The following is a 230,686-nucleotide window of genomic DNA, read 5'->3' as shown; positions in this document are numbered from 1 at the left end:
AGGGCCGCATCCTGGAGCAAATGCTCATTACGATCACGCAAAAAATAGAAATAGAGACCGGCGAGCTGAAAGGCGCCACTTTCAGAGGCGGTTCCACCATTATTCTCAACCTGCAGAACCAGATGAATGTGGATTGTATTATTTACAAACGCATTTCCTCCGCAGGCCGCTTCGAACGGCAGATGGACTTCCAGACTGGCAGCCAGGGAAACTTCAGCTTCAACGACGATTCCATGTATGAGGATGATTGCGGGTTTGTCAATCTCAGTTTTTCACATCTCCATTCCAATGGTTTCTAAAAACAAAGATCATGAAAGTGAATATAAAAATGTTCCAGGTGGGAGAGTTGGGTGATTGTTTTTTGCTGAAATTCATAGACGGGGAGAAGAAGTCGCATGTGCTGATAGATTGCGGTTCTTTCCGCAACAGCAATAAATCCAAAGAAAGGCTGCAAAAGATCGTGAAACACATATTGGATAACGAACTTTCCGGCGGCCTGCTGGACCTGGTGGTGGCCACGCACCAGCACAACGATCATGTGTCCGGTTTTTTACACGCCGCCGATCTTTTTAAAGATAAAGTGAAACAGGTGTGGCTGCCCTGGCTGGACGACCCACGTGATCCGCCTGCGAACAAACTACGCCTCAAACAGCAGAACCTGCTGGACAAAATGGGCGTTATCTACCAGCACCTGCAACAGAAAAACCTCCAGGAAGGATTCCCCATTACCAAAGATATACTCGACTTTTACGGCGCCACGGACGACGGCCCCGCAGTGCCGCTGGAAGCCATGAAAATACTGCGTAAGATGGGCAAAAAGCCCGTCAAATACCTGGAGCCGGGAACAGTAGAAAACATACCCCGCTTCACCCAGAAGCAGCTAAAAGCATATGTGCTGGGCCCGCCCCGTAATCCCGCTTTCCTGTACGACATCACCGCGAATAAAGATGAAACCTACGATCATAAACTGGAACTCGCATTTTCAGGCGCGGAAAAGCTGGCGCATGCGCTGGAAAACAAAAATGGTATTACCGGCCGTGAAGAACAGCAGTTCCCTTTTAACCTGCATTACAAACGTTCGAAAGAAAAAATAGACAGTGCGTTCATCGGTCTTTATGATGACCCCCGGAACGACTATCGCACCATCGACAGCGACTGGCTGAACCAGGTGGAGAGGCTTGCTTTGTACATGGATAGTTATACGAACAACTCAAGCCTCGTGCTGGCGTTTGAACTGGTGGAATCGCAGAAAGTATTGCTTTTTGTAGGGGATGCGCAGACCGGCAACTGGAATTCCTGGAAAACCCTTGAATGGAAAGGGGCTCACAGGGATTTTAACATCCGGAACATGTTGCAGAATACCGTCCTGTATAAAGTAGGGCATCACGCATCGCACAATGCGAGCCTGAAAGAGGCCATAGAGGATATGACGCATGAAGACCTGGTGGCGCTCATACCGGTAGACCGTACAGATGGTAATATCACCAAGACAAACGGCTGGAAAATGCCCGCCAAGAACCTTTATAAAAAACTCAAGACCGCAGCCAAACACAGGGTGCTGGTGATGGATGTGGGCTTTGACGATGATTGCAGACCGGACAACGGAACCACCGGCTGGAGCGAGCTGAGCGCGGCGGAACCGGAGTACAATGAGGATGACCTGTATATCTCTATCACAGTTGAAGATTAAACCTCCAATAAAATATAATCATATGGCTATTGAATTTTTAAACCCCGAAACCAGCGTAGTATTCACCGCTCCGCAGGATCTCCCGACGGCCGGCAAATTTGCCAGCGACCTGAAAAAAGTAGCGAGGGATATCCCCACATCAGACAAACTTACCGGAATTGAATTACGGTTGCTGCCGCCTTTTGTAAAAGACAACAATACCGAGCCGTTCCTCGTATTCCCCGGGTTTGCAAAACTGTATTGCCTCACTATCGTGGTGAGCGACATCAACAACCAGCTGATCGGCGGGATAGACCTGCAGGGCTTCCCGAGGATAGGGGACAACGAACACCTGCCTATCAACAAAACGATCTTTTACTGGCAGCAGAATGACACGGACAAGGTGGCGCCCAAACAGATCCACACGATGTGTTCCGTGATCAAAAGCAAAAAAGCCCTACGCGAAACGGCTAAGGTCATGGCCGATCTGAAAAACGATTCGGAATACAAGACGCTGATGGGGACCGTTACCAGCCTGGCGTCCAATGCAAGCCCGGTGGGCGTGGCGCTGGATATTGTTACACAGGTGGCCGGGATTGTAGGCAAATATCTCGGCAATGTGGAAGACAAACCGGTGGGCACGATCATCAACAGCTTTACGGATATCCGCGGCGATTTTGATCATGAAGGCGTACGGAAACATGCTTTTGGCGCGAGTAAGGTGGATTTTGAAATGGAAGTGATCGTAAGGGCACAGCGTCATGCGGAAAGAGGCACACGGTCGCTGCATGATGAAAATAACGGGCATGATGAGGAAGTGGAAGTGGAACTGATACCGCTCTGGTAACTATTCGTCCATGCCGCCGAGGTCCGATTTGTCGGCTGTTTTGCTGCTGTTGGCCACCATGTCGTTCATCAGGGTTACTTCATCTTTGGTAAAATAACGCCATTTGCCGGGCGGGATGTCCTTCAGCGTCATACCCATGATACGGATGCGTTTGAGGGTGGTCACCTTATAGCCCAATGCCTCGCACATCCGGCGGATCTGCCGGTTGAGGCCTTGTGTGAGGATGATCCTGAAGCGGTTCGGGGCTTCCTGCTGCACGAAACACTTTTTGGTATATACACCCAGGATGCGGACGCCGCTACGCATGGTTTTGATGAACTCCATGGTCACAGGTTTGTCTACGGTGACGATATATTCTTTTTCGTGCTGGTTGCCGGCGCGCAGTATTTTATTGACAATATCGCCGTCGTTTGTAAGGAAAATGAGGCCTTCGGAGAGCTTATCCAGCCGCCCGATGGGGAAGATGCGGGATTTGTAGCCCACGTAGTCGATGATATTGGTTTTGTCTTTCAGGTCCGTGGTACAGGTGATGCCTTTGGGTTTGTACAACGCGATATACACGGGCGCTTTCTTTTTCTTCAGGGGTTCCCCGTCTATTTCCACCACATCGCCTTCTTCCACGCGGTTGCCTTTGGAAGCGATATTGTCATTGATGGTTACTCTGCCCTGGTCAATGTATTTGTCTGCCTCCCTGCGGCTGCAAAAGCCGGTTTCTGCGATGTATTTGTTGATGCTGATGTCCATATCGGACTGCAAATTTAAGGGAAGTTTGGAGGTTTAACGAGGGGGTGGTTGTATTTTATTATTTCTCAATGCGTTGCGCCTGTTTGACTACGATATCGTCCCCGGAGTCAAACTTCCCGTCTTTCCCGGGAGAAACGAGGGTAAATGATGTGACATTGTGCCCGGTATTGTAGCGGTATGGATTTCCCCATCCGTCCTGGTTCCACTTCCGGCGCAGCGGGTTTATGCCGATGATCTCGTCCAGGCTGCCGGGGTATTTTTTATGATGCTGGTAATAACTGTTCAGCGAAGCGCTGATCTCGCTGCAATCGTTGCGGGTGGTGCTGGCTTTGCTGTAGTTCCGCGTCAGCAGCATCAGTAACACGCCGCCCGCGATCACAGCCAGCAGGGTGATAAAAACAATCTTCAAAGAAGGCGCAACGGACCGGATGATATTTTCCGGGATGTTGATCTCCGGCACATCACGATTGAGGGAGAACATACCCGCCCCCGCCAGCATGATGAGAAGAAATACCAGGCTGGGCCAGAACCCGAAAAAGATCATCAGTACATTCAGCACCAGGCCGATGACAAAAAGAACTTTCCCGGCAAGGTTTATCAGTGGGCGGATGTTATTGTTTTCTGGCATAGGGTGGAACTTGTACCTGAAGATACTAAAGAAACACCTAAATAAAATGATCCGGAGCGGTCGTGATTTGCGACCACCTGAAAAAAATGCTTGCCTTTTCCCCCGTACTTACCGATAAAGTGTCTTATAGTTAATTGTTAACCCGGCCCTCTTTGCCAACCCTTCGGCATGGAGCTGAAAAATTCGTAATAATGGCGAAAGCTAAAAAGCAACTTCAGATACCTGAAGAACTGGTAATGGACAAGATCTATATGATCCGGGGAAAGAAAATAATGCTGGACAAGGACCTCGCTGAATTGTATGGTGTAAAGCCTTTCAGGCTGAGAGAGCAGGTGAAACGCAATATGGACCGCTTCCCTGAGCATTTTATGTTCCAATTATCAGAGCAGGAGGCGCTTTCAATGGTATCGCAAAATGCGATACCATCCAAACAGCATCTGGGCGGGCATTCTGCGGTCGCCTTTACCGAACATGGCGTGCTGATGCTGGCTAACGTGCTGCGCAGCGAACGGGCGATGCAGGTAAGCATCCGTATAATTGAAATCTTCGTTAAGATGCGCGAGATGCTTTCCATACACAAAGATGTATTGCTGCAGCTGGAAAAGCTGGAAGGAAAAGTAAACTCCCAGGGGCTGGATATCCAGGTGATATTCGATTACCTGAAACAACTGATCAGCCCTCCGCAGGAACCCCGTACTGAGATCGGGTTCAGAAAACACGGTCAATAAAAAAGCCCGGGAGTTGTTCCCGGGCTTTTTATGCTATTTAAAATATTTCAGTTTAATCAGGCACTGCAGGTCACGCAACCTTCTTCCATTGTACAAACCGCGCCTACAGGAACGCCCAGTTCGTCCTCGGTATTTTCTGCCGGTGCGATTACGGGGATCATGTTCTGTCCGCCTTGTTTTTCAACGGTGAACTGAACGGCTTGTGTCGCTGCTTGTGTACGCAGGTAATACATGCCGGTCTTCAGGCCTTTTTTCCAGGCGTAGAAGTGCATGGAAGTAAGCTTGGAGGCTGAAGGCGTGTCCACGAACAGGTTCAGGCTCTGGCTCTGGCAGATGAATGCGCCGCGGTCCGCAGCCATGTCAATGATCGTACGTTGTTTGATCTCCCAAACGGTTTTGTACAGTTCCTTGATGTTGCCGGGGATCTCGTCTATCTGCTGTACGGAGCCGTTGGCAGCGATGATCTTGTTCTTCATGTCATGGTCCCACAGGCCCAGTTCCACGAGGTCTTTCAGCAGGTGTTTGTTCACAACCACAAACTCTCCGCTCAGTACGCGGCGGGTGTAGATGTTGGAAGTGTATGGTTCAAAACACTCGTTGTTGCCAAGGATCTGTGAAGTGGAGGCGGTAGGCATGGGGGCCAGCAGCAGGGAGTTGCGGATGCCGTGGGTCTTGATCTCGGCTTTCAGGCCGGTCCAGTCCCAACGCGCTGACGGCGTAACGTTCCACATATCGTACTGCAGGATGCCTTTGCTGGCCGGTGAGCCTTCGTAGCTTTCGTATGCGCCGTCTTTCTTCGCCAGGTCTTTAGAGGCCGTGAGAGAAGCGAAATAGATGGTTTCGAAGATCTCTTTGTTCAGCTTCTGCGCCTGCTCGCTTTCGAAAGGATAACGCAGCAGGAAAAACGCGTCCGCGAGGCCCTGTACGCCCAGGCCGATGGGGCGGTGGCGCAGGTTGGAGCGGCGTGCTTCTTCTACCGGGTAATAGTTCGTGTCGATGATCACGTTCAGGTTCAGCGTAGCCTGGTAGGTTACGTCGTAGAGCTTCTGGTGGTCGAACTTACCGTCTATTACAAAGCGGGGCAGCGCCAGGGAGGCCAGGTTACATACCGCTACTTCGTTCTCGGAGGTATATTCAATGATCTCTGTGCAGAGGTTGGAACTTTTGATGGTGCCGAGGTTCTGCTGGTTGGATTTGCGGTTAGCCGAATCTTTGTACAGCAAGTAAGGCGTGCCGGTCTCTATCTGCGCGTCCAGGATGGCAAACCAGAGGTCCTGTGCTTTTACGGTTTTGCGCATGCGGCCTTCCGCTTCGTATTTTTCATACAGATTTTCGAATTCCGTACCCCAGCAATCAGCCAGTCCGGGTGCTTCGTGGGGGCAGAACAGGCTCCAGTCGCCATTGCTTTCCACGCGTTTCATGAACAGGTCGGGCATCCAGAGGGCGTAGAAAAGGTCGCGGGCGCGCATCTCTTCCTTACCATGGTTCTTACGCAGGTCCAGGAACTCGAATACGTCGGCATGCCAGGGCTCCAGATAGATGGCGAAAGCGCCTTTGCGTTTGCCGCCGCCCTGGTCCACGTAACGCGCGGTGTCGTTGAACACGCGGAGCATGGGGATAATGCCGTTGGATGTACCGTTGGTGCCGCTGATGTATGAACCGGTAGCGCGGATATTATGAATGCTGAGACCGATGCCGCCGGCGCTCTGGGAGATCTTGGCGGTCTGTTTCAGGGTGTCATAGATACCGTCGATGCTGTCGCCCTGCATGGTCAGCAAAAAACAGCTGCTCATCTGGGGTTTGGGCGTACCGGCGTTGAAGAGGGTGGGCGTGGCGTGTGTGAACCAGCGCTCGCTCATCAGGTTGTATGTTTTGATCGCGGAGTCGATATCGTCTTTGTGGATGCCTACGGACACGCGCATGAACATATGCTGCGGGCGTTCGGCGATCTTGCCGTCGATCTTCAGCAGGTAAGAGCGCTCCAGCGTTTTGAAACCGAAGTAGTCAAAAGCAAAGTCGCGGTCGTAAATGATGGTGGAATCGAGTATATCAGCATTTTTGCGGATCACTTCCCATACTTCATCGCTCAGCAGGCCGGCGGGTTTGCCGGTCTTCGGATCGATGTAATCGTATAGTTTTTTCATCGTTTTGGAAAACGACTTGATCGTATTTTTATGCAGGTTGCTCACCGCGATGCGGGAAGCCAGCTGCGCATAATCAGGATGTTTGGTCGTCAGGGACGCGGCCGTTTCCGCAGCCAGATTGTCCAGCTCGGTAGTGGTAACGCCGTCGTACAGGCCCTGGATCACTTTCTTCGCTACGTCTATCGAATCTACATATTCCGGCGCCAATCCGTAACACAGCTTCTCTACCCTTGCCGTAATCTTATCAAATTTGACAGATTCTTTTCTTCCGTCTCTTTTTATAACGAACATAGTGTAATGAATTTAACTGGGTGAATAAATATAATGGGTTGAAGTATTGTCTGTTGGTTCTAAAAATCTTCGTCCAGGCTGAATGTCTGTGTCTCTTTGTTTCCCATCACACCGGATTTCTGGTAATCGCCCACACGTTTTTCGAAGAAGTTGGTTTTTCCCTGGAGGGAGATCATTTCCATGAAGTCGAAGGGGTTGGCGCTGTTGAACATTTTGCTGCAACCCAGCGCCTGCAGCCAGCGGTCCGCTACAAACTCGATGTATTGTTTCATCAGGTCCGCATTCATGCCGATGAGCGCGGCGGGCAATGCGTCCGTGATAAATTCTTTTTCGATGGTTACGGCGTCGCCGATGATCTCGTGCACTTCTTTTTCGCTCATTTTGGCGTTCAGCATGCTATACAGCAGGCAGGCGAATTCGCAATGCAGGCCTTCGTCGCGGCTGATCAGTTCGTTGGAGAAGGTGAGGCCGGGCATGAGACCGCGTTTTTTCAGCCAGAAGATGGAGCAGAAGCTACCGCTGAAGAAGATGCCTTCCACGGCGGCAAATGCCACGAGGCGCTGCGCGAAGGTGCCGTTCTCGATCCAGCGGAGGGCCCATTCGGCTTTCTTTTTCACGGCGGGCACGGTGTCTATCGCATGGAAAAGACGGTCTTTTTCCACCGGGTCTTTCACATATGTATCGATCAGGAGGGCATACGTTTCGGAGTGGATATTTTCCATCATGATCTGGAAGCCGTAAAAACAGCGGGCTTCGGGGATCTGTACTTCACTCATGAAGTTCACGGCCAGGTTCTCGTTCACAATACCGTCGGAGGCGGCAAAAAATGCCAGTACGTGGGAAATGAAGTGGCGCTCGCCATCGTTCAGTTTGGCCCAGTCAGACAGGTCGCCGCTGAGGTCGATTTCCTCGGCGGTCCAGAAGCTGGCTTCATGGCGTTTGTATTGTTCCCAGATGGCAGGATAGTTGATCGGCAGCAGCACGAACCTGTCCTTGTTGTCTTTCAATAAGATTTCATTCTCGTTACTCATAGCAATTTTTTATACGGTTAACTATCCTGTAGTTAAGTTAGTCAGGTCGCGGTATTCAGGGAGACGGGAGAGCGTTATCCTTTGAGGAAGTACATCCGGGGGTCAAGCTCGCCATAACCTTATTTCGCGAAGGTTTTGACAATTACGTTGTTCTGGCAGGTCTCCTGGCTTTCCCTTGCCGGGTGAGCCTTCCCGCCCCTTCCGGGACAGTGGCAGTTAAAAACATCCGGCATATAGGGGATCACAGTAGCGCGTCTGCTCGTGAATTCCACACGATTCCCTATTAATTCTACTCGTTTTAGAAACGTTCGAAGCCAGTACAACGAAGTCAAGAACTGTTGCAAATATATTGATCAAACGACCCTCTCATACATATAAGTTCCTCACAGGTGTGGATAAAGATTGTGAACATTTCGGGAAGACAGAAGGGGCGTACAATACACGCTATTCACACCTAAAAGCAGGTATTTGGTATGATAGAAAAGCAGAATGTGTTGAAAATCTGGCACGTATTAGCTCACTCAAAATGTGTGGCGAAAATTACACTGAAACACAGGATTTTGGAAGCCCGTTTTTAATATGAAAAAACGCCGGAAACTTTTGTTTTCCGGCGTTCAACGATATCCACAATGTTATGTGTGTATTGCTTTTTTGTTAATACGCATTAACTTAAATGCGCGGAACTTTGTTAATAAACTTCTTCCTGATCACGTCCTGCACCGGTATCCCGTCGATCTTACTTTCCAGCCAGCTCACAATGTCCAGGTACAGATAACTCCTGCGTTCGTAAGGGTTCTTCGCAATCACTTCCAGCTTCTCTTTCAGGTCTTTGAACGCCGTGCGCAGCGCCTTGGGATTGGCATACATATTTTTGCGCAGGAACTTCAATATCTCTTCCATCACCAGGCTCAAGTCTTTGTTCTTCGCAATAAAATGATATACGGATTTGATCAGGTATTCCACCAGGCTGTAGTTCTCCAGCTCATAATGCGCGATGAGGTGAAGGATACGCGCGAAACATTGAATATCCGCCCGGAGGTTACCTATGCGTAAGTGGATAATTTTATTCAGGTATACGATCGCGTTGTTATTATCCCCGCTGCCAAAATACAGGCAGGCGATCTTGTAATAAAACACGAGCACCCTGTGCTGGTCCACGGTGAGTTGGTGCTCCGATATCTTGCATTCCACCTCGCCCACCAGCTTCAGCCCTTCGGAAAAGGTGCCGTCGAGGAAGTGGCGGTTGATCTTGCCGGTGTAGAGATACACGAACGCGGAGGTACGCGTGTTCTCATTCAGGCTTTCTTCTTTTTCAATGATAAAGTGCTCCATTTCCGCCAGTACCTCTGTGAACTTCTCATGGTTCATGGTGTGGAAATGCGCGGTGAGCAGGTTGTGCATCGCTTTGATGTAAAGGTCCACATCGGTATCGCGCAGGGTAGGGTACTCGGTGAACAGGTCTACCCACTTCTGGGTATACCGGTAATACATCACAAAATCCTGTAAAATATAATAGTACCAGCAATAAGCCTGGTAGAGGTATATCTTTTCATAAAAACTCATGCTGCCCTGCTGCACTACCGGCAGGTTCGCTTCAAAGAAGCTCTTCAGCATCATGGAGTCCTTCTCATCCCGCGCATGCCCCAGCTTCAGGTACATGCCGTACATGCGGAGGGCCAGTGTGCTGAGTTTGCTCACATTGTTCAGCTGTTCGTTGATGATCCGGCTTTCGTCGCTCAGTTCCTCCGCCCGGTTGTCCAGGCTGCGGGTGATGTGCCGGCTTTCGATCAGTTTCTCAAATTCCACGATCTCGAAATACAGCATCACTTCTTCCTGCTCCCGGGCGCTGGTTTTGGCCTTGGCCAGGATCTTCAGGCTCTGGTGGTACAGCCCCTTGTTGTACAGCACACGGGCATAGTCCAGCTGCTCCCGCAGCTCGATGAGGGGGTCTTTGGTTTTGTATAACAGCCGTAAAGTGGTGAGAAGATGTTTGTACAGGTGGGCCTTTACATTGCTCAACTGCTGTTTTTTGATGTCCGGGATGCGTTTCAGCACCTGCTCCTCGTCGTACTCCTTCATTTTGTCCAGGGTGTTGAACAATTGGATAAAAAGTACGTCTTCTTTTGTGTTGTCCCGGTTAAATGCCAGCTGAAAGTTCCTTTTTTCGGCTTTTGTGAGCGTTTTTATTAATATGAATAAAGCATCGTTCTGCGTGTTGGACATCGTTGTTACGGAATTGTAAATTATTGATCCTTAATAGGTTAATGGTTATATATCGCCTTTGCGAATCGTAATAATGACAAATTTAACGATCTGTGGTATAAATGTGTCAATTAGATTTGAAGGTGTAAATAGGAAGGAAAGCAAATTTAAGGAGAATTATGGGGAAAACATTATTTGATAAAATCTGGGACAGCCACATCGTAGCCAGTAAGCCGGGTTTCCCGGATGCGGTGTACATCAACACCCATTTTATCCACGAAGTGACCAGCCCGCAGGCTTTTGACGGGCTGAGGAAAAGGAACATCCCGGTGTTCAGGCCGGGGAAGACCCGTGCCACGGCGGACCACAACGTACCTACCATAGACCAGCACCTCCCCATCAAAGAGGCCCTGAGCCGCAAACAGGTGGAAATGCTGACCAAAAACACCGCTGAATTCGGCGTGGAGCTGTATGGCCTGGGCCACCCTTACCAGGGCATTGTGCACGTGATAGGGCCTGAACTGGGCATTACCCTGCCGGGTATGACCATCGTGTGCGGGGACAGTCATACTTCCACACACGGGGCCTTTGGAGCCGTTGCCTTCGGCATTGGCACCTCGGAGGTGGAGCAGGTACTGGCTACCCAGTGCATCCTGCAATACAAGCCCAAAAGGATGAAGATCGAAGTGAAAGGGCAGCTGAAGAAGGGAGTGGTGTCCAAGGACATTATTTTATATATCATCTCGCAGATCTCCGCTTCCGGCGCCACCGGGTATTTTGTGGAGTATGCGGGCGAGGCCATCCGCAACCTGAGCATGGAAGCGCGCATGACCATCTGCAACATGAGCATCGAAATGGGGGCCAGGGGCGGGCTGATAGCGCCGGACCAGGTGACCTTCGATTATATCAAAGGCCGCGAGTTTGCCCCGAAGGGCGCGGACTGGGACAATGCCCTGGCTTACTGGCAAACGCTGCATTCCGATGCGGACGCGGAGTTTGACAAAGTACTGGTGTTCGACGCGGCGGATATTGAACCGCAGATCACCTACGGCACCAATCCCGGGATGGGCATGGGTGTGACGCAGCATATCCCGGCGCTGGCGGACATACACGAGAAGGAGCAGCCTTCTTTCTCCAAATCCCTCCGGTACATGGACCTTCAGCCGGGCAGCCGCCTGCTGGGCAAAAAGGTGGATTATGTATTCATCGGCAGCTGTACAAATTCCCGCATCGAAGACCTGAGAATGGTGGCGGAGTTTGTAAAAGGGAAAAAGAAAGCGGATGACGTGACCGTCTGGATCGTGCCGGGCTCCAAACAGGTGGAGGCGCAGGCCATTGCCGAAGGGATCGACAAAGTATTTGAAGCGGCCGGTTTCCAGCTGCGCCAGCCGGGCTGTTCCGCCTGCCTGGGTATGAACGAGGACAAGATCCCCGCGGGCAAATACTGCATCGCCACCAGTAACCGTAACTTTGAAGGCAGGCAGGGGCCGAACGCCCGTACCTTCCTGGCCAGCCCGCTCACCGCGGCGGCGGCAGCCATCACCGGCAATGTGACCGACGTTAGAGAACTGATATAACTATTGACAATGGACAAAAAATTTGCTAACCTGTCGTCTACCGTAGTACCGTTACCGATAGAAAATATAGACACAGACCAGATCATTCCCGCGCGTTTCCTGAAAGCGACCACCCGCGAAGGGTTCGGCGAGAACCTGTTCCGTGACTGGCGGTTTGACGAACAGGATGCTCCCAAGAAAGATTTTGTGCTGAACAATCCCATCTACAAAGGCCGCATACTGGTGGCCGGCAAAAACTTCGGCTGCGGCTCCTCCCGCGAGCATGCCGCCTGGTCACTGGCCGATTACGGGTTTAAGGTAGTAGTGAGCAGTTTTTTTGCGGATATCTTTAAGAACAATGCGCTGAACAACTTCATCCTGCCCGTGCAGGTGAGCGATGAGTTCCTGCAAAAGATCTTCCTCGCCGTGGAAAAAGACCCCGCCGCACAGGTGGAAGTGAACCTGGAAGAACAGTTCATCCGCATCAGCGCTACCGGCGAACAGGAAAATTTTGACATCAATCCGTATAAAAAGACCTGCCTGCTGAACGGGTACGACGACATCGACTACCTGCTCAGCCTCAGCAAAGAAATCAACACATACGAAACTACTAGACCTTTTAATTTCTAATACAATCTAATGGGAGTTACGAAGAAAATACTGGTTATACCCGGAGACGGGATCGGGCAGGAAGTGACAGCGTGGGGGAAAAAAGTACTGGAGACGATCGCTGCCAACTACAAACACACGTTTACTTTCGACGAAGGCATTATGGGCCATGTAGCCATAGAAGCCACGGGAGATCCGCTGCCGGACAGCACGCTGGAAAAAGCGCGCCAGAGCGACGCGATCCTGTTCGGCGCTATCGGTCATGCGAAATACGACAACGATCCCACGCTGAAAGTACGCCCCGAGCAGGGCCTGCTCAAGATCCGCAAGGAACTGGGCCTGTATGCGAACCTGCGTCCCATCAAACTGTTCGACGACCTGCTGCAGGCCTCCAGCATCAAACCGGAGATACTCCAGGGCGCCGATATCCTCTTTTTCCGCGAGCTCACCGGCGATGTATATTTCGGAGAAAAAAACAGGAGTGAAGACCGCAATTCGGCTTCGGACCTGATGATCTATCATAAATACGAAGTGGAGCGCATTGCCCGCAAAGCTTACGAAGCCGCACGCACCCGCAGGAAAAAACTCTGCTCCGTAGATAAAGCGAACGTACTGGAAGCATCCCGCCTGTGGAGGGAAGTGGTACAGGCCATAGCCAAAGACTACCCGGACGTGGAAACCGAACATATGTTCGTAGACAACGCGGCCATGCAATTGATCAAGGACCCGAAACGTTTTGATGTGGTAGTAACGGGCAACCTGTTTGGAGACATCCTTACGGATGAAGCCAGCCAGATCGCCGGTTCCATGGGGATGCTGGCCTCCGCGTCCGTAGGCGATTCCATAGGTTTCTACGAACCTATCCACGGTTCCGCGCACGACATTGCCGGCAAAGGCATTGCGAACCCGCTGGCCTCCGTCCTGAGCGCGGCCCTGCTGCTGGATATTTCCTTCGGGCTGAAAGACGAATCACAACGGGTGATCCGCGCGGTGGATGCCACTTTGCGCCAGGGTTACCGTACCATGGATATAGCGAACAAACATACTCCCAATGAATTTGTGCTGGGCACCGATGCCATGGGCGCACAAGTATTGAAGAACCTTAACTAACCTACAAATTACTGACATGGATAATAATCGTGTTTACGTTTTTGATACTACCCTCCGCGACGGGGAACAAGTGCCCGGTTGCCAGCTCACTACCGTCGAAAAGATCATTGTGGCGAAGGAACTGGAAGCGCTTGGCGTGGACGTGATCGAAGCGGGCTTTCCTATCTCCAGCCCCGGGGACTTCCAGAGCGTGGTGGAGATATCCAAAGCAGTGTCCGAGCCGGTGATCTGCGCGCTCACGCGTGCAAACACGGCAGATATTGACGCCGCCGCCGCCGCCCTGAAATATGCCAAACGCAAGCGTATCCACACCGGCATCGGTTCGTCGGACATGCATATCAAATACAAATTTAATTCCACCCGGGAAAACATCCTGGAACGCGCCGTGGAAGCGGTAAAATACGCCCGTAAGTTCGTGGACGATATCGAGTTCTACGCGGAAGACGCCGGCCGCGCGGACAATGAGTACCTCGCCCGGATGATAGAAGCGGTGATAGCCGCGGGCGCCACCGTGGTGAACATCCCGGATACCAACGGTTACTGCCTGCCCGAACAATACGGCGCCAAGATCAAGTACCTGATGGATCATGTATCCAACATCGATAAAGCGATCATTTCCGTGCATTGTCACAACGACCTGGGCCTCGCTACCGCGAACACCATCGCCGGTGTTATGAACGGCGCCCGCCAGGTGGAATGTACCATCAACGGCATTGGCGAAAGGGCCGGCAATACTTCCCTGGAAGAAGTGGCCATGATCCTGAAAACGCATCACGCGCTGGGTTACACCACCGGCATCAACAGCAAAAAGATCTACGAGATCAGCAATCTCGTATCCAATATGATGCGTATGCCCGTGCAGCCGAACAAGGCGATCGTGGGCCGCAACGCTTTCGCGCACAGCTCCGGCATTCACCAGGACGGTGTGCTGAAACACCGCGAGAACTACGAGATCCTTAATCCCGAAGATATCGGCCTGCAATCCAATTCCATCATCCTCACCGCCCGCAGCGGCCGTCACGCCCTGAAACATCACCTGGAGCGCCTCGGTTACAAGATCGACAAGATCAATATCGATGAAGTATACGCCCGTTTCCTCGAAATGGCCGATACCAAAAAAGAGATCACGGATCACGACCTGCTGGTGCTGATGGGTGACGGAAATGCGGATCATTACGACGATAAAGGCATTAAAGTAACGCTGCTGCAGGTAGTATGCGGCGATCCCCTCCGCCCGATGGCTACTGTAAAGCTGCGCATCAACGGCGAGGAAAAAGAAGCCAGCGCGGCGGGCAACGGCCCGGTGAACGCCACCATCAACGCCATTCACGCCATCATCCAGGATGATATCACGCTGGACGAATTCAGCATCCAGGCGATGCGCGGCGGCAGCGAAGACGTGAGCAAGGTGAACATGCGCGTACATCACGCCGGCAAATCCTACTACGGTTTCGGTTACTCCACGGACATCGTGAATGCGAGTGTGCATGCGTACGTGGATGCACTGAACAAGATCTATTAAGCGAAGAGTTTTTTGTCTGTATAAAGGGCTGTTCCGGGGAACCGGGATGGCCTTTTTTTATATTAATGTGTAAATATTGAATTTCAATTGATTGAAGCTTTAATTCTTTTGTTTCTTGTTATTGACTGATAAATAATGGCATATGTTGATTTACAAAGCATTAACAAAATAAATTTGGTTAATACCCTAAATAAATACGATGTTTGCATGACACAACAATTTTATTGTGTTATGATACCACCATTAATAATCGTGCCAGGGACAATTTGGCCGCTCCTTCCGCCAGGAATTCACGAGGCGACGATACAAGAAGTTTTTGCAAGTTTTGCGACTAACCCACACCGACTTATTTTATTTAACGGCCTTAAAAAAGGATTAGACCATTTATTCTCTTTAGGATGCCCTAAAGCCTATTTAGATGGAAGTTATGTTACTGGAAAACCGAAACCGAACGATTATGAAGTTGTTTGGGACGTCAGCTATGTAGATCCTGGAAGAATAGATCCGGTTTTTATAGATTTCACAATGGGTACAACTTTTCAAAAGGCGAAGTATTCAGGTGAATATTTTCCTTCTATATCTACAGAGAGGTCGTCGGGAAAAACATTTATTGAGTTTTTCCAAATTGATAAAATGAGTGGTAAAGAGAAAGGTATTCTCCGGATTGTTAACTATTTAAAAGGAGGAGGTACAATATGATTACTAATGATAGACAATACAAAATTGTAAAGTCGCAAATTGACCAGTTCCAGGCTTCCTTGGAAGACCTTACTTCAGGTTATGAAGGTATTTCAAATGTTCATCCTGATTTCCTCAAAATACAAGAAGAGGCTATTCGGTATAAGCTTAATGAATTGTTGAGCGACATTAGGGAATATGAAGATTTAAAGACAGGAAGCATTGTATTTACAGAGGTTAAGAATTTATCTGAACTTCCCATAGTGCTAATAAAAGCAAGAATTGCAAATGGCCTTACGCAGGTGGAACTTGCCAATAGGATAGGAATGAAAGAACAGCAGATTCAAAAGTTAGAATCCGAAAAATATGAATCAGCTAGTTTAAAAACTCTTATTAAGATTGCGGAAAATTTAAAGATTGACCTTAGTGCGGATGTTCAAATTAGAGAGATTGAATCCCCTGATTTTTTAGATATTAAGAAATATCCATTTAAACAAATGTATCAGAGGAAATGGTTTAAGGGATTTACCGGATCGTTAAATGACGCGGCAAAACAATCAGGGAAATTGTTATCAGATTTTTTTTCAGCTGCTGGGTTAAACGAAATGCAGCATGGTTTTACAAAAAGGACGATTACAAGCAATGTGATCTTAAATGATTATGCTTTGAACGCTTGGTATGCACGAGTAATTACAAAGGCGAGTGAGCAAGAGCTAAATGTGTTTTTTAATAAAAATTTTATCACTGATCATTGGTTACATGAGTTAGCTGGGCTGAGTGTCGAAATAGACGGGCCATTAAAAGCTTTCAGGCGCTTAAATGATATTGGAGTTAGGACTGTAGTGGAAGGGCAAATCGACGGAACACGGCTAGATGGTGCTGCCTTCTTGATTGATGAAATTTATCCCGTAATAGCACTCACACTGAGGTATGATAGATTAGATAATTTCTGGTTTGTCCTCTTCCATGAAATTGCTCACATTTTATTGCATTTAGGTGCCGAAGTATCTAAGATATTTGATGATTTGGAAAATGGTAAGGGTGATATTGAGGCGGAGGCTGATGCCTTTGCATTGAATGCACTCATTCCTGACGAGATTTGGCGGAAATCATTGGTTCGGTTTTCACCTTCAAGTGAAACGATAAATAATCAAGCAAAAGGATTAAAAATTCACCCCTCATTGGTAGCGGGTCGGATAAGAAAGGAGACTGGTAAATATCACCAGTTTGGAGATTTAGTTGGTCAGGGGCAAGTAAGGAAATTATTCTTCACTGAATTAAGCGATTAAAATTTAATTAATGAGAAACGATTTTTATTTGCCAATTTTAAAGTCAAAGGATGGCGAATTTACGGCGTTGTCTAGGCTTACTGTTAGCCATAAAAAATGGATTGTTCCATTGTTTGAAGTTACGCCTTTAGAATGGGACCATGCAGAACGAAAGAAGCCAAAAACATTAGATGAGCACGCCGAATCTTTCTGCAAAAAAATTGTTAAAAGATGGGGGAATGGGGATTGTTTTGTCGATACAGTTTTATTAAATTTTCGGAACGTAGATAATACGCCCATTATTGGATTAATTTTTGAGATGTTGTCAAGGGAGAATATTGTCCCCAAGCCAGTTATTCATTTATCTTCCACGTCTAGATTAATTTCAACAGTAGATAGAATATGTAGGAAGTATTCAATACAAGAAATTGCAGTAAGAATAACTCCCGGAGATGCTCTTTCTCCCGATTTAGAAACAGAGATTGATAAAATGTTAACTCAATTAAGGTTTTCACCAAGGCAATGTCACTTAATCTTTGATTTAAAGGAGTCTAATTTTTCTGATGTAAATGGGTTCTCTGAAAGTATTGTATCGCTACTCGAAGCCTTCCCTTATCTAAATAAGTGGAAGTCTTTTTCACTTGTAGGTACTTCGTTTCCTCCTTCTAGAAGCATTAAAGAGGGGGTAAGTGAATGGGATCGAAATGAATGGAAATTTTATCTTGAAGTTTTAAAGAGGTTGGCGGGAGTTTCTTATAGCAGGGAGATTAACTATGGGGATTATAGTATTGTATCACCTGAGTACTTCGAGTTTAATCCTAAAACTATGTCTTCAAGTGCTAATATTAAATATACGCATGACGAAAAATGGATTGTGGTAAAGGGCAAGGCTTTAAAGGATTCTAGTACATATCAGCAGTATCGAAAGTTGGCCAATGATTTATATGGTTCTAAATATTATATGGGAGAAGGATATTCAGAAGGAGATCTTCACATTGCAAAGTGTGTCAGAGAAGAGATTACCCCAGGTAGTCCGAATGTTTGGATTTGGGTTGGGAGTAACCACCACTTTACAAAAGTGGTAAATGATCTTTTCTCCATTCTTGCCTTATCTTGAGGTATTTCAGGACCATCGGACTTAATTCTCTTGATGAAACATGATTCGAGATAATTTGATACAGCTCATGTCTTGTAGTTTTTGACTTAATCTTCAAGCCAAGTACATTCTGGGCTAAATCAAGTGCTTCTTCTTTCCAAAGAAGCTGTGCAATACAAAAAGCGTTTTGGTTTTTATTGAGTTTTGGATTTCTTACTTTTTTAAATATATAGGAATCGGCGCTTTTATTCTTTATCAGGAAAACTCCCCACCAATCTGGTATTATTTGCAGGCAATTCTTAAAATGGTTCTCTGCAACGATGATATATGCACAGTCAAATATTTGAGTATATGAAGCGACTTGAGAAGGTAGTCTATTTAGAGTGTCGTTTTCAGTTTTTATTTCATACCCAATCATTTTACCATTTAGAACAGCAATATCGGCTCGAGATTCTCCATTTTTTAATCCCAATTCATTTATAACAAACGTACGAGTGTCATTGTGTGCTTTTTTTAACACTTGGTTATGGAATGCATGTCTAACTACATTTTCTCTCATAATGATGGGTATTTATCACAGGTTATTAGCCAAGCACAAATTTAGTACCTATTTTCACTTTATATAGCAATGAGAATTATTTATCAAGGATATTATAGATGCTCTTAGGTAAGATATTTATAATAAGGTATGCAAATTTAATCAGCTTACCCAAAAAATAGCTGTATTGGATGATTCTTATCTTTTAAGGTGTCAGATACTCGTTGTCTGAATCATCACAGTGGTAACGTAGTAGTATAACACTATGATCATTATAGGGTTTACGGACTTGAGCCGGACTTGATCGGGAGTAGAGGTTGATGGGAGTTGAAGACGGGATTTCAGCAAAAAAGGAAGAGCAAACACAAAAATGAAGCAGCTGAACAGAGAAGATCGTTACAAAAAGAGGCAGTGATGAGGAGAAAATCATTGCAAGGCAGGGGCAAACCATACTTTTATAAACTAACAGACATAGGAAACCCGGGAACGTCCTGTTCCGGAAGGGATCACACAATAATTGAAGGGATTAGGGAAGCGGGATGCGTATTCATTCACGCCTGGAAACAAGTGGCAGGCGCCCCTGTTCCGGCTTATAAGGCATATCGCTGAATGAAACGAACGTGCGGGAGGAGCTGTGTTTTGATCCTTTGTTTTTTGCTTTAGCGGCGGGCTCCGGCGCAGGCAGCACGGCAACAATATCCGCCGCCATATATCGCCTGTCCGACAGGTAGGTTATCCTGCCATTGCAAAGGATACCGGCCCTTGCCTGCAAAGTAACGAGCAGCATGCCCTGCGCGGGAGCGGTGAAGCCCAGTTCCAGGCCCTTGAAAGGCTGTGAAAGGTCTATCGTTTCTCCGGCTACATCGGTTTCTTCTACTTTACCCGTGCTGAAATTGATGCGGGTGATGATCACCGATAGCTCCAGGTGTGTTGCTTTGCCATACGCTGGCAGTGTCTGCGGGGGAATGCGCAACACATTGTCCGCCGTGAACACGGGCGCCTGGCGGAATATCTTTTCCAGGCCGGTGTAAGTATTGAAGCGGAATCCTTCCAGCTGTGGCGGTTCCCCGCCGCGGGAGCGCATCACGATACGCTGGAGCCGGTTCACCACCGCGGCGGTTTGCGGCATATGCAGGTGCGGCATAATGGCCCGGCGGATAAGTGCGGCTTTCCCGCTGGCAATGCCAAAAGCCCGGGAAGCCCTCCGGGTGGCGGTAGTACGCCGTACTTTTTCCGGGGCGCTGCGGAAGAAATACTCCCCGCCCCGCCGGTAGCCGATGAGGTTGCACACCCGGCCCGTAAATTTGATGATACTGATCTGTTTTCCCATAATGAACGTTTTCCTTAAAGTTACAGAATGGGGAAATGAGGCCCGGGAGGGGTAAGTGAAGGTTATCTAAAGGGTGTTCGACCGGGTTTCGAAGTTATCTAAAGGCGCTGTATGCGCCCCTGTTGCGCTGTGAAATAAAACCGGGAAAAATTTAACGGTTATCGAAAAATTAACCGGCGGAAACAAGCCCCGATTTGCCCTTTTTCTTCCCTTTTTGTAACTTGCCTGCCATATGAAAGCGACTTACAACGCCACCATTGATGGAAAAATTTGCATCGAAATAGACGGGTTTTATGATGAGATCGCCCGCGCCTTCCAGTTTCCCGATTATTTCGGCCGGAACCTGGACGCACTCTACGATTCCCTCCGCGAACTGCACGGGGCGGAAGAAAATTACCTGCTCACCATCACCGATTTCGAATATTTCCTGGCGGAAGAAAACGAAGAAACCCGCAATAAAGTGATCGATATCCTCCAGGACGTATCCCGCGAATGGGATGATGTGCCCGTAACGGAGATCACCCAGCCGAAATCCACCCTCACCATCATCGTTCAATAAGATATTCAGCATTTCAGCGATGTGATACGCGGCCGAACAGCCGTAGTTTGACCTGGCAGGCGTAGTATGGTATAATTCATGTGTTACGGGGTACATGAGATACCGTGTATTAGCAACCGACTATGATGGTACCATTGCCCATAATGGCGCCGTACCCGACGAAGTGATCGAATCACTGAAAACCCTGAAGGCCAGCGGCCGCCTGCTGCTATTGGTCACCGGGCGCGAGCTGGACGAGCTCAAAGCGCTGTTTCCCCAGCATATTCACTTTGACCTTATTGTAGCGGAGAACGGTGCCTTGCTCTACGACCCGTCTACCCTGAAAGAAACCAGGCTGGGCGAGCCGCCCCCGCCCGAATTTATCAAAGCACTGGCTGAGCGTGGCGTACACCCGCTGTCCGCCGGGCGGGTAATTTTGGCTACATGGGAGCCCCACCAGGCCGCGGTGCTGGAAGTGATCAAGGAGTTCGGCATTGAAAGGCAGATCATTTTTAACAAAGGAGCGGTAATGATACTACCGCCCGGTATCAATAAAGCCAAAGGGCTGGAAGCGGCCCTGGACGCGCTGGGTTACGCTCTTCATAACGTAGTGGCGGTGGGAGATGCGGAGAATGATACCGCCCTGCTGCAATCGGCCGAATGTGCCGTAAGCGTGGCCAACGCCCTGCCCGCCCTGCAACAGATCAGCGACTGGGTAACGCCGGCGGATCATGGGGCCGGTGTGATCCAGCTGGCAGACCGCATCCGGGAAGATGACCTGCTTTCTCTCGACCCGATGCTGCAGCGGCATTATCTCCACCTGGGAGACCGGTTTGACAACACGCCCTTTGAACTGAGCCCTTACGGCAGCAGCATCCTGCTGGCAGGCACCAGCGGAGGTGGAAAAACCACGCTTACCGCCTCTTTTATGGAAACATTGCTGCAACATGGCTACCAGTTCTGCATGGTAGACCCGGAAGGCGATTACCTGGAAATGCAGGGTATTGTTGCCATCGGCGATGCGCATCAGCCACCTTCTATCGAAGCCCTCATGCAATTGCTGGAGCAGCCCCGGCAAAGCGTTGTAGCCTGTACGCTGGCCCTGTCTATGGAAGAGAAACCCAAATTCCTGCAACAATTATTGTCCGCCCTCCACGAGCTGCAACAGCGCAAAAGCCGGCCGCACTGGCTGCTGCTGGACGAAGCGCATCACCTCGCGCCCGAAGCGGCGGACCCGAATACATTTGCCACGCTAAAGGCCCTTTGCAATTTTATGGCCATCACCACCAAACCGGAACTGCTGCACAAACCGCTGCTGGAACGGGCAAACACGATTATCGCGGTGGGAGAGGATCCCAATGCCACGCTGCTCAGTTTTGCGGGTATTACAGGGAAAACTCTGCCGCCGGCCGCTGAAACCGTTCTGCAGAAAGGAGAAGCCCTGGTATGGCACCGGCCCTCGGGAGAAGCGCCGTTCCTGGTGAGAACCATGATGCCGAAGCAGGTATTACAACGGCATAAAAGAAAATACTCCACCGGTGACATGGGACCGGACAGCTTTATTTTTACAGGCCCGGAAAACAAATTAAAACTCAAGGCCAGCAACCTGCAAACCTTTACCGAATTATCCATGGGCGTGGATGACGATACCTGGATGTACCACCTGGGAAAAAAGGACTATTCGGATTGGATCAGGAACCATGTGAATGATGATTCATTGGCCGAACAGGTGGAAAAGGTAGAAACCGTGGAACCGGACCCAGTCCGTTCCCGCGCGGAAATTACCCGGCTCATACAATTACATTATACAGGGCCTGGATAACAGAATGAGGGAAAGGGATATCTGACGCTATTGCAGCCGCCGGCTTTTCTGTTTATATTTACTAGTGTCAATGATACCCCTATCACAAATTCCACTGAGCATGACCACGTTTTTTTCTCTTATCATACTGGCATCGGTAAGCATTTCCCTGGCGCAGGAGCACCCGCCCGTAGCCGTGGTGGAAAAAATGCACCCGGACCTGGATGCGGTGATAGACGTACATGCGCAGGTAACCGTCATCGCCGATGGATTCGGTTGGGTGGAAGGGCCGGTGTGGGTGGAAAAACAAAAAATGCTGCTGTTCTCGGATGTGATGCAAAACCGCATCTACCAATGGACGGCGGAAAAGGGCGCCTCCGCATACCTGGAGCCCTCCGGTTATACACAGTCAGTAAAGAGGGGAGAAGAATTAGGCTCAAACGGGCTGGCCCTCAATGCACGCGGGCAGCTGGTGCTTTGCCAGCACGGCGACAGGCGTGTGGCGGTGATGACCCCACCGGTAGCCAACCCTAAGCCATTATACACTACGCTGGTGGATAAATACAACGGCAAAAAGTTCAATAGTCCCAACGACCTGGCCATCCGGAGCAACGGGGACATTTATTTCACAGACCCACCTTACGGGCTGGAAAAAGGCCCGCAGGACCCGGCAAGGGAACTGTCTTATCATGGCGTGTACCGGGTTTCGGCAAACGGAGCGGTTACCCTGCTCACAGACACGCTTACCCGGCCGAACGGCATTGCCTTTTTCCCCGGAGAACAAAAACTGCTGGTTGCGAACTCGGACCCGGAAAAACCACATTGGTACATCTACGACCTGGATGCAAAAGGGGATCTCACGAACGGGCGGATCTTCTTTGACGGCATGGCCATTTTCCAAAAAGAAAACCGCAGCCCGGACGGTATCAAGATCAATCACAAAGGAATCGTGTTTGCGCCCGGCCCCGGAGGGGTCTGGATCTTTAATAAAGAAGGGACGGCGCTGGGCAGGATCAAAACCAGCCTTATTACTTCCAATTGCGCCTTTACCGGCGACTACCGGACGTTGTTCATCACCGCGGACGACCGTGTGCTGAAAGTATCTTTAAAATAAAAACCGCATGTCTGTATACGAACAAATCACCACGCACAGGATCATTGCCATTCTCAGGGGCGCGCCTCCATCGGATGTAGTGCGGATTGCCACCGTCTTGTATGAAAGCGGCATCCGGCTGCTGGAGATCACCATGAATTCGGAAAACCCGCTGAAAGCGATAGAACAGGTGGCGGACAAACTCGGGGATAACATGATCATTGGCGCGGGCACCGTGCTGGACGCCGTAGCGGCGGCCGATGCGGTTAGTGCCGGGGCAAGGTTTATCCTTTCGCCTATCGTAAAAGAACCGGTGATCGCCGCCACGAAAAAACTTGGCGCCCTCAGTATTCCCGGGGCTTATACCGCTACCGAGATCTATACCGCTTTCGAGGCGGGCGGCGATATCATCAAAGTGTTTCCCGCTACTTCGCCTTCCTATATCAAAGACATTGCAGGGCCGCTGCCGCATATCCCGTTATTACCCACCGGGGGCATCAACCTGGATAATATCGGCGCCTGGCTTAAAACGGGCGCCGTTGGTTTTGGCATCGGCAGCGCGCTGGTCAATATCAAACAGAAAATAACCGACGCGGATATAGAAATTCTAAGAGAGCGTGCCCGTCAGTTTGTACAGGCCGTTCAGGCATAAAAACAGCTATCATGAAGATCAGAAGTTATGAGCTTTTCCAGGTACCGCCACGCTGGCTTTTTTTGAAGATCGAAACGGATGAAGGGATCACGGGTTGGGGAGAACCGGTGATCGAAGGCAAGGCCGCCACCGTAAAAACGGCGGTGGAAGAGCTGATGGAATACCTGGTGGGAAAAGACCCGATGCACATCGAAGACCACTGGAATATGATGTACCGGTCAGGCTTTTACCGCGGCGGGCCTATCCTTATGAGTGCCATTGCGGGCATCGACCAGGCGTTGTGGGACATCAAAGGAAAATATTACAACGCGCCGGTGTACCAGTTGCTCGGCGGCAAGGCCCGCGATACGATGAAGGTATATTCCTGGATCGGGGGAGACAGGCCGGCGGACGTGGGTGCGGCCGCGCGCCAGATGGCGGACCAGGGTTTCCTGGCGGTGAAAATGAATGCGACGGAAGAGCTGCAGTACATCGACAGTTATGATAAAATAGACGCCGCCGTGGCCCGCATCGCTGCTGTACGCGAAGCTACCGGCCCGGCATTCGGCATCGGCATCGATTTTCACGGGCGCGTGCATAAACCGATGGCGAAGATACTGGCCAAAGAACTGGAGCCTTTCCGGCCCATGTTCATTGAAGAACCTGTGCTCCCGGAAAATAACGAAGCGCTCCGGGAGATCGCCAACCACGTAGCGATACCCATTGCAACCGGGGAACGGATGTTTTCCAAATGGCAGTTCAAATCCCTGCTCACCGATGGTGTGGCCGATATCATCCAGCCGGATGTGTCGCACGCGGGCGGTATTACGGAGTGTAAAAAGATATTGTCCATGGCGGAAGCCTTTGATGTGGCGGCCGCTCCGCATTGCCCGCTGGGGCCTATTGCGCTGGCTGCTTGTCTACAGGTCGATGCTACCTGCCATAACGCATTCATACAGGAGCAAAGCCTGGGTATTCATTACAACCAGGGCAGCGACCTGCTGGATTATCTGGTTGATAAAACCGTGTTTGAATACAAAGCCGGCTATGTGAGCATTCCCGATAAACCGGGCCTTGGCATTGAAATCAATGAGGCGCATGTGCGTAAAATGGCCGCCGAAGGCCACAACTGGAAGAACCCGGTATGGCGCCATACCGATGGAAGTATTGCAGAATGGTAAAACAGACTAACATGCACGCACAGCTCCCGGCAGCAAAACCCACCCGCATCCGTTACCAGGTATTGTTGCTTTTATTTGTCAACGTGGTCATCAATTACATGGACCGCAGCAACCTCGCTGTGGCCGCTACGGATATCAGCAAAGAGTTTCAATTTTCTTCCGTGCAGATGGGGCTGATCTTTTCCGCCTTCAGCTGGACCTACCTGCTTTTCCAGGTACCCAGCGGCATCCTAGTGAAACGGTTTGCGCCGCGCATGTTATACGCCGTCAGCCTGGTAAGCTGGTCGCTGGCTACGGTATTGCAGGGATTTGCAAAAGGTTTCGTGTCCCTGTTCGGGCTACGGATGGCCACCGGCGCACTGGAAGCGCCAGCGTTCCCGATCAACAACCGGGTGGTGAGCAGCTGGTTCCCCACCCAGGAAAGAGCTTCCGCCATCGCGGTATATACTTCGGGGCAGTTCCTGGGCCTTGCGTTTTTAATGCCCGTATTGTCGAAGATCCAGTTCCAAACAGGGTGGAAGGGGTTGTTTGTGATCACCGGACTGGTGGGCGTTGTATGGGGATTTGTGTGGTACTTTTTTTACCGGGACCCGCTTCAGCATAAAAAGGTCAATAAAGCGGAACTGGCGCATATCGAAGAAGGCGGCGGGTTGCTGGACAACCAGCCAGCCGATGGCGTTAAAAATAAATTCCAGTGGGCTGATCTCCGGGAAGTATTATCGCACCGGAAACTATGGGGCATTTACCTGGGGCAGTTTGCGGTGAACGGCGCGTTGTGGTTTTTCCTGACCTGGTTCCCCAAGTACCTCGTGGATTACCGGGGCCTGGATTTTATCAAATCCGGTTACCTCGCTTCCATACCTTACCTGGCCGCTTTTACAGGCGTGCTGTGTTCCGGTTTTCTTTCGGACCACCTGGTACGCAGGGGAGTGCCCGCGGCCAAAGCGCGTAAACGGCCGATCATCGCCGGGCTGCTGCTTTCCGCGAGCATCGTGGGCGCGAATTATGTGCATACGCCCGGGTTGATCATCCTGTTTATGTCCCTGTCTTTTTTTGGGGTGGGATTCGCTTCCATCACCTGGATATTTGTATCCACACTCGCGCCCAAACCCCTGATAGATGTGACCGGGGGCGTTTTTAATTTTATCGGTCAGCTGGCCGGCATCGTGGTGCCGATCGCTATCGGGTTCCTGGCCAGTGGCGGAAATTTTGCACCGGCGCTTATTTTTATCGCTGTGCTGGGTGGTTTAGGCGCCTGCTCTTATCTTTTCCTCGTGGGAAATGTGGAACGGGTACAATCCGCTGAGACAGCACGGGCTCATTAATTTTACAGGCATGGATACTTTTTTAAGCTGCGACTGGGGAACCAGTAATTTCAGGTTGCGCCTGGTGCGTAAGGATGACCTGTTGGTATTGGCAACCGTGCAAAATGACCAGGGTATTGCGCAGACAGCAAAGGCCTGGCAGCAGCAGGGCGGCACCAGCCGGAAGATGTATTATACAGATTTTCTGAACCGGCAGATCAGTGAGATGGAACATCAGCTGGGAAAAACATTGAGTGGTATACCGGTTGTAATGTCCGGTATGGTTTCTTCCTCTATCGGGCTGGTAGAACTGCCTTACACAAAACTTCCCTTCAACACGGACGGCACTGGCCTTACGCCGGAATTCATAGAGAACGGTCACAACCCGCTACTGGTGATCTCCGGCGCCTGCACGGCGGACGATGTAATGCGGGGGGAAGAAACCAAGATCGTGGGAGCCGCGGCGTCCATGCCGGTTACAGAGCAGGAAAAATTATTGTTATTACCCGGCACCCATTCCAAACATGTGTGGGTACAAGGCGGGCAGGTAACGGGCTTTCATACTTTTATGACCGGCGAATTTTTTGCCCTGCTTTCGGGCGGTGGCATCCTTGCGGGATCTGTAGCCGAAGGCGGAGCATTCAGCGATCCCGCGAACCGGGAAAGTTTTATCAGCGCGGTACGGCATAGCCGGGAAATTCCGGTCTTACAGCATTGCTTCAGGGTGCGCACCAACCAGCTGCTGAAAGGAATGCCGGCGGAACAGAATTATTATTATCTCAGCGGCCTGCTGATAGGGGAAGAGCTGAAAGCAATCAAAGCCGGTGTTCCTGTATACCTGATGGGCGGCGCGCTGCATACGCAACTGTATGCGCTGGCTTGTGAAGCCCTGGATATCCGGACAGTATTGATGCCGGATGCAGATGCGGCATTGATAAAAGGGCAACAGATCATCTTGTCCGGTTACGGGCGCCTTTCATAAAATACTGCCGCATAAAAAAGGGCTGACCGCATGGCCAGCCCTTTTTATTTGAGGGGTAATCCCTATTTCCTTTGTTGCAGTTCTTTTATTTTCTGCGCCAGTTTCTTTTTGTCTTTCATAAAAGGCGCGAGGTCAAACACCTCTACCTTCCTGTATTCCACCGGGTGGCTCTCGCTTTGCAGGGCGATGTATCCTTCGGACAGCAGCTTGCCGTTCTGCATCAGCGCGGGATTGTGGCCGCTTACGTTGCCGCCGCCGATCTGCGGTTTTTCATACACCAGCACCGTATCTTTTTCAACGATGTGTTTCACAATGGAATCACCCAGTACAAGCACTTCCGCATGTACCCACACGTCGCCGTTGTAGGTTTTGCTCGTGGAGTTCACACAATGCGCGGTGATGAGTTTGTTGTTCATCACTACGTTCGTACCCGGTGTGCATAGGTTCGCCGTGGTGCGGTTGCCATTGCCAAGACCGCCCAGCAGCTGCATTTCTATGGAGATCGGGAAATCCTGGTTCACGCCCATGGTATTGGCTGCCTGTGAATGGATCATGGCGCCGCTGTTGCGGGTTGCCCAGCCCGGGCCGCCTTTCACCTGGTCCCCGGTAAAACGGTATTCCATCACCAGCAGGTAAGCGGAGAACTTCCGTTTGTGGAAGATGTGGCCGTATTGTTCTTTGAATTCATCGTAGTTCTCGTAAGACACTGCGAGGTTGCCGTTCTGCACCCTGAAGGTGTTGCCGTTGTTGTCGTTCAGCTGGTGACCGTTGATCTTGATGTCCCAGTCTTTCAGGTCTTTCCCGTTGAACAGGCTGAACCAGCCGTTCTTAGCTTTCTGCGCTGAGCTTACGCCACAAACAAGGGCCAGTGCCAACGTCATCAGTAATTTGATATTTCGCATAGACGTGTGAGTAATTAGGCCGTTAAGCTATAAAATTTATTTAAGCTCCTCAAACCCAATATCCATGAGCGGGTATTTTTGGGGTTCTTTGAGATAAAAGTGCCACCATTCCGTTTCGATGGCCATAAATCCGTGCGCTTCCATGAGCGTGCGCAGCAGCAGGCGGTTTTCTTTTATCTCCTCGTCCAGGTCCTGGTACTCGAAATGGGCTTTTTCGGTAAAGTCGTCGTAAGGGGTGGGCATGGGCAATTCCTGGCCGGTTTTCAGGTAAATGAGGGTGAGATCCACGGCCACGCCGCGGTTGTGGCCCGAGCCTTTTTTAGGATCGGCGGCATAACGGTCGTCCGGCACTATTTCCCACATCTTTTCCGTTACCCGGTAGGGGCGGTACCCGTCAAAGATCTTAATACCCAGGCCCAGCGGTTCCAGGTATTCCTTCAGGTTCAGCAAAGCCTCATAGGCGGGGCGGCGCAGGTATACGGCGGGGAAGGGGTACAGTACGGTTTTGGTGAAATTGTCTTTGGTGGCATAACGCACATCCATGGCAAAATCGGTTACATGCACGAGCGCCTGCGATGGATCGGCCTGAACGATCTCTTTGTATAAAGTGATGCTGTTCACCACGGGCAGGCCGTATTTATTCAGGGGTATTTGCTGGCTGAAACCGGGGAAAGAGAAGAGTAATAAGCTCAGGATAAATATATTTTTCACAGAGATCGATTTAGATGGCCTTAAAAATAGTGAAGAAAGTATATAATCAGGGTAAAAAAGAATTGCAATAAGGCATAATATTGAGGTATTTTAGAACCCTTAAAATAAGTAAAAGATGAGTTTTTTCCGACTAGATGGAAAAGTGGCAGTGGTAACCGGCGCCGGCAGCGGTATCGGCCAGGCTATTGCACGGTGTTTTGCCGCCAGCGGCGCCACTGTGCATGTACTGGAGCTGAATGAAGAAGCAGGCCAGGGTACTGTGAACGAGATTACCGCTGCGGGCGGCAAAGCCCAGGTACATGCCGTGAACGTGGCGGACCAGGCTGCCGTCTCCACCGTTATGAAAAATGTAGCCGCCGCCGCCGGCAGGCTGGACATCCTGGTGAACTGCGCCGGCATTGCCCATGTAGGCAAGCTGGAATCCACCTCCGAGCAGGACTTTGACAGGGTGTATTCCGTAAACGTAAAAGGAACGTACAACTGTATGTACGCCGTGATAGAACAGATGAAAACGCAGGGCGGCGGGGTGATCCTCAACGTTGCTTCCATTGCTTCCAGCGTGGGCATTCCTGACCGTTTCGCTTATTCCATGAGTAAAGGCGCCGTACTCACCATGACGCTTTCCGTGGCGAAAGATTATCTCGCGGACGGGATCCGGGTGAACTGCGTATCGCCCGCGCGCGTGCATACGCCGTTTGTAGACGGGTTTATCGCGAAAAACTATCCCGGTAAAGAAGCGGAGATGTTTGAAAAGCTTTCCAAAACGCAGCCCATCGGCCGCATGGCAAAGCCTGACGAAGTGGGATACCTGGCCCTGTACCTCTGCTCGGACGAAGCAGGTTTCCTCACCGGCTGCGACTACCCGATAGACGGCGGCTTTATTAAACTCAATAACTGATGCAACGCCTCTTATCATTTGCATTGCTGCTTACGCTCGCCGCTTGCGGCGGCCCTTCCGGGGAAAAAAAGGATGAATATAAAAGCGATGAAAATCCCGTGGTACCGGCTACGCCCGGCGGCACTTTCACCGTCACCATCCTGGACCGCGACAAGGATACCTCTGCTATTCAATTCAATTTCACGGTGGATACGCTGAAGTACGAAAGAACTTTTAACGATGTGCCGCTGATCAAAGGTTACCCGGATTCATCCGTCTATAAAGTGTTCTGGGACGAGCCGAACAGCGTGTGGATCGGGTTTATCAAACCGAACAGGGACACGAGGTATTACCATGGCTCGCAGGATAAAGCGTCGCTGAAGATCAACTGGGTGCCTTCTCCGCCGAAACGTATCTACCAGTATATGGAAAAGGTGGCGGGCCTGGGAGACGCCATCCGCCAGCAGGAAATGGTGCAGGAGTATGACAAAGAAATAAAATCCGGCCAGATCATCGCGCACTTCATCGTAAAACTGAAAGAAGCGAAGGAGCCGGGTACCAAAGGCGTGTATCTCGAATATGGCGGCATCCGCCGCGAGCTGGAACTGCCGGTGCCGGAAGGCGCTAAACCTTATATCCAGGTGGTATCCGAAGATCATTGCGTGGTGGGGCTGCAGATGCCTGATGGTGAAAAGGAAGATTATTACGAAGTAAAAGTGGTGAACGGCCGCATTGGTTATAAACAAGTACAAACAGCTTTAAACATAAAGTGATGATTCGCCTGGCCGTCCCGAAGTCAACTTAAAAAATAAATAATTACTAGATAAACTATTAACGAATGAAACTTATCAGGTTCGGATTGTTGGGAGAAGAAAAACCCGGTGTGGTAACAGAAGCCGGGATGTTTGATGTGTCTGCTTTCGGGGAAGATTTCGGGGAGCGTTTTTTTGAAACAGACGGCCTCAGCCGCCTGGCGGCATGGTGGTCGGCAAACGGTGACAAATGCCCCAAATTGCCCGAAGGCACAAGGCTGGGCTCCTGCGTGCAACGTCCTTCCAAGATCATCTGCATCGGCCTGAACTATGCGGATCACGCGCGTGAAACAAACGCGGCTATCCCTACAGAACCGATCGTGTTCTTTAAATCAACCTCCTCCCTCGTAGGGCCGAACGATAACCTGGTGATCCCGCGCGGCAGCGAAAAGACCGACTGGGAAGTGGAACTGGCCGTTGTAATTGGTAAAAAAGCCAGTTATGTGAACCAGGACGAAGCCATGGATTACGTAGCCGGTTACGCCCTGCACAACGATTACAGCGAACGTGCCTTCCAGCTGGAAAGGAACGGCCAGTGGGTAAAAGGCAAAAGCGCCGATACCTTTGCGCCGCTTGGCCCCTGGATGGTGACCAAAGACGAGATCAAAGACGTACACAACCTGCGCCTCTGGCTGACCGTAAACGGCAAAAAGATGCAGGACGGCAATACTTCCAATTTTATATTCAACATTCCGTTCGTGGTATCGTACCTGAGCCAGTTCATGAGCCTGCTCCCGGGCGACGTGATCTCCACCGGCACACCCGCCGGCGTGGGCCTGGGCTTCAACCCGCAGATATACCTGAAAGCCGGTGACGTGATAGAACTGGGAATTGATGGATTGGGTACTTCCAGGCAGGAAGCAGTGGCCTGGACAAAATAAACGTTATGACTAGACACGTTCTCGCACTGGATCTGAAAGATGATCCCAAACTGATAGAAGAATACCTGGAAATTCATAAGGCCGTATGGCCGGAAATACTGGAAAGCATCCGCGACGCGGGCATTACCGCCTGCGATATGTTCAGGGCCGGCACCCGCATGGTGATGATCCTGGAAGTGGATGATACTTTTTCCTTTGAGCGCAAAAACGCCATGGACGAAGCCAGCCCGATCGTACAAAAATGGGAAGCGTTCATGTGGACCTTCCAACTGGCCATCCCCGCTGCCAAACCCGGTGAGAAGTGGGTGATCATGGACCAGATATTTGCATTATAGCTTTTAAGACTATTCAAACGTTATGATTATAGACGCTCATCAGCATTTCTGGCAATACGATCCCGTGCGCGACGCATGGATCACCGAAGAAATGCAAGTGATCAGGAAGGATTTTTTACCCGCGGACCTGGAGCCTGTGCTGAAAGCCAATGACGTGGCGGGCTGTGTGGCCGTTCAGGCGGATCAGAGCGAAGCCGAAACGGATTTTCTGTTACGGCTGGCTGAAGAAAACAGTTTTATCAAAGGCGTGGTGGGCTGGGTGGATCTCAGGGCCGGTAATATCAAAGACCGGCTGGAGCATTATTCACAGTTCCCGTTACTGAAAGGTTTCCGGCATATCGTACAGGGAGAGCCGGATAAAAATTTCCTGCTGCGCGAAGATTTCGGCAAAGGCATCAAAGCATTGACTGAATACGATTTCACTTACGACATTCTTGTATATCCGCATCAGCTGCCCGCTGTATCGGAGTTTGTGAAAAAGTTCAGCGATCATCCGCTGGTAATAGACCACCTGGCCAAGCCCGATTTCGAAACGGGCGAGCTGAAAGGATGGGAGCAACACATCCGCAACATTGCACGGCACAAAAATGTGTATTGCAAACTCAGCGGTATGGTGACCGAAGCGGATATGCAGAATTGGAAAGAAGAAGACTTCATACCGTTCCTCGAAGTGGCGCTGGAAGCCTTTGGCCCGGACAGGCTGATGTTCGGCTCGGACTGGCCGGTGTGCCTGCTGGCCGCGGAATACGAACAGGTGATCGGCATCGTGAAAAATTTTGTGAGCAGGCTTACCGCCGCGGAACAACAGCAGATCATGGGAGGCAACGCCGTGGAATTTTATAAACTTAATTAAACGTACATCAACATGAATCTCGGGTTACAGGATAAAGTAGTGATCGTTACCGGCGGCGCCAAAGGCATCGGCGAAGCCATTGCAAAACTCATTGCCGCCGAAGGCGGTATTGCCGTGATCGCGGGCCGGAAGGCGGAAGACAATGAAAAGACCGTGACGGCCATCCGCCAGCAGGGCGGCAAGGCATTCGGCATACAGGCCGAGCTGGGCAAACCGGAAGACTGCAAAAAGGTGATCGATACTACCGTGAAGGAGTTTGGTAAAATAGACGGCCTGATCAACAATGCGGGGGCGAACGATGGAGTAGGCCTGGAAAGCGGCAGCCCTGAAAAGTTCATGGCTTCTTTGCAGAACAATCTCAGCCATTATTACAATCTCGCGCATTATGCGCTGCCTTACCTGAAAGCGACCAAAGGCAATATCGTGAACATCGGTTCCAAAGTAGCGACCACAGGTCAGGGGAACACATCCGGCTACGCTGCCTCCAAAGGTGCCATCAATGCGCTGACACGCGAATGGGCGGTGGAGCTGCTGCCGCATTCCGTAAGGGTGAATACGGTGATACCCGCCGAAGTATGGACGCCGCTGTATGAAACCTGGATCAGTTCACTGCCGAACCCGCAGGAGAAACTGAAATCCATCGTATCGAAAATACCACTGGAGCACAGGATGACCACATCAGAAGAAATAGCAGCCATGACCGTATTCCTGCTGAGCAGCCTGTCATCGCACACCACCGGCCAGATCGTGTATGTGGACGGCGGGTATACGCATCTTGACAGATCTATCAGCGAATAAGAGAATAATATCAACCAGCTACGAATTCCACATTATATCAATCACCTAAAACGCAATAACATGGCAGGCGGCGCAGCTTCCACAACCAGTTATACTACCGCCGGGTCTAAGAACGGCCAGAAGTACCTGTTTCCCTTTATCCTGGTAACCAGCCTCTTTTTTATGTGGGGCCTGGCCTACGGCCTGCTGGACGTGCTGAACAAACATTTCCAGAATGCATTGTCCATCGATAAAGCCCGTTCCACCCTGCTTCAGGCTGCTTATTTCGGGGCCTATTTTTTAATGGCATTACCGGCGGGCCTGCTGATGAAACGCTTCGGGTATAAGTCCGGCATCATCTTCGGGCTGTTGTTATATGCACTGGGCGCGGCGTTGTTTTATCCTTCCGCGCATTATGCCAATTTCAACTTCTTCCTGCTCGCTTTATTCGTGCTGGCTTCCGGTCTTACTTTCCTGGAAACTGCCGCTAATCCTTACGTTACCGTACTGGGCGATAAATCGACGTCAGAGCAAAGGCTCAATCTCAGCCAGTGTTTCAACGGTCTGGGTTCTTTCCTGGGACCTTACATCGGCGGGAAACTGTTCTTTCAGAACAATTCGGAAGCCGCGGGAAGTAATACGGACCTGGGTTCTGTACAGCTCGTATACATCGTAATGGCGGCAGTAGTGCTGTTCATTGCTTTCCTGTTTTACCGCGCCACGCTGCCGGAGATTAAGACAGAGGAAGGTGATACAGGTGCTGCCACGGCCGGGAAAGGGCTTTTCAGGCACCCGAACTTCGTATGGGGCGTGGTGGCACAGTTCTTCTATGTAGCGGCGCAGGTGGGTATCGGCGCGTTGTTCATCAACTACGTAACCGAACATATGACCGGTGCTACGGACGAATCCGCTGCTTATCTGTTGATGGTGGCCCTGGCTATGTTCACCATCGGACGTTTCGCCGGCACGGCCATCATGCGGAAAGTAGCGCCGAATATGCTGCTTACGGCGTATGCGCTGATCAATATTGCGCTCTGCGCAGTGGTGATCTTCGGGCATGGCTTGCCGTCGGTGGTGGCGCTCATCGCTATCTTCTTCTTCATGTCCATCATGTTCCCGACCATTTTTGCATTGGGCGTGAAGGACCTGGGACCGCATACCAAAACCGGCTCGTCCTTTATCATCATGTCCATCGTGGGCGGGGCAGCGGTGCCTTATGTGATGGGCTCGGTAGCGCAGGCGCAATCCACGGCCTTTTCGTTTATCGTACCGCTGATCTGTTTTGTCGTGGTGCTCTTCTACGGCGTAAAAGGTTACCGGACGAAATAAGGGATTTGGTTACCGCTTAATACTGTTAGCATTAAATCTTCATAAAACGCTGCAAGGCCACCCGGTTTTGCAGCGTTTTTTATGTAACTTTAGTAGCACAACTCCGGACCATGAAGCCATATTATCTCCTGCCCGTGCTCTTTTTGCTATGCACCGCCTGTAAAAAGGACAAACAGGAGCAAGGCAATATCCAGGTAACCTTCAAAAACGTCGTAAACGGCGTCCCCCTCGTCCTCAACACCGCTCCTTACACCAATGCCAACGGGGAAACATTCACCGTCACCACTTTCAAATACTACATCAGCAACATTTCCCTCATAAAAATGGACAACAGCGAGCTGCGTGTACCAGACAGCTACTTCCTGGTGGACGAAAACACAGCGGCTTCCAAAACCATCACATTTAACGCGCCTGTGGGCGAATACAGGGCCGTTGCCTTCAAAATAGGGGTGGACAGCATACGCAACGTAAGCGGCGCGCAAACGGGCGCCCTGGACCCGGTGAACGGCATGTTCTGGAGCTGGAACAGCGGGTATATCATGGCAAAAATGGAAGGCACCAGCCCTGCTTCCACCGCGCCCGGCCAAACACTGACTTTTCACATCGGCGGCTTCAAAGGCAACTTCAACGCCGTGCAGGACGTAAACCTTGTGAGCCCGATCAGCCTGACGGTAGGCCTTGAGCGCAGACCGCAGCTCACGATCACCGCGGACCTCTATACCTGGTTCACCGGTGTGAACCTCGTGAAGTTCAGCGAAAACTCCGCCATTCACGTGCCCGGCGAGCTGGCCTGGAAGATTTCCACGAATTACCGCTACATGTTCAGAATTACAGATGTAACCGACCTTTGACAAAATATCTCATATATGCAGGCTGCCTGTTCCTCCTCATCTGGAGCTGCCGGCGAAACGGGGACGTGAGGCCCGGTACGCAGCCGTATACCCTGGAGCTTCCCTCCAATTTCCCGGCACCGGTGTACGATATGAGCTGGAACCCGCTCACCGTGCAGGGCGTTGCCCTGGGCAGGCGCCTGTTCTACGACCCGCGCCTTTCCCGCGACAGTACTATTTCCTGCGGTTTCTGCCACCAGCAGTTCGCCGCCTTTGCCCACTTCGATCACCCGCTGAGCCATGGGATAGACAACCGTACCGGGCTCCGCTCCGTGCCCGGCCTGTTCAACCTCATCTGGCAGAAGGATTTTATGTGGGATGGCGGCGTAAATCACCTGGAAGTACAGCCGCTCACGCCCATTACAGACCCGAACGAAATGGGCGAGGACCTTGCCAGGCTCATCAGCCGCCTGAATGCGGACCAGAAATACCGTGGCCTTTTCCGGGACGCTTTTGGCGAAGGGGAAATCAACTCGCAGAAACTTTTCAAAGCGCTGGCCCAGTTCATGGCCACCATGAATTCATTTAACTCGAAATACGACAGCGTGATGCGCCATGCGCCCGGCGTGCAGTTCACCGCCGAAGAAGCGGGCGGCTACGCCACCTTCCAGGCAAAATGCGCGTCCTGTCACAAAGAACCGCTGTTTACAGACGGCTCCTTCCGCAACAACGGCCTTCCTTACAACCCCTACCTCCACGACGCCGGCCGCATGCGTATCACGAACAGCACCGGCGATTACCTGAAGTTTAAGGTGCCCTCCCTGCGAAACGTGATCAAAAGCCCGCCCTACATGCACGACGGTCGGTTTTATGACCTGTTTGACGTATTTTTGCATTATTCGGAGAATATAGAACAGACTCCCACCATAGACCCGTTAGTGAAGAACCGCATCCCGCTGAGCAACCAGGAACAAAGGGAACTCTACCTCTTCCTGAACACGCTTACAGATCCCGGGTTTATCAACAGTAAGTCCTTAAGTGAGGTATTGATAACTGATTGATAAATAAGGAAATAGGATTCCTTTAACAGTTTACGAACATATCTTTAACCTTTTCTGGCAGGAATTTTGCCAATTCCGGGTGTCATGTTAAAAAATGTATTAAATAAAATAGTGAAGTGTGCAGCGGCAGCGCTGTTGATCCTTTCCATCGGCGCCGTTCCCGCAATGGCCCAGAAGAAAGTAGTGAAAACGCCGCCTACCACCGGAATTGCGAGCTATTATGCCCAGAAATTCCATGGCAGGAAGACCGCCAGCGGGGAGATATTTGACAATACCGCCATGACGGCAGCCCATAATACCCTTCCCCTCGGCACCATGATCAAGGTGACCAATATGCGGAACAACCGCTGGGTGATCGTAAAAGTAACGGACCGCCTGCACGCGGCCAACCGCCGGATCGTAGACCTTACGCAGGCCGCGGCCAAACAGCTCGGATTTATCCACTGGGGGCTTACGAAAGTAAAAGTGGAAGTGGTGACGAAAGAATTTGTGAACAGTCTTCCTTTCTGGGAAGTGGCACTGAATTAAGAACTTTGCACATAATGCAAATGGCCGGGATCTGATAGTCCCGGCCATTTTATTTTATTGCGGTTGCATTTTAAGGATGGTATTTCCAGCAGCCCTGCACATGATCGTCCACCATGCCGGTAGCCTGCATATAGGCATAACAGATGGTGGAGCCCACGAATTTAAAACCTCTTTTCAGGAGGTCTTTGCTCATAACATCTGATATCTCCGTTTTGGCCGGCACTTCCCGCATGCTTTTAAAGCGGTTGTGAACGGGTTTGTGTTGTACAAACTGCCAGATGTACCGGTCAAAGCTGCCGAATTCTTTCTGCACGGCGAGGAAAGCTTTGGCGTTGGAAATACAGGCCCGTACCTTCAGCTGGTTGCGGATGATGCCGGGGTCCTGCAATAATTTCTCTACTTTTTTCTCCGTGTATTTTGCGATCTTTTCCGCATCCCAGTTGTCGAAGGCCTTGCGGTAGTTTTCCCTTTTGGTGAGCACGGTGTACCAGCTCAGGCCGGCCTGCGCGCCTTCCAGGCAGAGCATTTCAAAAAGCCTGGTATCGTCGTGGCAGGGAGTGCCCCATTCATGGTCATGGTAATCCATGTACAACTGGTCTTTGGTGCTCCAGCCGCATCTTTGTTTTTCCATTACAGTTCCCACTTTTTGATCAGGTCTTTCACCTGTTTTTTGTATGCTTTCAGCACCTGGATGGTCTGCTGGATGAAACTGTTATCTTCCAGGCGGCCCACCACGGCTTCCATTTCTTCATTGTTTTCGTAGGTCATCTGGCGGAAGGGATTGAGATAGTCCTTTTCGCGGGAATGATAAATGCCTTCCGTGATCATACCGAAGGTATACACGGACTGGTCCAGGAATTTTTTGAACTGCGCGGCCGTCAGTTCTTTGGGGCTGAGCTGGTGCAGGTGCAGGAGGCAGGCCAGGGCGTGCTGGAGTTTGTCTTCGTCGTATCTTTCGCCCAGCTGGCGGTAAGCGTCGTGCAGTTGCTGCCAGCTGCCGATCTTTCCTTTGCGGATGCGTTGTTTCAGTTCTTCGAGGTCTTCCGTTTTCATCAGCTGCCCGCCTACATTGCTCCAGGGGCCTCTTTTGCATTGTTTCAGATAGGACTGCAAGGCGGGGAATGACTGGATATCCAGGTTCGCCGCCTGCTGCAGAAGATTTTTCACCGCGTACAGCACGATCAGTTCGCGGAAGAGGGGATAGGCTTTGTGCACTTTCAGCAGCATCACTTTGCGGCTGGAGTTTTCTACCTGTTCCCCGAGTATTTCCATGCGGGCTACTTTGGCGTTTTCTTCCAGCAGCAGTTTTTTGCCTGTTTGCTGAATGGCCTTTTTACCTGCTTTGTCTTTTTCTTTCTGCTGCATCTGCGCTTTGCCCACGGCCAGCTCCATCAGTTCCAGCGCTTCCAGCAGCTCTTCTGCTGAGTCCGGCGCGAGGTAATCGTATTCGATGTGCTGGGTTTTGTCCGTCCGTTTGTCGCGGTCCACATATTTCCAGGAGTTGCGGGCCAGTGCGTACATGTTGTGCATGAACCAGTAGCCGGGCATGATCCGCAGGCTGTTGTCATGTTCGTCGTTCACCACGAGGCTGAACGGGAACGGGATGCGCAGCTCGCTCATATAATTGCCTTTTGCGATGAGCGTGAAGCTGGCGAATTTGGAATTATGTTTCAGCGTAACGCTCAGGCCGGGCCAGAAACCGCGCCCGGCGATGATCTCACCGTCCGCCCCGCGGGAGTTATGATTGCTGCCGATGGTGGCGCCGGCGGCCATATTGCTTTGCCCCATGATGAGGGCGGCGCAAAGGAATGAGTTGTTATGATGCTGTTCGTGCGCGGGAAATATCAGTGAGTTCAGTACTTCGCAGCAGGAAATAGTCGCGTTGTTGCCCAGGTAGGAGTTGATCAGGCGTGCGCCGTACTTCAGCTGTGAATGCGAGGCCATGATAAAACGCACGGCCTTTACGCCGTAAAACACGCGGCATCCCAGGCCTACCACACCGTTCACCAGCTCGCAGCCTTCCCCGATCTGTGAGGGGGCGCCGGCTTCGCTGTTGATGGTGAGGTTCTTGAGTTTATTCGCGCCTTTCAGATACGCGTCCGTTCCGATGGTAACGTCTTTGATGATATTGCAGTGTTTGATCACGGTGCGGTCGCCCACCATGCCGTAATACCCGCGTCTTTTATCAAACTGTTTTTCGGTGAAGTTCTTGAACTGGTCCATCAGCGCCTGGTCATGGCGGTTGCGCGTCCAGAGCCAGGCGTCGCCGGGCAGCATACCGTCAAACGGCATCACGCTGCGGCCGCCGTTTTCGTTGCAAAGCTCCAGCCAGATGCGCACGCTTTCGGGCTCACCTTCTTTTACGATGCCGTTCCCGAATTTGGCATGATCTGTCACCGCCATTTCATTCACATTGGCGATCATCACTTCGTTGCCGATGATGTAATGGGAAAGGAAGTTCACGTTGTGGATCACCACGTTGTCCCCGAAGTCGCAGGACGCGATGGTGCTGTTATACAAACCAACCGGCAGGCGCAGGTTGTGGAATTCGAGGAAATAAGGCTCCAGCTTGCCGATGCGCACCATGCCGAAGAAGTGGCAGTGCTGCACGAGGTTGGGATCGAAGTCGTTGTCCACGAAAATATTATTCCAGTCGTCCGAAGTATTGTCGTTGCGTACGAGCGTTTCGATCTCACCGGCTTTCAGCTTGCGGTGCACGGTTTCTTTGCCGCGCTGCTGGTCGCGGAGGTAGTATTCGTTTCGCCCTTCGGGCAGGTAACGGTCATCAACGAACTGATAACCCAGCTGGCTGAGCGGTTTTTTTTCTATATGGTTCATACGGATACTATTCTACGGTTACGGACTTGGCGAGGTTGCGCGGTTTATCCACGTCATATCCTTTGGATACGCCGATGTGGTAAGCCAGCAATTGCAACGGTATCACGGAAATGATGGGCGCTACCAGTTCATCCGCTTCGGGCACTACGATCACATCGTCCGCCATGCCGGGTATCACCTGGTCGCCTTCCGTGGTGATGGCTATCACCTTGCCCTTACGCGCCTTGATCTCCTGGATGTTCGACACGATCTTTTCATAGTAACTGTCTTTGGTGGCAACAAATACCACCGGCAGGTTTTCGTCCACCAGTGCGATGGGGCCGTGTTTCATTTCAGCGGCGGGATAACCTTCCGCGTGGATGTAGGAGATCTCTTTGAGTTTGAGCGCTCCTTCCAGTGCGATCGGGAAGTTGTAGCCGCGGCCGAGGTAGAGGAAGTCGCGGGCGTCTTTATATTTTTCGGCAATGGCTTTCACCTGTTCGTTCAGCTTGAGGGCGGTAGCCACTTTTTCAGAAACATCATCCAGCTCGTCCAGCAGGTGCTGGAAACGCTGCGGGGTGATGGTGCCTTTGGCTTCGGCTATTTTGAGGCCTATCAGGCTCAGTACAGCCAGCTGGGCGGTAAATGCCTTGGTGCTGGCTACGCCTATTTCGGGGCCGGCGTGGGTGTATACGCCGCCGTTGGACAGGCGGGCGATGGAGGAGCCCACCACGTTACAAACGCCCAGGATGATCGCGCCTTTTTCTTTGGCGCTTTCCATGGCTACAAGGGTATCCGCTGTTTCCCCGGACTGCGATACGGCAATGATCACATCGCCTTTGCCCACTACGGGGTTCCGGTACCTGAACTCAGAAGCATATTCCACTTCCACCGGTATCCGGCACAGTTCTTCGATCATGTATTCGGCCACCAGCCCGGCATGCCAGCTGGTACCGCAGGCCACGATAATGATGCGGCGCGCTTCCTTCAGCATGTCCATATGTTCGCGGAGGCCGCCCAGCGTAAGTTTGCCCGCTTTAGCGTCCAGCCTTCCCCTTAAACTGTCGAAAATGGTCTGTGGCTGTTCGAATACTTCCTTGAGCATAAAGTGGTCGTAACCGCCTTTTTCGATGGCCGCCAGTTCTATGTCCAGTTTCTGGATGTAAGGGGTTTGTATTTCGTTGGAGATATTTTTCAGGATCAGTTCATCCGCGCGGAGGATGGCGATCTCGTAATCGTTTACATATACTACTTCTTTTGTGTACTCCACGATGGGCGAAGCGTCAGACGCGAGGAAGTGCTCGCCTTTGCCCACGCCTATTACCAGCGGGCTGCCTTTGCGGGCTGCAATCAGGGTGTCCGGTTTGTCTTCGTCCACGATCACGATCACATATGCGCCCACTACTCTTTTCAGCGCGATGCGCACGGCTTCTTCGGTGGAGCAGTCATTGCTTTTTTTGATCTCCTGGATGAAGTGAATGAGCACTTCGGTATCCGTATCGCTTGTGAACTGGTGGCCTTTGCTCAGCAGTTCCTTTTTCAGCTGCGCATAGTTTTCGATAATGCCGTTGTGCACCATGGCCAGCTTGCCGTCCCCGCTCAGGTGGGGGTGCGCGTTCCTGTCGCTCGGCTCGCCATGCGTGGCCCAGCGTGTGTGACCGATAGCGATATGGCTTTTGAGGTCCTTGCCCAGCACATAATCTTCCAGTTCGGATACTTTACCTTTTTTCTTATAAACTTTGAGATTCCCGCCATTCAGCAATGCAACGCCCGCACTGTCATAACCACGGTATTCAAGGCGTTTCAGCCCTTTTAATACGACGGGGTATGCTTCACGCTGGCCAATATAGGCTACTATTCCACACATGGATACAATAAGGTTTTGAAGGTTATAAATTCACAATAGGCGCTCAAAGTAAGACTTCTGTGCCAAATAAAAAAAGAGGCCGCGCCGGCAGCCTCTTTCAGTTAATCTATATTAAACGCCTGATTAGGACTTTCCCAGCCGTAGCGGTTCCGGTATTTGACGTGCCGGATCACTTTGGTGAACTGTTCAGGCAATGGTTTATCCGCCTGGTAAGGCAGTTCTGTGAGCTGTGTGAGCGCATCGCCGGGGCTGCATTCTTTTTCGTTGTCCGGCTGCATGCCGCTGATGGCCAGCTGCCAGCGGGTATCGTCTTTACCGCGGTATTTGTAGAAGTACACGGTGCCTTTGCGGAAACGGTGCATCGTCTGCTGTTTGCCCAGCAGCACCAGTGTATCAATTTTGTCATCGTAAGTTTCCGCGTTGTACAGGATGCTGCGCGCTATAGATTCCTGCCTGGAATATTTCTTAGGAAACCTGTTTGCCGCGCCTATCTCTTCCAGGGCCTCCCACAGCTTGACGCGGTACTTTTCCCTGCCGGCGATGTCTTCCAGCAGGCTGTCCGGTACGGGGAGCTTGTTGCGCAAATACAGTTGCGCACGCAGGATCTGCTGGCCGCTGCTTTTCATGGTTTCGTAGCGGGAAAAGAAACGCTCCGCATTCTTGTTGGTGTCTTTGTAGGGCAACAGCAGTATGGCGAAATTGTGGAGCGGGTAATTTTCCATATTGGCTACTGAAATGGAATAGGTCTCTTCCCTGTCTTCGTCTTTGTCATCCATGCGTTGCTCGGCCGATAATTGTTTTTGCAGGTTCACCCTTGCGTCAAAAGCGATCTGGTTGATCTGTTCTTTGTATACGTCCGGGTGGAGGTAACCGCTGTCCGTAAGCTCCGCCATGAGTGTATACACCTGGTTCTTGTAATCGGTGAGCGCGGTGAATTGCAGCAGGTCGGGGAAAAGGGCGGCGCTGAGCCTGAGCGAATCGTACAGGGGTGTGAACAAACCGGATGGCTGGTTCACATCGCCGAATACGGGGATCTCTTTCAGCACGAGTTCCCTGAATACATCATGCGCTTCACGCGTCTGCTGGTGCAGCAAAGCGGTAAGGATGCCGTATTGCAGGGCGGAAGTATCGTTGGCCGCCTGGTAAGCCTGCCGCAGGAAAGGAAGGATGTCCGGGTGTTTGATGGAGCCCAGCTGTTCTATCATGTCGGTTTTTACTTCGAAGTAATTTTTCTCCGTGGCGCTCCAGCCTTTGATCATCCTGATCAGCGCGGGGGCGTCCTCGTTCCGGTAGTTCACGTTCACGATGGATTGGCGGGCCTGTTTACGGAAGCTGCTGTCTTTGCTGTAGAAGTCTTCCAGCAGCAGCGGCGTTTTGTTCCGGTAAATGGAAGTGCCTGCCATGGTGTCTTCCGGCGTGAAGGTGTCATAGAAAGTGGTGATGAAAGAAGAGGGGCCGGCGATATTGTCCGTGATGGCGGAAAGGGTGTATACGGCGCCTTTACGGAGGTAGACCTTGTAAAGGAAATTTTTGGTGCTGTTGGTATCGCGCATCTGGTACAGGCAGGTTTCCCAGCCCGGCAGCTTTTCGTATTTTTTTGAATGGATCACCAGGTCCCCGTTGTTGGACAATTGTTTGGCTTTGTCGTTCCAGTATTCGGCGCTGTCTTTTACGCTGAAATAACGGTGGATCTTCTGGAAAGTGACATGTATGGTTTCGCCGGTACTGTCGGACTGGAACTTCTGTTCTTTAACGCTGTAGAGGTAATCGGTGTATTCTTCATTACTCCCGTTATTTTCCAGCAGGTCTTCTGATATATCCCTGTCTTCGCCTTTCACGGCGGTTTGCACGGAGAAATAAAGCGCGGTGTCCTTATGTGTACGGAAGTTGTTGTATTGCGGATTGCGGAGGCTGAAGGTGTTGAAAAAGTCCTGTGCGGTTTTTTTATCATGCTGGTAGCGGGCGGACAAGACGTAATAATTCGGTCCCTGCAGCAGGAAACGCGTTTGTGTAAAACTATTGTCTGTATTCTGGTTCACGATCTCCAGGCAGGGGTGGCCCATCCAGGTAAAGAGTCTGCGGCTCTTCTGCTGTTTGATGAACTGTGACTGCTGGAAACTTTCTTCCGCAAAGCTCAGTTCCACGGTATCTTCTTCCAGCAGGCTGTAATCGGGAATGGTTTTGCGGATGATCAGGAAACTGTTGCCGGTTTTTTTATCCAGCGCTTCGTATTCCTGTCTTTTGCTCATGGAGCGCAGCGCCACGTTGTTCGAATGTACGGGGGCATGGGGCAGTTTAACGGAAAAGCTGCCTTCGGCGGGATCGTACATGGCCCATTCCGGTGCGGGCACCGGTTTCAGGTGAACGGAGGCAAAAAAGCGGTCCGCTTCTTCGCCCGCCGCATATTCGCCATTGCCGCTGATCTTGAAGATGAATATTTCAAAGGGCGTTACAAAGATATTGTAGCGTTGCAGGTCGCCACGGCGGGTGCGGTTGCGGATATCAAAACCGGAATAACCGCTGTTTTTGATCTCCTTCCGCGAAATGATCTTGCCCGGGATGTTCTCATACAGGAGGCTGTCCACTTTCTTCAGCACGTCCTCCTCGGACTGCCCGAGACTGAGGGCGTTTGTTTTGATACGGCTTACGAGATAATACGCGCCGTTGGCAAGGTCCGCATACTGCAACTGTTGCAGCATGGTGAGATTGCTGAAGTTGTAGAGTTTGCCGGGCAGCTCTGCCTTTATCCATCCGTCCGGGGAAGTGTATGGCTGAAACACGACGGGTGCTTTCATTTTCTCCAGCTGGTCCTTCTGCTCGCTGTCCCGGTTGGCAATGCTCACGGGCCTTACGGTATAACCCGCTTTGCGGAGCATGTAGATCAGCCCTCTTTCGCCCGGGAGATGGGCGGCGCCCACACCGGCGAACAGGCTTTGTTTCCGGATGATGGAGTCGATCACTTTGAACATGTTCTCATTGCGCTTGTACAGGAACTTTTCCAGGAAAGCGGGGGAGTTGTTCTGTTTGCTGGACAGTGAATCCAGCAGGTCCAGGTCGCCGCGGCGGTACGCATCGTTCAGCAGGTTGCGCGTTTCCGCCGGGTTGGTATCGTAGGAGGAAGAATTATTCCTTTTGTTTCTGGACTCTTTCGCTGCGTCGCGGTAGGCTTCCAGCATCAGTCTTTCGGACTCCTCGAAACTTTCCACGCCGGTGGCTTTTTTGCCGAGTTTGCTGCCTACCTGGTAGATGTACATGTCCAGGAAAGTATCCTCCTCAAAATCTTCCTGCGAGCTGAAGGAGCGGTACAGCAGGTGATTGATCATTTCGGGGCGGTAGGTGAGGCCGTTGCGCACCAGGTCCCCGTAAGAGCTGATGGTAAAGGCGTCGCGGGGCATGAGTGAGCGGCGGCTGAGCGTGTTCATGTAGCTGCTGCTGATCATGAGCATCTTGCTTTTGGAAAAATCTTCCTGTAGCTGCTGAGGGTCTGTTTCGAGAGATACAACGTCCGCATTGCGGATGCAGTGGTAAAAAGAATCGCTGAGATTAAAGGCGAGCTTGTTGCTCACATGCATGGTTCCGAAAAGGTATGAGGGTTTCGCCAGGTTTTTGCCCGTGATCTCCCAGAGGAGGCCCTGGTATTTTTGGTTGTTTTGCGCAAACCCGACGCTGCACGTGGCCAGGAGCAGGCACACCAGTACACTTCTTTGCAAGTATTTCATGATTAGGACCCGGGGGATGATGATGCTTTCAAATATACTGAAAATAGCGTTGCAGTGCCTATGGGGCACTGCAACGCGTTATTGGGGGTGTATGTTCATCCCGCAGGAAGTTTGTCCTATTTTTTTAACAGCACGCCGTCAAATAGTCTGAGTATACGTTTGTATTCGTCCGTCCAGCTGGCGGGCTCGGTAAAGCCGTGGTCTTCCACGGGGTATACGGCCAGTTCCCAGTCGTTTTTCCCCAGCTCTATCAGGCGCTGCGAGAGCCGCACGATGTCCTGGAAATGTACATTGGTGTCCACCATCCCGTGGCACATCAGCAGGTGGCCTTTGAGGCCTTCCGCGAAATATATGGGGGAGGAGCGGTGGAATGAAATGCTGTCCGTATAAGGTTCGTTCAGGATGTTCGAGGTGTACCCGTGGTTGTAATGCGCCCAGTCTGTAACAGAGCGGAGCGCCGCGCCCGCCGCGAAATCGTCAGGGGTGGTGAACAGGGCCATGAGGGTGATGAAGCCGCCGTAGCTGCCGCCGTAAATGCCGATACGTTTAGCGTCCACGCCATGCTGCTGTGCGAGGAAACGCGCGCCGTCCACCTGGTCCGTCAGGTCTTTGCCGCCCATGTGACGGTAAATGCCGGTACGCCAGTCCCGGCCGTAACCGGCGCTGCCCCGGTAGTCGATGTCCAGCACGGTGTAGCCCAGGTCTGTGAGCAGGTTGTGGAACATGTATTCACGGTAGTACTGGCTCCACCATTTGTGGGCGTTTTGCAGGTATCCGGCGCCATGTACGAACACTACGGCTGCGCCGTTGCGTTTGGCCGCGTCCGGCGTATACAGGCGTGCGTATACAGTTTGGTTGTCGCGGGCTTTGAAGGTGACTACGTTCGCCTCGCGCCAGGGGTACGATTTGAACTCGTCCGTCATAGCCAGGTTCGTGATCTGCATGGGTTTTGCACCGGCTTTGTTTTCCTGGAGGTACATTTCCCAGGGTTTGTTCGAGGTGGAATAACGGTAGGCGATCCATTTTTCATCCGGTGACAGGCTTACGGTATGCGCGCCGGTCATGGAAGTAATACGCTCCGCTTTGCCGCCGGTTACCGGTAAACGGTAGAATTGTTTTTCGCCGGGGTGTACTTCGTTCGTAGTGATGTAAAAGTATTGTTTGTCTTTGGACAGTTCGGTATCCTGCACTTCGTACCGGCCCTGGGTGAGGGCTTTTTTCTGACCGGAAACCACGTTGCAGGTGTACAGGTGGGAGTAACCGGTGGCTTCGCTCTGGAACCAGCAGGTGTTCTCGTTGATCCAGCCGAGGCTGTACCCGCTGATGCCGGGCCCGCCTACCCATGCCTCGTCGCGCTGGCGGTCCAGGAGTTTCAGGGTGCCGGTGGCTGCGTCCAGCAGCATGATCCAGCGGTCTTTGTTGTCCTGCGAGCGGATATTCACGATGCCATAGGTGCCTTTGTCCGACCAGTTAGGGCCGCTGATGATTACGCCACGGGGCGCTCTTTTCGCGGTGTCTTTACCGGGATAATCTTTCAGGTAATCGGGCTTATCGTTGATGCCGGGTATCTGCGAGGTTTTGATGGGCAGCACGGTGTCTTTCAGGCGGTCGAACACAAAGGATTCGAAAGAAGGCTGCGGGGTGCCTACTTTGGCATTGGTGCGCAGCTCGCCGGTGAAGCCGCTTTCCGTTACGAAATTGGGTATCATGGCGCCTTTTCCCGGACCGCCTTCACGGAATACACGGTATACGATGAAGCGGCCGTCAGGGCTTACGTTGACGTCGCTGAGGGAGCGGTCGTCCAGGTAGAGACTGCGCAGCTGCTCGTTTTTAGGCAGGCTTTTGTTGAAGGAAGTGGCGGCGTCCGATTTCGCTTTTTTCTCTTTCAGTACCTGGAACAGTTCCTGCTGCTGCGCTTTCAGGTATTTGTCCTGCGCGTTCAGCGTTTCTGAACGTTCGGCGGGTTTGGCGCCGTTGACGAAGTCGGTGAGCTGTTCTATCAGCCCGGTCTGTATTTCCCAGCTGAAGATGTTGCGGTTTCGGCGGAAAAGGATGCGGCTGTCGTTAAACCCGAATTCGGCGCCGGTTTCCAGCTCCGATGTGCGGGTGATGCGCGTTTCTTTGCCGCTGGTTATATCCCGGAGGAATATGTCGCCCTGCCAGTTGTAGACCATCTGGGTGCGTGCATTGTTGTAGCTGGCGTTGGTCATTGCCTGGATGTGCTGGCGTTCCGCGGGCAGCGTTTTCCGGGGAGACTGCTGTGTGAGGCTGATGCTGTAAAGTGAATCCGCGGCGGCTTTTTCCGGGTTCCAGGAAAAGTAAACGGTTTTACCGTCCGCGCCCCAAAACAGGTTGTCCGGGGAAGTGCCGATCCATTTTGGGTCGCGCATGATCTTTTCAATGGTCAGCGACTGGGCATAGGAGGCGGCGGAAAGCAGGAGCGCCAGGGCAGGTAGTAATATTCGTTTCATCAGTACAAATGTCTTTTAAAGAGCGTATGGTTGATAGTGAATAATTTTTTTTAATTTGATGCCACAAGATAATAACAAACCCTGCACGAATGATGCGTAAAATGATAGCCGGTATGATGCTGGTGGGTGTAATGGCCGCGTGTGGCCAGTCTAAAAAGCCGGAGCGGGCAACCACGCCGGTGGCTGAAGACAGTACTTTCCTGACGGGCACCTTTTTCCTGGTGCGGCACGCGGAAAAAAATCCCGGGCGGGACTCCACGCTTACCACAGAGGGGAGGCAACGGGCGGGGAAACTCTACCGGATATTAAAGGATTCGGCCATCAGCCGCATTTATACCACCCCTTTTAAACGTACCGTCGAAACCGGCGATTCGTTGAGGATACTGGGAAAAGTGGATACCGCCTTTTACCAGCCGGACTCCACGGGTGAATCGCTTTTATACGAGATCAGCCGCCGTGGAGACTGGGGCAAACGTATTCTCGTGGTGGGCCACAGCAACACATTGATCCCGCTTATCAAAAGCCTTAATGCAAAACCCAAAATGGATTCCATCTCCGAAAAGGATTATGGCAACCTCTTTATTATTCACAAAGGGGTGCAGAAGGCGGAGCTGGTGGAAAAGAGGTATTAAAGCAGGATTCCCTTCAGGAAAATATACGCTACGCTGAAATAGATCAGCAGTCCCGTAACGTCCACCAGCGTGGCCACAAAGGGCGCGGAAGAGCTGGCGGGGTCAGCGCCCGCGCGCTTCAGGATCAGCGGCAGCATGGAGCCGGAAAGCGTTCCCCAGAGCACCACGCCAATGAGGGATACCCCCAGCGTAAGCCCTATCAGCACGGTATGGTTGCCGTACGTATGAAAGAATGAATTCCAGACGAGTATCCGTATAAAACCGATCACCCCCAGCACACTACCCAGCATGATGCCGGACAATATCTCCCTCCGCATCACCCTCCACCAGTCGCTGATGGTAAGTTCCCCAAGGGCCATGGCCTGTATGATGAGCGTGGATGCCTGTGAACCGCTGTTGCCCCCGCTGGAAATAATAAGCGGGATGAACAGGGCCAGCACCACGGCTTTGGCAATTTCATCTTCAAAATAGGTCATGACGGAGGCGGTGAGCATTTCGCCGATAAAGAGGATCACGAGCCAGCCTACCCTTTTTTTGAGCAGGCGCATCAGCGGCATGTCCAGGTAAGGTTCGTCCAGCGCCTCGGTACCACCGATCTTCTGGATGTCTTCCGTATGTTCTTCATTCGCGATCCAGAGGATGTCATCTATCGTCACGATGCCCAGCATTACGCCATGAACATCTATTACGGGCAGGGCCACACGGTTTTCCAGCCTGAATACCTGGATGGCTTCTTCCTGGTCGTCGTTCACATGCAGGGCTACAAAACGGTCGTCCATGAGGGTTTGCACCATGGTCTCCTGCGATACGAGCAGGAACTCGCGGATCCGGAAGTCGTCCAGCAGCTTGCCGTCATCGTCGATGATATAGATCACGTCGATGGTTTCGGAATCGCGGCCGTACATGCGGATGTGGTTCAGCACCTGGGCCACGGACCAGTGGGATTTGGCCGCGATGTAATCGGGCGTCATGATACGGCCCACGCTGTTCTCCTTGTAACCAAGAAGGGCGAGCGTCACTTTTCTTTCCTCGGGGTCCAGTAGTTTGATCAGTTCCTGTACGGCCTGGCTGGGCAGTTCTTCGAGGAAAGCGGTACGGTCATCCGGCGGCAGCTCATTCATCAGCTCGGCCGTTTTATGGGCGGGCAGTGCGCGGATGATGTCTTCCTGGGTGGGGAATTCCAGGATCCTGAAAGCCGCGGCGGCGCGGCTGAAGGTTAGATGATTGATGATCTCCACCGCATCGTCCGGTAATTCGTATATGAGTTCGGCAATGTCCGTAATGAGCTGGTCGTCCAGGAATGTTTTCAGTTCCCGGTGATCCTGCTCTTTGAGCAATTGTTCAAACCTTTCCAGTAATGCGGTGTTTTCCATAAATCTCTTCTCCTGGGCGAAAATAGGCAATTACAATATCTCCTGTACGTGCTTGCGGATATTGGCGCTGATCATTTCAGTGGGCAGGTCGTTCGCGTCCTTGCCAAAGGGGTCTTCAATTTCTTCAGCGATCAGCTCGAGGCTGGCCAGCACGTAAAATATAAACACCACCATAGGAATGACGAGGTAACCGAGGCCGAATACATAACCCATCGGCAGCGTCATCACGTAAAAGAAAATGAATTTTTTCAGGAACACGCTGTAGGAAAAGGGGATAGGCGTGTTTTTGATCCTTTCACAGGCCCCGCAGATATCCGCGAATGCTTCCAGCTGTGTATTGAGCGTGATCAGCTGTTCGCCGGAGATCACCTGCTGCCGGTAAAGCTCATTGGCTTTTTTTAGGATCAGGGTGGCAATGTAATTCGGGATATGGATACCGGTCCCCATTTTTTCCAGGTCTTCCGCGCTCATGCCTTCCAGCTTGGAAGGATGGTGCTCCCCCCGCAGGTGGTCCTTCAGCGCATAGGCATAGTTGGGGATCATGGTGCGGAAAAATGCCGCGGCCGGGTGGCCGGCGGGCAGCATGGCCTGTATCTTCATAGCCAGGTTACGGCTGTTGTTCACCAGGGCGCCCCATTGCCTGCGGCCTTCCCACCAGCGGTCGTAGGCCGTATTGGTGCGGAACACCAGCAGCAGCGAGATCACGAAGCCCAGCAGGCCGTGCATACTGGTGATGTTTTTGATGTGGTCCTTCTCGGACAGCTTGAACACTTCCAGTTCCAGCCAGGCAATAGCAGCGGAGTATATGGCAATGGCGCAGAACATGGGGAACAGCTTTTTTACCGTGTCTGCCTTATGGATGCGGAAGATAAAGGTGAACCATTCGCGAGGGTTATAGTTGATCATACCTGCAAAAATAATATCATTCACCGTTATTTTGATAACTGAAGGTATTAGTGTTACTTTACGCCTTCGTTATTTATTACGTGAGATTATGATCAAGCCGTACTTGTACATTCAGAAGACCAAAGAAAAAGGTCGTGGTGTTTTCACCAAAGAACCCATCCCTGCTGGCACTACTATCGAAGTTTCCCCCGTGCTCGTGCTGTCCAATTTAGACACCGGGGTCGTGGACAAAACAAAGCTCCATAACTACATCTTCCTCTGGGGTGTAAGGGAAACCCGCTCCTGTATTGCACTTGGCTTCTGCTCCATCTACAACCACGCGTACGAGCCCAATTGCGAATACGAAATGGATTTTGACGCCGAAACCATGGCCATCAAAACCCGCCGTGATATCAAAAAGGGCGAAGAGCTCTCCATCAACTACAATGGGGACGTGGAAGACAAATCAGACGTTTGGTTCGATGTTAAGAAAAAATAAACCCTGAAAAATCCGGGCAGTATGTGCCGGATTTCTTAATATTGTAAATTATATAAGCACTTATATAATTACATGAGCTTCTATCCAAAACTGGGTTACCTGATATTCGGCAGCCGCCTCCGGCGGCTGAGCGAATACTTCCTCGCCGAGGTGAACAAAGTGTACGCACAGGCGGGCATCGCCTTTGATGCCAGCTGGTTCCCCCTGTTCTATTTATTGTCGGACAAAAACCAGCTTACGCTGATGGACATAGCCACCGAGCTGGAAGTGTCCCATTCCGCGGTGAGCCAGCTGATCACCAATCTGAAAAAGAAGGGGCTGGTAAAAACCAGCCGCTGCGAGGAAGATGGCCGCCGCCAATGGGTGGTGCTCACCAAAAAAGGGACCGAGCTACTCGGGGAAGTGCTGCCTGTATGGAAAGGCATCGAAGCGGCCATGGAAGAGCTGGTTACGGAAAATAAACAAAGCAGTAAAATACTGGAAGCGATAGGCGCGCTGGAACGGGCGGTGGAAAGCGATCCGCTGGCCGGGCGCATCATGCGCGCCATGCCCATCCACACCAAAACAATCCATTCATGAGCCAGGTATTTAAGTACGGCGAAGACCGCCTGACGGTAGCCACCGCCCTGGACATTGCCGCGGGGCGCATCCGGGGGATCATCTCCCCCTCCGTGATGCAACGCATCAACACCAGCCACGCGCATGTACAGGCCATTGTGCAGGAGCACAGAACGGTATACGGGATCAACACCGGCTTCGGGCCGCTGTGTGATACCAAAATATCCGAAGAAGACACACGGGCGCTGCAGTACAACATCCTTCAAAGCCACAGCGTAGGCATAGGCGCACCCATCCCCGAAGACGTGGCAAGACTGATGCTCATCACCAAAGTACAAGCGCTTGCGCAGGGGTATTCCGGCGTGAACCCGGCCACGGTGGAGCGCATCATCTGGCATATCGACGAGCGTATTACGCCGCTGGTGCCTGAGAAAGGAAGCGTAGGCGCTTCCGGTGACCTGGCTCCTTTGTCCCATCTTTTCCTGCCGCTGATCGGCCTGGGGGAAGTGTATTACAAAGGCCGCGTAATGCCCATGGGCGAAGTGCTTCAGCAGGAAAACAAAGTACCGGTGATACTCGGCCCCAAGGAAGGGCTGGCGCTGATCAACGGCACACAGTTTATCCTTTCCTTTGCGGTAACTGCCGTGGCCAGGCTGTACAATGCACTGGAAGCGGCGGACATCATCGGCGCGCTGTCGCTGGAAGGGCTGATGGGCACGGCCAAACCGTTTGACCCCAGGCTGCACGCCATCAGGCCTTACGCGGGCAACCAGCTGGTGGCCCAGCGGCTGGACACCTTGCTGAAAGGCTCCGAGATCATGGCTTCGCATGCGGACTGCGGCCGCGTACAGGATCCTTATTCTTTACGCTGCATTCCACAGGTGCATGGCGCCTCCCGCACCGCCTGGAAACACCTGGCGGAACTTACTTCCATCGAGCTGAATGCGGTGACCGACAATCCCATTATCTTTTCCGAAGAAGACACCATCAGCGGCGGCAACTTCCACGGCCAGCCCCTGGCGCTTCCGCTGGATTACGCTACAGTGGCGGCTGCCGAGCTGGGGAATATTTCGGACCGGCGCTGTTATATGATGATCGAAGGGCGCTTCGGCTTACCCAAACTGCTGATCGAAGATGCCGGCCTCAATTCCGGTTTTATGATACCGCAATACACCACGGCCGCGCTGGTAACGGAGAACAAAACGCTTTGTTTCCCCGCAAGCGCTGACAGTGTGCCTACTTCGCTGGGGCAGGAAGACCATGTGTCCATGGGCTCCATCAGCGGGCGCAAGCTGCTCCAGGTGATCGGCAATCTTGAATACATCCTTGCTATTGAATTATTGTACGCCACACAGGCGATTGACTTCAGGAGGCCGCTGCAATCCGCGCCGGTGCTCGAAGCCTGCCATCAGTTTGTGCGCGGCAGGGTCAGCTTTGCAAAGAAGGACCGCATCTTTGCGAACGACATCAACGCCCTGCATAAGATCATCGCGGATCAATCATTTGTACGCGCGGCGAATGAAGCCGCCGCGGCTCACCAGATCAATTTAAACGGTTCGTATGAAGAACAATTCAGACTTTCTTAATACCTACGCGGCACACCCGCATTATAAAGCCCCGCGTGGCACAACGCTGCACGCACGTAGCTGGCAGACGGAAGCGCCTTTGCGTATGCTACTCAATAACCTTGACCACGAAGTAGCCGAAAACCCGGACGAGCTGGTGGTATACGGCGGCATCGGCCAGGCGGCGCGCAACCGCGAAGCATTGCAGCAGATCATACAAAGCCTGCTTACGTTGGATGAAGAACATTCGCTGCTGGTACAATCCGGTAAACCGGTGGGCATCGTGCGCACGCATCCGCAGGCGCCGCGCGTGCTGCTGGCGAACAGCAACCTGGTGCCCAAATGGGCCACCTGGGAACACTTCAACGAGCTTCGCGCAAAAGGGCTGATGATGTATGGCCAGATGACCGCAGGCAGCTGGATCTATATCGGCACCCAGGGCATTCTGCAAGGCACTTACGAAACCTTTGTGGAATGCGGCCGCCAGCACTTCGGCGGTGACCTGAAAGGTAAACTGCTCGTTACAGCGGGTATAGGCGGCATGGGCGGCGCACAGCCGCTGGCGGCTACCATGGCCGGCGCTACGTTCCTCGGCGCGGATGTGGACCCTTCACGTTTACAGAAACGCATCGATACAAAGTACCTGGATCGCATGACGCATTCTTACGAAGAAGCCATTCAATGGATCAAAGAAGCGCAGGCCCATGGCGAAGCGCTTTCGGTAGGCCTGGTGAGCGATGCGGGCGATATGCTGGAGAAACTGCTCCGCGACAATATCATCCCCGATATTCTTACCGATCAAACCTCCGCGCATGACCCGATCAACGGTTATGTGCCCGACAATTTCAGTCTTGAAGCCGCGGCGGCACTCCGTAAAAACGATCCTGCCGGTTACAAGGAACTATCCCTCAAAAGCATGGCCCGCCACGTAGGATATATGCTGGAGCTGCAAAAGCGCGGCTCTGTCACTTTCGACTATGGCAACAATCTCCGCGAATTCGCGCGGGAAGGCGGTGAAAAAAATGCATTTGACTTCCCCGGCTTTACGCCTGCATATATCCGCCCGCTGTTCTGCGAAGGCAAAGGTCCTTTCAGATGGGTGGCCCTTTCCGGCGATCCTGAAGATATTTATACAACAGACCGTGCGCTGATGGAAGCATTCCCGGACAACCAGCCGCTGCACAACTGGCTGCTGAAAGCGCAGGAGCGTGTGGCCTTCCAGGGATTGCCCGCGCGTATCTGCTGGCTGGGTATGGGCGAAAGGGAAAAAGCGGGCCTGATCTTCAACGAGCTGGTGCGCAGTGGCAAAGTAAAAGCCCCCATCGTGATCGGCCGCGATCACCTGGACTGCGGCTCCGTAGCCTCGCCCAACCGCGAAACGGAAGCGATGAAAGACGGATCGGACGCGGTTTCCGACTGGACCCTGCTGAACCTCATGAGCAATACGGCGGGCGGCGCCACCTGGGTGTCTTTCCATCACGGCGGCGGCGTAGGCATGGGATATTCCCAACACGCGGGCATGGTGGTGCTGGCGGACGGTACGGACCGCGCGGAGGCCTGCCTGAAACGGGTGCTGTACAACGATCCCGCGATGGGCATCTTCCGTCATGCGGATGCCGGTTATGAAAAAGCGATGGAAGTGCGGGACCAGTTCGGGCTGGGATTGTAAATTCAAAACGAAACAACGCTGCATATGAAACTCATTGGCCCATTTATCCAGGCGTTACCGCTCACAGGCCTGCCGCTCAAAGGCGCTTTGCAGGACGAAATGCTGGAAGTGATCCCGGAAGCGGGTGTACTGATAGAGGAGGGTAAGATGTTGGCCTGCGGGAATTTTAACGATCTCCGTAAACAGCATCCCATGGCAGATGTTGAGTATATGGATGAACCGCTGGTATTGCTGCCGGGTTTTACGGATTGCCATACGCATATCTGTTTTGCCGGCACCAGGAGCCGCGACTACGCCATGCGCATCGCCGGAAAGTCTTACCTGGACATTGCCCGCGCGGGCGGCGGTATCTGGGATTCCGTTACCAAAACCCGCGAAGCGCTCATCACCGAACTGACGGAGAACACCGTGGCGCGGGCGGACAGGCATCTGAAAGACGGGATCACTACTATTGAAGTAAAAAGCGGTTATGGCCTGACCCTCGAATCGGAGCTGACCATGCTGCGCGCCATCCGGCAGGCGGATCTGTATACAAAAGCATCGCTGGTGCCTACCTGCCTGGCCGCGCATATCCGTCCCCGTGATTTTGACGGCGACGAAAAGGCTTACCTGCAATGGATATTAAACGAATTATTGCCCGCCATACAGGAAGAACATTTATGCGAAAGGGTGGATATATTCATCGAAGAGACTGCTTTTTCTGTTGCCGCTTCCAGGCCGTTCCTTAAAGCGGCCGCGGCAAAAGGATTTCGTATAACAGTGCACGCGGATCAGTTCAGCAGCGGCGGATCGGGTGTGGCGGTGGAAGCGGGCGCATTGTCCGCGGACCATCTTGAAGCATCAAAAGAAGAAGATATCCGCAGGCTGGCTGCTTCGGACACGGTAGCGGTGGTATTGCCCGGCGCTTCCCTGGGCCTGGGCATGCATTATGCACCCGCGCGCAAACTGCTGGACGCGGGCGCCTGTATGGCTATTGCCAGCGACTGGAACCCGGGCTCCGCGCCGATGGGTGACCTGCTGATGCAGGCCGCCGTCATGAGCGCGGCGGAAAAACTATCCACCGCCGAAGTGTTCGCCGGGCTTACGTTCCGTGCGGACAAAGCACTCGGCATCACCCGCGGCGGTACCGATCTCCAGGCTTATCCCTGCCGCGATTACCGGGACATTCTCTATTACCAGGGACGTATGAAACCGTCTTTTGTGTGGAAGGACGGTGAGCTGGTGTAACATTATGACAAAACAAGATCTATGACACTCGTATGTTATCAGCCTCCCGCCGTGGGTAACTGGCAGGGGAGAACGGACGGGGAGGAGCCCGGGGTGCTCCGCTGGCACCAGGTGATCAGGCCCGTCAATCTCGAACGGGAGCCATTGCCCGCATTGGCCCAGGGGCAGAAAGGCATTGCATTTCTCGGCTTTGCTTCCGATGAAGGCGTACGCAGGAACAAAGGAAGGACGGGCGCTGTGGAAGGTCCGGCAGCATTGCGGAAAGCCTGTTCCGGCTTCCCGGTTCATTTCAGCGGGCATATACTCGCGGATGCGGGTACTATCGCCTGCGACGGCCGCCAGCTTGAAATGGCGCAGGATGCGCTGGCCGCCACGGTGAGCCATATACTGGGATCGGGTTACCTGCCCGTGCTTTTCGGGGGTGGTCATGAAATAACATACGGTCATGAAAAAGGCATCCGTCGTTTTTTTGGCGATAAGGCGCAGACCGGTATCATCAATTTTGACGCGCATTTTGATATACGGGAGCCTGATGAGAACGGCCCCAGTTCCGGCACAGGTTTCTGGCAGATAGCACAGGAGCGGCAGGCGGAGAAAATACCTTTCCATTACCTGGCGCTGGGCATTCAGCAGAACAGTAATACGCCGAAGTTGTTTGAAACCGCGGAGGCGTTTGGCGCGGATCATCTCCCCGCATCCCTGTTCCAACAGAAATACCATGAGCGGCTGATCAGCGCGATCCAGGCGTTTATCCAGCGTACGGACCATATTTACCTTACTACCTGCCTCGATGTGTTTGCCGCGCCATACGCGCCCGGTGTGAGCGCCACGGCCTATAACGGCCTCGTGCCCGATGCCCTTTTCCTGGACTGCTTCAGGACGGTGTTGCGCAGCGGTAAACTGGCCGGGACGGACATCGCGGAGCTGAACCCCTCACTGGACCAGGACCAGCGTACAGCCAGGCTGGCGGCCTCGCTGGTGTTCGAAACGGTGATGAACTATTTTACAAGATAGTTTTCTACATTCGCAGGATGAAGATCGGCCTGATGTCTGACACGCACGGTTACCTGCACCCGAAAGTGTTCCATTATTTTGAGAATGTAGACCAGATATGGCATGCCGGGGATCTCGGCAGCATCGAACTGGCAGACCAGCTGGAGGCGTTTAAGCCTTTCAGGGCCGTGTACGGCAATATCGACGGGCATGAACTGAGGGCCAGGTATCCCGAGCACGCCCTGTTCATCTGCGAAGGCGTGAAGGTGTGGATGACACACATCGGGGGATATCCTCCCAAATATACCCCGGAAATAAAACCCTACATCCGGCAGAAGCGCCCGAAACTCTTTATAGCAGGGCATTCCCATATTCTCAAAGTTATCCCCGATCCGGCACTACAATTGTTACATATTAATCCCGGCGCCTGCGGAAAGCAGGGCTGGCACAAAGTGAAGACGCTCGTGCGTTTCGACCTGCTGAATGGTGAGATCAAAAACCTTGAAGTGATCGAATTGCCCGACTGATTGTTATATTTACGACACCTACAGACTGTTTATGAAAGTACCCGTAATAGCATCCATACTGATGTTGTCGCTCTGCGCAGGCGCTGTAAAAGCCCAGGAAGGCCCCGTTCTCAAATGGCTTTTCACGGAAAACGACAGCAATTACGTGGAGGACCATACGAATGACCTCACCGTCAGGCTGCTGGGCTCCCGTAAATACACGTATTGGGACATGCGGGACAAAAACATCGACGAAGAAGTGCAGTACAGGCCCAATGCCAATAACAACGTAGGTTTCGGGGCCAATTACAAATGGCTCGGCGTGAACTTCGCTTTTAATCTTCCCTTCATCAACGACGACGATGATAAATACGGCAAGACAAAATTCCTCGATCTCCAGGCGCATCTTTACCTGCGCAAGCTGGTCGTGGACTTTTACGGCCAGTATTACGAAGGGTTTTACCAGGCGGAAACCGCCAGGAGGATCAGCAATGGCATCGCCCAGAAAGCGGTATCCTTCCGCCCGGACATCATCAACCGCGACCTTGGCCTGAACGTGCAGTACGTCTTCAACGACAGGAAATTTTCCTATCGCGCCGCCTTTATGCAGAACGAATACCAGAAAAAAAGCGCGGGTTCTTTCCTGGCGGGCGGTGAGATATTTGTATGGGAAATGCGCGGAGATTCAGCACTGGTGCCTGCTGAAGCACGAACAGACGGCTTCTTTGGCGGCTCTACTTTCAACCGTACTTCACAGCTCAGCCTCGCCGTCAATGCCGGGTATGCCTACACACTGGTGATCGCCAAATACTTTTTTGTAACCGCCTCTGTCATCGGCAGCATCGGCGCAAACCGTACAGTCAACCGGTTCAACGACGGAACGCCCCATGAAAGCGGGTATGGGCTTCAGCTGAACAATACCATCCGGTTTGCCGCGGGTTATAATTCCAGTTATTATTATTTCGGGCTGCATTATACGGACATGGGCACACGCGGCTCTGCGCCCGGTACAAAACACATCCAGACCTTCGGGACGGGCAATATCCGTTTTAGCCTGGTAAAACGGTTTAAGCTGAAGAAAACCATTCTCCCGGCGATCTTTGACTAGTTCATCCAAGCGATTCCAGTTCTCTTTCAAGGTTCTCCCTTGCTTTTAATTCATACTTTTCGCGGAAGGCGGCCGTGCGGTAAATGCCCGGCTGTGCCAGGAAATGCTGTAGTACTTTTTTCCGGCCTTTACGGTACATAAAACCGGGATAGATGCTGTATTCCCGGCGTATCTGCTTCGTATAGGCATCATACCGCTCGGGTAGTGCGCCCAGGATATGAAGGTCGAAGTCCAGCAGGAAATCCAGGTCCGGGTCCGCCATGGGGTTCTGGTGGCCGGCGGTGGCCAGTATAAAACGATAGACTTTCTGGGTCTTGTCTTCCGGGTAGTCGATCTTAGTGAGATAGGCGGCTGCTTCCTCGGCGCTTTTCAGCTCGTTGTCTTTACGGGTTACGCGGTAAATGATGTCATGGAAATAGATGGCGTAGATCATGCTGTCATTGTCCATGATCAGGGGTGCGTATTGCTGTTGGAAACAGATCAGGTCGCTGAGGTGCTCCACGTTGTGGTAATGCCTTCCGTTGGCGTTGTATTGCCGGATGATCCTTTCAATGGCGGCGCCGGGGGCGGTGGAATGTGCCGTGGTGCGATGGGAGAGGAGCGTCCAGTATTTTTTGATCTCTTCTGTGTGCATGGTCGGTATACAATGGGATGATGGGTAATACAGTTGATTTTGCAAATAGTGGGCCAGAGGGGAATGTATGGTGGGAATTGTTATCTTTCGGTATTATTTTAACAGAATCATGAAGAAAATTATCCCTTATATACCTTTGGCCGTAATTGCCGGCACGCTCCTGTATACTGGTTACATGGCGCTAACAACAACCATAAACCTCCAGGCAAAACACTATGCGGCTATTATCCTGACCCTGGCCAATATCATTTGTTATGCCGCGAAGTTCAAACCCCGGGCAGGCAAAGTGATCACGCTGGGGATCATCCTGCTGGGCTGTTTTAATGTGCTGGGGTTTACGCCTGCGATCTACTCCCTTTTTATTGGCATAGGCCGCCTGGAAATCAGCTTTCAGCCGTATTCTTTTCTGCTCCTTGCGATATTTGTCATTTGTAATCTTCCCTCGCTCAGTAAGTACCGTCAGTAACGTTTTAGTATAAACGAAAAAAGGCCATTCCTTGCGGAACGGCCTTTTTAAATATCGGGAATTAATTACTTAATTCTTTTTTGCAGCTGCAAACTGTGCGCGGATCACGTTGAGCGCGCCACCTGCTTTGAACCACTCGATCTGTTGTTCGTTGTAAGTGTGGTTCACGGTGATAGCGTCCTGCGTGCCGTTCTTGTGGTTCAGCACCACGGTGAGCGGCTTGCCGGGAACGAATTCGGTCAGGCCGAGGATGTCGATGTTGTCATCTTCCTGGATCTTTTCGTAATCGTCCTTGTCGTTGAAAGTGAGCGCCAGCATACCCTGTTTTTTCAGGTTGGTTTCGTGGATACGTGCGAAAGATTTCACCAGTATCGCGCGGACGCCAAGGTGGCGGGGCTCCATGGCAGCGTGTTCGCGGCTGGAACCTTCACCGTAGTTTTCATCGCCTACTACTACAGAACCGATGCCTGCGGCTTTGTAAGCGCGTTGTGTGGCGGGAACCGCGCCGTATTCGCCGGTCAGTTCGTTTTTAACGGTATCTGTTTTGTCGTTGAACGCGTTTACCGCGCCAATGAGCATGTTGTTGGAGATATTGTCCAGGTGGCCGCGGTATTTCAGCCAGGGGCCTGCCATGGAGATGTGGTCAGTGGTACATTTCCCTTTTGCTTTGATGAGCAGCTTCAGACCTTTCAGGTCCACGCCTTCCCATGCGGAGAAGGGTGCCAGCAGCTGGAGACGGTCCGAAGTAGGGGATACGATCACCTGTACTCCGCTGCCGTCTTCGGCGGGAGCCTGGTAACCGGCATCTTTCACGTCGAAGCCTTTAGGAGGAAGTTCAAAACCGGTCGGTTCGTCCAGCTTCACATCTTCGCCGTTCACGTTCTTCAGGGTGTCTGTGAGCGGGTTGAAGGACAGGCTGCCGGCGATAGCCAGTGCGGTCACGATCTCGGGGGAAGCAACAAACGCGTGGGTAGAGGCGAGGCCGTCGTTACGTTTGGCGAAGTTGCGGTTAAAAGACGTGATGATGGAGTTCTTACGGGTGGGATCGTCGATATGACGGGCCCATTGACCGATACAGGGGCCGCAAGCGTTAGCCAGTACCACACCGCCGATCTGGTCGAAAGTATCCAGCAGGCCGTCTCTTTCGATGGTATAACGCACCAGTTCGGAGCCCGGAGTGATGGTGAACTCGGATTGAACTTTCAGTTGTTTATCGATCGCCTGTTTGGCCAGGGAGGCTGAACGGCTGATATCTTCGTAAGAGGAGTTTGTGCAGGAACCGATCAGGGCTACCTCCAGCTTTTCGGGCCAGTTGTTCTCTTTTACGGCCTGTGCAAATTTGGAGATGGGCCATGCCAGATCCGGGGTGAAAGGACCGTTCACATAAGGTTCCAGCTCGTCCAGGTTGATTTCGATCACCTGGTCGTAGAATTTGGAAGGGTCGGTATACACGGCCTCGTCAGGACGGAGGTGTTCGCGAACGCCATCAGCCAGGGCGGCTACTTCAGCACGGCTGGTGATCTTCAGGTAGTCGCTCATTTTGGTATCGTAAGCAAATACGGAGCAGGTAGCGCCGATCTCAGCACCCATGTTACAGATAGTGCCTTTGCCGGTAGCGCTCAGGCTGTCCGCGCCTTCGCCGAAGTATTCCACGATGCAGCCTGTACCGCCTTTTACGGTGAGTACGCCGGCTACGCGGAGGATCACGTCTTTTGCGGAAGCCCATCCGCTGAGTTTGCCGGTCAGTTTTACACCGATCAGCTTAGGCATTTTCAGTTCCCATGCCAGGCCTGCCATCACGTCTACCGCGTCAGCACCGCCTACACCGATGGCGAGCATGCCGAGGCCGCCCGCATTGGGGGTGTGGGAGTCCGTACCGATCATCAGGCCGCCGGGGAACGCATAGTTCTCCAGTACTACCTGGTGAATGATACCGGCGCCCGGTTTCCAGAAACCGATGCCGTATTTATCAGAAATTGAAGCGAGAAAGTCGTAAACTTCTTTATTGGTGTCGATAGCGGTAGCCAGATCCTCTACAGCACCCGTTTTCGCCTGGATCAGGTGATCGCAGTGAACGGTGGAGGGCACTGCCACTGAGGCACGGCCGCAGGTCATGAATTGCAAAAGGGCCATCTGTGCGGTAGCGTCCTGCATGGCAACGCGGTCCGGGGCAAATTCTACGTAGGATTTGCCTCTTTCAAAAGAGGAAGTAGCAGGAGCGTACAGGTGAGCATATAAGATTTTTTCAGCCAGTGTAAGCGGGCGACCTAACAACTTACGGGTAGCTTCCACTTTACCCGGTAGTGCCGCATACAATTTTTTAATCATGTCGATATCAAACACCATGGAAATAAATAATTTAAGAACTATTACGTTAAAAATTGCACGGCGAAGTTAATCATTTTCGTAAAGTTTTTAAAGTTAAGAGTGAGGCACAAAGCCTGGAATTGTTTTGTTATTTACCGAGATTTGGAATAAATTTGATATATGAATCCGGGTATTTGATGCCTGGAACACAAATATTCTTGAGCAATATGAACAAGATCAAAGACTTTGTAGAATGGAAGGCCTTTGGTGTTTGTGCGGCCCTTGGCAATAAACTGGGGATCGCCACCTCCAGGATCCGTATATTCTTCATTTATGCCACTTTTCTCACGATGGGTTCCCCATTGATCGTGTATATGATCCTGGCATTCTGGATGAACATCAAAAATTACATCATGAACGCACGCCGTAACCCGCTGCGTTATCTCTGATATACAGATATTTAAAAAAAAGCCCCGGAAACTTCCGGGGCTTTTTTTATGTCTTTATTCGAGATGAAAAAGGGTCATCCCCTGGTAGTGATTTTGCAGTTCATGCACCATCAGGCTGCCGGCAATGTTCCGGGTCTCGTCCCGGTAATGGAGGATGGTATGCGGCGTGTCCCCGTCCTGGAGCAGCACGGTGAACGGGCCGCGTATCCAGGCCTGGCCGCTGCCGTTGATGGGCGGCTCTTCCGTTCTTTTGAATTTCAGCCTTACCAGCTGCTCTTCCGTAAGCGGGATGGGGAAAAGGTCTTCGGGGCTGTACCAGTTTTCCTGTTCTTCGTGGGTTAATACACATGCCTGGCCAGCGGGTATGTCCAGCTCCAGGACTTTGCCTTCGGATAACTGTTCTTCAAACTTCGCCAGCACTATATCACCTGCCTTTAATTGATGCAAATTAATCATGGTGCTATATTTTTTTGTGTGGTATGAATTTACTGGAAATCTTCAACACTAAAAAGCAAAAAAGGCAGAACCATTGCTGATCCTGCCTTGTTACGAAGAAATATTTTATCAGTGTTTCACCACCACTTCACGGATGCGTACCAGCTCTTCCAGCAAGGGTTCCAGCAGGTCCAGGCGGAGCATGTTCGCGCCGTCTGATTTTGCATTGGCCGGATCGGGATGGGTTTCTATAAAAAGGCCGTCCGCCCCGGTGGCAATAGCCGCCTTGGCAATGGTGCCGATCATTTTAGGATTGCCGCCGGTGATACCGCCGGGCTGGTTCGGCTGCTGCAGGGAGTGGGTGCAGTCCATTACCACGGGAACGCCATGACCTTTCATGACGGGGATGTTGCGGTAATCCACCACCAGGTCCTGGTAACCGAAAGTAGTGCCCCTTTCCGTGAGCAGGATGTGTTTGTTGCCCGCCTGTTCGATCTTTTCCACGGCAAACTTCATGGATTCGCCGCTGAGGAACTGGCCTTTTTTAACATTGACGAATTTGCCGGTATCCGCCGCGGCGAGCAGGATGTCCGTTTGGCGGCAGAGGAAGGCGGGGATCTGGAGCACATCCACATAAGCGGCGGCCATAGCGGCTTCGGCGGCGGAGTGAATATCTGAAGTCACGGGGAGGTTGAAGGTTTGCCCTACTTTCTGCAGCAGGTCCAGGCCTTCCACATCGCCGATGCCGGTGAAGGAGTTGATGCTGGTGCGGTTTGCCTTGCGGTAGGATGCTTTGAACACATACGGGATATTGAGCCTTTTGCAGATAGCAGACACTTTTTCCGCGATGCCCATCACCAGGTCTTCTTCTTCAATAACGCAGGGGCCTGCGATGAGGAAGAAGTTTTCCGGATTGTGTTGTTCTTTGAACAGTGCTTTTAACGTTTTTATCATTATTCAGTCTTTTTATTGTCGATTGGAACAACCCCTTTCGGGTTTCATGGGCGCAAAATTAACTTATTTCCGGTTAAGGCTGATGGGCAGGTTACGAATCAGAACACCTGCGGGTCCAAATTGTTATTGTATTGTCATTGTTTGCAACAGCAATTCAGGTAATATTGCGACTTGAAATTAAATTTGGGCACAAATCGATATAACCTCCCATATGAAGAAAGATAAGATCCTGGTAATTGGCGCATGCGGACAAATAGGCGTGGAACTGACGCTCGCCCTGCGGAAAATGTATGGCGATAACAACGTAATCGCATCGGACCTCCGTGAAGAGCATGAGCTGCTGAAAGGCACCGGCCCCTACGTGTCCCTGGATGTGATGAATAAAGAGATGCTGCATGTGCTGGTGATCCGTCACAACATTACCCAGGTCTACCTGCTGGCGGCCATCCTGAGCGCCACCGGCGAAAAGAATCCGCTGCTGGCCTGGCATATCAATATGGCCAGCCTGCTGAATGTGCTGGACATCGCGAAAGAAGAAGGCCTTGACAAGATCTACTGGCCCAGCTCCATCGCCGTATTCGGGCCAAACAGCCCAAGACAGGAAACGCCCCAGCATACCATTATCGAGCCCACCACCATTTATGGTATCAGCAAGTTTGCCGGCGAACGTTGGTGTGAATATTACAATCACCGTTACGGCATAGATGTACGCAGCCTGCGTTACCCTGGCCTTATCAGCTATAAATCGGCGCCGGGCGGCGGCACCACAGATTATGCGGTGGAGATCTACCACGATGCGCTGGAAGAAGGTTCTTACAAATGTTTCCTGAAAGAAGACACCTACCTGCCCATGATGTACATGCCAGATGCCATCCGCGCCACTATCGAGCTGATGGAGGCGGACAGCGCAAGCATCAAGGTACGGTCCGCCTATAACCTTTCCGGCATGAGCTTTTCCCCGAAAGAGATATCCGCGGCCATTAAGGAGCATATTCCCACCTTCACGATCAGTTATGAGCCGGATTACCGCCAGCAGATCGCGGACGGCTGGCCGCAAAGCATTGATGATGAACTGGCTGCGCAGGACTGGGGCTGGAAACCCGAGTTTGACCTCCCCAAAATGACGGCGGACATGCTGAAGAACCTGAAAACGCAGAAAGGAATGTAATTTTTCAACATCTTCTATAACAAAAGCCTTCCTGGTAGCAGGGAGGCTTTTTGGCTTTATATTTGATGTAATGTAATGGTATTCATCTTGTTATCCTTTCGTAAGCATCAATTGTCACGTTATCTGCTCCGCATGACAATTGCTTTTTCCCAGCTTAGCGAACGCTTTATCCCTGCTTCATGAACGCTTTTACTGTGCTTTACGAACGCTTTTACCCTGCTTCACGAACGCTTTTACTATGCTTCATGAACGCTTTTACCCTGCTTTATTACTACTATATCCCTACTATATCCCTACTATATGAATACTGTATCAGTACAGTATGACTACTGTTACAATACTGTTTCAATACGGTTAGGGTACTGTCGTTGTATGGAAAAAAACGGGAGGTAGGTTAGAGGCCGGTTAGAAACATACACTTTTTCAGGTTTTGGAGTGGGAAAGGCCGGTTGGGACCTTTATATTGTTGTCCTGAAGACGCGGGGATATATAAATATAATTGCATATATTTACATAGTATATCCCTATGAAACCGATGAGAATAACCACTATCCTGTACCTCCTTGCATGGTTCGCCGTTCCCGCACATGCCCAGTTCACCACCATTGCGGAAAGCCAGGCTTTCCAGGAACCAGCGGACGGCTCAGCCCGAATCCTCCAGCTGAAGAACGGCAATACCCTGTTCCTGCATTATACCGCGCGAAACGGCCTTGCTATACAGCTGTTCGACTCGGCACACCGCAGGATAGACACCCTGCCCACCCCGACCAATTGGGCTGCCTGGAAAGGCGGCAACCTGGACGCCGCTTTTGAAACCGGCGGCAACGCCACCCTCTTCATCAGCGACCGGGAACAAAAACATCCCCGCATGAAAAGGCTTACCATCAACGGGCATACCGGGCAATTGCAGGAAGACTCCGTGATCGCGGACCTGGATAAGATCAACCTCCGCAAAAAAAGAGTAATCTCCGCCTCGGATTTCCTGGTGATCAAAGACCCCTGGTCCGAGAGTTACGCCATATGGATGTACTTCAATACCGAAGAGGAAACAGACGGCGGTTACCAGATCGTACATTTTGGCGCGGGCCACCGGGAGATCAGCCGCGCGCGGTTCAAAAACTTTGATAACGAGGTGCCCTTCCAGTACTGGGATATGGCGGTGATCGGCGAAGAACAGCTTTGTATCCTGGGCATGGAGGAATACAAAACACCGGAGAAAGACAGCACGGTGCTGAAACTCGCCACCCTCGAAAAAGGCAGGATATTTTTCGCATTCCACGATCTCAAATTCCCGAAAGGCCTGAATACGGTAGGCGCCTTTATCAAATACAACCCGCATACAGACCAGCTTTTGCTGATGCAGGCCGTGAAAGAGGAAGAGAAAAAAGCAGCCCGGACCACCACCTTCCTGGCCACCGTAAAGCTGCACAGCATGAATATCTCTTATTCCAAAGAGATCTATCTTGATAAAGTGAACCGCAAAAGCCTGGAAGTATTCGGGCCGAAAGAAGAATACGCGGGCGTGCCGCAAAACATCTTTATCAAACAGGACGGCTCATACGCCATCGTGTTCGAAGAGCTGGACAACCATGTGCGGATGATGAACAACATCCCCACCGTGATCAGTACGGTACTGGCGAATGTGGCAGTGGTGGACTTCAACGCGGAAGGCAAAGAAGTGAACAGCTGGATGATCCCCAAACGGCAGATCAACCAGGGCGTGATCATGAAACCATTTTACCTGAAGAACCGCGAGAATGTACAGGAGAAACACAATTGGGACGACCAGTACAAGTTTTTCACTTACATCCCCGGCTACATCCTGGTGAACGACCTGGACGAAAAACACAAACAGCTCGAACGCGGCAAACAGGCCGCCATCAGGGATATCAGCAACTGTCACGGGTATTTTTATTCACTGGAAGGAGAGGAGACGATCCCGATGCGCGACCTGGTGTTTTCGCCGGAAGACAGGCAGGTGGCCATGTTTTCTATTGCGGATTATGATGCGGAAAAACGCAGGCTGGTAACGCTGAAACGCACGCCTGAAAGCAGGAGGGACGTGAAGCTGGTATGGCTGAACGTAACGCCGCCTGAAAAGCAGGACGGCCGCGAGGCGATGGCGAAAGGGAACTGAGGCGATGGAACTTAAAATCGGTTAACTACAATGGCAACCTGATAAGAAATGATGTAAAAAAGTAAAGCCGGGCAATGATGCGCCGGCTTTTTTATTTTAGTTGACAGATGGTCCTTATTCCACGAATCCTACCGCCACGGTGGCATTGCTGAACTCGTCCACCAGAATGAACGTGCCATTGGCCGGGTTTATTGCGTATGCATCGGCAAACACGGGCTGGGCGGTCTTCAGGGTAATGCGCCCGATGTCGTTCAGGCCCATGTCTGTTTTTTCTTCGGTGCGGTTCGTCGTTACCTCGGTTACGCCCAGTATCTGTTGCACTTTCGCCTTGATGCGGTTGGCGCCGTGCTGGAGCAGGTAGGTTTTGCCGGGTGACAGCTTCTGCTGGTCCATCCAGCAGATCTGCGCGATGATCTCCTTGCGGCCTTCGGGCACCCTGTCCGGGGTGGCCAGCAGGTTGCCGCGGCTGATATCGATCTCATCTTCCAGCGTGATCACCACGCTGTCTCCCGCATGTGCGGCAGAGAGCTGTTGTTCGAACTTTTCGATGCTTTTTATTTTGCTGCGTTGCCCGTTGTGCAGGGACACGATCTCTTCGCCTACATGCAGGCTGCCGCTGGCCACTTTGCCGGCGAAGCCGCGGAAGTCGTGGTATTGCTCGTTTTTAGGGCGTATCACGTACTGTACGGGGAAGCGGGCCGGGTGCTGGCGGTCTTCGTCATCGAAGGCGATCTTTTCCAGGTAATCCAGCAGAGGCAGGCCTTTGTACCAGCTGATCTTTTCGGTGCTGGTCACCACGTTTTCGCCATACAGGGAAGACATGGGCACGATGCTTACTTCTTTTCCTTCGTAGAAGGAGCCTTTCAGCAGCTGCTGGAAATCTTCCGTGATCTGGTTGTAACGGGTTTCGTCATAATCCACCAGGTCCATTTTGTTGATGCACACCACCAGGTGGGGGATGCGCAGCATACAGGCGATGAAGAAGTGGCGGTAGGTCTGCTCCACGATGCCTTTGCGCGCATCGATGAGGATGAGCGATACCTGGGCGGTGGAAGCGCCGGTCACCATGTTACGGGTGTATTCAAAGTGGCCGGGCGTATCGGCGATAATGTATTTGCGGTTGGGTGTGGAGAAGTAGATATGCGCCACGTCGATGGTGATGCCTTGTTCGCGTTCGGCGATGAGGCCGTCCGTGAGCAGGGAAAGATCGGTGAAGTCCAGCCCCTTGCGTTTGCTGGCTGCCGTGAGGGCTTCCATTTTATCCTGGGTGATGGATTTGGTGTCGAACAGGAGGCGCCCGATGAGGGTGCTTTTTCCATCATCTACACTACCGGAGGTGGTTATACGTAAAACGTCCATGTTACAATTCGTTGTTCGTGATTAAAAGTATCCGGCCTGTTTGCGTTTTTCCATCGCGGCTTCGGAGCGTTTGTCATCTATCCTCGCGCCTCTTTCAGAGATCTTGGCGGCGAGTATTTCCGTGATGATGTCTTCCAGCTTGTCTGCTTCGGACAGTACCGCGGCGGTACAGGTCATATCGCCCACCGTGCGGAAGCGTACTTTTGTGCGGAAAGGCACTTCTTCTTCGGTGGTGTTGAGATATTCGGAATAAGGCCAGTACATCCCGTCGCGCTCGATGATCTCGCGTTCGTGGGAGAAATAGATAGAAGGAATGGCTAGATTTTCCTCGCGGATATAATTCCATACGTCCAGTTCCGTCCAGTTGGAGATGGGGAACACTCGTACGTTTTCGCCGATATTGATCTTTCCGTTCAGGTGGTCGAACAATTCGGGGCGTTGTATTTTGGCGTTCCACTGGCCAAACTCGTCGCGCACGGAAAATATCCTTTCTTTGGCGCGGGCTTTTTCTTCATCGCGTCTTGCGCCGCCGATGCAGGCGTCGAACTTCAGTTCTTCAATGGCATCGAGGAGGGTAACGGTCTGGAGGGCGTTGCGGGAAGCATATTTGCCGGTTTCTTCTTTCACTTTACCCTGGTTGATGCTGTCCTGTACATTACGTACGATCAGCTCCAGGCCGAGGGTTTCCACGAGCCAGTCGCGGAACTGGATGGTTTCGGGGAAGTTATGACCAGTGTCTACATGCAATAAAGGAAAAGGGATCTTTCCCGGGTGGAAGGCTTTCTGGGCCAGGCGTACGAGGGTGATAGAGTCCTTGCCGCCCGAGAACAGGATGGCGGGCTTTTCAAATTGCGCTGCGGTTTCACGGAGGATGTAGATTGCCTCATCTTCCAGTGCCCGCGGGAATTGCCATTGAATACTACTCATTATCTTGCTATTATACTTAATCTAACTACTGTGAAGGCCGCATTCTTTTTTCGAGGTTTCCCACCACCAGCGGCCGGCTCTTGGGTGTTCCCCGGGTTCTATGGCACGGGTGCAGGGTGCGCAGCCGATGCTGATAAAACCTTTGTCGTGCAGTTTGTTATACGGCACATTATTGTCCTTCAGGTATGCGGTCATCTCTTCGAAAGTCCAGTGGATGAGCGGGTTGTATTTCCACAACTGCCTGCCTTCATCCCACTCCAGCGCGGGCATATCATGACGGTTTTCGCTTTGTTCGGCGCGCAGGCCGGTGATCCAGACCTTTGTGCCTTGCAGGGCGCGGTTGAGGGGCACTACTTTACGGATGTGGCAGCATTCCTTACGGTTGTCCACCGATTCGTAAAAGCTGTTCGGGCCTTTTTCCTTTAACAGGGCTTCCACAGCGGCTGTTTCAGGGAAATAAACCTCAAAATGCTGTTTGTAGCGGGCGAGGGTGAGGTCCATGAGGTCATAGGTTTCCTGGAAGAGGCGGCCGGTATCCAGCGTAAATACGCGGACGGGCAGCCGGTTTCGCCAGATGATGTCTGCCAGCACCTGGTCTTCCTGACCAAATGAAGTGGAAAAAGCGACTGCGCCGGGAAATGTATCTGTTAATATGCGTATTCCTGCAGCAATATCCTTTTGTTGGGCCACCAGCCCTGCTAAATCTTTCATAAAACTTCCTCTCGTTGCCTGACAACAAAAATACATAAAACCTATAAAAAAGATAGACTAAAATGAGGAGTGTGGGAAAAAAATTAAAAAGAGCCCCGGATTCCGGGGCTCTTGCAACTTTCCTGGGGAACGTTTTTTTATCATCAAACTCTCTGAAAAGCAGATTAAAAAGTATACGCGTTAACAAGGGTAGGGGCAGGGCCGCTATTTCCATTGCAACAGGTATACCTGGTAAGATATTTTCCAGGTGTATCAGTACCTAGTACATTGTAAGCCACAAAGTTATCGGAGCTGGAAACGCTTTACAATACCTAGTTATGAGTATTTTTTATGGGAGCGCCATTAACAATTGGACCGCAGTGGAGGGGGCTGTTCCGGGGGCATTAACATAAAAAAAGGGAAAGACCCACGGCCTTTCCCTGCTTATAAACCCATATAACGATGTTAATCCCTGGTCAGAATATCTTTGAGGGACTTGTTTTCCAGTAATTTAAGGGTGGCGTCCCTTACTTTGCTCATGACCTCGTGGAGGCCGCAAATGGCTTCGTCCTTGCAATTCTCGCAGCGCTCGTAATAATTGAGGCTCACGCAGGGCAGCAGGGCGATAGGGCCGTCGAGCAGGCGGATAATACGCGCCAGGGGTATTTCCTTGGGCGTACGCATGAGGTAATACCCTCCGCCTTTGCCTTTTTTACTTCCTAAGATACCGGCATTTTTCAACTCCAACAGAATGTTTTCCAGGAACTTGATGGAAATACTCTTCTCAGCCGCGATCTCGGAGATCAGAATGGGGCCTTTGTCAACATTTTCCGCCAGGTAGATTAATGCGTGGAACGCATATTGTGTTTTTTTAGACAACATATTCGTTGATGCTCCTTATTGTTTTTTTTGCACTCCCAAAACACAAATATAACAAAAAGCTGCCGTTTTTGCAGCCCACTGCCGAACGCTGTACGGACCCCGGAGGGGAAATGTTCAACGCAAAGGCGGGGAGCCGGCGCTCCGGACCAGCCACTGCCGGCATTTTGAGGCCGTTACAGGCTCAGCACGTCTTTCATCGTAAAGATGCCTTTTTTCCCTTTCAGCCATTCGGCCGCCGTTACAGCCCCGGCTGCAAAGCCTTCGCGGGAGTGGGCGGTGTGGATGATGGTAATATCGTCTATCGGGGAGTGGTAGTTGATAATGTGGGTGCCGGGCGCGGGATCCACTCTCCGGGACTCGATGTACAGTTCCTCGGGGTTCGTGGTATGTTGGTTCACCCAGGCCTTTTTACCGGGCAGCGCGTCCACGATCTGCTCCGCAAGGGTGATGGCGGTGCCGCTGGGGGCGTCTTTTTTCTGGGTGTGGTGGATCTCCTCCATATGCACATTGTACTGGGGCTGGGTGCCCATCAGCTCGGCCAGGCGACGGTTCAGTTCAAAAAAGATGTTTACGCCGATGCTGAAATTGCTCGCGTAAAGGAATGCCTGGTGTTTTTCAAGGCATTGGGCCTTCACTTCGGGCAGTTTGTCCAGCCAGCCGGTGGTGCCGCAAATCACGGGCACGTTTGCATCGAAGCATTTCAGGATATTGTGGTAAGCCGTTTCGGGGGTGGTGAACTCAATGGCCACATCCGCCTGGGAAAGGTTCTCTTTTTCCAGCAGCTGCGGGCTGTTGATGTCTATGCGGTGTACGATTTCGTGCCCGCGGCCCTGGGCGATGGCTTCAATGGCTTGGCCCATTTTACCGTATCCGATCAATGCTATTTTCATATCTGTGTAAATAAGGTGATTTATCTGATTGCCAGGCCCTGCGGTTTGTTTTTACGCGGGCTGAGGGAAATGTTGACCCCGATGCCGAGGGTGCGGTTGTTGATCAGCCGGGGGCCTATGCGCATGCTGAGGTCATTGCTGATGTCGAACTGCCGGAGGTGCGCAAATACGGTGGCATCCACGATATTGAGCGCATAAGCGGCTACGAACACCAATACGGAATAATCGACGTACTGGCGGTATGCATCACGAAGATAACGAAGGTCGCCATCTGTATAAAGCGGGTACTTGTCTTTGTATTCCGGGTTGTTCTGGTTCGCCACGCGGATGCGGTAAGCATCCCTGAACTCCTTGTATTTGTCCATATTCCAGATGAATACGCCGGTGCTCACGCCCAATGCAGCGTATACGAGCGGTACTTTCCAGTAATCGCGGTTGTAGATCTGGCCGAGGCCGGGTAATACAGCGGAATAAAAAGCGGCCTTGCGGGGGCTGTGAAGAGGTTTGTAATTGGCCAGCAGGGTGTCTACGGCGGACTGCGCGGTATCTTTTTCCGCCACGGCGTTACGGCGCAGCAGGGAATCCCTCACTGGTTTATTCACCGTGGTGTCCTTCTGCGCATAACTGTTAATGGCGGGTAAAATGAACAGGCACAAAAGGAAGCATACCAGGTACCCTGATCTATTTTTCACCGTATAATGATAATTTTTCCAGGATTGCGTCCAACTCCTCGTCTGAATAGAACTCGATATTGATGCTGCCTTTACCGGCCTTGCTCCTGTCCAGGTGTACTTTGGTGGAGAAGTGAGTGGCCAGGTTGTCCTGGATCTTCTGGTAAGCGGGCGGCAGGTTGCTTTTAACGGGTTTTTTCGCGTTCCCTTTGTCTATATGATTCACTTTCCGCACCAGTTCTTCTGTCTGGCGTACGGAAAGGCCGTTCTTCATGATCTCCCCGAAAATGTAGAGTTGTTTTTCCACGTTTTCCACGCCGATGAGGGTGCGGGCGTGGCCCATACTGAGTTTGTTGTTGCGCACGGCCACCTGGATGTCCGGCGGCAGTTTCAGCAGGCGGATGTAGTTGGTAACGGTGCTGCGTTCTTTGCCCATGCGCTCGGCTACCTGTTCCTGGGTGAGGTCTATCTCTTCCATCAGGCGTTTGTAGCTAAGGCCGATCTCAATGGCGTTGAGATTTTCGCGCTGTAGGTTTTCCAGCAGGGCTAGTTCCAGGAGCTCATGATCGTTTGCCTGGCGAACGTAGGCCGGAATGTCTTTCAGGCCCGCCATTTTACTGGCGCGGAAGCGGCGTTCGCCCGCGATGAGCTGGTATTTTTTGCCGATGCGGGAAACCGTGACCGGCTGGATGATATCGTGCAGTTTGATGGACTGGCTCAGTTCCTGTAAAGCCTGCTCGTCAAAATCCCGGCGCGGTTGCTTGGGATTGATCTCAATCTGGTCCAGCGGGATCCGCTCTATGCCGGTAGCCTGGGCTACAACGGTATCGCCCAAAGCGCTGGTGGTTTGCTTCAGGTCTGTGTCTATGTTCTGTAACAGCGAGCGGATGCCTTTCCCCAACGCCTCTTTCTTACTCGGATTGGTCATCGTTTATTGCAAGGATTTTATCTTCGGTTTTGATCTTGGTAAAGTTATGCTTTTGCAGTATTTCCTTTGCCAGGTTCAGGTAGTTGATCGCGCCGGTGCTCATGGCATCGTACATGATCACGGATTTACCGAAGCTCGGCGCTTCGCCCAGCTTGGTATTGCGGTGAATGATGGTGTTGAATACGCTTTCCTCGAAGTGTTGTTTCACCTCGTCCACGACCTGGTTACTGAGGCGCAGGCGCCCGTCGTACATGGTCATCAGGATACCTTCTATTTCCAGTTCTATATTCAGGCGGCTTTGTACGATCTTGATGGTATTGAGCAATTTGCCCAGGCCTTCCAACGCGAAGAATTCGCATTGCACGGGGATGATCACGGAGTGGGAGGCCACCAGGGCGTTCACGGTGATCAGGCCGAGGGAGGGGGAGCAGTCTACGATAATAAAGTCGTATTCGTCTTTGATAGGATCGATCACCTGCTTCATCACCCTTTCCCTGTTCGGGTGGTTGATGAGCTCCAGTTCCGCGCCTACCAGGTCTATATGGGAGGGAAGCACCTTCAGGTTCGGGGTATCCGATTCCAGCACCACGTCGCGGGCCTGTACATCGTTTACCATACAGTCGTACAGGCTCTGCTGGATGTTGCGCAGGTCAAAGCCCAGCCCCGTGGTGCTGTTTGCCTGAGGGTCTGCGTCTACGAGCAGTGTTTTGTACTCCAATACGGCCAGGCTGCTGGCGAGGTTGATAGCGCTGGTGGTTTTTCCGACGCCCCCTTTCTGATTGGCGATTGCGATAATTCTAGCCATTGTTCTGTCTTAAATTCTAAGGTTGAATAGGATAATAGGAATCAATTAAACGTCAATAGTTTCTCCGATCGCCGGCAGCAGCAGGGTAAGCCCCGCCGCTTCAAACTGACGGACCGCATCCGCTTTATCTATCTTGATGTAACCAAAGGTGTCGTAATGTACCCCGATGATCTTACTGCATTCTATAAATTCGGCCGCTATCACGGCATCTTCCACGCCCATCGTAAAGTTGTCCCCGATGGGCAGGATGGCATAGTCCAGCTTCGCCCAGCGCGGTATCAGCTCCATGTCGAATGTAAGCGCGGTATCGCCGCTATAATGGAAATTGCCTTCTTCTGTGATAAAAATGAACCCCATCGGGTTGCCGCCGTAACTGCCGTCGGGCAGGCCGCTGCTGTGATGGGCCACGGTACATTTCACCGTCCCGAAATCAAACGCCCATTTGCCCCCTGTGTTCATCGGGTGCACCTTCTCATGCCCCTGTTTGCCCACCCACTCGGTCAGCTCAAACGCCCCCACTACGGTAGCGCCGGTACGTTTTGCCAGGTCCATCAGGTCCGCCACATGATCGCTGTGCCCGTGCGACACAAAAATGTAATCCGCTTCAATACGATTTACATCTATTGAACGGGCCAGCTCGTTGTGCGTGATAAAGGGGTCAAATACGATCTTTTTGCCCTTGATTTCCACCGCAAAGCTGGAATGGCCGTAATAGGTGAACTTCATATTGTAATAATAAATTATAATAACCTAATCGGACAAAAATACAACCAATCTCCTAAATACGGGCCACGCCCCGGATTTATTTATTCACACAGCGCCAGTGGGGAAAAGTAGCCTTTTTTGCCCCGTTTTGCAATTTTTCAGTCAGAAGATCGTCTACCTACCATATAAGTCGCCCCGAACCGGCGGTTTGTGGTAAATTTGCGGTTCGATTTTTTAAACCAATGATTGTAAGCTATTTATGAGAGCTGGACCGAATCTTTTCTCCTCCATCATCCTGATCCTCGTGATGGCCGCTATGGACACCTACGTCTTTATGGCCCTCCGCACCCTCGTTGTCAATCTTTCCCCAAAATGGAAAGTGCTGATATTCAGTATATACTGGCTGGCTTCCGCCATGGTGATATTTTCCATCGTCTTTTACTCCCGCATTCCCTGGGAAAAGTTCATGGAAGCCCGTTCTTATTACCTCACCTTCGCCTTCGGCCTGTTCTTCGCCAAAGCGCTCATCGTCGTGTTCCTCCTGGCCGATGACGGCCGCCGCGCCGTTATGTGGGTGTACGAACGTTTCAGCTCCGCCCCCGCAGCCGCCGCGGCCGATGGCAACAGGGAAGTGACCGGCATCACCCGCTCCCAGTTCCTCATGAAATCAGGCTTCCTCCTCGGCGGCACCATGCTGGGCACCCTGCTGTACGGCCTCAGCAACAAATACAACTACCACGTCCGCAAGATCCGCCTCACTTTCAACAACTTACCGGCCGCTTTCAAAGGCCTGAAGATCGTGCAGATCTCGGACGTCCACTCCGGCAGCTTTACGGACAAAGCCGCCGTTATAAAAGGGATTGAGCTCATCAAAGCCCAGAAGCCCGATCTTATCCTCTTCACCGGTGACCTGGTGAACGACAAGGCGGACGAAATGAACGACTACCTCCACGTCTTTAACCAGTTACAGGCGCCCATGGGCGTCTATTCCACCCTGGGCAACCATGACTACGGCGACTATTACCCCTGGCCGGACTACGACGCGGACCGCAAAAGCCAGCTGAAAGTGGCCAACCTGGAACGCCTCAAAGCCATGCACGGCGAAATGGGCTGGAAACTGCTGATGAACGAACATACCGTATTGGAAAAAAACGGGGATAAAATTGCCCTGCTGGGGGTGGAGAACTGGAGCGCGAATCCCCGCTTTCCCCGCAAAGGCGACCTTGCCGCGGCCTACGCCGGCAGCGAAAACATTCCCTTTAAAATACTCCTCTCACACGACCCCACCCACTGGGACGCCCAGGTGCGCCCGGACTACCGGGACATAGACCTGATGCTGGCCGGCCATACCCATGGCATGCAGTTCGGGCTGGAGATACCGTTTTTTAAGTGGAGCCCCGCCCAGTACATCTATAAACAATGGGCGGGCATGTACCAGGACGGCAAACAACGGCTGTATGTGAACCGCGGTTTCGGCTTCCTCGGCTACCCCGGCAGGGTAGGCATCATGCCCGAGATCACGGTGATTGAACTGGTATAAAGTTTGGTTATATTGCAGGTGATGAAAAGCCCCTTTCTCATTATCCTGACTATTGTGATCACCTCCCTGCGGGTGATGGGGCAAAGTGCTGCCGACCTGCAGGACCTGGCGGACCTGGAAAGGCAACTGGATTCGCTGCTGAACAGGCAGCCGAAGAATGAATGGGTGTTCGGTCTTGGTTTTGGGAACAATCCCGCGTACGGCGGCAAAACCACGGATGCTTTCAGGCCGGTGAACATGAAATCTTTTTTATCGCCGAACGTTTCCTACAATCATAAAAGCGGGTTGTATGCCTCCACTTACGCGTATTACCTGCTCGGCGCGGAGCAGCGCCCCTGGTTTGAACTGGACCTCAACGCCGGTTACGACTACACGAAACACCGCAACTTTATAGCAGGTGGCTCTTACACAAAATATTTCTACCGCGATTCAACGGATGTGCCGCCCACACCGATCACGAACGAACTGTTCGCGTACTTTTTCTGGCGCAAATGGTGGCTGGAACCCGGTATCAGCTTAGATTTCGGATGGGGCAAATATAATGAGACGGACGGGCGGAACAGTCTTTCCGTCAAAGGCAACGACTTCAATATCATCCTGGACGTACGCCATCCCTTCATATTCCTGGACGTGCTTAAAAAGAAAGACGCCGTGTTACTGATGCCAGTGGCTTCCCTCACTTCCGGCACCGCCAAATATTTCAGCAACCTCAAAAGTTTCAGATACGTCAGCCGCTCGAACATCGCGAAAAAACAGGGCAAGGGCAGAAGGCGCAGGCCGGATATGGACGTGCCCGTTGAAACCGCGCTCAGCGACGGCAGCGCATTCCAGCCGCGCGCGGTGGACCTGGGCGTGAGAGCATCCTACATCATCGGCAAAGTGGCTATCTCCCCGTCGTACACCGTGTTTAAACTCTTCCAGGGAGAAGATACCTCTATCACCGGTTACTTCACCGCCAGCATCAGCGTTACCCTCTAGATATCTTTAAGCCAATTTTAATTGTTTCCTCAAACTATCCTGGCATCGCCTGCGTTATTCCCCGTGAAAAGTATTTAGCATGACTTTTGTATTATCCGTAGGGGTCAGGGATTTCTCCCGCGTCTTATGGATGGAAATGAGCTCATTATCAAGACAAACCAGCACAAATAGGACTTAACCTTAAACAAATCAATGTATGAAAAAACTGTTTTTCGCCTTAGCAGTCATCACTTGTGTAACCGTATCCACCACTGCCAACGCTCAAAAGTTATTACGCTTCGGTATCAAGGGAGGCGCCAACCTCGGCAAATTAGACGGGACAGGTTATGACGACGCATTTAAACTCGGCTACCATCTCGGCGCTTTTGCCCAGATCAACCTGATGAAAGGTTTTGGTATCCAGCCCGAACTGATCTTTTCTTCCACCAAAACAGAAGTAACTTCCGATTTCGATGACGTATACGACATCGACCAGCTGAAAGAAGACAAACCGAAACTCAATTACCTCAGCATTCCCGTACTCGCGAACATAGACCTGGGCTCTCCCCGTTTTAAATTACAGGTAGGCCCCCAGTTTGGTATTATGACCAGTAAAAAGACCAGTGTGTTCGAAGAAGGGAAATCCGCTTTTAAATCCGGGGAATTTTCCGCGGTGGGCGGTCTCTGGCTGCAATTACCCATTGTAAATATCAGTGCCCGTTATGTGATCGGTATTTCCGACGTGAACGACGTTACTTTTGAAAACACGACTTCTCCCGAAAAATGGAGGAATCAGTCGATTCAACTGGGTGTAGGTATTACATTATAAAAAGTGTACCTACAACTGAGCGAGACCGCACCCGCAAGGGGCGGTCTTTTTTATTATCTTTCAGCATGGCACCCAATTTGACTATATAGGTATACTCTTTAATTGGGGGCATTTTGAGGGGAGAGACTGACAATATGTCCCGGTACTTAAAACTGACAGATGAATACATTTTTCTTAGGCAATACAGAAGAGGAAATGGAGTTTATGCCCATTATTCCTCTGAATGAAGATGGCGAAGGGCAGGAGGACGACAAGATCCCGGAGGAACTGGCGCTGTTGCCGCTGAGGAACACCGTGTTGTTTCCGGGTGTGGTACTGCCCATCACCGTTGGCAGGGACAAGAGCATCAAGGCTGTAAATGATGCGTACAAGACTGACAAAATGATTGGCGTTGTAGCGCAAAAAGACAGTAATATCGAAGAACCCGGCATTACCGATCTTTCCGATGTGGGCACTGTGGCCAAGATCGTAAAACTGATCAAAATGCCGGACGGCGGCACTACCATCATCATCCAGGGCCGCAAACGTTTCAAGATAACCAGCATACTCACCGAAGATCCTTATTTCAAGGCCAGCTACGAGCTGATGCCGGACGAAATGGAGGAAAACGATTCCGAGTTTGACGCCTATGTGTCTTCCATCAAAGACCTGGCGGCGCAGATCATACAGCTTTCGCCGAATATTCCTTCCGAAGCGAGCATTATCCTCAAAAACATTGAGAACGCTCCTTTCCTGATACACTTTGTGAGCAGCAACCTCAACAGCGAGGTAAAAGACAAACAGCGGCTGCTGGAGATCAACAACCTGCGCGTACGCGCGGAGCTGCTGATGAAACTGCTGCAGGTGGAACTGCAGCTGGCTGAGCTGAAGAACAAGATCAACAACAAAACCAAACAGGACCTGGACAAGCAGCAGCGGGAATATTTCCTGCAGCAGCAGATGAAAAGCATCAAGGAAGAACTGGGTGGGGACAGCAACGACCGCGAGGTGAAAGAAATGCAGCGCAAGGCCGAGCTGAAGAAGTGGCCGGAATCCGCCAAAGAGCTTTTTACCAAAGGCATAGAAAAGCTGGAGCGTATGCACCCCAGCACCCCGGACTATTCCGTGGTGTACAACCACCTGGACCTTATGCTGGACCTGCCCTGGCACGAGTTCACCAAAGACAGCTACGACCTGAAAAAGGCTAAAAAGGTGCTGGATAACGACCATTATGGGATGGACAGGATCAAGGAACGTATCCTTGAATACCTGGCCGTGCTGAAGCTGAAAGGTGATATGAAATCGCCCATCCTGTGTTTTGTAGGCCCTCCCGGTATCGGTAAAACTTCGCTGGGGCGCTCCATTGCAAACGCCATCGGCAGAAAGTACGCAAGGCTCAGCCTCGGCGGCCTGCACGACGAAAGCGAGATCCGCGGTCACCGTAAAACATACATCGGCGCTATGGCCGGCCGTATCCTGCAAACCATCCGCAAGGTGAAATCCGGCAACCCCGTGATGATCCTCGATGAGATCGATAAGATCGGCAACGACTTCCGCGGAGATCCCGCCAGCGCCCTGCTGGAAGTGCTGGACCCGGAGCAGAACAGTACCTTCTACGACAACTACCTGGAGCTGGAATACGATCTCAGCAAAGTGCTGTTCATCGCCACGGCCAATAATATCAACGCCATCCCTCTCGCGCTGCGCGACAGGCTGGAGATCATAGACCTGAGCGGTTATTCCATCGAGGAAAAAGTGGAGATCGCCAAAAGGCACCTGCTGCCCAAACAGAAAGAAGCGCACGGCCTCAAGGATTACAAGTTCACTTTTGCCAACAAAGTGATCGAAAAAGTGATCGCCGATTACACCCGCGAAAGCGGCGTGCGTGAGCTGGACAGGCAGTTTGCCGCCATCATGCGTTCCCTGGCCAAGGACGTGGCCATGGGCACGAAACTGAAAGACACCGTTTCCGAAGAAAGGGTGATCAAAGCGCTGGGCAAACAGAAATACAGCAATGAAATATACAAAACGGGCAACCCGAGCGGCGTAGCCGTGGGCCTCGCCTGGACGTACGTGGGCGGGGACATCCTGTTCATCGAGTCCAGCCTCAGCGAAGGCAAGGGCGACCTGAAGCTCACGGGCAACCTGGGGAATGTGATGAAAGAATCAGCCGTGACCGCGCTCAGCTATTTACAGGCAAACGCGGCCACCTACAAGATCGACCCCAGGATGTTCCGCGACAAAACCATCCACGTGCACGTGCCGGAAGGCGCTGTGCCGAAGGACGGCCCCAGCGCCGGCGTGACCATGCTCACGGCGCTCACCTCGGCCTATACCGGCCGCCGCGTGAAGCCGTACCTGGCCATGACCGGCGAGATCACCCTCCGCGGGCAGGTATTGCCGGTGGGCGGCATCAAGGAAAAGATACTGGCGGCCAAACGCGCCGGTATCAAAGAAGTGATCCTATGCTGGCAGAATGAAAAAGACATCCAGGACATCAATCCCGACTATATAAAGGGGCTGAAGTTCCATTATGTAAGAGAAATGAACCAAGTGCTCGAAACTGCGTTATTAAAGAGATAGGAAGCACGGTCAGTCATTCCTGGCAGGCCATGCAACCAAGTTCACTTTTTTATAATAAGTGAGCGCATGTTGATTGTTTAAGGGTTTGAATAAAGCCGCCTTTGATGGGCGGCTTTGTTCTTTTTGGTACTATTTTACCATTTCTTCTCCTATAACGATCCTATAACGATCGTATATCTATCCTATAAGGTTCGTAGTACTACGGCTTTTCGTTAAAATAGCATGCATTTATTGTAACTTACCGTCCGCAAAAGTTACCATTGAAACACCGCTATTTCCTCATATTACTGTTATTATCGTCCTATGCCAGGGCCCAGGTACTGGGAGGGAGGCAGACATTCGCTTTCCTGGACCTTCCGCCGAGCCCGCAGATCACCGCGCTGGGCGGTATGACGGTGAGCCAGCAGGGGAAAGATCTGAGCCTTGGGCTGATGAACCCCGCACTGCTGCGGCCTTCCATGCATACGCAGCTCCAGGTGGGATATTCCGGCTATGTTGGCGGCGTGAAATATTCCAACTTTGCTTTTGCCTACCATGTTCCCTCCATCGCCACCACATTTGCCACCAGCATCCAGTACACCGGTTACGGCGAAATGACGCATACGGATGCGGCCGGGAATATCCTGGGCAGTTTCAGGCCGGTGGACTTCTACTGGCAGGTAAGCGCCTCCCGCCAATACCTTGAAAAATGGCAGTACGGCATCAGTATCAAATACATCCGCTCGCGTTACCTCGATTTCAGGGCTACCGGCATCGGCACCGATGTGGGCATTGCTTTCAGGGATACCGCCAGCGGCTGGCAGGCGGGCCTGCTGGCGAAGAATATGGGCACACAGTTCACCCGGTATACCGCCGGCGAGCGCGAGGGTCTTCCCTTTGACCTGCAGGCAGGCGTGAGCAAACGGCTGAAACATGTGCCGCTGCAGTTATCCGCCACCCTTCACCACATTTACCAATTCGATATACGTTACGCGGACCCCGCATCGGAGGAAAACATCGTCATCGAAAACGGCGATACCATCCGGAGGAACGGCGGCACGATGGACAACGTGTTCCGGCATTTTGTGCTGGCCGCACAATTCGAGATCGGCAGGTACGTGGAAGTGACCGCGGGGTACAACCACCTGCGGCGGCGGGAACTGGCCCTGGACAATGCGGGCGGGCTGAGCGGGTTTTCATTCGGCCTGGGCGTGATCGTTCAGAAAATACAACTCCGGTACGCACGCAGCTGGTACCAGCGGGCCATCGCATTTAATCACGTCGGCCTCAGTATTCCGCTCAATCAATGGACAGGATTCGGTAAATTCGGTGACCGCATCGGCTGGAAGCCGGACGAAGCCTATACTTTATAAAAGAGAAAAAAACAATATGCAGCCTATTATTTCTATCAGGGATCTCAGGAAAAATTACGGAGACAAACAAGTGCTGAAAGGCATCACCCTTGACATATTTCCCGGCCAGATCATCGGTTATATCGGTCCGAACGGTGCGGGCAAGTCCACTACGGTAAAGGTGCTCATCGGCCTGCTCAGTGATTTTGAAGGAGACGTGAGCATCCTGGGGAAAGACCTCCGGCAGGATACGCTGTCCATCAAAAGCCTCATTGGTTACGTGCCTGAAAACGCGGAGATCTATGAAGTGCTCACGCCCATGGAATACCTGTCGTTCGTAGGCAAACTCTATGAACTGGAAGACGACATCATCGAAGAAAGGGCCACGCGGATGCTCCAGGCCTTCGGCCTGCTGGAAAACAAAGACCAGCGGATGGATACCTTTTCCAAAGGGATGCGCCAGAAGGTGCTCATCACGTCCGGCCTGCTGCACAACCCGCAGATCGTAGTGCTGGACGAGCCGCTTTCAGGCCTCGATGCAAACGCCGTGATCATCGTCAAAGAGATCATGACCCTGCTGAAAAAAGAGAACAAAACCATCTTTTACTGCTCTCATATGATGGACGTGGTGGAAAAAGTATCGGACAGGATCGTGCTGATAGACGAAGGCAGCATCGTGGCGGACGGTACCTTCAGCGCCCTGAAGGAATCCGGCGACGAAACGCTGGAGCAGATCTTCGCGCGCCTCACCGGTAAACAGCAGCACAGCACCAGCGCGGATGCATTTATCAACGCCCTTGGCCAATAAACAGACACCACGATGAACAAATTTTTCTTAGCCCTTATATCCCTCTTTAACCCGCTCTGGAAAAAGATGGGCGTGAACGTGAACCAGCTGCGCGCCATCCTGGACGTGAAGCTGAAGATGGACGACCGCCGCCCCAATGCCTATACCAGCATGCGCCAGCAGCAGCAGAACAAACCCCGGAAAAACGGTTCCTGGGCCATTGTGCTGGTATCGCTGCTGATGGGTTTCTTTTACCTGTTCATTTTTATGATGGGGCAAAACCTGATACTCCAGTTCTTCCTGTGGTTCAGCATTTTTATGGTGATGATGAGCATTACGCTCATATCGGATTTTACCAGCGTGCTGATAGACGTGAAAGACAACTACGTGATATTGCCCAGGCCCGTGAATGACAAGACGGTGGTGGTGAGCAGGCTGCTGCATATCATGATCCATATTTCAAAGATTGTGGGGCCGCTGGCGTTGCCGGCCTTTGTGTATATCTGTATCCGGTATGGCATTGGCCCGGGCTGCTGGTTTGGCGTACTGGTTGTACTGCTCAGCATGTTCTGCATCTTTCTGATCAACACGGTGTACCTGGTTGCGCTGAAGCTCACCACGCCGCAGCGTTTCAAAGAAATACTGAACTATCTCCAGATCATTTTTTCCATTATCGTATTTGCCACTTATTATCTCGCGCCGAAGCTGGTACAGAAGTCGCAGCTGGCGGAGCTGAACCTGGCGGATTACCCCTGGGTGTACTTTATGCCCACGTACTGGTTTGCGGGGGCTTATCTCAGCGTGGCCAGCCTCGACTTCAGCGGGCTGAATATCCTGTATATCCTTTTGGCCATTTTGGTGCCGTTTTTCAGCCTCTGGCTGGTGGTGAGGGTATTTGCCCCCAGTTTTAACCGGAAGCTGGCCATGCTCAGCGGAAGCGAGCCGGATACGGTGAAAACAAAGAAGGTGCGGACCGTTTCCGGTAAAAAACCTTTTTACAAAACATTGGCCCGCCTGTCCAGCAAAAACAGGCTTGAGCAGCTTTCTTTTGAACTGGTGTGGATGATCACGGGGCGCAGCCGCGAGTTTAAGCTGAAGGTGTATCCTTCGCTGGCTTATGTGGTCGTGTATTTTGTGTATTTCCTTTTCAGCGGCAAGCAGGGCACGCCGGGCGAGGCCTGGGCCAAACTCCCGGAAACGAATATGTTTATCCTGCTTATTTATATCAGCAGTTTTGTGTTTGTCACTGCCATCAGCAATATCACTTATTCGGACAAGTTCAAAGCGGCCTGGGTATATTACGCGGCGCCGGTAAAGGTGCCCGGCGAGCTGCTGATGGGTGCTTTCAAAGCTACACTGGTGAAATTTTTCCTGCCGTTTTACATCCTGATCGCGCTGTTTTCCATAAGTGTGTGGGGGTTCAGGATCGTGCCGGACCTGCTGCTGGGGCTTGTGAATGTGGTGCTGATCAACCTCGTGTTTGCGGCCATTTACCTGCGGAAGCTGCCGTTTTCAGCGCAGCTGAACATTAAACAGGGTGCGGGCACTTTCCTGAAAGGCCTGCTGATATTGGCTATTCCCGGCGGTATCGGGTTTGCGCACTACGGCCTGCGGTTCATCGGCACGGACGTCAGCTGGGCTTATACGGTAATGGTGGTTTTTTTCGGGTTGATCTCCCTTTCGGCTTTGTACCTGCTGTATATGCGGTATAAGGAAACGAGCTGGGAGAAACTGGAAGTGTCCTGATAAAGCCCGTTGTTGCGAGGAGCAGCAGAGCTAAAGTGGGAGGGCGACGAAGCAATCTCCTTCATTGAATTGAGATGCTCCAATATTGGGAGATTGCTTCGTCGCGCCCCGCACAAAATCCCGCACTGCTTCTCGCAATGACGCTTTTTCCTGTTCCACGTAGGCTTTTCTTGAAAAATTTATTAGTCCTGCAGCTGCCGTTTATACAGCTGGATGGTATTTTCCAGCCCGAAGTAAATAGCGTCGCATACCAGGGCGTGGCCGATGGATACTTCTTTTAACTGGGGGATGTGAAGTTTGAAGAACCGGAGGTTGTCCAGGTTCAGGTCGTGCCCTGCGTTCAGTTCCAGTCCTATTGCGGAGGCTTCTCTGGCCGTGTTTTTATAGTCGTTGAACAGGCGGAAGTTCTGCGGCTGGGTACGCGCATTCGTGTATTCTTCGGCGTAAGGGCCGGTGTACAGCTCAATGCGGTCCGCTCCGGCCGATTTTGCGCCTTCCACTTTGCTGATATCGGGGTTCAGGAAGATGGATACGCGGATGCCGGCCTTTTTCAGGGTAGAGATCACGTCTTTCAGAAAGGCCTGGTAATGCACGGTATCCCATCCGTTGTTCGACGTAAGTACGCCGGGGGGATCGGGTACCAGCGTGGCCTGGTGGGGTTTTGTCTCCAGCACCAGGTCCATAAAATCCTTTGAAGGGTATCCTTCGATATTAAATTCCGTGGTGACGATGGGTTTCAGGTCCCGTACGTCCTGGTAACGGATATGCCTTTCGTCCGGCCGGGGGTGTACCGTAATGCCATCCGCCCCGAAACGCTCGCAGTCCTTTGCCACCTGTATAATATCCGGCAGGTTGCCGCCGCGTGCGTTCCGCAGCGTGGCAAACTTGTTAATGTTAACACTCAGCTTGGTCATGCCGCAAAATTACAATTATTGCAGCAGGAACACCACAACGGAGCCGATAAAAATAGAGGTTGAAAAGCTCATGAGTGTGCCGATGAGCACGTATTCCGTTTCGCGGCGGTTCTCGCTTTCTTTCAGGTCATTGAAGCGCAGGATGGATTTGGCGGCGATCAGGAAACCGATGCCTTCGTAATGGTTGGTGATAATAAACGTGAGCACCAGTGCCCGTTCGAATATCCCGATCCATTTCCCGGCTTCGCTGAGCGAACCTTTGCCGCCGTTGCTCAGGCGTGTGTCCGCTATCTGGTCGCGCCAGCGTTTGGTGGCGAATCCCAGCAGGAACGCGGCCGGCCATATAACGGTGGCGTAACCCAGTACAATGGCCCAGAATTCCGTGTTCTGCCAGAGATTTCTCAGGAAGGGCGGTACGCCGCTCCAGCTGTGGGTCACCTGCAGCCAGAGCACGAATAATACGAGCAGGTGCAGGCCCTGGTCTATGATAAAATTCTTCGCATTGTCTTTACGGTGCAGCTTCCAGAGATCTATGAAATAGTGGGTAACGGCAACGGCTACCGGCGCCAGCCATTGGGACCATGCGGCGGTGAACAGGTAAATGAGCGCACCGTGGATGAGGCAATGCAGGTAAAGATAACCGGAACCTGCTTTGAGGCGGCGCTTTTGTTGCACAATGCGGGTGGTTTGCAGTGCGAAGTCCCCGATGAGGTGGGCGCACAGCCATTTGATGAGTAATAACATAAAGATATGGTTTAGAACATGGCCGGAACCTGTTGTTCGAAGCGCCGGAGTATCAGGCTGATGGTCTGCCACCCGGCGCCCTGCAGCCGTTGCTGAACGGCTGGCTGGCGTATATTCAGTTTTTCAGCGGCCTGTACCTGTGTAAGGCCGTTCAGTTGTTCCAGCACTGCTTCCGCCTGGGCGGGGCTCCACCGTTCGATGATGAAGGAAAGCGTGTGGCTGTGGATCTCCCATTCCTGGTTAACGTCTGCGTCCGGGGTTGCCACGGATATAAGCCCGTTCTTTTTCTTCAGTTCGTCCAGGTACAGGCCGGAGTTCCTGAAAGCGGGACCATCTGAAGTAACTATTTTTTTCGCATTAAAAGAAATGGTGCCGGTGCCGATGGCGAGGCGGGCTTTAAAATCTTCCTTCCACAGCATGGCCATCAATATCAGGCTGCTGCGCAGGGCGGTTTCCGGGTTTTTAGTGATCACGGCCTGGAAACTATCTCCGCGGTATTGTTCGGCCCTGAAATTTTTATCTTTCTTTTTCGCTGCCGCAAATGCGTTATCCAGTGCCTTTTGAAGGTGTTCACGCGCTGTGGGGGCGAGCTGGGAGGATTGGATAACATCGCCGGTTATAACGGCTGCATTCGTTTTCATGATGTAAGTACCACAAATATAAGGCTATAGCCTTATAATACCTAATTATAAGTCTGTGGCCTTATAATGATACAATATAAGGTTATAGGCTTATAGTGCAAAAAAAGCAGCGTCCGTGGAGGACGCTGCTTTTGCTGTATGTTTTACCGTCAGGACTAGTAACGGTAGTATTCCGGTTTGAAAGGACCTTCCACGGCAATACCGAGGTAGGAAGACTGGGCATCGGTGAGGGTATCCAGTTCCACGCCGATCTTTTTCAGGTGCAAGCGGGCAACTTTTTCGTCCAGATGCTTGGGCAGCACATATACCTTGTTCTCGTAGGCGGCGGTGTTCGTCCACAGTTCGAGCTGGGCAAGGGTCTGGTTGGTGAAAGAGTTACTCATTACAAATGAAGGGTGACCGGTAGCGCAGCCGAGGTTCACGAGGCGGCCTTCAGCCAGGAGGATGATATCTTTACCGTCGATGGTGTATTTGTCCACCTGGGGTTTGATCTCCACTTTGGAATGACCGTAGTTGGTGTTCAGCCAGGCTACGTCGATCTCGATATCAAAGTGACCGATGTTGCACACGATCGCTTTGTCTTTCATGGCTTTGAAGTGTTCGCCGGTGATGATGTCGCGGCAGCCGGTGGTAGTTACGATGATGTCGGCTTCTTTCACCGCATCGGCCATCTTTTTCACTTCGTAACCTTCCATTGCAGCCTGGAGGGCGCAGATGGGGTCAATTTCGGTAACGATCACGCGGGCGCCGGCGCCTGCCAGGGATTCGGCGGAACCTTTACCTACGTCGCCAAAACCTGCTACAACCGCTACTTTACCGGCGATCATTACGTCGGTCGCGCGGCGGATAGCATCCACACAGGATTCGCGGCAGCCGTATTTGTTATCAAATTTGGATTTGGTAACGGAGTCGTTGATATTGATAGCGGGCATCGGTAAGGTGCCGTTTTTCATTCTTTCGTACAGGCGGTGAACACCGGTGGTGGTTTCTTCGCTCAGGCCTTTGATGTGCTGGATCAGCTCGGGATATACGTCGAACACCATGTTGGTGAGGTCGCCGCCGTCGTCCAGGATCATGTTCAGCGGGCGGTCGTGGCTGCCGAAGAACAGGGTCTGTTCGATACACCAGTTAAAATCTTCTTCGTTCAGGCCTTTCCAGGCGTAAACAGGGATACCCGCTGCAGCGATAGCGGCGGCGGCGTGATCTTGTGTGGAGAAGATATTGCAGGAGCTCCATTGTACTTCAGCACCGAGGGCTACCAGGGTTTCGATCAGTACAGCGGTCTGGATGGTCATGTGCAGACAACCGGCAATACGAGCGCCTTTCAGGGGCTGGGATTTACCGTATTCTTCGCGCAGTGCCATGAGGCCGGGCATTTCGGCTTCCGCCAGTTCAATTTCCTTGCGACCCCATTCAGCCAAAGACATGTCTTTTACTTTGTACTTGAGGTTCAAATCAATTTTGGATTTAGCAATTGTTGACATTCCGAATAAATTTTTGCAAATCTACCTTTATTTTAACTTTCTACATAATGCTAATTAGGGAACGTATTTCCTCATTCTGAACACTTCCCGGAACCATCCCCATATTTATATATAGAGAAATAAATACAATTATTTTTTGCTTTAATATTATAAATAATATACATTTGCTAATTGGTGAGGTATATTGCCAGTTTATTACATATTATTTTTCTGAGTCATTGGTAATGTAATAGCGCCCCTGGCGGGCTTTGAGAGGAGAAAAGGCATTCCACGCCCGTGCATTTTAACACAAAGCCAGGCTTTCCTCACCGGGAAAATCCGGAATATAACGTCAGTATCCCGATATCTAGTGTGTATGTAAAGAAATTTTAATGTTACTATGTTAGTCCTATCCTATCCTAAGAAAGACAGCGCCCTGTTTGCCGGCATGAGAAAGTTCCGCTTCACTGCCATGGGTATATTGCTGGTTCTCACGCTTTTGAGCGGTATGGCCAGCGCCCAGGCGCCCTCGGTGACTATCAATCCAACTGGTGGCGAAACGGGGGGAGACCTCAGGATCACCATTACCGATACCAGTGTGATGGTGCGCCGCAATGGCGTGGACCAGTTCAGCCTGGATCCTGCCCAACCTCAGTACGACCGGGGAGGGCTTCGCACTTCTATCGTGTTTGAGCGGAAAATGGGCATCCTGGAACCCAAGACCCCCCCTACTTATCTGAGGGCCTGCAATATATCCAATGTGGTGGGAGACGGCAGCGCCGGTAATCCCTGGAGGGTCGTGACGCAAACCACTTTCAAAAGCGCGGCTAACGCAGACTATAATCTTTCCACTGAATATGTTTATACCGCAGGGAAATCGTATTACCTCATCAACTATTATTTAAGCTCCGCGGAGGGAGTGCCGAATGCTTCCGGAGGCGGCCCGTATTGGGTGCATTTTTATCTTTCCGAAGCCGCCTGGATGAATGGAGAAACCTGCGGGACGGGCTTTAAAGACCTGGAGGTGGACGTTCAGTTCAATGAGTACATTGAGTCCGGTAGTGTTACCGGTTACACGCCGCGGATGGTAGGGATTACAAAAAGCGGTGCCGACTGCCCCTCTGGGCTTAGCGGGACACATGTTTTCAAAACAACGGAGCAGGGTTTCATTTCCTATTACGCAGGGCCGGTGCCAGACAGGGACCTGAGGGCGGGTAACGGGTACCCGCTTTCCAATACGATCAAAACAGTGCCTGACAACAGCGGCATCGCTGTACATACGGCTTTGAATATGTTCAACTCGGACATACCGGGCGAAATTTCACATGACACGAAACAGATTGCCGTAGGCTACGATGCCGCGGAAATGGGAGCCCTGTATATGATGGATCCTAATTTGGAAATAACCTGGTCCAATATGATGATGGAAACAGCCGAATTGAACCTCAACCCAGCCCCCACTGTGGATGTGGCGGAGGGTGACGCGGCACACCCCATCACCGGCCTTTTCCTGAACGTGGCCAACGCCTCCTTTAACCTGCCACAGGTGCTGGAAATACAGGTTACACCATCAGGTGCCAATCCTGCCGTGCTCAATACGGATTACCGTGTATTGCAGGACAAGATCATCATTCTCCCCGGCACTTATATCAACGAACAACTGCAACTGCCGATTGAAATTATCGGCAACACCACGCAGTCTTCCATCAATAGATCATTTACTGTTTCGCTGGTTGCGCCCACCTGTGCGCCGCATCTTCAGCTGGGGACGGCTACTTCCTCGGTGTACACGATCGTGGATGACGATGAGAACAAAATATTTATAGAACCGGAGGAAACTTCGCTTCAGGAAGGAGAAAAAACAAAAGTGAAAGTGAAACTGACGGGTGGCCTGCTATTAACACCGCTAGTGATCGACCTGGCCAAGCTGGGCGCATCTACTGCGGAAACCAGCGATTATTCCGGTATGCCTGCGCAGGTGACTATTCCGGCTGGCCAGCGGGAAGTAGAATTTGAGCTGACAGCTGTGGGTGACCTTGTGCTGGAAACGGACGAGTTACTGAAAATAGAAGCGACCACCTCTATCGGCGGCGATCCTAAAGTTCATACCACTGATATCACCATTACCGATACCACGCATCTGAACCCTGATAACCGGGTTATTACTTTCACTGTTCCGCAGGGAGCAGAAGGGACCACAGTGACTATGACGGCCAGCCTGCCCGCGGGTGTTACCACGGAAGCGCCGCTCGTGATCGCGATAAACCAGATAAACCCGGCCAATACCGCGGACGGCGGCGACCTCGACACGGCGTTCCCGCTGTCGCTCACAATCCCGGCGAACGGCCAGGACGCCACCTACGATATTCAACTTCAGGATGACGGCATGCTGGAAGACCAGGAATTCTGGTTTTTCGATGCCAGCGCTTCGGATGGTTATGGTGCATATACCATTATCCCGTCTTATCTCGACATTCTTGACAACCCCGCCGGCCGCGAGTTTACCATTACATTCACCGCTTCCAGCGTTAATGAAGGAGCCGGCACCCAAAACATAAACGGTAGGATTTCTCTGCCGGCGGGCCTTAGTTTCAGTTCCAGCTTCACGCTGACTCTCGTAATGGACCCAAGTTCGACTTCGGATCTGAACGATTTTAATACTCCTTTGCCACTGACGGTTACATTCATGCCAAACGCTAATTTCGTTCCGTTTACTATTCAGCTGAAAGGAGATAATGCTATTTTGGAAAGCGACGAAACCCTTGTATTGACGGGCAATGTGAGCGGGTTCACCTTTGTGAACGGAAGCATCATTATCAGGGATTTATCCTCCAGGACGCCCAGCAATAAACAAATAATACTGGATCCGCAGACACTTGTCAACATTACAGAAGGGCAAACCACACAGATGCGGGTAAAGCTCAAAGCGGGTCTCAGCAGCCAGGAGCCCGTAGTTGTAACGCTGTCCACCGCTGCGGGTACGACCGTCTCCGCGGGTGATTACATTCTGCCGGCAACTGTTACCATACCCGTTGGGCAGAACGATGTGACCTTCGATGTGGAGGCAGTGGCAGATGCCATTACAGAATCCACTGAAGCGCTGACGGTAGTTGCTTCTTCCAATATTCTTGGAACCGCGTTTACTACTACGCCACCCCGGGTGATTAATATTACTGACGCGGCCAGCACGAAAATAATATTTTCAGTCGGCGACCCGGTAATGCTGGAAGGCCAGCCGGTGAGAACGGTTACCGCAACGCTGGAATCAGGCAATGCCACGGCGGATATTAATATTACGCTGCAGACAGGCAGCGGTTCTACCGCGGGAGATGATGATTATGCCGTAACGCCATCTACCGTTACCATCCTGAACGGTACGCCTTCCATAACATTTGATATCGCCGCTACGGACGACGGTTTGCTGGAAAGAGTGGAAACCCTCAACCTGACCGGCACGGCAACAGGTTTCACCGTACAGGGCCTGGCATTTACTATTAATGATGTGACAAGCGCCAATGTAGCCAATAAACAGATCAGGGTGGAGCCGGATGCGGCAAACGTGAACGAAGGAAACAACGTGAGAGTGTGGGTAAGGCTGCCGGATGGCATCAAAACTTCAGAAGAGATCACCATTACGCTGGCACAGGGAATCGGCAGCGACCCGGGCATCCAGTCCGGCGATTATAATTATGCATTGCCGGTGAAGATCCCGGCTGGTGCCGGTGAGATCGACTTTCTGCTGAATGCTGTGACCGACAATATTATTGAGCCGGTGGAAGAGCTGGAGATATCCGCCAGTGCGACAGTGTTTGACGAGGCCGTGACTGACAACGGGTCTGTGAGTATCATTGACCAGTCCAAAACACCTGCGAACACTGCTTTGGTAGTAACAGGTGCCACAACTGTAACTGAAGGCAACAGTATTGATTATAAGATTGCGTTACCACCAGGTGTTACCACCATGGTGCCTATCGATATAACGCTTACACCGGCGCCCGGTACTACTACATCCGGTGCTGATTTTAACGGCGGTTACCCGCTGACGGCCACGATCAATCCGGGTACCACGTTTGTGGATGTCAGTTTTGACGCGAAGTCCGACGCATTGGTTGAAGGGCCGGAACACCTGAATATGCAGCTGCTTGCAACGGATTATACATTTTCACAACAGGTGTCGCTGGATGTAGTGGATACTAATCCGGCAGGATTTTTAATACAGCTTTCGGCGAACCCGCTTTCCGTGGCTGAGGGAACGGTGACGGAAGTAACGGCTACCTTGCAAGGTTTTACTTCAACGTCGGACATTGATGTAGTGCTGAGCAGCGGAGGAACTTCCACGGCGGGTGCGGGAGATCATAGTGCGCTGGGTACTATCCATATTGAGGCAGGACATACTTCCGCAAAAGTAAACATCCAGGCTACAGCCGACGATATCCTTGAACCGAATGAAGTGCTGGAAGTACGTGGCAGCGCAAGTGGTGGTTATACCGTTCAGGGTACAGACATCACTATTACAGATGTTACCGGGACGAATGCCAATAAAACAGTGACTTTAACACCTGCTACCGCAACAGGAGCGGAAGGTGGGGTTATAAAAATAAAAGCAAAACTGCGTGATGGTATTACGACCAGCCAGGCTATTACTGTAACGCTCGGCAGGGGAGCGGGTTCCTCTGCTTCTCTTGCAATAGCTGATGTAACTTTCCCTGCTACGGTGACGATCCCGGTTAATACAGGCGAAATTGAATTTGATGTAGAAGGAGAAACAGATAACCTGATTGAAACGGACGAACTGCTGAAACTGTCATCCAGTGCTACCGCATTCGGTCAGACTTCGACGGATGCAGCAGATATTACAATTACAGATGCGACTGATAGGACCATCACTGTAACCGGCCCTGCTACAATAGCAGAAGGTACTACGGAGACTTATCACTTTGCGCTGCCGACTGGCGTAACGTCTACGTCAGCTATCACTATTACACTTACCCGTGATGGCAGTTCCACCGCTGTCATGGCGGACCTGGAAAATATTGCTCCCATCGTAATCCCTGCTGGTGTTGGATTTGTTGACGTGGTGATTGAAGCAACAGATGATAATTTGATTGAGGGCCTGGAGAACATTACGCTGACACCTTCCGCAGCTGGAGGGTACACTTTCACGCAGGACGTAAGTTTTGCTATCACTGACATGGACCTGGCTGGTGCAAGCATTACCTTGTCCGCATCACCTGCCAGTGTAGCCGAAGGCACCAGTTCCGTGATCACCGCTACTTTGAACGGTGGCATTACTTCAGTTAATAACCTGACAATTACCTTAAGCAAAAACGCTGCCTCTACCGCTGACGATGCTGAGCATGGTACTTTGGGTACCATTACGATCACTGCAGGTGCGACCACCGGTACATTTACCCTCACAGCCGGCACCGATCAGCTGCTGGAAACAAATGAAACGGTGATAGTTGAAGGCACCAATGCACAAGGCATTGCGGTAACCGGCGCAACTGTCACGATCACGGATAACTCCGGGCCGGCAGATATCATCTTAACACCAGTTACTGCGACTGTAGCAGAAGGTGGAGTAATAAAAATAAAAGCAAAACTGCCTACCGGGATCACAACCAGCCAGGCCATCGTAGTAACACTCAGCAAAGGAGCCGGTTCATCCGCCAGCCTGGATGCGAGTGATGTGACTTTCCCTGCTACGGTAACCATTCCAATAGGAGGAAATGAATTTGAATTTGACGTAACCGGAGAAACTGATAACCTGATTGAAACGGACGAACTGCTGAAGCTGTCATCCAGTGCTACCGCATTCGGTCAGACTTCTACGGATGCAGCAGATATTACTATTACTGATGCGACAGATAAAACCATCACGGTAACCGGTCCTGCTACAATAGCAGAAGGTACTACGGAGACTTATCACTTCGCGCTGCCGGCGGGCGTAACGTCTACGTCAGCTATCACTATTACACTTACCCGCGATGGCAGTTCCACCGCCGCACTGGCGGATCTGGAAAATATTGCTCCCATCGTAATCCCTGCTGGTGTTGGCTTTGTGGATGTGGTGATTGAGGCCGCGGATGATAATTTGATTGAAGGCCTGGAGAACATCACCCTGACACCTTCCGCAGCTGGAGGGTACACGTTCACGCAGGACGTAAGTTTTGCTATCACTGACATGGACCTGGCTGGTGCAAGCATTACCCTGTCCGCATCGCCTGCCAGTGTAGCCGAAGGCACCAGTTCAGTGATCACCGCTACTTTGAACGGTGGCATTACTTCAGTTAATAACCTGACGATTACCTTAAGCAAAAACTCCGGCTCTACCGCTGACGATGCTGAACATGGCACTTTGGGTACCATTACGATCAATGCAGGTGCGACCACCGGCACATTTACCCTGACTACCGATACGGACCAATTATTAGAGAACGCCGAAACAGTGATAGTTGAAGGTACCAATGCGCAAGGCATTGCCGTAACCGGCGCAACTGTCACGATCACGGATAACTCCGGCCCGGCAGATATCACCTTAACACCGGTTACTGCGACCGTAGCGGAAGGTGGAGTAATAAAAATAAAAGCAAAACTACCTACCGGGATCACGACCAGCCAGGCCATCGTGGTAACACTCAGCAAAGGCGCCGGTTCATCCGCCAGCCTGGATGCCGGCGACGTAAACTTCCCCGCAACGGTAACCATCCCGGCTGGATTGGGTGAGATTGAATTTGATGTAGAAGGTGAAACAGACAACCTGATTGAAGCGGACGAACTGCTGAAACTGTCATCCAGTGCTACTGCATTTGGTCAGACTTCGACGGATGCAGCAGATATTACTATTACAGACGCCACAGATAAAACCATCACGGTAACCGGTCCTGCAACAATAGCAGAAGGTACTACCGGTACTTATCACTTCGCGCTGCCGACTGGTGTAACGTCTACGTCAGCCATCACCATCACACTCACCCGCGATGGCAGCTCCACCGCCGCACTGGCAGATCTGCAAAGCCTGCCTTCCGTGGTGATCCCCGCAAATACGGCATATGTGGACGTCGATTTTAAACCGGTGACTGGCGACCTGATAGAGTCAACGGAAAACCTGGTACTGACACCTTCAGCTGCCGGAGGTTACACCTTCACGCAGTCTGTGATTTTCAATATTACCGACCAGGACCTGGCCGGCGCAAGTATCGCCCTGTCCGCCGCACCGGCCAGCGTTGCTGAAGGCACCAGCTCCGTGATCACTGCTACCTTAAATGGCGGCGTACTCTCTGCCAGCAATATTTTGGTGACCTTAAGCAAAAATAGCAGCTCTACCGCTGCAGATGCTGAGCATGGTACTTTGGGCACTATCACTATCAATGCAGGTTCTACCACTGGAACCTTCACCCTCACAACCGGCACCGATCAGCTGCTGGAAACAAATGAAACGGTGGTGATTGAAGGCACCAATGCAGAAGGTATCGCAGTGGCTGGTACAACGGTGACTATCACCGACGCTACCGGTACGAACGCGAACAAAACCATTACCTTAACGCCATCCACCGCCACGGTAACAGAAGGCGGCCTGGTGAAAATAAAAGCAACCCTGCCCGCAGGCATCATTTCCATCCAACCAATCGTGGTAACACTCAGCAAAGGCGCCGGTTCGTCCGCCAGCCTGGATGCCAGTGACGTAAACTTCCCCGCAACGGTAACCATCCCGGCTGGATTGGGTGAGATTGAATTTGATGTGACCGGTACAGCGGATAACGTGATCGAGGGTGCTGAGCTGCTGAAACTGGCTTCCAGCGCCACAGTGTTCGGTTACACCTCTACGCACACAGCAGACATCACTATTACTGATGCGACTGACAAAACCATCACTGTAGCCGGCCCGGCCACGATAGCAGAAGGTGCTACCGGTACTTACCACTTCGCACTGCCGACGGGCGTTACATCCACATCTGCTATCACCATCACGCTCAACCGCGACGGCAGCTCCACCGCTGTGATGGCGGACCTGGAAAATATTTCTCCCATCGTAATCCCTGCTGGTGTTGGCTTTGTGGACGTGGTGATTGAAGCAGCTGATGATAATTTGATTGAAGGCCTGGAGAATATCACCCTGACACCTTCCGCAGCGGGAGGGTACACTTTCACGCAGGACGTAAGTTTTGCCATCACTGACATGGACCTGACGGGAGCAAGCATTACGCTGTCCGCCACACCGGCCACCGTTGCCGAAGGTACCAGTTCCGTGATCACTGCGACATTAAATGGCGGGATTACTTCCGTTAATAATCTGACCATCGCTTTAAGCAGAAATGCCAGCTCCACAGCCGGAAGTACTGAACATGGCGCACTGGGTACCATTACCATCAATGCAGGTTCTACCACTGGAGCATTTACCCTCACAACCGGCACCGATCAGCTGCTGGAAGCAAATGAAACGGTGGTGATTGAAGGCACCAATGCACAAGGTATCGCCGTGACTGGCACAACCGTGACCATCACCGATGCCACCGGTACGAACGTGAACAAAACCATTACCTTAACGCCAGCCACCGCTACCGTAGCAGAAGGCGGCCTGGTGAAAATAAAAGCAATCCTGCCCGCAGGCATCACGTCCATCCAGCCGATCATCGTAACGCTCAGCAAAGGCGCCGGTTCGTCCGCCAGCCTGGATGCCGGCGATGTAAACTTCCCGGCAACGGTAACCATTCCGGCTGGATTGGGTGAGATTGAATTTGATGTGACCGGTACGGCGGATAACGTGATTGAGGGTGCTGAACTGCTGAAACTGGCTTCCAGTGCCACAGTATTTGGATACACTTCCGCTTCCGAAGCCGATGTAACCATCACTGATGTATCTAACAAAACCATCACCGTAACCGGCCCGGCCACGATAGCAGAAGGCGCCACAGGTACCTACCGGTTCGCGCTGCCGACGGGCATTACTTCTACATCCGCGATCACTGTCTCGCTCACCCGCGATGGCAGTTCAACCGCTGCGCTGGCAGATCTGCAAAGCCTGCCTGCCGTGGTGATTCCCGCCGGTGCCGCATATGTAGATGTAAACTTTATTCCCGCGACAGACAATCTCATCGAAACAACAGAAAAACTGATACTGACACCGTCTGCCACCGGAGGGTTCACATTCAGTCAGCCAGTTAGCTTTGATATTACCGACCAGGATCTGGCCAGCGCAAACATTGAGCTTTCCGCGGCACCGGTCAATGTAGCTGAAGGCAGCAGCACAGTGATCACCGCCACCTTAAAAGGAGGGGTGCTCTCTACCGGCAATATCGTGGTGACCTTAAGTAAAAATGCCGCCTCCACCGCCGGAAATACCGAACACGGCGTATTAGGCACCATCACGATCAATGCAGGCGCCACTACCGGTACATTTACCCTGGCCGCCAATACAGATGTATTACTGGAGGCCGATGAAACAGTAGTGTTCGATGGTTCCAGCGCCCTGGGCATCCCCGTGACCGGCACGACTGTAACGATTACGGATAACTCCGGCCCGGTGGATATCACCCTCACCCCGGCCACCGCCACAGTAGCTGAAGGCGGCATGGTGAAACTGAAAGTGAGTCTCCCTGCGGGTGTTACTTCCACACAAGCCATCACCATCAACCTGAGCAAAGCCACCGGTTCATCCGCGGGCCTCACAACGGCTGATGTCAATTTCCCGGCAACCGTAACCATCCAGGCGGGAGACAGCGACACAGAATTCGATGTGAATGTTTCTTCAGACAATATCATCGAGTCATCAGAACTGCTGAAGCTCTCCGCTACCGTTACAATTGCCGGTCATACTTCATCAGATAACGCGGATGTGACCATCACGGACGTGTCTGTGAAGACCATCACCGTAAACGGCCCGGGGGTTGCAACAGAAGGCAACCAGGTAGTTTACACTTTCAGCCTGCCCACCGGCGTAACCACCGAGAACGCGATCGTGATACAATTAACACAAGGCACAGCCACACCGGCTGTGAACGCAGCCGATATCGCGGGCGGCATCCCGGTAACGGTAACCATCCCCGCCGGAAGCTCCAACGGTACGCTCACGCTTGATATCAATACGGACGCTATCATTGAACCGGTGGAAAAACTGGAACTGATACCATCCTCCACAGGCTTCACATTCATCGGCACCGTATTGCTGGATGTACAGGACGCCAATTTCGGCGGCGCTATTTCCTTCACCAGCAGCAACGCCACCATCCGCGAAGGAAGCGGTACGGCGACCATCACCGTGAGCCTACCGGGCGCACTGACGGCAGCCAGCGACATCCAGGTGAATATCATTAAAGACGCATTGTCATCCGCCATCAATTCCGACCACAGCATACTGCCCGCATCCGTAACCATTCCGGGCGGCCAGCACAGCACCACCTTCGATATCACCGCACCAACGGACAATATCCTGGAACTGCTGGAAACACTACAGCTGAGCGGAACGGCTCCGGGCTTCAGCGTAACAGGTATTACCATCTCCATTGAAGATGCTACCAGCCTGGATCCGCTGAACACCGTGATATCTCTCGTGCCCGATGGCAGCAGCATAGCGGAAGACGCTACTGGCGACTTTAAAGTGAAACTGCCGGATGGTATCGTATCCGGCACGCCTATTACAGTAACAATGTCTAAAACCGCCGCTACCTCTACCGCAGCGGATACCGATCATACCCAGATACCGGTGAGCATCACCATCCCGGCTATGACGAACAGCAGTGCGGAATTCGATATCTCCGCGGTGAAAGACGGTATCATTGAACCGGTGGAAACGATCAGGGTGGACGGTGGCGCACCGGCAGGATTTACGTTCTCCGGGGCCGATATCCAGATCACGGATGTAACTGGTCTGAACCCCGCGAACAGGCAGATCACCATTAGCATAGATTCCACCACCCTGCACGAAGGCAACACCAGCAAAATGGTATTGTCACTGCCCGTGGGTATCACCACGGCACTGCCCATCGCCATCAACCTGGCGGCTGACGGCGCCTTCAACGCAGTGAACGCGGACTTTACCATAACGCCCGCGGCCCTTATTGCCAAAGACCAGAATAAAGTAACGATCGACCTGACGGCAATACAGGACCATCTCACCGAAGCAGATGAGATCCTTCGCCTTACAGGCATCGCTGCCGGTTTCACCGTAACGCCTTCTGCACAGGTGAACATCCCCGGGGATCCCGCACCGGCCTTGAATGTGACTGTAATAAAAACTACGGACGGAGCAGAGCCTTCAGCCAATGGAAGCTTCAGCATACAGCTCACCGGCGCGGCTCCCGCACCGTATGATGTGACGGTGTTATACTCCGTAAGCGGCACCGCCACTTCAGCAACGGATTACAGCGCACTCTCAGGCACAGCCGTGATCAAAGCGGGCACCTCCGCCATCGCGGTACCGGTAACTGTAGTGGACGACCACATAGTGGAAGGCACTGAAACTGTACAGGTAACACTTACCGCCGGCAGCTTCGTTTACTTCGGCAACACGGTCAGCACCACGCTGGACGCCGTGAAATCCGCTTCACTGAACATCACCGACAACGAAACCTCCGCGGACCGCAGCATTCTCGTCGAGAAGATCGCAGACGCCACCGAGCCTTCAACTGCCGGCAGTGTAAGGGTTCGTTTCGCCAATACACAACTCACGGCCTCAGTGCCGGTAACAGTTACCTACACCGTAAGCGGCACCGCTGCAGCAGGAACCGATTACCACACACTGTCCGGCACGGTGACCATCCCCGCGGGATCGAAAGAGGCAGTGATCAACATCACTCCGAAAGACGATATCCTCCTGGAAGGCACCGAGACAGTGAACATACAGCTGACCGCCGCCAGCGCATCGCTTCCCGCCATCACATGGCCGGTTGCATCGCAGAATACAGCCAGTGTGAACCTGTACGACAATGATGTGATCACCGTGGAAATATTCACCTCCACTACCGCAACGGAAGGCGCGGGCCTTTCTGTAACGCTGAAAGCTTCACAGGCCCCGTCTGCGGACATGCCGGTAACGGTAAGCCTCCAGCACGACGGCATCAGGAGCGTGACCACCACCGTGCCGAGAACAGGCGCGAACCTGACCGTGACCATTCCCGCCGGTGAAACTGAAGTGAGCTTTATACTGAACCTTATAGATAACGAAACCAATGATGACAACGGCTTTGTGAACCTCGCCATCCAGCCGCACAGCGGTGCGGGACAGACCTATGGCAAAGGCTCCAGCAGCAATACTGCAACGGCCGTAACAGATAACGATGCACTGGAGATCAGCTTCAGCAAAGACACGGCAAGGGTACAGGAAAGCAACACTGGTGTCGAGATCATGCCGTTCAAGGTCATCCTGAGCCGCCAGAGCACACGGACCATCGTACTGGAATACGAATTCGCCGATGCATTTGAAGGCGCGGGCGCGGACAAAGACCCGCAGCGTGCGAGGGCGGGAGAGGACTTCCAGGACCATGTTAAACAGATCATAATACCGGCACTTTCCGATGAAGCGGAAATAGAAGTACCAGTGATCGGCGACATCGTGCATGAATCGGACGAATATTTCGCGCTGAAACTAAAAACCGCTACGGTAGCTACAGGCCAGCAACCGCCCGTACTGGGCACGAAACGCACCGCCATCGGCGCCATCCTGAACGATGACCAGGTACCGGACCTTGAGATCAGGGTGCACAAGGGCCTGTCGCCAAACGGAGATGGTAAAAACGATGTGCTGATCATAGAAAACATTGAAAAATATAGCAGGAATGAAATCGTGATCGTGAACCGCTGGGGCGGAACCATATACTCCACCAGCAATTACCATAACCAGTCGAACAACTTCAACGGCCAGGCGAACAAAGGCAGCGGCACGGGCAAGTTGCTGCCGGACGGCTCGTACTTCTACGTGCTGCACGTTTGGGACAACAATGGTAACATGACGCGCCATACCGGATATATCGTATTAAAATCTGCCCAATAATTAAAAGTATTACTATGAAACCGAGCATGATAAATTTTAATATGCGGGGTGATGAACCGCGAGGTTCCATCCGGCCAATAAAAAGATATTTTGTACGGATAAAAAAGAGCCTCAGAAAGCTGTTCGTAGTCGGGTTAATCAGCTGTATGGTCCAGCAGGCCGAAGCACAGCAGCACCCCATGTATGCGCAATACCTGTACAACGGGATGGTGATCAACCCGGGATACCCTTCCATGGACGAGTTCAGCAGCATGACCGTGGTGGCCAGGAACCAATGGGTGGGCATGGAAGGCGCGCCCAAGACGGCCACGTTTTCCTTTTATTCGCCCATCAAGGCAACCAATACCAGTATTGGTTTTCTGGCGATGAAAGATGAGATCACGATCTATTCGCAGACAGGCTATCATTTTAATATTTCGCAGAAGGTAAAGCTGGATGACAAGCTGTACCTGGCCATGGGCCTGAAGGGCGGCATGGAGCAGTTTAAAGAGAACAACGATCACCTGGGCACCGACGATCCTGTTTTTACGGGAAACCAGAGCTACTGGAAAACCGATATCGGTTTTGGTTTTGTGCTATATAACGAAAAGTTTTTTGTTGGCTTTTCCGCACCTTCGTTCCATAATTTTGACATTGGCGGGTCTGTAAATAAAGTGGAGTTTAAGCGGCATATGTACCTGCACGGCGCATATCTGGCGGATATCAGCAAGATACTGAAATTCAGGCCTGGGATGGTTTTGCGCCAGGTAGCGGGAGCGGGCGTACAGATGGATGTGAACACGACATTTATATTAAAAGATATATTGTGGGCAGGCGCTACCTGGAGAACTGAAAAATCGGCAAGCGCGATGGTACAGGTACAGGCGACGAAGAATTTCTCCTTCGGTTATTCTTATGATTTTGCATCGGCCACACATCTGAAAGGTATGCAGAGCGGTAGCCACGAGTTGATGCTGAACTATCGTTTCTCTCTTTTGAAGGGCAAAACAATTACACCCAGATTCCTTTAGTGTAATATATTACATATTATAAAAACAATTATCCGGGTTCCTGAATCCGGATTTTGTTTTTATACGTACATACTCCCGTACGAGGATATACGCACGGAATTTATTCCCCTAAAATAGCAGATTTGTGAGCATGAGAATTTTAGTTAATTGTTAGTTATCCTAACGTGAAATATTTGTTTGTTCATTTTTTTCGTATAGATTTGGTTAAACGATTTTGATACGCCGATGGGCCATCAATGAAGTTCTTTCAAAATTGATCATAGTTTTTTCACCATAAAAATATTGCAAGGTGACAAGCCTGCTGAAGAATTTGTCTTAAGCTAAATTGGAGAAAAAATCGAGCCTGATGGTCGTGTCGGGCTCTCTTTTTTTTACCTGCTTGCATCTTGTCTGAACTTGTTTTAAAGAGTCTATTTATTAGGGAATAAGGGATTTTTGTCTTAAGCTAAATTGGAGAAAAACGAGCCTGATTGTCTTATCGGGCTCTTTCTTTTTAAGAATCAATATCTTCCGATCACTTTCTTTCTGCCTGGATATCTCCGGGCTTTTCTGTTAACCGAATCACCTTCTGGAAATTAGTATTCCTAACAGAATAATATTTTTTTTGTAGCTTTGAAACCGAAGTTGGGGGCTCCGTGCGAATTTTAAATGAGAATTTATCTTCCTGATATATACATCTTTTATCCACTTTGCATTACTAGTTAATTTGGAGGATGGGCCTGATTTTCGAGTCGGGCTCTTTTTTTGTCCGTAACCCTGCGCCAGCTTTTCCCCTAAAATTTGTAGATTTAAGCAAAGTAAGTGTTAAGAACTATGTTCAACCAGGAAATATGGCTCACATTGCTGTTTATGCTGCATATCTGGATAGTGGTGCGGTTTGTGGTGCAGCATACATTCAAACAAAACAGTAACCGCCGCCCGAGACCATATCACCTCAAATGGCTGATGCTGGTATTTTTCCTCCCTTTTATCGGGTATGGCCTGTACCTCTGGCTTACCCGCAACTATTCTTCCCCTTCCCGCTGATTTTCTTTGTACCACCTGGCCGAAAGATCCCGGTGATGCCGGACTGCTTTAATGGACAGCCGTATGCCTATAAACAGGCAAAACAGCGATGCCGCTACCAGGAACAGGCTGTTGCCGATAAAAAGGAAAAAGTCGAAAGCGCCGTGGAAGGCAGTGGCCCAGAATAACCCGGTGAACAACAATGTGCCACGATGCTGTGGGATAAACTTGGCCAGCCCGGCGTAATACCCCATCAATACCGCAAATGCGGCATGTGCCGGCACGGAGATGAACATCCTCACCCAGCCAGTGCCTATGCCGAACTGCATCACGTAACTGATGTTCTCCGCCGTCGCAAAGCCCATCCCGATCATTACGGAATATACGATTCCATCGAATGGCTCGTCGAAGGCGGGTTTTCTGAAGGCATAATAACGCAGCACGAGGAATTTCCCGAGTTCTTCGCTCAGCCCCACCACGCCGAATGCAAAAATGGCTTTGTTCAAAAGGCCCGGGACGCCCGCGTTCCAGCCGTAAGAAGCGGCCAGCATTTGTATCGCCAACGGAAGTATCACGCAGAGCACCCCCAGGAGGAAACACCTGATGAGAAGGCGCACCGGCTCCCGATCCCTCGCGTCCAGCATGTAGATCAGCAAGGAAATGGCAATGCCCGGGGCTACGGCGATGGCCAATGCATGGAGGAACATTGCCTGGAGTAACATTATAATCCTTTTTTGAGTTTACGCGCGTCCAGGAAGGCTTCCAGCTCCGCGCGGCTGAAGCTGCTCAGGTTCTTTTCTTTGGTAAGACCGCCTTTTTGCGCGGCGAGTGTACCGTAATGGATGTCTTTATATCCTTCAATGGCGTGCGCGTCAGGATCTACGGAAATGAGCGCGCCTTTTTCGAGGGCGTAGGGGATCCATTCCCAGTCGATGTCCAGCCGGCGCGGGTGCGCGTTCAGTTCAATCACCACATCGTTTGCCACGCAGGCGTCCACTACGGCTTTATGATCTACGGGGTAGCCGTTGCGGCTGAGGAGCAACCTGCCGGTCATGTGGCCAAGGATGGTGGTGTATGGATTGGAAATCGCTTTTAAAAGACGGGCCATGGCTTTTTCCTCGGGCATTTTCAGGTTGGTATGCACGGAAGCGATCACCAGGTCGAAAGTCTTCAGCACTTCGTCGGGATAGTCCAGGCTGCCGTCGTTAAGGATGTCCGCCTCGATGCTTTTGAAGATGCGGAAAGGGGCGAGCTGTTTGTTCAGCTGGTCTATCTGTTCATGCTGGGCAACGATGCGTTCCACATGAAGGCCATTGGCATAAAAGGCCGAGCGGGAGTGGTCGCTGATCACGAGGTATTCAAATCCCTGGTCCCTGGCGGCTTTGGCCATATCTTCCAGGCTGGCGGTGCCATCGCTCCACTGGCTGTGTGAGTGGATAATACCTTTGATATCGGTGGACCGGATGAGTACCGGCAGCGCGCCGTTGGCCGCGGATTGAATGATAGTGGCCGTTTCGCGGAGAGCGGGCGGTATAAAGGCGATGCCGGCGTTTTCGAATATGGCTTCCTCTGTGGTTTCCGCTCCGCCGGACGTTTTGCCGGTGTGGCTGAAAAACGCATCCAGGAAGGTTTCCGTGCCGGTGGTGGTGAACAGTTTGGTGGCGAAATGAGCCGCTTCCACGCCGTAGACCTTTATTTTGATATGTTCTTTGTAATGAAGAAGGATGGCATCGTCTGTATTATCCAGGCGGTTGAACCCTTCGAGGGTTTTAAACTTCTCCGCCACTTCATCGATGGCCATACCGATCACGAATTCGAGCTCGTCTATGATCGGCTGCTGGCGCCTGAAAGTGCCGGTTATGGCTACCTGTGCGGGGCTGAACACGCCGGAGAGGAGGGAAGTCAGTTCAGTGGCAAAACTTTCCACTTCCGCATAGAGGAACCTTTCCCGGTTGGACAGGAAAAATTCGATGCTCTGGCGGATGCTTTCCTGGGTCTTCTGCCCGAAACCTTTCAGCAGGGTGAGGCGGTTTTCGTTGCAGGCGTAGAGGAGTTCGCCAAGGGTCTCGATCTCGAGTTCCTTCCAGATGGTAGCGATCTTTTTCGGGCCGATGCCTTTGATGCGCATCATATCGAGGATGCCGGGGGGCGTTTTGCGGAGGTATTCTTCCAGGAGGCCAAACTGCCCGGTTTCCAGCATTTCTATGACGGATTTGCCGGTGGATTCCCCGATGCCTTTGATGCGGAAGATGGCATCGCGCGGGGTGTCCTGCAGGGGGACGGTGAGTTTTTCTATCTGGAATGCGGCATTGGCGAACGACTTGGCTTTGAAGGGATTATCGCCGTGGATATCCATCAGTTTAGCCAGCAGGGAGAGGTTATCGGAGATGATGTAATTGTCCATAGAGGCCCTAAGTTAGGCAAAAAAAAAGAACCTCGATTTGCATCGAGGTTCTTTATGCTACAGTTTGTAATTCCAATTCTACATTGCAGGAGCTGCGGGAGCAGAAGGAGCTGCTTTTTTCTTAGCAGGCGCTTTCTTCTTGGGAGCAGCTTTCTTAGCAGCGGCTTTTTTAGGAGCAGCTTTCTTAGCAGCGGCTTTCTTTTTAGGAGCAGCTTTCTTAGCAGCAGCTTTCTTTTTAGGAGCAGCTTTCTTAGCAGCAGCTTTCTTTTTAGGAGCAGCTTTCTTAGCAGCGGCTTTCTTTTTAGGAGCAGCTTTCTTAGCAGCAGCTTTCTTTTTAGGAGCAGCTTTCTTAGCAGCAGCTTTTTTAGGAGCGGCTTTCTTAGCAGCAGCTTTCTTTTTAGGAGCAGCTTTTTTTGCAGCAGCTTTCTTAATTGTTGCCATTGTTTTTTGAATTTTGGGTTAGTAATTAAAATTGGGTATTAAAAAAACTTTATGGCAAACACTGATTAGGCTTCCGCCTGAGCAGTGGTGTCAAATGATTTAACGGAAACGAAAGTTCTGTTCTCACGACCTTTTCTGAATTCCACAACACCATCTGTAAGAGCGTAGATGGTAAAATCTTTACCGATACCTACGTTAGAACCTGCGTGATATACTGTGCCTCTCTGGCGGATAATGATATTACCAGCCACTGCCACCTGACCGCCGAAGATTTTTACACCAAGCCTTTTGCTTTGTGAGTCGCGGCCGTTCTTAACACTACCTTCACCTTTTTTATGTGCCATTGTATTGTTACTTTATAACTTTAGTCAATATGAATTTAAGCAATTTCGTTGATCTTGATCTTAGTGAAATGGGTACGGTGACCTACTTTCTTCCTGAAACCTTTTCTGCGTTTCATTTTGAAAGCTATCACCTTATCACCTTGCACATGGCTCAGGATCTCGGCTTTAATCACTGATTTTACATCAGTACCCACGGTAATCTTACCGTCGTTGTCGGTCAGCAAAACTTCTGCAAATTCTACTTTATCTCCAACATTACCAGACAATTGCTGTACGAAGATCTCCTGATCTTTCGTAACCTTGAATTGCTGACCTGCGATTTTTACAACTGCGAACATAGTATTCCAAAAATAATTTCCTGCAAAGGTATTACTTTGTTTTTTAATCAACAAAGAATTTAATACTTTTTTACAGGAAGGCGTACCCTGTCTACAGGGCACTGTATTGAAAAATAGCTTTTTACATATCAAAGATACGGAGTTTTTACAATTTTAGTTTTTTTTAACAATTGTTTAGCAAGCCCTCAATACCGGTATTTTACCCCATGCGCCTGCTTTTTGCCCTGTAAAGCCCGCCAGTGGCCCGCTCTAAAAACGCCATAAGTTGTGCACAATTTTTATACATTTGTTTTTTACGTTGATCATTAAAATATCGGGGCATGAAGTTTAAATCACTGCTGGCCAAACCATTTGCTTCCATCATTGCCGGTAAGGTTAAGAAGGAAATGCTGAGGGCGGTGGAAGATCAGGAGTCGATCCTTCAGGATCTGCTTAAGACAGGCAAAAAGACAGAGTTCGGGAAAGACCACAAATTCGACGGTATCACCACCTATGAAAACTACAAACAGGCCGTGCCCATCCGCGATTATGAGCAATTCAAGCCATATATCGAGAAAATAAAGGAAGGAAAACATAACATCCTCTGGAAAGGCCAGCCTATCTACTTTGCCAAAACCTCCGGCACTACCAGCGGAGTAAAATATATTCCCATCACCAAAGAATCGGTGGACCATCACTTCAACACCTCCCGCAACGCGGTGTTCTGCAACGTGACGGAGCTGGGCGATGCCTCCGCTTTTGACGGCAAGCTCATTTTCCTCTCCGGCTCCCCCGAACTGGAAAGGGTAGGAGGCATACCCACCGGGCGCCTCAGCGGTATCGCCAATCACCAGATACCCCGTTACCTCCGTACCAACCAGCTGCCCAGCTACGAAACCAACTGCATTGAAGACTGGGAAACCAAGCTGGGAAAGATCGTGGACGAAACCATCCAGCAGGATATGCGCCTCATCAGCGGCATACCGCCATGGATGCAGATGTACTTCGACCAGCTGATCGCCCGTAGCGGCAAGCCGGTAGGGGAGCTGTTCCCCAATTTTAATCTCCTGGTGCATGGCGGTGTGAACTTTGAGCCCTACAAAGCCAAACTGTTCGATTCCATCGGCCGCAAAGTGCCTGCCATCGAGACTTTTCCTGCTTCGGAAGGGTTTTTCGCCTACCAGGACTCCCAGCAGCACGAAGGGCTTTTGCTGAACACCAATGCGGGCATTTTCTTTGAATTTGTGCCCGCTACCGAAATATTCTCCGAAAACCCCACCCGCATTACGTTGAAAGACGTGGAAGTGGGGGTGAACTATGCCCTGGTGGTGAGCACCAATGCGGGTTTGTGGGCATATAACATAGGAGATACCGTGAAATTTGTGAGCACCAATCCCTACCGTATTGTAGTGACCGGGCGCACGAAACACTTTATTTCCGCCTTCGGCGAGCACGTGATCGGCGAGGAAGTGGAGCAGAGCCTGATGGGCGTAGCATCGGGGAACAACATCCGTATCACAGAGTTTACAGTCGCCCCGCGCATCCAGGTGAACGGGGAACTGCCGTACCACGAATGGTTTGTGGAGTTTGAAGACGTGCCGGGCAACCTGGACGGTTTTGCCCTGGAGGTGGATCAGGTGCTCAGGAAAAAGAATATTTATTATGATGACCTGTTAACCGGTAATATATTACAGCCTCTGAAGATAAGGCCCATACGAAAAAACGGCTTTATCGACTATATGAAGTCCATCGGTAAACTGGGCGGGCAAAACAAAGTGCCGCGCCTGAGCAACGACCGCAAGATCGCGGAAGAAATGGAAAAATACCTGCAAGCGCGCTGACTAGCCCCGCAAAGGTCTTTGCTTCCTGCTTACAGCAGCGGAGCAGGTTTCCGCACGCATAATAGAAAAAACCTTTAAATTTAAGCGCAGGAGACATTCCTGTTTGATCATGAGTAAAAAACGTATAGGAATTTTCGGATCCACAGGGTCCATTGGCCGTCAGGCGCTGGAAGTGATTGCCGCGCATCCTGACAGATTTGAGGTGGAAGTGCTTACCGCGCAACAGAACGCGTCCCTGCTCATCGAGCAGGCCCTGCTGTTCAAACCCAATGCCGTGGTGATCGGGGATGAATCGAAGTATACAGAAGTAAAGGACGTACTGTTCGATAAAGGTATCAAGGTGTTTGCCGGCGCCGCCGCCATGGTGGAAGTGGCCGCATGGGACACGATAGACCTGGTGCTGGCCGCCATCGTCGGTTTTGCCGGCCTGGCCCCCACGTTGAGCGCGCTGGAGCAGGGTACGCCCGTGGCCCTGGCGAACAAAGAAACCCTTGTGGTGGCAGGTGATATCGTAATGGCTACCGCGCGCAGGAAAGGCGTGCCCATTATCCCGGTGGATTCTGAGCATTCCGCCATTTTCCAATGCCTGCTGGGCGAGCCTATGGCCAAGGTGGATAAAGTGATCCTCACCGCTTCCGGCGGGCCTTTCCTCGGGAAAAAGACCAATTTCCTGATCAATGTAAAAAAAGACCACGCCCTGCAGCATCCAAACTGGAGCATGGGCGCCAAGATCAGCATAGATTCCGCCACACTGATGAACAAAGGGCTGGAAATGATCGAGGCGAAATGGCTCTTCGGGCTTGATGCGGAGCAGATCGACGTAGTGATCCACCCGCAGTCCATCATCCATTCCATGGTACAGTTTGCCGACGGCTCACTGAAAGCGCAGATGGGCCTGCCGGACATGAAACTGCCCATCCAGTACGCCCTGGGTTACCCGGACCGTTTGTCCAACGATTTCCCGCGTTTTTCTTTTAAGAATTACCCCTCCCTAACTTTTGAGCAGCCGGATACCAAAACATTCCGTAACCTTGCCATCGCAACAGAAGTGTTGAAGAAGGGCGGGAACGCCGCCTGCGTCATGAATGCAGCGAACGAAGAAGTGGTGCTGGCCTTCCTGAAAAACAGGATCGGGTTCCTGCAAATGACGGAAGTGATAGAGGAAACCCTGGTGAAGATACCTTTCGTGGAAAAGCCGACTTTACAGCATTATTACCAGGCAGATAACGCTGCCCGCGAACATGCCGCAGAATTGATCCACAGTCTCACCTGATTCATTACCTTCGCAAATCAGTATATCATCCAAGCAATACATGGAAACATCGGAAATATTAATTAAAGCAGGCCAGTTGATTTTGTCGCTGTCGATCCTGGTGGTCCTGCATGAAATGGGGCACTTTATCCCGGCCAAACTGTTTAAGACCAAAGTGGAGAAATTCTATCTTTTCTTCGATCCCTGGTTCTCCCTTTTTAAATTCAAAAAAGGCGATACTGAGTACGGTGTTGGCTGGCTGCCGCTTGGCGGTTATGTGAAGATCTCCGGGATGATAGATGAGAGCATGGACAAGGAGCAGATGAACAAACCGCCACAGCCCTGGGAGTTCCGCTCCAAACCGGCCTGGCAACGCCTGATCATCATGATCGGCGGGGTAACGGTGAACCTCATCCTGGGCTTTTTCATTTACACGATGATCTTATGGCATTGGGGGGAAGATTATCTGCCCATACAGAATGCCAAATACGGCATCTACGCGGATTCACTGGCCCGCAGCATCGGCCTGCGCGATGGTGACCATATCATTGCGGTAGACAGTATCAAAAAAGAAAAATTTGAAGAGATCACCGGCGACGTGATCCTGAACGAAGCCAAAACGATCCAGGTACAGCGCGACGGGCAGGAGATGAGCATCGTGATCCCGAAAGGTTTTGTCAATAAAACGATCAACAAAAAAGCACCTATTGCTATCCCCAGGATGCTTTCCGTGCTGGACACCCTCTCCCGTGAAGGAGTAGGCTATAAGACCGGCCTCAGGGATGGTGACCGTGTGCTGAGCGTGAACGATACCGCCGTTACCTATTTTATGGATATGGCGAAAATGATCCGCCGGGATACCGGGAAAGTGGTAACGATCAAGGTACTCCGCGGCAATGATACACTGACATTTAAACCCGTAGTGCCAAAGGAAGGCATTGGCGCATCTTATATTGCAGATAAACAACTGGAATTCACGCACGTGAGTTATTCCTTTGGAGCGGCAATTCCCGCGGGTTTCAACAAAGCTATTTCCACCCTTGTAAAATACGTACAGCAGCTGAGGCTGATATTTGTATCTCCCGAAGTGAAAGCCAGCGAATCGCTGGGCGGTTTTATGAGCATCGGCAACCTGTTCCCGTCCGTATGGGACTGGCAGAGTTTCTGGACGCTGACGGCGCTGCTGAGCATTATACTGGCGTTTATGAACATCCTGCCCATCCCGGCGCTGGATGGCGGCCACGTACTGTTCCTGATCTATGAAATGATCACCGGCCGAAAGCCCAGCGAGAAGTTTATGGAATACGCACAGATCGTGGGAATGGTAATTTTGTTCGGTTTGCTGCTGTATGCAAACGGCCTGGACGTGTGGAGGTGGATAACATCCAAATTCTAACGGAAATTCCGTATCTTTGCGGAGCTAAATAACCGGGGCTGACCGGTTTTGACAGCATAGGTCTTTGAAAGTGTAAGCATGTCGTGCGTTGGATAATTAGCACGTAAATCTGAATACCCAAACTTCAAATGGCGAATCTAACTACGCCATGGCTGCCTAATTAAATTAGCGCACCCATTATGGCCGCTTGAGTTGTGACCCACTACGACTCTTGCCGCTGAATCAAAACCATAGCGGGATAGGTACACATGGTTTCTGTGAGTGTGTAATGAAAATCTAAACGGATAAGAACGAGGTTGGTTTGTTCCGCCCCTGCCAAGTTCCGACAAACCAATGCGGAAATAAACATGTAGAAAGCTTTTGGAGGATATGTTTGGACGCGGGTTCGACTCCCGCCAGCTCCACGAAAAAGGCTATAAATCCCTGGATTTATAGCCTTTTTTTATTGTATCCTTTATCATCATCGTATTATCTCGCAAGCAGCGCTTCCCCTTCAAAAACTACCCCCGGCCAGCCATGGGTCATAAATTGCCTGATATTCTGGTGATCCGCTGCATCAGGGGTATTTAGTACCGATTGATAATGTTCCGCAAATAAGTAAAGGGTATCTTCCGCGTCCAGGTTATGTAGCCGGGCGAAAGCAAATACTTTGGCGCTCCCCTGGTTTTGAGTGGCTTCATTGTACGCCCCGCCGTTTTTGAAAGCTGTTGGTTGATGCTGATAGTACGTTTCAATAAATTCAATCACTTCTTTGAAGGTGAGCGAATTGCTTTTTAATTGTTCAAGTACAATAATGAGTTGTTCTTTCATTCCAAATGACATTTAACGGGGCAAAAATAGAATTTAAAAACAGTACTCTCTAACTCCTTTTCAGCAAGGTCTTTACCCGCATGTTTAATCTTTGAATAGCTGGTGAGCAATCACGAAGCAACATGACTATTTCCTTGTTATCTCTTGCCTCAGCAAGTGAAAGAAAAGATAGGATCAAATATCCTGGATCAGCGCCCTGCGGCAGGGTTCTGGATTCGGGATATAAAAAACGGCCCGGCGTATGCGGACCCTTCTTTATAGATCAGCAGGCAGTTCCCGGGAACTGCCTGTTTTGTTATTGCTGCGTGCCTTTGGCCAGTGTTTTGATGTCGCTGATTTCCAGCACCTGTTTGCTGTAACCGGCCCGGGCGGCATTGATCATCGCTTTGCCCAGTTCGTGCATGGTAATGACGTTTTTGGCTGAAAAGAACCGGATAATACTCGCGATCACGGTGTAGATCATTTTGCCGTTTTTTTGCTCCGGGAATGTGAGCATCACGCCGGGTCGGAAATTGTAAGCGGCTTTAAAGCCGAGCTTCAAGAGGTCGTTCTCCGTCCGGCCTTTTACACGCGCCCACATGATCTTGCTTTTTTCTGAACTGTCTGTATGCGCGCCGGAAATGTAAATGAAGGTCATGCCGGGGTTCACCGCCAGCAGGCTTTTTGCAAAAGCCATGGTGGTGTCGTAGGTGATGTGGGTGTATTTTTCTTCTTTCATGCCCACGGAACTGATGCCTGCACAAAAGAAACAGGCGTCATATCCTTTTACCTGTTCCGCATATTTGTCCAGCTGGAAGAAGTCGGGCACGATCAGTTCTTTCAGCTTTGCATGCTGCCCGTCATAATGACGGCGGCCGATCACCAGTACTTCCGCCACGTCAGGATTTTGCAGGCATTCAAACGAAACGCCTTCGCCTACCATACCGGTAACGCCCGTTAAAATTACTTTTAGTCCCATACCTGTAAGTTATTGTATTTTTTTATGCCATAAAGATACGGGCAGGCTGGGTTTTGTGCTTTGTTTGAAAGTTCAGAGTTGTTTGCTGAAAAGCTCAGCGTTCTGCATCGGGTTTAATAGAAAATGAGGCCCTTCCCTGTGAATGTTCACGCCGTCTTGCCCGAAGCCCGGGATGGGGGAGGAGCCCTTGATTTGTATCCTTTAACGGACGGGCGTTCCCGGTTTATGAAAAGGGCATTTTATTTAACAGCAGGCAGGGTGGTGAATGAGTTGGTGGGGATAACTAATTACCGGTCATTTGTCCATGAGCTTCGCGGTATTTTCTCTCCTGCTCATTTCCAGGATATGTGTACGGTGTTTGGTCCCCCAGGCGCTGAGCAATACGATCACTTCACGCAGCGAATCACTGTATGGCGTAAGCTCATAGGTTACCTGCACGGGGTTTGTATGGCTTTCGATCCGCTTTACAAACCCGTTCAGTTCCATGTCTTTCAGTTCTTTCGACAATACTTTGGGCGTAATGCCTTCAATGGAACGCTCTATTTCGTTGAATCTCCTGGGGCCGTCTATCAGCGTGATCACCACAAGCAATTTCCATTTTCCATTAATCGCATATAACGCATCTTTTACTGAGCCGATCCTGGCCAGGCAGTCTTCCTGGCGGTGTATTCCATCTTTCATTTTTGAACAGATTTTATGGTCACTATCCTTTTGGATACCGCTATCCTATTGGATAGGAGCATCTTTTGCAAAGCTATTAAAAATAATTTTGCCCTACCAAAATGAACAGAAATGAAAATTTTACATCTTATCTCAAGCCCGAGGAACGAAGGTTCCTTCAGCATTAAACTAGGCAATGCCATTGTAGCGCAGCTGCAATCCAAATATCCGGGAAGTACGGTAAAAACGCGCGACCTCACCGCCACTCCTTTTCCGCACCTGGAGGAAGTACATATCACTTCATTTTATACGCCCGCCGAAGCCCGCAGCGCGGAACTGACGGAGGCCATCAAACATTCCGACGAAGCTATCAGCCAGCTGCAGGAAGCGGATATCATTGTCATCGGCGCGCCGATGTACAACTTCAATATTCACTCGTCCCTGAAAGCATGGATAGATCACGTTATCCGCAGGGGAACTACTTTTAGTATCTCTGAAAAGGGTGTGGAAGGCCTGGTGAAAGGGAAGAAGGTATACCTGGCCATCTCCAGCGGCGGCGTATTCAGCGAAGGCCACATGAAAGGAGCGGACTTTATAGAACCCTACCTGAAACATATCCTGGGCTTCATCGGCCTCACGGATATTACCACCTATCGTGTGGAAGGGCTGTCTATCCCCGGCATACAGGACACTGCGCTGGAAAAGGCGCTGGGCCTTATAACCGCCGCATAAATTTTGTGTTTGATTTTTCAGGTCTTTCTCTGCCAGGAGGAAGGCCTTTTTGTTTTTGTAACAGCCTTATTGCCGGTCATTCACCACTTCCTCGTACACTTCTTCAAACGGCCGCCCGCGGTGCTTTGGCCACAGCGCTGAAAATTTTATCTCGATTTTTTTCAGCAACTGTATGCACAGCTGTTTATCATCTTCGTTGAGATCGTTCAACATCATCTCCGCCATTTTTTTCACCCTCGGGAAACTCGTGACGATCGATTTTTCACCTTTCGTAGTCAGCTCCAGGCGTTTGGAACGTTTGTCCTCCTGGTCGTCGTATTCTTTGATCAGCCCCCTTTTGATCATCCTGCCCAACATGTCCGTACCGCTGCTCAGTTCGAACAGGTTCGCGTAGATCACTTCCGTTTTTCTGGGGTTTTTTTCCTGTTTGATGGTAAGCAATATCCCGAATTCCTCGATCTGGTTCAGGTCTGTGCCTTTCAGGGCCATGTTGGCGTAGGAGAAGTTCAGTTTTTGTATCCGGCCGATGATCCTGAGCAGCGTGCCGTCCGTTAACGGGGGCACTACGCCGCCCACCAACGGTTTTTGAGGCGCTTCGTCCTGTAGGGGCTGCCGTTGGGCGAGATAATGCCGGCAAAAATCTTCCAGCTCCCCGTCAGGATGGTTCTCTTCAAACGCTCCCCAGGCTTTAACCAGTGCAACAGTTTTATTCATAATCGGTTAGTTCGATTTCGGAGCAAATGTAAAAAATATGCTTCGGTTATTTGGTTAATACTACGATATCGACTTATATTTGAGGTAAATATATCCGATAACGAAGTAAATCCTATCGCCATGACGACCATGACTATTTACAACATCGCCCTTATCACGCACATTACCGGCCTGGCCCTGATGGCGGGCGCCACCATTCAGGACTTTTCCGTTTCCAACCAGTTCTGGAAACATTTTATCACCGATCCCTCCCGTGGGTTGGCGATCCGCGAGGCACGGGGCCGGTCGCCGCTGTTTTTTGCCCTTGGCGGCATCTTCCTGATCCTGTCCGGCCTGACCATGATGGTCCTCACCAAAGGTGTGTTTGGCGAACAGCTATGGTTCCGGATCAAGTTCGGCCTGGTGCTCGTGATCATCATCAACGGCATTATCGTGGGGCGGCTGCAGAAGAACAAACTGGGCAAAATGCTGGACGAAGGGGCGGCTGAAGGCGGCCTGCTGAAGGTTAAAAACACGATCAACCGTTTTCACCTGGCGCAGTTGTTCCTGTTCCTGGTAATATTTTCTCTCAGCGTATTTAAGTTTAACTGATCCGATAATCATCTTTAATATGGAAAGGACAAAAAGGAATTACCTGGTTATCACCGGGCTTATCAGTGCTTTTATGTTGTTCAGCGCATACTTTACGCTTACGAACAAAGTGGCCATGGGCCTGCTCGGTTTCCCGGATTATTTCAGGATAGAGCTGACCATCGCCAAAATTATCGGCGCCATCGTGATTCTGATCCCGCAAGTGCCCGCACGGTATAAGGAATACGTGTTCGTGGGTTTTTCCATCTGTCTCGTATCCGCTTCCATTGCACATTTTTTCAGCAGGGACGCGATTTACAAGGTGATCTTGCCGCTGACGGAGCTGGTATTGTTGTTGCTGGCCATGCGTTACTTCAGCAAACACCAGGCAAAGGCGGCAAATTGACCGCCGGAAAAATACTTGTCAAATTTCCGGTTGTCCACCATTTGCAACAGGCCTATTTTTGGAGAAAAGAAACAAAGATGCTTACGAACGAGGTCATGTACAAGGCGCTGGTGGATAAAGATGTTTCCTACGAAGGTTCTTTTATTGCGGCGGTGAAAACCACCGGCATTTTCTGCCGGCCCACCTGCACCGCCAGGAAGCCAAAGCCGGAGAATGTAGAGTTTTTCAAAACCACGCAGGAAGCCATCCTCAAAGGATACCGGCCCTGCAAGGTGTGCAGCCCCCTGGGGAAATTCGGGGAAACGCCGGAAGAGATCAGGAGCATCCTCAGCGAGCTGGAAGCTGACCCTTCGCTGAAGTTCAAAGACTGGGACCTGTTGCAGCGGGGCGTGGAACCCAGCATGATCAGGCGCTGGTTCCTGAAAAACCATGGCATTACTTTCCAGGCATACCAGCGTATGTTCCGCATCAATTCGGCTTTTCAGAAGATACAGCAGGGGGAGGCCGTTACGTCCGCCGCCTTCGACGCGGGGTATGAATCGCTGAGCGGATTCACGGATTCTTTTAAGTCGGTGTTCGGCGTTTCGCCGTCTAACAGCAAAGACAAACAGGTGATCAATATCAAACGTCTCGAAACGCCGCTGGGCACCATGTTTGCCGGTGCGGTGGAAAAGGGGATATGCCTGCTGGAGTTCTCTAACCGCAAGCGGCTGGAAACCGAGCTGAAAGACCTGTCCAAAAGGCTAAACGCAAACGTGATCCAGGGAGCGAATAAACATTTTGACCAGTTGGAACGGGAGCTGGAGGAATATTTTGATGGCAAAAGAAAAACCTTCACCGTCCCGCTTTTTATGCCGGGCACGGATTTTCAGCAAACGGTGTGGGAAAAACTGCAAACCATTCCATACGGCGATACCCGCTCCTACAAACAACAGGCCGCTGCGATCGACAAACCAGAAGCGGTGCGCGCAGTGGGCAATGCGAACGGCATGAACCGGATATCCATCATTGTCCCCTGCCACCGCGTGATCGGTGAAGACGGAAGCCTGACAGGCTATGGCGGCGGTTTGCTGCGGAAGCAGTGGCTGCTGGATTTTGAACGGAAAAACCAGTAAAAGCCGGCCGGATCTTCTTATATTCATTTCATGAAATTCCAATTCGCAGTACCCATTCTGTATGCGGCCAATGTGGCGGAAAGCCTTCGTTACTTCACGGAAGTGCTGGGGTTTGAAGGGCATTGGGGCTGGGAGAATCCGCCTACTTTCGGCGGTGTGTACAGGGAGCATGTGGCTATCTATTTCTGTGAAGGCGGGCAGGGACAGCCCGGCACCTGGCTGGCCGTCAACCTGGAGAATGTGGATGAATATTATGAAGAGATCAAAACAAAGGGCGCGAAGATACTGTCTGCCCCGGAGGATAAGGAATGGCACATGCGTGAAATGCTGGTGGAAGCGCCGGATGGGCATATGATCCGTTTCGGGCATCGTATCTGACCGGTTGCTACCGGGAAATTAGCTTTCCGCCTCCGGCCAGTGGAATACCAGCAGAAAACCATCCGGGTCCCGGAGGTATAGCGCTTTGAAGCCGTAACCTGTTTTTATGGGTTTATCCAATTCCAGCCCTTTCTCTTTCAACTGCATATATAAAGCCTCAATATCCGGGCTGCCGAAATAAAGCACCATATCATTATTCCTTGGAGCAGCCCCACGCTCCACCGGTTGCTGATCTTCCTCATAGATCGACTCCAGCATCAGCTGCATACCATTCAGCTCCAGTAATACCCAGTGATAATTCTCCGGCCTTTGCGGTTCCACGGACGTTTGCGTGAGTTCAAACCCCAGTGTATCCCGGTAAAAACGCAGCGACGTGGCCATGTCGAATACAGGAATGAGCGGGGCCATTCCCCGGATGTCAAGCGGATTTCCGGCCATGTGTTTTTATTTGTCCTTTAAATAAGTTTCTATCAGGGCGAATTTCTCTTTATCCCGCTCACCGGTTTCGCCAGTGTTCTGCATATACACGGCCCAGCCCAGCGGAGTGCCATGATATATGAGGTCGGGGATATTCGTGTCCGCGCCGGCTTCCACCAATACCTTCACCGCTTCCAGCGAACCGGAAGATACTGCCTGGTGCAGCGCGGTGGCATGACTGTGAAACCCATAGCCCTTGCCGGGCAGCGCATCAATGTCCACACCGTGCTTCAGCAGCAGGCTGAGCATATCCGCATATCCGTAAAAGGCAGCCGCCACAAAAGCCACCTGTCGTTCAGCGGGATTGGAATGCTCCAGCAGCGCGGGCAGCCAGTCTGTACGCCGCAGGCACACGGCCGCGGCCAGCGTAAGATCACCGCCACGGTCAATCAGTTTTTGCGCGGCGTCGATATTGTTATGCGCCAGCGCGCCGATGCCGCTTCCGGGCTTCGCGCCGTTATCTATCAAAAGATCGATGAGGTCGAGCTGAACGCCGTGCTCCCGTGGCACCCGGCCGGTGGCCACCAGCCCCAGCGCATAGTCCATCTGTTCCTGCAGCAGTTCCGGTGCATGCTGCCTGATCGTTTTAATAATAACTTCCGCGATACCGGTGATGTTTTCCGGCAGATGATCGTGCTCCACGGGATTGTCCGCAATGAACCAGAGAAGATAAGGCTGTTTGAAATAACCGTCATCCGGCGTGTGATGGCGATACGATGCCAGGTGCGGATGCCAGGCGAGTAAATGTTGCAGTTCCCCGAGATCGCCGGAACTGACAGCATCTACAGCTTTCTGAAAAATTGCGTCTGTAATGGCTGACTGTGGCATATAGAAGGTTTGAAGGCGGCACTGTTAATTTACTGAATTTGATGCGTAGCGGAAAACAATACGATAGGATTAACAATCATCCGCGATTGTTAATGAAACAAAATTTTTAATTGATAATCAATTGAATAAATAGGTTGGTATACATTTCAATACCTAATTATCAACATATGGCTACCCCCGCTGAAGATGTGTTCGGGTAATTTTGGAATGATCCGCACAGAAAAGATCATCCACGGAAAATATTGAGAAACGAACCTTATGGCATTCAGGCAACTTCTGCACACAGCACTTTTTTCAGTTTTGTTATGCTTACCTATCCACCTTTTCGCGGGCGACCCGGTGAAGTTCATCCGTGAAAAAGACGGTGTGACGGTGTACCCGGAGGTATATTTATCCGGCAATGCCAGAGCGGTAAAGCTGCAGGTGATCACGGACAGGATCATCCGCGTAACGGCTTCCCCGGAGAAGGTCATCCCTCTCCGTAAAAGCCTCATTACCGTTTACGGCGCACCCTCCGCGAATTTTACCCTCACGGAAGGCCCGGAGAAGATCACCGTGCAAACGTCCGCCATCACCGCCGTGATGACGCTGGCCACCGGCGCCGTTGCCTTCACAGATAAAAATGGCAAAACCCTCCTTGCCGAAAGGCCGCACAACGGCCGGCAATTGCAACCCGCTGTATTCGAAGGGCAGCCGGCCTATGGCATCACCCAGACGTTCGAAACTGTTGAAGGCGATGCATACTATGGCCTCGGCCAGCACCAGGATGATGTGTTCAATTACCAGGGCCGCCAGGTATTCCTTTTTCAGAACAACACTGAAGTAGCCGTTCCTTTCCTGGTAAGCAGGAAAAATTACGGCATCCTTTGGGATAATTATTCACTGACCAAAGTGGGGGACACCCGCGAGTATCTGCCCCTGTCCCGCCTCCGGCTTTTTTCCGCGAAAGGAGAGCCGGGCTGGCTCACCGCTTCTTACAGCAATCAACGCCAGCAGCCCGGGAAAGTAGCCTTCACCCGCGCGGAGTCCGGCATAGACTATGCATACCTGGACGATACCAAAAAACACCTGCCCGCCGGATTTGCGATGAAGACCGGTGTGCTTACCTGGGAAGGTTCCATCGCATCGGATTTTGAAGGAATGCACAGCCTGCGTTTCACGTATGGCGGTTACCTCAAAGTATGGGTGGACGGCAAACTGCTGGCGGATAAATGGCGGCAGGCCTGGAACCCCGGCACCGCGCTGCTGGAGATCAATTTACAGAAAGACAAAAAATACCCGGTAAAGATCATGTGGACGCCGGATGGGGATGCCTCTTACATCAGCGCACGCTGGATCAACCCGGTGCCGCTGGAAGACCGCAATACATTTACCATTCAGTCCGAAGCCGGCCAGCTGCTGGACTATTATTTTATCCACGGCAATAATATGGATGAAGTGGTGAGCGGCTACCGGCAGCTGACCGGCAAAACGCCCATCGTTCCCAAATGGGCCATGGGCTTCTGGCAAAGCCGCGAACGTTATAAAACGCAGGACGAACTATTGCAGGCCGTAGCCGAATACAGGAAAAGAAAATTGCCGCTGGATAATATCGTGCTGGATTGGAGTTATTGGAAAGAGGACGCATGGGGCAGCCAGGAGTTTGACCCACAGCGGTTCCCTTCGCCGGATAGCATGATACAGGCGCTGCACAGGCAGTATCATACACAATTCATGATCTCCGTATGGCCTAAATTCTACGAAGGCATCCCAGCTTATAAAGACTTTGACAAACAGGGATGGCTGTACCGCAGGAATATCGCGGACCGGCAGCGGGACTGGATAGGGAAGGGATATGTATCCACGTTTTATGACGCTTTTAATGAAAAAGCGAGAGCAGGTTTCTGGGAGTTGCTGCATAAAAAATTATACAACAAAGGAGTGGACGCCTGGTGGATGGATGCGAGCGAACCGGATGTATTGAGTAACGTGTCCCCCGAAAAACGGAAAGAACAGATGTCTCCCACAGCGGATGGCACGGCGGCGGAATACCTGAACGCCTACCCGCTGGAGAATGCCAAAGGCATTTACAATGGCCAGCGCAGCGTGGACCCGGACAAACGGGTGTTCCTGCTCACGCGCTCGGGGTTTGCGGGATCGCAGCATTATGCGGCGGCCATCTGGAGCGGAGACATTGCCTCGAGGTGGGAAGATATGCGGACGCAGATCTCCGCCGGCCTCAACTTTTCCCTGTCCGGTATTCCCTTCTGGACAATGGATATCGGCGGGTTTGCGGTGGAGCCGAGGTATGAAAAACCATCCGCCAAAGACCTTGAAGAATGGCGCGAACTGCAGACGCGCTGGTTCCAGTTTGGCGCCATGGTGCCGCTGTTCCGCTCGCACGGGCAATTTCCTTTCAGGGAGATCTACAATATTTCGCCGAAAGACCACCCCGCGTACAATAGTATGGAGTATTACACCCACCTGCGTTACCGGCTGATGCCATATATCTACACGCTGGCCGGGATGGCGTATCACCAGGATTACACCATTATGCGCGCGCTGGTCATGGACTTCCCGGAAGATGAAAATGTGAAAGAGACCGGCGATCAGTTTATGTTCGGGCCTTCGCTGCTGGTGAACCCGGTATACACGTACAAAGCGCGTGAGCGTGAGCTGTATCTCCCGGCAGGCCAGGGATGGTACGATCTGTACTCCGGCGAATTCCGCGAAGGGGGTAGACATATTAATGCCAAAGCGGATTACGAAACGATGCCGGTGTTTGTAAAAGAAGGCTCTATCCTGCCTTCCGGGCCTTCGCTGCAATACACCGCTCAGAAAAAAGCGGACACGGTTACCTTATATATTTATACCGGAAAGGACGCTTCCTTCACCCTCTATGAAGATGAGGATACAAACTACAATTACGAAAAAGGAGCATTCAGCAATATTACTTTTTACTATAAAGAAGTTGACAGGAGTTTATCGATCGGGGAGCGGCAGGGCGGTTTTCCCGGCATGTTGGATAAACGTGTTTTCCGCATCGTTTGGGTCAGCCGGGAAGCACCGAGGGCCTGGCTTCCGGATGGCAAAGCGGATGAGACAGTAGAGTACAGCGGGGCGGCCATAAAGGTTTCCGCGGCACGCTATTAGTCATCCGGCGGCTTTTTTTACAAGGTCGGCAACAATCACCCGCAGCTCTGGCAACCTATGTAAAATGCCCGCTGGTTACAGTGCGGGCATTTTCTTATATTTCATAAACAGGATGGACAAACTATGAGAACAATCGTATTCCTATTACTGGCTTTTCCCACAATGGCGCAACAACAGATCCAGCTGAACCAGTCCGGGTTTTATCCGAAGGCGCCTAAGATCGCGGTGATTACAGGCAGTGTTTCCGCGAAGGAATTTCACCTCCTCGCCCGCAATGGGAAAGACACAGTGTTCAGCGGCCCGCTGGGCCCGGAGCAACATTCCGCCAACTCTTCCACGCTTACGCGCATCGCGGACTTTTCCGCGTTTACGGAGAAAGGGGAGTATGTATTGCAGGTGCCGGGTGTGGGCACGTCTTATCCTTTTTCTATCTCCGCTGAAGTACTGAAACCTGTAGCGGTTGCGAGTCTGAAAGGTTTTTATTTCCAACGTTCGGACATGCCGCTGGAAGAAAAATATGCGGGCAAATGGCACCGGCCCGCCGGTCATCCTGACAACATCGTATACGTCCATGCTTCCGCCGTGAGCGGCAGGCGGCCCGCCGGCACCGTGATCGCTTCGCCCGGCGGCTGGTATGACGCGGGCGATTACAACAAGTATATCGTGAACTCGGGCATTTCCATGAGCTCATTGTTTTCCGCGTACGAAGATTTCCCCGGGTATTACGCCGCGCTTCGGACCAATATCCCTGAAAGCGGGAACGCCATCCCGGACATTCTTGACGAAGCAGTGTACAACCTCCGCTGGATGCTTACCATGCAGGACCCGAACGATGGCGGCGTGTATCATAAATGCACCAATGCTTCCTTCGACGGGATGGTGATGCCCGGCGTCACCAAATTGCCGCGTTACGTGGTACGGAAAGGCACGGCCGCTGCACTGGATTTTGCGGCCGTCACCGCGCAAGCCGCCCGCATTCTCCAACCGTTCAATCAACCGCTTGCGGACAGCTGCCTGAAAGCCGCCCGCATGGCCTGGCAGTGGGCGGAGAAAAATCCCGCGCTGATGTACGATCAGAATGTAATGAACAAACAATTTCAGCCCGCCATCACCACAGGCGCTTATGGGGACAACGACGTAAAAGACGAATGGAGCTGGGCGGCGGCGGAAATGTTCGTGACCACAAAGGATAAAAAGTACTACGACATCTTTCACCAGCATCTGCAGGACAGTGTATATCTCCCCACCTGGCGAAATGTGGCCATGCAGGGCTACTACACCATTCTACGTGCATCCGGCCAGTTGCCGGAAGTAGTGCGGCAAGACCTGCCTGTGATCAAAGAGCGGGTGCTGCGCATAGCCGGTGAATATATCCGCAGGCAGCCGCAGAATGCTTTCCAGACGGTGATGGGCCAGTCGCGGCGGGACTTCAGCTGGGGTGGAAGCTCGGTGGCGGCCAACCAGGGGATATTATTGCTGTACGCATACCAACTCACAAAAGATAAAATATACCTGCACGCGGCGTTGAGCAACCTGGATTACCTGCTGGGCCGGAACGCCACCGGTTATTCCTTCCTGACGGGCGCGGGCAGCAAAGCCACCATGCATCCGCATCACCGCCCTTCTATCGCGGATGGTATCGAAGAACCTGTGCCGGGCCTGCTTTCCGGCGGGCCAAACCCGGGTATGCAGGACAGCTGCCGCTATGAAAAAACGGAGCCTGAAACGGCCTATTCGGACACCGCCTGTTCTTACGCCTCGAATGAAATAGCGATCAATTGGAATGCGCCGCTGGTGTACCTCGCCAATGCGCTGGAAGCCCTGAAAAAAGAGGCGGGGTATGTTGAGGATTGATTATTTTTTCTTTGTTGCCGTTGCCGTCTCGTCTCCTCTCGTAAGACGAAGGAATGCCACCTGGCCGTAGCTGTCCATTTCAAACTGGAGCAGGATCTCTTTTTCGGGTACAATGAACTGGTGCTGGCCGGTGCGGACCATTTCATGTTTTTTTCCGCTTGTGGGTATGCCATAGAGCTTGCCATTTTCCAATACGATCTGCGTTTCAGGATCGTTCGGTATGATGTAGGTACCAGTGTACATCCGCAGCATTTTCAGCGAATCCGGTTCCTGTTCGCGGGGAATGGAATCGTGGTAAGCCGGAAGAATGCGGGCCGCCTGGCCGGACGTTTTACCGATCACTAATGCGCCGATCAGGCAGGAGAGGGCAATACATTGCCAGGCCCCGGAGGGCAGCAGGGATGTTGGTTTCATGTAATCAGAATTAAGCGTGAATAATTAAGGTTGTTCGTTGTATTTGAGATACAGGAAATAGGCGAGATAACTCAGCGCGATACTGAATGCCATGATGGCGAGGGAATGGATATCCAGCGGAAGCGTGTAATATACCGCTGTGAGCCCGATGCCGGCGCCGGCAAGCATCAGGCACCATTTGAGGGCCTGCGAGCGGAGGTCGCGGTTAACGGGCTGGAGGAACTGTTCCGCTACTTTATCGGTCACGCCCTTGTCCACGAGTTTTGACCGGAGGCGGTGGTCCAGCACGGATTTGATGATGTGCAGGATAAAAGAACATACCAGGTAAAGGACCAGTATCATGGCGGGTATGCTGATCAGCTGGCTGCTGATGTACCGGTTGTCCGGCAGGCGGAAATGCTCCTGTGCGAAGAGTGCCGCGGGTGTTATGATGCTGATGGTCAGTGCGAATATCTTCTTCATGTTGAATCAGGTTTATAATCGTTTATCTGTTCATTTGTTTTAATAATATTCAAGCCGGTTCATTTTCTGCCGGTGGGTGTTGAGCATGTCCGCCAGGAGCAGCACCAGCAGCATCACCGCCGCAGGCCCGAGGCAGTACAGGAGATAGGGGAGGGAACGGTTAAATATTTCCCCGAGATCTTTCCTGAAATAATACCCTCCGCCCGTAAGTGCGGCCAGTACAACGGCAATGATGACCAACACGGGTTTTAATGCCGGTTGTGGTTTTCTTTGGACCTGTAATTGAGGCAACACCAGCATTTTTACATCAAAATCAAAACCGGCGGCGGGCATTTCCGTCATGCCTGAAAACATTAAGCGGTATGATTCCACGGCTTCCCTGCACGTTTCGCAGCCAGCCATATGCCCCGTGGCTTCGGGATCATTATACGTTTCGTCTAGGGCAATTGCCTGAATTGTTTCATCGTTTAAATGTGCACCTTTCATAACATTGCTTTAATCAGTAAGAATAGTTTCGGGATGGTCATTCTCCTGCCTGTGTTTCTTTGTTTGATATATGCTATCCTGATGTTTTGTTTTCCCGGCAGGCGGGATTTACAATCCGGTGTGTTCTTTCCTGTCATGCTTTTTGAACCGCTATCTGTCGTTTTCCGCCCGCTGCATTGTCTTTTTGTACCCTGGAAGTACCTTTTTGTACTTCCAACACCCGGCTTTGTACTTCGGAGGTACCTTTTTGTACTTCCAACACCCGGCTTTGTACTTCGGAGGTACCTTTTTGTACTTCCAACACCCGGCTTTGTACTTCGGAAGGAGCTTTTTGTAGTAAAAAGTATCGACCTTGTACTTCCAACACTCGGCTTTGTACTTCCGAAGTACCTTTTTGTAGTAAAAAGTATCGACTTTGTACTTCCGAAGGAGCTTTTTCTCACTCGGAAGTACCTTTTTATTTCTTTCGGATTAAAATTGCTCTTCGGAAGGAGCTTTTTCTCGCTCGGAAGGAGCTTTTTATTTCTTTTGGATTAAAATTGCTCTTCGGAAGGAGCTTTTTCTCGTTCGGAAGGAGCTTTTTATTTCTTTTGGATTAAAATTGCCCTTCGGAAGGAGCTTTTTCTCGTTCGGAAGGAGCTTTTTATTTCTTTTCGATTAAAATTGCTCTTCAGAAGGAGCTTTTTCTCGTTCGGAAGTACCTTTTTCTCGTTCGGAAGTACCTTTTGATCTCCAAAGAATTAAAATTGCCCTTCCAGGAGTACCTTTTTTCCCACCTGGGCATTATCTACCTCTTTTTACTGCGCCTCTTTCTCTCCGTAATACCCGGTCAGTTGCTCCTTTAATGCCTTCCTCGCCCTGAAAAGATAACTTTTCACCGTTCCCGTAGGCATACCGGTGATCTCACCAATTTCCTCGTAACTCAGTTCTTCCTGGTGATATAAGGTGATCATCGTCCTGTACACTGGTTGCAGCTTTTCCATGCCCGCCTGTAAGATGCCTGCCAGCTCCTTGCGGAATAACAGCGCATCCGCTGTGCCGGCCCCGGGACTATCCATTAATTCCCCTGGGAACAACAGCTTCTTTTTCCGCAGATGATCCATGCAGGTATTGTAACCGATCTGCGCGATCCAGGTGGACAGCTTCGATTCATGTTTGAACACCCGGAGGTTCTTATAAGCCTTGAGATAAATCTCCTGCGCCAGGTCCTTCCGGTCCTCCACATTGCTCACCATCCGGCAAACTATCTGCGCTACCAGCTTCTCCGTATTACTGATAATAATCCCGAAAGCCTGAGCGTCACCACTCAAAGCCCTGTGAACCAGTTGCTTGTCAGCCAGTTTATCGGGATCGGAATTCATTGAACTATTTGACGGGTACGAGTGGATAATGTTGCAGTTTCATGAAAATAATTTTTTAAACGGGGATTTGTCGCATCCCGCCCCGTTATTTGACGCGGCAGGCCATCACTTATTCCCTTTTTTGTGCGGAAATTTGGTGAAAAACCACAAAACATGGAAATCCGTGAAATGCTCCTCGAAAAAGACATCCCGGTTTTTTACGTTCAGGCCGTTTCCTTCCCCAACGGCATCATGGGCGCATACACCAGCCTGCATTCTTCTCTCGGCGATGCGCACGAACGGCCCTCATACGGCGTCACCGAAATGGTGGATGACCATTTGACCTACAAAGCCTGCGCGGGCCTCTTCACGCAGGACGAAAAGGATGAGATCGACCTGCCGGTGTACAACATCCCCGCCGGAAGATACCTTTCCATGAAAATAAAACCCTTCGGCCCGCAAATGCAGAAGTTCCCGGAGTTTTTCAAAGAGCTGATGGACCATCCCATGGCAAAGCCCGGCACCCTTGGCATTGAACATTATAAGACGCTGGATACGGTGATTCTCATGGTGCAGGTCCGCTAAGGTCCTTGTATAGGGCTTTCCTTCCATATATGGAATTTCAATAAACTCTTCCTGCTTCCCGGCAAATGTATTTTCTTTGATACCTGGTAAATGGAACGCACTTTGCAGTAGCGCACCGCCAACGATATCAATATGCATTTATTACAGGTTTCCGATATATACAGGAAGGATCAGCTGGGATTTGAACTGAAACCCATTTCCTTTACCCAGGATAAGTTCCGGAAAGTGGCCATCGCAGGGGCTTCAGGCTCGGGGAAAAGTACACTGCTGCGCATCATTGCCGGATGGATACAACCGGATGGAGGAGAGGTGCTGTTTGAAGGGAAAAAAGTAAAAGGCCCGAATGAACAGCTCATCCCCGGTCATCCGCAGATCGCATACCTCTCGCAGCATTACGAGCTGCGCAACAATTACCGCGTGGAAGAGCTGCTGTCTTACGCCAATAAACTTACGCAGGAGCAGGCGGACCGCTTGTTTGAAATATGCCGGATCCATCACCTGGTGAAACGCAAAACAGACCAGCTTTCCGGTGGTGAAAAACAACGCATCTCCCTGGCCCGGCTGCTGCTCACCATGCCCAGCCTGCTGCTGCTGGACGAACCTTTTTCCAACCTCGACCTTATTCATACCCGCATCCTCAAAGATGTGATACAGGACCTCGGCCAGGAGCTTAATATCACCTGCCTGCTTGTGTCCCACGACCCGGACGACATTCTGCCCTGGGCGGATGAAGTGCTCATCATGAAAGACGGCGCCATCATCCAGCAGGGGCCGCCCGCGCAGGTGTACCACCAGCCGGCGAATGAATACGTGGCCGCGCTGCTGGGCGCCTACCATCTTTTTACGCCCGAAAAAGCAAAGGTCTTTTCGCTGATGCCCGGCATCGCCGCCAATGGCAAAAGCCTGTTTGTACGACCGGAACAGTTCCGGCTCGTGCGTGAAGGCGGGGACGCGCTCAAAGGCCGTGTAAAAGCGGTGTACTTTGGCGGGAGTTACAACGATGTGGAAGTGGAAGTGCCGGGCAATATCATCCGCGTAAGGACCACCACCGGCCAGTACAAAAGCGGGGACGCGGTATTTGTTTCCCTGCCTTCGAAAGGCATCTGGTACATGCCGGTTGGGGAATAAGCGCGCTTTTGTTTATTTTGATCCATAAACTTTTTACCCTTGAACCTCACCTCCAAGCTGCCCAGCTCAGGCACCACTATCTTCAGCGTGATGAGCGCACTGGCGGCCGAACATAGATCCGTAAACCTCGGCCAGGGATTTCCTGACTATCCCATGAACCAGGAGCTGATCGCGAAAGTGAATGAAGCGATGTACAATGGTTTTAACCAGTACGCGCCCATGCAGGGCTACCTGCCGCTCCGCGAAGTGCTGGCGCAGAAAATAAAATTTCTCTACGGTACGGACATCAACCCGGACAGCCAGATCACCATCACGCCCGGCGGCACTTATGGTATTTATACTTCCCTCACCACCGTGCTGCAACCCGGCGATGAAGTGATCATATTCGAACCGGCGTACGACAGTTATGTGCCGAATGTACTGGTGAACGGCGCCGTGCCGGTATTGATAGACCTGCAATTTCCGGAGTATAAGATCAACTGGGAAGAAGTGCGCGCAAAGATCACCCCGCGCACGCGCATGATCATGATCAATACGCCGCACAACCCAACGGGCTCTGTATTAAGCGAAAATGATATAACAGAACTGAGAAAAACAGTGGAGGGAACGAACATCTTTATCCTCAGCGATGAAGTGTACGAACACCTGATCTACGACAACATTCCCCATCAAAGCATCCTGCGTTACCCGGACCTGGTGGAAAGAAGTTTTGTGTCTTTTTCATTCGGAAAACTCTACCACTGCACCGGCTGGAAACTGGGCTATTGTATCAGTTCGCCAGAATTGATGAAAGAGTTCAGGAAAGTGCACCAGTACAACTGTTTTAGTTGCCATAGCCCTTCACAGGTGGCGTTGTCGGAGTTCCTGCAGAACAAAGACTCTTATCTCCGGCTGAGCGGGTTCATGCAGGCCAAACGTGATCTTTTTCACAGCCTGATGGCCGGCACCCGTTTCACGGCCATGCCCAGCTACGGCAGTTATTTCCAGTGTTATCAATATCACCGCATCAGCGAAGAAAGCGATCACGCGTTTGCGGTGCGGCTCACGAAGGAATTTGGCGTAACGCCGGTGCCCGTGTCCGCCTTTTATCAGAACGGAAAGGACCACAAAGTGATCCGGTTCTGTTTTGCGAAAAAAGATGAAACGCTTGAAAAGGCTGCGGAACTATTGATGAAAGTCTAGGCTTTATTCAATTCCTTTCACCTTCATTTTTAAAGTGTACACGGCCACCCCGGCTGTGATGAACAGCTCATCCCGGTTCTTCCCGCCAAAACACGCATTGGCCGTCCATTTTTCAGGTACGGGTATCTGCGCGATCTGTTTGCCTTCGGGGTTAAATACGGTGATGCCGTTGCCGCAGATGTACAGGTTGCCGAGATTATCCAGCGTAATGCCGTCGCCGCCTTTGTTCGTGAAGAGGATGCGGTTGGAGAGAGAACCGTCTGCCTGTATTTCGTAACGGTACGTTTTGTTGTCCCCAATGTCCGCCACAAACAGGTATTTCCCGTCCGCGGAACCTACAATGCCATTGGGTTTTACGATATCGTCCGCTACCATCACCGGTTCTTTTTTGCCGGGCGCGAGGTAATACACCCGCATGGCTTCGATGTCCGGTTTTTTTCTTTCCCAGTAATTGCGCTGATAATATGGATCGGTGAAATAAATGTTGCCGTTCGGGTGTATCCAGAGGTCATTCGGGCCATTGAGTTTTTTACCCTGGTAATCGCTCATCAGCACGGTGTGTTTGCCTTTTGGGGTGAAAGCCCATAGCTCGTTCTGATCATCCGCGCAGGCAATGATGCGTCCTTTTTTATCTACGTACAGGCCGTTTGAGCGGCCACTTTTGGAAGCGAACTCCGTCAGTTTGCCGGCTGTGTTGTATATCCAGATCTTATCGTTCGGCTGATCGGTGAAGTAGATATTTCCTTTTTTGTCGCGCGCGGGGCCTTCGGTAAAACTGAATTGTTTGGACACCAGGGTTACCTGGGCATTGTCCGCTACGAGGGACTGCAGCGAATCGGATTGCGCCTGCACGGACAGCGTAAGCAGCAATAAGGCGGCTGTTTTCATCATGTGGAATCTTGTTTCCGTCAAGATAATAAAAAAAGCATCAAAGTATAGCTACACCGCCTGCAGCTGCCTCAGCAGGCTGTTTTTATCCGTCATGCCCGCATGCCGCCAGATGATCTGTCCTTTTTTAAAAATGATGAACGTGGGCACGGCGCTTACGTTGAATTCCATGGCCGTCGCCTGGTTTTTATCGATATTCACTTTCACGACGCGGGCTTTACCTTCCATAGCTTGAGCCACTTCTTTGATCACGGGCGTCATGGCGTGGCAGGGCTGGCACCAGTCCGCGTAAAAGTCTACCAGCACCGGCTGGTCCGATTGGATAAGGTCGTTAAATGCTCCCATGATGCTTATGTTTTTGTAAAGCGGCCAGAATAGATTCCTTATCGTGGTCGCCGTTGTATCTTATTTCATTGATAAAAAATGTGGGCGTCCCGTTCACCCCGCTGCGCACGCCGCTTTCAAAGTCCGCTTCCACTTTTTCCTCCAGCGCGGGATCGTTGATGTCCAGCTCGAACTGGTCCATATCCAGCCCAATGACCGTGCCGAATTCCCATAATGCTTCCGCGCTGAGCCTGTCCTGGTTTTCGAATATCATATGATGCATGGGCCAGAATTTCCTTTGCCTGCCGGCTGCTTCCGAGGCGATGGCTGCGGACAGGGCCATGGGATGGGCGGTGCCCAGGGGGAAGTGGCGGTAGGCAAAACGCAGCTCGTGCCCCAGCTCCCGCACGATCTCTTCTACCATCGGGTAGGCGAGGCCGCAATGCGGGCATTGGAAATCGCCGTATTCCACGAGGGAGACGGGGGCATTGGCATTGCCCCTTACATGGTCCTGTTTGCCGATGGGCGGTTTGAGTTTGGACATCTGTTATCTTTTGGAGTTGATCTTCCCGAGCGCGTCCAGGATGCCGTCTGCCCCGGGGTTCACAGATGGCGGCGATAAATGATGCCAGCGGATAATACCTGAATCATCCAGCACATACAAAGCGCGCTCGCACTGGCCTTCTTTTTGGTCGTAAGCTCCGTAAGCTTTTGCCACGGCGCCTTTCGGCTCAAAGTCCGCCAGCAGCGGAAAATGCAGGTTACGGCTTTGCGTATAGGCCTGGTGGCACCATTTGCTGTCCACGGAAATACCCAACAGCACCGCGTTCTGTTTACGGAACAATTGCAGCATTTCATTGTACAGCGACATCTGGTCGCCGCATACGGGGCTCCAGTCTGCCGGGTAAAATGCCAGGATGAGGTTCCTGCCGGAAAAGTCCTGTATGGAGTATTGCTGGTCCGGGGTGGAGTATAGCCGGAAATCCGGCGCGGCGCTTCCGATCGGTAACATGCCACAAGATTTTAATGCTGGAAATGAGGTTTTTCGCTGTACTGTAAATGTACAATGAAAAACCATGCGCACCGTTTCAGCTATAAGGCATTAACAATCAAGGCGCCACGCTTACCACCCGATGCCGTAATCTTCTCCGTGGTTGCTGCTGCCGCCCCATATGCTGCCATGCAGCCGGTCCAGGAATATCGCGTTGATGGGGCCGCTGCTGCGGGGTGTGAAGGTGAGTGAATACCCCATTTTTTTAAGGGCGTTGCGCGTGCTGTCCGATGTATTGCTGTTCAGCAGGATGCTGCCGGGTTTGGGCATTCGTTCTTTCAGCGTGGTGCCGCCAAGGCTAAGCCATAGCTGGTTACTGTTGATATTCGCCGCTTCCGTGGCCTGCTGCACCGTCATGCCGAATTCCACCATGTTCAGAAAAAACTGTAACAGGTTCTGGTCCTGCGTGTCTCCGCCCTGTACGGCAAAGGATAGATAAGGTTTGCCGTCTTTTAATGCCATGGAAGGCGTGAGCGTCACACGCGGGCGTTTGCCGGGGGCTATTACGTTGAAGGGGCTGAGCGCCGAATCCAGTACAAAACTTTGCGCGCGCTGGCTCATGCCCACGCCGGTACGGCCGGCGATGCAAGCGGGCAACCATCCGCCGCTGGGGGTGATGGATACCACCCAGCCTTCTTTATCCGCGGCTTCCACGCTGGTGGTACCGCGCCAGAGACGGTCCATATACGCGCTGTCCGCCTTCATATAAGCCACGGCGTCGTGTTTGGGCACAAAAAGATCGTTTTTCCTTTCCAGGGTGGTGTCGGCAAATTGTTTTCTTTCTTCCAGCAGTTTCAGCAGCGGGTTCTTTTTTCCTTCAAAAGGATAAGGATCGCCGGGGCCGGCATTGGCATCGTTCTGCGTGCGGTTGATCTGCCCGGCGCGTTGTTTTGCATACTCCTTGCTCAGCAATCCTTTGATAGGCGGATGTGAGAAGTAAGGATCACCGTAATAAAAGTCACGGTCGGCAAAAGTAAGGTTCAGCACCTGGTACAGGATGTGGATATATTCGGGGGAGTTGAAGCCCATCTTTTTCAGGTCGAAATTTTCCAGGATGTTCAGGCCTTGCAGCAACATGGGGCCCTGCGTCCATTCCTGGAGTTTGTATACTTCTATGCCTTTGTAATTCACATGCAGCGGTTCTTCTTCGATGGGTTTCCATTTGGCAAGATCTTCCATCGTGATCAGGCCGCCCTGTTCCTGGCAGCCGCGTACAAATTCTTTGGCAATATCTCCTTTGTAAAAACGGTTATAGGCGGCCATGATCGCCTCTTTACGGCTCTTTTTGTTTTTCAGCGCTTCCTGTTCCGCTTCCACCATTTTGGTAAGGGTGGCCAGCAGGTCTTTCTGCACAAATATCTCACCTGCTTCGGGCGCTTCTCTTTTTTCCCCGGGATGTGTGAGAAAAACGTTTTTGCTGTAAGGCCACTCTTTGATATACCCTTTGCCCCGCTCTATGCTGTTCGCGGTCTGCGCTTCTATGGGATAACCGGCGGCCATTTCCATGGCGGGGGCCAGCACTTCTTTGAGGCTCATGGTGCCGTATTGGCTGAGCATGTAGCAGATGCCGCCGGGTGTGCCGGGCGTTACCGCTGCCAGCGGGCCGTATTCGGGCGGGAAGCTGTATCCTTTTTCTTTATAAAATGCCGGTGTGGCGCCCGTGGGCGCTACGCCCAGTGCATTGATGGCGATTACCTTGCCGGTTTTCGGGTTGTAAATAAGCGCTTGTGTTTCCCCGCCCCAACTGAGCACGTCCCACATGGTGCAGGTGGCCGCCAGCATAGCGCAGGCCGCGTCCACGGCGTTGCCGCCTTTCTGGAATATCATGGCGCCTGCGGTGGCGGCCAACGGTTTGCCGGTGACGGCCATCCAGTGCTTACCGTGCAGTGGCGGTTTCTGTGTCTGTTGTGCAAAACCGGCAGCGGCCAGCAGCAGGAATAGGGGGAGGAAGATTCGTTGCATACCCTCTAAATTAATAAAAAAAGGAAGGGTGGAACAGTATTCTGTTCCACCCTTCCTTACATATTGTTGCAGAGCGTATTATCCTACTTTATTGCTTTCTTTCACCTTTACCGGCACGCCCCTGATCTCCCACACTATACCCATCCAGCCCAGCATGCGGATGATGTAATAGGTGATGTCTATTTCCCACCAATAGAAACCCTGGCGGGCCGCGCTTTGATAATAGTGGTGATTGTTGTGCCAGCCTTCTCCGAGGGTAACCAGCGCCAGCAGCAGGCTGTTCTTGGATTCGTCTCCCGTTTTGTAACGGGGGCGGCCCCACTTGTGCATGAGCGAGTTGATGGTAAAGGTGCCATGAAACAGCAGGATGGTGCTGAGGAAAAACCCGATGAACAGCGTGGAAAGCCCGGCGGACCAGTCGAACCAGCCGGCGCCGTTCACTTTGTTCCCGATAAAATATACAAGTACGGCCAGCACCAGCGGCGGCACGAAATGATATTTATTCAGCCAGTACAGCTCTTTATGTTTAATGTCCTTGATGAGGTCGTAACGGGTTTCTTTATGTTCCTTGTCCATGATCCAGCCGATGTGCGCGTGCCAGAAACCGTATATTTTAGCCGAATGCGGGTCTTCTTCCGTATCACTGTGTTTGTGATGTACGCGGTGATTGGCGGCCCACCACAAAACCCCTTTCTGGAAACTGCTCTGCGCGCCACATGCTAATATAAACTGGAAGAACCGCGAGGTCTTGAACGATCGGTGCGAGAAATAACGGTGATATCCGCCGGTCACAAAAAACATTCTTACAAAGTACAGCACCGCGCAAACAATCCAGTCAAACAGCCTCACGTGCGTAAAAAATGCGAGGAAAGGAACCAGGTGGATCCCGATAAAATCAAGCTCGTGCAGCCAGTTGATTCCTTTGTTCGGTTTAAGGGTAGTATTCATTGTCCAAAAGTAATAGACGTTTTTAAAAAGACCAATGATTTATATCAATGTTAATATAGACAAGCAATATAACATTTTAACATTGCTTTAACGTATCGTTTTGCCGCAAACTCCGTACCGCTGCTTATCATAGTGCTGTTATGACAGGGTTAATTTTACGCAGGGCATTTACACTTACTTCTGTTTTTTCGCAGGCCGCAAAACCACCTGCTTTTTATCCGCTTTTTTCTATCTCTCTGTAGCAATAACTATGCGACCTTTTTTGACCTCCTGACGAACATCAAACACATCATGATAAATGCCTTTCATGTAAAAGTCTACAAAATTCATAGGATAAGTTGGTTATTTCATTCCCACGAATTACTTTTGTTGCGTAAACACGTTGTACACCTTATGCATAGAAGGGAGTACAATACTATGCGTAACAGAAAGAGCCAACCAATCTCTCCCTCTTTCTCTTTTCATTAAGCTTAAAAATTAACGGCCTCCGGGCTGAACGGCAACCTGTTGCTGCTAAAAAACCGAACCATGAAAACATTTACATGCCTGTTGGCATTGCTGTTTGCAATGCAGTACGCAGATGCACAGGAGAAACGTGTGCGCGGTACTGTGAGGGCGGGGGACAATCTCCTGCTGCCCGGCGCCACCATCCGCCTCAAAGGCACGCCAAACGGAACCGTTACCGATGCGGAAGGCCGCTTCGCCATTTCTGTTCATGACAGGAACGCCGTACTCGTAGTAAGTTATACAGGATATCAAACACTGGAAGTGCCTGCCAGCGACACTTTGCTGAACATCCGCCTGTCCGGCGCCGCCACGCTCAACGAAGTGCTGGTGGTGGCCTACGGCACGGCAAACAAGATCTCTTATACCGGCTCCGCTTCAGTAGTGAATGCGAAAGATATTGAGCGGCAGCAGGTATCCAGCATCAGCAGGGCTTTGCAGGGCGCGGTGCCGGGCATACAGTCCGTAGCGTCCGCGGGCCAGCCGGGCAGCAACGCCACCATCCGCATCCGCGGCATCGGTTCCATCAACGCTTCCAGCGATCCGCTCTATGTGGTGGACGGTGTACCGTTCTCCGGGAATATCAATACGCTCAACCCGGCGGACATCCAGTCCATCAGCGTATTAAAAGACGCGGCTGCCAGCGCGCTCTACGGCTCGCGCGGCGCAAACGGCGTCATTATCATCACCACCAAACAGGGCAGGCTGAATGCCAAACCCACGGTGACACTCAGCGCAAATACCGGCTTTTCATCCAGGGCAGTGGCAGACTACGAAAAAGTGGACGCGAAGGAATACTTCGAGCTGCAATGGGAAGCGCTGCGCAACAAACAGCTCAGTACCAACCCCGCCAACCCCGCAGCCGCTGCGCAATACGCAACGGACAACCTCGTGAGCACCCTCAAGATCAACCCTTTCGGACCCAATTACCCCACCCCGGTGGGCATAGACGGTAAACTGGCCGCGGGCGCCACGCCGCTCTGGACGGACGATTGGGGCAAGTCTACCGAACGCACCGGCAAACGCCAGCAGGTGGACCTGAATGTGAGCGGCGGCAGCGAGCAAAGCAAGTACTTTGTATCGGCGGGTTACCTGAACGATGAAGGTTTTATCATCGGCTCCGGTTACCAGCGTTTCAACGGCCGGGTGAACTACAACACCAAAGTGAACCGCTGGTTCGAGACCGGCGTGAATGTAGCCATCAGTTCCGCCAAACAGGATGCACCCCCGCAGGATGACAGCAACCAGGGCAACTATGCGAACTTCGGCAGGCTGGTGCCGAACATCTACCCGATCTACGAACGTAACACGGACGGCAGCATCAAACTGGACCAGAACGGTCAGCCGATCTACGACTTTGGCAACTACCGCCCCAGCGCGGCGGCGCCAGGCAATAACCTGCTTGGCTCTTCCAGCCTGAACAAATACCAGAGCAAGCTGGACAACGTGACCTTCCGGGGGAATATCCAGATCAACATCCTCGAGGAACTGAAGCTGAAGAGCAGCATCAGCGCAGATTACAGCAACTCGCTCACACACAGTTACAGCAACCCGCTGCTGGGCGGCAGCGTGAGCACACGCGGCTCCGTAAGCAAAGGGGAGAACAGGCAGCTGGCATATACCGTGAACAACTTCCTGGATTACACTTTCCGCATACAACGCCGCCACCAGCTGAATGTGCTGGCAGGGCAGGAGGTGTACATCTTTAACACATCCGGCCTCTCCGGCAGCAAAAGCAACTTTGGTTTCCTGGGCAAAGAAGAACCCAATGCGGCATCGCTGCTCACGGGCTTCAGCGGCAGCTCGGACAATTACAAGCTGGCCAGTTATCTCGCCAAAGTGGATTATAATTTTGAAGACCGCATCTTTTTATCCGGCAGTTTCAGAAGGGACGGCTCTTCTCGCTTCCACCCGTATTCCCGCTGGGGCAACTTCTGGTCCGTGGGCGCATCCTGGAACATCACGCAGGAATCATTCTTCCATTCACCCACCTGGCTGAATGTGCTGAAACTCCGCGCCAGCTACGGCGCGCAGGGCAACGATAATCTTGGCGGGTATTACCAGTACCAGGATCTTTATTCCATTTACAACAGTCTCGGCGAAGCCGGCCTGATCACTTCGCGCCTGCCCACGCCCGGCCTGAAGTGGGAAACAAACCTCAACCTGAATGCCGGTTTTGACGCTTCATTCCTGCACGACCGGATCATTCTCACCGCGGAATATTTCGAGCGCAGCTCCAAAGACCTGCTGTTCCAGCGCCCGCTGGCGCCCTCGCTGGGCTTTGGTTCTATAGACGACAATATCGGGTCGCTGAAGAATAAAGGTTTTGACATCCAGTTGCAAACCACACCAGTGCTTACCAAAGATTTTAAATGGGATGTGGGGGTGAACCTCAGCCATTTTAAAAACGAGATCACCGAGCTGCCGCAGAAAGAGATCATCCCGGCGAACACCTCCGTGATAGGGCCCACCAAAAAACTCACCGTGGGCGGTTCCGTATATGACTTTTTCCTCCGCGAATGGGCGGGTGTGGACCGTACGACAGGCCTGCCGCTCTGGTATAAAAATGAATATGAGACCTTGCCCGGCGGTGAAAAACGCATCAAAGGAAAAACCACCACGAGCGATTTTAACCAGGCGGACCAATACATCGTGGGCAGTTCATTGCCGGACGTTACCGGTGGCATCAACACGGTACTGAGTTACAAGGGTGTTGAGCTGAGCGCGTTGCTGGCATTCAGCATCGGCGGGAAAATACTGGATTATGACCTGGTGATGCTGTCGCACAACGGCAACAACATCGGCCGCACCTGGAGCAAAACCATCCTGGACCACTGGACGCCGGAGAACCCGGATACGGACGTGCCCAAACTCACCACGGACCCGCTGAACTGGAACACCGCCTCCACCCGTTTCCTGTATGACGCCAGTTATGCGCGTCTCCGCAATGTAGGCGTCAGTTATGCGCTGCCCGCCTCGCTGGTATCCCGCTTCAATCTCCAGCAGGTGCGGGTGTACGCACGCGGCGAAAACCTGGTGACCTTTTATAAAAACGACGGGCTGGACCCTGAGCAGGCGCTGGACGGTGTTACGTTCTACCGTTACCCCGCACAGAAAACCTTCTCTTTCGGCTTCGACATTTCATTCTAAACCGGACCAATCATGAAACCAATCATAGGATTATCCGCAGGGATATTGCTGCTGCTGGCCTCCTGCAAAAAATCATTCTTCGAAACTTCGCCCTCCGGCAGTCTTACCGGCAAGGAGGCGTATTCCAGTACCAAAAACATTGACGCGCTGGTAAACGGCACCATCCGTTACCAGATGGAAAGCTCCACCTCGCAGGACAACCCGGGTTATTCCGCCATCATCCTGAGCCAGGAAGCCATGGGCGGCGATGCGGTACTGCGCGACGGCGTGTACGGATTCCTCACCACCTACGGCTTCCGTGACCCGTTCGATTACACCACCCGCCGCGCCTTGTTCTTCTGGACGTTCCAGTACAAGGTGATAGACAATGCGAACAACATCATTGCAAACGTGGATGCCGCACAGGGCACTGATGCCGAGAAACGTTACCTCAAAGGCCAGGCGCTGGCGCTGCGGGCATGGTCCTACCTGAACCTGGTGCGCCAGTACCAGTTCACCTACGCCAAAGACCGCAACGCGAAAGGCGTGCCCCTGTACACAACGCCCACCGATCCCGCCTCGCAGCCCAAACCCCGTGCTACGGTGGCCGCCATATACGACCAGGTGATAGCCGACTTGCGGGAAGCGGACGGCCTGCTGCAAGGGTTTAACCGTACGGTGAAAAACCGCCCCGATCAGAAAGTGGTGAGAGGCCTGCTGGCGCGTGCTTTCCTTACACAGGAAAATTGGGATTCCGCGGCTGTGCGGGCAAAACAGGCGAGACAGGGTTACCCCATCATGCAGCCGGAGGAATACAGCAAAGGGTTTAACGACGTGAGTAATGTGGAGTGGATCTGGGGCCATCCCCAGGCGGCGGACCAGAACCTGGGCGGCGCTTCGTACTTCGGGTACATTGACGTAACGCCGGCCACCGGCTACCGCAGCGTGATGGCGGATCCGCATTTCAGGCAGCTGTTTGCCGACGCGGATGTACGCAAGTCCCTCTTCAGGCCCGTGGCTGATACTACGAACCCGCTGCTGGGCTGGCTGATGTACACGAAGTTTGTCAACAAACCGGATCAGAGCGGGCACATCGTGCTGATGCGCTCCTCCGAAATGGCGCTGATAGAAGCGGAGGCCCGCGCCCGGCTGACCGAACTGCCCGCTGCTTTTGCCGCATTAAATGAATTGCGCGTAAAACGCAGCCTGCCCGCATTGCCGGAGGGCAGCCTTACGAAAGACCAGCTGGTGGAAGAAATTCTCCTGGAAAGAAGGAGGGAGCTCTGGGGCGAAGGTTTCGCATTGCCGGACCTGCTGCGTCTCCAGCGCCCCGTTGTGCGCACGCCTTCCACGGAAGTGCTGGACATCCCGAGGCAGGACGGCAGCATCCGCAAAGTGCCGCTGAAAGGCCATCACCAGCTGAAATTCCCCGATGGCAGCAACTTTACGCCAAACAGCGCGTACCTGCTGTTTTCCATCCCGCTGAACGAAGTGAACACCAACCCTAATTTATAAATCCATATTCATGAAACAGGCATTATCACTCATACTCCTGGGCCTCGGCTTATCCGCGTCAGCGCAGGACTTTTCCATCACCGGCACAGTAAAAGGCGTGGAAAACGGGAAGGTTTATCTCCAGCGTTTCTCCAACAAAATGTTCTTCACGATCGATTCGGCGGAGATTAAGGACGGGAAGTTCAGGTTCTCCCAAAAGCCCGCTCTTCCCGAGCTGTACGGTATCACGCTAAAGCCGGAAAGCAGCCCGTATTTTATTTTCCTGGAAGATAAACCGGTGACCGTAGCGCTGGATTCCGCCGCGTATTACAGCAAAACAACCGTAACAGGCTCTCCCTCGCAGGACCTGTTCACCCAATACCGCCAGACGCGCGACGTGAACGTCAGCGAATTCATTATGCAGAACCCCGCATCGCTGGTATCCGCCTATGTGCTGTACCGCGATTTCTCCTACCGCCTCAGCGCGGATGAGATAGATGCGAACGTGAAACTGCTGGACCCTTCGCTTAGTGAAACCCAGTATGTGAAGGTGTTACGCGGCCTTACGCCTGTGCTCCGCAGCGCGGACGTGGGGAAAAAAGCGCCGGACTTCACCCTGCCGGGTGTGAACGGGGAAACGGTGAAGTTGTCCGATCACTTCGGGAAATATGTGCTGCTGGATTTCTGGGCTTCCTGGTGCGGGCCGTGCCGGAGGGAAAACCCGAATCTTGTGAAAGTATATCACCAGTATAAGGGGAAAGGATTCGACATTGTGGCGGTATCATTGGACAAACAGAAGGACAATTGGCTGAAAGGAATTGCTGATGACAAGCTGGAATGGACGCATGCTTCCGATCTGGCGTTCTGGAACAGCGCGCCCGCCGCCTTGTATGGCATCCGTGCGATCCCCGGCAATGTGCTCATTGGCCCGGACGGGACGATCATTGCGAGGAACCTGCGTGGTGAAGAGCTGCGCGAAAAACTGGCAACGCTCTTTCAATAGGCTTTTGCATTCACTTATACGCTAAAACGGCTCCTGTTACGTGATAACAAGGAGCCGTTTGTAATATATATGGGAGTTGAGATGTAAATGCATTTAGGCAAGAGACTCCTGGGCTTTAGCACTCATCTTTTTCGCCTTGTGGTTCATTTTGTGATAAGCGTTCCTTGCTGCGTCTTTTACATCATTCAATGCCTGATCGGCACGGTGGCGGTTTTTCATATACCAGAAAACGCCGGCGGCGGCAGTGCCTAATACGGATGCTGCGATGATTATCTTTCTCATGACTATATGATTTAGTTCGAAGAATATAAAACAATGCGCGTGCCAAAAAATGCAAACAAAACTCAAAAAACCGCGCTGGGTATATAATTCCACAGTCTTCTTTCCGGCCTTCCCGCTAAAACCCTGCCTGTTGCGGAATGCCAACAGCAGTAAGCCTTTGGCGCATTCATTGTGCGTCTGACCGTGATAGTGCTATCCTTTCACCTCTTACAAATTACGGTTATGGCAAAGGAGAATAATGGTAAAGACAAAAAGAAAACCCTGAAACAACAGCAGCTGGAATCTTACACCGAAGAAAATACCGGTGAGTTCCTTACGACGAACCAGGGCCTCAAAGTAAATGATGATCAGAATACGCTTAAGGCCGGGGAGCGCGGGCCTTCGCTGCTGGAGGATTTTATTATGCGCGAAAAGATCACCCACTTCGATCACGAGCGTATACCCGAGCGTATCGTACATGCAAGAGGTTCCGCAGCGCATGGGGTATTTAAGGTATATGACAACAAACTGAGTAAATATACCAGGGCAAATTTTCTTACTAATCCTTCGCTGGAAACGCCTGTGTTTGTCCGTTTCTCAACAGTGGCGGGCTCGCGCGGCTCCTCTGACCTTGCACGGGATGCGCGGGGTTTTGCCGTGAAATTTTATACAGAAGAAGGAAATTTCGACCTGGTGGGCAACAACATTCCCGTATTTTTTATCCAGGACGCGATCAAATTCCCCGACCTGATACATGCCGTGAAGCCCGAGCCGCACAACGAAATGCCGCAGGCGGCCAGTGCGCATGATACTTTCTGGGACTTTATTTCTCTTATGCCGGAATCCGCGCACATGATCATGTGGGTGATGAGCGATCGCGCCATTCCCCGCAGTTACCGCATGATAGAAGGTTTTGGCGTGCACACCTTCCGCCTGGTGAATGCAAAAGGCGTGTCCACATTCGTGAAATTCCACTGGAAGCCATTGCTGGGCGTTCATGCCGTGGCATGGGACGAAGCGCAGAAAATATCCGGCAAAGATCCGGACTTCCACCGCCGCGATCTCTGGGAAGCCATCGAAAACGGGCACTTCCCGGAATATGAACTGGGCGTACAGCTGGTGGCGGAAGAAGATGAACACAAATTTGAATTCGACCTGCTGGACCCGACAAAACTTATCCCGGAAGAACTGGTGCCCGTACAGAAGATCGGGAAGCTGATGCTGAACCGCAACCCGGATAATTTCTTCGCGGAAACGGAGCAGGCGGCCTTTCACCCGGGGCATATCGTGCCGGGTATAGATTTTACCAGTGACCCGCTGTTGCAGGGCCGGCTGTTTTCCTACACAGACACCCAGCTGATCCGCCTCGGCGGCCCTAACTTCCACGAAATACCCATCAACCGCCCGGTAGCGCCCATGCACAACAATCAGCGGGATGGTCATATGCGGCAGGAGGTCAACCGCGGCAGGACAAGTTACCAGCCCAACTCGCTGGGCGGCGGCTGCCCCTTCCAGGCAAAAATGGTGGAAGGCGGTTTTAGTTCCCACGCAGAGAAGATCGACGCGCAAAAAGTACGCGGGCGGAGCAAAAGTTTCTTCGATCATTTCAGCCAGGCCACGTTGTTTTACAACAGCCAGTCGGACGCGGAGAAAACCCACCTCGAAGATGCGCTCACCTTTGAGCTGGGTAAAGTGGAAACCGTGGAAATAAGGAAAAGGATGCTGGGAATTCTTACACAGATCGATACCGGCCTGGCCACCAAAGTGGCGGACGGCCTGGGATTGCAGGTGCCCGCACGTCCGGAGCACCCCATCAACCACAGCATTCCGGCGGATGGCCATCCCAACGATTATCAGCCGGTGAAAACCAAAAGTTCCGTCGCTACATCGGCCGCCCTGAGCATGGCCAATTCACCGAAGGATACCATCAAAAGCCGTAAGGTAGCGATCCTCACCGCGGACGGCGTGAACGCCGCACACGTGGAAACGATGCAGAAAGCGCTGGAAGCAGCGGGCGCCGCGGCTGACATCATCGCGCCGAAACTTGGTATAGTGGAAGGTAAAAGCGGGAAGGAGATCCCTGTGAAGAGCAGTTTTCTCACTGCAGCGTCCGTGCTGTATGATGCGGTGTACCTGCCCGGCGGCACAACGGCGCTTGCGGGCAACGGCGATGCGCTTCATTTTCTGAATGAGGCATACCGGCATTGCAAGCCTATCGCCGCCGATGCCGATGCAAGTGATGTATTGCGCTCCACCTGGTTTGCTGAAGGCGAAACGCCGGGTGTATTCACGGGGAATGATATTAAAGCACTGGCGGCCACATTCATCGAAGGAATGAAACAACACCGTTTCTGGGAACGGGAAAAGATGGGCAAAGTGCCGGCGTAGTCATTTCATGTCAGATCAGGGATAATACAATTCTTTCCCGAAGGGGGTGAAGGTAAGCGTGAGCAGTTTAAAATGCTGACGGGCAAAGGGGATGCCGATGATGGTGATAGCCAGCAAAAATCCGAAAAGGAGGTGGCCCAGTGCGATCCAGATACCGCCGAAGAGGATCCAGATGATGTTCATCACCGCAGCCAGGCAGCCGGATGAGCCGGGCCTCTCGCGTACCTGTGTGCCGAACGGCATCAGCGTGAGTATCCCGATCTTGAACAGTTGCAGCCCGAAGGGAATGCCGATGATAGTGAGACAGCAGGCCAGCCCGCCTGTCATGTAACCGATAAATGTAAAGAAGCCGCCGAAGATCAGCCAGATGATATTACCCAAAAGATTCATAGGGATAAATGTAACAAAAAAAGCGTCCGCATTATGCTCCCTTCTGATGACCGGCCAACACCGCCGCTACTTCCGTATGCCCTCTTCTTTCCGCCCATGCCAGCGGTCTTGCCCATGGGTGTTCCAGCGGCAGCTCAGGGTTTGCCCCTTTCCGCAAAAGGAGTTCCACCATTTCCTTACGGCCGTACTTCGCGGCATAGCCCAGCGGGGTGGAAAGGTTTTCTTCATCCACGGCATGGATGTCCGCACCATGTTCGATAAAACTTTCGGCGTTTTCGGTATCGTTGTGCTCGGCGAACTTATGTAATGGCGTAACGCCCAGCCAGGTGCGGTGATTGGGGTTCATGCCCTGGCTGAACAGGAAGTCTCTCAGCTCTTTTGTCTGCACCGCTTCCAAAGGCCCGCGGCTGCGTACGCCTACCGCTATACGTTTGGCAAGATCGGGCTGGTAGCGGAGGATGAGCTTTACAAACAGCGCGTGCCCCTGGCCGGCCGCGTTTTCCAGCGCGTTCACGTCATTGGCCAGCGAGGGTTTGGCGGCGAACATGGCGGCGGCAGTTTGCAGGTCGTTGTAATACGCCAGCAGGTGCACTTTGCGGTATGCGCCGTAGGAGCAGAGCAAGTCTATGACCGGCTGGTTTTTATTGTTGATGGCCCGGGAGAGCGCGTCGGCTGAGCTTTCCACTTCCACGTTCGGATGGGCGCCGTATTGCAGGAGGAGTTTCACCATCTCAATATCCCCGTTCACCACGGCGGTATAGATAGCATGCCCATTCGGGGCGATTCCCGGCTCCGGGAGGTTAGGATCAGCTCCACGTTCCAGCAATAGCTTTACAATCGCCTTATGGCCCCCGGAAACGGCATTGTTGATGGCAGAGCCGGAGCCCTGGTAGTAGGTCACGTAATCGGAAAGGCGGTTTGCGAGAGAAGGGTCTTCGTCCAGCAGCTGGCGTACGCGCTGGATGTTTCCCGTGAGGCTGGCCATGTAAATGTCCACCTCCGCGCCTTTTTGGACCAGCAGGTCGTAGATGTCTTTGGGTGTGGCAGCCGTATCCTCCGGTACATCGCGCCAGCCCCGGTAACCGTAATCCCCGTTGCAAAGCTGGATAGGCCGGGCGCCGTCGAAACGCCGCGCGTGAATGTCCGCGCCACGGTTCAGCAGTTCTTCTATCATGTCCGGCTGGCGGCTCATCACGGCCCAATGGATAGGCTGGTTCGTATGTTCGTCCGGCGCGTGCAGCAATTGCGGTTCCGCATCCAGCATTTTTTTCACTTTGGCTAGGTCCCTCTCCCTGATGGCTTTTGCGATCCTGCTGCCTTCCGGGTTGATGTGCTGGCCCATGGCTTTTTCGAGCATGGACTGTATCTCCGTGAACCCGCGGTCCTTTGCCATCTGCCACAAGGTATCCGGCGTGCCGGAGCTTACAGGGTTCGCACCCTGCTCCAGCAGGTACTTCACCGCTTCCGCCCGGTTTTCCTTCACCGCAAAATACATGGGCGTGCGGTAGTCATAATCGCAGCGTATCAGGCCGGGATCACGGGCCAGCAGGGATTGAAGAGCGGTCACGTCACCGCCTGCCGCCGCCTGGAACATGTCCCATACATCGGTGCCGTTGCCGGAAGACCATACGAGCGGTTCATTTTTGCTGAGTGCTTCAGGGCGCGTCATAACGATTGGTTTAGGGTGTGGGAAGAGAGACGATAAATTACCAAAATTCGATGGTATTACAAGGAGTATTACTTTTGAGATAACATGAGCGGACATCACAAATACATGGAGCGCTGTCTTGAACTGGCAGCAATGGCCAAAGCGGCGGGAGAAAGCCCGGTGGGCAGCGTTATCGTCAAAGACGGGCTGATCATCGGCGAAGCTATCGAGCAAAGTAAAACGCTGAAAGATATCACGCGCCACGCGGAAGTGATGGCCATATTGGATGCCATCGGCAAAGGCTACCAGCTGGCCGGTGCTACGCTGTATTCCAATGTAGAACCTTGTATGCTCTGTTCTTATGTGATCCGGCATCACCGGATCGCTACGGTGGTGTTTAGCAAGGCCTGCGGCGAACTGGGCGGCACAAATCCGAAGTTTAACCTGCTCACGACCAACGAGCTGGCCTCCTGGGGCGATGCGCCGGAGGTGATCGTGCTGTGAGGGAACGTTTTGTTTTGCGAAGCGCATGTCCTTTGCAGCGAATGGACGAAGTGCCGCATGGTTTACGACGCAGTATTGTAAGATCAAGTAAAAAAGCCGCCCGGTAAAGGCGGCTCTCTCTTTATCTTGAAACTATATCTCCGGCTCCTGCTGGCTCAGGCAATGGAAGCTGCCTAATCCCCAGATAATGTCCGTGCTGTCTATTCCCACCACTTCACGGTCTTTAAAACACTGTTGTATAATACCCAGCGCTTCATCGTCTTTCCCGCACTGGAAAGTAGGTACGATCACGTATTTGTTGCTGATATAAAAGTTCGCGTAGGATGCGGGCAGGCGCTGATCTTCGAACACTACGGGGTCCGGCATGGGCAGCGTCACGATGTTCAGCTGTTTGCCGTTCAGCAGTCGCATCTGTTGCAGTTGCTTCAGGTTCTGCCGCAGCAGTTCGTAGTTCTCATCCTGTTTGTCCGTTTCTATCACCGTCAGCACCGTGTCTTCATTCACAAAACGGATGGTATCGTCTATATGCCCGTCCGTATCGTCGCCCACAATGCCTTCTTCCACCCACAATACCTGTTCAGCGCCGTAATACTGGTAAAGATATTCTTCCACCTGGCCACGGTCCAGGTGCGGGTTGCGGTTTTCGTTCAGCAGGCAGCAGGTAGAGGTGAGGATGGTGCCTTTGCCGTTGAACTCCACCGATCCGCCTTCCATGATGATGCCGGGATTGAACAGCGGCAGCTTGTAATGGTTGGCAATGAGGGTGGGGATGATATCGTCCTGGTCAAAGGGAGGGTATTTGCCGCCCCAGGCGTTGTAATTCCAGTCTACCACCGCTTTTTTCTGTTCCGCATTGGGATTGATAAGGAATGCGGGGCCATGATCGCGGCACCAGGCGTCGTTTGTAGGGTGGAAAAAAAATTCCACGTTCTGCATGTTCACGCCCGCTTTTACGAGATGCCCGGCGGCGAAGGTTTTCATGGCTTCGTCCGCCACGTTGATGCGCACTTTCTCACTGTCTGCAAGGTATTTTACAAACAGGCTGTAATGCGGAAAGATGGTATGTATCTTTCCCGGCCAGCTCGCTTCTTTGTGCGGCCAGCTGAGCCAGGTAGCTGTATGAGGATGGAATTCCGCCGGAAAATAATACCCTAGTTGTTTGGGAGTTGGCTGCGTCATGCTTCGTCGTCGATGTATCTTTTGGTAATAGGTTGGTAAGAATCAATTCTCCTGTCGCGCAGGAAAGGCCAGTGTGTACGGTAGCGGTCCGTTTTGGATAGGTCCAGCTCGTGTACGATCACTTCTTCTGTTTCGTGGGAGCTTTGGTGAAGGATGGTGCCAAAGGGGTTGGAGATAAAGGAGCCGCCCCAGAACTTCATGGCGCCGTCCTGCTCAAGACCCACGCGGTTCACACTCACCACATGCACGCCGTTTGCCACGGCATGACTGCGCTGCATGGTCTGCCAGGCGTTGTACTGCTCGGTATTGGTCGCATCGTCCTGGCTGGTGGCCCAGCCGATGGCGGTGGGGTAAAACAGGATCTGCGCGCCCATCAGGGAAGTGATGCGTGCCGCTTCGGGATACCACTGGTCCCAGCAGATGAGCACGCCGATGGTGGCGAACTTTGTTTTAAACACTTTATAACCCAGGTCTCCCGGGGTGAAATAAAATTTCTCGTAGTAGGCCGGGTCGTCCGGGATATGCATTTTGCGGTACTTGCCGAGGTAAGCGCCATCCGCATCCAGCACGGCGGTGGTGTTGTGATAGAGCCCTTCTGTTCTTTTCTCGAACAAAGAAGCGATGATCACCACGCCCAGTTCTTTGGCCACAGCACCCAGCGATTCCGTGGAAGGGCCGGGGATGGGCTCCGCCAGTTTAAAGTTGTCATAATCTTCCACATCACAGAAGTACAGCGACGTGAACAGCTCCTGGAGGCAGATCACCTGCGCGCCCTTTGCTGCGGCCTCTCTTACTTGAGTGATGGCTTTGGAAAGGTTCTGCGCCTTGTCCGCAGAACAGCTCATCTGTACGTATCCGACTTTTACTTTTGCCATGGTTGCAAAGGTATAAAAAAGGTAGGGTTTCATACCATATTCGCCCTGTTTCATCCCATTTCGGTGAAAAGGGGGCAACTGTTCACTAATATTGCATGAAAGAAATATTAAATGGAAAAAATCAGGAAATCGGAGTTCTGGCTGGCTACGGGCATTTACCTGCTGGTCATTTTTATCATGATCTTTCCCTCTCTCTATACCGACGGGGCCGGGTATGCCGGCTGGCTGGAATATCGTTTTTCCGAGAATAATATGGCTTACGACGGCTTCCTCCATTACCTGATGCCCAGTATGCTGACCGCCACGGTGAGTTACATCACCTTTGTGGCGCTGAACAACTGGCTGATCCCTTATTATTTTGAGAAGAAAGACGGTCTTGGCTGGGGCATTATCCTGGGCGTGGGCGTACTGTTCTTTTTCTGGGGCTTGCTGGTGGTGGCCTTTACCTGGCGTTTCGGGTATATGCTGGGGTACCGTCGGCTGGAGAATTTTTACAATCTCTGCCGCTGGCGGGCTTTTATCGTCGTGTTCACCAGCGTGCTGGGCTACGTGGTGTATCACCTGGCGAAAATGCTGTATTTCAATTATATACATACGTGGTTTGGCGAAAAAAAGATATGGAAAAAAGTACCGGTTGACGTCATGTTGCTGTTCGTGCTCTGGATGATCTTCGCTTTTATCATGGTGATGGACAACCGGCCCGCGCGTTTCCAGTTTGTATTATGGGCAGGCTCTGCGTATATCATTGCTTATATCGGTTACTGCCATTACGTTTTCCAGCCTTATTTCAAAAAAGAGAAAAAATTCAGAAGCCTGGTGCCGGTATTGCTGCTGATATTGCTGACCACTTCGTTGTTCGCCTGTGTATTGGTGGATTCGAACACGCGTATAGGAGAGATGTGGTCCATCTATACGCTGATCATCTTCTGCAACTTTATGTTCGTCATACCCCTGGCATATGGGGTAACCTATTCCCGCTTATCGAGAAAGAATGAGGTGTTGACCCTGGAAAAAGCATTGGGTCGTTCTTCCGCCAATCTGGACTTTCTGCGTTCCCAGATCAACCCTCATTTCTTATTTAACGCGCTCAATACCTTGTATGGCACCGCTTTGCAGGAGAACGCGCTGCGCACCAGCGAAGGCGTACAAAAGCTGGGGGACATGATGCGGTTCATGCTGCATGAAAACAACCAGGAAAAGATTGAGCTGGACAAGGAAGTAGGTTACCTGCAAAACTATATCGCGCTGCAAAGGCTGCGTACGCAGGCTTCGCCGGATATCAAAATAGAAGTGAACATCAATGAGCAACACTGCGAGCACGACATTGCGCCCATGCTGCTGATACCTTTCGTGGAAAACGCTTTCAAACACGGCATCAGCCTGCGCAACCGTTCCTGGATCGTGGTGTCGCTTTCCTGCGATGAAGGCCACATCTATTTCGACGCGTACAACAGCGTGCATGTGAAGCCGGACAACGACCCGGAAAAACACAGCCTGGGCATTGGCCTGAACAATGTGCGCAACCGGCTGCAACTGCTCTACCCCGGAAGGCATGAGCTGAGCATCCGGCAAACGGCCAGCGAGTTTTTTGTACATCTCACCATTACCACTAAATAAAGAACTGAAGCAAAACTACGCCGCTTCCTGCCGGGACTATATACCATGCGGTAATAAAAGTATACCGGATGGGAATTTATCGAAGTGGCTGATATTAAATTAACTGAAAGCCTGGTCGAACCATTGTCGAAGGATCGTCGAAGGAGAGTCGAACGATCGTCGAAGGAGAAGAATAGTGAAAATAGTATCAAAGCATCCAACATATACCTTTAAACGAATACAATGATCCACCCGAAACTGCCGGATACACCCGCCGAACAGAAGCCCTATGAGCCTGACGGCTTCACCCGCTTCCTCTGGTGGCTGGCCACCGCTGATGCGGACATTCTGAAACAATGCCAGGCCGACCGTGAGCGCTACCGCATCATCGGTATCGCCGTGCTGGTCACCGGCCTCTTCGCCACCCTGGCCTGGGGTTATTTTTTCTCCACCGTGGTGAAGGACGATCTGGCAATCATAGGGCTCGCGCTTTTCTTCGGCTTCGCGATATTGTCCATAGACAGGAGCCTGATCGCCGCCATGCACCGCAACGGGGGCAAACCGCAATTCCTGCCCGTGGCTTTCCGCCTGCTGCTGGCGGTCACCATCGGCCTGTTTATCTCCCAGCCCGTTGTGCTCATGCTTTTCAAAAAAGACATTAATGCGCAGATGGTGCTGGACAATCAACAAAAAATGGACGTTTTCCGCAAGGAACAAACCGAATACAACGCCCTGCAAACGAAAGAGATCCGCCAGAAGATCTCTGGCTATGAAAAACAGCTGGTGCAGAAAGAAGAGCAGGTAAAAGATTATAAAGACGGCTACATCCGCGAAACGGACGGCACCGGCGGCTCCGGGAAGATCGGGGAATCCGCCATCGCCCGCGTCAAAAAAAGCGAATACCTGAAAGCAGAGGAAGAAATGCGTAAGCTCAAAAAAGAACTGGAGCCCCTGCGGCTGGAAGGGTCGGAGAGGCTGGCGCTGATCAAAACCGAAGACAGCCTGAAAGAAGCCGCTTACCAGGCCACGCTTACAGACGGTTTCCTGACGCAGGTGGAGGCGCTGAACACGCTCACGGAAGAACATCCGCCGCTCAAACAGCGGTACCGCCTCATCGTATTTATCATCACCCTCATAGAAGTAATGCCCCTGCTCACCAAACTGCTGATGCCCAAAGGCGAATACGACGCCCGCCTGGCCGCGCTTACGGAAGGCAGCGTACAGGCTTCGCAGCTGGCGAAAGAAAAACAACGGGAATTGCAGGAGCACTATCATGAAGGAGCAGTAACGGCGGACAAGGAAGTGATGGACCACCTGTTTCAGCTCACTGAAACCCAGCGCCGCCGCGAAGCGGAAAAGCTGGTAAAGGACTGGGAACAAACAGATGGCCGGAGCTTCCAGCGGTTGTGGATCGCCGCGCGCCGCCTGCTGCTCCTTCATAAAATGTAATTTGATGTATCTTGTATACCATGACCATGACCGCCATTGCGATAGATGACGAGCCCGTAGCCCTGAGCGTGATACAGGCGCACGCGGCGAAGGTGCCCTTTATGGAGCTGAAAGGCGTGTTCACCAACGCCTTTGAAGCCATGGATTTCCTGCGCAGGGAAAAAGTGGACCTCCTGTTCCTGGACATCAAGATGCCGGATATCTCCGGGCTGGACTTTCTCAGCAGCCTGCACGAGCCGCCCATGACGATCTTTACCACCGCTTATTCCGAACATGCCGTGCAGAGCTTTGAGCTGGACGCGATCGACTACCTGCTGAAACCTTTTTCCTTGGCCCGCTTCCTGAAAGCCTGCAACAAGGCGCACAGCCTCATGCAACTGAAGCAGGAGCGCTTGCAGAACCCCGTGCAGGCGGATTATATCTTTATCAAAAGCGGTTACGAACAACTGAAAATACAGTTGCACGATGTGCTTTACATCGAAAGCGCGGGCAATTACGTGAACTTTGTGCTGCCGGATAAAAAACTGCTCTCGCGCCTCTCCATGCAGGAAGCGATGGCGCTGGTGCCTGCCTCGCGGTTTACGAGGGTGCACCGGTCTTATATCGTGGCAAATGAAAAAGTGGACAGGATAGACCGGAGCTGTGTATACATCCGGCAGGCGGTGATCCCGATCGGCGCCGCTTACGGGGAGGCCGTGAGCCGGATCGCGGGGGAGGAGTAAATTGTGGTTATGCCCGACAAATCTCATTGCCCGGTGATACCGGGGAAACCAGGCGCCCAAAATCAGCCTTTGATGCTGTAATACCGCAGTGGCTTGATAACCAATGTACCGGAAATGAAACAGGCGCTGCAAAAGCAGCACCCGTGTCCTGTCAGTGTACTCGGTTTTAACACTATCTTTTATAAACTACAAGGTATAATCCTCTTAGGGAAAGTGCAAATATATATTAAAATATTTCGCAAATTAAAATAATATTAATATAGTCCCGGGTGGCTTAAATTCCTATATTTGAGCAAATACCTCCAGATGAAAAAATTATCTATGTTAATACTGGGCGGACTGTTATGCAGCACCGTGGTGCTGGCCCAGCAGGAAATAACCCCGGCACAGCCAGGCGTTACCTATGGAAAGACGATTAATGCCGAAGACGCTATCGGCATGACGGACCTAAGCCAGAAACTCCAGGCGGACACCGCCTATACCGGTAAAATTGAAGGTAAAGTGGTGGAAGTGTGCAAGAAAAAAGGCTGTTTCATGAAAATTGAAAGGCCAACAGGAGAAGCGGTAATGGTGAAATTCAAGGATTACGGGTTTTTTATGCCGCAGAACATTGTGGGCAAAACCGTGGTACTGGAAGGCGTGGCGAAAGTGAACGAGACTTCCGTGGAAAGGCTGAAACACTTTGCCGAAGATGCCGGTAAAAGCAAAGAGGAGATCGCAAAGATCACCGAGCCGAAAAAAGATATCGTGATCGTGGCGGATGGTGTGATTGTAAAGAAATAAGATCGCGCAGATATTGAGAGCCTCCCGGTGAAAGCCGGGAGGCTTTTTTATTGGTCCAGCCGTTAGTTAAAACTGTGCACTTTAGTGCAAGGGTTTTAGTAATGGGAAAAACTTACCACAGAACTGGCCTTGTTTGGGGTGTCGTTGTGAAAAGGTCGTCATTGCGAGGAGCAGCAGGGGATTTGTGCAGGAGCCGCGACGAAGCAATCTCCATATCTTGGAGTACATCCATTCGATGGAGGAGATTGCTTCGTCGCCCCACCCACTTTAGCGCTGCTGCTCCTCGCAATGACGGGCTTTGCACCAGCTTGGGGCATTAATTGGGGGTATTAATTTTGAGGAATAGCACCGAAGCAGGACTTTAGTCCGGATTCCAAACCTCTGTACTGAAAGTGCAGAGAATTTAGTGTAAGAATGTTCATTTCTGCCTATTTTGCACAGCTTTAGAACCCAAGCCTCCTTTATCTATGAAAAAGTTAATCGTCATGTTGTTACCTGTGTGCTCTTTTTTAGCAGGCCATGCCCAGAACAACTATCCGGCCACCGGCAATGTAGGGTGGGGCACTTCATCTCCGCAATACAGGCTGGATATCAGAGATACTTCATCCGCTGTGTATAGCCCGGGTATAGCGGGTACGCCGATACCGGCCGGCACTGCCGTTCATATCTCAAATATCCGGACAGTAAATTCGAAAGGAGCTTTTCTGCACCTGGTATCTGTCGGTAGCGTAGGAGCCAGCCAGGCTGCCTATATAGGAGCAATTTCAAATCCCGGGGTTGTTTATACGCCTGAATTTGTAATCGGGCATAGAATGAATGCGGATACTTATACGGAAAGGCTCCGGATTACGGCTGCCGGCAATGTCGGCATAGGAGTAACTTCTCCGGCCTACAAACTGGCGGTAGACGGCACTATCGGTGCACGCAGAGTAAAAGTAACGCAGGAAACCTGGGCAGACTTTGTGTTTCATGCCGGCTATCAATTGCCGTCATTGTATGAATGGGAAACATATATCCGGGAGAACGGTCACCTGCCTGAAATTCCCAATGAGGAAGAGGTAAGGGAAAACGGCCTGGACCTTGGGGAGATGAACAAAAAACTCCTGCAAAAAGTGGAAGAGCTAACACTTCACCTCATTAACCAGCAAAAACTAAACGATCTGCAAACCAAACGGATAGAGCAGCTGGAAAAAAAGATCGACAGTCTCCGGTAACGGATGTTACAACATCATAAAACTCCTGATCTCCCAGATCAGCACTGCGTTATTGACTTTGTCCAGCGGGTGTTTGGTATCCGGCAGCACGGCCATGGAGGCCTGCGGCAGACTTCTGAACACGGCCAGCGTCTCTTCGATGCCCACCATTGTGTCACGGTCGCCCACCATAAGGCGCACGGGGATGTTTATTTGAGGGAGGTTTTCTTTGGTGAGCAGGGGATTGTTGCCGAGGGTGGTCATCAGTCCTGCGGTGGCGGGAAGGAGGTTTGCCCAGTTATCGTCCCCATGCAGCTCCGCCAGTTGCGCAACAAAAGAAGGGGCTTTCTCCCGCAGAAACGTCGCATCCAGCTGCCGGGATTCCTTTGCGGCGGTTTCGGGCGTCCAGTTGAATTTCGTGGCCAGCGTCTGCACCCGAAGCACCGCTTCCGGGGCCTGCAATGCCGCATTGAGCGCCACGTAACCGCCCATGCTGTACCCGAATATGGCCACCGGGCTTAGTTGGTGATCGCGGATATAATCCAGCAACTGCGTGGTAAATATTTCAATGCTCAGGGAAGAAGGCAACGCCGTATTCCCGTGACCGTGAAAATCAAAACGATGTACGGTGTATTGTTCTTGGAGAACGGGAACGATCGGGTCGAAGTGCCGGGATGAGCCAAGGGCGCCGTGTAACAGCAATAAAGCTGGTTTCATTTACAATGGGGTTTTATAAAAAAGACTAACTATGTTGGCTAATTTACTTATATTTATGTAAATCCGGATCGCACTTTTTCCGACTAATTATCTCTTTTATCCCATATAAACTTATTTCCGTTTACAAACGCATTGTCCTCGAAAACCCTACCGGCGCAGAAAAGGAAAGTGAGTAAAAATGGATAATATCCGCAGCGTACGCGCTGCGGTTTTTTTTTCGGGATATACGGATTCCCTGAGCGTGTCGTCAGCACACTGTACCTGTTGTCCCCCTGTTGTTATGAAGAAATAATGCGCTAGGCGCTGGCTTTGATCTGCTCCCCGAATTGCAGGAGATAACCGTTGTTGTCATAAATACCAAACTCGCGCATCCCGTAATCAAAGTTCTGAACGGGGAAACATACTTCGGCCTTGTCCTTTACCTTTTCCCATAATTCATCCACGCCTTCCATGTGAATGTAAATGGCGCCGGTGAAGAGGGGTTGGTCAAAAGGATCGTCGCTGCCAAAAGGAAATTGCGCCTGCGGATGTACGAGCTGCATCGTCACCTTGTCTTTTTTGATAGACGCGAACTTCCATTGTTCATCCATCGTTTTACAGGTGAAATCCAGTACGTTCACATAAAAATCGATTGTTTCCTGCAATAAAGGAGTAGTTAAAGTCGGGATTGCTGCGAACAGTTCCATACGTGTAAATTGTTTGTTTTGGGTTAATAGGTGAATAACAGTTGTAATATGACTTTGTGTGCGACAGTGTAAAATGACTCTCTTTATAAATGTAAACAAATATTCTGCACCCGCATTGCTGTTCCATTTTATTTTTATGCACATCCCTTTGTCCTATATTTGTCCCGGAGGCAAATCAAAGTTCGGGCTATGCAACAATCATCATTATTAACACTGTTAAAACATCATTTCGGGTATACACATTTCCGTCATAACCAGCAGGCTATCATAGAAAACGTATTGGCAGGGAAAGACACCATGGTGCTGATGCCCACGGGCGGCGGCAAATCCATCTGTTACCAGCTGCCGGCACTGGCGTTCGACGGCGTGACCGTAGTGGTATCGCCGCTGATAGCCCTGATGAAAGACCAGGTGGATGCCCTGAAGCAGAACGGCATCCCGGCCGCTTTCCTTAATTCCTCCCTTTCCGGATCAGAACAGCAGAATGTGATCCATATGCTGCGCAACGGCCAACTGAAGCTGCTCTACCTCGCCCCGGAGCGCCTCGTGGGCGAAGGCAACTTTATGGGCCTGCTTTCTGAACTGAACGTATCCCTCTTCGCTATAGATGAAGCGCACTGTATCAGCCACTGGGGCCACGATTTCAGGCAGGAATACCTGGCACTGGGCCAGTTGAAGGACCGCTTCCCGCACACACCGGTAATAGCCCTTACCGCCACGGCGGACGGGGTTACGAAGCAGGACATCCTCGAAAAACTCAACCTGCGCCAGTACACCGTCTTCGAAAACTCATTCAACCGCCCGAACATATTCTACGGCATCCGCTCCAAACGAAATCACTACGACCAGCTGCTCACTTACCTCGGCGAACACAAGGAAGACAGTGGGATCATCTACTGTCTGTCCCGTGCCGCCACGGAATCGCTGGCTTCGGACCTCCAGGCGGAAGGATTCTCCGCGGCCGCCTATCACGCAGGCCTGGAAAGGCAGGTGCGTGAAGAACGCCAGGAACGTTTCCTGCGGGATGAAGTGCGCATCATGGTGGCCACTATCGCCTTCGGCATGGGGATCAACAAAAGCAATGTAAGGTTCGTGGTACACGTGGACCTGCCCAAAAACATAGAAGGATATTACCAGGAAACGGGCCGTGCCGGCCGCGACGGGCTGGCCAGCGAAGCGATCCTGTACTTCAGCGCCGGCGATGTGTTTAAGATGAAACGGTTCGCCCTCGTGGAAGGGAATGAAGCACAGAGCGCCATCATGCTCAAAAAACTGGAACAGATGGCCGGCCTCGCCGAAACGCGCCAATGCCGCCGCCAATACCTGCTGCAATACTTCGGGGAAGACGCACCCGCGCATTGCGGCAACTGCGACAACTGCCTGGGCCAGTACGAACGGGCGGACGGCACTATTGCCGCACAAAAACTGCTGAGCGCCGTATACCGCCTCCAGGGCCGCTTTGGCCTCAATTACGTAGTGGACTTCCTGCGGGGCAGCAGCACCGTGCGGGAGTCGCACCAGGAGATCAAAACATACGGCATCGGCAAAGACGTCTCCAAAGAACAATGGAAACAATACGCCCGCGAACTGATACAGCTTGGGTATCTTCAGCAGGCCGCCGGGGAGTACCCCCTGCTGCAGCTGACGGACACCAGCTGGCAGGTGCTGCGCGGGGAAGATAAAGTAGAATTTACCGTAGCCGCCGCGGGCAAAGAACAGCCCGGTGGCCCCGCGCCTACCAGGCAAAATGCGGAGATCGCCCATCCCGCGCTGTTCAACGAACTGAAGCAGCTGCGCCGCCAGCTGGCGGACAAAGAGAACGTGCCGCCCTACATCGTGTTCTCCGACGCTACGCTGGCAGAGCTGGTAGCCTACCTCCCCATCACAAAATCAGATATCTCCCGCATCTCCGGCTTTGGCGACGTAAAGCTGGCCAAATACGGGGACGCATTCCTGGACGCGGTGCAGACCTACTGCCTGCGCAACAGCCTGAGCACACAGATACATCTCAAATCGGCCAAACAGCAACGCACAAAAAAAACAAGGCCGGATGCAGGCGGCAGCCAGCGGCAAAGCCTCCAGCTTTTCCTGGAAGGCAACGCCATCGAAGAGATCGCCGCCCGCCGCAGCCTGGCGGTGAGCACGGTGGAAAGCCACCTGGGCGAGTTCATCCGCAAAGGCGAGCTGGACATCCGCGATGTGATACCGGACGAAAGCAGGCTGGCCCGGATACTGAAGGCGGTGGAAGACACCGGCGGGTATTCGTTGGGCTCCGTAAAAGAAAAGCTGGGAGAGGAGATAGGGTACGGGGAAATCAAAGCGGTGCAGAATTATTACCATTGGTTGCAGGAGCAGGCGTAACCTCAGCCGCCGGTAACGCCCTTCATTCCGGGAGCCGCAGGTCCCTGCCGCTTCCGGCAGGTTTATCCCCGTCACCTTCTTTATTTTGTAAACTTTTTTCAGTACTTTGTTTATGCTTCCACGTTTTTATATGATAGGCGTGTATGCTTTGCAGTTATGAACTCATTACAAAAATCAAATCCTTAACACAATGTCATCATCCACGAACCGCAGACTTTTTTTACGCCAGCTGGGCCTGGTCACCGCCGGCGCAGCATTCGGACCCGCTTTTCTCGCAGCCTGCAACAGCGGCGGCACCTCCGGTACAGGAGACTCCTCTGACACAGATACAACCGGCACCGCGGGCGGTGGCGCAAAGGAATTATTCTTTAAGATCTCCCTCGCGGAATGGTCCTTCCACAACGCCCTTTTTTCCGGTAAAATGACCAACCTGGACTTCGCGGAGAAAGCCAAAAAAGACTACGGCATCACCGGCGTGGAATATGTGAACCAGTTCTTCAAAGACAAAGCAAAAGATAAAGCATACCTCGCCGATCTGAAAAAACGCGCGGATGACAACGGTGTTACCAGTGTACTGATCATGTGCGACGGCGAAGGCGAGCTGGGCGACCTGGACCCTAAAAAACGCACCACAGCGGTAGAGAATCATTATAAATGGGTAGAAGCGGCGCAGTTCCTGGGCTGCCACTCCATCCGTGTGAATGCCGCCGGCGCCGGCAAGGAAGAAGACGTGAAAAAAGCCGCCATAGACGGCCTGGGCCGCCTGACGGACTTCGCGAAAGACTTTAACATCGGCGTGATCGTGGAAAACCACGGCGGCTATTCCTCCAACGGCATCTGGCTGAGCGACGTGATGAAAGGCGTGAACAAACCCGGCTGCGGCACCCTGCCCGACTTCGGGAACTTCTGCGTGCGCCGCCAGAAAGACGGCGACTACAGCACCCCCTGCGCGGACGAATACGATCGTTACAAAGGCGTTACCGAACTGATGCCCTTCGCCAAAGGCGTAAGTGCCAAATCGCATGATTTTGATGCACAAGGCAACGAAACCGAGACCGATTACCGGAAAATGTTGGAAATTGTGAAGGCGGCCGGCTACAAAGGCTTTATCGGCATAGAATATGAGGGCAGTAAGGATAGTGAAGAAGCAGGCATACGCAAAACCCTGGATCTGCTGAAAAAAGTAGGCCAGGAGCTGAGCTGATCAAACTCAAAATAATCGTCATATGGAAACGACACCCAATGGAATGACCACGCTCAGCGGCGTGATGGAAGTATTGAAAGAACGCGGCATCGATCATGAGCTGCGGCTCCTGGAAGACGGCCGGCTGGAAGACCAGGACTCAGGCCGTATATTCAGCTGCGAAGGCATGAAGATCATCCGTACCTACCGCTTCGAAGGAGACAGTAACCCATCCGATTCCGCGGTGCTCTACCTTCTTGAAAACGCGGACGGTTTCATTGGTTACATCATCAATGCTTACGGTGCGTATGACGATTACGAAGGGGACCTTTTTAACAACATGATCAGGAGCCTGCCGGTGGAAGAGCGAGAGTTCTGAGCCGGAGAAGGTTTATATAATTAAGGACCTTGCAGGAGTATGCCCTGCAAGGTCTTTTTGTTATGATAGAAGGTTTTTATATTTGATTCAAACGGCCAGCTTTAATGAATGATGATATTGATTTTTCGCTAATCCTACATAAACATGGTTGGGCAACTCTTTTGGTTAACATAAAGGGAGAAGTTCATCAGATCGGTGCTTCCTCTTCACTTAGTGACCCATTGTATGATATCGCAAGTCTGTTACTTTCATTGTTGAATAATGAAAATGAGATCAGGATCATGTGGTGGGAAGAGCCGGGTTGGAATTCACTCTGGGTAAAAAGAGATGACACACAGCATCATATTCTTTCGATAGAAATAGGATCTAGCCTGGACCAGCATGGCAAGGAGAAATATGAAAAGATTGCGGGCTTTCAGATCAAGCTTAAACAGTTTTTGGTGATCATGTTCTACCAATTGAAAAAGATTTATCACCTGTTGCCTGAAAAAAGTTTTGCAACGGAGCGGGAGGGAGAATTTCCGTATGAGCTCTATGATAAATTAATTGAGAAGATTTCGATGACGTTTCCAAGGATATTGTAAACGGTACTGCTTGAAATAAAATATGCCGGTTGTCTGCTTCGCACAACCGGCATTTCTTTGCCGCGAATATCCACGACTTATCTAGGATATGGAAATTCCAAAGGTCAGAACTTGATCACCACTTTGTCCCGGGTGACGCGGTAGGTAAAACCGATACTATCTCCGAGGGTTGCCAGCAGGTCCTCTACGGATGCGGGATTAAATACCCCGGTAACGTATTTGCTGCGGCCGTTGCCCCTCATTTCCATCTCCACGCCAAACCAGTCTTCCATCTTCTTTAACGCCGCGGGAAGCGGTGTATTGTTGAAAACCAGCTTTCCCTGCAGGCAATCTTCCTGTTCCGCCAGTTCGAAGGTCTCTTTTTCCATGAGGTCTATGCCTTTATTGGCCAGTACGCTCTGGCCGGCAACCAGGTCTTCGGTGGCGTTATCCGTAGGCGAGTGGTAGCTTTTGCCCACATTGGCCTGCCCGCTGAGCACCAGGCAATAGGCCCCGCTCTGGCTTTCCAGGGAGCGGAGGCGGAAGGTGGCGCCGGGTGTGCGGGTTTTGAGCTTATCCGTTAAAATGACCATTTCCTGACCGGCGGGCGGCACGGAAAAAAACGCTTCCCCATCCAGTACCAGGGCACGGTTCTGCGGATAACCTTCGGGCATATAAAGTTTGGAACGGGAGTTCAGGATCACGAGCGTGCTGTCCGGCAGTTTTACCATTTTCCGCTCGCCGTAGGAGCTCTGGAAAGTAACATACCGTTTGCCCGGCTCGAGCATGGCAGAGCTGCGCTGGTGGCGGCCCGCAAGGTAATACAAGGTGCCGGATGCAATGAGCATAACGACGATCAGCGTAAGGGCAACAGGTTGCCAGTTACGCCGTTTTTTCATATACAGTGGAAGCCTTGGCCGCCGGAATTGCGTATGTGCTGCGCTCATGGTTGGGAATACGATTTTGGTGTAACACTGTCCCGGGATAAATATAATAAAAAAATCTCCAGACCGCAGCGGTGTTTCTGCTTGTATGTCAGAAAACTATCATGAGTGGCTGCTCTTTTTTGTTAAAACAATACCAGCCCCTTAACTTTGCCCGCCATGGAAAAGCAGCAACCACCATTATCATTCGAGGATACGGCTATCGCATTCGAACATATGTCGAACAGGGCGTTGAAACGCGCCAATTTTTTATTCAGCAATATCGGCAAGCCCTGGCTGGTAAAGTTCGGCGCGTTTGCCACACCCCTTGCGTTCAAACTGCGTTTGCCCGTAAAAGGCATTATCAAGGCTACGATCTTCAACCAGTTCTGCGGAGGCGAAACCCTGGAAGAAGCAGTGAAGGCGGCTGAAGAGCTGGGTAAGTTCGGTGTGGGCGTAGCCCTGGATTACAGCGTGGAAGCGGTGGAAGGAGAGGACAACTACGACAATGCCCTGCCGGAATTCCTGCGGGCCATCCAATATGCCACCGGCAAACCGCACATTCCCTTTATCCCCATCAAAGTGACCGGCTTCGCCCGCTTTGAGCTGCTGGAAAAGATGCATAATGGCGAAACGCTCACACAGGAAGAAAAAGAAGAATTTGAAAGGGTGCGCAAACGCATCCATACCATTTGCGCCGCCGCCGCCAAGGGCAAGGTGGGCGTACTGGTAGACGCGGAAGAATCCTGGGTGCAGCAACCGGTGGACGATCTTGCGGATGAAATGATGAGCCTGTTCAACAGGGGAGAGGTGATCGTATACAATACCTTCCAGATGTACCGCCACGACCGGCTGGACTTCCTGCACCTGAGCTTTGAAAAAGCCAAAGCTGCGGGTTACCTGCTGGGCGCCAAACTAGTGCGCGGGGCATATATGGAAAAAGAAAGGAAACGCGCGGAAGAAAACGCCTATCCTTCACCGATCCAGCCGAATAAAGATGCAGCGGATGAGGACTATGACGCGGCGGTGAGCTTCTGCCTCGATCACCTGGACCACCTGGCCGTATTTATCGGTACGCACAACGAGGACAGCTGTATGCTGGCCGCCCGCCTGCTGGACGAAAAAAACATCCCGCACAACCATCCCAGGGTTAGTTTTTCCCAGCTCTACGGTATGAGCGACAATATCACCTTCAACCTGGCGCATGCCGGTTACCGGGTATCCAAATATCTGCCTTATGGCCCCGTGAAGGACGTAGTGCCTTACCTGATCCGCCGGGCGCAGGAAAACACCTCCATTGCAGGCTCTATGGGCCGGGAACTGAGCCTTATAAGGAAAGAAATGAAACGCAGGGGAATTTAACCGGGGAAATGTAACTTTTTGCCGCCAGGCCCGTTATACGGAATCAACAGGCAAATTATCAACACATTATAACCGGGAACCAATTACTGCTATGCAAAGTAAAAAAAGCCGCTCCTCGCCAGGAACGGCTTTTTCTATTTCGTTTCACCAGATCTGTCAGCTCCTGAGCCGGGAGATACTTTGAAGGTCAATGAGTTAATCCTTTTTCAGCGTCCGGTCCCCGGCTGCATGTAAATGTCCAATAGTGTAATCTTCCTCCTATAGGCTTCTGCCGTTGTCTAATCCCGGAGGTACGTTGATGATCAATGATTTGATCTTATATACGAAGGGCCGCCGTATCGGTACGGTGGCCCTTTCGTTTTTCCGGGGTCCGGGTTTACCCGGCATCCCAGGGTATCAGTGCTCCTCTGATTATTGGTTGGATTCGGGCAGCGGGATGGGGAACTTATCCCATACCTTATCGCCCGGCCGGTCGTTCGGCAGCTGGTTCAGGCGGTTGTAACGCCGCATGTCTATCCAGCGGTGGCCTTCGGCGAACAGGGACCAGCGGCGCTGGTTCAGCATTTCCGTGATAAGGGCCGGCTGGTTGGATGCCCCCGCATACGCAGGCAGGCCGTGTGCGATCCTGACCCTGTTCAGCGCCACGATGGCATCCGGCAGCTGGTTCAGCTGGATCTTCGCTTCGGCGTAGATCAGGATCAGTTCTTCGTTCCGGATGATGTACACAGGAGCGGTGTTGCTCCGGTGTATCCATACGTCGCGGTTGGAGCTGAGCCCGTCCAGGGAAGCAGTGGCTGTTCTCAGCGTGGCTTTCCCGATGCGGTCGTCTCCGGGGGCGATCTGCAGGGCATACGAAGGATGCGCCAGGCGGTTTTCACCGGAGTTGTTCTGCGGCAGGAATACAGGGTTCAGCTGGTCGCCGGAATTGGCCGAGAAGATATGTACATACCCGGCGTTAATATCTCCATTCAGGTCAAAGGAAGACCCGTTCAGGGCTGTGAGGGCTTCGGCCCACTGCTGGCGGTATACGGCTACACGGGCGGCCAGTGAACGGTTGAACCGTTGCAGCTTGAGGGGTGTCACGTCCGTTACGATGGTTACCGGGAAAACAATTTCGCTGCCCGTCAGGTCTGTCAGCCCCTCATTCAGCATGTTCGCAATATCCGTCAGGCTTTCAGGGTAACCTTTGATGGGCCCGAGTTTGTTCGGGTCTTTTACGTCCGTGCGGATGCCGTTCGTATACTGCATGTTCAGGGTGATCAGCAGCTGGTAGGCCATGATGGTCTTTGCATAACCGAGGTATCCTTTTTTCTCGTTCGCCGAAAGCCTGGATGATGCATTCACCGCGTCTATCAGCGTGTTCGCCTGCCGCACTACCCGGTAGCGGGAAGCCCAGGGGTTGGTGGTGTAAAAGGTGTTGTTATCCAGCGGCGATGTACCCATCAGCTCGGTGGTATATCTCGGCTCTGAACCGGAGAAGCGGTATATTTCCCTTCCCTGTAAACCGATGGCGTCGAAATATGTATTCAGCGTAGGCCGCATGCCGGATTCCATGGCCACCGCCAGGTTATCGATCTGCTCCTTCGTGCCGTTTGCAATGATCGCGCTGGCCACCGGCGTGTTCAGGTTGGGTATCTCGCCCTTCTGGCAAGCCCCCAGGCCCAGCAGCATTGCGCTAAACAGTAATATGCTATGTTGTTTCATGATGATTCTTTTTAAGTTGAACTGATCAGAAGGTTACGCCCAGGTGAAACATGGCCCGTTTAACCGCGGGGTACGGCGTTACTTCCACGCCGGAGCTGATACCGTTGCTGCCGCGCGAAGTGGCGGTGGAAATGGTGTTGCTTCCGAAGTTGGATGTTTCCGGATCGTAACTGTCATAATCTGTCCAGGTGAACCAGTTGTTCGCTGAAATACCTACGTTCACGGCGGAGATGATATTGTTTTTCGGGATGGGGATGTTGTAATACAGCCCGATCTCGCGGATGCGCACATAAGACGCGTCCTGCACCCTCACGCTCGCGTCGGTGGCCGCTGCTGCCGCCATCCTGTCCACGCCGTCTTTTATGCCGTTGCCGTTTTGGTCATCGTCGTAGTCATACGTGGTCTGGAAAATGTCCGAGAGATATTGTGTCAGGTTGATGTTGTCCCCTCCTTTTTTCCAATGCAGCATCACGCGGAGGCTGAAATTGGTGAGGAAGGTAAGGTCGTTGTAAAAGCTCAGCTGGAAGTCCGGCTCTGAATTGCCGAGCACGCCCACGCCTTTGCCGCCGCCGAGTGTACCGATGATCTGTGTGGCGGATTTGCCTTCTTCAATAAAGAAGTTGCCCAGCGTGTTGCCGAATGCGCCCATCGGGAAGGCGGGGATGGTGAGTTTGGTAATTTGCGACTTGTTTTTCCAGAAGTTCAGCTGTGCGTTCCAGCGGAAACGTTTGGTATTCACCGGTATCGCGCCGATACCTATTTCCACGCCCTGGTTCCGCAGGTCACCGCCGTTCACCCACTGCTGTGTAAAGCCGCTGGAGGAAGCTACGTTCCTGCGCAGCAGCAGATCGTAGATCTTTTTGTTGTAGTAGGTTCCTTCAAAGGTCAGGCGACCGTTGAAGAAACTCACGTCCAGCCCTGCTTCCAGTTCTGTCTGGCGTTCCTGCTCAATGTCCGGGTTGCCGAACTGGTTGTCCACCAGAGAGCCCGGTTGCCCGCCGATATTACTGGAGGTAAGCGCGAGGAACTTGGCGCCGTAAGGGGCTACGTTGCCCGCCTGGCCATATGCCGCGCGGAGTTTGAAGCTGTTCACGGTTTCGATGCTCCAGAATGGCATCTTGGCGAGGTTCCAGGATGCGGAGGCTTTGGGTAACACAAAGTATTTTTTATAATCGCCATTGTTTGTGCTCCGGTCAAAACGTACGCCGGCGCTCAGGGTGATCGCATCCATGATCAATACTTCTTCCTGTATAAAAATACCGTTGTCGCGGTACTTCTGGCGGAACTGCTGGAGCTGGGAGCTGGCGGCCTGGTCCACGTTGCTCTGGTCGGGTATCAGGTTCGTGGCGATGGCGAGGATGTGGTCCAGCGAATTGGTTTCCAGTGTGGCGCCTAATGAAGTGGTGAAGTTGAGATCGTTGTTCGCCGCGAAACTATTCACCAGCACGCCGGCCAGGTTTGTATTGAGGTTGTTCGTATTCCCCTGGATGGATGCGCCTTCCAGCCCGCCTTTCATGAATTGCAGGGTACGGGGGAAGATAGCCTCCGTTTTCAGGTTAAAGAAATCCACACCGCCGCGTACGATCAGTTTGGTATTGGTGCGGTCGTTCGTATGCAGGGTGGCTCTCACTTCGCCGCCGGTGATAAAGCGGTTCGTGGTTTCGTTGTTCCGCATCTTGTCCCTTGTTTCAAGCGGGTTCGCCGCCGAGGGATTGACGGGATATACGCCGTTCGCATCGGGGTGCAGTTCCAGGTATTGCGGAACGGTAGCGAGGGACACGCCGTAGGTCACGCTGTTGTTATCATTGTTCGTCAGGCCGCGGTCCGCTGAAGTGTTCATGTAAGACGCGCGTAAAGCCAGGCTGATGCGGTCGCTCAGCTGGTGGTCGATGTTCATGCGCACGGCATTGTTCAGGTAGCCGGAGTTTTTGATGATGCCTTCCTCGCTTCTCCTGTTGGCGGAGAAATACATGCCGGTGCGTTCCGTGCCGCCGTTCACGCTCGCGTTTGTATTGGAGATCAGGCCTTTTTCGCCATACATTTCTTTTTCATAATCGTACAGTTTGCCTGCGTTACGCGCCGCGATGAACATATCTCTCGCTGCCGCGCCGCCTTTGTCAAAAGCGGTCTGCTCGGTGAACTGGCGTACGCCCAGCAGTTTGCGGGCCTCGCCCCAGCCAAGGTCCTGCCGCAGGCGCACGATGGTGCGGCCGATGCCGGTGCCTTTTTTGGTGGTGATGAGTATTACGCCCGCCGCTGCTTTGGAGCCGTAAATGGCGGCCGCGGATGCGCCTTTGAGTATTTCGATGTTCTCGATATCGTCCGGGTTGATGTCCGCCACGCGGCTGGAAGGATTGTCCTGGTTCTGCGGGTTGCCTGCCGTGGCTGCGCCGGTGATCAGGTTGAGACCGGCGGGTACGCTGATGTTTGAGATGAATATGCCATCCACCACATACAGCGGTTGTGAATTACTGAAGATGGAGGTGACCCCGCGCATCTTTACGGAAATGCCGCCGCCGGGCGCGCCGGTATTCGCGGTGATCAGTGCGCCGGGGATCTTGCCGCTCAAAGCAGCGTCAAATGTCTGTGCCGGCGCAACGCCGTAAAGTTGTTTGGCTGAAATAGTGGCCACCGCATTGGCGAGGTTGCTTCTTTTTACAGAAGTGGCCAGGCCCGTGATCACTACCTCATCAAGGTTGGCGTAGTCTTCCTGGATGGTTACGTTCAGCGTGGGCCCGTTGATCACGTTGTTCTGCGACTTGTAACCGGTGTAAGAAAAGATCAGGGTGTTCCCGTTCACGGCTTCGATGGAATACCGTCCCTGGCCGTCGGTAACGGTGCCCCGGTTAGTGGCCTGTACCCTGACGGTAACCCCGGGCACGGGATTGCCGGAGGCGTCGGACACGGTGCCGGTCACCCTTTGTTGCTGGGCGAATGTTGCTACCGTCATCAATAGCAGCAATACCAGCAATGTGAATTGTTTGGACAGATGCATGTTCTGGCGATTTAGAGGTTTAAGAATGATAACAGGTTGATAAAAAAGTCTTTCAGGAGCATGGTTTCGGGTTGGGCAAATGGAAGCCAGCCCATGCTGTCAATGTGGTACATTTAGTTGCATGATAATAGAATTTAGAGGTTGATAAAAAATCTTATCAACTGCAAGGCCAGATGGGAAAGTTCTGATGTGTTGTGTCAGCTCTCAGGCTCCGGGTTTCTGTGTGCTTCACGAGTTCGTTCTGCTGCATGGTCTGACCCTGCAACGGATAATTTTGGGTTGATGATAAACGAATAGTGCCTTTATCTTTTAAGCGTTTAGATTTATAGTTAGTGTTACGATCTTGTTGATATGGTCAATGTATATTTTTGCAGATTAATGAAATTTATGTTAAAGTAGATTTGTTTGTTTACCCCCTTTTGTTTATATTATTTCTGACTGTAATCTGATAGCTGTGATAGGCTATTTCCCAATTTACATTTAACTTGCGGGGTCATGCAACAATACCTGGATCTATTACAACATATTATCGCTCAGGGAAATAACAAAACGGACCGGACCGGCACCGGCACCCGGAGCGTATTCGGCTACCAGATGCGCTTCAACCTGAAAGACGGTTTTCCCATGGTGACCACCAAAAAGCTTCACCTCAAATCGATCATATACGAACTTCTCTGGTTCCTCAAAGGAGACACCAATGTGCGCTACCTGCAGGACCATGGCGTGAAGATCTGGGACGAATGGGCGGACAAAGACGGCAACCTCGGCCCCGTATACGGCAAACAATGGCGTAGCTGGGAAGGGGCCAACGGTAAAACCATCGACCAGGTGACCGATCTCATCAGCCAGATCAAAAAGAACCCCGACAGCCGCCGCCTCATCATCAGCGCATGGAACGTGGCCGAACTGCCGGATATGGCGCTCAGCCCCTGTCACTGCCTCTTCCAGTTCTACGTGGCGGATGGCAAACTCAGCTGCCAGCTGTACCAGCGCAGTGCGGACGTATTCCTGGGCGTGCCCTTCAATATCGCCTCCTACGCGTTGCTCACCCTCATGATAGCGCAGGTATGCGGCCTGGAGCCCGGCGATTTCGTACACAGCTTCGGCGACGTGCACCTTTATAATAATCACTTCGAGCAGGCACAGCTGCAGCTCACCCGCAAGCCTTACCCGTTGCCGGTCATGAAGCTGAACCCGGATGTGAAAGATATCTTCTCTTTTGAATTTGAGGATTTTACCCTCGAGAATTATGAGTTCCATCCTCACATCAAAGCCCCTGTAGCAGTATGATCTCCATTATCGTTGCCGCTTCCGAAAACAATGTGATCGGTATAGAGAACCGCCTGCCCTGGAACCTGCCCGCGGATCTCCAGTTCTTCAAAAACACGACCTGGGGCAACCCGGTGGTTATGGGCCGGAAGACCTTCGAATCCATGGGAGGCAAGCCACTCAAAGGCCGTCAGAACATCGTCATCACCCGGCAGAAGGACTACGCGCCCGAAGGGGCCACCGTAGTTTCGTCCATCGATGCCGCGATCACCATCGCGGAAGACTTTGATGTGGATGAGATCTTTATCACCGGCGGGACGGAGATATTCCTGCAGGCGTTTTCGCTGGTAGACAAGATCTATATCACCCGCGTACATACTACTTTGAAGGGTGATGCTTTTTTCCCTGTCATCGATCCGGAAGATTGGGAACTGACCCATGCAGAAGATCACCCCGTGGACGAAAAACATGCCTACGCCTTCACCTTCCAGACCTGGGAGCGCCGGAAATAAGTTTATCAAATAAAAAGTAAAACTGGGCTGTGTTCTCCTTTGTCGCGGGCACAGCTACTTTTTATTTGATAAACTTATTTCCGGCTTTTTCTTTTTTAATCCTGGTTATTTGTGACTGGGCTCTTGTGCTTTTGTTTGATACGTTTATTGGTCCCAGGCGTTGGTTAAAACTATATACTTTAGTGCAAGGGCTTTAGCAATGCGGGAAAATCTACCACAGAACCGGCCTTGTTTGTGGCGTCGTTGTGAAAACGTCGTCATTGCGAGGAGCAGCGGGGGATTTGTGCAGGAGCCGCGACGAAGCAATCTCCAGATATCGGCGTACATCCATTCGATGCAGGAGATTGCTTCGTCGCCCCACCCACTTTAGCGCTGCTGCTCCTCGCAATGACGACCTTTGTGCCAGCCTGGGGCACTAATGTGGAGGATCAGCACCGGAAGCAGGACTTTAGTCCGGATTATTTGGGACTGGATTCTTGTACCGTTTGTTGAAAGAGTGCGGCTATCGCTTTTGCATCTCCGGGCCTTGGAGCGTCTTTGCTCAGAATTTCTCCCTTTTCATTGATCAGGATATATCTTGGAATGGTGAATGATTCTTTGCCGTAGATCGTTTGTTGTATGTCATTCTTTAATGCGGCTCCTGCTCTGAAATGAAAACCTTTCAGCCCGAACCTGAAGACGTCCTTTGCCCATTTATGGCTGAGACGTGGCTCGTCTATTGAGATGTATACGACTGTTATATTATTTTTTGCCGCCAGTGAATCCAGCGTTTCCCTGTAGCCGAATTGTTCAATACAGGGCATGCACCATGTTGCCCAGAGGTCAATGAATATTTTCCTGTCTTTAAAAAATGCTGTGTGCAGTTCCTTCAGGTTGCGGACGCTGTTAGATCTTGCAGAGGTGTCGATGTGAATCAGGTTTGACAGTTCTATCAGTACTTTGTCATCCGGGTTGTATTGTGCTTCCAGTTTGCTGAAAATCCCGTTGTAGCGGCTGTTTGGGTATTTTGTCCGGAAATAGTTCCGTGCGGCTGTTTTATCAAATTCGTCGAAGGAAGAAATGTAACTACTGATAATGCTGCCGGCCAACAAGTTTTTCTGTAATGTATCCGGTAGCCTGCCGTAATTGTTGTAGGGGCCGAAAACAGTAATGGTATCCCCGGCTGTGGAAGGTGCAAAGCCGCTGTTGAGATATTTCATCGCATAATATTCGCCTTCAATGGTGGCCTCTGTATTTTGTGCCACCGGCGAGGCAATGGCAAACAGTGCCCGGATGTTGTTGCGGATCAGAATGCTGTCTGGCTTGCTCAGACGCCCGTATTTCCTGCCTCTGAGTATCGTCAGGTATTTGTCAACCGCATCCGCGAATATATAAGCGTTGGTATTTTGTCGCAGGAGCGCGGCAAATCCGGGCTTGAGGGCGCCGTTATGAACCAGGGAATCGATAGTGGCCGCCCTTGCACTTGCGATTGACAGTACTGCCGGGTTGATCAGATCATAATGCCTGCCCAGGGAATCAAAGAGTGGGGTGGTAGAGAGGTATTGGAACGGGCGATAATAAAACGTATTGATCAATTGCTGCCCGGCTGCATTAGTCCCCGAAAACGTCACCCAGTCCGTGATATCTTTGTTCGGGTAGACATTCACCCGCAAGCGGTCTCCCGGGAACAGCAGTACATAAAAAGACCGGGCATTGCATTTGAACCGGACAAACCCCGGCTTCTTCAAAGCTACGCTGCAATCCCCCATTCCGGAACCGCCGCCTTGTATGCGGAGTTCCTGCGTCTTCAGGTTTCCGTTGTATGCGCCCTCCAGCGGCTCAAAGACCTCAAAGCGGTACTGTTCCGCTGTATCCGGAAGACGTAGGGAAACCACCGCTTCCTGGCCATGGGTGTGTAAAACAAAGCATAGATTACATAACAACAATAAAGCATAATTACGCAGCATCTTCATATTGGGTTTGATGCGTAATATATAACTAAATAATTAGTTTAAGGCAGGTAGTCTTAAAGGGAAGTGTTATTTTATGATCACCGTACCCACCGTATCCGTCAGTTCCTTTGCCATTTGTTTGAGATGTTTATCCATCTCAAGACATCTTTTTACGATGTCAAAATCAGTGGCGTCTTTCAGCTCCTGCTGGTTCTCTTCGATCAGCTTGCGGATCTTGCGGAGGATCAGGTAGTGGGTGGCGCTGATGGTGTCTTTTACGAAGGCATCGTCTCCGTATACGGTCTTGATCTCGAACCGGTCGCGCCAGTTGGCGCTTAGTTCGGCTTCTTTGTCCTCGAGGATGAGGGCTACGTGTTTGGATATCTCTTCGTCCTGGTGATAGAGGAACCATTTTTTATCCAGGGGAGCGCCCGCGTCGTATTGGGATTTGTATTCGCGCAGGATCTTTTTTACGACTTCGCTGTCCGCCAGGGATTCGAAGTCGTAGGGGAGGTGGAAGATATAATCCGCCACCGTGGTCTTCTGTTCTTCGTTAAACATCATATCGCCGAAACGAAGCAATACTTTCACCAGCTCGCGTTCCTGTTTTTCGTCTTTGTTGAACAGGTTGTCGGGTACAGCCTCCGGCTGCCCGGTTTCGTCGAAGTGCTCGGGGTACATTTCGGCGAGGGAAGGGCCACCATCGTCGCCTGAAGGCTGATCCCTTTTGAAGCGGCTTTGCTCCTGCGTGGCCTGTTTGGTGAGGCGGTCGCGGATGTATTTGTTCACCAGCGTCACCATGCCTTCCTCGTCTATTTTGAGGAGCTGGCTGCACTGGCGGATGTAATCCTGTTGTTTGGTAAAATCCTCCACCTTGTCGATGCGCGCGATGGTCTCGGCGATCTCGTTTACCAGCTGGCTTTTTTTCGTGGTGTCGTTGCCGGCTTCCTTCAGTGATACCTGGAGTTTGAAGAGGATGAAGTCCTGTTTGTTTTCGGCGATGAACTGCCGGAACCCTTCCACGCCGATCTTCTGCACATAACTGTCCGGGTCTTCTTTATCGGGGATGAGCGCGAGTTTTACATTAAGGCCTTCTTCGATCGCCATGTCCAGCCCGCGGAGCGCCGCTTTTACGCCCGCATTGTCCCCATCGTAAAGGATGGTCAGGTTGCGGGTGTATTTTTTGATGAGGCGCAGCTGGTCCGTGGTGAGCGAGGTGCCGCTGGAGGCCACCACGTTTTCTATACCGGCCTGGTGGAGAGACACTACGTCCGTATACCCTTCCACCAGCAGGCATTCATCCAGTTTGTCGATGGCATGACGGGCGAAATAGGTGCCGTAGAGCACCTTGCTCTTTACGTAAATGTCGTTCTCCGGGGAGTTGATGTATTTGGGGGCGCGGTCGCTTTTGACCAGGATGCGCGCGCCGAAGCCCAGCACTTTCCCGCTCTGGTTGTGGATCGGGAAGATGACGCGGCCGCGGTAGTTGTCCGCCGGCTGGTCGTTGCGGATGGTGACGAGCCCCGTTTTCTGCAACAGCTCCATGTTGTAGCCCTTATGCTGCGCTTCGCGCACAAAGGCGTCGCGCAGGTTCAGGCAGTAGCCGAGCTGGAACTTTTTGATGGTCTCTTCCGTGAATCCTCTTTCTTCAAAATAAGAAAGCCCCACGTTCTGCCCTTCATCGGTTTCGTGGATGGTTCTAACGAAATAGTCCCGCGCAAAGTTGTTGATGATAAAAAGGCTGTCCGCCAGCTGCTGTTTGGCTTTTAATTCGGGGCTTACTTCTTTTTCCTCGATCTCCACGTTGTATTTGGCGGCCAGCCAGCGGAGGGCTTCCACATAGGAGTATTTTTCGTGCTCCATGAGGAAGTTGATGCTGTTGCCGCTTTTGCCACAGCCAAAACACTTATAGATCTCCTTGCTGCCGGAAACGGTGAAGGAGGGGGATTTTTCGTTGTGAAAAGGGCAGAGGCCCATGTAGTTGGCGCCGCGTTTCTTCAGTTTAACGAAGGAGCCGACAATTTCCACAATGTCTATCCGGTTGAGTATCTGTTGTATCGTGTTCTGGGAGATCAAATCGTTATCGGGTTTGTAGCACTTCCTGGCAAATTTATTAACCAATGGGCAAATATATTTACCATCTGCAAACTTAGCGAAAAATCGGTAAGGGGGGAATTCGCTATATTTGGAGATTCTCAAAAACGCAACACCAAAACAACAAAATCATTGAACCGGGAGGCCGGAAATTTCACCGGGAGGCAATGACCCGCCCGTGAGATCAACGCCGGACCAGGTTGTTAAAATCAAATTATCCGATATGAAGGAAGTATTTATCGTATCCGTAGCCAGAACGCCCATCGGCAGTTTTAATGGTTCTTTGGCGGCAGTGCCCGCCACCACGCTGGGCGCTACGGTGATCAGGGCGGCATTGGAAAGGTCCGGGGTGGCTATGGAGCAGGTACAGGAAGTGTATATGGGAAACGTGATCAGTGCAAACCTCGGCCAGGCGCCCGCCACACAGGCCAGCCTCTATGCGGGCCTGCCCAATACGGTGCCCGCCACCACGGTGAACAAAGTATGCGCCTCCGGGATGAAAGCCATTATGCTGGGCGCGCAGAGCATCCTGCTGGGGGACAATGACGTGGTGATCGCCGGCGGCATGGAAAGCATGAGCAATATCCCGTATTACCTGGATAAAGCCCGCAACGGTTACCGCCTGGGCCATGGCGCCGTAACAGACGGCATCCTGCGCGACGGCCTCTGGGACCCTTACAAGGATTTCCACATGGGCAGCGCGGCCGAGCTTTGCGCCACCGAATACAAAATTACCCGCGAAGACCAGGATGAATTTGCCAAACAAAGTTACCAGCGCGTGGCCGCGGCCTACGAAAAAGGATATTTCGAAGACGAGATCGTGCCGGTGGGTGTGGGCGGCAGAACGCCCGTGGTCATCAATACGGACGAGGAATACAAAAAGGTGATCTTTGAAAAAATGCCGCTCCTGAAACCGGCTTTTGAGAAAGACGGCACCATTACGGCGGCCAATGCCTCCAAGATCAACGACGGCGCGGCGGCAGTAGTGCTGGTAAGCGGCGAAAAGCTGAAAGAGCTGGGCCTGAAGCCCATCGCGCGTATTGTGAGCTTTGCGGACGCTTCGCAGGCGCCGGAATGGTTCACCACCACCCCGGTCATAGCAGTGAGCAGGGCCCTGGAGAAAGCGGGCCTCACCATGGAGGATATGGACTATACAGAGATCAACGAGGCCTTCAGCTGCGTGGCGCTGGCCAATGAGCGGGACCTGGGCGTAAAACCCGGCACCCTCAACGTCTGGGGCGGCGCGGTGGCGCTGGGGCACCCCATCGGTTGCAGCGGCGCGCGCATCGTAATTACCCTTTCTTCCATTTTACAGCGCCTGGGCGGCCGTTATGGCGTAGCCGGGATCTGCAATGGTGGCGGCGGAGCGAGTGCCATGGTGATAGAGAAAATGTAAATGCTTTGCTTTTTGGCAAACAAACGATAAATTTGCCCTGCCTTTTGAAAAAGGCATGAATATATTTCAAATAACATTTATAGAACCAAATGCGTCAGATAGCCTTCAGACAAGCCTTAAGAGAAGCCATGCAGGAAGAAATGCGCCGTGATGAGCGGGTATTCCTGATGGGAGAGGAAGTAGCAGAATACAACGGAGCGTATAAAGTTAGCCAGGGTATGCTGGAAGAATTCGGTCCCCGTCGTGTAATTGATACCCCTATCGCCGAGCTGGGCTTTACGGCCATCGGTGTGGGCGCCGCCCAGAACGGGTTACGCCCCGTGCTGGAGTTCATGACCTGGAACTTTGCCGTACTGGCGCTGGATCAGATACTGAATACCGCTTCCAAAATGCTGGCCATGAGCGGCGGCCAGGTGGGTTGCCCCATCGTGTTCCGCGGCCCTAACGGTTCCGCAGGCCAGCTGGGTGCCCAGCACTCCACTGCCTTTGAAAGCTATTATGCCAATATCCCCGGCCTGAAAGTGATCTCCGTATCCAACCCCTACGACGCAAAAGGCCTGCTGAAAGCAGCCATCCGCGACGAAGACCCGGTGGTGTTCATGGAATCAGAACAGATGTACGGCGAACTGGGCGATGTGCCGGAAGAGGAATACATCATCCCCATCGGTAAAGCTGATATCAAACGCGCTGGTAAAGACGTTACCATCGTATCCTTTAATAAAATGATGAAAGTAGCCCTGGGCGCAGCTGAAGAGCTGGCCAAGGAAGGCATCGAGGCCGAAGTGATCGACCTCCGTACCATCCGCCCGCTGGACTGGTTTACCATCCTGGAGTCCGTTAAGAAAACAAACCGCCTGGTGATCGTGGAAGAACAATGGCCTTTCGCCAGCATCTCTTCCGAGATCTCTTACCGCATCCAGAAAGAAGGTTTCGATTACCTGGACGCTCCCATCCGCCGCATCACCGCAGTAGACGCACCCATGCACTACGCGCCGAACCTGGTGAAACTGTACCTCCCCGATATCGAAAGGACAGTGAAACTGGTGAAAGAAGTGATGTATATGAAGAAATAGTCTTCTTTCCAGATATTCTGAAGAGCCCGTTCCAACGGAACGGGCTTTTTTATGCCCTTTCCGCCGGGTTATCCTTCCCCTCTTGTTTGCCCATTCTTCGGTTAAACACCCTCAAACCCCTACCACGACCAAACACCACCGAAGAATGATTGAAGGATCACAGCAGGATTTCAGTAACGTCCTCTTACCTGTCGCAGCTATCCAAAAGATTCCTTTGATCCTATCGCTTGTCGCAAATAGCCCTCCAAAGGTCATTTTTAGCAACATCTTCTGTCACAACCTTATCCTCGGGAGGCATTTCTGCCAATATTCCCTGTAAGCGTATATGTAGTGTTCTCGTAAAGCAGCCATAGTACTGCCTTACGATAGGGATAAAGCATATATGTCCCATATATAAGGCATATATATCCCATAGATAAGGCATATCTTAAAGATATGCCTTATCTATGCTTTATCATTGGCTTATGAACAGGATATCAATGCCATATCCTGGAAGGATCATAATACTATGGCTGCTTTGGGACATAAAATAAACAGCCCCGGAGGGCTTCCCCGGGGCTGTTTATAAAGGTTGTGTAAGTATTAATAAATTGAAAATCAACCGAAAAGATCGGAGCTGAGGTATCGGTCCCCACGGTCGCAGATGATGCAGACGATAATGCCGCTGTTCAGCTCGCGGGCTACACGCACGGCCGCGGCAACTGCGCCGCCGCTGCTCATGCCGCAGAAGATGGCTTCTTCCCGGGCCAGGCGGTTCGTCATAATCCGGGCTTCCTCTTCGGAAATATCCATAATGCGGTCCACCCGCTGGCGTTCGAATATTTTGGGCAGGTATGCTTCCGGCCATTTGCGGATGCCGGGTATTTTGGAACCGTCTGTGGGCTGGCAGCCCACGATCTGTACACCCGGGTTCACCTCTTTCAGGAAGCGGCTCACGCCCATGATGGTGCCGGTAGTGCCCATGGCGGACACAAAATGTGTAATACCATGCTGGGAATCCCGCCAGATCTCGGGGCCGGTAGTGCGGTAATGCATACCGTAATTATCGGGGTTGGCAAACTGGTTCAGCATATGGTAACCCCCTTTCTGCACCTGCGCATGCGCATAATCGATCGCGCCTTCCATGCTTTGTTCTTTCGGGGTGAGCGTCACTTTGGCGCCAAAGGCCTCCATGGTGAGCACCCTTTCCCGGGTGGCGTCTTCGGGCATCACGATCTCCATTTCCACGTTAAAAAGATTGGCTATCATGGCCAGCGCAATACCGGTATTGCCGCTGGTGGCTTCTATGAGTTTGATGCCGGGCCTGATCTCCCCACGGTCCAGCGCGCCTTTGATCATGCCGTATGCGGCCCTGTCTTTTACGCTGCCGCCGGGGTTGTTGCCTTCCAGCTTGGCATAGATGGTTACGTCAGGGTTTTCGGGAATGCGTTGCAGGGCCACCATAGGGGTGTTGCCCACTAAATCCAGAACTGATCTCATTTTATATCACTTTTATACTGCCGTCTGCTTTATAATAGATCCGGGAATAAGGTTCTACGGTTTTGATGAGCCACACATTGCCGCCAATAACGCTGTGGTGCCCTATTACAGTGTCGCCGCCAAGGATGGTGGCGCCCGCGTAGATCACCACATGCTCTTCGATGGTGGGGTGGCGTTTGTCCCGCGCCATCGATTTGTCGATGCTGAGCGCGCCCAGGGTTACGCCCTGGTATATTTTTACATGGGGGCCTATCACGGTGGTCTCGCCGATCACCACGCCGGTGCCGTGGTCTATGCAGAACCAGGGCGCTATCTCGGCGGAGGGATGGATGTCTATCCCCGTGCGCGCATGCGCAAATTCGGTGATCACCCTGGGCAGCAGCGGCACCTTCAGCAGGTGCAGGCCATGCGCCACACGATAAGCCGCAATGGCGTAAAAACCGGGATAGGCGCGGATCACTTCGTAAAGGCAGGTGGCGGCAGGGTCTCCCTGGAGGATCGCTTCGGCGTCTTTGGTAAGGTCCGCATAAATGCCGGGCACCTGTTCCATAAAATTGCGCGCGATCGCTTCGGGGCTGTCTTTGAGCTGCGGGCCCATGTTCGCCAGCAGCAACTGCAACTGCGTTTCCAGTTTCACGGCATATTGTTCCAGCGCCGCTTCATCCAGCACTTTGCCGTTATGCTCAGGGAAAAGCCAGTTCACCAGGTCGCTGCAAAAAGCCCATACCTCTTCTGAGGATGGGTATGCCGATTCTCCTGCGGCCGCGTGCCGCGCCTTTAATTGCTCCAGTAATTTTTTCATCATAACGGATAGTTACCTGCTACGGGCTAAAATTACACAAAAACCGACAAGATCAGTAGACTTTTATATATGCAAACCGGCCATCCATCAAGTTTTATTTTTGTTACTGCTGCACCATGAGAGTATTTTGTGGTAGGTTCCGTCTTTTCCTTTATTTTTGGCACTGTTTAAAATAGTAGACAACCTATGGCCAATATCCTGATTATAGATGACGAGAAAAGTATCCGGAAAACGCTTTCGGAGATCCTGACCTACGAAGGGTATAAGATCGAAGAAGCGGCGGACGGGGCGGAAGGTTATAAAATGTTCCAGGCCAAGGCCTACGATGCCGTGCTGTGCGATATCAAAATGCCGAAGATGGACGGCCTGGAGTTCCTGGAAAAAGCAAAAGAGATCAATCCGGACGTGCCCATCATTATGGTGAGCGGTCACGGGAATATAGACACGGCGGTGGATGCGGTGAAAAAAGGCGCGTTCGATTACATCTCCAAACCGCCCGATCTGAACCGCCTGCTGATCACTCTCCGCAATGCGCTGGACAAAACCACCCTGGTGGCGGAAACGAAGACGCTGCGCAAAAAGGTGAACAAAACCCCCGAAATGATCGGGGAGTCCAACCCGATAATAAAGATCAAAGACACTATTCATAAAGTGGCGCCTACGGACGCGCGCGTGCTGGTGACCGGTGAAAACGGCGCCGGTAAAGAGCTGGTGGCCCGCTGGATACATGCCTACAGCAACCGGGCAAACGGCCCGATGGTGGAGGTGAACTGCGCGGCCATCCCCAGCGAGCTGATCGAAAGCGAACTGTTCGGCCATGAAAAAGGTTCCTTTACTTCCGCGATCAAACAGCGCATCGGCAAGTTTGAACAGGCCAGCGGCGGCACACTGTTCCTGGACGAGATCGGGGATATGAGCCTGAGCGCACAGGCCAAAGTGCTGCGCGCATTGCAGGAAGGAAAGATCACCCGCGTGGGCGGCGACAAGGAATTAAGCGTGGACGTACGCGTGGTGGCGGCTACGAACAAAGACCTGCTGAAAGAAGTGGAGGAGAAAAATTTCCGCCTCGACCTTTACCACCGCCTCAGCGTGATCCTCATCCATGTGCCTTCGCTGAACGACAGGAGGGAGGATGTGCCCCTGCTGGTGGATTATTTCCTGGACACGGTTTGCCAGGAATACGGCATGGCCCGCAAAACGGCGGACAAAGACGCCATGAAGGCCCTGCAGAACCATCACTGGACGGGCAATATCCGCGAGCTGCGCAACGTAGTGGAAAGACTGGTGATCCTCAGCGGCAAAACCATCACCGCAGATGATGTGGAAAACTATGTGGTACCCAATCACGAGAAAAAAAAAGCCACTACCTGAACGATGAGCTGCTGATACTGACGCGGCTGCACGATTTCAGGGACGAAGTGGAAAAGATATTCATCGAATTCATGCTGAACAAGAACGGCCGTAATGTATCCCGTACGGCCCAGGAACTGGACATTCAGCGAAGTCATCTCTATAACAAAATGGAACGGTACGGCATCCGAAAATCCGCCGAAGATGAGTAAAAAGCATATATACATGATCAGCGGCATGGGCGCGGACGAACGCGTTTTCCGCCGGCTCACTTTCCCGGAAGGCTACGACGTGCACTACCTCCCCTGGATCAATCCGCTGGGGAATGACGAACCTATCGGGGAATATGCCGCCAGGCTCGCCCGCCGCATCCTTCACCCGAACCCGGTATTGCTGGGCCTGTCCTTTGGCGGTATGATGAGCATCGAAATTGCGAAACAGCTGCCGGTGGAAAAAGTGATCATCGTATCCAGCGTAAAACATAAACAGGAGCTGCCGCCGTATTACAACGGCATGGCGCGGATGCTGCTGCGCAACCTGCCGGACAGGCTGCTGTTCGGCAACCGGCAACATATCGTAAGGCTGTTCATGCAATCGGGCAGTGAGGAAGAAGTACAGCTGCTGAAGGACTACATGCAGAAAAAAGATTTCCGTTATATGCGCTGGGCGCTGGCCACAGTGCTGAGCTGGGAAAACGAATGGGTGCCGCCTTCCATGGTGCATATCCACGGCAGTTCAGACCGGCCTTTCCCGCGCCGCTACGTAAAACCGACGCACACCATCGTAAAAGGAGGGCATTTTATGGTCATGAACCGCGCCCCTGAGATCAGCCGTATTATTGAAAGAGAACTGGCTTAAGACTTTTCGGTACTTTTCCTCCTGGCATATTGCAGTACTTCGTCCATGCTCATCAGCACGGTCAGGTTTTCCGGCAGCGGTACGGTAATGCGCGCTACCTGCGGCCCGGAGATAGACACGGGGATGCCGGGGAAGAGCCGGCCGAGGTCTTTGATAAAATTATCCAGGGCCCGTTGCGGGAAATTGGTGATGACGTGGGTGTAGATGTGCTCCACCTGTTTGCGCTCGGTGTAAAAGCGGAGGTCTTCCAGCGGCACGTTCGCGCCGAAGTTCACCACGGTACAACCATGTTTTTTGAGCATATAGTGGATAAAAAGAATCGGTATCTCGTGGAATTCCCCTTCCGGGAGAAAGATCATAAAACGTTCGTGGTCCTGCATGGGGATGTCCAGCCCGTCTATGGCTACCATCAGCTTTTTGCGGATGATATTGGAGGCGAAATGCTCCTGCGCAGGTATTACACAGTCCACCAGCCACAGCAGCCCGATGCGCTCCAGGTAGGGGTAGATCACTTTCAGCATACACTGCTCGAAACCCATGCGCAGCAGGATGTTGTGAAAGATCTTTTCGAACTTCACCTGGTCAAAGTCTATCATGGCCTCCACCAGCTGGTTGATATACACCTGGTAAAGATGGGGGCCTTTGTGGCCGGTTTCCTCCAATGACAGCTGTTTGATCTCTTCCTCGCTCATATTGGCGATCTTGGAGATCTTATAGCCGTGACGGTACAGATAGGCGATACGCATAATGTGCTTCAGGTCCCCATTGTCATACACGCGGTGGTTCGTATCTTTCCGCTTGGGCCGAAGTACATTGTAACGTTGCTCCCATATTCTGATGGTATGCGCCTTGATACCGGTAAGGCTTTCAATGTCTTTTATAGTGAAACTGTTCAATGTTCTGGATATAGGATTAAACAAAAATAGAAATAAACTGGTTTTCCGCTTATTCTATTTCGTAAACTTAAGTGGGATTTTTTTAAGAAAACTTTTGCGGGCTAAAACTGGCATACAATTAACAGAATATTATATTTGTTCTTTACTAACTAAACAACACAGCATGAACCTGGCATTTTGGAGAAAGAAGGACGGGCAGCCGAAGAAGAAAAAGTCCGCGGTCCGCGAGTGGATTGATGCGGCCGTTTTCGCTATCATAGCGGCTACACTGATCCGAACGTTCATTTTCGAGGCCTATACCATCCCTACCCCTTCTATGGAAAAAACCTTGCTGGTGAACGACTTCCTGTTTGTGAGCAAAGTTAGTTACGGCCCCCGCGTACCCATGACACCCCTGGCGGTGCCATTTACCCATCATACCCTTCCCCTCACCAAATACACCAAAGCGTATTCAGAGGCTGTGCAGTGGAAATACCGCCGCCTGCCGGGCTTTGGGGACGTGCGCCGCAACGATGTGGTGGTGTTCAACTTCCCGGAAGGGGATACCGTGGCCCTGGAGCGCTCGGACGAGAGTTATTACGACCTCGTGCGCCGCATGGGCAGGGAAGGCGTATGGAGCCAGTACCGTGTCATATCACGCCCGGTGGACAAAAGGGAGAATTACATCAAACGCTGCGTGGGCATAGCGGGGGATACCCTGGAAGTGCGCGAAGGCATCGTGGTGGTGAACGGCGTGCCTGAAAACCCGCCGCCGGCCGGCCAGCGCCAGTACGCAGTGACCACGAACAACGGTGACCCGCTGAATACCATGAGGCTGGAGGAAATGGGCATTACCAACCCGTATGAAGTGCTGGAAGTAGGCAAACTGTTCTACAACCTCACGCCTTCCGAAGAAAAAGCCATAAAAGCCATGCCGGTCGTGAACGGCAACGTGCAGCCTCTGATCAGCCCGGTAGTGGATGGCGTATGGCCGCAGGACACCGCGCATTTTAAATGGACGGTGGACAATCTCGGCCCCCTCTACATCCCGAAAAAAGGCGCCACCATACAGCTGGACAGCGCCAATATCGAACTCTACCGCCGTGTCATCTCGGTGTACGAGAAAAATACGCTCGAAACCAAAGACGGTCGGTTCATCATCAACGGCCAGCCTACCAACAGTTATACCTTCAAAATGAACTATTACTGGATGATGGGCGACAACCGTCATAAGTCACTGGACAGCCGCTACTGGGGCTTTGTGCCGGAAGACCACGTGGTGGGCAAAGCCTGGCTGATCTGGATGAGCTACGGGACCAACGGCATCCGCTGGAGCCGCCTGTTCAGCACGATCAAATAGACAAACTGCTAAATTCAGCATAACGGGGAGCCGTTCACTTTGCGAAAACCGAAAAGAAGTAACTTCGGGGGCCGCAAAAGGAACGGCTCCTGTCATTTGCCGCCCCCATTTAAACCCGACGATATGGAAAAAAAGATACAACAGGTTGAATACGAGGAATATAAAGCTGCGTCCGAATTGCCCGCGGATGACCTTTCCCTGCTGGAAATGGCCCGTAAAACGGTGGAAGACGCCTATGCCCCATACTCCCGTTTCAGGGTAGGGGCGGCCCTGCAACTGGCCAACGGCCAGCGGGTGACCGGCACCAACCAGGAAAACGCCTCGTACCCCGTTGGTATCTGCGCGGAAAGAACGGCCCTTTCCACGGCCTCTTCCCTGTACCCCGGCGTCGCGGTCCAGGCGCTGGCCGTAAGCTATCGTAATGAGCTGGGAAGCAGCGTAAAACCCATTTCCCCCTGCGGCATCTGCCGGCAGACCATCTGCGAATACCAGCAGCGTTTCGGCACCCCCATCCGGATCATTATGGCAGGGCTTACCGGCCCGGTGATCATCATCCGGGATGCGGGCAGCCTGATGCCGTTATCATTTTCTTCGAGTGATATGTTATAAATTAAACAAATTGTGTATATTTGAGTCAGGCGCCATTGCGCTTTGACTATGTTCCTATACCGTATCCTACTGTACCTATGCATCCTGCTGCCGCTATGCCTTGCGCTGCCGGCCACAGCGGATAGCCCCGGCGCCGACAAACGCGCCCGGCAACTGTATGAGCAGGGTCTCCGCTTGAAGCTCAACGGCCGCCTTGAAGAGGCGGAAGAACGATTCACCGCCGCCATCAAAGCCAATAAAAGTTATGCCGCTCCCTATATAGAGCTGGCCAATCTGTACCGTCTTCAGCAGCAGCCGGAGACCGCCAAGCAGCAATTACTCCTGTTGCTGGAGCAGCACGCCGGGCACGGGGAAGCCCTGGCCGCCCTCGCGGAGATATATTTTGAACAGAAAGGATATGAAGATGCGCTCACCTACGCTTTCAGGGCAAAGGAGCAGGGCGCGCCGCATATGAACAGTATCATCGGGCTGAGTTATTCTTTTTTAGACCATCCCGCCGAAGCGGTCAGGGCGCTGGAACTTGCGCTGCTGGAGGAGCCGGACCAGCCGGTGCTGCTATGCCGCATCGCCAGGCTGCACGCGCAGGAAGAAGATTATGCAAAAGCACTTACATACTACGAAAAAGCACTGAAAGCAGACAGTACCTCTGCCGGTGTATATTACGAATCAGGAATGATGCATTTTAACATGAAAAACTACAAAAACGCTGCCGGGGCATTTGAGCAGGCCGCCAGGTTGGGGCACCCCGGAAATGCAGAACTTTATGTGAACCTGGGATTGGCGCAACTCAAACAGTCGGCCTTCGACGACGCCATCCGTAACCTGCAAGCCGCGCTTAGCTTAAGGCCCAATGACATTCAAATTATGCAGAGCCTTGCCAATGCCTATTACAAAAAACAGGATTACCCGCAGGCTGTTGCGCAATGGAACCACATCCTAGTGCTTCAGCCCATGAACGCCTTCGCGATGTTCATGCTCGGAAAATCGTATATCTGTTCGGGTGAGGTGGCCAAAGGCCAGGGCATCTGCGACCAGGCGCTGCAGCTGCACTAAAAATTGCGGCATTAAAAGACAGAAAGATATTTATCGGACGCTGTAATGCAGAAACTACCGTTAACAAGTAAGCTCGTCATTGCGAGAAGCAGCGGAGCTAAGTGGGAAGGGCGACGAAGCAATCTCCTTCATTGAAGTGAGGTACTCCAATATGTGGAGATTGCTTCGTCGCGGCTCCTGCACAAACTCCTCCGCTGCTTCTCGCAATGACGAGCTTTTTTACATTCTTTCAGGAACCTGGATGCCCAGCAGCTTCATGGCCTGTTTGATGGTATTGGCCATGAGCATCGCAATCTGCAGGCGCAGCTTACGTTTGTCCTCCGTCTCTGCATCTCTCACGGAGTAAATGTATTTGCCGTTTTCTTTTTTGGCATAAAAGGAGTTGAATGTCTGCGCCAGCAGGAACGCGTAGTTCGCGATCACGGAAGGGCTCCATTCTTTCTGCGCGTCTTCCAGCACGCCGTCGAACTGCTCGTTGATCATGATCAGTTCTTTTTCCATCGGCAGCAGCTCCGCGTTGTGGCGGTAATCCGCCAGGGAGGCGAGGTCCGCGGTGGAGAACTCGCGCAGGATGGATTTGATACGCGCGTGGCTGTACTGTATAAAGGGGCCGGTAAAGCCATGCAGGTCTATGGATTCTTCAGGATTAAAGATCATTCTTTTTTTAGGGTCCACTTTCAGCAGGAAAAACTTCATAGCGCCCAGCCCGATAGTTTCATGCAGCTCGCGCAGCTCCTCTTCGGAAAAACCTTTCACTTTACCCAGTTCTTCCGTATGCGAGGCAGCGGTCGAAATCATTTCTTCGATCATATCGTCCGCATCCACCACGGTGCCTTCGCGGCTTTTCATACGGCCGTGCGGTAGCTCCACCATGCCGTAGGAGAGGTGTGCAATGCCCGCCGCTGAAGGGTCACCGAGCTTTTCGAGGATCAGCTTCAGTACCTTGAAATGGTAGTTCTGCTCATCCGCCACCACGTACAGGCTCTCATCCATATGGAAGTCCGCGTATTTGAGGCGCGCGGTGCCAAGGTCCTGCGTGATGTATACGGAGGTGCCGTCTCCGCGCAGCACGAGTTTTTCGTCCAGGCCGTCCGCCGTGAGGTCTATCCACACGGAGTTGTCCGCCTTGCGGAAAAACACGCCTTTCTGCAAACCCTGTTCCACTACGTCTTTACCGAGCAGGTAGGTATTGCTTTCGAAATACATTTTATCGAAGTCGATGCCGAGGCGTTTGTAGGTCTTTTCAAAACCTTCGTACACCCAGCTGTTCATGGTCTGCCACAGCGCCCGTACTTCGGGGTTGCCGGCTTCCCATTGCTGCAGCATGATCTTGGCCTGCTGCATGATCTCCGTTTTATTCCGGCTCAGCTCTTTGATCTCGTCTTTTATTTTTCCCGCTTTCTCCGCATCGGCCTGTATGTCAGGTTTGTGCAGGAGGGTGTGGAGTTTGATGATCTTTTCTTTTTCCTCTCCTTCAAAATCCTTGAAGTTCCCTTCCAGTACGTCTGAAATGATGGTTTCCGCCTGTTCGCGCAGGATGGTCTCGAACTTCACGTAATAATCGCCTACGAGATGATCGCCTTTGATACCGCTGCTTTGCGGGGTATCGCCGTGGGCAAACATCTGCCAGGCCAGCATGGATTTGCAGATGTGGATGCCCCGGTCGTTCACCAGGTTTGCCTTGATCACTTCAAAACCATTGGCTTTGAGGATCTCGGAAACGGAAAAACCCAGGAAGTTGTTCCTGAGATGGCCGAGGTGAAGGGGTTTATTGGTGTTGGGGGAGGAGTACTCCACCATTACTTTTTTGCCGTTGGCGGGTTTCTGCCCGGGGTGCGGGTTCTGATGGGCGTCCCGGATGTAACCGAGCCAGTAGTCCTGGTGGATGCTGAGGTTCAGGAAACCTTTCACCACGTTGAAGCCGGCTACCAGTCCGGGGTTATTGGCCACGAGGTAACTGCCCAGCGCCTGCCCGGTCTCTTCCGGTTTCTGGCGGCTGAATTTGGTGAACGGGAACACGACGATGGTGTATTCCCCTTCAAATTCCGGTTTAGTGGTATTCACCGCTACATCCGCAACGGTAAAGGGCTGTTGGTATAATGCCTGTACAGCCGCGGCGGCGGCTTGTTTTATGGAAGAAACTACGCTCATTCAGTTGAAACTTGTGACGGCAAAGGTAACAGAATGTTGGGTTATTGCCCAACATCCCCTGTTTTCATATCATCCCCATCCGCCGTTGCGGATACGATGGGGCCGCAAATTGTCTTTTTTCCCGTTGGGAATAGCTGGGCTATAACCCCAGCCGGGCAATTAAGCGGATGGTTTTTAACACAATGTTCATTCCCCGGCCCCGGGTTAATTCCGTAACTTTGTATCATTCTATCCTATTATCCCGCCGATTATTCACCGAACGCAACGTTATGCATACCGCAGCTAACCCGACTTCTTTTCTGAAAATGGCCATTTTTGACATGGACAATACCCTGCTCCACCGCAGCTTCATCCACACCGCCGCCGCTCAACTTGGATTTACGGAACAATTACAACACATCATCAGCGAATGCCATCCGGACGTGGTGCGCACGCAGATGATCGCGCAACTGCTGAAAGGCAGGACGCAGGAAGAGCTGGTGGCCGTCGTACAGTCGATACCGGTGGTGGAAGACGCGGCCGCCGTGGTGGCCTCGCTGATTGAAAGAGGGTATGTATGCGGCATTATCAGCGACAGTTACACCTGCATCACCAATCATGTGAAAGAAAAGCTGGGCATGCATTTCTCCTGTGCGAACGTGCTCAGTTTCGAGGAGGGGAAAGCCACGGGCGTGGTAAGCATCCCGGCAAACTTCCTGCGGGTGGACGATAGCGGCTGCATGCACGACTACTGCAAATGTAATATGATGCATCATATGCGCTCGCATTACGCCATCAGCCTTGAAAATACGCTGGCGATAGGGGACGGGGTGAATGATATCTGTATGATCCGGCAGGCCGGTACCGGCATCGCCTTCAACGCCACCCATGCAAAAGTGAATGAAGTGGCCGATCATATCGTGGACGAGCGGAGCTTTATGCCCGTGCTGGGGCTGGCATAAAAAAGGCAGTGCACCCGTAGATGCACTGCCATGGGTTTTACAGGGTAGAGTCTGTTTAGAATTTCTTTTTCCCGATGATATAATACACACCGATCTGCGCTACGCTGTTGTTGCCCGAATCGCGGTTGTTGTCCCAGATATTGGTGAGGCCGAAGTTGTACCGCGCGCCTACACCCAGGCCCATGTCAAACGTATACCCCAGGCCGAACCCGAGGCCGAGATCGACCCCTTTTGTTTCATCTTTGATGTCCAGCGCATCACCGTTAGTGAATTTGGCTTTGGCCGCTACGCGGAAACCGATCTGCGGCCCGGCTTCCAGGTGGAATTCGGGGATAATATGATATTGCAGCATCACGGGGAGGTTAATGTAGTTCACCGCAAAATTCATCCTGTCCAGCACGGGCGGGTTCCATTTGTAACCCTGGCCGGAATACACCAGTTCAGGCTGGACGCTCCATTCTTCGGTAATGCCGATGCGGGCGAATGCGCCGAGATGGATAGAGGCGCGGGTCTTGCTATTGTCCGTACTGGTCACTTTGGCGATATTCAGGCCGCCTTTGGCGCCGAAGCTCACTTCCTGCGCACCGGCCGCGAATGCGGTACATACAAAAAACAGCAAAAGAGTTAGATTTTTCATAATATGTTAAAGTTGTACGAACCCCTTTAACAAATAGTATGCCGGGAAAAAAGCCCCCAGGTTGTGGGGCTTTTGTCATGTTGTCATATGATTGTCAGTACACTAGAAGATCGTGAATTCCACGCGGCGGTTCTGCTGCCTGCCCGCGGCGGTCTTATTGGTCGCGATCGGTTGCAGTTCGCCATATCCGGTAGCTTCTATCCGGCTTGGGTTCACGCCTTTCGCGGTAAGGTAGGATTTCACGGATTCAGCCCTGTTTTTGGACAGGCGCATGTTATTGGCTTCGGTGCCTACATTGTCCGTATGGCCGGCGAGTTTCAGGCTCAGGTTTTTCCGGATCATGAGGTCTGCCACTCTATCCAGCGATGCGAAGGACTTCGGCAGGATGTCGGACTTGCCGGTGGCAAATTCGAGGTTGGCGATGGCATCGCGTACCAGGCGGCGGTCGTCTTCGGTAATGATGACTTTAACCGGTGCGGGCGGTACGGTGTCTTTGGGCAGCGGGCAGCCGGCGCCGTCCACTTTATCCGTGGCCGGGGTGTTCGGGCATTTGTCGAAGAGATCGGAAACGCCGTCGCCGTCACTGTCTGCCTGGAGTTTAGCCACACTGGCGGCCAGTTTGGCGTTGTTTTCCTTTTCGGCGTCCAGTTCCAGCTTCAGCTGGTCTTTCTGCGCCACGAGGTCGTCGTACATCACCGCGGGGGCATTATGCCAGGCCAGCTGCGGTTTGGTACGGTCGCCGAGGGCGAATTCCAGGCCCGCATAGCCGTAAGCGTATTTGTCCTTGGAGCTGCCGTAATTGAACCCGTCCAGGTTATCCCCATCCAGGTAATGCATGGTGTACCCGAGGTCCAGGTTGAGGAAGTCTGACAGTTTGAATTTCACACCGGCGCCAACGGGGACAAAAAACTCGTTGATGCTGCCGGAGGATTTGTAGTCGCGGGTACCGCTGGCGGTGGTGATGGTGGGTTTGTAACCCGCCAGGCCGCCACCCACGGACACGTAGAGCTGTGCGGCGCTCTGGCGGTGAAGCCAGTTGATGGTAGCCAGGTTAAATACGGCGTTCAGGCTGCCGGACCAGTTGAGGGAGGTCTCGAAGCTCTCTACGGCCCTGTTGGGATTCTGGCCGTTGCCCAGCTTTTCGCTGTTGTCTCCCTTTAATTTACCGCCTACAAAGTCACCCCGGAGGGCAAGGAAGTGGAGGAGTTGCCATTTAACGTAGGCGCCGTACCCGTAGTTCAGCTGCCATTTGGTGAAGTCGTTGCTGCCGCCGGTAGCTACAGCCGGTATCAGTACCCCGCCATTCACACCTATCGAAAAGGTCCTGAACTGCTGGCTGCCTCCAAAAAGGCCGCCTTTGGGCGTTTGCGTGGAAGTTGCTGGTTCCGGGGTTTGGGCAACAAGCGTGAGGGGCGATGCGGCCATAAGGAGGAAGGCCCATCTTAGCGTGAAATTTTTCATATGATTACGGTTAGTTGTACTACTGAGAAACAAATTCCAAGCCACTGTGTTCTATATATCCGGACTTCTTTTTAAAAGACATACACGGTTGTTAACCGGGACTGACATATTTTCATATCCATCTGCCTTGGCATAATCATTGACTAGCTAGATGAGGTCCGGGAGCCCTTCCCGGGCAACACTGTTTCACAAAGGAGAACATTAATAATTATGGGAAAAATCATAGGTATTGACTTAGGAACTACCAACTCTTGCGTTGCCGTAATGGAAGGTAACGAACCGGTAGTGATCGCAAACGATGAAGGCCGCCGCACAACGCCTTCCGTAGTTGCGTTTTTAAAGAACGGCGAAAGGAAAGTAGGTGACCCGGCCAAACGCCAGGCCATCACGAACCCTGTAAACACCATTATGTCGGTGAAGCGTTTCATGGGCCGCCATTTTGACGAGGTATCCAACGAACTGAGCCACGTAAGTTATAAAGTAGCAAAAGGCGACAACAATACAACGCGTATCGATATAGACGGCAGGCTGTACACACCGCAGGAAATCTCTGCGATGATCCTGCAGAAAATGAAAAAAACAGCGGAAGACTACCTGGGCCAGGAAGTATCCGAAGCGGTGATCACCGTGCCGGCATACTTCAACGACGCTCAGCGCCAGGCTACCAAAGAAGCCGGTGAAATTGCCGGTCTTACCGTTCGCCGTATCATCAACGAGCCTACCGCCGCGGCGCTGGCTTATGGCATGGACAAAAAACACCACGACAGCATGATCGCCGTATTCGATCTCGGCGGTGGTACGTTCGACGTATCCATCCTTGAACTGGGCGATGGCGTGTTTGAAGTAAAATCCACCAATGGTGATACCCACCTCGGCGGTGATGACTTCGACAAAGTGATCATGGACTGGCTGGCGGATGAATTCAAAAAAGACGAAGCCGTAGACCTGCATAAGGACCCGATGGCCTGGCAGCGTTTAAAAGAAGCTGCTGAAAAGGCGAAGATCGAGCTGTCTTCCTCCCAGGAAACAGAGATCAACCTGCCTTATATCACCGCGGTGGACGGTGTGCCCAAACACCTGGTGAAAAAACTGACCCGCGCCAAATTTGAACAACTCAGCGACAGCCTGGTGGAAAGAACACTGGAGCCTTGCCGCAGGGCGATCGCGGATGCCGGCGTGGATATCAATAAGATCGACGAAGTGATCCTGGTGGGTGGTTCTACCCGTATCCCCCGCATCCAGGAAGTAGTGGAAAAATTCTTTGGCAAAAAGCCGAATAAAGGGGTGAATCCTGACGAAGTGGTAGCCGTAGGCGCTGCTATCCAGGGCGGTGTACTGACAGGTGAAGTGAAAGACGTGCTGCTGCTAGACGTTACCCCGCTGTCCCTCGGTATCGAAACCATGGGCGGTGTGTTCACCAAACTGATCGAATCCAACACCACCATCCCCACCAAAAAGAGCGAAGTATTCTCTACCGCCGCGGACAACCAGCCGAGCGTGGAAATACACGTACTGCAAGGTGAAAGGCCGATGGCTTCACAGAACAGGACGCTGGGCCGCTTCATCCTGAACGACATTCCGCCCGCACAACGCGGTGTGCCCAAGATCGAAGTGGTGTTCGACATCGATGCCAACGGTATCCTCCACGTAACCGCGAAGGACCAGGGCACCGGTAAATCCCAGAACATCCGCATTGAAGCCGGCAGCGGCCTCAACAAGGAGGAGATCGAAAAAATGAAAGCGGAGGCGAAAGCCAACGAAGCGGAAGATAAAGCGGCACGCGAAAAGGTTGAAAAGATCAACCAGGCGGAAGGCCTTGTATTCCAGACAGAAAAACAACTGAAAGAATACGGTGATAAAATCCCCGCCGATAAAAAAGCGCCGATCGAAGCCGCCCTGGAAAAACTGCGTGAAGCGCAGAAAACACAGGACGTTGCGCAGATCGATGCCGCGGTGAACGAATTGAACACTGCATGGACGGCAGCATCAGAAGAACTGTACAAAGCTTCCCAGGCACAGGGCCAGCCCGGTGCGGACGGCGGACCTCAACCCGGCCAGCAGCAGCAAGGCGCCGGCCAGCAGGGTAATGCAGGCGATGCGGTAACCGATGCGGAGTTCGAGGAAGTTAAATAAGTATTAATATTACTGCGAACAATAGGTAAAAGCCCGGGCTGTAAAAGGCCCGGGCTTTTTTGTATCTTGTTGTGAGTTTCCCTTACCATGCGACATATTCACAGGACAGCCGCTATTCTTATTTTACTCCTCAATACATTGGCTCTCAGGGCCGAAACGATCGTCGTTACCTCCAAACTGGACCGTGGCCCCGGTACCCTCTGGGAAGCCATAGACAGGGCAAATGCCAACGGAACAGCGGACAGGGATCGTATCCACTTCAACCTGCCCGGCACCACGCTGGCGGACAGGACGATCATCCTCGACAAACTGGAGCTTCCGGCGCTCAGTTCCAATATCGAAATAGACGGCACCACGCAGCCTGGCACAGCCTTTGGCATCAGCGGGGCGAAGGTGAGGTTATTAAAGACGAGCCTGGTAGGCGCGGGTTTTTTCCACATGCTGAAGGTGTTCCGCGCCAGTGATGTGGCCATTTACGGCCTTCATATGGACTTTCGTATACCCGAAACCGGGGCTTACTGTATTTCTCTTTTTGACAGCGAAAACGTGACCATTGGCGCACCCGGGAAAGGGAATGTGCTGAATGCCGCCGGGGGAGGGATCGGCACTGATGTGGTTACGCCGGGCAACACTGCCGGCATTCATATCGCGTATAATATCATTGGCCTGGAGCCGGACGGTACCACGCTGCCGGACCTGGGGGGAGGATTGCCGAAGATGCAGCTATGGAGCGCGGCGGATGTAGAGATAGACCATAACCAGATCAACGCGGAAGTGATCATGCAGGAGTTTGCCGTGCGCGTGATGAAAGGGAACCGTGTTTACAACATACATGATAACATCTGGTCCGGGGACGCGGCTGCCACGGTTGCCAGGGGCAAAACCCGCCTGTTTATCAGCTGCCAGGCCATACCAGGGGTTACAGAAACGCAGATATTGGTGCTGAACAATCATTTCCTGTCCGGCTACATGGAGCTGCAATGCGGGTATGGGGAAATAAAAGTGCAGGGGAACAAAGTGAATACAGACATTACCGGTACCGTATATACAGCCGATATATTCGAATCCGCCGTCACGGTGTGGAATACCGGTGGCAAAACGTTGATAGGCGGAGATCTTCCCGCTGAAAAGAACTACATCGCCGGCGGCATCCACGGGGTATACGTGAAGGACTACCATAATGCCACTATTAAAAAGAACAGTATCTTCTGCACCTCTCAGAGGGGTATTGAGGCCCTGGAAACCGTTTTTATGGAAACCTTCAGCGGCAATACGATAACCGGCCGCAGCGAACCTAATGCTTTGATAGAAGTATACGAAGCAGATCATTGCAATCCCCGCTCGGAATGTACCGGAAAGGTACTGATAGGAACCACAACCGCGAACGCGGCAGGGCAGTGGTCTTTTACCGGCGCACTCACGCCTGACGTGGTGGTGACCGGTACGAACCAGCAGGGAGCTACCTCGATGTTTACCAGGGCCGCCTATAATATCCAGCAATTGGAAATTATCCCTTCCCTGTGCGGTGCGCCGGGAAGCATAACAGGGGTAGTTGTAAGCGGCGCTGTAACCATGCAATGGGAAGATGCTTCCGGGAATGTGGTGGGTAATACCCCGGACCTTTTATTGGCACCACCGGGCACTTATTATCTGTATGTTTCCACCAGCAACGACCCGCATTCGGATTGCGCCCCGCAATATCTCAGGATCGACATCCGCAATACCAAACCCAATATTATTCAGACAAGTGTGACCACTGTTAATCCCTGCGGGAGCAGCGGCGGTTCCATCCTGAACATGATCGTCACCGAAGGGTATCAGAATACCATGCAGTGGCTGAATGAAAGAGATGAGATCGTTGGTACGGACTTGAACCTGGTGAACGTTCCGGCAGGCACTTACCGCCTCTTCGTATACAGCACGCCCACCTGCTTTGCTGTCAGCGACCCGGTGGTGCTCGCCGATCGGCCGGCGCCGGTCATCAACGTGAGCAATATGACAGTGACACCCGCTACCTGTATGAACGACAACGGCACTATCAGCAACATCCAGCTCAGTGGCACAGGTACTTTAGCCATACGCTGGCTGGATGCCAATGATAATGTGATCGGTAATACCGAGGATCTTCAGAACCTGGCAGCAGGCGCTTACCGGCTGGAACTGGACGATCAGGGCGCTTGCTCCGCCGTTATTTCCGCGCCGGTGGTCATCAATTCAGAGGGTGCCATTACGCTGGATATTACACAGATGAAGATACAGCCGGCGGGCTGCAACAGCCAGCCGGGTTCCATAACGGGCATACTCGCCAATGGTGCTTCGGACTATACCTGGCGCAACCGTGCCGGCACTGTAGTTGGCAACGGCGCCGACCTTGCAGGCGTGCCCGCCGGAGAATATATGCTGACGCTAGGCAACAGCTATAACTGTTCCGCACAAACGGTGTGGATCACACTACCCAGCATGCAGGCTTCCGGCTGGAACGTTAAAGGGGAAATACATTTGCCCATCTGTAACGAATCGAACGGAGAAGTGAGGATCACGGATATTTCCGGCGCACAGGTAACGGATATCAGGTGGACGAACGCCGCTACCAACACTACATTGGGGAACGGCCGGACACTGGCGAATATCGGTCCCGGCGATTATAAACTTTATCTTACGGACCAGGACGGCTGCGAACTGGAAGTATACACCGCGAGTATCCCACAACGCATCCTGCCGGTATTGGATGGTGTGCCGCAGATCACGGACGAAACCTGCGGGATGGCAAACGGCTCCATCATCATGCCCGCCGTGAACGGCTCGGGGCCGTTCCAGGTTCAGTGGACGGATGTTTCCGGTGCTTTGATGGGCACAGAGCGGGAAGTGAAAAGCCTGAAAGCGGGTAGTTATTTTGTTGAAGCGATGGACCAGTACGGGTGTACCGTGAAGTCAAATGCCTGCTTCGTGGAAAACGTATCCGCATTACTGGAGCCGCCTGCTGATCAGTCCATTACTATCGGCAAGGGGTTGCCGCTCCGTATAACCGTAGCCGTTTCTTATCCCGCTATATACACCTTATACGCGGATGCTTCCGGCGCATTCCCGTTGCAGCAGAATATCACCGGCGTATTTGTGTTGCCGGGCTTACAACAGGATGCAAGTTATTACGTAACTGCCTCCGCGGACATCTGCAAGAGCCCGCCCGCGAAGGTAACCGTGAAGGCAGTAGACCAGATAACGGTGGGTGTGCCTACAGCGTTCACGCCCAATGGCGATGGTATGAATGATGTATTCCGCCCGCAATATTCGATGATATCCTCGCTGGAATCTTTCTCCGTATACAGCCGCTGGGGCAATGAAGTATTCACCACCAAAACGATCGGCGCGGGCTGGAATGGCAGGATGAACGGGACCGATCTGCCGGCGGGAAGTTATTTTTATATAATCCGTGGTAAGGATGTACTGGGCAATCCGTTCCAGGTGCAGGGAAGTATATTGCTGATGCGATAGAGATCATTTCAAAAAAGAAGGCCGCAACGATTGTTGCGGCCTTCTTTTTTGAGGATAAAGTATCTATTTCACGGACAACTTCGCGTAATCAAAAACGATATTGCAGAACGCTTTCACACCTACATAGAGTTCGCTGTCATCGATATAAAAATCAGGGGTATGATGGCCGGGCGCTTTCTGCGGATCGTTGCCTTTGGGCATACCGCCGAGGTAGAAGAAAAACGCCGGCGCTTTGGTACCGTAGAAAGAAAAATCTTCCGCACCGGTCACCCAGTTCATCGTGCCCGTACGCCCCTCGCCCGCGGCCTTTTGCAGCGAAGGGATCATTTTTTTCACCAACGCGGAATCATTGAAGGTGACGAGGGTCTTATTATCGATGGTCACGGTAGCCACTGCCCCGGCGGACTCCGCGATCTTGACCGCCGTTTTACGGATGCGCTCGTGCACGTCTTTCTGCATCCTGCTGTCCAGCGTGCGGATGGTGCCTTCCAGCAGGGCTTCTTCAGGAATGATATTGCTGCGCACGCCACTGTGGAATTTGCCGACGGTGATCACTACCGGTGCTTCCACGATATTGGACTGGCGGCTTACGATGGTTTGTAATCCTTCAATGATCTGCGTGCCCGTCACGATGGGGTCCACACTGTTCCAGGGCGTGGAACCGTGCGCCTGCTTGCCTTTGATGGCAATGGTGAACCAGTCGGAAGAAGCCATGGTGGCACCGGCCTTGTAACGGATGCTGCCTGCTTCAACAGAAGAACTGATATGCAGGCCAAACACTGCGTCCACTTTCGGGTTGTCCATCACGCCTTCTTTTACCATCAGCGGTGCACCGCCTTCTTCGTCGCCCGGAGGGCCTTCTTCGGCGGGCTGGAAAATGAACTTAACGGTACCGGGTATATCTTTTTTCATGGAAGCCAGTACTTCGGCGGTGGCCATGAGGATGGCCACATGACTGTCGTGCCCGCAGGCATGCATCACAGGCACGGTTTGCCCGAGATAATCCGCCGTGGCGATAGATTTGAAAGGGATGTCCACTCTTTCCTTTACGGGAAGGGCGTCCATGTCCGCGCGCAGTGCTACCACCGGCCCGGGTTTGCCGCCTTTCAGCAATCCCACCACGCCGGTTTTCGCTACGCCGGTCTGTACTTCTATGCCCAGTTTTTTAAGATGGTCAGCGATGTATGCCGCGGTTTTTACTTCACGGTTGGAGAGCTCGGGGTGCTCGTGCAGGTGCCTCCTCCATTCAATAAGTTTGGCTGATATGGCGGTGGCTCTTGCCGCGATCTGTGCCTGCTGGTCCTGTGCCTGGAGGGATAAGGACAGGCAGGCCAGCCATAGGGTAAGTAGTCTTTTCATTATGGTAATGATTGGTATTACCATAAAGTAAACAAGTAAACCGGGATTATCCTACTTTTTTAGTAGGAAATTATTTGGCCGGCCCGATCTGCCGCATAACATACGGACATCCGCAGAAAAAAGATGCCCGCAATTGCGGGCATCTTTCATTTTTCAGTCCAGGTTAAATGATCAGAGCTTTTGCACCTTGCGGGTTACGGACCTGCCCTGGTGATCCAGTTTCAGGATGTAAGCGCCGGCGGGTATTTCGTTGCAGCTGAATGGTACGGTTTGTTTGCCCGCGGGAAGCTGGGCGTCTGTAATAACGGCTACTGTTTTTCCCTGCACATCCACCAGCGCCAGCCTGGTTTTACCGGGCGAAGGCAGGCTGAATGTGATCGTGGTTTGTGAGCCGAAGGGGTTCGGGGCGTTGCTGAGTGAAAGCTCGTTTGTTTCAGGAGCAGCCTCGGTTTTTGCTACCGCGAGAGCCGCCAGAGAACTACCCGTGTTGATCTTCACTTCGGTGTAGCTGTTCCATGCATTCACCGTATTGCCATGCCCCACGATGCGCACGTATTTGGCGGACACCGGGGTGATGTTGAACGTTTCCAGCGCGGTGGATGTGCCGCTGCTCTGTACGTTGCTGGCGGCTGTATTCCACGAGGAGGCGTCCTGGCTGGTAAGGATGTCGAACCGGGAAGAACGGGCATTACCGTTGTAGAATGCGATCTGCACGCCGGTCACGGACTGTGAGCTGGCCAGGCAGAACTGTATCCACTGCGGGTCGCCGGAGGCGGACCAGCGGGTGTTCAGGTTATTGTCCAGCACGTTGGCTGGCACGTTTCCGTCATCTGTACTGGCCGTTACGGGAGGGCAGGACGGAGCCGCGTTTACGGTGATATTCACCGGGGAAGAGGTGGTGGTGCCGTTGCTGTTGTCCGTTGCTTTGGCGGTGAGGCTGTAGCTGCCGGCTGCCACGCTCGTCCAGGAATAGCTGTAGGGAGAAGAGGTAGCTTCACCCAGCCTGGTAGCGCCCTGGAAAAATTCCACTTTGGAAACAGAACCGTCGCTGTCCGCTGCATTAGCCGTGATGGAAACGGTAGCGGGCGCGGTGAAAGTTGCGCCGGAAGAAGGGGAGGTGATACTCGCGGTAGGCGGTGTGTTGCTTGCTCCCTGTACGATCTGTACCTCGGTGTAACTATTCCAGGCATTTACATTATTTCCGTGGCCGAGTATACGTACATATTTGGCGGATGTGCCGGTGAAACTGAATGTTTCCAGCGCGAGGGAAGTGCCGCTGCTTTGCAGGCCGGTGGCTACGTTCGTCCAGCTGGTGCCGTTTGCGGATACCTGTATGTCAAACAGCGAGCGGCGGACGTTGCCATTGTAAAACGCGATCTTTACACCGCTCACCGTGGTAGTATTTGCCTGGCAGAACTGTATCCACTGGCCGTCTCCGGAGGCGGACCAGCGGGTGTTCAGGTTATTGTCCAGTACATTGGCGGGCACGTTTCCATCATCGCTGCTGGCTGATACGGGTACGCAGGTGGGAGTGCCGCCGGGGAAATCATCGGCGGGCACGCGCATTCTTTCACGGATCCATGCGCCCGCGGGTTTGAGACGGGCGGTGGTCCATGGGCCGGCGGAGCAGGTGCCGGAAGTCCAGACCGCGCCGGTGCGGTTATCGTCTGAATAGTTCCAGTTGCACCAGCTGATCTTTTTGGTGCGCATCAGGTCTATATATTGCTGCGTCATGTTAAAATCATTCGGCCCGTCGCCGGAAGCTTCCTGCGACCCGAATTCAGTAACGAACACGGGAAGGCGGTCCGATGCCCAATCCAGCTCATCCAGGTATTCCGCGCCGTGGGATTTGGCGTAGAAGTGAAAGGTGTACATGATGTTGGAAAAACTGAGCGGGTTGCTCACAATGTCCTGCGCGGAGCGCCCGTCTGAAATGCCCATGGAGGCCCAGGCGTGCGTGCCTATCAGTACCACCGCATTGTTGTCTATGGCGCGTATCACGGGGATGATCTGGTCCGCATACGTCTTGATGCGCGCCCAGGTTACGCCGTTCGGTTCGTTGCACACATCATAGATGATGTTGTTGTGATTTTTGTACTGGTTGGCAATGGCCGTAAAAAACGTTTTTGCTTTCGCCAGGTTCGCATTGGGATCGCCGGGCGTCAGCTGATGCCAGTCCACCAGCGCATACATGCCGCGTTCGGTGGCTTCGTCTATCAGGCGCATCACCTGTGCGGTAAAGCCCGCCGGGTCTGTGTCGTAACCGCCTTCCTGCACGTACAGGGAAATACGCAGCACATCCGCGCCCCAGTCGTTCGCAAGCGCGTCCAGCGAGGCTTCTGTAAGACAGCTGCCCCAGCCGTACCATTGTATGCCGTGGGTGCTCATGCCACGAAGCTGAATTGGGTTGCCAAACGAGTTGCAGAGCTTCAGGCCGATCACCTGGAGTTGCCCGTTGCGCGCTACCGGCGTTTGTGCCTGTACGTTTATGGCACAGATAAAAATACATACCGACAGCAGCATGCTTTTTAAGGATACATGTAGTTTCATATGGGTTTTATTAAGGGTTACTATATGGCAATACAAATCCTGCCGCGTACCTGCGGTGCTCTGGCGATTTAAAAGTGAGATGTGCGGTAAGGACGGAGTGAAGCTTCTACTGCTTCATAACGTGATAAACTCTGCTACAGGGCTTCATTTCATGCAATATGTCAGGTTGATATCCGCGCTGCGGTGCAATCGTTTGCATAAATATAGAGAATTTCATACAAACCATAAAGAAGTTGCGGAAAAAAAATTAAATTCGATGGAGTAAAAACACATTCCACTTATGAAACAACACCCGTAAAACCCTGTAAACAAGGCAGTATGCCATTATGAACGCCATTTTAACCTTGTCATATTCCCCCTGCAGCGAGCATTGTTTTTTTGATCATCTTTAAACCCAATTCCCATGTTGAAAATTTACCTTCAACGGGCGATATGCCTGTTGCTGCTATCCTGGCTGATGCCCGCCGGCCTCAAAGCCCAGGTGACCGCTATTGCGGACGGCCCCGGCAATACCTACGAACTGTTGGACGACAGAGGTTATAATGTTGAATCGCCGGACTGCGGTCATGCGGTGAAACATATCAATGAAGTGTTTGACAATACCCTGAACAAATATGTATTTGCTTTCACCCTTCACCGCGACCTGGACGATGACCGTTGCGGCGCCACAGACCGCCAGCGCATCGAGCTGCGCGGAAAAGGTGGCGAACAGCAGGGCACACAGGGCTCTACTTCTTATTACCGCTGGAAATTTAAGCTGGATGCGAACTTCCAGGAGTCGCCGAACTTCACGCATATCATGCAGCTGAAAGCCTATGGCAACGGTCATGGCAGCGGTGCGCCTATTCTGCACCTTACACCACGCACCACCAATAAAATGGAAATAGGCCATCCCGGCGCGGGCGGCGTAATGGCCTCCGCAAGCCTCAGCCTGTTCAAAGGCGTGTGGGTGGAAGCGACCGTAAAGATCAAACACGACAATAACGGTACGCTGGATTTTGTGATCAAAAGACTGAGCGATGGCGTTACCCTGCTGTCTTACACCAATAACAACATAGACATGTGGGAAGACGGCGCGGGCTACGGCGCTCCCAAATTCGGCTTCTACCGCAGCCTCACCAGCCCCTCTTACCTGCGCGACGAAACCATTTACCTGGCGGACATCTGTGTCACAAAAGGCACTACCAATCTTTGTCCCAGCGGCGTTGGCAGCAATACACCGCCTACTGTGAGCATTACTTCGCCTTCTTCCGGCGCAACGTTTACCGCGCCCGCTACCGTTTCCATCACGGCGAACGCTGCTGACAGCGACGGTTCTGTTTCCAAAGTGGAATTTTTCCAGGGCGCTACCAAACTCGGTGAAGACCTTTCCTCACCATTCACCTATACCTGGAACACTGTGGCAGTGGGCAATTACAGCCTCACCGCCAAAGCAACGGATAACAACAACGGCACCACCACCTCTTCCGCGGTGAACATCACGGTGAATGCGGTGCCTTCCTGCGTGCCGGTAGCTGCCAGTACAGATGACGGGAACGTGGCCGCCAATGTGCTGGACAATGATCTGAACACGCGCTGGTCCGCCTCCGGAGACCCGCAGTGGATACAGTTCTGCATGAGCAGTATCGCCACCGTAAGCGGGGTGAAGATCGCTTTCTATAGTGGTAACGTGCGCCGTTCATTATTCGACATACAGGTGTCCTCCAACGGCACCAGCTGGACGAACGTAGCCACCGGCCTGCAAAGCAGCGGCACTTCCCTCGCACTGGAGACATTCAGCTTTACGCCCGTTTCCGCCAAATATGTGCGCATACTCGGTCATGGGAACAATGTAAACGCCTGGAACAGCTACACCGAAGTACAGATCGTGGAACAGGGTACGCCTGCCTGCGATCCGGTGACGGCCAGTGAAGACGATGGCAATGTGCCCGCCAATGCGCTGGACGATGATCTGAACACCCGCTGGTCCGCGAGTGGAGACGGCCAGTGGATACAGTTCTGCCTGGGCACGGCGCAAACGGTGAGCAGTGTGCAGATCGCTTTTTATAATGGTAATACGCGTACGTCTACTTTCGATATCCTGGTAGGGCAGAACGGCACATCCTGGACTACCGCGGCGAGCGGCGTTACCAGCAATGGCACTTCCACTGCGCTGGAAACCTTTAATATCACGCCCGTTTCCGCGAAGTATGTACGTATCGTGGGCCATGGCAATTCAGTGAATGCATGGAACAGTTACACCGAAGTGAAGATCAATACGGGAGGGTCGTTTGCGAAGATGGCACTCAACAAACCGGAAGAGACGGGAGACGCGGGAGTAGTACTCAGCAATTACCCGAACCCCTTCTCCGCCGAAACGAAAATAGACTTTGAACTGAAGACAGCGGGCCAGGCGAAACTGGCGGTATACGACCTCAACGGCCGCGTGACGGCGGTATTGGTGAACGGTCATCTTACGGCGGGCAAACACTCCGTGATGTTCCGTTGCAACGAAATCCCGGGCGGGATGTACATCCTGCAGTTACAGCACGGCGGCCGCACGATTACGCGCAAGCTGCAAAAACGATAAAAACATAACGTGGAATGTATATGGCGGACCGGTTCCTTTTTTACAGGTAAAAGGAACCGGCCCGCTTTTTTTGTAATTTCCCGGTTATGACGCTGCGTTTTTTTGTCCGGTTCTCCACTTCGTGGGGCCAACAGCTTTCCCTCGCCCTTCACACCGGCAGCGTACTGCCTATGACCTGGTACGATCAGGATCATTGGACAATAGAGCTGGAATGGGACCTTCCGGAATTACGCTATCATTACATATTCACACATGGCTGGGACCTCCCGGAACAGGCTGAAAGGCGCCTTGTTTTGCTTCCCGGCGAGCAGGAGCTGACCATCCGCGATGAATGGCGGCAGCCGGGGCGTGTGGCGGACAGCCTGATGAAAGCGCCTTTCAGGGATGTGTATTTTTATCATTCTCCTGAGAATGTGGAGCGTAGTGCTTCACATTATTTCCAGGTGAGCGCGCCATTGCTGGAGAGCGGCAGGGAAGTGTGGCTGACCGGGAGCGTTGAAGCGCTGGGGAACTGGGATACTACCGCCGCTGTGAAGATGCGGGCGCGCGAAGACGGGCGGTTTGCGGCGGATGTGAACATCCTTCCGGGCGAGGCTGTGGAATATAAGTACCTGCTGGACGGCAGGGAATACGAAGCAGGGGAGAACCGTTCATTTCACTCCTCAGGCCCCAGTTTAATAGATGACAACTATGCCCGGTTCAACTATCAGCCCTGGAAAGGCGCGGGTGTGGCGGTGCCGGTATTTTCATTGAGATCGGAAAACGGGCTGGGCTGCGGGGAGTTTGCAGACCTGCGCCTGTTGGCGGATTGGGCGGCTTCTACCGGTCAGCGCCTGGTGCAGCTGCTGCCAGTGAACGATACCATTGCGGATCACAGCTGGAAAGATTCATATCCTTATGCCGCTATCTCCGCCTTTGCGCTGCATCCCATGTACATTCACCTGCCGGGGCTGGGTAAAGCGGACGGTTATGCGGCCATGCAATCCACGCTCAATGCCCTGCCCGATATGGATTATGAAACCACGATCCGGTTCAAGACACAGGCATTAAAAACATTTTATCAAAGTTTTAAAGCAGATGAAACATATGGCGGCTGGGTGAATGCTAACCGCTACTGGCTGGAACCTTACGCTGTTTTTTGCAACGCGCGCGATAACAACAATGAGCGGGGTTTTTATTATTTCGTGCAGTACCACCTGCACCTGCAACTCAGCGAAGCGGTCGCTTATGCGCACAGCAAAGGCATTGCCATCAAAGGCGATCTGCCGGTTGGCATGTACCTGCACAGCGCGGATGTGTCTTTTATGCCCGAATTGTTCGATACCACCGTGCAGGCGGGCGCGCCGCCGGATGAGTTTGCCGAAAAGGGCCAGAACTGGGGCTTCCCGGCTTATAACTGGCCCATTATGGAAGCGACCGGTTACAGCTGGTGGAAGCAACGCCTGCAACATATGGCGCAGTATTTCTCCGCTTTCAGGATAGATCATGTGCTGGGTTTTTTCCGGCTGTGGCAGATCCCGCGGCGTGAAAAAGAAGGCATACTGGGCTATTTCCATCCCGCAAAACCGCTTACAGAACAGGAGATCTTTGACTGGGGCATTCCTTTCACCCATGCCCGGTATTGTGAGCCATACATTACGGACGCTGTGTTGTACAGCATCTTCAGCGGCGATGCCGTAAAGGTAAGGTCCATTTACCTGGAGCCTGCCGGCGACGGCCATTACCGGCTGCGGGATGTTTACCGTCACCAGGCGGACATTACGGAAGAAGACCCCGATATTCGTCAGGGACTTTACGATCTTATCGCCAATGTCATTTTTGTGGAGCCATCGCCGGGTGAATTCCATCCCCGTTTTGATCTGCACCGGACTGCCTCTTTCCTGGCGCTGGACATTGCCGTGCAGGAATCCCTGAAGCAGCTTTCCACGCACTTCTTTTATCACCGCCACGATGAGCTCTGGGAAAAAGAAGCACTGCGCAAACTGCCCGTGCTGCAATCCGCCACAGATATGCTGGTATGTGGTGAAGACCTTGGAATGGTACCGCATTGTGTGCCGGGTGTATTGCAAAGACTGGGCATCCTCAGCCTGGAAGTATTGCCTATGCCCAAACAGGCTGGCCAAACGCCGGCACAGGCGCCCTATCTTTCCGTCGTTACTCCCTCCACCCACGATATGAGCACCCTGCGCGGATATGCGCCCGGCAATGAAGAAGAGATCATCCGCCTGCACCTGCAATCCCCGGCGATGTGGTGCATCCTGCAAATGCAGGACTGGCTGGCGCTGGACACGACCCTGCCCCAACGGACGCCGGAGGAGGAGCGTATTAACGTACCCGCTATTACGCCCTGGTACTGGCGTTACCGCATGCCCCTTACGCTGGAAACGCTTTGTGCGTCGCAACAGCTGACTGAGAAAATGCTGGCTATGGTGAAAGAAGGCGGGCGGTAAAAAAGCCCTGTTATGATAGTATTTTGTCTTTTGCCTGAAAACTATGCTGTCGCTACCGGTAAATAGCTGGGAACCAGCTACGGTCGGTATAGGAGAAGTATAGGGAAGGCGGAGTTGAGGTGGAGATGAGGCGGACTTGATCCGGAGTTGATCCGGTTAATATGCTATCACGATCCTGGCAACTGTATGACGGATGATAAAAGGTTTTAAACCGGCATACTGCCTGATGTCCGCGCGTTTAACCGCCCGCTGGCGCCGGCTTTCTTGCAGATAGGAAATGCCACAATCCCGCAGTATATTTATTCTATGGAGCTGACACTGTATCCCTTCGAACTGAAATTCAGGCATACGTTTACGATATCGAGAAAAAGCAAGGACGTGCAACCTTTGCTGGTAGCAGAACTGCGGCAGAACGGCCTTAGCGGTATCGGCGAAACGGCGGACAATGCCTATTACAACATCACCGTCCCCGGCCTGATGGCCGCTATCAACAAGCACCGGTCTTTTATTGAAGCATACCATCTTGATACGCCGGAGGCTTTCTGGGAAGCCATGTACCCACGCCTGGCGGATAACATGTTCGCGCTCTGCGCGCTGGACCTTGCGGCCCACGACCTTTATGCCAAACAGCAAGGCAAAAAACTGTACGAAGTTTGGAACCTGGACCCTTCCCATAATCCCATGACGGACTACACGATCGGTATAGATACGGTGGAGAACATGGTGAAGAAACTACAGGAGTTCCCCTGGCCGATCTACAAGATCAAGCTGGGTACCAAAGAAGATATCACTATCATCACGGAGCTGCGAAAACATACCAGCGCCGTGTTCCGCGTGGACGCAAATTGTGCCTGGGGCGTGGATGAAACGCTGCGTAATGCCAAAGCCTTCAAAGGACTGGGCGTGGAATTCATTGAGCAGCCGATGCCCGCGGCAGACTGGGAAGGCATGCGCAAAGTATATGCGGATTCAGCGCTGCCGCTTATTGCGGACGAAAGTTGCATCGTGGAAGGCGATGTGAAAAAATGCCATGGTTATTTCCACGGCATCAATATCAAACTTACCAAATGCGGCGGCATCACGCCTGCCCGCAGGATGATACTGGAAGCGAAAGAGCTGGGCATGAAAGTGATGACAGGCAGCATGAACGAAAGCACCGTGGGCACTTCCGCCGTGGCGCACCTGCTCCCTTACCTGGACTATACAGACATGGACGGCCCGCTGCTGCTGGCGGACGATATCGCAGACGGCATTAAGATCCGCGATGGCGAGATCATCTATGCGGACAGGAATGGTACAGGCGCGGAATTGCACAGGGCTTTTTAATAAGCGCCTGTTTTTTTCTTCCCTTCTTTTAATGCAACTACATCTTTCCCCGGGTTTTTTGCAGGGCTTTTGATTTAGTTCATTTATGCAAAAAAAGGCCATCTCTTCCCGGTAAAACCAGGAAAAGACGGCCTGTAAATTTTAGCCGGATTACTTCAGTTTCGAGAGTGGCACGTCGGCGCTGGCGGCGAAATGCTCAGACTCCTGTTTCATACCTGAAAAGCTGAACGGCGGCGCATTAAAATCGTTGGAGACGACCATGTAACCGCTGATGATGTTTTCTTCCCTGAACCTGAAATACACCTTGTTGTTCAGCACCCACTCATGCGGGCGGCACACCAGGTTGTACGGCAGGTTGTTGCGCAGGTCCGGCTTCATGATGAAGTCATGGTTTTTGCCCGGCGCCAGAATGCCTTTGATATGGCAGAAATCCTTCCACTTGGGATGGTAACGCTGGTCGTTTTCCATCCTTCCGTAAAAGAACATGCCACGCGTGCTGTCTATATGCAGGATATAGCGCAGGACACCGGTTTCTGATTTGAAGGAGACGTAATAAGTACCGAGGAGGGCAGCTGTTTTCTGCTGCATGATTTTGTTCACGTGCTGGCTGTTCGATTGCAGGGGGATACATAGCAGTAAGACTGCAAAAATAGTAACAGCCTGCCGGATGATAGAATGGCGGAGTATCATGGCGCGACAGATTAGTTATACTAAAGTTACGACGCCTCCTTACCGCAGCGCAGGCAATATTACGGGTGGAAATAACAGGATTAGTTTGGTGTTAACAATCAGGCGTCCGGCGCTGGAATCTCTCGCCAGCTGCGGGCGAAGAACACATAGTCACTCTTCCTGCCCGTCGCTTCTATATATTTCCCGGCCAGTTCGGCCAAAGGGTTGTCCGCAAAGGGATTGCCGCCGGCGGGGCGGATCAGGAAACTACCGTCTGCCGTCTCCAGGTATACCCCCAGGCTCTCGCTTTTGGTCGTTCTGGCGAAGGTTTTAAGCACCAGGCGGCCTTTTACGGTTTGCGGCTTATTTTTCTTAACGTCTGACATATTCGCGGTGCCCCAGTATTTCACCGTTCCTTTCCTTCACCACCAGCACATTCGTGCTCTTGAACTTCCCGTGAACGGTGCTTGCCGAATATACATGAAATTTCACGGGTGCCGTGAACGATTTCATGCCGCGTGTGAGCGGTGAAGACTTCGTTTCGTTGATGAATACTTTTTTATTGAGTTTTTGAGGCATTTTCCGGCGCTTCAGGAAGGCTGAAACTGCTGTATCCTCCTTCTTCTCTTTCAGCGGCTTCGGTACTGAAATAAAGGCGGAAAGGGCCACTCCTTTTGCCATCATGCCATCCCGGCGGTTCCGCCGCTGGTCTTCCATCGCCCTGGCGGGCATCGCTACGGCCACCAGCGAAGGATCGCCCAGCAGGTAAAACTGCGCGATGGTCTTCAGTTCGTAAGGGTCCAGCGCAGGGCCCATTTCATCGAGGAAACGCTGACGGGCTTCCAGGAAAGCGCGGCCGGTGGAAGCGCCTTTGATGGTATTGATCAGGAAATACTGGGTGAGCAGGTCCGCCAGCCCCTGGCCTTTGGCCGGGCCGTAGGCGATCGTGGAGCTGCCGGCAAAAGCAATGGCGTGGTTCAGCAGGTAATTGCTGGCAATGCTCAGGTGCGCCGTTTCCGTCTTTGCCGGATCGTAGAGCTGGGCGCCGTAACAGCATTCCGCGGCTACGATCGAGCCCTTGCTGATCTTTCTGGACAGCAGGGAAGAGCGCAGGGCCTCGGGGAACTTTTTGCCTTTCTGCCCGTAATAGCTCGGATCGTCCAGCGCGCCGTGGCAGTTGATAAAATGTGTTTTGGCTTTCAGCTGTGTGCTGGTCCATTCCGGGCCAAGAAGGGGCGAGAGCTGAAGCGAGGCATTGTCCCCGAAGATATTGTGCAGGCTTTCCTGTGTGGACAGGCGCCAGTCGTGTACGCTGATGCTGAAATATTTCCGGTAATCCTGTTGTTTGCCGGGTTTGTTGCCGGTAATATCCGCTACCAGGGAATGAAAATAAGCGGGGTCCTTGCCGCCGGGCACGTCCGGGAGGCGGCCCACCACGCGGGTGGGGGATACGAATTTGCCGGGATTGGTGCTGTAGGCGGTTTCGCAGGCGTAGGGCAGATCGCTGTGGATCAGCTGGTCTTCATCGTCTTCGCCGAACAGCAGGTTTTCCAGCGGCTGGAACGGCACAATGTCCTGCGCGCCCGCTATCATGAGGTAATCCGGCTGGAAATGTTTGAAGAGGCCGTCTATGGCCAGTTTGTTCTGTTTGGCGCTGCCGGCGGTCTTTACGGCGGCGGATTTGTATTTTTTCATAACAGCGGCATCGTCCAGGAATATGATCTCGCTGATTAGCCCGCGTTTTTTGTCAGCGGCCTGGATGGCTTTCAGATCTTTAAGAATGGAAGTGTGTTTGGCGCCGTACTTTTTTTCCAATGCGGCACGGTTGGAAACGATGAGTTTTTCCTTTTTCATGTTTGGGGTGTGTTTGGGGTGGTGTAACGGTTACGAATTTAAGCTATTTCGCCCTTATTGCATAAATGCGGAGGAATGAGTATTTTAATCCCTCATTACAATCAATCCATATGAAGTACCCGCGTTATGCCAGCCTGATCATGATCACATTATTTGCCATCTCAGCCCGGGCACAGGATTCCCTGCTGCACCTCGTTTACACGGTGAAAGCCGGGAAATACACCCGTCATAATACGATCATCTCCCACCCGGTTCAGCCGAAAGAGGGAGCAGTTTACCAGCTTTACCTGGTGGAAGGGAAAAAGAAGACTCCAGTGCTGTCGCAGACCGGCAACGGCAGGATCGCCTGGAACCTCGGCGCGGATCTGCTGCCTGGAAAGACGCGCACCTTTGAGCTCTGGACAAACACGAAGGATGCACTGGCCTCCAATGCCACCGAAGCCGTGACGGTCGATAATACAGCGGAAGGTTTTACGGTCAAGCGCGGTGCGGAAACCGTACTGTTTTACCAGGCAGCCATCAAGGACGTGCCCGCCGGCGTGGATACCGCGTTCAGAAGGGGAGGATTTATCCACCCCGCTTATACGCCCGGCGGAAAAGTGCTTACAAACATCCAGCCCAAAGACCACTACCATCACTACGGCATATGGAATCCCTGGACGGACACCGAGTTTGAAGGCCAGACCATCGACTTCTGGAACCTGAAAAAACTGTCCGGCACCGTAAGGGTCAACTTTGAAAGCAACCGCAACCGCAGCGTGTCCGGCCCGGTATGGGGCGGTTTTTTGCAGGTGCAGGATCATGTGGTGCTGGGGAAAGGAACGCCGGATAAGACGGCCATCAAAGAAGAACTGGAAGTGACCGCTTATTGCGGCACAAAAGATGTGCTGATCTGGGATTATAATTCAAAACTCACCTGCGGTACGGCTTCTCCCATCATCCTGAAAGAATACCGTTACGGCGGCGGTTTCGGGTTCCGTGGCGCGGAAAAGTGGAACAATGAGAACAGCGCAGTGCTCACTTCCGAAGGCAAGACCCGCAAAGACGGCGACATGACGCATGCCCGCTGGTTCAAAATAACCGGCGCGCTGAAAGGCGGCCAGGGCGGCATCCTCGTATTGTCTTCTCCTAAGAACTTCAACGCTCCGCAGCCGCTTCGCATATGGCCGGAAAAAGATCAGAACGGGCAGGTGTTCGCAGAGTTCAGCCCCACCAAAGACAAAGCCTGGAAACTGGAGCCGGGCAATGATTACCTCCAGGAATACCGCGTGATCACTTTCGATGGCGATCTCACGGCAGAACAGGCGGAGGCATACTGGAACGATTATGCACACCCGCCGGAAGTGGTTGCCAAGGCAAAGAAAACAAAATAAAAAGGCAGGTCTTTCAGGAATCCCGCGTGGCCAGATAATCCGAGTGTGTTACGAATGTACCGCGCTCCTTCAGCCATGACAGGAATGAATACATCTTATCATACAAACGTTTTCCGCGTACGCCTTTTACATATAAAGGCAGCTTGTATGCGCTGATATCTTCCAGCTCCCAGGGATGGAAATAAAATGAAAAATAATCCTCCTTTGCCAGTATGCGCCCGCTGCAATAACGGGTGAACCACAGCGGCATGTTTTTCAGGCTCAGCCAGAATACCGGCAAACGAAGCCCCGGTGTTACGGACGAAGGCATGATCCACATGCCTTCCTGCCGGTGTACATGGCGCGGGTCCTGGCGGTTGTTGTACCGGCCGGGCAGCCAGGTGGGGTTCAGGGATGCGTCGTAAGTGTATCCCGCATCGGCCAGGGCTTCCATGTTCACCGGCTGCAGCCTTGGCATGCGGAATCCTTTCACCGTGCAGCGGCTGATGCGCTCCAGCTCCGTGCGGGAATGCAGCAGGTCCTGCTCCTGGAACCGATCGTGGTAAAAAGCATGTGAAGCGATCTCATGTTTCTCCGCAATGCGCTGCACCAGTTCGGGAAAATATCTTGCCCATAAAGCGGTGATAAAAAACGTAGCCCTTACTTCCAGTTCATCAAATAACGCAAGGGTCTTGAGCACGCCCTGGCGGCTTACCTCGAGCTTTTCCTCAAAAGGGACGGCCTGCCCGTATTCCTGGGGAATGTCGAACTCCTCCACATCCACACTGATCAGTATCTGTTTATTTTTCATCGTTTTATCAGGATGCCCATAAAGTTAAAAAATTCACGCACCAGCGTAGTTGACTTGAATTCGGAGAAACGGATATCCGGCCGGCAGACGATCGGGATCGTGCGGATATTGAGCGTTTTGTTCCTACCTGCGCGGGAGACAAATTCGCTGTCGTACAAAAAGCCGTTGATGTTCGTGGAAAGGAATTCGCAGCGGCCGCGGCTGTTGAATGCTTTCAGGCCCGCCTGCGCGTCAGCCACCGGCAGTTGCAGCAGGTAGCGGTTCATAAGCCTGTTCACACGCGTGATGATCTTGCGGGTAGGGGGCAGCAGCTTTACGTATTGGTCCCCGCGGGTGCCGGCTACTATGTCCGAGCCGCGGAGCAGCTGTTCATACGCCAGTTTCACGGCTTCCACGCCAAAGGGAAAATCGAAGTCGGTGCATACCAGGTAAGGCGCATCGGCTACGGCTACGCCTAAACGGACAGCATAACCTTTCCCGCGGTTCACGGGATGGTCTATGATACGAACGTCCGGTATATGCGCCCGCAACTGCTGCAGGTGCAGCGGCGTTACGTTGCGTACGGAGCCGTCGTTCACCAGGATGAGCCTGATGACGGTATCGGGCATCAGCTGGCATAGCTGATGGTAATCTGAGGCCATTTGCAATACCCATCCTTCCGGCGGGTTGCAGCAGGGGACCACGAGGTCCATTTTTTGTGTTACCCTTGTATCAGTAATAGTTAGGTTGTTCATGACGGGTAACGTCGTAGGTTCGAACATGTCAGATCTTTATTTACACAGGCCCAATAAAGATGTAGTTAAGGGGAAATAGATAGCAACAAAAAGTCTGCGGGGCGCCTTTGCGTCCTGTCAGATGTGGTAATAAACAGCCGGAATAAATGGTTGCGGAAGGCGCACGTGGTTCGCGCCGGCAATTGCCATTACAGTCAGGTTATGCATATTAGTCAGGTTATATCTTTTTAAGACGTCCAAAGATACATCTTACCCCTATGATTCAATAAAGGATAAGTGGAAATCAACGGAAATACAACTAAGTTGGAGCGGTCATGGACAACCATGTTGACCGCCTTTACTGGATATAGACGGTTTTGATATTCATAAATTCATGGACGCCTTCCACGCTCAGTTCACGCCCGTAGCCGGACTGCTTGATGCCGCCGAAGGGGAGCCTTGCATCGGAGCGCACCATGGCGTTGATGAACACGTTGCCGCTTTCGATGAGGGTAGCGAGGCGGGCGGCCTTTTCGATGTCTTTGGTCCAGAGGGCGGCGCCGAGGCCGAAGGGCGTCTGGTTTGCCAGGCGGATGGCGGCGGCTTCATCGTTTGCAGTGATGATGGCGGCCACGGGGCCGAAAGTTTCTTCGTCAAACGCCGCCATGCCGGGCTTCACGTTCGTGAGCAGTGCTGGGATAAAATTGCAGCCATCCCGCTCACCGCCTGCCAGCAGCTGCGCGCCTTTTTCTATGGACTGGTCCATTTGTTTCTCCAGTTCCTCCGCCAGGTCCGGCCGGGCCATGGGGCCGGTATCCGTATCAGGCAGGAAAGGGTCGCCCTGTTTGAGTGAGGTGATGATGGACTGCACCTGTTGTGTGAAATCTTCCGCAATGCTGTTTTCCACGATCCATCTTTTGGCGGCGATACAGCTCTGCCCCGCGTTCTGCATACGCGCTTTTACGGCTACTTTGGCGGCTTCAGCCAGGTTGGCGTCTTTCAGCACGATGAACGGGTCGCTGCCGCCCAGTTCCAGCACAGTCTTTTTGATGTATTTGCCGGCCAGCGCCGCAACGCTCATGCCCGCGGGCGTGCTGCCCGTGAGGGTAACGCCCTGCACCCGGCTGTCCGCTATCAGCGGTTCCATTTCTTTGGACGATACCAGTACCGTTTGAAAAGATCCTGCGGGAAAACCGGCATCGAGGAATAGTTTTTCAATAGCCAGCCCGCAGCCGCTCACATTGCTGGCGTGTTTCAGCATGGCGGCATTACCGGCCAGCAGGTTCGGTATCGCAAAGCGGAACACCTGCCAGTAAGGGAAATTCCAGGGCATAATGGCCAGCACGATCCCTTTGGGTTCAAATGCGGCGTAGCTTTTTTTGCCATCTGAATTGATCAGGCGGGGTTGCAGCAGCGGTTCAATATTGGCGGCATAATATTCGGCGGTGGCAGCGCACTTCAGCACTTCGGCCTTCGCTTCCTTCAGCGTTTTACCCATCTCTTTCGAAATGATGGTGGCGTGTTCCGTGACATTGTCCTTCAGCAGCTCCGCCGCGCGTAACATCCAGGTACAGCGGTTTTGCAGGCCTTCCTGCCTGAGGGAGGCAAAAGCTTTCCAGCCCGCCTGCATCTTTTTGTCGATCTCCTCCCGCGTATGGGCCGGATATTCAGCAATGGTTTCCTGCGTGTAGGGGTATATGCTCTTGAACGTCATGTTATAAAGTTAAGGAATTTTGTGTGTGGCAACACTTGTTGCAAAACAGTTAACTTTGCATCCTCAATCAACGGGAAACATGTCGTTAAGCAAGCTGAACATTGCGGTGATGGCCTTGTGCACAGGTCTTATCGTTGCCAATATCTATTACTCACAACCTTTGCTGGTGCTTATCAGCCGGGAGTTCAACGTTTCAGAATCCAACGCGGGGCAGGTCACTTTTTTCACCCAGATCGGTTATGCCATGGGGCTGCTGTTCTGCGTGCCCCTGGGAGACAAGCTGGAGCGCCGCGGGCAGATACTCGTGATGACGGGCCTGGCTGTTGCGGCATTGTTTGCCGCCGCTATGTCTGTGAACATCGGGATGCTGAAGGTGATGGGTTTTGTGATCGGGTTCACGTCCATTGTTCCGCAGCTGATCCTGCCGTTGGCGGCGGGCCTGGTGGAGCCGTCCAAACGGGGAAAGGTGATCGGCGTGATCATGAGCGGGCTGCTGATCGGGATTTTGTTGTCCAGGACGGTGAGCGGGGTGGTAGGGCAGCATCTTGGCTGGCGCGCCATGTTCTGGATAGCGGGCGGGCTGTCTTTCCTGATGATGGCGATCATGGCGCTGACGTTCCCTAAAAACAAACCCGCATTCACGGGCAGCTATGGCGCGCTGATGCGTTCGTTGTTCACGCTGGTGAAAGAGCAGCCGCTGCTGAGAGAGGCATCGCTGATCAACGCCTGCGGATTTGCCGTTTTCGGGCTGTTCTGGACCACTTCTGTGTTTTTGTTATCCAACCCTCCTTATAATTTCGGAAGCGATATAATCGGCCTCATGGGGCTCGCCGCGGCTACCGGGGCATTAGGCGCCCCGCTCATCGGGCGTATTGCGGACAAAAAGAACCCGCGCATCGCCATTGGTTACGGCATTGCCTGTATACTGGCGGGGTATATCGTATTCTGGGTCTTCCGCAATTCCCTGATCGGCATCATCGCCGGCATCGTGCTGCTGGACCTTGGCCTGCAGGGCGTTCACGTGTCGAACCAGACGCGCATCTACGCATTGCTGCCCGAAGCGCGCAACCGGATGAACACGGTGTTTATGACCGTTAGTTTTATCGGTACTTCCATAGGTTCCGGCATTGGGCTGTGGGTGTGGGATATCGGGAAATGGACGGGCGTATGCCTGGCCGGGCTGGGAATTATGCTCATCGCTGTGCTGATCTACGCGTTCACGTACAAAAGGGGATAGCCACCCGTAAAAGCCAGGGGGAATACTCAGTAATAAACAGGATCATACCGGGAATCTTCCTGCACGTTTTTTGTTCTGTCCGGCTTTCGCGGCGGTGAAAAATAGACGGGCATGGTAACAGTCACGGGAACCCTTTGGCCCCTGTATTGCGCAGGCACCCAGCTGCCGAGCTTGCGGACTACTCTGAGCGCTTCTTTATCAAAGTCTTCACGTAATCCTTTTTTTATAGCGTAGTCAGATACCTGGCCGGTGGCGCTCACACTGAATTGCACGATTACCGTACCCCTGATATTTTCTTTGACGGCTGATTTGGGGTAACGGGTGTACCGGTAAACCAGGAAACTCACGCCTTCGTCTCCGTTCGGGTGCACCGGCATCAGATCTACGGTTTCCGCCACCCTGATGCCGAAGTTGGAGGGAGTGAAGCGGACGGGCAATCCGAATTGTACAGCCACAGGTTTACCGTCCTGTATGCCGGGCTCCCATTTGCCGTCCGTGAGCGCTATCACCCGGATTGCTTCCGCATCCAGGTCCTGGTGCAGGCCGTTTGGCACGGAAATGTCCCATACCTGCCCTGATGAATCCACTATAAATTGTACTATCACCACGCCACCTATACCTTCTTTCTCCGCGGTGGCGGGGTAGCGGATGTTCCGGGTCAGCAGGTAATCCAAAGCTTCATCGCCACCTTTGAACCGGGGTGGCTTTTCGAGCGTGATGATCCGTGATTGCGCGGATGCGCCGGAGAAGGCCAGCAGGAGTATAAGGGATAAAATATAACGGAACGGCATGGAATAAAAATAATAAAAAAACCGGTACAGTATACTGTACCGGCTTCTTCAAAAGTATGCTCAGCCCCTTATTCAGGAACCCTTGTGATCTTCAGCATGTTCGTAGGCAGATGCTCTTTAACGGGCGTGCTGCCGGTGTTCACCACCACATCGCCGGGTTTCAGGAATCCTCTTTCGCTCAGGATGTTGATCTGATCGGAGAAGATATCGTCCAGGCTTTCTTCTTCGCCGTAGTAGAAGGCGCGTACGCCCCAGCTCAGGCTCAGTTGGTTCACCAGCGTTCTTTCTTTTGTGAAGATGAACAGCGGGGATTTGGGACGGTAGCTGGACAGCATGAAGCCGGTGTAACCGCTCTGCGTCATACCGATCAGCGCGTCTGATTCCAGGTCTTCGGCGATCTTACACGCGTTGTAACAAAGCGCGTCGCTCAGGAAGGTGGGGGAGTGATGGTGAGGGATCAGGTTACGGTTGTAAATGATGCTTTCTTTTTCCACTTCGCCGATGATCTTGCGCATGGTCTGGATCACGAGGGTAGGGTGGTTGCCGGTGGCGGTCTCGCCGCTCAGCATCACCGCGTCCGCGCCTTCCAGCACTGCGTTCGCCACGTCCGTGATCTCGCTGCGGTTCGGGCGGGTACGGTCTATCATGGATTCCATCATCTGCGTAGCCACAATTACAGGCTTCGCGCGGTGGATACATTTGCGGATAATATCTTTCTGGATCATGGGGATCTGCTCTACCGGCAGTTCCACACCCAGGTCACCACGCGCGATCATTACGCCGTCGCTTTCCCAGATGATCTCCTTCAGGTTCTGGATAGCCTCGGGCTTCTCGATCTTGGAGATGATCTTCATTTTGGAATTGCGTTCTTTCAGGCGTTTACGCAGCAGGCCAAGGTCTTTTACGTTGCGCACGAAAGACAATGCTACCCAGTCGCACTCCTGGTCGATGATGAACTCCAGGTCCACCACGTCTTTTTCGGTCAGTGCGGGCAGGGATACTTTGGTATCCGGCAGGTTAAAACCTTTTTTGGAAGAAAGAATACCGCCCAGCAGTACTTCTGCCTTGATCATATGATCGGGGGTGATCTCTTTCACTACGGTTTCGATCTTACCGTCATCCAGCAGGATCTTCTGGCCGGGACGCACGTCTTTATGCAGGTCATGGTAAGACACGTAGATCTTTTCCATGGTGCCCACGCATTTTTCCGTGGTAAAGGTGAGGATGTCTCCTGTTTTCAGCGGGAGCGCATTGTTCTCGATCTCGCCTACGCGCAGTTTCGGGCCTTGCAGATCCGCCAGGATGGCGATGTTGTAAGGTTCCGTTTTATTGATCTGGCGGATGTAAGTGATGATCCGCAGCTTGTCTTCATGGCTGCCATGGGAAAAGTTCAGGCGGAATACATTCACCCCGGCCTGTACGAGTTCCAATAACTTCTCATAGGTATCGCAGGCAGGCCCAACTGTGGCTACAATTTTGGTCTTCTGCTTAGCATGCGCCGCTCCGGCATCATTGTCCATTTCCTTGTGAAAGTATTTGGATAAATCTTTTGTACTCATAGACGTTTATTTAACTCGCAAGAATTTTGACAATCTTAAACCATTCCGGATCGATCTTTTGTTTGGCTTTAACGGCCTTATCGAGCGGAGTATACTGAATTTTATTATTAACGATGCCGATCATTACGTTTGAAGTGCCGCCGATGAGGGCGTCTACCGCTGCGTAACCCATCCTGCTGGCCAGCAGCCTGTCCATAGTGGTGGGGGAGCCGCCGCGCTGGATGTGGCCCAGGATACACACGCGTGTGTCCAGCTGGGGCATTCTTTCCTGTACGTGACGGGCTACTTCGTTCGCGCCGCCAAATTCGTCGCCTTCAGCTACCACAATGAGGTTCACCATTTTCTGGCGGCGCTCGTTGGCCTGGAGGTCGTCTATCACATCATCGATATTGGTTTTGCGCTCGGGGATGAGGATGTGCTCCGCGCCGGTGGCAATACCGCTGTGCAGGCCAATGTACCCGGCATCACGGCCCATTACTTCGATGATAAAAAGGCGGTCGTGGGCATCCGCGGTATCGCGGATCTTATCGATGGCTTCCACGGCTGTATTCACCGCAGTGTCGAACCCGATAGTGAAATCGGTGCCGGCAATGTCTTTATCGATGGTACCCGGCAAACCGATGCAGGGGATATCAAATTCCTGGCTGAATTTCTGCGCTCCTTTAAAGGAACCGTCACCGCCGATCACCACCAGCCCGTCAATCCCGAATTTCTTCAGGTTCTCATAAGCTTTTTTCCGCCCGTCTGCTTCGTAGAATTCCTTACAGCGCGCTGTTTTCAGAACTGTGCCGCCACGCTGTATAATGTTGGCCACAGATTTGGATTCCATAGGAAAGATCTCGCCGGTCAACATCCCCTTGTAGCCATACATCACGCCGAACACATTCAGATGATGATAAATTCCCGTTCTTACTACCGCCCTGATGGCTGCGTTCATCCCCGGGGCATCGCCTCCGGAGGTAAGAACTGCGATGTTGTTCACTTTTTTCATGTGTTGTCTTAAAATTCATCAAAGGGCACATGTAATGTTATTTTATGTGCCATCTTAATTTATTTTCAATGGCCACATAGGATGCAATCCATGTGTCGACTTAAAATTTTCTCTTCAATGGCCACATGGAATGGTCATTTCATAGTAATATTGCCTGTAGCCGCCCATTAAAAGAGCGCACAAAATTAACATTTTTAAATAGTTTCCTATCATTATTCGATGAATTAACCTAAATTTTTAATTTTAATCAAATAAATGCCCAACTTTTTTTAAAATATATATGTATGACAAAATTAAACCATAAACATGTAGCCATGGGTGTTTTGATGTCGTTAGTTGCTGGACCATTGGCCGCACAACAAGCTCCAATCTCTTATCCCCTTACCCGGAAAGTAGATACCGTGGATGATTACCACGGCAAAAAGATCACAGATGCCTACCGCTGGCTGGAAGATGACAACGCCGCGGATACCAAAACCTGGGTAGACGCCCAGAACGGCGTTACCCAGAATTACCTCGCTTCCATCCCTTTCCGCCCCCAGGTGAAAAAACGCCTGGAAGAGCTTTGGAACTACCCCCGCTACGGCACCCCCTTCCGCGAAGGCAAATATTATTACTTCTATAAAAACGACGGCCTTCAGAACCAGGCCGTGCTTTACCGCCAGGAAGGCCTGAACGGCGCCCCCGAAGTGTTCATCGACCCGAACAAGCTGTCCGACAAAGGAACGGCTGCCCTCGGCTCCCTCAGCTTCTCCAAAGACGGCAAATACTGCGGCTACCTCATCGCCAAAGCCGGATCGGACTGGCAGGAAGCCTTCGTCATGGACGTAGCCAGCAAACAGCTGCTGAGCGACAAACTGGACTGGATCAAGTTTTCCGGCCTCTCCTGGAAAGGCGACGGCTTCTATTATAGCCGCTACGACGCGCCGGACGAAAAAAGCAAACTCTCCAAAAAGAACGAATTCCATAAAGTATACTACCACAAGGTAGGCACCACCCAGGACCAGGATCAGCTGATCTACGTGGACAAAGACCACCCCCTCCGCAATGCGGGCGTTGGTCTTACCGAAGACGAGCGTTTCCTCATCCTCAACACCACCGAAGGCACCAGCGGCAACGAACTGTATTACCGCGACCTCCAGGACCCCTCCCAGACGGATTTTAAACTGCTGGTAAAAGGTTTTGCGTACGAGCCTTCCGTAGTGGAAAACGTGGGGGACAAACTGTTGCTGCTCACGAACCACGACGCGCCTAACTACAAACTGGTACTGGTGGACCCGAAAAATCCCGCGCAGGAAAACTGGAAACTGGTGATCCCCGAGCAGAAAGAAGTATTGCAGGGCGTAGGCACGGCAGGCGGCAAACTGTTTGCCAGCTACCTGAAAGATGCTTCCACCCGCATTGTACAGTATAGTGTGGACGGCAAGCTGGAGAAAAACATCGCACTGCCGGGCATCGGCTCAGCGGGCGGTTTTGGCGGCAAGAAGGAAGACAACACCCTGTTCTACACCTTCACGTCCTTTGTAGCGCCTCCCACCATTTATAAATATGATATCCCCACCGGCAAATCCGAAGTGTTCCGTAGAACCGAGGTGAAATTCAACCCGGCCGATTACGAAACCAAACAGGTGTTCTTTACAAGCAAAGACGGCACCCAGGTGCCCATCTTCCTGTCTTACAAAAAAGGCATCAAAATGAACAGCCAGAATCCCGTGCTGCTGTACGGTTATGGCGGATTCAACATCCCGATGACGCCCGGTTTCTCCGTGTCCAACCTCTTCTTTATGGAGCAGGGCGGCATATACGCAGTAGTGAACCTCCGTGGCGGCAGCGAGTATGGCGAAGCCTGGCACAAGGCCGGTATGCTGGAAAAGAAACAGAACGTGTTCGACGACTTTATCGGCGCGGCAGAATACCTCGTGAAAGAAAAATACACCAGCCCGTCCAAACTGGCCATCCGTGGCGGTTCCAACGGCGGCCTGCTGGTAGGTGCGGCCATGACGCAGCGCCCTGACCTCTTTAAGGTAGCGCTCCCCGCTGTGGGCGTAATGGACATGCTCCGCTTCCAGAAGTTCACCATCGGCTGGGCCTGGGTAACGGAATATGGCAGCAGTGACAAACCCGAACAGTTTGATTACCTGGTGAAATACTCCCCGCTGCACAACCTGAAAAAAGGCACGCAGTACCCCGCCACCCTGGTGACCACGGCAGACCATGACGACCGTGTAGTACCGGCGCATTCCTTCAAGTTTGCATCCGCATTACAGGAAGCGCATACGGGTAACAACCCTGTGCTGATCCGTATTGAAACACAGGCGGGGCACGGCGCGGGCAAACCCACGTCCAAGCTGATAGACGAAGCGGCGGACGTATGGTCCTTTACCATGTACAACCTGGGGATGAATTTCAACGCGGTGAACCTGGGCAAAAAAATGTAGGCATAAACTTTACCGATAAACGCCGCGTAATACATGTTGTTACGCGGCGTTTTAGTATATTAACATGATGAAAGTTCTAATCACAGGGAGCAATGGTCTCCTCGGACAATACCTGGTACAAAGGCTGGCCGGAAATCCGGATTACGATGTGATTGCAACCGGCAGGGGGCCCAACCGCCTGCGGATGAAGGAGGGGTATGCATACGAATCTGTGAACATGGCAGACGAAGCGGCTATAAAAGGTTTGGTGGACCGTCATAAGCCGGATGCCATCATTCATGCCGCGGCCATGACGCAGGCGGATGACTGCGAGCGTAACAAAGATTCCTGCTGGATGGCCAACGTGAGCGCCACCCGCTTCCTGTTGCAGGCAGCTGAAAAAGCAGGGTCGTTTTTCCTGTTCCTCAGTACAGACTTTGTATTCGACGGCCTCGCCGGTCCCTACCGCGAAGAGGATCCCGTCAATCCCATCAACTATTACGGCGCCAGCAAAGCAGCGGCGGAACGTATTGTAAAACAGGCGAAAATACCCTGGGCCATTGCGCGCACCGTGCTGGTATACGGCGTGGCGGACGATCCGCGGCGCAGTAATATTATCAGCTGGGTGAAAAGCAACCTGGAGCAAAAGAAAAAGATCAAAGTGGTGGTGGACCAGTGGCGTACGCCCACCCTCGTGCAGGACCTTGCGGAAGGCTGCCGGCTGATCATCGATAAAAAGGCGGAAGGCGTATTTCACCTTTCGGGCAAAGACATGTTAACCCCTTACGATATGGCCGAGAAAGTGGCGGGCTACCTGGAGCTTGATAAAAAGCTCTTCGAGAAGGTGGATGCCTCCAGCTTCCGGCAGCCGGCGCAGCGCCCGGCAAAAACCGGCTTCGTGATAGAAAAGGCGGAAAAAGAACTGGGCTTCAGTCCCCGCAGTTTTGAGGAAGGATTAAAGATCGTGGTGGAGCAGCTGACAGGTAAATAAAAAATCGTCATTGCGAGGAGCAGCAGGGTCCGAGCGGGAGGGGTGACGAAGCAATCTCCTGACTTGAATGGAGATACCTGGTACCAGTAGATTGCTTCGTCGCGGCTCTTGCACACAAAGCCCCACGGCTCCTCGCAATGAGCTAAATAAAAAAAGGCCGTCCTGGTGAAATACCGGGACGGCCTTTTTATGTATCGTCAATGACTAATAAGCGATATGCACGGCCGCTTTAAAACGTTCGGCCACAGAATCCTTGGCGGCGGTAGTATCCCCGGGCATGCTCCTGAAAGGCACCGCCAGGTTAAACACCGTGGAATCTTTTGAAGCGAACAACACCACCTCGGAATACCCCCAGGCGATCCTTTTGGCAAGGTTCTTTTCGGCGGTTTCTTTGGTTTTGAAGGTCGAGAACACCACGAAATAACTGATGCTGTCATTTACAGGCGGGGCTGGCGGCTCTGCCACTACGGGCACCGTATCCTGCGGAGGCGTTGCGGCCTGTTCCGGGGCTTTGCCGGCCGGGGCGGCGGGCATGATCTCATCTTTGAAGATCCATGCGGCGGCGCCCGCGCCGATCACGAGGAGGGGCACCACCACCCACCACCAGCGGAAACGGCCCTGGCTTTCAAATTCTTCATGAACGGCGCCGGTATGCTCCACTACTTCCTGGTTCACCACTTCGGTAGTGCCTTGCAGCACTTTGGGAGCGGCATCCGCCCGCAGCACAGGGGCCAGTTCCAGTTCCTGCCATGCGTCCGGCAGCTCCTGCGCGGTGAAGCGCACCTGCCCCAGCGCGTCCAGGCGGAGGGAGCCTATGCCCGGAAGGTCGATGGGCTGGCCGGATTGCAGCCTGTCCCGGAACTCCTGGAGGTATTTGTCCAGCTTCAGGCTGGCTACAGATTCAATCAGGTTCTCCTTCTGGGAAATCCAGTGGAGGCAGGAGCCATCGTCTTCCCAGCGGGTTTCGAAGCTCACCTGCTGGCGGGGCGGCGTAAGCACCTGGTCCACCACGGAAAAATGCGCCGGGATGTGCTGGATGGTAAACGTGCCCACCTGCGGCAGCGAGCAGGTCTGCTGTTTGAAGAGTACTTCTGTGATATATTGCTGTAGCATTACGGCCGGGTCAATTTTGAGTGCAAGTTTACGCAATTAAAACTTAACCATGATACCCCCCACTACATTGAGCCCGTAGCTCTGGTAGCCATACCAGCGCTGGTACTTGTAACTGAGGAGGTTATTGGCGTTCAGCCAGAGGTTGAAGTTTTTACCGATATTGTACACCGCGCCGGCGTTCAGATCCTGTGCGGGCTTGGTTTTCCCGAAATCCCCGTTGTGCAGTACGTAATAGCTGCCGCTCAGAGTGTACAGGTTCGCGTTCAGGTGGAATTTTTTGCCGAAGGAATACTGGGCAAACAGGCTGGCCTTGAAGGGCAGCATATGCCAGGGCTTCAGTTCCGTCGTCTGATCATTCCAGTTATACCAGTCCACGCTCACACGGGCCTGGAACTTCTCTTCCTGGATATATCCTACTTCCGCGTGCAGCTGGAAGGCTTTCAGCTCTTCTTCGTTCCTGATATCGAACTTCTTGCCGTCTGTACTGTCGTTTACAAACAGCGGCAGGTTGTGCCAGGTGATGGCGCCGAACTTGGTGTTGTAAGTGAAGTGGTTGCCCAGCGTACCTTTAATGCCCGTGTATTTTTCCTCTATCCGGGTGTTCAGGATACCAACGGGGTAAGTATTGATGAACGGGTTTTCGTTCGCCAGGTTGCGGAAGTTGTTTTTGTCGATGTAGGAGATCCATCCGCTGCTGAGGATCAGCTTTTTGCGGATCAGGTGCGACTCGTTCACGATATCCGGCAGGAGGTAGAACTTACCGTTGCTCCAGGTCGGGTTTGCGCCTGCGTGCAGCATAAAGCCGGGTTTGGTGATCTCCACCGCCGGGTGAATGGCCGCCACGTTATTGTTGATCTGTTCGTTGTTATCCTCTTTAAAAGTACTGAGGTCCGCCAGTCCTTCCACCTTGATCCAGATGTCCTCAAAAAGCTGTTTGCGGATGGGCGCTTTCAGCACAAAAGTGTTTTCCATCCTTTTGTAACTGTCGCCGAATATCGCAAATTCCGCCTGCGGGTTGAACTGGAAAGCCCAATCGTTCTGCGGCCTGTTTTTTAATCCCACTTTGGCCACCACTTCGTTAAACGCCTGGTTCACATCGGATTTCGCGAATTCGTACACGGAATGGTCATAGCCGTAATAATGTACCTGGTTGCGGTTGTACCCGAGGCTGCCGTTGATCTCGAAAAGAGGGGAGAAGTAAGTGCCGGAGGCCAGTACATTGATATTCGCATAGTCCTGGTTTTCAATATCGCCTTTGGAGGAAATGTAGTTGAAGAACAGGCCGAAGTTGTATTTGTCTTTGCGGCCGCTGCCAAACCCTGCCTGGATGAGCGGGGTGGAGTAGTTGCCGTAACCGAGTTTGACGAAATTATTCTGAAGGTTCAGCGCGGAGGTATCCCTGCCGAGCGCCAGCGGTTTGATAGGCACGGGCTGGTACATGAAGTAAAGGTTCAGCGCAGGCACCTGGTAACCGAGCCTGGGGCGCGCCGTGTCCAGCGAGGGCAGCGATGCGGTAAGGTTCAGCTTGGCCGCGTCTCGCAGCTTGGGCTGGTACTTGCTGATGATGTCTATCGTTTCCTGCTTCAGGGAGTCTTTCTGTGCGAAAGCGCCAAGCGGCAGTGCGAGTAAACCAAGGATATATTTGATCTTCATGTTTGTCATCATTTAATTTTAGAACCTGCTTTTTCTTCTGCTTCCACTTTCGCGAGTTTTTCTTTGGCCTCGGCTTTCAGCTCAGGTATCGGGCAGTTTTCCGCGATGCTTTGGAAGGTGGCTTTTGCATTGAAGTAATCTTTCTGGCGGTGGTACACATCGCCCAGCAGGATGTATGCGCGGGCTGTCCAGCTTTCGTATGAAGAGGTGTTTTTGATCACGTCGAAGCCGGCTTTTTCAGCGGCGGCCAGGTCGTTTTTGTCCAGGTAACATTTGGCGATATTATACCGGGCTTCCGCGCCGATCTCTGATTTGGTAAGGCCCGTCACGATCTTGTATTCCGCGATCGCCTCGTCGTACTGCTGCTTTTCCTGCTGCGCCTTACCCAGGTAGAAGTGACCGATGATCTGGTCATCTGTACTGATATTGCTGGCGGAGAGCAGCTGTTCGGCAAACTGGCTTACTTCTTCCCAATGTTTCAACTGGTAATGGCTGCGGAGCAGGCCGCGGCTGGCGGCCATGGTATTGTCTTTGGTCGTGGCCAGGCTTTGCAGCTGCTGGTAGTAGCCCAGCGCTTTTTCGTAATCTTTGGACTGGTAGTAGTTCATGTAAGCTGCCTGTAAAGCGGACCTTTCGGCAAACGGGCTGGCGCCTTTGGTGAGCACGAACTCGTAAGCGGGCAGCGCGTTGGTGTAGTCTTTTTTGTTGTACAGGCATTCGGCCTTATAGAAGTTCGCCTGCAAAGCAAACTGCCCGTTGGGGAACTTCTGGAGGTAATTGTTGAACGCGGTTACAGCGCCGGTATAGTCCCCGCTGCTGAAGCGCGTTTCCGCGGCGGCATAGCTCAGGGAATCTTCCGCGGTGGCGGATACGGAGCGGCCGGTAGATTTCAGCAGGGCGAGGTAATCGTCCGTTTTGCCCTGGTCCACATAAATGGTGCGGATGTTCTGCAACGCGGTATTGGCTTCGTTTGAGGCGGGGAATTTCTCCACTACCTGGCGGAAATACCCTACCGCGGTGTTGTCCTGGTCCGTGTTAAAATATGCAAGCCCCAGTTTCAGCAGCGCTTTGGGTGCATTGGGCCCCTCGGGCTGTTTCTGGAGGATATTTTTGAGGTGGGGGATGGCATCGCTGAAACGTTCGTCGCTGAGGTAAGTGTCCGCGATCTCCATTTCCGCATCGTTGTTGAAGCCGGAGGTCGGGTATTTCACCGCGAGCTGTTTCAGCAGGTTCAGTTTCTCGCTGTGTTTACCCTGTATACCGAGGATGATGCTTTTCTGGTAAGTGGCGTAATCCGCGCCGGGATCGTTGTTCGCGATCACGCGGTCGTACAGCGAGGTGGCGGCGGGGAAGTTTCGCAGCATGTAATGGCAGTCGGCGGCACGGAGCAATGCATCGGTATTGATACGCCCCGCGTTAGGACCGGAGGCGAGCCGGGCTACTTCAAAATAGGGCAGCGCATTCGCGTACTGTTCTTTTTTCAGGAGGCTGTATCCCATGTTGTAACTGGCCGTGTTCACGTTCGCTTCGCCAGAGGAAGGGGCGGAGGTGTTGCTGCCGTCCGCGAAGTAAGCCTGCAGGCTGCTGATCGCTTTGTCCGAGTTATTCTGGCGCAGTGCTACTTCACCTTTCCAGAACTGGGCCAGCCGTACAATATTTTTGTCGTAAGGGTTCGCCAGCGATATATCCAGCAGGCGGTCCGCTTCGGCCAGCTGCTGGTCGTTCACCAGCTGTGTGGCGCGGCCGTAAGCTACTTTCTGGTAGGCTTTCAGCACAGCCGGGCTTTTCTCCGGCAACTGTTCCAGTATGGCAATCGCTTCTTTGTAATTGTTCGTATTGGCAAACAGTTGCACCAGTATCTCGCGGGCTTCGCGGGCGTATTCAGAACGGGGGTAGTTGTTCATGAAATTGGTCAGCTCAGCGATGGCCGCGTCCTGGTAACCCAGTTCGAAGGAAAGTTTACCGTAATTAAAACGGGATATTTCCTGCTGTTTGGGATTGGAACTGTTTCGGGCACTGAAAGCGAAGGCGTTGCGCGCATTGGCCTTCTGGCCGGTGCGGAGGTAACAGTCGCCCAGCAGGTACATGGAGTTTTGCCCCAGAGAATCTTTTTCGCTGCTCAGCTGTTTAAATCCCGCGATGGCTTTATCGAGGTTGGCGGTCTGGTAATAGGCGTAAGAAAGCTGGTATACATCTTCCTTGCGTACTTCATCCGCGTTGTCGTTATATTCTTCGAGGTAAGGAAGGGCTTTTGGATAATCTTTCTTTTCGAAATAAGCCTGGCCGATGAGCTGTTTCAGCTCCGCGTCGTAGTAAATGTTTCCTTTGCGCACCAGCGGCTCCGCGTAGGCGATCAGCTGGTCGCGTTTGCCCTGGAAATAATAGATCTCCGCGATGTAATAAGGCACCACGCCGCTGTATTTGGGCTCGTTTTTCACTTTTTCAAAACTGCTCAGCGCGGCGGCGTATTGTTTGTTGTAGTAGGAGATAAAGCCGTGGTAATAGTTCGCGGGGATGTAGTATTTGTTCTGTATGTCCTTAATGGAAGCGAACAGCGGCTGCGCTTTCGCAAAATCCTTCACATTAAAGTAACAGTAGGCCAGCTCGAACTTCATATCGGCGATCTCTTCGTTGGAGAGATTGTCGATACTGGCTTTTTCGTAGTAGGGGATGGCTTCCTGGAGTTTATTCGCGTTGAAATAAAAACGGGCGAGCTGGAAACTCACCATTTGTTCGCGGGCGCTGTTGTTGAAATATTTGAGGAATTCCAGCGCTTTTTTCTCCGCATCGTCGTTGCCCAGTTTGAGGGCGCACATGGCGTAATAGTAATGCGCGTCCGTATTCACCAGCGAGCGGTTGGTTTCTTTAAAATACCCGATCCCGTCAATCGTTTGTTTAAAAAGTTGCTGGGATACGGCGTATTTGCCTTCCTTGTAGAGTTGCTGTGCTTCCTTGAAGGTCTTGTCGGGCTCCGTATAGGTGCGGGATTGCTGCGCGGTCGCGGCAGTGGCCCCTGTAATGCCCGCCAGGATCAAGAGTACATGCAGTCGTGGAAGAGCGCAGTTCTTTCTGGTGAATAGCTTCATGCTTTTTTATGTTATTACTTACAATATTTTTTAAAACGGTTCAGCCCCGGAAATATTTCAAATGCGGTGCTGTGCGGCTTTTGAATATTCCGGTGCCTTGTCTCAAATTGGCATTAAAAAGGGGGTGCAAACCGGGCAAATATAACCGTTTCTGCCTGTTTTGCCTTTCGCAGGTTATCTACGCACTGTGGATAAACTGATGGATGTGGATAACTATCGAGGCGCTCGCTTTGGTTTTGGAGAAATGCCTCCCTAAATTTGACTTTTATGCAGATATGCATTAGGAATATATACATTTGAATTGCCATTCCCGACGCGGGACTACTTAACAAGAATCAAACCAATTATCATCTATGAAACTTCTCTCTTCCAAGATTAACAACGGCACATTAAATTTCGCCCTGTTATTGCAGCGTGTGGTGTTTGGAGCGCTTGTCATGATGCACGGCTGGCCTAAGCTCGTGAATTTCTCATCCAAGGTGCAGAACTTCGCGGACCCGTTCGGGATCGGCAAAACGCCTTCGCTCTGCCTCGTTATTTTCGCTGAGTTTTTCTGCGGCGCGCTGGTGCTGATAGGCCTGCTCACAAGGCTTGCCACTATTCCCCTGCTCATCTGCTTCGCCGTTATAATTTTCATGATCCACGCAAAAGACCCGGTGATGGATAAAGAAACCGCCATCATGTTTTTAGGCATGTGGGTATCCATCCTGCTCACCGGCCCCGGCAAATATTCGCTGGATGCAGCCATCGGCAAATAAGACCTTTACATACATTTCAGAAAGAGTTCCGCGCGCCATCCGTACGGAACTCTTTTTTTATACCTGCCAAATCCCCTACATTTACAATCCATTTTAAAGACTGACCATGTACACAACCACGATTGATATACGCGTGCGGTATGGAGAAACGGACCAGATGGGGTATCTCTACTACGGGAACTACGCACTGTACTACGAAGTAGGAAGAACGGACGCTATCCGCCAGCTGGGCTTCACCTACCGGGAACTGGAAGAACAGGGGGTGATAATGCCGGTGGCGGAGCTGCAGGTGAAGTACTTAAGGCCCGCGTATTACGACGACGTTATAACGGTGAAGACTATACTAAAGGAACTGCCTGCCAACCATAAGATCCAGTTCCACTCCGAATTGTACAATCAGAAAGGTGAACTGCTCAACGTGGGCATGGTCACTTTAGCCTTTATAGACGCCAAAGCAAAAACACGTATGACCATGCCGGACGCACTGCGCGAAAAACTGGCGCCGTATTTCGAGGCAAATCCGTAAAGCCCCGGCGGTTAACGGCAAAGGATTCCCCGGGATCAATACGGCATTCTCCGCCGGAGCACGGGATACATGATCATGGAAGATTCTAAGCGACAATCATGGAAAAGATACTAGCGAGCATTATCACGATCGGCGATGAACTGCTGATAGGGCAGACGGTGGATACCAATTCCGCCTGGATGGGCCAGAAGCTGAACGATGCGGGCGTATGGGTACAGCGCCGCGTGGCCGTGGGGGACGACAAAGAAGCCATCATCCGCGCACTGGATGAAGAAGCCCGTCTTTCCCACATCATACTGATCACCGGCGGCCTCGGCCCCACCGCGGACGATATTACCAAACCCGTGCTGTGCGGATATTTCGGCGGCAAGCTGGTGCAGGACGAGCCTACGCTCACCCGCCTGATGGCCCTCTTTGAAGCCAGGAAGCTGCCTGTGCTGGAGCGGAACGTGGCGCAGGCGCTGGTGCCCGATACCGCCACCGTGTTGCCCAATATGCGCGGCACCGCGCCGGGAATGTGGTTCGAAAAGGACGGGAAGATATTTGTGTCCATGCCCGGTGTGCCGTTTGAGATGAAAGGCCTGATGGAAGCCGAAGTGATCCCCCGCCTGCAAAGCCGCTTCACCATGCCCACGCTGCTGCATCATACGCTTATCACCACGGGAATGGGCGAATCCTTTGTGGCCGAACGAATCAAAGACTTTGAAAACGCGCTTCCCGGACATATCAAACTGGCTTATCTGCCGAGCTACGGCCTGCTGAAGCTTCGCCTCACCTCCGTATCCCCTGAAAAAACATCCGCCGCCGCGGAAATGAAAACCGCCTTCGATGCGCTCAGATCGCAGCTGGCGGATATTGCCGTGGCGGAAGAAGATCTGCCCATGGGAGTGATCCTTGGTAAAATACTCCTGGAAAAGGGCCTCACCGCTGGCACCGCGGAAAGCTGCACCGGCGGAAAGATCGCCGGCCAGATCACCTCAGTGGCGGGCAGTTCCCGCTATTTCAAAGGCAGCGTGGTAAGTTATGCGAACGAAACCAAAATGAACCTTTTAGGCGTAAAAGCCACCACGCTGGAACAATATGGCGCAGTGAGCGAACAAACGGTGCGTGAAATGGCGGAAGGCGCGTTAAAAGCGCTCAATGTGGATTGTGTGATGGCCGTTTCGGGCATTATGGGCCCGGATGGCGGCAGCGAAGAAAAGCCCGTAGGTACCGTATGGATCGCCGCAGGCGGAAAAGATAACATACGTACCACGCTGCACCGCTTCCGCTACGACAGGGCGCGGAACACAGACATGACGGTGGTAGCAGCCATGAACGAATTGCGGAAATGGCTGGAACTTTAATTTCCCTTATTTTTGTCATCTATTAAAAAAAAGCACTTATATGGCAATAGTCGAACTGGTGATGCCCAAAATGGGAGAAAGCATTATGGAAGCCACCATCCTGCGCTGGCATAAAAAGCCGGGCGATAAGGTGAAAGTGGACGAAACGGTGCTGGAGATCGCTACGGACAAAGTGGACAGTGAAGTGCCTTCCATCGCGGAAGGAGAGATCACGGAAATCCTTTTTAACGAAAATGACGTGGTGCCGGTAGGTACCGTTATTGCCAGAGTGCAAACCGAAGCAGGGGCTTCAGTGGCTGCCTCCCCGGCAGCGGCTCCCGCAGCCCCCGCCAAACCGGCCCAGACCGAATCCCAGTTCCAGGCAGTGCCGACCCCGGCCAGGCATGAGCCAGTGGCTACCCAGCCTTCCGGTGAGCCGCGTTTTTATTCCCCGCTGGTGCTCACCATTGCACAGCAGGAAGGCATCAGCTTTGCAGAACTCGAAAAAATACCGGGCAGCGGCGCGGACGGCCGTGTGTCCAAAAGAGATATCCTGGATTATATCGCCAACCGTGGCCAGCAGGTACAGGAGCCTGAAGTGATCCGCGAAGCCCCGAAAGCGGCTCCGGCACAGGATACATCCAGCCGCGAAATGACCACCGTGGCCGCCTCCAACAGTTATGGCGGAAACGTGGAGATCATCGAAATGGACCGCATGCGCAAGCTGATTGCGGACCATATGGTGCGCAGCAAGGCTACCAGCCCGCATGTGACCAGCTTTGCCGAAGCGGACGTGACCAATATGGTGCGCTGGCGCGAAAGTGTGAAAAAAGACTTCGAAAAACGCGAAGGCGAAAAGATCACGTTCATGCCGCTGTTCGTGGAAGCCGTGGTGAAATGCATCAAACGTTTCCCGCTGGTGAACTGCTCGCTGGACGGAGATAAGATCATCCTGAAAAAAGACATCAACATAGGCATGGCCACCGCTTTGCCCAGCGGCAACCTGATCGTGCCCGTGATCCGCAATGCGGACATGCTGAACCTGGTAGGCCTCACCAAACAGGTGAACAACCTGGCCGGTGCCGCCCGTCAGAACCGCCTGAAACCGGAGGATACGCAGAATGGTACCTTCACGATCACAAACGTAGGCACCTTTGGCAGCCTTACCGGCACGCCGATCATCAACCAGCCGCAGGTAGCCATCCTGGCGGTAGGAGCGATCAAAAAGCGCCCGGTAGTGGTAGAGACGGATATGGGAGATTCCATTGCCATCCGCCACATGATGTACCTGTCCCTGTCCTACGATCACCGCATCGTGGACGGTTCGCTGGGCTCTACTTTCCTGAGCGCGGTAGCTACAGAACTGGAGAATTTTGACCCGGCTAAGGAGTATTAGTCTTACCGGGAATGATATACGACGAAGGCCGTCCCTATGTGGCGGCCTTTGTTTTTTGCCGGTCGAAGCGTAGCGGCACCTAAAGCATATCAAAAGCATAGCAAGAGCACATCAAAAGCATATCAAAAGCATACTTACCCCCACCCGCTGCCATTTTGATCGTCCCTTTCAGGCAAAAATGACAGTCTTACGCTGCGGTATAAGGGGTATTTACCGGCCTTTGACCTTTCCGGCAGGCAGCTTGCTGGCTGCCGTCTACACCGGGTCTACACCGGGTCTACACCGGGTCTACACCGGGTCTACACCGGGTCTACACCGGGTCTACACCGGGTCTACACCGGGTCTACACCGGGTCTACACCGGGTCTACACCGGGTCTAC

190 protein-coding genes, 1 other RNA gene and 1 riboswitch (1 of these 192 cut by a window edge) are annotated in these 230,686 nt (G+C 52.3%); of the genes, 104 read left to right on the top strand and 87 right to left on the bottom strand.

Annotated features, from left to right (window positions below; translation table 11 throughout):
• The 3 genes in view from EG028_RS04095 to EG028_RS04085 are tightly spaced (at most 22 nt apart) and all read left to right on the top strand, a layout consistent with a single transcriptional unit that may run on beyond the window.
• On the top strand, window positions 1-299 hold the 3' portion of the coding sequence (locus EG028_RS04095) for a gluzincin family metallopeptidase (RefSeq protein ID WP_120515476.1). 1,657 nt of this gene lie to the left of the window's left edge; only the last 299 of its 1,956 coding nucleotides appear in the window; its start codon lies off the left edge, out of view; the stop codon is at window positions 297-299.
• An 11-nt stretch (window positions 300-310) separates the two neighbouring features.
• The gene (locus EG028_RS04090) at window positions 311-1,690 is read left to right on the top strand and encodes an MBL fold metallo-hydrolase (protein ID WP_120515477.1); all 1,380 of its coding nucleotides are present in this window, start codon (window positions 311-313) and stop codon (window positions 1,688-1,690) included.
• Between the two features lie 22 nt (window positions 1,691-1,712).
• Window positions 1,713-2,516, top strand: a complete 804-nt coding sequence (locus tag EG028_RS04085; RefSeq protein ID WP_120515478.1) for a hypothetical protein — start codon at window positions 1,713-1,715, stop codon at window positions 2,514-2,516.
• Here the strand turns inward: EG028_RS04085 and rluF are convergent, their stop codons facing one another.
• Both rluF and EG028_RS04075 read right to left on the bottom strand, forming a co-directional pair.
• Window positions 2,517-3,260 carry a 23S rRNA pseudouridine(2604) synthase RluF gene (gene rluF / locus EG028_RS04080; RefSeq protein WP_120515479.1) on the bottom strand — a complete coding sequence of 248 codons (744 nt, stop codon included), beginning with the start codon at window positions 3,258-3,260 and terminating at the stop codon, window positions 2,517-2,519.
• Between the two features lie 58 nt (window positions 3,261-3,318).
• The gene (locus tag EG028_RS04075; RefSeq protein ID WP_120515480.1) at window positions 3,319-3,888 is read right to left on the bottom strand and encodes a type II secretion system protein GspG; all 570 of its coding nucleotides are present in this window, start codon (window positions 3,886-3,888) and stop codon (window positions 3,319-3,321) included.
• A 191-nt stretch (window positions 3,889-4,079) separates the two neighbouring features.
• On the opposite strand from EG028_RS04075, the gene EG028_RS04070 reads away from it, so the two are divergent.
• Window positions 4,080-4,616: an ORF6N domain-containing protein gene (locus EG028_RS04070; RefSeq protein ID WP_120515481.1), complete on the top strand. Its 537-nt coding sequence runs from the start codon at window positions 4,080-4,082 to the stop codon at window positions 4,614-4,616.
• Between the two features lie 56 nt (window positions 4,617-4,672).
• On the opposite strand, the gene EG028_RS04065 is transcribed toward EG028_RS04070, so the two are convergent.
• From EG028_RS04065 to EG028_RS04055, 3 genes are all read right to left on the bottom strand, one after another.
• Window positions 4,673-7,051, bottom strand: coding sequence for a ribonucleoside-diphosphate reductase subunit alpha (locus EG028_RS04065; RefSeq protein WP_120515482.1), 2,379 nt, complete (start codon window positions 7,049-7,051; stop codon window positions 4,673-4,675).
• Between the two features lie 59 nt (window positions 7,052-7,110).
• The gene (locus EG028_RS04060; protein WP_120515483.1) at window positions 7,111-8,082 is read right to left on the bottom strand and encodes a ribonucleoside-diphosphate reductase small subunit; all 972 of its coding nucleotides are present in this window, start codon (window positions 8,080-8,082) and stop codon (window positions 7,111-7,113) included.
• A gap of 137 nt (window positions 8,083-8,219) precedes the next feature.
• Window positions 8,220-8,416, bottom strand: a riboswitch (cobalamin riboswitch).
• A 335-nt stretch (window positions 8,417-8,751) separates the two neighbouring features.
• Window positions 8,752-10,305 carry a hypothetical protein gene (locus tag EG028_RS04055; protein WP_120515484.1) on the bottom strand — a complete coding sequence of 518 codons (1,554 nt, stop codon included), beginning with the start codon at window positions 10,303-10,305 and terminating at the stop codon, window positions 8,752-8,754.
• A gap of 158 nt (window positions 10,306-10,463) precedes the next feature.
• On the opposite strand from EG028_RS04055, the gene leuC reads away from it, so the two are divergent.
• The 7 genes from leuC (at window position 10,464) to EG028_RS04020 (ending at window position 18,144) form a co-directional block, all read left to right on the top strand.
• Entirely contained in the window at window positions 10,464-11,861 is a 1,398-nt protein-coding gene (gene leuC, locus EG028_RS04050; RefSeq protein WP_120515485.1) for a 3-isopropylmalate dehydratase large subunit, read from the top strand.
• Window positions 11,862-11,870: 9 nt separating this feature from the next.
• On the top strand, window positions 11,871-12,470 hold the full coding sequence (leuD, locus tag EG028_RS04045; protein WP_120515486.1) for a 3-isopropylmalate dehydratase small subunit: 600 nt from the start codon (window positions 11,871-11,873) through the stop codon (window positions 12,468-12,470).
• Window positions 12,471-12,479: 9 nt separating this feature from the next.
• Entirely contained in the window at window positions 12,480-13,559 is a 1,080-nt protein-coding gene (gene leuB, locus EG028_RS04040; protein ID WP_120515487.1) for a 3-isopropylmalate dehydrogenase, read from the top strand.
• 16 nt (window positions 13,560-13,575) lie between these two features.
• Window positions 13,576-15,081, top strand: a complete 1,506-nt coding sequence (locus EG028_RS04035; RefSeq protein WP_120515488.1) for a 2-isopropylmalate synthase — start codon at window positions 13,576-13,578, stop codon at window positions 15,079-15,081.
• Window positions 15,082-15,288: 207 nt separating this feature from the next.
• Window positions 15,289-15,780, top strand: a complete 492-nt coding sequence (locus EG028_RS04030) for a DUF6932 family protein (RefSeq protein ID WP_206614390.1) — start codon at window positions 15,289-15,291, stop codon at window positions 15,778-15,780.
• The gene (locus tag EG028_RS04025) at window positions 15,777-17,048 is read left to right on the top strand and encodes an XRE family transcriptional regulator (RefSeq protein ID WP_120515489.1); all 1,272 of its coding nucleotides are present in this window, start codon (window positions 15,777-15,779) and stop codon (window positions 17,046-17,048) included. The genes EG028_RS04030 and EG028_RS04025 overlap by 4 nt, the downstream gene beginning before the upstream one ends.
• A 10-nt stretch (window positions 17,049-17,058) precedes the next feature.
• A complete protein-coding gene (locus EG028_RS04020) occupies window positions 17,059-18,144 on the top strand; it encodes a beta family protein (protein ID WP_120515490.1) in 1,086 nt (361 codons plus the stop codon).
• On the opposite strand, the gene EG028_RS04015 is transcribed toward EG028_RS04020, so the two are convergent.
• Both EG028_RS04015 and EG028_RS04010 read right to left on the bottom strand, forming a co-directional pair.
• On the bottom strand, window positions 18,098-18,682 hold the full coding sequence (locus tag EG028_RS04015) for a sce7726 family protein (protein ID WP_123864548.1): 585 nt from the start codon (window positions 18,680-18,682) through the stop codon (window positions 18,098-18,100). The two genes, EG028_RS04020 and EG028_RS04015, sit on opposite strands and share 47 nt — an antisense overlap.
• A gap of 526 nt (window positions 18,683-19,208) precedes the next feature.
• The gene (locus EG028_RS04010; RefSeq protein ID WP_120515491.1) at window positions 19,209-19,991 is read right to left on the bottom strand and encodes a hypothetical protein; all 783 of its coding nucleotides are present in this window, start codon (window positions 19,989-19,991) and stop codon (window positions 19,209-19,211) included.
• A gap of 232 nt (window positions 19,992-20,223) precedes the next feature.
• On the opposite strand from EG028_RS04010, the gene EG028_RS04005 reads away from it, so the two are divergent.
• From EG028_RS04005 to EG028_RS03975, 7 genes are all read left to right on the top strand, one after another.
• Window positions 20,224-20,550, top strand: a complete 327-nt coding sequence (locus EG028_RS04005) for a barstar family protein (protein WP_120515492.1) — start codon at window positions 20,224-20,226, stop codon at window positions 20,548-20,550.
• A gap of 94 nt (window positions 20,551-20,644) precedes the next feature.
• A complete protein-coding gene (locus EG028_RS04000; RefSeq protein WP_120515493.1) occupies window positions 20,645-22,351 on the top strand; it encodes an HAD-IIB family hydrolase in 1,707 nt (568 codons plus the stop codon).
• A gap of 100 nt (window positions 22,352-22,451) precedes the next feature.
• Entirely contained in the window at window positions 22,452-23,444 is a 993-nt protein-coding gene (locus tag EG028_RS03995) for an SMP-30/gluconolactonase/LRE family protein (RefSeq protein WP_241559065.1), read from the top strand.
• A gap of 7 nt (window positions 23,445-23,451) precedes the next feature.
• On the top strand, window positions 23,452-24,075 hold the full coding sequence (locus EG028_RS03990) for a bifunctional 4-hydroxy-2-oxoglutarate aldolase/2-dehydro-3-deoxy-phosphogluconate aldolase (RefSeq protein WP_120515495.1): 624 nt from the start codon (window positions 23,452-23,454) through the stop codon (window positions 24,073-24,075).
• 11 nt (window positions 24,076-24,086) lie between these two features.
• The gene (gene dgoD / locus EG028_RS03985; protein ID WP_120515496.1) at window positions 24,087-25,235 is read left to right on the top strand and encodes a galactonate dehydratase; all 1,149 of its coding nucleotides are present in this window, start codon (window positions 24,087-24,089) and stop codon (window positions 25,233-25,235) included.
• Between the two features lie 11 nt (window positions 25,236-25,246).
• Window positions 25,247-26,560, top strand: a complete 1,314-nt coding sequence (locus EG028_RS03980; RefSeq protein WP_120515679.1) for an MFS transporter — start codon at window positions 25,247-25,249, stop codon at window positions 26,558-26,560.
• Between the two features lie 10 nt (window positions 26,561-26,570).
• Window positions 26,571-27,521 (top strand): 2-dehydro-3-deoxygalactonokinase, encoded by a 951-nt coding sequence (locus EG028_RS03975; protein WP_162946315.1) that lies wholly within the window; start codon window positions 26,571-26,573, stop codon window positions 27,519-27,521.
• Between the two features lie 62 nt (window positions 27,522-27,583).
• Here EG028_RS03975 and EG028_RS03970 read toward each other — a convergent pair whose 3' ends face one another.
• Complete coding sequence (locus tag EG028_RS03970) at window positions 27,584-28,423, bottom strand: 3-keto-disaccharide hydrolase (RefSeq protein WP_120515498.1); 840 nt, start codon at window positions 28,421-28,423, stop codon at window positions 27,584-27,586.
• A 36-nt stretch (window positions 28,424-28,459) separates the two neighbouring features.
• Window positions 28,460-29,134 carry a M15 family metallopeptidase gene (locus EG028_RS03965; RefSeq protein ID WP_120515499.1) on the bottom strand — a complete coding sequence of 225 codons (675 nt, stop codon included), beginning with the start codon at window positions 29,132-29,134 and terminating at the stop codon, window positions 28,460-28,462.
• A 115-nt stretch (window positions 29,135-29,249) separates the two neighbouring features.
• Here EG028_RS03965 and EG028_RS03960 point away from each other — a divergent pair, with 115 nt between their 5' ends.
• The 10 genes from EG028_RS03960 to EG028_RS03915 all read left to right on the top strand — a co-directional run bounded on the left by EG028_RS03960 (window position 29,250) and on the right by EG028_RS03915 (window position 37,417).
• On the top strand, window positions 29,250-30,032 hold the full coding sequence (locus EG028_RS03960) for an SDR family NAD(P)-dependent oxidoreductase (RefSeq protein WP_120515500.1): 783 nt from the start codon (window positions 29,250-29,252) through the stop codon (window positions 30,030-30,032).
• Window positions 30,032-30,784 carry a hypothetical protein gene (locus EG028_RS03955; protein WP_120515501.1) on the top strand — a complete coding sequence of 251 codons (753 nt, stop codon included), beginning with the start codon at window positions 30,032-30,034 and terminating at the stop codon, window positions 30,782-30,784. The genes EG028_RS03960 and EG028_RS03955 overlap by 1 nt, the downstream gene beginning before the upstream one ends.
• Window positions 30,785-30,849: 65 nt before the next feature.
• On the top strand, window positions 30,850-31,704 hold the full coding sequence (locus EG028_RS03950; protein ID WP_120515502.1) for a fumarylacetoacetate hydrolase family protein: 855 nt from the start codon (window positions 30,850-30,852) through the stop codon (window positions 31,702-31,704).
• Between the two features lie 5 nt (window positions 31,705-31,709).
• A complete protein-coding gene (locus EG028_RS03945) occupies window positions 31,710-32,039 on the top strand; it encodes an L-rhamnose mutarotase (protein ID WP_120515503.1) in 330 nt (109 codons plus the stop codon).
• 22 nt (window positions 32,040-32,061) lie between these two features.
• Window positions 32,062-32,892 (top strand): amidohydrolase family protein, encoded by an 831-nt coding sequence (locus tag EG028_RS03940; RefSeq protein WP_120515504.1) that lies wholly within the window; start codon window positions 32,062-32,064, stop codon window positions 32,890-32,892.
• A 12-nt stretch (window positions 32,893-32,904) separates the two neighbouring features.
• On the top strand, window positions 32,905-33,690 hold the full coding sequence (locus EG028_RS03935) for an L-fucose dehydrogenase (protein ID WP_120515505.1): 786 nt from the start codon (window positions 32,905-32,907) through the stop codon (window positions 33,688-33,690).
• A gap of 60 nt (window positions 33,691-33,750) precedes the next feature.
• Window positions 33,751-34,998 carry an L-fucose:H+ symporter permease gene (gene fucP / locus EG028_RS03930; RefSeq protein ID WP_120515506.1) on the top strand — a complete coding sequence of 416 codons (1,248 nt, stop codon included), beginning with the start codon at window positions 33,751-33,753 and terminating at the stop codon, window positions 34,996-34,998.
• A gap of 110 nt (window positions 34,999-35,108) precedes the next feature.
• Window positions 35,109-35,849 (top strand): MbnP family protein, encoded by a 741-nt coding sequence (locus EG028_RS03925; RefSeq protein WP_120515507.1) that lies wholly within the window; start codon window positions 35,109-35,111, stop codon window positions 35,847-35,849.
• The gene (locus EG028_RS03920) at window positions 35,846-36,889 is read left to right on the top strand and encodes a cytochrome-c peroxidase (protein WP_241559066.1); all 1,044 of its coding nucleotides are present in this window, start codon (window positions 35,846-35,848) and stop codon (window positions 36,887-36,889) included. The genes EG028_RS03925 and EG028_RS03920 overlap by 4 nt, the downstream gene beginning before the upstream one ends.
• A gap of 84 nt (window positions 36,890-36,973) precedes the next feature.
• Window positions 36,974-37,417, top strand: coding sequence for a septal ring lytic transglycosylase RlpA family protein (locus tag EG028_RS03915; protein ID WP_120515508.1), 444 nt, complete (start codon window positions 36,974-36,976; stop codon window positions 37,415-37,417).
• A 70-nt stretch (window positions 37,418-37,487) separates the two neighbouring features.
• On the opposite strand, the gene EG028_RS03910 is transcribed toward EG028_RS03915, so the two are convergent.
• The 5 genes from EG028_RS03910 to EG028_RS03890 all read right to left on the bottom strand — a co-directional run bounded on the left by EG028_RS03910 (window position 37,488) and on the right by EG028_RS03890 (window position 48,291).
• Entirely contained in the window at window positions 37,488-38,048 is a 561-nt protein-coding gene (locus EG028_RS03910) for a DNA-3-methyladenine glycosylase I (protein WP_120515509.1), read from the bottom strand.
• Window positions 38,048-40,255: a DUF4954 family protein gene (locus tag EG028_RS03905; RefSeq protein ID WP_120515510.1), complete on the bottom strand. Its 2,208-nt coding sequence runs from the start codon at window positions 40,253-40,255 to the stop codon at window positions 38,048-38,050. Before EG028_RS03905 ends, EG028_RS03910 begins: the two co-directional genes overlap by 1 nt.
• 7 nt (window positions 40,256-40,262) lie before the next feature.
• On the bottom strand, window positions 40,263-42,101 hold the full coding sequence (glmS, locus tag EG028_RS03900) for a glutamine--fructose-6-phosphate transaminase (isomerizing) (RefSeq protein WP_120515511.1): 1,839 nt from the start codon (window positions 42,099-42,101) through the stop codon (window positions 40,263-40,265).
• Window positions 42,102-42,202: 101 nt separating this feature from the next.
• On the bottom strand, window positions 42,203-45,820 hold the full coding sequence (locus EG028_RS03895) for a TraB/GumN family protein (protein ID WP_120515512.1): 3,618 nt from the start codon (window positions 45,818-45,820) through the stop codon (window positions 42,203-42,205).
• 116 nt (window positions 45,821-45,936) lie between these two features.
• Window positions 45,937-48,291, bottom strand: coding sequence for a S9 family peptidase (locus EG028_RS03890; RefSeq protein ID WP_120515513.1), 2,355 nt, complete (start codon window positions 48,289-48,291; stop codon window positions 45,937-45,939).
• An 89-nt stretch (window positions 48,292-48,380) separates the two neighbouring features.
• On the opposite strand from EG028_RS03890, the gene EG028_RS03885 reads away from it, so the two are divergent.
• The gene (locus EG028_RS03885; RefSeq protein WP_120515514.1) at window positions 48,381-48,923 is read left to right on the top strand and encodes a histidine phosphatase family protein; all 543 of its coding nucleotides are present in this window, start codon (window positions 48,381-48,383) and stop codon (window positions 48,921-48,923) included.
• On the opposite strand, the gene mgtE is transcribed toward EG028_RS03885, so the two are convergent.
• Complete coding sequence (gene mgtE / locus EG028_RS03880) at window positions 48,920-50,296, bottom strand: magnesium transporter (RefSeq protein ID WP_120515515.1); 1,377 nt, start codon at window positions 50,294-50,296, stop codon at window positions 48,920-48,922. The two genes, EG028_RS03885 and mgtE, sit on opposite strands and share 4 nt — an antisense overlap.
• A gap of 30 nt (window positions 50,297-50,326) precedes the next feature.
• Window positions 50,327-51,202 carry a bestrophin family protein gene (locus EG028_RS03875; RefSeq protein WP_120515516.1) on the bottom strand — a complete coding sequence of 292 codons (876 nt, stop codon included), beginning with the start codon at window positions 51,200-51,202 and terminating at the stop codon, window positions 50,327-50,329.
• Window positions 51,203-51,290: 88 nt separating this feature from the next.
• On the opposite strand from EG028_RS03875, the gene EG028_RS03870 reads away from it, so the two are divergent.
• The 8 genes from EG028_RS03870 (at window position 51,291) to EG028_RS03835 (ending at window position 59,306) form a co-directional block, all read left to right on the top strand.
• Window positions 51,291-51,680 (top strand): SET domain-containing protein, encoded by a 390-nt coding sequence (locus EG028_RS03870; RefSeq protein ID WP_120515517.1) that lies wholly within the window; start codon window positions 51,291-51,293, stop codon window positions 51,678-51,680.
• A 72-nt stretch (window positions 51,681-51,752) separates the two neighbouring features.
• Window positions 51,753-52,259, top strand: coding sequence for a MarR family winged helix-turn-helix transcriptional regulator (locus EG028_RS03865; RefSeq protein WP_120515518.1), 507 nt, complete (start codon window positions 51,753-51,755; stop codon window positions 52,257-52,259).
• Complete coding sequence (gene hutH, locus EG028_RS03860; protein ID WP_120515519.1) at window positions 52,256-53,824, top strand: histidine ammonia-lyase; 1,569 nt, start codon at window positions 52,256-52,258, stop codon at window positions 53,822-53,824. The genes EG028_RS03865 and hutH overlap by 4 nt, the downstream gene beginning before the upstream one ends.
• Complete coding sequence (gene hutU / locus EG028_RS03855) at window positions 53,799-55,472, top strand: urocanate hydratase (RefSeq protein WP_120515520.1); 1,674 nt, start codon at window positions 53,799-53,801, stop codon at window positions 55,470-55,472. The genes hutH and hutU overlap by 26 nt, the downstream gene beginning before the upstream one ends.
• A 24-nt stretch (window positions 55,473-55,496) precedes the next feature.
• Window positions 55,497-56,699: an imidazolonepropionase gene (gene hutI / locus EG028_RS03850; RefSeq protein WP_120515521.1), complete on the top strand. Its 1,203-nt coding sequence runs from the start codon at window positions 55,497-55,499 to the stop codon at window positions 56,697-56,699.
• Between the two features lie 21 nt (window positions 56,700-56,720).
• A complete protein-coding gene (hutG, locus tag EG028_RS03845; protein WP_120515522.1) occupies window positions 56,721-57,713 on the top strand; it encodes a formimidoylglutamase in 993 nt (330 codons plus the stop codon).
• A gap of 17 nt (window positions 57,714-57,730) precedes the next feature.
• Window positions 57,731-58,219 (top strand): metallophosphoesterase family protein, encoded by a 489-nt coding sequence (locus EG028_RS03840; protein ID WP_120515523.1) that lies wholly within the window; start codon window positions 57,731-57,733, stop codon window positions 58,217-58,219.
• Between the two features lie 31 nt (window positions 58,220-58,250).
• On the top strand, window positions 58,251-59,306 hold the full coding sequence (locus EG028_RS03835) for a DUF4421 domain-containing protein (RefSeq protein WP_120515524.1): 1,056 nt from the start codon (window positions 58,251-58,253) through the stop codon (window positions 59,304-59,306).
• 1 nt (window position 59,307) lies between these two features.
• On the opposite strand, the gene EG028_RS03830 is transcribed toward EG028_RS03835, so the two are convergent.
• A complete protein-coding gene (locus EG028_RS03830) occupies window positions 59,308-59,940 on the bottom strand; it encodes an HD domain-containing protein (protein ID WP_120515525.1) in 633 nt (210 codons plus the stop codon).
• A 109-nt stretch (window positions 59,941-60,049) separates the two neighbouring features.
• Here EG028_RS03830 and EG028_RS03825 point away from each other — a divergent pair, with 109 nt between their 5' ends.
• A complete protein-coding gene (locus EG028_RS03825; protein ID WP_120515526.1) occupies window positions 60,050-60,406 on the top strand; it encodes a hypothetical protein in 357 nt (118 codons plus the stop codon).
• Between the two features lie 69 nt (window positions 60,407-60,475).
• On the opposite strand, the gene EG028_RS03820 is transcribed toward EG028_RS03825, so the two are convergent.
• Window positions 60,476-62,752: an aconitate hydratase gene (locus EG028_RS03820; RefSeq protein WP_120515527.1), complete on the bottom strand. Its 2,277-nt coding sequence runs from the start codon at window positions 62,750-62,752 to the stop codon at window positions 60,476-60,478.
• Between the two features lie 188 nt (window positions 62,753-62,940).
• Here EG028_RS03820 and EG028_RS03815 point away from each other — a divergent pair, with 188 nt between their 5' ends.
• The gene (locus EG028_RS03815; protein WP_120515528.1) at window positions 62,941-63,162 is read left to right on the top strand and encodes a PspC domain-containing protein; all 222 of its coding nucleotides are present in this window, start codon (window positions 62,941-62,943) and stop codon (window positions 63,160-63,162) included.
• A gap of 54 nt (window positions 63,163-63,216) precedes the next feature.
• Here EG028_RS03815 and EG028_RS03810 read toward each other — a convergent pair whose 3' ends face one another.
• Entirely contained in the window at window positions 63,217-63,618 is a 402-nt protein-coding gene (locus tag EG028_RS03810; RefSeq protein ID WP_123864547.1) for a hypothetical protein, read from the bottom strand.
• Between the two features lie 108 nt (window positions 63,619-63,726).
• A complete protein-coding gene (gene kdsA, locus EG028_RS03805; protein WP_120515530.1) occupies window positions 63,727-64,551 on the bottom strand; it encodes a 3-deoxy-8-phosphooctulonate synthase in 825 nt (274 codons plus the stop codon).
• Window positions 64,552-64,762: 211 nt separating this feature from the next.
• Here kdsA and EG028_RS03800 point away from each other — a divergent pair, with 211 nt between their 5' ends.
• Both EG028_RS03800 and EG028_RS03795 read left to right on the top strand, forming a co-directional pair.
• Window positions 64,763-65,719: an NAD-dependent epimerase/dehydratase family protein gene (locus EG028_RS03800; protein ID WP_120515531.1), complete on the top strand. Its 957-nt coding sequence runs from the start codon at window positions 64,763-64,765 to the stop codon at window positions 65,717-65,719.
• Window positions 65,720-66,245: 526 nt separating this feature from the next.
• Window positions 66,246-67,856: a hypothetical protein gene (locus tag EG028_RS03795; RefSeq protein ID WP_120515532.1), complete on the top strand. Its 1,611-nt coding sequence runs from the start codon at window positions 66,246-66,248 to the stop codon at window positions 67,854-67,856.
• A gap of 114 nt (window positions 67,857-67,970) precedes the next feature.
• On the opposite strand, the gene EG028_RS03790 is transcribed toward EG028_RS03795, so the two are convergent.
• The 9 genes from EG028_RS03790 to EG028_RS03750 form a co-directional block, all read right to left on the bottom strand.
• Window positions 67,971-69,215, bottom strand: a complete 1,245-nt coding sequence (locus EG028_RS03790; protein WP_120515533.1) for a sulfate adenylyltransferase subunit 1 — start codon at window positions 69,213-69,215, stop codon at window positions 67,971-67,973.
• Window positions 69,216-69,236: 21 nt separating this feature from the next.
• On the bottom strand, window positions 69,237-70,142 hold the full coding sequence (cysD, locus tag EG028_RS03785) for a sulfate adenylyltransferase subunit CysD (RefSeq protein WP_120515534.1): 906 nt from the start codon (window positions 70,140-70,142) through the stop codon (window positions 69,237-69,239).
• 21 nt (window positions 70,143-70,163) lie between these two features.
• Window positions 70,164-70,853, bottom strand: a complete 690-nt coding sequence (locus EG028_RS03780; RefSeq protein ID WP_120515535.1) for a phosphoadenylyl-sulfate reductase — start codon at window positions 70,851-70,853, stop codon at window positions 70,164-70,166.
• A gap of 444 nt (window positions 70,854-71,297) precedes the next feature.
• A complete protein-coding gene (locus EG028_RS03775; protein WP_120515536.1) occupies window positions 71,298-71,714 on the bottom strand; it encodes an RrF2 family transcriptional regulator in 417 nt (138 codons plus the stop codon).
• A gap of 173 nt (window positions 71,715-71,887) precedes the next feature.
• Window positions 71,888-72,604: a 4-hydroxy-tetrahydrodipicolinate reductase gene (dapB, locus tag EG028_RS03770; RefSeq protein WP_120515537.1), complete on the bottom strand. Its 717-nt coding sequence runs from the start codon at window positions 72,602-72,604 to the stop codon at window positions 71,888-71,890.
• 20 nt (window positions 72,605-72,624) lie between these two features.
• Window positions 72,625-73,296 (bottom strand): DUF5683 domain-containing protein, encoded by a 672-nt coding sequence (locus EG028_RS03765; RefSeq protein WP_120515538.1) that lies wholly within the window; start codon window positions 73,294-73,296, stop codon window positions 72,625-72,627.
• On the bottom strand, window positions 73,286-74,203 hold the full coding sequence (locus tag EG028_RS03760; RefSeq protein WP_120515539.1) for a ParB/RepB/Spo0J family partition protein: 918 nt from the start codon (window positions 74,201-74,203) through the stop codon (window positions 73,286-73,288). Before EG028_RS03760 ends, EG028_RS03765 begins: the two co-directional genes overlap by 11 nt.
• A complete protein-coding gene (locus EG028_RS03755; protein WP_120515540.1) occupies window positions 74,187-75,008 on the bottom strand; it encodes a ParA family protein in 822 nt (273 codons plus the stop codon). The genes EG028_RS03760 and EG028_RS03755 overlap by 17 nt, the downstream gene beginning before the upstream one ends.
• A 45-nt stretch (window positions 75,009-75,053) precedes the next feature.
• On the bottom strand, window positions 75,054-75,734 hold the full coding sequence (locus EG028_RS03750; protein WP_120515541.1) for a metal-dependent hydrolase: 681 nt from the start codon (window positions 75,732-75,734) through the stop codon (window positions 75,054-75,056).
• 238 nt (window positions 75,735-75,972) lie between these two features.
• Here EG028_RS03750 and EG028_RS03745 point away from each other — a divergent pair, with 238 nt between their 5' ends.
• The 7 genes from EG028_RS03745 (at window position 75,973) to EG028_RS03715 (ending at window position 85,465) form a co-directional block, all read left to right on the top strand.
• Complete coding sequence (locus EG028_RS03745) at window positions 75,973-77,253, top strand: metallophosphoesterase (protein WP_120515542.1); 1,281 nt, start codon at window positions 75,973-75,975, stop codon at window positions 77,251-77,253.
• A 21-nt stretch (window positions 77,254-77,274) separates the two neighbouring features.
• Entirely contained in the window at window positions 77,275-78,231 is a 957-nt protein-coding gene (locus EG028_RS03740; RefSeq protein WP_120515543.1) for a hypothetical protein, read from the top strand.
• 196 nt (window positions 78,232-78,427) lie between these two features.
• Window positions 78,428-79,039: a porin family protein gene (locus EG028_RS03735; protein ID WP_120515544.1), complete on the top strand. Its 612-nt coding sequence runs from the start codon at window positions 78,428-78,430 to the stop codon at window positions 79,037-79,039.
• 159 nt (window positions 79,040-79,198) lie between these two features.
• On the top strand, window positions 79,199-81,601 hold the full coding sequence (gene lon, locus EG028_RS03730; RefSeq protein WP_120515545.1) for an endopeptidase La: 2,403 nt from the start codon (window positions 79,199-79,201) through the stop codon (window positions 81,599-81,601).
• Window positions 81,602-81,861: 260 nt separating this feature from the next.
• Window positions 81,862-82,953 (top strand): type IX secretion system protein PorQ, encoded by a 1,092-nt coding sequence (gene porQ / locus EG028_RS03725; protein WP_120515546.1) that lies wholly within the window; start codon window positions 81,862-81,864, stop codon window positions 82,951-82,953.
• 16 nt (window positions 82,954-82,969) lie between these two features.
• A complete protein-coding gene (locus tag EG028_RS03720) occupies window positions 82,970-83,740 on the top strand; it encodes an ABC transporter ATP-binding protein (RefSeq protein WP_120515547.1) in 771 nt (256 codons plus the stop codon).
• 12 nt (window positions 83,741-83,752) lie between these two features.
• Window positions 83,753-85,465, top strand: coding sequence for a hypothetical protein (locus EG028_RS03715; RefSeq protein WP_120515548.1), 1,713 nt, complete (start codon window positions 83,753-83,755; stop codon window positions 85,463-85,465).
• 182 nt (window positions 85,466-85,647) lie between these two features.
• Here EG028_RS03715 and EG028_RS03710 read toward each other — a convergent pair whose 3' ends face one another.
• The 4 genes from EG028_RS03710 to ahcY all read right to left on the bottom strand — a co-directional run bounded on the left by EG028_RS03710 (window position 85,648) and on the right by ahcY (window position 89,218).
• Window positions 85,648-86,379: a pyridoxine 5'-phosphate synthase gene (locus tag EG028_RS03710; protein WP_120515549.1), complete on the bottom strand. Its 732-nt coding sequence runs from the start codon at window positions 86,377-86,379 to the stop codon at window positions 85,648-85,650.
• A 15-nt stretch (window positions 86,380-86,394) separates the two neighbouring features.
• Window positions 86,395-87,123 (bottom strand): DUF3307 domain-containing protein, encoded by a 729-nt coding sequence (locus EG028_RS03705; RefSeq protein ID WP_120515550.1) that lies wholly within the window; start codon window positions 87,121-87,123, stop codon window positions 86,395-86,397.
• An 11-nt stretch (window positions 87,124-87,134) separates the two neighbouring features.
• Window positions 87,135-87,764, bottom strand: coding sequence for a SatD family protein (locus EG028_RS03700; RefSeq protein WP_120515551.1), 630 nt, complete (start codon window positions 87,762-87,764; stop codon window positions 87,135-87,137).
• A 155-nt stretch (window positions 87,765-87,919) separates the two neighbouring features.
• Window positions 87,920-89,218, bottom strand: a complete 1,299-nt coding sequence (gene ahcY / locus EG028_RS03695) for an adenosylhomocysteinase (protein WP_241559068.1) — start codon at window positions 89,216-89,218, stop codon at window positions 87,920-87,922.
• Between the two features lie 409 nt (window positions 89,219-89,627).
• Here ahcY and EG028_RS03690 point away from each other — a divergent pair, with 409 nt between their 5' ends.
• The 3 genes from EG028_RS03690 (at window position 89,628) to EG028_RS03680 (ending at window position 104,251) form a co-directional block, all read left to right on the top strand.
• The gene (locus EG028_RS03690; RefSeq protein ID WP_120515553.1) at window positions 89,628-102,215 is read left to right on the top strand and encodes a Calx-beta domain-containing protein; all 12,588 of its coding nucleotides are present in this window, start codon (window positions 89,628-89,630) and stop codon (window positions 102,213-102,215) included.
• A gap of 14 nt (window positions 102,216-102,229) precedes the next feature.
• Complete coding sequence (locus tag EG028_RS03685) at window positions 102,230-103,225, top strand: PorP/SprF family type IX secretion system membrane protein (RefSeq protein WP_120515554.1); 996 nt, start codon at window positions 102,230-102,232, stop codon at window positions 103,223-103,225.
• 801 nt (window positions 103,226-104,026) lie between these two features.
• Window positions 104,027-104,251 carry a hypothetical protein gene (locus EG028_RS03680; RefSeq protein ID WP_123864545.1) on the top strand — a complete coding sequence of 75 codons (225 nt, stop codon included), beginning with the start codon at window positions 104,027-104,029 and terminating at the stop codon, window positions 104,249-104,251.
• Here the strand turns inward: EG028_RS03680 and EG028_RS03675 are convergent.
• The 5 genes from EG028_RS03675 to rplU all read right to left on the bottom strand — a co-directional run bounded on the left by EG028_RS03675 (window position 104,230) and on the right by rplU (window position 107,811).
• Window positions 104,230-104,952: a PrsW family intramembrane metalloprotease gene (locus EG028_RS03675; protein ID WP_120515556.1), complete on the bottom strand. Its 723-nt coding sequence runs from the start codon at window positions 104,950-104,952 to the stop codon at window positions 104,230-104,232. The two genes, EG028_RS03680 and EG028_RS03675, sit on opposite strands and share 22 nt — an antisense overlap.
• Complete coding sequence (locus EG028_RS03670) at window positions 104,952-106,634, bottom strand: helix-hairpin-helix domain-containing protein (protein WP_120515557.1); 1,683 nt, start codon at window positions 106,632-106,634, stop codon at window positions 104,952-104,954. Before EG028_RS03670 ends, EG028_RS03675 begins: the two co-directional genes overlap by 1 nt.
• 78 nt (window positions 106,635-106,712) lie before the next feature.
• Window positions 106,713-107,075, bottom strand: a complete 363-nt coding sequence (locus tag EG028_RS03665) for a histone (RefSeq protein ID WP_120515558.1) — start codon at window positions 107,073-107,075, stop codon at window positions 106,713-106,715.
• Window positions 107,076-107,140: 65 nt separating this feature from the next.
• Entirely contained in the window at window positions 107,141-107,419 is a 279-nt protein-coding gene (gene rpmA, locus EG028_RS03660) for a 50S ribosomal protein L27 (protein ID WP_120515559.1), read from the bottom strand.
• Window positions 107,420-107,454: 35 nt separating this feature from the next.
• A complete protein-coding gene (gene rplU, locus EG028_RS03655; protein WP_241559069.1) occupies window positions 107,455-107,811 on the bottom strand; it encodes a 50S ribosomal protein L21 in 357 nt (118 codons plus the stop codon).
• Window positions 107,812-108,077: 266 nt separating this feature from the next.
• On the opposite strand from rplU, the gene EG028_RS03650 reads away from it, so the two are divergent.
• From EG028_RS03650 to ssrA, 4 genes are all read left to right on the top strand, one after another.
• Complete coding sequence (locus EG028_RS03650; RefSeq protein ID WP_120515561.1) at window positions 108,078-109,577, top strand: GH3 auxin-responsive promoter family protein; 1,500 nt, start codon at window positions 108,078-108,080, stop codon at window positions 109,575-109,577.
• Between the two features lie 109 nt (window positions 109,578-109,686).
• Window positions 109,687-110,850, top strand: coding sequence for a 1-deoxy-D-xylulose-5-phosphate reductoisomerase (locus tag EG028_RS03645; RefSeq protein ID WP_120515562.1), 1,164 nt, complete (start codon window positions 109,687-109,689; stop codon window positions 110,848-110,850).
• 40 nt (window positions 110,851-110,890) lie between these two features.
• A complete protein-coding gene (gene rseP, locus EG028_RS03640) occupies window positions 110,891-112,225 on the top strand; it encodes an RIP metalloprotease RseP (RefSeq protein ID WP_120515563.1) in 1,335 nt (444 codons plus the stop codon).
• A 34-nt stretch (window positions 112,226-112,259) separates the two neighbouring features.
• Window positions 112,260-112,632, top strand: a transfer-messenger RNA (tmRNA) gene (gene ssrA / locus EG028_RS03635).
• 61 nt (window positions 112,633-112,693) lie between these two features.
• Here ssrA and EG028_RS03630 read toward each other — a convergent pair.
• From EG028_RS03630 to EG028_RS03620, 3 genes are all read right to left on the bottom strand, one after another.
• Window positions 112,694-113,035: a HopJ type III effector protein gene (locus EG028_RS03630; protein WP_120515564.1), complete on the bottom strand. Its 342-nt coding sequence runs from the start codon at window positions 113,033-113,035 to the stop codon at window positions 112,694-112,696.
• 295 nt (window positions 113,036-113,330) lie between these two features.
• Window positions 113,331-113,993, bottom strand: coding sequence for an NAD-dependent epimerase/dehydratase family protein (locus EG028_RS03625; RefSeq protein WP_120515565.1), 663 nt, complete (start codon window positions 113,991-113,993; stop codon window positions 113,331-113,333).
• A gap of 294 nt (window positions 113,994-114,287) precedes the next feature.
• On the bottom strand, window positions 114,288-114,674 hold the full coding sequence (locus tag EG028_RS03620) for a winged helix-turn-helix transcriptional regulator (RefSeq protein WP_120515566.1): 387 nt from the start codon (window positions 114,672-114,674) through the stop codon (window positions 114,288-114,290).
• A gap of 111 nt (window positions 114,675-114,785) precedes the next feature.
• Between EG028_RS03620 and EG028_RS03615 the strand changes: the two genes are divergently transcribed.
• Window positions 114,786-115,385 carry an FMN-dependent NADH-azoreductase gene (locus EG028_RS03615; RefSeq protein WP_120515567.1) on the top strand — a complete coding sequence of 200 codons (600 nt, stop codon included), beginning with the start codon at window positions 114,786-114,788 and terminating at the stop codon, window positions 115,383-115,385.
• A gap of 66 nt (window positions 115,386-115,451) precedes the next feature.
• Here the strand turns inward: EG028_RS03615 and EG028_RS03610 are convergent, their stop codons facing one another.
• The gene (locus EG028_RS03610; protein ID WP_120515568.1) at window positions 115,452-116,099 is read right to left on the bottom strand and encodes a MarR family winged helix-turn-helix transcriptional regulator; all 648 of its coding nucleotides are present in this window, start codon (window positions 116,097-116,099) and stop codon (window positions 115,452-115,454) included.
• 120 nt (window positions 116,100-116,219) lie between these two features.
• On the opposite strand from EG028_RS03610, the gene EG028_RS03605 reads away from it, so the two are divergent.
• From EG028_RS03605 to EG028_RS03590, 4 genes are all read left to right on the top strand, one after another.
• The gene (locus tag EG028_RS03605) at window positions 116,220-116,690 is read left to right on the top strand and encodes a hypothetical protein (RefSeq protein WP_120515569.1); all 471 of its coding nucleotides are present in this window, start codon (window positions 116,220-116,222) and stop codon (window positions 116,688-116,690) included.
• Between the two features lie 19 nt (window positions 116,691-116,709).
• Entirely contained in the window at window positions 116,710-117,075 is a 366-nt protein-coding gene (locus EG028_RS03600) for a DoxX family protein (RefSeq protein WP_120515570.1), read from the top strand.
• Window positions 117,076-117,152: 77 nt separating this feature from the next.
• Window positions 117,153-118,190: a bifunctional transcriptional activator/DNA repair enzyme AdaA gene (locus tag EG028_RS03595; RefSeq protein WP_120515571.1), complete on the top strand. Its 1,038-nt coding sequence runs from the start codon at window positions 117,153-117,155 to the stop codon at window positions 118,188-118,190.
• 30 nt (window positions 118,191-118,220) lie between these two features.
• Window positions 118,221-118,568, top strand: a complete 348-nt coding sequence (locus tag EG028_RS03590; protein ID WP_120515572.1) for a glyoxalase superfamily protein — start codon at window positions 118,221-118,223, stop codon at window positions 118,566-118,568.
• Window positions 118,569-118,586: 18 nt separating this feature from the next.
• On the opposite strand, the gene EG028_RS03585 is transcribed toward EG028_RS03590, so the two are convergent.
• Entirely contained in the window at window positions 118,587-119,006 is a 420-nt protein-coding gene (locus tag EG028_RS03585; RefSeq protein ID WP_120515573.1) for a VOC family protein, read from the bottom strand.
• A gap of 6 nt (window positions 119,007-119,012) precedes the next feature.
• The gene (locus EG028_RS03580) at window positions 119,013-119,873 is read right to left on the bottom strand and encodes an ankyrin repeat domain-containing protein (RefSeq protein WP_120515574.1); all 861 of its coding nucleotides are present in this window, start codon (window positions 119,871-119,873) and stop codon (window positions 119,013-119,015) included.
• 300 nt (window positions 119,874-120,173) lie between these two features.
• On the opposite strand from EG028_RS03580, the gene EG028_RS03575 reads away from it, so the two are divergent.
• Both EG028_RS03575 and EG028_RS03570 read left to right on the top strand, forming a co-directional pair.
• Entirely contained in the window at window positions 120,174-123,005 is a 2,832-nt protein-coding gene (locus tag EG028_RS03575) for a TIM-barrel domain-containing protein (RefSeq protein WP_241559070.1), read from the top strand.
• A gap of 123 nt (window positions 123,006-123,128) precedes the next feature.
• Window positions 123,129-124,859 (top strand): glycoside hydrolase family 9 protein, encoded by a 1,731-nt coding sequence (locus tag EG028_RS03570; protein WP_120515576.1) that lies wholly within the window; start codon window positions 123,129-123,131, stop codon window positions 124,857-124,859.
• On the opposite strand, the gene EG028_RS03565 is transcribed toward EG028_RS03570, so the two are convergent.
• From EG028_RS03565 to EG028_RS03545, 5 genes are all read right to left on the bottom strand, one after another.
• Window positions 124,860-125,273 carry a hypothetical protein gene (locus EG028_RS03565; protein WP_120515577.1) on the bottom strand — a complete coding sequence of 138 codons (414 nt, stop codon included), beginning with the start codon at window positions 125,271-125,273 and terminating at the stop codon, window positions 124,860-124,862.
• Window positions 125,274-125,297: 24 nt separating this feature from the next.
• On the bottom strand, window positions 125,298-125,735 hold the full coding sequence (locus tag EG028_RS03560) for a hypothetical protein (protein WP_120515578.1): 438 nt from the start codon (window positions 125,733-125,735) through the stop codon (window positions 125,298-125,300).
• A gap of 39 nt (window positions 125,736-125,774) precedes the next feature.
• Window positions 125,775-126,221 (bottom strand): hypothetical protein, encoded by a 447-nt coding sequence (locus EG028_RS03555; protein WP_120515579.1) that lies wholly within the window; start codon window positions 126,219-126,221, stop codon window positions 125,775-125,777.
• Between the two features lie 133 nt (window positions 126,222-126,354).
• Window positions 126,355-126,585: a hypothetical protein gene (locus EG028_RS03550; protein ID WP_123864544.1), complete on the bottom strand. Its 231-nt coding sequence runs from the start codon at window positions 126,583-126,585 to the stop codon at window positions 126,355-126,357.
• Window positions 126,586-127,018: 433 nt separating this feature from the next.
• The gene (locus EG028_RS03545) at window positions 127,019-127,582 is read right to left on the bottom strand and encodes an RNA polymerase sigma factor (protein ID WP_120515580.1); all 564 of its coding nucleotides are present in this window, start codon (window positions 127,580-127,582) and stop codon (window positions 127,019-127,021) included.
• Window positions 127,583-127,735: 153 nt separating this feature from the next.
• On the opposite strand from EG028_RS03545, the gene EG028_RS03540 reads away from it, so the two are divergent.
• The 3 genes from EG028_RS03540 (at window position 127,736) to EG028_RS03530 (ending at window position 130,456) form a co-directional block, all read left to right on the top strand.
• The gene (locus tag EG028_RS03540) at window positions 127,736-128,146 is read left to right on the top strand and encodes a hypothetical protein (RefSeq protein WP_120515581.1); all 411 of its coding nucleotides are present in this window, start codon (window positions 127,736-127,738) and stop codon (window positions 128,144-128,146) included.
• A gap of 132 nt (window positions 128,147-128,278) precedes the next feature.
• Entirely contained in the window at window positions 128,279-129,274 is a 996-nt protein-coding gene (locus tag EG028_RS03535; RefSeq protein WP_120515582.1) for an ABC transporter ATP-binding protein, read from the top strand.
• A 39-nt stretch (window positions 129,275-129,313) separates the two neighbouring features.
• Window positions 129,314-130,456, top strand: a complete 1,143-nt coding sequence (locus tag EG028_RS03530) for a methionine aminotransferase (RefSeq protein ID WP_120515583.1) — start codon at window positions 129,314-129,316, stop codon at window positions 130,454-130,456.
• Between the two features lie 3 nt (window positions 130,457-130,459).
• On the opposite strand, the gene EG028_RS03525 is transcribed toward EG028_RS03530, so the two are convergent.
• The 6 genes from EG028_RS03525 to EG028_RS03500 form a co-directional block, all read right to left on the bottom strand.
• Window positions 130,460-131,347, bottom strand: a complete 888-nt coding sequence (locus EG028_RS03525; RefSeq protein ID WP_120515584.1) for an SMP-30/gluconolactonase/LRE family protein — start codon at window positions 131,345-131,347, stop codon at window positions 130,460-130,462.
• Between the two features lie 48 nt (window positions 131,348-131,395).
• Entirely contained in the window at window positions 131,396-131,689 is a 294-nt protein-coding gene (gene trxA / locus EG028_RS03520) for a thioredoxin (RefSeq protein ID WP_120515585.1), read from the bottom strand.
• A complete protein-coding gene (locus EG028_RS03515) occupies window positions 131,676-132,212 on the bottom strand; it encodes a DsbA family protein (protein ID WP_120515586.1) in 537 nt (178 codons plus the stop codon). Before EG028_RS03515 ends, trxA begins: the two co-directional genes overlap by 14 nt.
• A 3-nt stretch (window positions 132,213-132,215) precedes the next feature.
• Window positions 132,216-132,680 (bottom strand): redoxin domain-containing protein, encoded by a 465-nt coding sequence (locus tag EG028_RS03510; RefSeq protein WP_120515587.1) that lies wholly within the window; start codon window positions 132,678-132,680, stop codon window positions 132,216-132,218.
• A gap of 111 nt (window positions 132,681-132,791) precedes the next feature.
• On the bottom strand, window positions 132,792-134,681 hold the full coding sequence (locus EG028_RS03505; RefSeq protein ID WP_120515588.1) for a gamma-glutamyltransferase family protein: 1,890 nt from the start codon (window positions 134,679-134,681) through the stop codon (window positions 132,792-132,794).
• A 78-nt stretch (window positions 134,682-134,759) separates the two neighbouring features.
• Entirely contained in the window at window positions 134,760-135,629 is an 870-nt protein-coding gene (locus EG028_RS03500; protein ID WP_120515589.1) for an acyl-CoA desaturase, read from the bottom strand.
• A gap of 528 nt (window positions 135,630-136,157) precedes the next feature.
• Here EG028_RS03500 and EG028_RS03495 point away from each other — a divergent pair.
• Genes EG028_RS03495 through EG028_RS03485 form a run of 3 tightly spaced genes read left to right on the top strand, consistent with a single transcriptional unit; the run spans window position 136,158 to window position 141,759 of the window.
• A complete protein-coding gene (locus EG028_RS03495; RefSeq protein ID WP_120515590.1) occupies window positions 136,158-139,283 on the top strand; it encodes a SusC/RagA family TonB-linked outer membrane protein in 3,126 nt (1,041 codons plus the stop codon).
• 12 nt (window positions 139,284-139,295) lie between these two features.
• Window positions 139,296-140,777 carry a RagB/SusD family nutrient uptake outer membrane protein gene (locus tag EG028_RS03490; RefSeq protein WP_120515591.1) on the top strand — a complete coding sequence of 494 codons (1,482 nt, stop codon included), beginning with the start codon at window positions 139,296-139,298 and terminating at the stop codon, window positions 140,775-140,777.
• A 10-nt stretch (window positions 140,778-140,787) separates the two neighbouring features.
• Entirely contained in the window at window positions 140,788-141,759 is a 972-nt protein-coding gene (locus EG028_RS03485) for a TlpA disulfide reductase family protein (RefSeq protein ID WP_120515592.1), read from the top strand.
• 93 nt (window positions 141,760-141,852) lie between these two features.
• Here EG028_RS03485 and EG028_RS03480 read toward each other — a convergent pair whose 3' ends face one another.
• Window positions 141,853-142,041 carry a hypothetical protein gene (locus tag EG028_RS03480; RefSeq protein WP_120515593.1) on the bottom strand — a complete coding sequence of 63 codons (189 nt, stop codon included), beginning with the start codon at window positions 142,039-142,041 and terminating at the stop codon, window positions 141,853-141,855.
• A gap of 222 nt (window positions 142,042-142,263) precedes the next feature.
• On the opposite strand from EG028_RS03480, the gene EG028_RS03475 reads away from it, so the two are divergent.
• Window positions 142,264-144,408, top strand: a complete 2,145-nt coding sequence (locus EG028_RS03475; protein WP_120515594.1) for a catalase — start codon at window positions 142,264-142,266, stop codon at window positions 144,406-144,408.
• 15 nt (window positions 144,409-144,423) lie between these two features.
• Here EG028_RS03475 and EG028_RS03470 read toward each other — a convergent pair whose 3' ends face one another.
• Both EG028_RS03470 and EG028_RS03465 read right to left on the bottom strand, forming a co-directional pair.
• Entirely contained in the window at window positions 144,424-144,798 is a 375-nt protein-coding gene (locus tag EG028_RS03470) for a YccF domain-containing protein (RefSeq protein ID WP_120515595.1), read from the bottom strand.
• 31 nt (window positions 144,799-144,829) lie between these two features.
• Window positions 144,830-146,467: an ankyrin repeat domain-containing protein gene (locus EG028_RS03465; RefSeq protein WP_120515596.1), complete on the bottom strand. Its 1,638-nt coding sequence runs from the start codon at window positions 146,465-146,467 to the stop codon at window positions 144,830-144,832.
• A gap of 84 nt (window positions 146,468-146,551) precedes the next feature.
• Here EG028_RS03465 and EG028_RS03460 point away from each other — a divergent pair, with 84 nt between their 5' ends.
• Window positions 146,552-146,950, top strand: coding sequence for a nucleoside deaminase (locus tag EG028_RS03460; RefSeq protein WP_120515597.1), 399 nt, complete (start codon window positions 146,552-146,554; stop codon window positions 146,948-146,950).
• A gap of 132 nt (window positions 146,951-147,082) precedes the next feature.
• Here EG028_RS03460 and EG028_RS03455 read toward each other — a convergent pair whose 3' ends face one another.
• Entirely contained in the window at window positions 147,083-148,129 is a 1,047-nt protein-coding gene (locus EG028_RS03455) for an agmatine deiminase family protein (RefSeq protein ID WP_120515598.1), read from the bottom strand.
• Entirely contained in the window at window positions 148,126-149,004 is an 879-nt protein-coding gene (locus EG028_RS03450; RefSeq protein WP_120515681.1) for a carbon-nitrogen hydrolase, read from the bottom strand. The genes EG028_RS03455 and EG028_RS03450 overlap by 4 nt, the downstream gene beginning before the upstream one ends.
• Window positions 149,005-149,115: 111 nt before the next feature.
• On the opposite strand from EG028_RS03450, the gene EG028_RS03445 reads away from it, so the two are divergent.
• From EG028_RS03445 to EG028_RS03425, 5 genes are all read left to right on the top strand, one after another.
• Window positions 149,116-150,621, top strand: coding sequence for a sensor histidine kinase (locus EG028_RS03445; RefSeq protein ID WP_206614391.1), 1,506 nt, complete (start codon window positions 149,116-149,118; stop codon window positions 150,619-150,621).
• Between the two features lie 222 nt (window positions 150,622-150,843).
• Complete coding sequence (locus EG028_RS03440) at window positions 150,844-152,049, top strand: DUF4407 domain-containing protein (protein ID WP_120515599.1); 1,206 nt, start codon at window positions 150,844-150,846, stop codon at window positions 152,047-152,049.
• A gap of 20 nt (window positions 152,050-152,069) precedes the next feature.
• Window positions 152,070-152,771 carry a LytR/AlgR family response regulator transcription factor gene (locus EG028_RS03435; RefSeq protein WP_241559073.1) on the top strand — a complete coding sequence of 234 codons (702 nt, stop codon included), beginning with the start codon at window positions 152,070-152,072 and terminating at the stop codon, window positions 152,769-152,771.
• Between the two features lie 306 nt (window positions 152,772-153,077).
• A complete protein-coding gene (locus tag EG028_RS03430) occupies window positions 153,078-153,554 on the top strand; it encodes a DUF4920 domain-containing protein (protein ID WP_120515684.1) in 477 nt (158 codons plus the stop codon).
• 467 nt (window positions 153,555-154,021) lie between these two features.
• The gene (locus EG028_RS03425) at window positions 154,022-154,768 is read left to right on the top strand and encodes a hypothetical protein (protein WP_123864543.1); all 747 of its coding nucleotides are present in this window, start codon (window positions 154,022-154,024) and stop codon (window positions 154,766-154,768) included.
• A gap of 6 nt (window positions 154,769-154,774) precedes the next feature.
• Here EG028_RS03425 and EG028_RS03420 read toward each other — a convergent pair whose 3' ends face one another.
• Together EG028_RS03420 and EG028_RS03415 are read right to left on the bottom strand one after the other, a co-directional pair.
• Window positions 154,775-155,464, bottom strand: coding sequence for an alpha/beta fold hydrolase (locus EG028_RS03420; protein ID WP_120515601.1), 690 nt, complete (start codon window positions 155,462-155,464; stop codon window positions 154,775-154,777).
• A 296-nt stretch (window positions 155,465-155,760) separates the two neighbouring features.
• Complete coding sequence (locus tag EG028_RS03415) at window positions 155,761-156,150, bottom strand: VOC family protein (protein WP_120515602.1); 390 nt, start codon at window positions 156,148-156,150, stop codon at window positions 155,761-155,763.
• Between the two features lie 189 nt (window positions 156,151-156,339).
• On the opposite strand from EG028_RS03415, the gene recQ reads away from it, so the two are divergent.
• From recQ to EG028_RS03395, 4 genes are all read left to right on the top strand, one after another.
• Window positions 156,340-158,511, top strand: a complete 2,172-nt coding sequence (gene recQ / locus EG028_RS03410; protein ID WP_120515603.1) for a DNA helicase RecQ — start codon at window positions 156,340-156,342, stop codon at window positions 158,509-158,511.
• Between the two features lie 190 nt (window positions 158,512-158,701).
• On the top strand, window positions 158,702-159,715 hold the full coding sequence (locus EG028_RS03405) for a sugar phosphate isomerase/epimerase family protein (protein WP_120515604.1): 1,014 nt from the start codon (window positions 158,702-158,704) through the stop codon (window positions 159,713-159,715).
• Between the two features lie 22 nt (window positions 159,716-159,737).
• Window positions 159,738-160,073, top strand: coding sequence for a hypothetical protein (locus EG028_RS03400; RefSeq protein WP_123864542.1), 336 nt, complete (start codon window positions 159,738-159,740; stop codon window positions 160,071-160,073).
• A gap of 104 nt (window positions 160,074-160,177) precedes the next feature.
• Window positions 160,178-160,657, top strand: a complete 480-nt coding sequence (locus tag EG028_RS03395; protein WP_120515606.1) for a hypothetical protein — start codon at window positions 160,178-160,180, stop codon at window positions 160,655-160,657.
• Window positions 160,658-160,761: 104 nt separating this feature from the next.
• On the opposite strand, the gene EG028_RS03390 is transcribed toward EG028_RS03395, so the two are convergent.
• Window positions 160,762-161,535, bottom strand: coding sequence for a FecR family protein (locus EG028_RS03390; protein WP_162946321.1), 774 nt, complete (start codon window positions 161,533-161,535; stop codon window positions 160,762-160,764).
• A gap of 204 nt (window positions 161,536-161,739) precedes the next feature.
• Between EG028_RS03390 and EG028_RS03385 the strand changes: the two genes are divergently transcribed.
• Entirely contained in the window at window positions 161,740-162,921 is a 1,182-nt protein-coding gene (locus tag EG028_RS03385; protein WP_120515608.1) for a proline dehydrogenase family protein, read from the top strand.
• A 411-nt stretch (window positions 162,922-163,332) separates the two neighbouring features.
• Here EG028_RS03385 and EG028_RS03380 read toward each other — a convergent pair whose 3' ends face one another.
• Both EG028_RS03380 and EG028_RS03375 read right to left on the bottom strand, forming a co-directional pair.
• Entirely contained in the window at window positions 163,333-164,625 is a 1,293-nt protein-coding gene (locus EG028_RS03380) for a RagB/SusD family nutrient uptake outer membrane protein (RefSeq protein ID WP_120515609.1), read from the bottom strand.
• A gap of 25 nt (window positions 164,626-164,650) precedes the next feature.
• A complete protein-coding gene (locus EG028_RS03375) occupies window positions 164,651-167,620 on the bottom strand; it encodes a SusC/RagA family TonB-linked outer membrane protein (protein ID WP_120515610.1) in 2,970 nt (989 codons plus the stop codon).
• Window positions 167,621-168,115: 495 nt separating this feature from the next.
• Between EG028_RS03375 and EG028_RS03370 the strand changes: the two genes are divergently transcribed.
• Complete coding sequence (locus EG028_RS03370; RefSeq protein ID WP_120515611.1) at window positions 168,116-168,910, top strand: thymidylate synthase; 795 nt, start codon at window positions 168,116-168,118, stop codon at window positions 168,908-168,910.
• Window positions 168,907-169,401, top strand: a complete 495-nt coding sequence (locus EG028_RS03365) for a dihydrofolate reductase (RefSeq protein ID WP_120515612.1) — start codon at window positions 168,907-168,909, stop codon at window positions 169,399-169,401. The genes EG028_RS03370 and EG028_RS03365 overlap by 4 nt, the downstream gene beginning before the upstream one ends.
• 458 nt (window positions 169,402-169,859) lie before the next feature.
• Here the strand turns inward: EG028_RS03365 and EG028_RS03360 are convergent, their stop codons facing one another.
• Both EG028_RS03360 and dnaG read right to left on the bottom strand, forming a co-directional pair.
• A complete protein-coding gene (locus tag EG028_RS03360; protein WP_162946323.1) occupies window positions 169,860-171,347 on the bottom strand; it encodes a TlpA family protein disulfide reductase in 1,488 nt (495 codons plus the stop codon).
• A 72-nt stretch (window positions 171,348-171,419) separates the two neighbouring features.
• Window positions 171,420-173,408, bottom strand: coding sequence for a DNA primase (gene dnaG / locus EG028_RS03355; protein ID WP_120515685.1), 1,989 nt, complete (start codon window positions 173,406-173,408; stop codon window positions 171,420-171,422).
• A gap of 241 nt (window positions 173,409-173,649) precedes the next feature.
• Between dnaG and EG028_RS03350 the strand changes: the two genes are divergently transcribed.
• Together EG028_RS03350 and EG028_RS03345 are read left to right on the top strand one after the other, a co-directional pair.
• Window positions 173,650-174,822 (top strand): acetyl-CoA C-acyltransferase, encoded by a 1,173-nt coding sequence (locus EG028_RS03350; protein WP_120515614.1) that lies wholly within the window; start codon window positions 173,650-173,652, stop codon window positions 174,820-174,822.
• 89 nt (window positions 174,823-174,911) lie between these two features.
• Entirely contained in the window at window positions 174,912-175,895 is a 984-nt protein-coding gene (locus EG028_RS03345; RefSeq protein WP_120515615.1) for a pyruvate dehydrogenase complex E1 component subunit beta, read from the top strand.
• 597 nt (window positions 175,896-176,492) lie between these two features.
• Here the strand turns inward: EG028_RS03345 and cysM are convergent.
• A complete protein-coding gene (gene cysM / locus EG028_RS03340; protein ID WP_120515616.1) occupies window positions 176,493-177,374 on the bottom strand; it encodes a cysteine synthase CysM in 882 nt (293 codons plus the stop codon).
• Between the two features lies 1 nt (window position 177,375).
• Window positions 177,376-178,179 (bottom strand): serine O-acetyltransferase, encoded by an 804-nt coding sequence (locus EG028_RS03335; RefSeq protein WP_241559071.1) that lies wholly within the window; start codon window positions 178,177-178,179, stop codon window positions 177,376-177,378.
• A 183-nt stretch (window positions 178,180-178,362) separates the two neighbouring features.
• Here EG028_RS03335 and EG028_RS03330 point away from each other — a divergent pair, with 183 nt between their 5' ends.
• From EG028_RS03330 to EG028_RS03320, 3 genes are read left to right on the top strand one after another with little or no spacing between them, the layout of a single operon-like run.
• Entirely contained in the window at window positions 178,363-179,547 is a 1,185-nt protein-coding gene (locus EG028_RS03330; protein WP_120515617.1) for a sigma-54-dependent transcriptional regulator, read from the top strand.
• Between the two features lie 47 nt (window positions 179,548-179,594).
• Window positions 179,595-179,738 carry a helix-turn-helix domain-containing protein gene (locus EG028_RS03325; protein ID WP_120515618.1) on the top strand — a complete coding sequence of 48 codons (144 nt, stop codon included), beginning with the start codon at window positions 179,595-179,597 and terminating at the stop codon, window positions 179,736-179,738.
• Entirely contained in the window at window positions 179,731-180,384 is a 654-nt protein-coding gene (locus EG028_RS03320) for an alpha/beta fold hydrolase (RefSeq protein ID WP_123864541.1), read from the top strand. Before EG028_RS03325 ends, EG028_RS03320 begins: the two co-directional genes overlap by 8 nt.
• Here the strand turns inward: EG028_RS03320 and EG028_RS03315 are convergent.
• Window positions 180,381-181,280, bottom strand: a complete 900-nt coding sequence (locus EG028_RS03315) for a MerR family transcriptional regulator (RefSeq protein WP_162946325.1) — start codon at window positions 181,278-181,280, stop codon at window positions 180,381-180,383. The genes EG028_RS03320 and EG028_RS03315 overlap by 4 nt on opposite strands.
• 163 nt (window positions 181,281-181,443) lie before the next feature.
• On the opposite strand from EG028_RS03315, the gene lepB reads away from it, so the two are divergent.
• From lepB to EG028_RS03300, 3 genes are read left to right on the top strand one after another with little or no spacing between them, the layout of a single operon-like run.
• Window positions 181,444-182,619 (top strand): signal peptidase I, encoded by a 1,176-nt coding sequence (gene lepB, locus EG028_RS03310; protein WP_120515621.1) that lies wholly within the window; start codon window positions 181,444-181,446, stop codon window positions 182,617-182,619.
• 39 nt (window positions 182,620-182,658) lie between these two features.
• Window positions 182,659-183,228, top strand: coding sequence for a cytidine deaminase (locus EG028_RS03305; RefSeq protein WP_317127216.1), 570 nt, complete (start codon window positions 182,659-182,661; stop codon window positions 183,226-183,228).
• Window positions 183,229-183,276: 48 nt separating this feature from the next.
• Window positions 183,277-184,281, top strand: a complete 1,005-nt coding sequence (locus EG028_RS03300; RefSeq protein WP_120515623.1) for a tetratricopeptide repeat protein — start codon at window positions 183,277-183,279, stop codon at window positions 184,279-184,281.
• 219 nt (window positions 184,282-184,500) lie between these two features.
• Here the strand turns inward: EG028_RS03300 and EG028_RS03295 are convergent, their stop codons facing one another.
• Window positions 184,501-186,432: an arginine--tRNA ligase gene (locus tag EG028_RS03295; protein ID WP_120515624.1), complete on the bottom strand. Its 1,932-nt coding sequence runs from the start codon at window positions 186,430-186,432 to the stop codon at window positions 184,501-184,503.
• Window positions 186,433-186,701: 269 nt separating this feature from the next.
• Between EG028_RS03295 and EG028_RS03290 the strand changes: the two genes are divergently transcribed.
• Window positions 186,702-187,373 (top strand): HAD-IB family phosphatase, encoded by a 672-nt coding sequence (locus tag EG028_RS03290; protein ID WP_162946327.1) that lies wholly within the window; start codon window positions 186,702-186,704, stop codon window positions 187,371-187,373.
• Between the two features lie 55 nt (window positions 187,374-187,428).
• Here EG028_RS03290 and EG028_RS03285 read toward each other — a convergent pair whose 3' ends face one another.
• Window positions 187,429-188,010, bottom strand: coding sequence for a porin family protein (locus EG028_RS03285; protein ID WP_120515626.1), 582 nt, complete (start codon window positions 188,008-188,010; stop codon window positions 187,429-187,431).
• Window positions 188,011-188,112: 102 nt separating this feature from the next.
• Window positions 188,113-189,471, bottom strand: coding sequence for an OmpA family protein (locus tag EG028_RS03280; RefSeq protein WP_120515627.1), 1,359 nt, complete (start codon window positions 189,469-189,471; stop codon window positions 188,113-188,115).
• Between the two features lie 264 nt (window positions 189,472-189,735).
• Here EG028_RS03280 and dnaK point away from each other — a divergent pair, with 264 nt between their 5' ends.
• Window positions 189,736-191,604: a molecular chaperone DnaK gene (dnaK, locus tag EG028_RS03275; RefSeq protein ID WP_455423412.1), complete on the top strand. Its 1,869-nt coding sequence runs from the start codon at window positions 189,736-189,738 to the stop codon at window positions 191,602-191,604.
• A gap of 87 nt (window positions 191,605-191,691) precedes the next feature.
• Window positions 191,692-195,096 (top strand): gliding motility-associated C-terminal domain-containing protein, encoded by a 3,405-nt coding sequence (locus tag EG028_RS03270; RefSeq protein ID WP_120515629.1) that lies wholly within the window; start codon window positions 191,692-191,694, stop codon window positions 195,094-195,096.
• Between the two features lie 63 nt (window positions 195,097-195,159).
• Here EG028_RS03270 and EG028_RS03265 read toward each other — a convergent pair whose 3' ends face one another.
• Both EG028_RS03265 and EG028_RS03260 read right to left on the bottom strand, forming a co-directional pair.
• Window positions 195,160-196,455 carry an amidohydrolase gene (locus EG028_RS03265; RefSeq protein WP_120515630.1) on the bottom strand — a complete coding sequence of 432 codons (1,296 nt, stop codon included), beginning with the start codon at window positions 196,453-196,455 and terminating at the stop codon, window positions 195,160-195,162.
• 171 nt (window positions 196,456-196,626) lie between these two features.
• Window positions 196,627-199,005, bottom strand: coding sequence for a cellulase family glycosylhydrolase (locus EG028_RS03260; protein WP_120515631.1), 2,379 nt, complete (start codon window positions 199,003-199,005; stop codon window positions 196,627-196,629).
• A 403-nt stretch (window positions 199,006-199,408) separates the two neighbouring features.
• Here EG028_RS03260 and EG028_RS03255 point away from each other — a divergent pair, with 403 nt between their 5' ends.
• From EG028_RS03255 to EG028_RS03245, 3 genes are all read left to right on the top strand, one after another.
• Window positions 199,409-201,574, top strand: coding sequence for a discoidin domain-containing protein (locus tag EG028_RS03255; protein WP_120515632.1), 2,166 nt, complete (start codon window positions 199,409-199,411; stop codon window positions 201,572-201,574).
• A gap of 86 nt (window positions 201,575-201,660) precedes the next feature.
• The gene (locus EG028_RS03250) at window positions 201,661-204,024 is read left to right on the top strand and encodes a 4-alpha-glucanotransferase (RefSeq protein WP_120515633.1); all 2,364 of its coding nucleotides are present in this window, start codon (window positions 201,661-201,663) and stop codon (window positions 204,022-204,024) included.
• A gap of 306 nt (window positions 204,025-204,330) precedes the next feature.
• Entirely contained in the window at window positions 204,331-205,350 is a 1,020-nt protein-coding gene (locus EG028_RS03245; RefSeq protein WP_120515634.1) for a dipeptide epimerase, read from the top strand.
• 150 nt (window positions 205,351-205,500) lie between these two features.
• Here EG028_RS03245 and EG028_RS03240 read toward each other — a convergent pair whose 3' ends face one another.
• The 3 genes from EG028_RS03240 to EG028_RS03230 form a co-directional block, all read right to left on the bottom strand.
• The gene (locus tag EG028_RS03240; protein ID WP_120515635.1) at window positions 205,501-206,040 is read right to left on the bottom strand and encodes a hypothetical protein; all 540 of its coding nucleotides are present in this window, start codon (window positions 206,038-206,040) and stop codon (window positions 205,501-205,503) included.
• Between the two features lie 98 nt (window positions 206,041-206,138).
• A complete protein-coding gene (locus EG028_RS03235; protein ID WP_120515636.1) occupies window positions 206,139-206,405 on the bottom strand; it encodes a hypothetical protein in 267 nt (88 codons plus the stop codon).
• Window positions 206,392-207,873: a hypothetical protein gene (locus EG028_RS03230; RefSeq protein ID WP_120515637.1), complete on the bottom strand. Its 1,482-nt coding sequence runs from the start codon at window positions 207,871-207,873 to the stop codon at window positions 206,392-206,394. Before EG028_RS03230 ends, EG028_RS03235 begins: the two co-directional genes overlap by 14 nt.
• 110 nt (window positions 207,874-207,983) lie before the next feature.
• Here EG028_RS03230 and EG028_RS03225 point away from each other — a divergent pair, with 110 nt between their 5' ends.
• The gene (locus EG028_RS03225) at window positions 207,984-209,246 is read left to right on the top strand and encodes a DUF6807 family protein (RefSeq protein ID WP_162946329.1); all 1,263 of its coding nucleotides are present in this window, start codon (window positions 207,984-207,986) and stop codon (window positions 209,244-209,246) included.
• Window positions 209,247-209,259: 13 nt separating this feature from the next.
• On the opposite strand, the gene EG028_RS03220 is transcribed toward EG028_RS03225, so the two are convergent.
• The 3 genes from EG028_RS03220 to EG028_RS03210 all read right to left on the bottom strand — a co-directional run bounded on the left by EG028_RS03220 (window position 209,260) and on the right by EG028_RS03210 (window position 212,463).
• Complete coding sequence (locus tag EG028_RS03220; RefSeq protein WP_120515639.1) at window positions 209,260-210,036, bottom strand: polysaccharide deacetylase family protein; 777 nt, start codon at window positions 210,034-210,036, stop codon at window positions 209,260-209,262.
• On the bottom strand, window positions 210,033-210,797 hold the full coding sequence (locus tag EG028_RS03215; RefSeq protein WP_120515640.1) for a glycosyltransferase: 765 nt from the start codon (window positions 210,795-210,797) through the stop codon (window positions 210,033-210,035). Before EG028_RS03215 ends, EG028_RS03220 begins: the two co-directional genes overlap by 4 nt.
• A 310-nt stretch (window positions 210,798-211,107) precedes the next feature.
• A complete protein-coding gene (locus EG028_RS03210; protein WP_120515641.1) occupies window positions 211,108-212,463 on the bottom strand; it encodes an NAD-dependent succinate-semialdehyde dehydrogenase in 1,356 nt (451 codons plus the stop codon).
• Between the two features lie 79 nt (window positions 212,464-212,542).
• On the opposite strand from EG028_RS03210, the gene EG028_RS03205 reads away from it, so the two are divergent.
• On the top strand, window positions 212,543-213,700 hold the full coding sequence (locus EG028_RS03205) for an MFS transporter (protein ID WP_120515642.1): 1,158 nt from the start codon (window positions 212,543-212,545) through the stop codon (window positions 213,698-213,700).
• A 26-nt stretch (window positions 213,701-213,726) separates the two neighbouring features.
• On the opposite strand, the gene EG028_RS03200 is transcribed toward EG028_RS03205, so the two are convergent.
• From EG028_RS03200 to pfkA, 3 genes are all read right to left on the bottom strand, one after another.
• On the bottom strand, window positions 213,727-214,491 hold the full coding sequence (locus EG028_RS03200) for an energy transducer TonB (protein ID WP_120515643.1): 765 nt from the start codon (window positions 214,489-214,491) through the stop codon (window positions 213,727-213,729).
• A 68-nt stretch (window positions 214,492-214,559) separates the two neighbouring features.
• A complete protein-coding gene (gene pyk / locus EG028_RS03195; protein WP_120515644.1) occupies window positions 214,560-216,050 on the bottom strand; it encodes a pyruvate kinase in 1,491 nt (496 codons plus the stop codon).
• Window positions 216,051-216,060: 10 nt separating this feature from the next.
• A complete protein-coding gene (pfkA, locus tag EG028_RS03190) occupies window positions 216,061-217,041 on the bottom strand; it encodes a 6-phosphofructokinase (RefSeq protein ID WP_120515645.1) in 981 nt (326 codons plus the stop codon).
• A 284-nt stretch (window positions 217,042-217,325) separates the two neighbouring features.
• Between pfkA and EG028_RS03185 the strand changes: the two genes are divergently transcribed.
• Both EG028_RS03185 and EG028_RS03180 read left to right on the top strand, forming a co-directional pair.
• Entirely contained in the window at window positions 217,326-219,479 is a 2,154-nt protein-coding gene (locus tag EG028_RS03185; RefSeq protein WP_120515646.1) for a prolyl oligopeptidase family serine peptidase, read from the top strand.
• Between the two features lie 64 nt (window positions 219,480-219,543).
• Window positions 219,544-220,449, top strand: a complete 906-nt coding sequence (locus tag EG028_RS03180) for an SDR family oxidoreductase (protein WP_241559072.1) — start codon at window positions 219,544-219,546, stop codon at window positions 220,447-220,449.
• Window positions 220,450-220,653: 204 nt separating this feature from the next.
• Here EG028_RS03180 and EG028_RS03175 read toward each other — a convergent pair whose 3' ends face one another.
• From EG028_RS03175 to EG028_RS03165, 3 genes are read right to left on the bottom strand one after another with little or no spacing between them, the layout of a single operon-like run.
• Window positions 220,654-221,562 carry an HU domain-containing protein gene (locus EG028_RS03175; protein ID WP_123864540.1) on the bottom strand — a complete coding sequence of 303 codons (909 nt, stop codon included), beginning with the start codon at window positions 221,560-221,562 and terminating at the stop codon, window positions 220,654-220,656.
• 36 nt (window positions 221,563-221,598) lie between these two features.
• The gene (locus tag EG028_RS03170; RefSeq protein ID WP_123864539.1) at window positions 221,599-223,215 is read right to left on the bottom strand and encodes a hypothetical protein; all 1,617 of its coding nucleotides are present in this window, start codon (window positions 223,213-223,215) and stop codon (window positions 221,599-221,601) included.
• 8 nt (window positions 223,216-223,223) lie between these two features.
• Window positions 223,224-226,301, bottom strand: coding sequence for a tetratricopeptide repeat protein (locus tag EG028_RS03165; RefSeq protein ID WP_120515649.1), 3,078 nt, complete (start codon window positions 226,299-226,301; stop codon window positions 223,224-223,226).
• Between the two features lie 353 nt (window positions 226,302-226,654).
• On the opposite strand from EG028_RS03165, the gene EG028_RS03160 reads away from it, so the two are divergent.
• The 4 genes from EG028_RS03160 to EG028_RS03145 all read left to right on the top strand — a co-directional run bounded on the left by EG028_RS03160 (window position 226,655) and on the right by EG028_RS03145 (window position 230,306).
• Window positions 226,655-227,059 (top strand): DoxX family protein, encoded by a 405-nt coding sequence (locus EG028_RS03160; protein WP_120515650.1) that lies wholly within the window; start codon window positions 226,655-226,657, stop codon window positions 227,057-227,059.
• Window positions 227,060-227,165: 106 nt separating this feature from the next.
• Window positions 227,166-227,585 carry an acyl-CoA thioesterase gene (locus tag EG028_RS03155; RefSeq protein ID WP_120515651.1) on the top strand — a complete coding sequence of 140 codons (420 nt, stop codon included), beginning with the start codon at window positions 227,166-227,168 and terminating at the stop codon, window positions 227,583-227,585.
• 98 nt (window positions 227,586-227,683) lie between these two features.
• On the top strand, window positions 227,684-228,931 hold the full coding sequence (locus EG028_RS03150; RefSeq protein ID WP_120515652.1) for a CinA family nicotinamide mononucleotide deamidase-related protein: 1,248 nt from the start codon (window positions 227,684-227,686) through the stop codon (window positions 228,929-228,931).
• Between the two features lie 40 nt (window positions 228,932-228,971).
• Complete coding sequence (locus EG028_RS03145; RefSeq protein WP_120515653.1) at window positions 228,972-230,306, top strand: dihydrolipoamide acetyltransferase family protein; 1,335 nt, start codon at window positions 228,972-228,974, stop codon at window positions 230,304-230,306.
• Window positions 230,307-230,686: the final 380 nt, after the last annotated feature.

The organism is Chitinophaga barathri (genome assembly GCF_003807585.1).
GTDB classification, from domain to species: domain Bacteria; phylum Bacteroidota; class Bacteroidia; order Chitinophagales; family Chitinophagaceae; genus Chitinophaga; species Chitinophaga barathri.
The sequence above is the reverse complement of the archived record's forward strand: the minus strand, read 5'-3'. Positions and strand labels throughout refer to the sequence as shown.

Bases quoted from the DNA above. Each gene is read 5' to 3' on its own strand.
- EG028_RS03335 (WP_241559071.1), bottom strand. From the start codon at position 178,179: ATGATGAAAAAATTACTGGAGCAATTAAAGGCGCGGCACGCGGCCGCA.
- EG028_RS03220 (WP_120515639.1), bottom strand. From the start codon at position 210,036: ATGAAAAATAAACAGATACTGATCAGTGTGGATGTGGAGGAGTTCGAC.
- EG028_RS03455 (WP_120515598.1), bottom strand. From the start codon at position 148,129: ATGACGCAGCCAACTCCCAAACAACTAGGGTATTATTTTCCGGCGGAA.
- EG028_RS03370 (WP_120515611.1), top strand. From the start codon at position 168,116: ATGCAACAATACCTGGATCTATTACAACATATTATCGCTCAGGGAAAT.
- EG028_RS03560 (WP_120515578.1), bottom strand. From the start codon at position 125,735: ATGAAGAAGATATTCGCACTGACCATCAGCATCATAACACCCGCGGCA.
- EG028_RS03935 (WP_120515505.1), top strand. From the start codon at position 32,905: ATGAATCTCGGGTTACAGGATAAAGTAGTGATCGTTACCGGCGGCGCC.
- EG028_RS03515 (WP_120515586.1), bottom strand. From the start codon at position 132,212: ATGTCCAAACTCAAACCGCCCATCGGCAAACAGGACCATGTAAGGGGC.
- EG028_RS03615 (WP_120515567.1), top strand. From the start codon at position 114,786: ATGAAAATTTTACATCTTATCTCAAGCCCGAGGAACGAAGGTTCCTTC.
- cysM (WP_120515616.1), bottom strand. From the start codon at position 177,374: ATGAGATCAGTTCTGGATTTAGTGGGCAACACCCCTATGGTGGCCCTG.
- EG028_RS03830 (WP_120515525.1), bottom strand. From the start codon at position 59,940: ATGCACACAGAAGAGATCAAAAAATACTGGACGCTCCTCTCCCATCGC.
- EG028_RS03365 (WP_120515612.1), top strand. From the start codon at position 168,907: ATGATCTCCATTATCGTTGCCGCTTCCGAAAACAATGTGATCGGTATA.
- EG028_RS03950 (WP_120515502.1), top strand. From the start codon at position 30,850: ATGAAACTTATCAGGTTCGGATTGTTGGGAGAAGAAAAACCCGGTGTG.
- EG028_RS03780 (WP_120515535.1), bottom strand. From the start codon at position 70,853: ATGAAAGATTTAGCAGGGCTGGTGGCCCAACAAAAGGATATTGCTGCA.
- EG028_RS03685 (WP_120515554.1), top strand. From the start codon at position 102,230: ATGAAACCGAGCATGATAAATTTTAATATGCGGGGTGATGAACCGCGA.
- EG028_RS03465 (WP_120515596.1), bottom strand. From the start codon at position 146,467: ATGACGCGCCCTGAAGCACTCAGCAAAAATGAACCGCTCGTATGGTCT.
- EG028_RS03800 (WP_120515531.1), top strand. From the start codon at position 64,763: ATGAAGAAAGATAAGATCCTGGTAATTGGCGCATGCGGACAAATAGGC.
- EG028_RS03295 (WP_120515624.1), bottom strand. From the start codon at position 186,432: ATGAGCGTAGTTTCTTCCATAAAACAAGCCGCCGCCGCGGCTGTACAG.
- EG028_RS03940 (WP_120515504.1), top strand. From the start codon at position 32,062: ATGATTATAGACGCTCATCAGCATTTCTGGCAATACGATCCCGTGCGC.
- EG028_RS03425 (WP_123864543.1), top strand. From the start codon at position 154,022: ATGAAAAAGTTAATCGTCATGTTGTTACCTGTGTGCTCTTTTTTAGCA.
- fucP (WP_120515506.1), top strand. From the start codon at position 33,751: ATGGCAGGCGGCGCAGCTTCCACAACCAGTTATACTACCGCCGGGTCT.
- EG028_RS03835 (WP_120515524.1), top strand. From the start codon at position 58,251: ATGAAAGTACCCGTAATAGCATCCATACTGATGTTGTCGCTCTGCGCA.
- EG028_RS03300 (WP_120515623.1), top strand. From the start codon at position 183,277: ATGTTCCTATACCGTATCCTACTGTACCTATGCATCCTGCTGCCGCTA.
- EG028_RS04090 (WP_120515477.1), top strand. From the start codon at position 311: ATGAAAGTGAATATAAAAATGTTCCAGGTGGGAGAGTTGGGTGATTGT.
- EG028_RS03690 (WP_120515553.1), top strand. From the start codon at position 89,628: ATGTTAGTCCTATCCTATCCTAAGAAAGACAGCGCCCTGTTTGCCGGC.
- EG028_RS03750 (WP_120515541.1), bottom strand. From the start codon at position 75,734: ATGAAGTTCACCTATTACGGCCATTCCAGCTTTGCGGTGGAAATCAAG.
- EG028_RS03535 (WP_120515582.1), top strand. From the start codon at position 128,279: ATGCATTTATTACAGGTTTCCGATATATACAGGAAGGATCAGCTGGGA.
- EG028_RS03470 (WP_120515595.1), bottom strand. From the start codon at position 144,798: ATGAATCTTTTGGGTAATATCATCTGGCTGATCTTCGGCGGCTTCTTT.
- EG028_RS03720 (WP_120515547.1), top strand. From the start codon at position 82,970: ATGCAGCCTATTATTTCTATCAGGGATCTCAGGAAAAATTACGGAGAC.
- EG028_RS03500 (WP_120515589.1), bottom strand. From the start codon at position 135,629: ATGAATACTACCCTTAAACCGAACAAAGGAATCAACTGGCTGCACGAG.
- EG028_RS03870 (WP_120515517.1), top strand. From the start codon at position 51,291: ATGATCAAGCCGTACTTGTACATTCAGAAGACCAAAGAAAAAGGTCGT.
- EG028_RS03875 (WP_120515516.1), bottom strand. From the start codon at position 51,202: ATGATCAACTATAACCCTCGCGAATGGTTCACCTTTATCTTCCGCATC.
- pyk (WP_120515644.1), bottom strand. From the start codon at position 216,050: ATGAGTACAAAAGATTTATCCAAATACTTTCACAAGGAAATGGACAAT.
- EG028_RS04085 (WP_120515478.1), top strand. From the start codon at position 1,713: ATGGCTATTGAATTTTTAAACCCCGAAACCAGCGTAGTATTCACCGCT.
- leuD (WP_120515486.1), top strand. From the start codon at position 11,871: ATGGACAAAAAATTTGCTAACCTGTCGTCTACCGTAGTACCGTTACCG.
- EG028_RS03665 (WP_120515558.1), bottom strand. From the start codon at position 107,075: ATGGCAACAATTAAGAAAGCTGCTGCAAAAAAAGCTGCTCCTAAAAAG.
- EG028_RS03510 (WP_120515587.1), bottom strand. From the start codon at position 132,680: ATGTTACCGATCGGAAGCGCCGCGCCGGATTTCCGGCTATACTCCACC.
- EG028_RS03320 (WP_123864541.1), top strand. From the start codon at position 179,731: ATGAGTAAAAAGCATATATACATGATCAGCGGCATGGGCGCGGACGAA.
- lepB (WP_120515621.1), top strand. From the start codon at position 181,444: ATGAACCTGGCATTTTGGAGAAAGAAGGACGGGCAGCCGAAGAAGAAA.
- EG028_RS04065 (WP_120515482.1), bottom strand. From the start codon at position 7,051: ATGTTCGTTATAAAAAGAGACGGAAGAAAAGAATCTGTCAAATTTGAT.
- EG028_RS03710 (WP_120515549.1), bottom strand. From the start codon at position 86,379: ATGACCAAGCTGAGTGTTAACATTAACAAGTTTGCCACGCTGCGGAAC.
- EG028_RS03525 (WP_120515584.1), bottom strand. From the start codon at position 131,347: ATGATGAAAACAGCCGCCTTATTGCTGCTTACGCTGTCCGTGCAGGCG.
- EG028_RS03970 (WP_120515498.1), bottom strand. From the start codon at position 28,423: ATGCGAAATATCAAATTACTGATGACGTTGGCACTGGCCCTTGTTTGT.
- EG028_RS03840 (WP_120515523.1), top strand. From the start codon at position 57,731: ATGAAGATCGGCCTGATGTCTGACACGCACGGTTACCTGCACCCGAAA.
- EG028_RS03205 (WP_120515642.1), top strand. From the start codon at position 212,543: ATGTCGTTAAGCAAGCTGAACATTGCGGTGATGGCCTTGTGCACAGGT.
- cysD (WP_120515534.1), bottom strand. From the start codon at position 70,142: ATGAGTAGTATTCAATGGCAATTCCCGCGGGCACTGGAAGATGAGGCA.
- leuC (WP_120515485.1), top strand. From the start codon at position 10,464: ATGGGGAAAACATTATTTGATAAAATCTGGGACAGCCACATCGTAGCC.
- EG028_RS03945 (WP_120515503.1), top strand. From the start codon at position 31,710: ATGACTAGACACGTTCTCGCACTGGATCTGAAAGATGATCCCAAACTG.
- EG028_RS03570 (WP_120515576.1), top strand. From the start codon at position 123,129: ATGAGAACAATCGTATTCCTATTACTGGCTTTTCCCACAATGGCGCAA.
- EG028_RS03280 (WP_120515627.1), bottom strand. From the start codon at position 189,471: ATGAAAAATTTCACGCTAAGATGGGCCTTCCTCCTTATGGCCGCATCG.
- EG028_RS03360 (WP_162946323.1), bottom strand. From the start codon at position 171,347: ATGCTGCGTAATTATGCTTTATTGTTGTTATGTAATCTATGCTTTGTT.
- EG028_RS03700 (WP_120515551.1), bottom strand. From the start codon at position 87,764: ATGAAAACGAATGCAGCCGTTATAACCGGCGATGTTATCCAATCCTCC.
- EG028_RS03715 (WP_120515548.1), top strand. From the start codon at position 83,753: ATGAACAAATTTTTCTTAGCCCTTATATCCCTCTTTAACCCGCTCTGG.
- EG028_RS03160 (WP_120515650.1), top strand. From the start codon at position 226,655: ATGAAACTTCTCTCTTCCAAGATTAACAACGGCACATTAAATTTCGCC.
- EG028_RS03760 (WP_120515539.1), bottom strand. From the start codon at position 74,203: ATGACCAATCCGAGTAAGAAAGAGGCGTTGGGGAAAGGCATCCGCTCG.
- EG028_RS03480 (WP_120515593.1), bottom strand. From the start codon at position 142,041: ATGAGAAAGATAATCATCGCAGCATCCGTATTAGGCACTGCCGCCGCC.
- EG028_RS03595 (WP_120515571.1), top strand. From the start codon at position 117,153: ATGCTTACGAACGAGGTCATGTACAAGGCGCTGGTGGATAAAGATGTT.
- EG028_RS04025 (WP_120515489.1), top strand. From the start codon at position 15,777: ATGATTACTAATGATAGACAATACAAAATTGTAAAGTCGCAAATTGAC.
- hutI (WP_120515521.1), top strand. From the start codon at position 55,497: ATGAAACTCATTGGCCCATTTATCCAGGCGTTACCGCTCACAGGCCTG.
- pfkA (WP_120515645.1), bottom strand. From the start codon at position 217,041: ATGAAAAAAGTGAACAACATCGCAGTTCTTACCTCCGGAGGCGATGCC.
- EG028_RS03625 (WP_120515565.1), bottom strand. From the start codon at position 113,993: ATGGGACTAAAAGTAATTTTAACGGGCGTTACCGGTATGGTAGGCGAA.
- recQ (WP_120515603.1), top strand. From the start codon at position 156,340: ATGCAACAATCATCATTATTAACACTGTTAAAACATCATTTCGGGTAT.
- EG028_RS03230 (WP_120515637.1), bottom strand. From the start codon at position 207,873: ATGAAAAAGGAAAAACTCATCGTTTCCAACCGTGCCGCATTGGAAAAA.
- glmS (WP_120515511.1), bottom strand. From the start codon at position 42,101: ATGTGTGGAATAGTAGCCTATATTGGCCAGCGTGAAGCATACCCCGTC.
- EG028_RS03330 (WP_120515617.1), top strand. From the start codon at position 178,363: ATGGCCAATATCCTGATTATAGATGACGAGAAAAGTATCCGGAAAACG.
- EG028_RS03910 (WP_120515509.1), bottom strand. From the start codon at position 38,048: ATGGAAAAACAAAGATGCGGCTGGAGCACCAAAGACCAGTTGTACATG.
- EG028_RS03650 (WP_120515561.1), top strand. From the start codon at position 108,078: ATGAAGTTTAAATCACTGCTGGCCAAACCATTTGCTTCCATCATTGCC.
- EG028_RS03895 (WP_120515512.1), bottom strand. From the start codon at position 45,820: ATGAAATACTTGCAAAGAAGTGTACTGGTGTGCCTGCTCCTGGCCACG.
- EG028_RS03960 (WP_120515500.1), top strand. From the start codon at position 29,250: ATGAGTTTTTTCCGACTAGATGGAAAAGTGGCAGTGGTAACCGGCGCC.
- EG028_RS03225 (WP_162946329.1), top strand. From the start codon at position 207,984: ATGAAGTACCCGCGTTATGCCAGCCTGATCATGATCACATTATTTGCC.
- EG028_RS03375 (WP_120515610.1), bottom strand. From the start codon at position 167,620: ATGCATCTGTCCAAACAATTCACATTGCTGGTATTGCTGCTATTGATG.
- hutH (WP_120515519.1), top strand. From the start codon at position 52,256: ATGAGCCAGGTATTTAAGTACGGCGAAGACCGCCTGACGGTAGCCACC.
- EG028_RS03565 (WP_120515577.1), bottom strand. From the start codon at position 125,273: ATGAAACCAACATCCCTGCTGCCCTCCGGGGCCTGGCAATGTATTGCC.
- EG028_RS03350 (WP_120515614.1), top strand. From the start codon at position 173,650: ATGAAGGAAGTATTTATCGTATCCGTAGCCAGAACGCCCATCGGCAGT.
- EG028_RS03540 (WP_120515581.1), top strand. From the start codon at position 127,736: ATGGAAATCCGTGAAATGCTCCTCGAAAAAGACATCCCGGTTTTTTAC.
- EG028_RS03990 (WP_120515495.1), top strand. From the start codon at position 23,452: ATGTCTGTATACGAACAAATCACCACGCACAGGATCATTGCCATTCTC.
- lon (WP_120515545.1), top strand. From the start codon at position 79,199: ATGAATACATTTTTCTTAGGCAATACAGAAGAGGAAATGGAGTTTATG.
- EG028_RS03820 (WP_120515527.1), bottom strand. From the start codon at position 62,752: ATGGTGTTTGATATCGACATGATTAAAAAATTGTATGCGGCACTACCG.
- EG028_RS03795 (WP_120515532.1), top strand. From the start codon at position 66,246: ATGAAACCGATGAGAATAACCACTATCCTGTACCTCCTTGCATGGTTC.
- hutG (WP_120515522.1), top strand. From the start codon at position 56,721: ATGACACTCGTATGTTATCAGCCTCCCGCCGTGGGTAACTGGCAGGGG.
- EG028_RS03755 (WP_120515540.1), bottom strand. From the start codon at position 75,008: ATGGCTAGAATTATCGCAATCGCCAATCAGAAAGGGGGCGTCGGAAAA.
- EG028_RS04070 (WP_120515481.1), top strand. From the start codon at position 4,080: ATGGCGAAAGCTAAAAAGCAACTTCAGATACCTGAAGAACTGGTAATG.
- EG028_RS03490 (WP_120515591.1), top strand. From the start codon at position 139,296: ATGAAACCAATCATAGGATTATCCGCAGGGATATTGCTGCTGCTGGCC.
- EG028_RS03675 (WP_120515556.1), bottom strand. From the start codon at position 104,952: ATGTTACTCCAGGCAATGTTCCTCCATGCATTGGCCATCGCCGTAGCC.
- EG028_RS03545 (WP_120515580.1), bottom strand. From the start codon at position 127,582: ATGAATTCCGATCCCGATAAACTGGCTGACAAGCAACTGGTTCACAGG.
- EG028_RS03210 (WP_120515641.1), bottom strand. From the start codon at position 212,463: ATGACGTTCAAGAGCATATACCCCTACACGCAGGAAACCATTGCTGAA.
- dapB (WP_120515537.1), bottom strand. From the start codon at position 72,604: ATGAAAATAGCATTGATCGGATACGGTAAAATGGGCCAAGCCATTGAA.
- EG028_RS03980 (WP_120515679.1), top strand. From the start codon at position 25,247: ATGCACGCACAGCTCCCGGCAGCAAAACCCACCCGCATCCGTTACCAG.
- EG028_RS03670 (WP_120515557.1), bottom strand. From the start codon at position 106,634: ATGGACAATTACATCATCTCCGATAACCTCTCCCTGCTGGCTAAACTG.
- EG028_RS03170 (WP_123864539.1), bottom strand. From the start codon at position 223,215: ATGAAGATCAAATATATCCTTGGTTTACTCGCACTGCCGCTTGGCGCT.
- EG028_RS03590 (WP_120515572.1), top strand. From the start codon at position 118,221: ATGAAATTCCAATTCGCAGTACCCATTCTGTATGCGGCCAATGTGGCG.
- EG028_RS04055 (WP_120515484.1), bottom strand. From the start codon at position 10,305: ATGTCCAACACGCAGAACGATGCTTTATTCATATTAATAAAAACGCTC.
- EG028_RS03155 (WP_120515651.1), top strand. From the start codon at position 227,166: ATGTACACAACCACGATTGATATACGCGTGCGGTATGGAGAAACGGAC.
- EG028_RS04020 (WP_120515490.1), top strand. From the start codon at position 17,059: ATGAGAAACGATTTTTATTTGCCAATTTTAAAGTCAAAGGATGGCGAA.
- EG028_RS03505 (WP_120515588.1), bottom strand. From the start codon at position 134,681: ATGCAACGAATCTTCCTCCCCCTATTCCTGCTGCTGGCCGCTGCCGGT.
- EG028_RS03790 (WP_120515533.1), bottom strand. From the start codon at position 69,215: ATGGACGTTTTACGTATAACCACCTCCGGTAGTGTAGATGATGGAAAA.
- EG028_RS03165 (WP_120515649.1), bottom strand. From the start codon at position 226,301: ATGAAGCTATTCACCAGAAAGAACTGCGCTCTTCCACGACTGCATGTA.
- mgtE (WP_120515515.1), bottom strand. From the start codon at position 50,296: ATGGAAAACACCGCATTACTGGAAAGGTTTGAACAATTGCTCAAAGAG.
- EG028_RS03290 (WP_162946327.1), top strand. From the start codon at position 186,702: ATGCATACCGCAGCTAACCCGACTTCTTTTCTGAAAATGGCCATTTTT.
- EG028_RS03435 (WP_241559073.1), top strand. From the start codon at position 152,070: ATGACCATGACCGCCATTGCGATAGATGACGAGCCCGTAGCCCTGAGC.
- EG028_RS03485 (WP_120515592.1), top strand. From the start codon at position 140,788: ATGAAACAGGCATTATCACTCATACTCCTGGGCCTCGGCTTATCCGCG.
- EG028_RS04005 (WP_120515492.1), top strand. From the start codon at position 20,224: ATGAAAGCGACTTACAACGCCACCATTGATGGAAAAATTTGCATCGAA.
- EG028_RS03255 (WP_120515632.1), top strand. From the start codon at position 199,409: ATGTTGAAAATTTACCTTCAACGGGCGATATGCCTGTTGCTGCTATCC.
- EG028_RS03585 (WP_120515573.1), bottom strand. From the start codon at position 119,006: ATGGCCGGAAATCCGCTTGACATCCGGGGAATGGCCCCGCTCATTCCT.
- EG028_RS03145 (WP_120515653.1), top strand. From the start codon at position 228,972: ATGGCAATAGTCGAACTGGTGATGCCCAAAATGGGAGAAAGCATTATG.
- rseP (WP_120515563.1), top strand. From the start codon at position 110,891: ATGGAAACATCGGAAATATTAATTAAAGCAGGCCAGTTGATTTTGTCG.
- EG028_RS03555 (WP_120515579.1), bottom strand. From the start codon at position 126,221: ATGAAAGGTGCACATTTAAACGATGAAACAATTCAGGCAATTGCCCTA.
- EG028_RS03915 (WP_120515508.1), top strand. From the start codon at position 36,974: ATGTTAAAAAATGTATTAAATAAAATAGTGAAGTGTGCAGCGGCAGCG.
- EG028_RS03395 (WP_120515606.1), top strand. From the start codon at position 160,178: ATGAATGATGATATTGATTTTTCGCTAATCCTACATAAACATGGTTGG.
- EG028_RS03810 (WP_123864547.1), bottom strand. From the start codon at position 63,618: ATGATTAATTTGCATCAATTAAAGGCAGGTGATATAGTGCTGGCGAAG.
- EG028_RS03380 (WP_120515609.1), bottom strand. From the start codon at position 164,625: ATGAAACAACATAGCATATTACTGTTTAGCGCAATGCTGCTGGGCCTG.
- EG028_RS03440 (WP_120515599.1), top strand. From the start codon at position 150,844: ATGATCCACCCGAAACTGCCGGATACACCCGCCGAACAGAAGCCCTAT.
- EG028_RS03740 (WP_120515543.1), top strand. From the start codon at position 77,275: ATGAAAAGCCCCTTTCTCATTATCCTGACTATTGTGATCACCTCCCTG.
- EG028_RS03865 (WP_120515518.1), top strand. From the start codon at position 51,753: ATGAGCTTCTATCCAAAACTGGGTTACCTGATATTCGGCAGCCGCCTC.
- EG028_RS03250 (WP_120515633.1), top strand. From the start codon at position 201,661: ATGACGCTGCGTTTTTTTGTCCGGTTCTCCACTTCGTGGGGCCAACAG.
- EG028_RS03955 (WP_120515501.1), top strand. From the start codon at position 30,032: ATGCAACGCCTCTTATCATTTGCATTGCTGCTTACGCTCGCCGCTTGC.
- rpmA (WP_120515559.1), bottom strand. From the start codon at position 107,419: ATGGCACATAAAAAAGGTGAAGGTAGTGTTAAGAACGGCCGCGACTCA.
- EG028_RS03200 (WP_120515643.1), bottom strand. From the start codon at position 214,491: ATGCCGTTCCGTTATATTTTATCCCTTATACTCCTGCTGGCCTTCTCC.
- EG028_RS03270 (WP_120515629.1), top strand. From the start codon at position 191,692: ATGCGACATATTCACAGGACAGCCGCTATTCTTATTTTACTCCTCAAT.
- EG028_RS03260 (WP_120515631.1), bottom strand. From the start codon at position 199,005: ATGAAACTACATGTATCCTTAAAAAGCATGCTGCTGTCGGTATGTATT.
- EG028_RS03400 (WP_123864542.1), top strand. From the start codon at position 159,738: ATGGAAACGACACCCAATGGAATGACCACGCTCAGCGGCGTGATGGAA.
- EG028_RS03825 (WP_120515526.1), top strand. From the start codon at position 60,050: ATGAAGAAAATTATCCCTTATATACCTTTGGCCGTAATTGCCGGCACG.
- EG028_RS03150 (WP_120515652.1), top strand. From the start codon at position 227,684: ATGGAAAAGATACTAGCGAGCATTATCACGATCGGCGATGAACTGCTG.
- EG028_RS03995 (WP_241559065.1), top strand. From the start codon at position 22,452: ATGACCACGTTTTTTTCTCTTATCATACTGGCATCGGTAAGCATTTCC.
- EG028_RS03620 (WP_120515566.1), bottom strand. From the start codon at position 114,674: ATGAAAGATGGAATACACCGCCAGGAAGACTGCCTGGCCAGGATCGGC.
- EG028_RS03185 (WP_120515646.1), top strand. From the start codon at position 217,326: ATGACAAAATTAAACCATAAACATGTAGCCATGGGTGTTTTGATGTCG.
- EG028_RS03745 (WP_120515542.1), top strand. From the start codon at position 75,973: ATGAGAGCTGGACCGAATCTTTTCTCCTCCATCATCCTGATCCTCGTG.
- EG028_RS04030 (WP_206614390.1), top strand. From the start codon at position 15,289: ATGACACAACAATTTTATTGTGTTATGATACCACCATTAATAATCGTG.
- EG028_RS04035 (WP_120515488.1), top strand. From the start codon at position 13,576: ATGGATAATAATCGTGTTTACGTTTTTGATACTACCCTCCGCGACGGG.
- EG028_RS03460 (WP_120515597.1), top strand. From the start codon at position 146,552: ATGAGCGGACATCACAAATACATGGAGCGCTGTCTTGAACTGGCAGCA.
- EG028_RS03415 (WP_120515602.1), bottom strand. From the start codon at position 156,150: ATGGAACTGTTCGCAGCAATCCCGACTTTAACTACTCCTTTATTGCAG.
- EG028_RS04010 (WP_120515491.1), bottom strand. From the start codon at position 19,991: ATGGGAAAACAGATCAGTATCATCAAATTTACGGGCCGGGTGTGCAAC.
- EG028_RS03580 (WP_120515574.1), bottom strand. From the start codon at position 119,873: ATGCCACAGTCAGCCATTACAGACGCAATTTTTCAGAAAGCTGTAGAT.
- EG028_RS03450 (WP_120515681.1), bottom strand. From the start codon at position 149,004: ATGGCAAAAGTAAAAGTCGGATACGTACAGATGAGCTGTTCTGCGGAC.
- EG028_RS03445 (WP_206614391.1), top strand. From the start codon at position 149,116: ATGGAAAAAATCAGGAAATCGGAGTTCTGGCTGGCTACGGGCATTTAC.
- EG028_RS04075 (WP_120515480.1), bottom strand. From the start codon at position 3,888: ATGCCAGAAAACAATAACATCCGCCCACTGATAAACCTTGCCGGGAAA.
- trxA (WP_120515585.1), bottom strand. From the start codon at position 131,689: ATGGGAGCATTTAACGACCTTATCCAATCGGACCAGCCGGTGCTGGTA.
- dgoD (WP_120515496.1), top strand. From the start codon at position 24,087: ATGAAGATCAGAAGTTATGAGCTTTTCCAGGTACCGCCACGCTGGCTT.
- EG028_RS03390 (WP_162946321.1), bottom strand. From the start codon at position 161,535: ATGAAAAAACGGCGTAACTGGCAACCTGTTGCCCTTACGCTGATCGTC.
- dnaK (WP_455423412.1), top strand. From the start codon at position 189,736: ATGGAAGGTAACGAACCGGTAGTGATCGCAAACGATGAAGGCCGCCGC.
- EG028_RS03610 (WP_120515568.1), bottom strand. From the start codon at position 116,099: ATGAATAAAACTGTTGCACTGGTTAAAGCCTGGGGAGCGTTTGAAGAG.
- EG028_RS03420 (WP_120515601.1), bottom strand. From the start codon at position 155,464: ATGAAACCAGCTTTATTGCTGTTACACGGCGCCCTTGGCTCATCCCGG.
- EG028_RS03605 (WP_120515569.1), top strand. From the start codon at position 116,220: ATGACGACCATGACTATTTACAACATCGCCCTTATCACGCACATTACC.
- hutU (WP_120515520.1), top strand. From the start codon at position 53,799: ATGAAGAACAATTCAGACTTTCTTAATACCTACGCGGCACACCCGCAT.
- EG028_RS04060 (WP_120515483.1), bottom strand. From the start codon at position 8,082: ATGAGTAACGAGAATGAAATCTTATTGAAAGACAACAAGGACAGGTTC.
- EG028_RS03215 (WP_120515640.1), bottom strand. From the start codon at position 210,797: ATGTTCGAACCTACGACGTTACCCGTCATGAACAACCTAACTATTACT.
- EG028_RS03905 (WP_120515510.1), bottom strand. From the start codon at position 40,255: ATGAACCATATAGAAAAAAAACCGCTCAGCCAGCTGGGTTATCAGTTC.
- EG028_RS03175 (WP_123864540.1), bottom strand. From the start codon at position 221,562: ATGCTACAGCAATATATCACAGAAGTACTCTTCAAACAGCAGACCTGC.
- kdsA (WP_120515530.1), bottom strand. From the start codon at position 64,551: ATGATAAAAACGTTAAAAGCACTGTTCAAAGAACAACACAATCCGGAA.
- EG028_RS03975 (WP_162946315.1), top strand. From the start codon at position 26,571: ATGGATACTTTTTTAAGCTGCGACTGGGGAACCAGTAATTTCAGGTTG.
- EG028_RS03705 (WP_120515550.1), bottom strand. From the start codon at position 87,123: ATGTTATTACTCATCAAATGGCTGTGCGCCCACCTCATCGGGGACTTC.
- leuB (WP_120515487.1), top strand. From the start codon at position 12,480: ATGGGAGTTACGAAGAAAATACTGGTTATACCCGGAGACGGGATCGGG.
- EG028_RS04000 (WP_120515493.1), top strand. From the start codon at position 20,645: ATGAGATACCGTGTATTAGCAACCGACTATGATGGTACCATTGCCCAT.
- EG028_RS03265 (WP_120515630.1), bottom strand. From the start codon at position 196,455: ATGAAAAGACTACTTACCCTATGGCTGGCCTGCCTGTCCTTATCCCTC.
- EG028_RS03345 (WP_120515615.1), top strand. From the start codon at position 174,912: ATGCGTCAGATAGCCTTCAGACAAGCCTTAAGAGAAGCCATGCAGGAA.
- EG028_RS03405 (WP_120515604.1), top strand. From the start codon at position 158,702: ATGTCATCATCCACGAACCGCAGACTTTTTTTACGCCAGCTGGGCCTG.
- EG028_RS03925 (WP_120515507.1), top strand. From the start codon at position 35,109: ATGAAGCCATATTATCTCCTGCCCGTGCTCTTTTTGCTATGCACCGCC.
- EG028_RS04015 (WP_123864548.1), bottom strand. From the start codon at position 18,682: ATGAGAGAAAATGTAGTTAGACATGCATTCCATAACCAAGTGTTAAAA.
- rluF (WP_120515479.1), bottom strand. From the start codon at position 3,260: ATGGACATCAGCATCAACAAATACATCGCAGAAACCGGCTTTTGCAGC.
- EG028_RS03815 (WP_120515528.1), top strand. From the start codon at position 62,941: ATGAACAAGATCAAAGACTTTGTAGAATGGAAGGCCTTTGGTGTTTGT.
- EG028_RS03600 (WP_120515570.1), top strand. From the start codon at position 116,710: ATGGAAAGGACAAAAAGGAATTACCTGGTTATCACCGGGCTTATCAGT.
- EG028_RS03645 (WP_120515562.1), top strand. From the start codon at position 109,687: ATGAGTAAAAAACGTATAGGAATTTTCGGATCCACAGGGTCCATTGGC.
- EG028_RS03430 (WP_120515684.1), top strand. From the start codon at position 153,078: ATGAAAAAATTATCTATGTTAATACTGGGCGGACTGTTATGCAGCACC.
- EG028_RS03495 (WP_120515590.1), top strand. From the start codon at position 136,158: ATGAAAACATTTACATGCCTGTTGGCATTGCTGTTTGCAATGCAGTAC.
- EG028_RS03775 (WP_120515536.1), bottom strand. From the start codon at position 71,714: ATGTTGTCTAAAAAAACACAATATGCGTTCCACGCATTAATCTACCTG.
- EG028_RS03630 (WP_120515564.1), bottom strand. From the start codon at position 113,035: ATGAAAGAACAACTCATTATTGTACTTGAACAATTAAAAAGCAATTCG.
- EG028_RS03385 (WP_120515608.1), top strand. From the start codon at position 161,740: ATGGAAAAGCAGCAACCACCATTATCATTCGAGGATACGGCTATCGCA.
- EG028_RS03235 (WP_120515636.1), bottom strand. From the start codon at position 206,405: ATGTCAGACGTTAAGAAAAATAAGCCGCAAACCGTAAAAGGCCGCCTG.
- EG028_RS03890 (WP_120515513.1), bottom strand. From the start codon at position 48,291: ATGAAACGAATATTACTACCTGCCCTGGCGCTCCTGCTTTCCGCCGCC.
- EG028_RS03885 (WP_120515514.1), top strand. From the start codon at position 48,381: ATGATGCGTAAAATGATAGCCGGTATGATGCTGGTGGGTGTAATGGCC.
- EG028_RS03245 (WP_120515634.1), top strand. From the start codon at position 204,331: ATGGAGCTGACACTGTATCCCTTCGAACTGAAATTCAGGCATACGTTT.
- EG028_RS03475 (WP_120515594.1), top strand. From the start codon at position 142,264: ATGGCAAAGGAGAATAATGGTAAAGACAAAAAGAAAACCCTGAAACAA.
- EG028_RS03240 (WP_120515635.1), bottom strand. From the start codon at position 206,040: ATGATACTCCGCCATTCTATCATCCGGCAGGCTGTTACTATTTTTGCA.
- EG028_RS03735 (WP_120515544.1), top strand. From the start codon at position 78,428: ATGAAAAAACTGTTTTTCGCCTTAGCAGTCATCACTTGTGTAACCGTA.
- EG028_RS03180 (WP_241559072.1), top strand. From the start codon at position 219,544: ATGATGAAAGTTCTAATCACAGGGAGCAATGGTCTCCTCGGACAATAC.
- EG028_RS03285 (WP_120515626.1), bottom strand. From the start codon at position 188,010: ATGAAAAATCTAACTCTTTTGCTGTTTTTTGTATGTACCGCATTCGCG.